Source organism: Corallococcus exercitus, from assembly GCF_042231735.1.
Lineage (GTDB): Bacteria > Myxococcota > Myxococcia > Myxococcales > Myxococcaceae > Corallococcus > Corallococcus exercitus_B.
On sequence record NZ_CP102577.1, the window covers coordinates 1,523,779 to 1,754,464 of the forward strand.

Genomic DNA, 230,686 nt, shown 5'->3' on the forward strand with positions numbered 1-230,686 from the left:
CACCGCCGTGAAGAAGGCGGCGGGACTGCCGACGGAGTGAGGACCCCCACCATGCAAGACACGCGCATCCGTCTGTCGCGCCGCTCCGTGCTCGCGGGAATGGGCCTCGTGGCCGGGGGCCTGGGGCTGGAGGTGATCCTCCCCGCCAGGGCGCACGCCGCCCCCATGCCCACGGCGCTGCCCGCGGTGCCCACGGAGGGCCTGCGGGCCAACGTCTTCGTGCACGTGGCGCCGGATGGCGTGGTGACCATCGTCTGTCACCGCTCGGAGATGGGGCAGGGCGTGCGCAGCTCGCTGCCGGTGCTCATCGCGGACGAGCTGGGCGCGGACATGGCCCACGTGAAGGTGGTCCAGGGCGACGGCGACGAGGCCTACGGCGACCAGAACACGGACGGCTCCAGCAGCGTGCGGAAGATCTTCGACGACCTGCGCTACGCGGGCGCGACGGCGCGCACGATGCTGGTCGCGGTGGCGGCGAAGCGCTGGAAGGTGGCGCCCGCGGAGTGCGAGGCGCGCGACCACGCGGTGTTCCACAAGGGCACGCAGCGGACGCTCCGCTTCGGCGAGCTGGCCAGTGACGCGGCGAAGCTCAAGGTCCCGAAGAAGGAGGCCGTGACGCTGCGGCCGCGCGGCGAGCTCAAGCACCTGGGCAAGGAGCTGCCGCTCCTGGACGGGCCGGACATCGTGACGGGCCGGGCGGTGTTCGGCGCGGACGTGGTGCTGCCGGGGATGCGCACGGCGGTCATCGCGCGTCCGCCCGTGGCCGGGGGCCGGGTGGCCCGCTACGACGCGGCGAAGACGCTGGCGGTGCCGGGCGTGCGGCAGGTGGTGGAGCTGCCGGCGGCGAAGAAGCCCTTCCTCTTCCAGCCGCTGGGAGGCGTGGCGGTGGTGGCGGACAACACCTGGGCGGCGATGAAGGGCCGCGAGGTGCTGGACGTGACGTGGGAGGGCGGGGACAACGCCGTCTACGACTCGGCGGCGTACCGCGAGCAGTTGCTGGAGGTGATTGGCAAGCCGGGCAAGGTGGTGCGCAACGTCGGCGACGCGGAAGGCGCGCTGGCGAAGGCGGCGAAGCGGGTGCAGGCCACGTACAACACGCCGCACCTGGCGCACGCGCCCATGGAGCCGCCCGCGGCGGTGGCGAAGGTGGAGAACGGCACCTGCGAGGTCTGGGCCACGACGCAGAACCCGCAGGCCGCGCGCAGCGAGGTGGCGAAGGCGCTGGGCCTCGACCCGTCGAAGGTGACGGTGCACGTGACGCTCTTGGGCGGTGGGTTCGGCCGCAAGTCGAAGCCGGACTACGTGGTGGAGGCGGCGCTCGTCGCGAAGGCGGTGGGCGCGCCGGTGCGCCTGCAGTGGACGCGCGAGGACGACGTGCGCCACGACTACTACCACTCCACCAGCGCGCAGCGGCTGGAGGCAGGCCTGGACGCGAACGGCAAGGTGGTGGCGTGGCACCAGCGCATCGCGTTCCCGCCCATCGGCTCCACGTTCGCGGACGCGACGTTCGCGGGCGACGGGGAGATGGGGCAGGGCATCCTGGACCTGCCGCTGGCCATCCCCGACGTCCGGATGGAGAACTGCGAGGCGCGGGCGCACACGCGCATCGGCTGGCTGCGGTCCGTGGCGAACATCTACCACGCGTTCGCGGTGCAGAGCTTCATCGACGAGCTGGCGCACGCGCGCGGCACGGATCCGCGTGACACGTTGCTGGAGGTGCTGGGGCCCTCGCGCATCGTGACGCCCAAGGACCTGGGCGTGGCGAAGGTGCCGAACTACGGCCAGTCGATTGAAGAGCACCCGGTGGACACGGCGCGGCTCAGGCGCGTGATTGAGCGGGTGACGGGCCTGGCGCGCTGGGACGAGCGCAAGCAGCAGGGGCGGGCGCTGGGGCTGGCGGCGCACCGCAGCTTCCTGACGTACGTGGCGGTGGTGGTGTCGGTGGTGAAGGACGCGGACGAGCGCATCCGGGTGGACGAGGCGTGGATCGTCGCGGACGCGGGCACCATCGTGAACATGGAGCGCGTCCGGGCGCAGATGGAGGGCGCGGTGGTGTTCGGCCTGAGCCTGGGGCTCTACGGCGCCATCACCATGAAGGACGGCGCCGTGGTGGAGAGCAACTTCCGCGACTACCGCCTGGCCCGCATCGCGGAGACGCCCCGGAAGATCCACGTCGACATCATTCCCAGCGACGGCCGCCCGGGAGGCATTGGAGAGCCCGGAGTGCCCCCCGTGGCCCCGGCCCTCGCCAACGCCGTGTTCGCGCTCACGGGGACCCGCGTGCGCGAGCTGCCGTTGGTGAAGACCGTGAAGGTGTGATCACGGAGGAGCAGCCAAGAATCCGATTGGCTGCTGCCGTTCCGCGGAGTCAGGACGCGCTGAAGAAGACGAACACCGCCAATGCGATTCCGCATCCGACGAGCAGGGCGAGCGCTGGATTGGAGCGGTGACGCACTGCCGCGTAGACAGCGCAGACCGCTGCTACCCCGAGCAGCGCGTAGACGAGCGTCGCCCACAAGCCGAGGCCCGTTCGGGCACCGGCGGCGTACCTGAGCATGAAGATCAGGTACGCCGCCGTGGACAGCCCAAGCGCCGTGAAGCCTGTTACCAAGCACTGTCTCTCAGTTGGCAGGACTTTGGCGCTCATGTTCGCTCAGTGGACCGCGTCTCGGCCAATCTGCCCCGCGGCTTCAGCGGAGCAAGCCCCGACAGGGCCTGACCCGCCACAGTAGGTTTGCGCGTCGTTCGTCTTCACCGGCCCCATCTGGTGGGCCAGCTCGTGCATGACCGTCGAGGCGATCGCCTTCCGCTGCGTTCCTGGCGGCCCTGCTGGCGGACGCTCGAAGTTCGATCCCGGGCAGAGCGTGGTCTCGCCAGTGAAGCCGTTCGTGACGGCCTTTCCGCCGACGAGCTTGCACCACCAGTCGTTCTTGGCCGCGTGAACGTTGTGTTCAAGCGAATCCGTGAAGGGATCTGATCCGAAGCATTCCATGAACCAGTTGTGGACCTCACTGCTGGCGCTCAGATCCCACAGCACGTCCTGCAAGATATTCCACCAGTCGTTACGGTCCGCCGTTCCCACGACCTTCAGGCCGTTGCTGTCGATGAACGCGAGAGGATTGTTCACGGCATAGGAGTATGCCGGTACAGCCATGCTGGCCTTGGCCATATCCAGCATGTACTTGGGGCTGTGCAACAGCGGCTCCGGCTGCAGGTACCGCCCGATACTGGGGTCGTAGAAGCGGTTCCAGTTCTCGAAGAGGTCGGTTTCGGCGTCGTGGTACTGGCCGGGGAAGCGAAGGGGCGTCCAGAAGGGGGAAGCGCCCGTCTGGAAGCGGCGGTACTCGTAGGCGGAGATGACGGCGCCCTCTTCCTTCTTGGACCCCTGGGGGAATCCGGTGGTCGTGCAGTTGCAGACGTTGTGGCAGAACAAATCATTACACGATTGGCCTGGGGTGCAGGAGGCGATGCCGGAGTTGATGATGGCGGCGCGGACACCGGAAGCGCCGGGGGTCACCCAGGCCGTCCAGCCGCGACCGTCGTCCCAGGCACTGCGCGTCGTCAAGTCGGTGCTGGAGGCCTCGTCGCGAATGGCGACGGAGTCACTGCGGTCGGCGGAGCCGGCGGTGCACTGCTCGGACTCATTCCAGAGGTCGAGCCCGTCGAAGAGGACGCGCTGCTGGAGGGTGGTGCCGGTAACGGCGGGCTGCTTCATCACGCCGCCGAAGGTGGTGGTGGCCACCTTGTAGGGGTGCGGGGTTTCGATGTCGACGCTGACGCGGTTGACGTGGCCGAAGGCGTCATACTCGCCGGTGCCGGTGACGCGGCCCTGGCCATCCAGCATGAGGACGGGCTTGCCGAGGTAGTCGGTGACGAGGTGGTAGGTGCCGCAGGCGGCGGCCTGGCCATCGCGAGCGCAGTCGGTGGTGGCGTCGGAGAGGTGGGCCCAGGAGGCATCCAGCTTGCCGCGAAGGACGGCGACAGGGCGGCCGTCCAGCCAGACGTACTCGTCCACCGGGTGGGTGGCGGAGGTGAAGGCAGTGGCATTGCCCTGGTCCACCAGCAGGCCCTGGGACGCGTTGTAGAAGTACTCGTCCTTGATGCCGGTGGGGTAGTCCTTGAGGCGGCGCCGGCCCTGGGCGTCGTAGAAGTAGTTGAACGTCAGGCCATTGACGCTGACAGCCTTGAAGACGGTGTCCGCACCGCCGTTGGAAGACGGGCCGGAGGTGAAGTCGAGGTGAAAGGCGTTGCCGAGAGCGTCGGCGGGGCGCCAGAGCTTCTGGGAGACACGGCCGTCGGCGTCGTAGGTGAAGGAGTGGCCGAGGGTGGCGCCCGTCTGGGTGGAGTCGCGGGAGACGAGCCGGTCCGGGTGGCCGGTGCTGGAGTAGGCCAGGGCCCAGGTGTTGGCCTCGCCGGACTCGGAGGTGCGGTTGCCGCGGGCGTCGTAGCCGAAGGTGCGCGAGGTGAAGGGGCCGCCGGTGGTGGAGAGGGTGCCGGTAGCGGACGTCAGGCGCAGCAGGCCGTCGTAGCCGTAGGTTTCGGTGAGGGGCGAGGAGGCGCCCAGCAGGCACGAGTCGGAGCGGACAAGCTGATCCGCCTGCCACGTGTACACCTGCTTGAGGACGCCGCCGTTGCCGCTGCCCGGGGTGAAGTGGGTGCCCGAGGCAAGCGTGGACACCCAGAGGGCACGCACGCGGCCCGTGGCGTCTCCCGTCCCAACGCTGGGAATGGCGGTGGGGCAGGAGGAAGGCGCGGCGGAGGCGTTGTCGCCCAGGGCGTATTCGACGCTGCCGGTAGTACCCGCCGACGCGTAGTGGGTGCGGTAGCCACGCACGCCGCCGTAGGGTTCCCAGGCCACCTGGGAGAGCAGCACCTCCGTGGTGGGGGCGCTGCTGGAGTACTTCGAGACGGAGACGCTCTGAACGCGGTCGGTGAGGGCGCCGGTGCCATAGGTGTAGGTGACGACGCGGCCGTAGGGGTGCGTCACCTGGGTGAGGTTGCCATTGAGGCTGTAGGCGTAGAGGGTGTGAGGATTCTGGAAGGGCATGCCGGTGCAGGTGGTGGTGCCCGTGCGCAGGCGCACCTCCTTCACCTTGCGGCCCCAGGCGTCGTAGCTGAACCAGGTGCGGCCGAAGGAGTCGTCCAGGTAGCGCACGCGGCCCAGCGTATTGGCCAGGGTACCGCAGGAGGCATCGGGGCTCACTGAGGCGTCGTAGCCCTGCGCGTAGAGCGTCTCCGCGCCGCCGGAGACCAGCGGTGAGACGTGGGAGACGGAGAGCTGCCGGCCCATGGCGTCATAAGCAGAGTCCAGGTGGTCCCGGACGTGGGCCGAGGCCATGGCGGGCGTCTGCTTCACCACGGAGTTGCCCTGGGCGTCATAGGCGAAGCGGGTGGTGCCCGCGGTGCTGCCACTGCCGGTTGCAGCAAGCGTCGCGTCCACCACGTTGCCGAAGTCGTCGTACTGGTAGCGCGAGGCATTGGCGGAAGGCGTCGCCGTCGCGCAGTTCGTCGTCGCGGCAAGGCCCGTGTCCACGCTGATGACGTTGCCGTGCGCGTCGTGCTTGAGGCACGTGCGCGTGGTGGTGCTGCCCGTCGGGTGCTCGTCAATGCGCTGGAGCCGGTTGGCGCCGTCGTACTGCATGGCATTGCAGGCCGCGGAAGTGGGCTGGCCATCCGTGCCGACGGCACACCAGGCGGGAGGCGCGTTGAAGGGCTTGCCTTCGCCCGTGAGGTTGTTGGCGGCGTCGTAGCTCTTCGTGGCGACGAAGCTGCCCGTGCCGGAACCCGTCTTCGTCCAGGTGGGACGGCGGTGGGCGTCCGCGGCATAGGAGAGCACCTTGCGCGTGTTGCCGGAGGCGTCGAGGTAGCGCTCCTCGTTCACCGTGCCATCCGGCCAGTAGGTGTACGCCACCTTCTCGGACCAGGTGGCCGCGGTCGCGGTGGAGGACTTCGCCTTCCACTGCAGCTTGTCGGTGAGGGTGCCGCCAGTGCAGCCGGACGTCGTCCCCTGGCGGTAGCAGGAGACGTCGTAGTTGCCCTCCGGCAGTTGCACGTACGTCTGGTTGCCTGCGGAGTCGTAACCGTAGCTGGTCACCACGTCCGGCTGTCCCGTGACCCGCACGGTCCGCGTCAGCAGGTGGTTGCTCTGGTAGGTGGAGAGGAAGGTGACGCCGTTCGCGTCGACCATCTCCGTGACGTGCCCGCTGGCGTCGTAGGCGTTGAAGAATGTCTCGATGGGCGTGCTGGTGAGGCCCGCCGGGTATTTGGCCATCTTCTTCAACTGGTTGCGTCGGGGCGTCGTCTCCGTATCTGCCCAGTAGTAGTTGCGCGTCACGGGGAACACGGTGCCGGTAGTGCAATCCGTGGCGGCCTCGCTGGAGACGAAGCAGGGACCATGCTGCTCAAGGGTCCGGCCAAAGGGATCCGCCGTGGTCTCACCCGTACGCGTCGTCAGGAAGAAGGTGCCCACCCAGCGCTGCTGGCTGCTCCAGGTGCCGGAGGCGGCGTCGAAGACGCGCGTCCAACCGGACTGGATGGTAGCCGAGAGGCGGCCGGTGGAGTCGTAGCGGTTGAAGGTGCGGGCCTTCTGGCCGGACGCGCCGAGGACGCTGGCCTTCTCCGAGGAGGCCAGCAGCTGCTCGCCATTGAGGCCGTAGGTGTAGCTGAAGGTTTCCTCCTCCAGTGCGCCAGTGCCTGTCATGTCCTGGGCGCCGCGCTTGATGCTTGTCTTCTCCAGCAGCGAGGACGGCACGCTGGTGTTCGACGGGGCGGCGTAGGAGTAGACCTCCCAGAATTCGCGCTTGTCCTTCTTGGCCTTGAGGAAGCCGGGGGAGGTGCTGGTGGCGCACTCCCACTCGTTGCGCTCGTTGCCGGGGCTGCACGCACCCGCGACGGTGCAGGAATCCACCGTCCGGTAGAGGCGGGGACCGGTGCCCAGGCTGGGATTGGAGAGCGTCTCGAAGGACTGGGTGAAACCCGCCGCGCCGCTGGTGCCGTCACCCCGGCCGGCGTTGCTGTTGGTGAGGTCGCGCTTGCTGGGGGCGACGCCACAGCAGTTGCTGCCCGGCTGGCAGGTAGTGCTCTGCGAGGTGCCCAGTGCCAGCTGCTCTCCGGCGCCCGTCACCGACGTCACCTTGCCGGTGGAGCGGCCCTGCCAGTCCAGCGAGTAGGTGTGCGTCATGACGAGCATGCTGCCGGTGGAGACTTGCAGCGCGCTGTTGGTGAAGGTGTACGTGCGCACGGTGCTGGGCGTGGTGGCGGAGACAATCTGCCCGGTGACTTCAGCGCTGCCCTCCTGCTGGTAGGCGTAGGTGACGGCGGGCGAGGACTCACCCCGGCGCGTGACGCTGCGAAGTACGCAGTGCGAGCTGCCGTAGGGGTAGGGCAGGTGGAGGAGGACGTACTGGAAGTCCATGGCACCGGAAGCGCCGGTGACGGAGGCCAGGTAGGGGACGCCCGTGTCGCTGCCCGTCGCGCCGCCCGGGCACACCATGCCGGAAGGGGCGGCATAAGCCAGCGTGGCCAGCGCAACACCCTTGGGGGAGACGATGCGGCTGAGGAAGTAGCGCGTCTGGCCTCCGACGGACTCCAGGTGCTTGGCCTCGAAGACGAGCTTGCGGCCGCCGACTTCCACCAGCGTGAAGCCATTGGCTGTCTTCTGCAGCCGCTCGCGCCTGCTGCTGGAGTTGGTGGAGGCGGTGGCCCAGCACGAGGTGCCAGTGCAGGGGGTGAAGTGGGACTGAGAGCCATTGCCCCGGACAACCGTCCAGCGCGAGGACGTCAGGTGCACGAAGCTGTAGTACTCGTGCGACCAGTTGAGCGAGGACTGGTTGTTGAGGCTGCCACCGAAGGGCTTGGTGATGTTGCCGACGACATTGCCGGTGTAGGACCAGGCAGCGGGGTCGGACGTGTAGAAGCGGCGCAGGGTCAGGGCGCCCGTGGCGCTGCCCAGCTGCACGTCGGTCTCCACGAGGATGCTCTCACCCGTGGCGACGTTGACGGGGTCTCCCGCCGTCGGCAGGCGCTCGCCTTCTGGTCCGCAGCGGCAGTTGCCGTCCTCGCAGGGCTGGGGCGGCGCGGCACAATCCCACGTGCTCTTGCAGCACGAGGCGCCGTTCTCGGGAAAGGTCGGGTTGACAGGATTGCAGAAGGGGTCGTCCGAGCAATCCGCATTGCCATTGCAACGCATGCTGCCGTCGCAGGTGCACTGCACCTGCTTGCCGGCATCGCAATAGATATAGAGGTTGTTGACGCACGCGTCTTGCGCGTGACTGACGCCGGGCAGACACACCAGCATCACGGCCAGCAAGGCCAGAGGCTTGAAGAAAGAAGACATGATCAGGGGTTTTCCTGGAAGAGAGGCCGCGAGGTGTCAGCGGTGGGTTTCGGGAGCCCGAGGAGCAGCGGCGGCGGCCTTCCAGGTGGAAGGCGGCACGCACAGACGCTCCGGGGTGGTGGGCAGCAGTTGCTGGCAGCGCCAGTCCACGGGGCAGTCCGTGGGCTTCTCGCAGGTACGGCTGCAGAAGTAGCCCGCTTCCGCGCGGGCGGCGCCGCCCGGTGCTGCGTGCAGGCACAGCCCGGACGCGCAATCCGAATGCGAGCCCTGGGTGCAGTCCTCTCCCAAGGCCATCCGTCCCGTCCCATTCCCCTGGGGCCGGTGCTCCGTCAATACAGGGGCCGAAGCCGCCGGTGCGCTCTCGCGCGAGGTCCCGCTCTCGCTACACCCTGCCAGGGACAGCAGGGCCAGAATCCCCCAGAAACGACTTCCCCCAACGCACACCCTCATGTCGGACTTCTCCTATTCTCGAAGCCCTAAACCTGATCCCGTCAGATATTGTCAAGCTGACACTCTGGAGTGCATGAAAAGTTCCGCGCAGTGCAGACTGTCTGGGATGGGGTCTGTGCCAGAGCCATCACGTCTGAATTGCCCCGGATGCAGTGCACCCGCCGGATCGCCCCGGAAGGCTGTCGCGGCGTGGCCGGGGAGCCGCACTTGCACCGGCCCGTCGGTTGCAGTTCCTGTGGGCATGAGAATGCCCTTGCTCGCCCTTGCCTTGATGTGTGCCGCACCCGTGGCCGCCGAGCCACCCCCCGCCGTGAAGGCTGGCGGTGCCTCCGTACTGGTGGCCCAGGCGGGCGGAACGGAGAAGGACGGGCCCATGCTCGTGCCCGTGCTCGAGTTCAAGGCCGGGCAGTGGAGGGCCCTGTCCACGGAAGCGGCACTGCGCGAGAAGGGCCCCACCACCTGGTCCGCCTTCGTCGTGACGAAGCCGGATGGCTCGGACCTGGGGCGCGCTGCCCTGCGGACGGATGCCGCCGTGAAGCCCTTCCAGCTTGCTTGGGGCGACGCCTTGCCAGGCACCCGGATCCGGGACGAGCTCAAGGATGCCGTGTGGTACGCGGTCTCGCTGAGCCCGAAGGATGACCGGGCACGGACCTTCACGACGCCGCCCGAAGGCCCGCTCCGGGACGCGCTCACGCGCAAGGTGCTCGCGGCCTTCCCCTCAGGGGAGGAGCTGGGCCAGCGGTTGCAAAAGGTGTCCGACTCCAGCTGCGAGGGGGCAGGGAGCTGGAAGGAAGACGTTACCTCCACCCGGGAACTCTTCGCGAGCCCGTATCAGATGATGGGGTGCGCACGAGGGACGGCGGAGCGCCCGCAGGTGTGCCATGTCCGCATCACCCGTCGCATGGTTTCGACAAAGACTCCCTGCGCCGCGTATGTCTGGGTTCAAGCGTGGGTGGTAGGCACTCCGGAAAAGCTCCAGGTGCTGCGCGTGGAACAGGAGGTCCATGTCGACGAGAAAGACATTTCCGGCGAGCGGGCCTCGGTGCTGCTGGAGCTGGATGGCCGCCTGTTCGCGCTGACGCGTCCCGTCTGTTACGAGGGTTGCGATCAGGTGTCGGTGGTGGAGGTGGGGCCCCGGGACGTCAAGCCCCTGGCGCGCGGTCCGGAGCTGCCGATGGACTGATGGCTCACCCCGCGTTCACGGCACGAACAGGGCGCCATCCGACAACGCGACCTCCGAGCCGCCGCCGCCCATCCCTCCCCAGATGAAGAGGGCGTTCCCCGTCCACACGCCCGAGTGCCCCGACCGCGCGGTAGGAGCGCCCTGGGGGCTCAGCGGGGTCCACGTATTCGAGGCGGGGTCGTAAGCCGCTCCGTCCGAGCAGGCGCCACCGGAGCCACACTTCGACGAGGCGCCACCCCAGACAATCATCTTCGTCCCGGTCCACACCGCGGAATGGCCGGTGCGGGGGGAGGGCGCGTCCTTGTCGGACAGGGGCGACCAGGTATCGAGCACCGGATCATACGCGGCGCCCCCTTCGCAGTAGCGAGGCAGGTCCTGCCCGTCGCTGCCACAGCCCAGCCCGCCCCAGACGATCATCTTCGTCCCGGTCCACACCGCCGTGTGCGCCCAGCGGGCCTGGGGAGCCCCCTGGGAAGACAGCGGACGCCAGGAGTCCGTCTCGGGGGAGTACGCCGCGCCATCGCTCAGGGCCACGTCCACGGAGGCTCCGCCACTGCCGCCCCAGACCATCAGCGCCTGCCCCGTCCACACCGTGGAGTGGTAGCGGCGGGCCACGGGGGCCCCGGCGCCGGACATGGGCGTCCAGGCGCCGGCCTCCACGTCGTACCGGGCCCCATCGCCCAGCACGCGCGCCTGCTGGGGCTCCTCGCCGCCCCACACCAGCATCCACCGTCCCGTCCAGGCCGCCGAGTGCCAGCCGCGAGCGGAGGGCGCGCCTTGGGCCGGAAGCGCGCTCCAGGAGTTGGTGGACGGTGAGTAGGCCGCCCCGTCGCCGCAAGGCGTCTGGGGGCGCTCACCGCAGCCGACGCCGCCCCAGACGAGCATCCGCTGGCCGGTCCACACCGCCGTGTGCAGGGTGCGCGCGGCGGGAGCCCCCTGGGACGACAGCGGCGTCCAGATCCGGGACGCCACGTTGAACCGGGCCCCGTCCGCGCAGACCCCGTTGACGGTGCAGCCGCCCAGCCCGCCCCAGAGCAGGACGTCCTGGCCGTCGAACACCGTCGCCACCTGGAGCCCCGTGCCAGGGCCCGCGCCCGTGGGTAGGAGCTCCCAGGTGCCCTGTTCCTCCACCCCGGCCTTCCGTGGACTCGAGCAGCAGACCAGGGCGAGGAGGAACAGGCCTGAACCCAGGCGCATCCGAAACGGCTTCACTGCGTCACGCTTCGAATGCGCCATCGGGGATTCCTCCTGCTACCAGGGACGGGGGCTGCCGCAGGTGTAGCCCGGACCGTTGATGAAGCGAGACGCGGCGCGGCCGTTGGCATCCGCGGCGGCAGTCTGGCGCACGCTCAGCGGGATCCACCACTGCGACTGGTCCGCCACGTCGCACAGGAACTCCACCTGCACCTGGTTGGGCGAGTGGAACCGGCTGGCGGTGCCATTGTTCTCCCACATGGCGCCAAAGACATACTTGGAGATGCCGTGGAAGTAGAAGTAGTCGCAGCCGTTGATGGTGCACGCGCCCTGCGGACCGGGCCGGTGGCCGCCCGTGTTGCCGTTGTCGAAGTTGTACTTGTCGAAGTAGGCGTGCCAGCCCTCGTGCATGTAGTCACCCGCGCGCGAGCCCGGGTTGGAGTTGCTGACGTTCGGGTTGTAGAGCGGGCACGCGGTCTCCACGCGGTCCGTGTCCCACGGCCAGAACCGGGGGGTGAAGGTCCCGAAGACGTCCGTGCGGTCGGTGATGCTGTGATACAGGCTGTCGTGGAAGTTGCTGCTGCGCGCCTCCGCCGTGGCCCGGTAGTCCTCGGTGCCATGGAAGGACTGGTCCCAGTTGTCCAGCATGCCGTACGTCAGCAGGTAGGACGCGTTCCAGTGCTTGGGGAACTCCAGGTTGACGTTGCAGGCGTCATTCCAGCCGCGGTTGCTCCAGTCCCCGGAGCGCAGGCCGTAGGCCTGGTACTGCCAGAGGAAGAAGTCCTGCCAGCAGCCGTGGGTGTTCCACAGGGCCCGGTCCGCGTTGCTCGCGGTCGTCTGGGTGCAGACGGCGCCGGCCTCGGTGGCCAGGCCAAAGGCCAGGACGGACGACATCAGCGCAATGCCTTGCTTGAGATTCATGGGCGTTCTCGCTCCTCAGGTCGTGAGGGAAGGTCAGAACTTCGGAGGGGTCACGTCGAAGGTGTTGGGCTTCTCCTCGGGCGGGCGCGGCTCCTTCCGCTCGGGGTTCGGCGCCTGCACTTCGGGGTGGGCCTTCAGGTAGGCGGTGAGCTTGCGGTTGAACGACTCCGCGCCTTCGCCGCTGACGCGCCGGACGCGGTCCAGGAACCGGCGCTCCTCCTTGCGGACGAACGGCTCCAGCTCCTTGCGAGCCTCCAGCGAGTCCCCGCGATTCCACAGGAAGGCGCTGATGGCCTCCGCGCGGACGATGACGGAGGGATGGTTGCCGGCCTGGTTCATCACCTCGCGGTCGAACTCCGGATCGCGCAGGTAGGCGACGCCCGCGATGGCCTTGGCCTGCAGGCGCGCCTGCTGGGCCTCTTCCTGGAGCTCGCCTTCGATGACGGTGCCCTTGGTGGGCAGGGGCCGGCGAACGAACTCCACGAGGAACTTCGCGCCGTCGTAGGTCCTCATCTCCCCGAGCAGCCCCAGGCCGACGAGCGCGCGGCTGGTGTCCCCGGACTTCTGGGCCGCGAGGATCTCCTCCATGAAGGCCTTGATGAGGTCCGGGTTCTTCGCGGCGGACACCAGCGCCCGGCGCGCGTCGTTCTGCTCTTCCACCACGGACTCACCGGCCCAGGTGATGAAGGCATTGACGCTCTTGCGAGCATCCGCCGCATCCAGCTTCGGAGGCGCGTGCAGGACCCGGCCGGCGATGACGCGGCTGGGAGGAATGTCAGACGGCTTTTCCGAAGTGGGCTTGTCCTGCGCGACCGCCATGGAGCCGGACATCAGCCCCAGGGTCACGACAATGGTGCCCGTGCGCGAGAAGACTCGCCCTTTGTTGCGCTGCATGGTCCTGCCTCCATTCACAGAAGTGAAGGAAGTGCCCTCCGAGGGGCTCCCCCTGCCACGACGCGCCGCTACCGCCGCGACCCGTGGATGGAGTGACTCATTTCAACAGGCGTACCAGCGCGCTCCCAGAGGGAGGAGAGGGGATGGCCTCTTCCGAATGTTGCTTCCGGAGCGACAGGCGGTGTTGTTCACGTTGCCCGGCAGGCACCCGGCGCCTTTCACCGCCGTCACAAGGGCTTTAACGTGGGGCGGATGCGTTGTGGCACTCACGACTGGTCCATCTCCGGCCCCTTCCTGAACATCCAGCACAAGGTCGGCCCCGTTGACGGCTGGCTGGCGCGGGGCGCGGCGCTGGTCGTGGTGGCCTTCCCGGCGATGGCCTACGTGATGGGCTTCTTCGGTGACGTGCGCATCTGGCTCCTGATGATGGCCATGGTCAGGGGCTGTCCTTCTTCTGCTTCATGTAGTCGGGGCTGATCCTTTCGATCGCATTGGCGGCTTCACTGCCAATGGTGCCGACCCATCCGGGCACTTCGGTGTGATCTCCAAGAAGCCCTTCGAGGACTGGAATAAGAGGTTGATGGCGCGTTGAACCCAAGGCGAAAATCGAACAGTAACGAACCTCGGGGGATGGGTCCTTCAATGCAGCGACCAGTGCCCCGACTGCAATCTTGAACTTCTCGGAATCCGTTGGGATTTCACGGATCATGTACGCGATACCCTCCGCGGCCTGACCACGCACGCTGGGAGCTTCCCGCGGGTCTGAGAGAATGCCGGCCATGAGTTCGCACAATGACTGGTTTGTATGCCAAGCCAAGGCATAGAGGATGGCTTGCCTCGTTTCGGCGCGGCGCTCGTGCTTGAGGAGTTCGAGCAGTTGAGGCGTTGTTGACTCTTCGTACGCAAGCAGGCGGGCTGCCTTGATCATTGCATCCGGGTCATCTCCTGAGATTGCCTTGAGTGTTGATTCACGCTCATCTTGGGAGAGTGGCTTGCCTTCATCCATTACCGAGTCCTATCCGGGAGGTGGCTCCAGTTTACTCAGCTGGCTGAAACCATGGAAGGCCGCAATTTCCATTTCAGTTCATGGCAACGCCAGGGGCAAAGCGGAATGGTGAGGCCGCCTGACGCGGAGAACTGTTGAGCGGAGGGACGGTGGAGGATGGCTTTCTGGCACTGCCAGAATCGAAATGTACTGCCTTGAAGCCAAGGGCCGGGCCGCCTTTGCCTGCGACCTGGGGCCCTCTCAAGCGTGCTCGGCGAGTGGCGGCGCGCTGAGACAGGCGCGCCGCCGGGTTCCTCGCTCGTGTTCTACTGGCTGTGATTCATCCCTGTCGCTGTTCTATCTGCACGGCCTGGCGCCGGAAGACACCGTCGTGCTCTGTGCGCATGGAGCCGGGGTCAGCGCGCGTGGTTCTCGCACTTCTTGCCCTCCCCATTGAATCCGTCGGTGTCAAAGCAGAGGCAGTGCCTTCCATATTTCTGGCCGGCATCCTCCGCCGTGACTTTCGCCCTTCGGGTTGCATCTGCGCAATTCTGGTTTGACCAGCCGACGAGGTAGTCAGCTCCGCTCCGGGCGCCGTTGCCCTGGCAGGCTGCCGCGCATGCATACCACTTGTCCCTGGGCTTCTGGCAGATATCCCGAATTGCTTCCTTTGCCTTCTCCCAGCGCGACTTGAGCAGCGCGTTGAGATCGCCCAGGCATTGGGTGCCGATGCAGTAGACGCCCGCGGTGATGACGCCTGCAGAAACCAGTGCCTCGCCAATGCCCACGCCCACGCCCACGACAATGATTCCCGGGTTCTTGCCGGTAGGGTCCACGAAGCCTGTGGGGTTGTTTAGCGCGTAGGCATAGGGAGCGAGGCTGCGTCCTTCGGCTGCGTATACGAGAATCGACTGCGGATCCAACAAGAGCGGTTCAGGCTGGAGATACCGGCCGATGCTCGGATCGTAATAACGATTCCAGTTCTCGAAGAGGTCGGTTTCGGCGTCGTGGTACTGGCCGGGGAAGCGCAGGGGCGTCCAGAAAGGGGCGGCGCCCGTCTGGAAGCGGCGGTACTCGTAGGCGGAGATGACCGCGCCTTGCTCCTCCTTCGTGCGCGGGAGGGCTGAGCAGGCGCAGGTAGAGCCGCTGCGGAAGCAGGCCGAGAATCCCGTGTTGTTGAGCACAGCACGGACGCCAGACGTGCTTGGGGTGAACCAGGGGGTGAAGGCTCGTCCCGGTTGCCAGGGCACCCGGGTCGCCAGCGCAGTGCTGGTGGCTTCGTCGCGAATGGTAATGGTGTCATCCCGGCCCTGGCTGGCTTCGTCCGTACATGCTTCGAAATCACTCCAAAGGTCCGAGCTGTCGAAGAGGACGCGCTGCTGAAGGCTGGTGCCCGCGATGGTGGGCTGCTTCATGACCGTACCGAAAGGACCGGAGGTCGATACGGTGTAGGGATGAGGCGTTTCGATGTCGACGCTGACCCGGTTGACGTGGCCAAAGGCGTCGTACTCGCCAGTGCCGGCGACGCGGCCGCTGTCGTCCAACGTAAGCACTGGCTTGCCCTGGTAGTCAGTAACGAGGTGGTAGAAGCCGCAAGCGGCCCCCTGGCCATCGCGAGCGCAGTCCGTGGTGCCGTCAGAAAGATGCTGCCATGACGCGTCCAGCTTCCCGCGCAGGACCGCGATGGGCTTGCCATCCAACCAGACGTACTCATCCACCGGGTGTGAAGTCGAGGCCAGCGAGGAGGCGTTGCCTTGGTCTACAATCAGCCCCTGCGACTGGTTGTAGAAATACTCATCCTTGATGCCCGTGGGATAGTCCTTCAGTCGACGTTGTCCCTGGGAGTCATAGAAGTAATTGTACGTCAGGCCATTGACGCTGACCGTCTTGAAGACGGTCTCCGAACCACCATTGGATGAAGGGCCTGAGGTGAAGTCGAGGTGAAAGGCATTTCCTTGTGAATCCACGGGATGCCAGGATTTCTTGGATGCGCGTCCATCCGCGTCGTAGGTGTATGAATGGCCAAGCTGGGCGTCCGTCTGGGTGGAGCTGCGCGAGACCAGTTGATCCGGATGGCCCGTGTTGGTGTAGGTCAGGGCCCAGGAATTGGCTTCGCCAGCCTCCGTGGTGCGGTTGCTCCGGCTGTCATAACCAAATGAGCGCGAGGTGTAGGCGCCTCCTTCGGTCGTGAGTGTGCCCGTGGCTCCCGTGAGGCGCAGCATCCAGTCCTGGCTGTAGTGCTCGGTTCGTGCCGAAGTCGCACCCAGGAGGCAGGAATAGCTATCCACGAGCTGGTCGGCCTGCCACGAGTAGAACTGCTTCAATACGCTGCCGTTCCCGCTGCCCGGAACAAACTCCGCGTTCGCCGCGAGGGTGGAGACCCAGAGCGCACGGATGCGGCCGGTCTTGTCGCCGGTGGCGGCACTGGGCATGGTTGTCGCGCAGGTCGCCGCCGCAGAGGCATCTCCGCCGCGAGCGTATTCGACACTGCCGGTCGCGCCCGTCATCACATAGTGGGTGCGGTATCCTCGCAGCCCGCCGTAGGGTTCCCAGGCGATCTGCGAAACCAGTGGCTCGTTGGTGGAGACACCTCCGCCGCTGTACCGCCAGACATAGACGCTTTCAACGCGGTCGGTGAGAGCGCCGGTGCCGTAGTTGTACGTGACCGTTCGGCCGTACGGATACGTCACCTGCTTCAGATTGCCGTTGGGCGTATAGGTGTAGGCAGTATGGGGATTCTGGAAGGGCGTTCCAGGATTACAGGTGGTGGTGCCAGCGCGCAGGCGCACCTCCCTGAGCTTACGGCCCTGGGCGTCGTAGCTGAACCAGGTGCGACCGAAGGAGTCGTCCTTGTAGAGAAGCCTGCCGCGTGTGTTGGACAACGTGCCGCACGACGCGTCGATGCTGGCTGAGACGTCATACCCCTGGGAGAAGAGCCCCTCCGCGCCACCGGAGACCAGCGGCGAGTTGTGGACGGTGGCCACGAGTCGGCCCATGGCATCGAAGCTGGATGCAAGATGATCCCGAGCGTGAGCGGCGGCCATCGCAGGGGTCTGCTTCACCACGAGATTGCCAGCAGCATCGTACGCGAAGCGGGTGATGCCCGCGGTGCTTCCACTTCCCATGCTCGCGAGGGCGACCTCAACCGCATGTCCGAAGTCGTCAAACTGGTAGCGTGAAGCATTGGCGGAGGGGACTGCCGTCGCGCAATCCACCGTGGCGGAGAGTCCCGAGTCCACGCTGGTGACATTCCCGTGCGCGTCGTGCTTCACGCAGGTGCGCGTCGTGACGCCCGACAGGGGGTGCTCGTCGATGCGCTGGAGGCGGTCCGCGCGGTCGTACTGCATGGCGGAACACTGGTCGGATGTCGGCTGGCCATCGGCTCCCGCCGCGCACCAGGCTGGAGCGATGTTGAAGCCATTGCCTACGCCTGTGATGTTGTTGCTGCCGTCGTAACTCTTGACCATTGCCCTGTAGTTGCCCACGCCATTTCCTACCATCTTCCAGGAGGGGCGCTGATGGGCATCCGCGGCGTAGGACATGACCTTGCGCACAACACTGGAGATGTCCTTGTAGCTCTCCTCTTTCAGGGTGCCATCCGGCCAATACGTGTAGGTGACCTTCTCCGCCCAGCCGGTCCCCATCACGTTGGACGACTTCGCCTTCCACTGAAGCTTGTCGGAGAGAGGGCCCGCGCAATAATCGATGAGCGCCGTGCCATAGCAGAAGAGTTCGTAGTTCCCTTCGGGATGCCTGACGGAGGTCAGGTGGCCAGCGCCGTCATACCCGTAGCTGGTCACCGCATCTGGCTGCCCGGCAAGCCGAACCGTCTGCGAGGACACCTTGCCGCTCGCGAAATAGGTGTAGAGGGTCGTGACTCCGTTGGCATCCACCGTTTCGGTGACGTGTCCGCTGGCGTCATAGGCGTTGAAGAACGTTTCCACCGGAACGCTGGTGAGACCCGCCGGATAACGGGCTTCCTTCTGGCGCTGGTTGCGCCGGGGCGTCGTCTCTGTCGCCGCCCAATAGAAGGTCTGCGTGATGGGGAAGATGCTTCCGGAGGGGCAGTCCGTCGCGGCCTCGCCGGTGACAAAACATGGGCCGTGCTCTTCCACGGTTCGACCCAGGCTGTCGGGCGTACTTTCTCCGGTGCGCGTCGTCAGGAAGAAGGTGCCAATCCAGCGCTGCTGGCTGATCCAGGTTCCGGTCGCCGAGTCGAAGACTCGCGTCCATCCGGACTGGATTGTGGCGGACTTGCGTCCAGTGGTGTCATAGCGGTGGAAGATACGCGCCTTCTGGCCAGCCGCGCCCAAGACACTTGGGCGCTCCTCGGATGCGAGGAGCTGCTCGCCGTTGGGCCCGTAGGTGTATGCGAAGGCCTTCTCCTCCAGCGCTCCCGTGCCCGTCATGTCCTGAGCGCCGCGCTTGATCCCTGTCTTCTCCAACACCGAGGCAGGGACGCCCGTGCCCGCAGCCGGCGCGGCGTAGGTGTAGACCTCCCAGAAGTCGCGCTTGTTCTTTCGGGCCTTTTCGTAGGCAGGCAGTCCACCTGCCGCACAGGCCCACTCGTAGCGCTCCGTTCCCGCGCTGCAGGCATTGGCGACGGTGCAGGCATCCGTTGTCTGGTAGAGGCGGGGGGTCGCGGATTGGGTCGTATCCGCGAGGATCTCATAAGTCCGGTTGTAGCCCGTGCTCCCGGTGACTCCGTCCCCGCGGCCAGCAGCGGCGTCGTAGACAGTGCGCTTCTGCGGTTGCACGCCACAGCAGTTGCTTCCGGCCACGCAGGTGGATGCCGTCAGGGCGCCCAAGGTCAGTTGCTCGTTTCCCGTGGTCGAAGCGGAAACAGTTCCATCGGTGGCGTAGTCATGCTTCGTGATCAGCAGGTTGCCGATCGTTGAGTACACCGACGAGGTGAACGCGTTGGATGTGTAGCTGTACGTGATCGTACGGCCGGACAGCGCGGCCTGCGCCAGTTGGCCGGGACGCTCCACGCTTCCAGAGTCCAGCGTGTAGGAGTACGTCACCGCGGGCGTGGATTCTCCGCGCCGGGTCACGCTGCGCAATACGCACTCGGGGGCACCGGACGTCGGGGTGAGGTTGGTGTACTGGAAATCCAATGCATTGGAGGAGCTGCTGACAGAGGCAAGGTAGGGCACGCCAACCGCGGTCCCCGTGTTTCCAGGGGGGCAGGAGAGGCCCGGGGGATCCGCGTAGCTCAGGGTTGCCTCCTCCACGCCACTCGGAGACACGATCCGGCTGAGGAAGTAGCGCTCCAGGGTTCCTCCCGCCTGGATGTGCTTCGCTTCGAAATAGGACTTACGACCGCCTGCTTCCGTCAGCACGAAGCCCGTGGAGATGCGCTGCAGCCGTTCGCGCTTGTTGGCGGAGCCACCGGAAGGCGTTGCCGTACACGTCGCGCCCGTGCAGGGGGTGAAACGGGTCACGGATCCCGTTCCCTTGACCACGACCCATGACGTGGAACCGAGACGGATGAAGCTGTAGTACTCGTGCCACCAGTTCAAGGAGTTGGAGTTGGCGGCACTGGCGCCGAAGGGTTTTGGCACCTGCCCGACCAGGTTTTCTTGCGCCCAGGTCTTGACTGACGAGGTGAAGTGGCGCGTCAGCTTCAGCGGCGCGACACTGTTGGTCAGCTCCAGGTCAGTCTCGATATTGATGGTTTCTCCAGTGAGAGCATTCACCGGATCGCCAATGGATGGCTGGATCTCGCCGTTGATGCCGCAGGCACACTTGCCATCCGAGCACTCCGGGGGCGGCGTGAAGCAAGCGTCGTTACAAGTAGACTGCGCGAGGTTCGCAGGACACGACGTGTACCCATAGGTCCAGCAGACAGCAAGCCATGATTGCGTGGGCGCGTGATAGATCGGGTCCACGGGGTTGATGAGTGACCCCGGAATACCCAGGCCCGGTTTGCCATCGCAGCGGCATTGAGTAACAACTCCGTTGCTACAGGTTGCCGCAGTCCAGCCGGTGCACGAGTTCTGGGCCAGGGCGACTTTCGGCGCAAGCGCTAGCAGGGTGATGAAAAAGGCGAGTCGAGCTATTGGCAGCATGCCTGTGAGTCCGTATCTTGAAGAGGACTAAGTGGAGTAAGTGGTTGGTCGTTGTTTGAAATGCTGTCGTTGCGAATCTGTTGCTTGGATCAACCCTTTGGCGGAATGCACAGGCGTTCCGGCGCGGTCGGGAGCAATTGCTGGCATTGCCAGTTCGCGGGACAGTCCGTCCGCTTCTGGCACGTGCGACTGCAGATGTAGCCGGAGTCCGCGCGAGCAGGACCTTGGACCGCTGCGTGCAGGCAGAGGCCCGACGCGCAATCCGAATGGGAGCCGCTGGTGCAATCCTCACCCAGGGCGCGCTGCCCGGTGCCGTTCTCGCGGACGCGGTGCTCCGTCAGGATTGGCGGTGCTGCTCGCGCTGCACCTGCTTGCGGCTTTCCCCCCTCACTGCACCCCACCAACGAGAGCAGGGCGAGCATTCCCCAGGCACGACCGCTCCCTACGCGTAGCTTCATGTCGGACTTCTCCTATTCCCGAGTCCTAAACATGAACCTCTCAAGAGTTGTCAAGAGAACACTCGGGTGCGCCTGGCAAAAGCGCCTGGAGTGCAAGTTGTTTTGGATGAAGCCCGAGCCGTGACGTCTGAAATTGACAATGGAAAGGGCTGCCCCTCGCCGGCCCTCCCCGCAGGGCCATCGTGCGTCCACTGTCTCCAGGCTCAAGGCTGCCCGGGTTGAAGCGGACTTCCCCCTGCGCTACACCGCTCCGCAGTCGCTAGGGGTGCCTCCGGAAGGGGGCTGAGACGGAGGCGTGGCCGCTTCCGATCCCTTTGAACCTGAACCGGTTAGTACCGGCGGAGGGAAGCGGTGTGGGTGCTCCAGGCCCCCGTCCCGTCTCCCGTCCGTTCTCACGAGGAGCCGTCCGATGAGTGGAGCGTCCAAGAGCCTCAAGGTCGATGGGAAGGTGCTGGAAGGAATCAGCCGCGGCCCGCTTCCCGCCTCGCGCAAGGTCTACGCGTCCGGGTCCCTGCACCCGGACCTCCGCGTCCCCCTGCGCGAAATCACCCAGACGCCCACGCGTCACCACGGCCACGCCGGCCCGGAAACCCCCAACCCGCCTGTCTACGTCTACGACTCCAGCGGCCCCTACACCGACCCCGCCGCGGACATCGACCTGCGCCGGGGCCTGCCCGCCGTCCGTGAGAACTGGATCCGCGCCCGCAACGACACCGACGAGCTGGATGGCATCACCTCCGAGTACGGCCGCGCCCGCGAAGCCGACCCGCGCCTCAATGGCCTGCGCTTCGGCCACATCCGCAAGCCTCGTGTCGCGAAGGCCGGCGCCAACGTCAGCCAGATGCACTACGCCCGCAGGGGCATCATCACGCCGGAGATGGAATACGTCGCCGTGCGTGAGAACCAGAAGCTCGACGCTTCACTCGCCGCCCAGCACCCCGGCCACTCCTGGGGCGCCGCGATTCCTCGCGTGATTACTCCGGAGTTCGTGCGCGACGAGATTGCCCGCGGCCGCGCCATCATCCCGGCCAACATCAACCACCCGGAGGTGGAGCCGATGATCATCGGCCGCAACTTCCTGGTGAAGATCAACGCCAACATCGGCAACTCCGCCGTCACGTCCTCCATCGAGGAGGAGGTGGAGAAGATGGTCTGGTCCATCCGCTGGGGCGCGGACACCGTCATGGACCTGTCCACCGGCCGCAACATCCACGAGACGCGCGAGTGGATCCTCCGCAACGCGCCCGTGCCCATCGGCACCGTGCCCATCTACCAGGCGCTGGAGAAGGTGGGCGGCAAGGCGGAGGAGCTCACCTGGGCCATCTTCCGCGACACCCTCATCGAGCAGGCCGAGCAGGGCGTGGACTACTTCACCATCCACGCCGGCGTGCGCCTCCAGTACGTCCCGCTCACCGCGAAGCGCCTCACCGGCATCGTCAGCCGGGGCGGCTCCATCCTCGCCAAGTGGTGCCTCGCCCACCACCAGGAGAACTTCCTCTACACGCACTTCGAGGAGATCTGCGAGATCATGAAGGCGTATGACGTCAGCTTCAGCCTGGGGGACGGCCTGCGCCCCGGCTCCATCGCGGACGCCAACGACGCCGCGCAGTTCGGCGAGCTGGAGACGCTGGGCGAGCTCACGAAGATCGCCTGGAAGCATGACGTGCAGACGATGATCGAAGGCCCCGGTCACGTCCCCATGCACCTCATCCAGGAGAACATGACGAAGCAGCTCGCCGTGTGCCACGAGGCGCCGTTCTACACGCTGGGGCCCCTCACCACGGACATCGCGCCCGGCTATGACCACTTCACCAGCGGCATTGGCGCGGCGATGATCGGCTGGTTCGGCACGGCGATGCTCTGCTACGTGACGCCCAAGGAGCACCTGGGCCTGCCCGACCGCGATGACGTGAAGGAAGGCGTCATCACGTACAAGATCGCCGCCCACGCCGCGGACCTCGCCAAGGGCCACCCGGGCGCGCAGGCCCGCGACAACGCCCTGTCCAAGGCGCGCTTCGAGTTCCGCTGGGAGGATCAGTTCAACCTGTCCCTGGACCCCGAGCGCGCCCGTTCCTTCCACGATGAGACGCTTCCGGCCGAGGGCGCCAAGGTCGCGCACTTCTGCTCCATGTGCGGCCCGCACTTCTGCTCCATGAAGATCACCCAGGACGTGCGCGACTACGCGGACAAGGTCGGCGTCAACGAGGCCCAGGCGCTGGAGCAGGGGATGAAGGAGAAGAGCGAGGAATTCAAGAAGGCGGGCCACGCGCTGTACCGCTGAGAGCCGGCCAGCGGGCAGGGGCCTCCAGGCGTGGCCCCTGTCCACTGGATGACAGGCACCGACACGGCATGCCATGTTGCACCCCATCCGGGCGCACCCGTCGCGCCCCCAGACTTCCCGGAAGGGCTCTCATGGACATGGACCCCCAGCAGCGTGAGGATCAGCAGTTCGGCTCGTTCATCACCGGCTCGCCCACGGCGACCCAGGATGAGAAGGTGATGGGGATGCTGTCCCATCTGGGCGCCATCGCCGGCCTGGTGGTGGGCGCGGGCTTCCTGGGCTGGGCGGTGCCGCTGTTCCTGATGCTGACCAAGGGCAAGGAGTCGTCCTTCGTCCGCGGCAACGCGGTGGAGTCGCTCAACTTCCAGATCACCACGCTCATCGCGATGTTCGTCTCCGGCATCCTGATGTGCGTGGGCGTGGGCTTCATCCTGGTGCCCATCGTCGCGCTGGCGTCGCTGGTGTTCAGCGTCATTGGCGGCATCAAGGCGAACGAGGGCCAGCTGTACCGCTACCCCGTGAACCTGCGGCTGGTGAAGTAGCCGTCAGCCGCCAATGCCCATCATGGGCAGGAGCGTGGCGCCGTTTCCGGCCTCCGTGAAGCGGTGCCCCTCCGGCTTCTCCCCCAGCGCGCGGCGCACGGCCATGGCCAGCTCCGCGTCCGTCGCGCCGCCCCGGATGAGCTGATGCAGCGGCGCCTGCGCCCGGCCGCCCAGGCAGCTGCGCAGGTCGCCGTTGGACGCCACCCGCACCCGGTTGCAGCCGCCGCAGAAGTTCTGCGTCAGCGGGGAGATGAACCCCACGCGACCACCCTCCGTGCGCCAGTAGCGCGCGGGGCCGGACGTGGGCGACGCGGCGTTCTCCGGCGGCTCCTCGGTGAGGACGCGGCCTGAAGCCGCCAGGCGCTCCAGCAGCTCCGCCGTGGGCACCGGCGTGCCCTGGCCAAAGGGCATCAGCTCGATGAAGCGCGGGGTGATGCCGCGCGCGTGCGCGTACGTCACCAGCTCCGGCACCTCCACGTCATTGACGCCGCGCATGACCACGACGTTGAGCTTCAGCGACTGGAAGCCCGCGCCCGCCGCCGCGTCGATGCCGCGCAGCACCGCCGCGAAGTCACCCTGCTTGGAGATGCGCCGGAACACGTCCGCGGACAGCGTGTCCAGGCTCAGGTTGAGCTGGGTGACGCCCGCGTCGCGCAGCGGCACGGCCAGGGACTCCAGGCGGCTGGCGTTGGTGGTGATGGCCAGGTGCTCCACGCCGGACACCGCGGCGATGCGCTGGGCAATCTCCAGGATGTCCGGCCGGGCGAGCGGTTCTCCGCCCGTCAGGCGCACACGGCGGATGCCCATGCGCGCGAAGACGGAGACGATGCGCTCGAACTCCCCTGCGTCCAGCAGGTCCTTCTTCCCGCCCCACGACGCGGGCGAGCAGTAGGTGCAACGGAAGTTGCAGCGGTCCGTGACGCTCAGCCGCAGGTACGTCATGCGCCGCCCCTGGGCGTCACACAGCGGCGGGGCGAGCGGATTCGAAGCGGGCAGGGGAGCGGTCATCGCGGGGCCTTCCGCCTTCATGGATAGCAACCCGGCCGGGGAAAGACACCGCTTCCCGCGGGCAGGCTCAGCCCTCGGTGCCGGAAGCGGAGCGGATGACGACAGGCGGCGCGCCAATGGGCGTGGCGGTGCTGCCTACCGGCGGAGAGTCCGGCTCGTCGTCCAGGTCGGTGAGCCGCGCCAGCTCGGCCTCGGATTCCGCGGCGTCCGCGGCGGCCTGCATCGGGTTGAGCTTCTTCTCCGCCATCTCCTTCTTGATGCGGATGAGGCCCTCCTCGCCGATGTCCAGGAACGCCTTCACCACGTCCGGATCGAACTGCGTGTTGGCGCAGCGCTTGATCTCCTGGATGGCGTTGGCGAACGTCGTTCCCTTGCGGTACGGCCGGTCGCTCGTCATCGCGTCCAGCGTGTCCGCCACCGCGAAGATGCGCGCGCCGATGTGGATCTCGTTGCGCTGGAGGTTGCGGGGGTAGCCCGCGCCGTCGTAGCGCTCCTGGTGCGACAGGACGATGTCCGCCGGGGTGGAGAGGAAGGGGATGTTCTGGATCATCTGGAAGCCGATCTCCGGATGACGCCGCATCTCCAGCCACTCGTCGGGGGTGAGCTTGCCGGGCTTGAGCAGCACCGCGTCCGGCACGCCGATCTTCCCGATGTCGTGCAGGAGCGCCCCGCGGCCGATCTCCTCCATCTCCTTGCCGCGGATGCCCATGCGGCTGGCGATGGCGCTCGTGTAGCTGACCACGCGCTGGGAGTGGTCGCTCGTCTCGTGCTCGCGCGCGTCCAGGGCCGCCACCAGCGCCAGCAGCGTGTTCTGGTACGTGTTGGCGATGTTGTGCAGCGCGCTGCGAAGCTCCGCGGTGCGGTCGCGCACCTTGCCCTCGAGCTTCTTCTGGTAGCGCTTGCGCGCCATCTCGATGCGGCGCTTGGCGAGCGCGCGCTCAATGGCCCGGATGAGGTCGGTGAGCTTGGGTGGCTTGAGCAGGTAGTCCACCGCGCCCCGGCGCAGACAGTCCACGGCGGACTCGGTGTCGCCGTAGCCGGTGAGCATGATGACGGACGTGTCCGGCAGCCGCTCGCGCAGGTTCTCCAGGAGCCACAGCCCGTCGCGGCCCGGCATCTTCATGTCGCTGATGACGAGCGGCGTCTCTTCTTCACCCGCGACGTCGAGCGCCATCTCGGCGCCGTTGGCCACGACGCAGTTGTAGCCCTCCTCACGGAGGAGCACGGAGATGACGTCGCGGACGGAGTCGTCGTCGTCGACGATCAGGATTCTGGGCGGTGCGGGGGGGATGGCTTCCACGGCGGAAGATTCTAGAGGTTTCCAGGGATTAAAGGCGAACGAGTGCGAGAAATCAGCACCCCCTCGCCTCCCTGCCATCCAGGGTGGGGTGCGAGCCCTGGCGCCGCGGTGAACGTCGCGGGTCCCCGGCGCATTCCCCGCCCCCTTGCGTAGGGCGGGCAGGCGCCCTGCGTCATCCGCGCGCCAGCGTCCCCCGGTCGTACCGGAAGGGGGTGAGATCCACCGAGGGCTTCTCCCCCAGCACGGCCTGGGCGACGAGCTTCGCGGTGATGGGGGTGAGGAGGATGCCGTTGCGGAAGTGGCCCGTGGCGAGGAACAGGCCGGGCGTGGGGCCCGCTCCAATGTAAGGCAGCGCGTCCTGGGTCCAGGGACGGAAGCCGGCCCACGTCTCCGTCATGGGCGCGCTGCCCAGGTCCGGGCAGAGCTCCAGCGCCATGTCGAGGATCCGCGCCAGGCCCGCCGCGGTCACCTGCTTGTCGAAGCCCACATGCTCCATGGTGCTCCCGGCGATGATCCGCCCATCCGCGCGCGGCACGAGGTAGCCCTTCGCGGACGTCACCACGCGCTCCAGGAGCGGCAGCCGCGTCTGCAGTTGCACCATCTGTCCGCGCGCCGGGCGCACCGCCTGCGCCGACACGCCCGCACCCTGGACCAGGGACGACCACGAGCCCGCCGCCAGCACCACGGCGTCCGCGCGCAGCACCTCGCCGTCCAGGTCCACGCCCACCGCGCGGCCATGCTCGTGCACGACGCCGCGCACGTAGCCGCTCCGGAACACCGCCCCCACGCGCGCGGCGGCCATGGTGAGCGCGCGCACGAGGAGCCGGTTGTCCACCTGGTGATCATCCGGGAAGTGCGCGGCGCCCACGGCGGTGGGGGACAGGTGCGGCTCCAGCTCGCGCGCGGCCTTGCCATCGAGCAGCTCGGCGCGCAGCCCCATGCCGTGCTGCCAGCCCACGGTGGACTCCACGTGGTGGAGGTCCGCTTCGTCGAACGCGACGCGCAAGAGGCCGCACGGCCGGTACGCGATGTCCACGCCGGAGAGCTCACGCAGCTCCGCGGCGAAGCTTCCATAGAGGGCGCGGCTTCGCAGGCAGAGCTCGAAGAAGGGGCCCGGTCCGTCGGCCTCCCACTGGGGGGCGAGGATGCCGCCCGCGGCGCTGGAGGCCTCGGCGCCGGGGATGGAGCGCTCCAGCACCGTCACGCGCGCACCGGCCTGACGGAGTCTCAGCGCGATGCCGCAGCCCATCACGCCACCGCCCACCACGAGGACGTCGGAGGTTGCCATGCGCCGCTTGTGCTCAAGCAAGCACGGGTTTGCAAGCGGCAAGACAGGCCATGACTTGGGGTGACTTGACGTTGAGGCCTCCGGTCGTTAACCCTAGGGCCGTGCGTTCCACGTCCCTGCATCACCACCATGCGTATCATCGGCCGGCCCATGACGGGACCGTTCGCCGCGCGCATGCCTGGGTGACGCACTAGAACGCACCCACTTCCGGCAGATGCCGCAGTGACCGAAGGCCCGTCCCCCCAGGACGGGCCTTTTTTCGTTTCCGCCACCGCAGTCCCCCGAGCCCGACCATGTTGAAGATTGCCCTGCCCAACAAAGGACGTCTGTCCGAGGAAGTGCGCGAGCTGTTCAACGACGCGGGCCTGGAGGTGCGCGCTCGGGGCGAGCGGGCCCTCACCGCGTCGCTGGGCGGCGAGTTCGAGGCCATCTTCGTCCGCGCCCAGGACATCCCGGAGTTCGTCGCGGACGGCGCCGCGCAAGCAGGCGTCACCGGCTGGGACCTGGTGAACGAGGCCGGGCGCGAGCTGGAGCCGCTGATGGACCTGGAGTTCGGCCGCTGCCGGCTGGTGGTGGCCGCGCGCGACGAGAGCGGCATCACCCGCGTGGAGGACGTGAAGGACGGCATGCGGGTGGCCTCCTGCTTCCCCCGGCTGACGCAGGCCTTCTTCCAGCAGCGCGGACAGAAGGTGACGGTGGTGCCGGTGAGCGGCGCGGCGGAGATCGCTCCGCACCTGGGCATCGCGGACATCGTGGTGGACCTCACGTCCACGGGCTCCACGCTGAAGATGAACGGCCTGCGCGAAGTATCCACCGTGCTGGAGTCCAGTGCCCGGCTGGTGGCGTATCCCGGCAACGGCGCGGAGGCGCGGCGTGCGCTGGAGGAGCTGACGCAGGCGCTGGGGTCGGTGCTGGCGGCGCGCGGGCGGCGCTACCTGATGGCCAACGTCCCGAAGACGTCGCTGGAGCAGGTGCGTGAGGTGCTGCCCGGCCTCAACGGTCCCACGGTGGTGGACGTGATGAACGGGGGCCACTTCGTCGCGGTGCACGCGGTGGTCTCGTCGAAGACGCTCTACCGCACGGTCAACGCGCTGAAGGCGCTGGGCGGGCAGGGCATCCTCGTCACGCGCATCGAGAGGTTGATGGCATGAGCGCTCCGGTCCTCAAGTATCAGGGAGCCTTGTCCGCACTGGAGCCCGAAGCGCGGCGGAGGCTGCTGGCGCGCACGGAAGAGTCGGACGCCCAGGTGGCCTCCCGAGTCCAGGCGCTCATCGCGCGAGTCCGTGCGGAAGGTGACCGGGCCCTCTTCGACTTCGCTCGGGAGTTCGACCGTGTGGAACTCCAGGCCCTGGAGGTTCCGCGCGCACGGTGGGACGCGGCGCTGGAATCCATTCCGTCCGGCGTGCGCGAGGCGCTGACCCGCGCGGCGCGCAACATCGCCCGGGCGCATGCGGCGCAGCGGCCCCAGGCCATCGAGGTGGAGACGGAGCCCGGCGTGGTCGTGGGCCGCCGGCCGGATCCGCTGAGCCGTGTCGGCGTGTACGCCCCCGGCGGCAGGGCGGTGTACCCCAGCAGCGTGCTCATGGGCGTGGTCCCCGCGAAGGTGGCGGGCGTGGGCGAGGTCATCGTCTGCTCTCCTCCAGGACCGGACGGACTGCCGAGCGCGGGCGTGCTCGCGGCGGCGGCGCTGGCGGGCGCGGACCGGGTCTTCGCATTGGGTGGCGCGGGGGCGGTGGCCGCGCTGGCCTATGGCACGCGGAGCGTGCCCCGGGTGGACCGCATCGTCGGACCGGGCAATGCCTACGTGGCGGCGGCGAAGCTCCAGGTGGTGGACGCCGTCGCCATCGACGCGCCCGCGGGCCCGAGCGAAATCCTCGTGGTCGCCGACGCGAGCGCCCGTCCGGAGGCCGTGGCGCGCGAGCTGTTGGCCCAGGCGGAGCATGACCCCGAGGCCTGCTGCGTGGCGCTGGTGGTGGGCGCTCCGCTGGCGCAGGCGGTGCGGGACGCGGTGGAGGAGCAGGCCCGCGTCGCGCGGCGCGGCGACATCGTCCTTGCCGCGCTGGGCAGCCGGGGCGCGGTGTTGCGCATCGACTCGCTGGAGGAGGCGTGGCCCTTCGTCGCGGACTTCGCGCCGGAGCACCTGCTGCTCGCGACGGCGAAGCCCTCGGAGGACCTGGCGCACGTTCGCAACGCGGGCACGGTGTTCGTGGGACAGCGCGCGTCGGTGGCCTTCGGTGACTACCTCACCGGCGCGAACCACGTGCTGCCCACGGCGGGTCTGGCCCGGGCGTACTCGGGGCTGAGCGTGCTGGACTTCTACCGGTGGACCACGTGGCAACGCGTGACGCCAGAAGCGGCGGCGGCGATGGCTGATGACGTGGGGACGCTGGCGGACAGCGAGGGCCTCTTCGCCCACGCGGCCGCGGCGCGGGCCTGGAGGGTGCCGTGATTCCGTTCCGCGACACGTATCGGGACATCCCGCTGTACTCGCCGGCGAAGAAGCCGTGCCGGGTGGACCTGAGCGACAACACCAACCTCTTTGGCGCACCGCCCTCGGCGGATCGCGTGCTGCGGGAGGAGGGCTTCCTGAAGCTCTCCCGCTATCCCGCCGGCTATGCGCCGGACCTGAAGCGCGCCGTGGCGCGCTACGCGGGCGTCGCGGTGGAGAACGTGACGACGGGGTGCGGCTCGGACGACGTCATCGACTGCGCGCTGCGGGCCTTCCTGGAGCCCGGAGACGTGGTGGCGTTTCCGGATCCCACGTTCGTGATGGTGCCCATGTTCGCCCGGCTGAGCGCGCTCAAGCCGGTGCCCGTTCCGCTACGGGCGGGTTCGGACCTGGACGTGGAGGGCCTGCTCGCCACGGGGGCGAAGCTCATCTACGTGTGCACGCCGAACAACCCCACCGGCACGGTGGCCTCTCGCGCGTCGCTGGAGCGTTTGGTGGATCAGGCGCGGGGCGTGGTGCTCATCGATCAGGCCTATGTGGAGTTCGCGCGGGGCGGAGACTTCCTCGACCTGGCGCGGACGCGGCCCAACGTCCTGGTGACGCGCACGATGTCCAAGGCGTTCGGCCTCGCGGGCCTGCGGGTGGGCTGGGGCGTGGGTGCGCCGTCGCTGGTCGCGGAGGTGGAGAAGGCGCGGGGGCCCTACAAGCACACGACGCTGGGCGAGGCCGTGGCGGTGTCCGCGCTCACGGAGGATGTCGCGTGGATGGAGGCCTGCGCGGCGGAGGCGGTGGAGAACCGCGAGCGGCTGCGCGGCGGTCTGAAGGCGCTGGGCCTGGAGCCGCTGCCTTCGGAGGGGAACTTCCTCCTCGTCCCCGTGCCGGAAGCGTGGCGGGTGGGCGAAGCGCTGCGGGAGCGCAACGTGAACGTGCGGGTGTTCGAAGGGCTCACGGGCGTGGGCGATGCGCTGCGCATCGGCTGCGGTCCCTGGCCCCTGATGGCTTCGGCGCTGAAGGCCCTCAAGGAGGTGCTGTGATGCGAGTGACCCTGTTCGACTACGGCGCGGGCAACCTGCACTCGCTGATCAAGGCGCTGGCCACCACGCCCGGCGCGGAGGTGCGCGTGCAGGAGGATCCGTCGCGCGCGCTGGATACCGACGTCCTGGTGCTGCCCGGTGTGGGGGCGTTCGGCTCGGCGGCGGCGCGGCTGGCTCCGGGTCGCGAGGCGATGCGGAAGGCGCTGGACGCGGGCCTGCCGTGCCTGGGCATCTGCCTGGGCATGCAGCTGCTCTTCGAGGAGAGCGACGAGGGGGCAGGGCAGGGACTCGGCTACTTCCCGGGCCGCGTGACGCGGCTGGCCGCGCGGCATGTCCCGCAGATTGGCTGGAACGACGTGGAGGAGGACCGGGCGCTGAAGTCCGCGCGGCTGTCCACCGTGTACTACGCGCACAGCTTCGTGTGCCGTGCCGTGGAGCCGCGCGAGGTGGTGGGCTGGACGACCCACGAGGGCGATCGGTTCCCCGCGTCCGTGCGGCGCGGCAACGTGCTGGGCGTGCAGTTCCACCCGGAAAAGTCCTCCCAGGTGGGCGTGCGCTTCGTGCAGGCGTTCCTCCAGGAGGTGTCCTCGTGATCGCCATTCCGGCCATCGACCTGCGGGAAGGCGCGTGCGTGCAGCTCGTGGGGGGCTCCTACGAAGCGGAGCGCGTGCGCGTGAATGATCCGCTGGACGCCTTGAAGCAGTGGCTCGCGCTGGGCTTCCGCACGTTCCACGTCGTGGACCTGGACGCGGCGCTGGGCAAGGGCTCCAACGCGGACGTGGTGGCGCGGCTGGTGTCGCACGCTCCGGGCCTCACCTTCACGGTGGGCGGCGGTGTTCGCGACGCTTCGCGAGTGGAGGCGGTGCTCGCGGGCGGGGCGTCCTCGGTCGTCGTGGGGACTCGCGCCATCGAGGACCTCGCCTGGCTCACCGGGGTCGCGGAGCGCTTCCCGGGCCGCGTGGTGGTCGCCGCGGACGTGAAGGGCCGCGAGGTCGTGACGCGGGGCTGGACGGCCGGCAGCGCGCGCGACATCCGCGACGTGCTGTCCGCGCTGGAGCCACTGCCGCTGGGCGGGATGCTCGTCACGGCGGTGCACAAGGAGGGGCAGCTGGGCGGCGTGGACCTGCCGCTGATGGAGGAGGTGGCCCGCTCGAGCCGGCACCGGCTCCTTGCCTCCGGCGGCGTGACGACGTTGGAGGACCTGCGCGCACTGGCGAAGGTGGGCGCGCACGGGGCGGTGGTGGGCATGGCGCTTTACACAGGACGGCTGGATGCGCGCGCGGTCGCGCGGGAGTTCACGGAATGAGCACGGTCACCACGGTCGTCCGGGAAACGAAGGAGACACAGGTCACGGTGGAGCTGGCGCGCGGCTCGGGCGTGGCCCGGGTGGACACGGGCCTCAAGTTCTTCGACCACATGCTCGCCACCTTCGCGCGCTACGCGGGGCTGGACCTGACCCTGCGCGCACGCGGCGACCTGCGCCACCACCTGATGGAGGACGTGGCCATCACCCTGGGCACCGCCGTCCAGCGCGTCATCCCCGCCACGGCGGCGCGCTACGGCGAGCGCACCCTGCCCATGGACGACGCGCTGGTGCAGGCGTGCCTGGACGCGGGCGGGCGCTTCTACTACCGGGGCCCATTGAAGAACCGGCTGTATGAGCACTGGATGCGCTCCTTCTGCGAGCACTCGCGCATCACGCTCCACCTGCGGGTGCTGCGCGGAAAGGACAGCCACCACCTCACCGAGGCGGCCTTCAAGGCGCTGGGGCTCGCGCTGCGCGACGCGATGGTGGACTCCGGCGTCGTCTTCAGCATGAAGGGCAGTGTCTCCCTGGAGGTGAAGTGATGCTCCGCCGACGGATCATCGTCTGCCTGGATGTGAAGGGCGGGCGCGTGGTGAAGGGCGTCCAGTTCGAGGGCCTGCGCGACGTGGGCGACCCGGTGGAGCTGGCACGACGCTATGAAGAAGCCGGCGCCGACGAGGTGACCTTCCTGGACATCTCCGCGAGCGCCGAGGAGCGGCAGACGCTGTGGGACCTGGTCCAGCGCACCGCGGAGCGCCTCTTCATCCCGCTCACGGTGGGCGGCGGCGTGCGCACCGTGGACGACGTGGGCCGCGCGCTGCGGGCCGGCGCGGACAAGGTGAGCATCAACTCCGCGGCGGTGGCCACGCCCGAGTTGCTCACCGGCTGCGCGGAGCGCTTCGGCGCCCAGTGCGTGGTGGCCAGCATCGACGCGAAGCGGGAGGGGGACCGCTACCGCGTCTATACGCACGGCGGCCGTCGCCCCACCGACCTGGACGCGGTGGCCTGGGCGAAGGAGTGCGTCCGGCGCGGCGCGGGCGAGGTGCTGCTCACCAGCATCGACCGGGACGGCGCGCGCACGGGCTATGACCTGGACCTGACGCGCGCGGTGGCGGAGGCCGTGGACGTGCCCGTCATCGCTTCCGGTGGCGCGGGCCGCGCGGAGCACGTGCGCGATGCCCTGACGCTCGGCGCGGCGGATGCTGCCCTGGTGGCGGGCATCCTCCACGACGGCCTCACCACCGTGGGCGCCCTGAAGTCCCTCTTGAAGGACAACGGCATCTCCATCCGGAGCACGACATGAACGCGGACCCGAGAGACTTGATGGAGGCCGCCGCCGAGGTGGCGCGCAAGGCCGGCGACGTGGCGCTGGACTTCTTCCGGCGCGGCATCGCCGTGGACACCAAGAGCGATGGAACGCCCGTGACCGTGGCGGACCGCACCGCTGAATGGACCGCCCGCGAGTGGCTGGAGGCGCGCTTCCCGGAGGACGGCATCCTGGGCGAGGAGTTCGGCGAGTCGCGGGCGGGCGCGAAGCGGCGGTGGATCTTGGATCCCATCGACGGCACGAAGACGTTCATCCGGGGCGTGCCGCTGTGGGGCACGCTGGTCGCGGTGGCGGAAGGGGAGACCATCCTCGCGGGCGCGGCCTACTTCCCGGCCGTGAACGAGCTGCTCGTCGCGTCCCCGGGCCTGGGCTGCTTCTGGAACGGCTCCGCGGCGCGCGTGTCGGAACAGGACTCGCTGGCGCAGGCCGTGGTGCTCGTCACCGACGAGCGCTTCCTCCAGAACCCCGCGAAGGGCGCAGCGTGGCGGGAGCTGTCCCGGCAGGCGTCGCTCTCCCGCACCTGGGGGGACTGCTACGGCTACCTCCTCGTCGCCACCGGCCGCGCGGAGGCCATGGTGGACGAGGGCCTGTCGCCCTGGGACGCGGCGGCGCTGCAACCCATCATCGAGGAGGCCGGCGGCGTGTTCACCGACTGGAAGGGCACGCGCACGGCGTTCGGCGGTGACGGCATCGCCACCAACGCCGCGCTGGCGAAGCAGGTGCGCGAGGTGCTGGGCAAGGGAGTGCGGCCATGACGCTGGACCTCTCCACGTTGAACTTCGACAAGGGCCAGGGGCTGGTGACGGTGGTGACGCAGGACGCGAGCACCGGCGACGTCCTGATGGTGGCGCACGCCGACCGCGAGGCGATGGAGCGCACGCTCGCCACGGGCGAGATGCACTACCGCTCCCGCACGCGCGGCCTCTGGCACAAGGGCGCCACCAGCGGGAACACCCAGCAGGTCGTCTCCCTCACCGCGGACTGCGACGGCGACGCGGTGCTCGCGCGCGTGCGGAAGGCCGGGCCCGCGTGCCACACCGGCGAGGAGACCTGCTTCGGTGAGGGCCGCTGGGACGCGCTCGCGCACCTGGACGCGACGCTCGCCGCCCGCGCGACGGGCCCCCTGCCGGAAGGCGCGAAGCCCAGCTACACGCGGCGCCTGCTGGAGGACCGGAACCTGCGCCTGAAGAAGCTGGGGGAGGAGGCCGCGGAGCTCGTCACCGCCTGCGCGGACGCGGATGCACACCGGGCCGCCGAGGAAGCCGCCGACCTGCTCTACCACGTGCTCGTCGCGGTCCGTCCCCTGGGCCTGACGCTGGACGACGTGAAGGCCGTCCTCGCTGCCCGCGCGCGTCCGAAGGTGCCCTGAACTCCCCGGATTGCCCGGCGTGTCGGTTGCGACCCAGGCGGAGTTGTCCAACTGCACTGCATCCTCACAGCGTGGCTGGCACACAAGCGCCCCAAAGGTGCAGGCGTGTGTCCGCTACTCTTCAAGTGCTTCTGTGATCCTGGTACAGATTCCGGCCTGCGACACGGGCCGTGCCCGACGAAGCGGCCCCGTCGTCATCAGCGTTCGCATCCGGAGGCTTCGTGTCTGCCACGTACCAATCCGAACTCATCGACCGCGTCCTTTTCTCGCGCTGGCACAACCCGCCGACGAAGGATGACGTCCAGGCCATCATGGCGCAGATGGAGGAGGCGACGCAGCGGCTGGGACAGAACGTGCTGTACATCGCGTCCATCAGCCCCAAGGCGAAGGTTCCCGACGCGACCGAGCGCGCGCACCTGAACCAGATGGTGGCCGAGGGCCGCCGCTACTGTGAGCAGTCCTGGCTCGTGTACGAGGGCACGGACCTGCAGCACAACCTCCAGCGCGTCATCATCTCGGGCGTGCTCATCCTCACGCGCACGTTCGACAACTACCTGTCGGTCGCCAAGTCGGCGGACGCCATCGTGAAGGACGTCTCCACCGCCCTGAAGAAGGACGCGTCGTCCATCTTCCGCCAGGCGCGCGACCGCGGCCTCATCGCCTGAGACCCACGCGGGCGACGTCGGAGCCTCTCCGACGCCGCGTGCGTCATGGCGCCCGCGCTACCGGGCGCCGATGATCTCCAGCTCCTTCAGCTCCACCCCCGGCCGCTCCGGAAGGACGCTCAGCGCGTCCACGTCGAGCAGGGGGACCGCGGGCTTGCAGATCTCCCACCTGCCCGTGCCGCGGAAGCGGCAGACGGTGGGATCCACGAAGAAACCCGTGCCCCCCGGCCCCGCGCGCCCCACGCCGTCCGGCGCGCGGACGTGCGCCCGCAGCGAGCCCGGCCCCGTGGCGAGCACCTGGAAGGACACCGCGTACTTCAGCGCCGGCGCGTACTCCAGCCGCAGCGCGCCGTCCGGGCCCGCATCGGCCAGGGGCAGCTTCACCCCCGACAGCTCGTCCCGGTCGAACGCGCGGAACGCGTCTCCCGGCCCCTTCTGCTGATCCGGTTCGATGGGCTTGGTCTCCACCGCGCCCTGCGTGTTCAGCGTCGCGAGCCGGGGCGCGCGCGCGCCCTGCTGCATCGCCGCGGCGTTCAGGAGCGGCGCGGGCAGCTGGCCCGTCTTCACGCACGTGGGCGCCAGCTCCTCCAGCAGCGCCAGGAGCGGCGGCTCCATGACCGCTCCCGTCACGGCGGCGGGCCCCACGGCCTGGCGCACGAGCTCCTGGCAGGCCGCGCCCAGGGCGGGCCCCGCGTGATCCAGGCTCCAGTGCGCCTCCTGCAGGTCCGGGTTGCCCCGGCTCGCGGCCTCCCGCAGCGCGCGCGTCACGGCCTGGCCGCAGGGATTGTCGTCCGGCGCACAGCGCTCGCAGAGGGTGGCGAGCAGCTCGCGGGGCAGGCCGTCCTTCGCGGTGAGGGGCGCTCGGGAGGCCAGGGCAGGGCCCCTCGCACAGGCGGCGGCGGGAGGGGTGGGACAGTCGCCCAGCTGCCGGCGCGCATCGCTCCAGGCGGTCGCTGCATCCCCTGCATCCATGGGGGTGCCTCCGTCGGACTGGAGCAGGTCCCCGAGGACGGCGTCCAGGCCCCGGCACGCGGCCGGGCCCAGGTCGGGCGGGGTAATTCTCACCGGCGGCTTCGCGGCTGGCGCCTGCCCGGGGGCCGGAGCGGGCGGGGCTTGATGCGTCACGTAATAGAGGCGCGCGAACGCCAGCAGCGCTACTAGCATCAAGAGAAGCGTGTGGAGCGGGAAGCGACGCACGAGCAAACTCCTTGATTCCAACCGGGACCGGGGGTTATCAGCGCCCGCGAGTTCCATCCGCAAAAATGACCGGAGGCGTGTGTGGCTGAGACTTTCGACGTGGTGATCATCGGCTCGGGTCCTGGCGGCTATGTGGGCGCCATCCGCGCGGCCCAGCTCGGGCTGAAGACGGCCATCATCGAAAAGGACAAGCGCCTGGGCGGGACGTGTCTGCACCGCGGATGCATCCCCACCAAGTCGCTCCTGTGGACGGCGTCGCTCTTCCACCACATCAAGGAGTCGTCCGACTTCGGCATCGACGTGGCGAACCCCACCGTGAACTGGGCCAACGCCCAGAAGCACAAGGACAAGGTCGTCACCAAGGGTGCCAACGGCATCGACTTCCTGATGAAGAAGAACAAGATCACCGTGGTGAAGGGCCACGGGCGCATCGCCGGCAAGGGCAAGGTGGAGGTGACGGCGGAGGACGGCTCCAAGCAGACCCTGGACACGAAGAACATCATCATCGCCACGGGCTCCGTGCCCAAGTCCCTGCCGAACGTGGCGGTGGACCACAAGCGGGTGATGAACAGTGACTCCATCCTGACCATCGACCGCATCCCCAAGAGCATCATCGTCCTGGGCGCGGGCGCGGTGGGCTGCGAGTTCGCCTCCGTGTTCAACCACGTGGGCAGCAAGACGGCCATCGTGGAGTACATGCCCGCGCTGCTCCCCATCGAGGACGCGGACATCTCCAAGGAGCTGGACAAGATCTTCCGCCGCCGCGGCATCGACGTGCACACGGGCTCCGCGGTGCAGAAGGTGGAGCACACGGCGGACGGCGTGCGCGTCACCATGAAGGTGGGCGAGGAGACCAAGACGCTGGAGGCCGAGATCCTCCTGTCGGCGGTGGGCCGCTCGCCCGTCACCGAGGACGTGGGCCTCAACAAGACGTCCATCCAGACCGACCGCGGCTTCATCAAGGTCGACACGCTGTGCCGCACCAGCGAGCCCAACGTCTACGCCATTGGCGACGTCATCCCCACGCCGATGCTGGCGCACATGGCCAGCGCCGAGTGCGTGATGGTGGTGGAGCACATCGCCGGGAAGAACCCCGCGCCCATCAACTACGACCTGACCCCGTCGGCCACGTACTGCTACCCGGAAGTGGCGTCCGTGGGCCTCACGGAGAAGAAGGCCAAGGAGCGTGGCTACGACGTGAAGGTGGGCATCGCCCCCTTCGGCGCCGTCACCAAGTCGGCCATCTCCAACGAGTCGATCGGCATGATCAAGATCGTCTCCGACCGGAAGTACGACGAGGTGCTGGGCATCCACATCATCGGGCCGCACGCCACGGAGCTGCTCGCCGAGGCCTGCGTCGCGATGAAGCTGGAGATCACCACCGAGGAGCTGGCCCACACCATCCACGCGCACCCGACGCTCTCCGAAATCATGCACGAGGGCGCCGAGGCCACGCTGGGTCACCCGCTGCACTTCTAGCGGGCGCGGCGGCCCGGCCTCTTCTGGCCGGGCCCGCCGTAGAGCGCCTGGAGTGAGGCCGCCAGCGCGGCCAGCCGTTGGCGCAGCGGTTCCGGGGCGAGCACCTCCACGCCCGCCCCGATTTCGCACAGCTGGGAGACCGCGATGGACTCCCGCTCGAAGTCCACCATCACATTGCGCTTCCCACCGCGTGCTGCGGGCGCCTTGTCGATGCGCTCACCGTCGGCCGGGGGACGCATCCTCCGCAGCGCCGCTTCGCCTTCCTGCGTGCAGGAGAGGGTGACGTCGTAGCGGGGGCGCTCCACGGCGAACCGGGCGCACCAGTCCTTCCAGAACGCGGGCAGGTCGAAGCCGTGGGGGCGGGTGAAGCCCTGGGGGCGCAGCCGCACGTCCCCGATGCGTCCGCCCCGGAAGACGCGGGGGCCCTTGTCCGTCCCCGCGACGAGGTACCAGCGGTCCGCCTTGATGACGAGCCCGTAGGGGTCCACCGTCCGGCGGGAGCGGGTGCCGTCGAAGTCCTGGTAGCTCAGCGACACGCGGCGGTCCTGCCAGGCGGCGTCGCGCAGCTTGCCCAGGTGCGGCAGGGGCTCGCGGCCGGTGAACCAGCCGGAGGCGTCCACGTGGAGCCGCTGGCGCGCGTGCTCCAGCGCGGGCTGCTGGAGGGCGGGGAGGGCCGCGGCCAGCTTCACCAGGCCCGTGCGCAGCGGCGTGGACAGCCCCAGGTCGTCCAGGGCGCCGGGGGCTCCCACCGTGGCCAGGGCCTGGAGCTCCGGGCGCGTGAGGCCGGTGAGCTGCGTGCGCCAGCCCTCCATCAGCGCCACGCCGCCTGTCGCTCCGCGCGTGGCGTACACGGGGACGCCCGCGGTGGAGAGCGCGTCCAGGTCGCGGTGCACGGTGCGGCTGGAGACCTGGAGCTCGCGCGCCAGCTCGCCCACGGTGCTGCGCGGGCGGGCCTGGAGGCGCATCAAGAGGTGGACGAGGCGATCCGCGCGCATGGGCCCTCCGGGTTCGAGGTGAGGTGCAGCCTGCGCCGGGAATCATGACAGGGGTTGTCAGGATTGGGCGTGCAAGGTGGCGCGTGAAAGGGGAGCACGGACATGAAGCCACTCGAGGGACAGGTGGCCCTGGTCGCGGGAGCGACGCGGGGCGCGGGCCGGGGAATCGCGACGATGCTGGGGGCCGCGGGGGCCACGGTGTACTGCACCGGGCGCAGCGTGCGGGGCCGGCTGGCGAGCGGGGACTCGCGGCCGGAGACGATTGAAGAGACGGCGGAGCAGGTGACGGCGCTGGGCGGGAAGGGCATCGCGGTGCGGGTGGACCACACCGTGGAGGAGGAGGTGGAGGCGCTCTGCCAGCGCATCCGCGCGGAGGCCGGGAAGCTGGACGTGCTGGTCAACGACATCTGGGGCGGGGAGACGCTGCACGAGCTGGGGCTGCCGTTCTGGAAGCAGTCCCCCGCGAAGGCGCGGCTCATGTTCGACCGCGCCGTGTACACGCACCTCTGCACCAGCCGCTACGCGGTGCCGCTGATGCTGGAGCGCGACCGGGGGCTCATCGTGGAGGTGACGGATGGGGACTCGTTCGGGTACCGGGGCGGCGTTTCGTACGACGTGACGAAGATGGCGGTCATCCGGCTGGCCTTCGCGATGTCGCGGGATTTGCGCCGCACGAACATCACGGCGCTGGCGGTGACGCCGGGGTTCCTCCGCTCGGAGGAGATGCTGGATGGCTTCGGGGTGAAGGAGGCGAACTGGCGCGACGCGGTGAAGAAGGTCCCAGACTTCATCGCGTCGGAGACGCCGTCGTACGTGGGCCGCGCGGTGGCGGCATTGGCGGCGGATCCGCACGTCCACCGCAGGGCGGGGCGCGTGGTGGCGTCGTGGACGCTGGCGCGCGAGTACGGCTTCACGGACCTGGATGGCTCGCAGCCGCACTGGGCCGAGTACTTCGAGCGGACGTACGGAAAGCCGTACACCGTCGCGGACGAGGCGGCCTATGCGTCGTGGATGGGGGGCTCCATCGAAATTGTGTGCCCGGACTGGCCAAGAGACTGACCGTGCACGGCCCATCCCCGGCGGCCGGACGAAGCGCTATGGTCTGACGCGAGAGGTCGCGCACATGGCCAAGGGGCACCGCAGGAACGACGAGCCGGATCGGATCGACGAGACCCGGGTCGCGCCGCTCGACGACGACCTGGACGAGACGGAGGAGGTCCGCACCGAGCGGACCCAGGCGCCGCCCGCCGTGCAACGGGACGCCGCGGAGGCGGCCCGTTCGTCCGCGGGGGGCTCCGGGCGGAAGTCCTGGGGCAACCAGACGCGCGTCGCGCCCACCACGGGCGCGGCCCTGCGCGCCGCCGAGCTCACGGGCCTCGAGACGCGGATGACGCCGCCCCCGGTCCCCGACGAAGACCTCGTCGAGGAGACCCGCGTGGACGGCCTCACGCCTCCGCCTCCACCCCTTGCGCTCGATGGCCTGGGCGTCGAGGGTGGCGATGACGACGAGGGCTTCGCCGCTCCGCAGACCGCCTTCCGCCCATCGCGCGGCGGTGCACGAGAGGACGCGGAGCCCGCGCGTCCGGCGCGCGCGGGGGAGGGCGCGCGCCCCTCGCGTGGCGGTGCGCGAGAGGAAGGGCAGGGACTGCCGGAAGCGGCTCGCCCGGGCCGGGCGGTGACTCGCGAAGAGGGACAGGACCTTCCTGAAATCGTCCGCCCCGGTCGTGGCGGCGCACGTGAAGGCCGCGGTGGCTCGCGTGAGGAAGGAGAGGGTCTTCCGGAGATCATTCGTCCGGGCCGGAGTGGCGCACGCGAGGAAGGCCAGGGCCTTCCCGAGATCGTCCGTCCCTCCCGGAGCGGTGGCGCCTCGCGCGGCGGGGGCCGTGACGCCGCGAAGGAAGAGGAGTTCGCGCTGCCGGAGCTCATCCACGCGGGCCGCGGCGCGGAGCTGGACGGAAGCTCCTCCGAACCGCCTCGCGCGCCACGCGCCGACAGTCCGCCGAAGGCCAGCCGTCCGGAGCCGATGATCTTCGCGCCGCTTCCCTCCGCGCAGGCCGCGAGCCAGGCCGCGCAGACGCCCGAGCTGCGCACGATGTTCGCCACCCACTCCGCGCTGCTCGCGGAGCGCCTCAAGGCCGAGCTCCAGCACAAGATCTACGGCCGCTCCCCGCACCGCATCCTGCGCGTGGACGAACCCGAGGGCCCCAGCACCGCGGGCGGCAAGCAGGCTCGGCAGGCCATCTCGCTCGTGGACCGCAAGGGCACCGCGCCGGCGCTCGTCGCGGGTTGGGTGGACGTGGCCAAGGGACAGGCCTCGCTGCGCAACCACGAGGCCGTGGCCAGGCGCTACGAGTTCCAGCACGGCACCCCGCTGGAGCTCGTCCCGGAGGAGTACGAGAAGTTCCTCAACGACGTGGACGAGGTGCTGCGCACCGCCGCCATCCAGGTCCGCATCCTCGTGCCGGACGAATCCGCGCCCACCCGCGCCACCGTGGGCCCGCAGGCCCCGCGCGCGACGGGCGTCGCCGTGCGCTGGGTGCTGCTGCTCGTCGCCGTGGCCTTCCTGCTGGGGCTCGCCGCGGGCGCCACGCTGCTCCACGGCGGCTGACTCCCGGCGCTGTCCGCTGGAGGATGGGGGGCGGCTCACCGGTGCGATGGCCGGTGCGCGGCCCCCCTTCCACCTTGGTGTCTCCCCATCCGGCCGGAGGCACCCATGGCGTCACCCCCTCGCCGTTCCAAGTCCCACCTGCGCAAGCTGCTGGGCGGCTGCGTCGTGTCCGTCGCCCGGGCCTTCGCGCCCACGTCCGTGCTCGCGGACGGCCCCCCGGTGCTGGATGGCCGGCCGCGTTACGCTCGCGTTCCCGTGCCGCGCCGGGACTCTCAATCGCTCGGAATCCGAGGCGCGGATCCGCGTCTGCCCGGATGACGCGGGAGTGAAAGCGGGGCGGGGTGCCCCATGGTACGGTGCTCGCGTCATTTTTCAGGGGGGACATCCACGAGTGCCCGCCCTGGAACTCCGTGAGCCCCACCATGCGCAGACTCTCCCTGCTGGCCCTCTGCCTTGTCGTCGCGACCGCGTGTTCGCGGGGCGACAAGGACGCGAAGGGCGGCCCCTCGGAGACCGGCACCGCGCCGACTCCGTCCTCGAAGTCCCCTGGCATCGCCGTCGAGCCGCTGCCCGAGCCTCCCGCGCTGAAGATCGACGCCCAGGACGCCGCGGAGCAGGGCCCGCTCTCCATCGCGGCCGCGCGGCCTGATGGCCAGGCCTACGGCAACGTCCGGCCGACCATCACCTTCACCAAGCCGATGATCGCCCTGGGCTCCGTCGCCGCGGAGCGCGGCCTGGCGGCGCCCGCGAAGATTACCCCCGCGCTGGAGGGCGAGTGGCGCTGGCTGGGCTCCGCGAGCGTGGAGTTCGTGCCGAGCTCGGGCGTGAAGCTGGGGACGCAGTACACGGTGACGGTGCCCGCGGGCCTCAAGGCCATGGACGGCACCGCGCTGGCGGAGCCGTACACCTTCCAGTTCGAGACGCCGCGCCCCTCCCTCCAGTCCACGCAGCCGGAGCCGCAGTTCCGCTGGGTGCAGCCGGAGCAGGTCTTCACGCTCACCTTCAACCAGGCGGTGAAGGACCTGGCGCAGCACGCGCGCCTGGAGCCCGCGACCGGCGCGCCCGTGCCGCTCACGCTGGTGAAGGCGACAGCGTACGCGGACCTGAAGGAGACGCAGGTGGGCAGCGGCCCGGAGCGCAAGTCCCAGGACCGCCGCGTGAAGTACGAGCTGAAGCCCGCGCAGAAGCTGCCGGCGGGGACGCAGTTCACCCTGGTGGTGGATGGCGAGCTGACGGGCACGGACGGCCCGCTGCCCATGGGCGAGGCGGTGCGCTCCCCGTACGCCACCTACGGCGCGCTCAAGATGGAGTCCGCGGGCGCGTGCGTGTTCACCTGGGGCGAGGAGAAGTGCTCCTACGGCCCGCTCATCCTCTTCACGTCCAATGAGTTGGATGCCGCGTCGCTCAAGGGCAAGGTGACGCTGGAGCCGAAGGCGGAGATCGACTGGGAGCGCGTGCAGACGCAGCTGCCGTGGTCGGGCTCGGAGGTGAAGTTCCCCTACGTGTCGCTGCCCGGCCGCTACCGCCCCGGCACCACGTACAAGATCAAGGTCGCCGCGGGCTACAAGGACCTCTTCGGCCAGACGGGCCCCGCCTTCCAGGGCGAGGTGAAGCTGGCGGACGTGGAGCCGTCCTTCGACTCCGGCTCGCGCGAGGCGCTGGTGGAGGCGTCCGGTGACGGCTCCATCCCGCTGGTGACGACCAACATCCCGGAGGTGCAGGCGGAGGTGTGGTCGCTGTCCCCCGCGCAGCTCGCGCAGCTCATCGACACCAACGAGTGGCCGTCCTCGGAGCCCTACCGGACGACGGTGGACACGAAGGCCGCGCGCAACGCGGAGCGCACCTCGCCGCTCGACCTGCGCCCGGCGTTCAGCGGGGCGAAGACGGGCCTGTTCCTCGCGCGGCTCAACGCGCCGTCGCTCAATCAGAAGTACCCGCGCCGGGTCATCGGGCAGGTGACGGACCTGGCGGTGCACGCGAAGCTGGGCGCTGCTTCCGGTGTGGTGTGGGTGACGTCGCTGGCGACGGGCGCCCCGGTGCCGGAAGCGCAGCTGACGCTCTGGGACAAGCAGGGCACGGAGCACTGGACGGGCACGACGGACGCCAACGGCCTGGCGAAGGTGCCGGGCCTGTCGGAGCTGCTCAAGCCCAAGGAGGAGTCCGCCTGGAGCACGCCCTGGGCCATGGTGTCCGCGGTGAAGGACACGGACATCGGCGTGACGCTGTCCACGTGGGAGGGCGGCATGTCGCCCGGCGCGTTCTCGCTGCAGAGCGCGTGGGAGGGCCGCGTCCCGGACAGCCTGGGCTTCGTGTTCGCCGACCGTGGCATCTACCGCCCCGGTGACGACGTGATGCTCAAGGGCGTGGCGCGCTACCGCCGCCTGGGCGCGCTCAAGTCGCCGGCCGCGAACACGAAGGCGCAGATCACGGTGACCAGCTCGCGCGGTGAGAAGGTCTTCCAGACGGAGGCCACCGTCACGAAGTACGGCACCTTCCGCGCGGACCTCAAGCTGGGCAAGGACATGCCGCTGGGCTACTACGACGTGGCCGCGAAGCTGAAGGTCGGCGGAGAGTCGCTGAGCTACGGCGGCACCTTCCGCGTGGAGGAGTACCGCGCGCCGCAGTTCCGCGTGGACGTGGCGGTGAACAAGAAGGACGTCGCCGCCGGTGAGCCGCTCACCGCCCGCGTGGACGCGCGCTACCTGTTCGGCGGTGCCATGGGCGACGCGCAGGTGCGCTGGAACGTGCAGCGCGCCAGCTCCTTCTTCACGCCCCCTGGCAACGAGGCCTTCACCTTCGGCGTGAACACCTGGTGGTGGGACGATGAGCAGCCGGAGCACAGCAGTGACTCGTTCGGCTCCGGTGACGGCCGCACGGACGCGCAGGGGCAGCTGGCGCTGGCGCTGGGCACGGCGGACGCGCCCGGTGGCAAGACGTGGGAGTACACGCTGGAGGCGGAGGTGGAGGACGTCAACCGCCAGCGCGTCGCCAACCGCAACCTCATCATCGTGCACCCCGCGGACGTCTACGCGGGCCTGCGCATGCTCTCCACCGGCTTCGCGGAAGCCGGCAAGGAGGTGGGCCTGGAAGTGGTCGCCGTGTCGCCCGAGGGCAAGCGCCAGGAAGGCGTCGCGGTGGACGTGAACATCAAGCGCCGCGACTGGAAGTCCATCCGCAAGAAGGGCGACGGCGGCCAGTGGTTCACCGTCACGGAGCCCGTGGAGACGGAGGCGGCGAAGTGCTCGGTGAAGAGCGCGGCGACGCCGCAGCAGTGCAAGTTCACCCCGGCCGAGCCCGGCCTGTACGTGCTGGAGGCGGTGGCCACGGACGCGAAGGGCCGCAAGGCGACGACGCGCGACTCGCTCTACGTCACCGGCTCCGGCTGGGTGTCCTGGCAGCGCAACGACACGGACCGCATCGACCTGGTGGCGGACAAGCAGCTGTACGACGTGGGTGACACCGCGAAGGTGCTGGTGAAGAGCCCGTACCCGCAGGCGGACGCGCTCGTCACGGTGGAGCGCGAGGGCGTGCTCAGCGTGCGCCGCGTGAAGCTCAAGGGCAGCGCCACCGCGCTGGACATCCCGCTGGGTGAAGGCGCCATCCCCAACGTCTACGTGGGCGTGGTGCTGGTGCGCGGCCGCGTGGAGGCGGCCAAGGGCATCGAGTCCGGCGACGACCCGGGCCGCCCCGCCGTCCGCGTGGGCTACACGCAGCTCAAGGTGGAGAAGAAGTCCAAGCGCCTGTCGGTGGCGCTGACGCCGGACGCGCCGGAGAAGCGCCCGCGCGACAAGGTGACGGTGGACGTCGCGGTGAAGGACGCGGCGGGCAAGGGCGCGAAGGCGGAGGTGACGCTCTGGGCCGTGGACGAGGGCGTGCTGCGGCTGACGGGCTACAAGGCGCCGGATCCGCTGGACGCGATGTTCCAGGAGCGCGGCCTGTCGGTGCGCATCGGTGAGCCGCTCATCCACCTGGTGCTGCGCAAGCTGTACGGCGAGAAGGGCTCGCGTCCGGGCGGCTCCGGCGGCTCCGACACGGCGGGCTCCGGCATCCGGTCCAACTTCAAGACGACGGCGGTGTTCCAGTCAGTGGAGACGGACGACCAGGGCCAGGCGAAGGTGGAGTTCACGCTGCCCGACAACCTGACCACCTTCCGCATCATGGCGGTGGCCGTGACGGACGCGGACCGCTTCGGCGTGGGGGAGAGCAAGGTGCAGGTGGCCAAGCCGCTCCTGGCGCTGCCGGCGCTGCCCCGGCTGGTGCGCGTGGGCGACAAGGCGGAGGCCGGCGTGGTCATCCACACCACGAACCCGGCCATCAAGGAGGCCAAGGTCACCGCGCAGCTCACGGGCGTGCGCGTGGAGGGCCCCGCGGAGAAGACGGTGCAGCTGGACGGCAAGGCCCGCGAGGTGCGCTTCACCTTCGTGGCCGAGCAGCCGGGCACCGCGGTGCTGCGCTTCGCCGTCGCGGGCGGCGGGGAGACGGACGCGGTGGAGCAGAAGATCCCCGTGCAGCTGCCCGTGGGCATGGAGGCCGTGGCGGTCTACGGCGACACGACGAGCGAGCGCGTGGAGGGGCTCAAGCCGCCGGGCGGCGTGCGCCCGGGCATGGGTGGCCTCACGGTGACGATGTCCTCCACGGTGATGGGCGGGTTCGACGAGTCGATGAACCAGCTCGTGGACTACCCCTACGGGTGCCTGGAGCAGATGTCGTCGCGGCTGGTGCCGTTCGTCGCGCTGCGCGAGCTGTCCGGCAAGTTCGGCGTGGCGTGGACCGGCGGCACGGACGAGCAGAAGCAGGCGTTCGTCCGGAGCTTCCTCAGCGAGGACGCGCTCAAGACGCAGGGCACGCTGGATCCGGACACCGTGGTGACGGCGACGGTGCGCAAGATTGAAGCGCTCCAGAACCACGACGGCGGCTTCCGCTTCTGGGCCTCCAGCGACTGCTCGTCGTCGTATGCCTCCGCGTACGCGACGCTGGCGCTCGTCCGGGCCAAGGAGGTGGGCTACGCGGTGAACGCGGGCGTGCTCGACAAGGCGAAGAAGTTCCTGGCGGACAAGGTGGCGGCGGGCGTGTGCACGCAGTGCGCCTACGGCTGCGACGCGCCGGGGCCGGAGACGCGGGCCTTCGCGCTCTACACGCTGGCGCGCATGGGGGCGCCGCGGCCCTCGTACTACAACGAGCTGTTCGAGCAGCGGCAGAAGCTGCCGCTCTTCGCGCAGGCGATGCTGACGGACGCCATCTTCGTGGGGAAGGGCAACCGCGCCCAGGGCCAGAAGCTGCTCCAGGAGCTGCTCAACAAGGCCCAGGAGACCGCGGCGGGCGTGCACTTCCAGGAGACGGACGCGAAGACGTACGCGCCGCTCTGGTCCTCCGACACGCGCACCACGGCGCTGGTGCTCCAGACGCTGGTGGCCGTGCAGCCGGACCACCCCTACGTGTCGAAGATGGGGCGCTACCTGGCGTCCGCGCGCGAGGGTGACGGGCGCTTCCGCAACACGCAGGAGGCGGCCTTCACGCTGATGGCCCTGTCCGAAGTGGTGCGCCGCAAGGAGACGGCCGTGCCGTCGTTCGAGGCGGTGGTGAAGCTGGGCGGGCAGGTGATTGCCTCCGCCGACTTCAAGGGCCGCGACATGGGCGTGAAGACGGTGCAGGTGCCGGTGGAGAAGCTGGGCCCGGCGGACAAGGCGCAGCCCTTCACCTTCGGGGTGAACGGCACGGGCAACCTCTACTACGGGGCGCTCCTGCGCTATGCGCCGGCGCAGCTGCCGGTGGACCCGCTGGACCGGGGCATCATCGTCCAGCGCTGGTTCGAGCCGTACTCGGGCGGCGGCCAGGCGAAGGCCGCTCGCGCGGGTGAGCTGGTGCGCGTGCGCGTGCGCGTGGCCACGCCGATGCGCCGCAACTTCGTGGCGGTGGACGTGCCGCTGCCCGCGGGCCTGGAGCCGGTGGACACGTCGCTGGCCAGCACGGCGAGCCTGCCGGGCCCCGCGGGCTCCGGCGAGGAGGAGGGCCCCGGCGAGGGCTACGAGTACGAGAGCGAGGAGGACCTGTCGGAGACGGACGAGGGCAACAACGTCTGGGCGACGCGCTTCTGGTCGCCGTTCAACCACACGGAGATGCGGGATGACCGCGTGGTGTTCTTCGCCGACGAGCTGCCGCCCGGCGTGCACGTGACGAGCTTCGTCGCCCGGGCCACGACGCCGGGTGACTTCCTGCTCAAGCCCGCGCACGCGGAGGAGATGTACGCGCCGGAGGTGTTCGGCCGCTCCGAGGGTGGGCGCTTCCCGGTGCTGCTGCCGGAAGAGGTCGCCTCGAAGTGATGAAGCGCCTCACGCTTCGCGGGACGGTGCGTGCCGTGGCGGTCCTCGCGGCGCTCGTGGTGGTGGGCTGCGCGGGCTTCATCGCGTGGCCCCTGCCGGGGACGTTGCTGTCTCGCGAGGCGGTGTCCTCGCTGGTGCTCACCGACCGCACGGGCCACGCCCTGCGCGAGGTGCTCTCCCGCGAGGACGGGCGCAGTGTGGGCCTTCCGGGGGGACGCATTCCCCCGAAGGTGCGGCAGGCCTTCATCGCCGCGGAGGATCAACGCTTCACGTGGCATCCGGGCGTGGACGTGGTGGCGGTGGCCCGGGCGGCGCGTGACAACGTGTCGGCCGGGCGCATCGTGTCCGGCGCGTCCACGATTCCGCAGCAGCTGGCGCGCAGGCTGGTGCCTCGCGAGCGCTCGTGGTGGGGCAAGGCCGGAGAGGCGCTGTGGGCGCTGCGGCTGACGGCGCACCTGTCCAAGGAGCAGGTGCTGCTGGAGTACCTGGACCGCGTGCCGCTGGGGAACTCCACGTTCGGCGTGGAGGCGGCGGCGCAGCGGTACTTCGGGCGTCCGGCGGAGCGGCTGTCGGCGGGACAGGCGGCGCTGCTCGCGGGAATGGCGCGGTCGCCCGCGCGGAGGGACCCGTACCGGCGGCCGGAGATGGCGCTGGCCGGGATGCGCGACGTGCTCTCGCGCATGGTGGAGGAGGGCTTCCTGACGAAGGAGGAGGCGAAGGCGGTGGAGGAGACGCCGCTGGACCTGGTGCCTCCGGAGCGCGTGTTCGAGGTGCCGCACCTGACGACGGCGCTGCTCCAGCGGCTGCCGGAGCTGGGGCTGGACCGTGCGTCGCGCATCGAGACGACCATCGACCCGGCGCTCCAGGCGGCGGTGGAGAAGGCCATCACGGAGGAGCTGCGGGGGCTCGCACACCGGCGCGTGGGCGAGGCGGCGGCCATCGTCCTGGACAACGCGACGGGCGAGGTGCTCGCGTACGTGGGGTCCTCGGACTTCCTGGACGAGGCGAAGGGCGGACAGAACGACGGCGTGCGCTCGCTGCGGCAGCCGGGGTCGGCGCTCAAGCCGTTCGCGTACGGGCTGGCACTGAGCAAGGGCTTCACGCCGTCGAGCGTGCTCGCGGACGTGGAGGTGCACCTGGCGACGCCGGGCGGCGCGTACGTGCCGAAGAACTACGACCGGCGCGTGCACGGCCCGGTGCGGCTGCGGGCGGCGCTGGCGTCCAGCTACAACATCCCGGCCGTGCGCGTGGCGGACGCGCTGGGGCCGGAGCAGGTGCTGCGCGTGCTGCGCGAGGCGGGCTTCCAGAGCCTCACGGAGAGCGCGTCGCACTACGGCGTGGGCATCGTGCTGGGCAACGGGGACGTGACGCTGCGCGAGCTGGCGCGGGCGTACCGGGGGCTGGCGCGAGGTGGGGTGGTGGGGCCGTTGAGGGAGGTGCGCGCGGCGTTCGGGCCGGATGGCTCGCCGCTGAGGATCCCGATGGAGATGCAGGAGCACCGCTTCCTGGCGGCTCGGCCGGTGGAGCTGCTCACGGACGTGCTGGCGGACGAGGCCGCGAGGGCGCCGGCCTTCGGTCTGGACAATGCGCTGCGGTTGCCGTTCCGCGTGGCGGCGAAGACGGGGACGAGCCGGGCGCACGTGGACAACTGGGCGGCGGGCTTCACGCGCGAGCGCACGGTGGCCGTGTGGGTGGGCAACTTCGACGGCACGCCAATGCGCGGGGTGTCCGGCATCACGGGCGCGGGCCCGGTGTTCGCGCGCGTGATGTCGCTGGCGATGAGGGGCCTCCGCGCCGCGCCGTTGGTGGACCGCAGCCACTTCGAGTCCGCGGAGATCTGCCCGCTGTCCGGCGAGCGCGCGGGCCCGAACTGTCCTGGAGCGATGAAGGAGGTCTATCTGCCGGGCACGGCGCCGCGCCATGCGTGCACCATGCACCGGAGCGACGGCGCACTGGACGTGGGCCCGGCGTACCTCGCGTGGGCCCAGGCGGAGGGACTGACCTCCACGTCGGTGGGCGCGGAGGGCGGGCCGGGGATGCAGCCCGGCTTCATCCTGCCGGCGAACGGGGATGAGTTCCTCGTGGAGCCGGAGCTGCCCGAAAGCGCGCAGGCCGTGCCGGTGCGCGTGATGGCGCCCAAGGGAGCGAAGCTGCTGGAGCTGCGCACGGACGATGGCCGTCGTATCGAGCTCCGCCCGCCCTTCGTGACGCGGCTGCCGGCGGTGGAAGGGGAGCGCCGGTTGGAGTTGTGGGCGCCCGGTGGCTCCGCGCCGCTGGCGGTGACGCGGTACCGCGTCCGATGAACGCGGCGGGCGTCGCCGTGCTCCTCGCCGCGCTGGTGGCGGGCATGGCGCCCGGCGCTGGGCGCACGGATGCGTCGGGTGACGCTGACACGAACGTCCGTCCCGTTTCACGCCAGGCGCGGTCGTCGCCTTCGGCCCATGCGAACGCGTCCCCTGCGCCTGCTTCCCGTGCGCGCAAGCCCGCGGCCAATCCACAGGTCGACGTCCGGATCCTCTCCAAGCACCGGCCCGCGCGGCTGCGGCTGGAGGGCCCGCGCTCGTTGGAGGCCGTGGCGTCGAGGGACGCACTCATCGTGGACGGTCGTCCCCAGCCTCACGCCCTGCGGCTGGACGCGGGCCGCTGGCAGGTCCGGGGCCGGGGCGTGGATCGACGCTACGAGGCCTCGCTGTCACTGGAGGCCCGCGACGGAGAGTTGATCGTCGTCGCCACCTTCGCGCTGGAGACCTACGTCGCCGCCGTCACCGCCAGCGAGACCGAGGTCGACACCCCCTTCGAAGCGCTCCGTGCCCAGGCCATCACCGCCCGCAGCTACGTGCTCGCTTCCGGCAAGCGGCACGACGAGGCCCGGGCCTGCGACCTCACCCACTGCCAGGTCCTTCGCGGCGAGGGCTTCGCTCGCCATCTGCGCCGCGCTCGCGATGCCACCCGCTCCACGGAAGGCATCGTGCTGCGCCTGTCCGATGGCGCCATCGCGCTCGCTCCCTTCCACGCAAGCTGCGGCGGACACACGGCCGAGCCCGTGGCGGTGTTCGGTGCCCCGGACCTCACCGGCGCCGCCGCCGTGCCGGACCGCTGCCCCGCGTCTCCGTGGCGCGCTGTCGTGCCTCGCGCGCTGGTGTCGGCCGCCGCGTCGGATGCGCTCGGTGGCTCCGCGCAGGCCGCGGATCTGCTGCTGGATCGGGACTCCAGCGGCGCGGTGGTGCGCATCGTGGACCGCGCTTCGGGACGCGATGCGCGCGGTGATGCGTTCTTCCGCGCGCTCGGAGCCCGCGCCGGGTGGAATCGGATCCGCAGCGCGCGGTTCTCCATGACGCTTGGCGGGAACCAGGCGCTCCTCGAAGGGCAGGGCCATGGTCACGGCGTCGGCCTCTGTCAGGCCGGCGCGGCCCTGCTCGCACGGCAGGGATGGACCGCGGAGCAGTTGCTCGCGCACTACTTCCCGCGCGCCCTCCCGGGGAAGCTCGCGGACAAGTGAACGCGGGGGGCGCAATGGCCTCCAGGATTCGCAGTCGTCCGCGAAGGTGACGACCCTCCGGGGGCTCTTCCCCGGGCTCTCCGTGAGGGCTTACCAGCACCCGGGGTGCTCCGTATCGATTGCACCAGAGCCCTCAGCCCCACGCGGTCCGGTGGGGAGGTGGCTTCGCGCACCGGCCGTCCCGGTGCGGGACCCGACCGGGAGGCATCACATGGCGTTCAATCTGATCGAGGCAGTCGGCTCACAGTTCATGCAGAAAGGATTGCTCCAGAAGATCAGCGGCTCGCTGGGCGAGGACCCGCAGGCGACCACCAAGGCGCTGCCGGGCGCCATCGCCGCCGTGGCCGCGGGCGTCGTGGATCAGGGCGGCAACGAGGCCGGCGCGCACCGCCTGCTGTCGAAGCTCAACGAGGGCGGCTTCACCGGACCCGACGCGCCCTCGCACCCCGGCGGCATGGGGGAAGGACTGCTCGACGAGGAGGAGCGCGGGAAGGGGATGCTGAGCGGCATCTTCGGCAACAAGCTGGGTGGCGTCACCGAGGGGCTCACGCGCTTCGGAGGGATGCGCAATGCCGGCTCGGCGACGCGGCTGTTGTCCCTGGCCGCGCCCATGCTGATGGGCGTCCTGGGCAGGCAGGTGCGCGACCAGCGCATGGGGTCATCCGGGCTGATGCAGCTGCTCAACGGCCAGCGCAACAACATCGCCGCCGCGCTGCCGGCGGGACTGGGCGGCGTCCTGGGCTTCGGAGGTGGGCGCCACGCGGTCGCGGAGGTCATCGAACCCCACCGCGAGGTGTCGCAGGTCCGTGAGGCAGGCCCCGTGCGAGAGGCCCATACCGTGCGGGAGGGCTCGCCACGGCAGACCTACAACCGTCCGCCGGAGCAAAAGAAGAGCATCGCCGGCTGGGCCATTCCGCTGGCCCTGCTCGCCCTGGTCGTGCTCGCGTGGGGTGCCTTGCGAGGACGCAGGGATGAGCGCGCCCGCGCTCCTCAGGTGACCCGCACCACCCAGCCACCCGAGCAGAACCGCGCCGCGCAGCCCGCGCCGGCCGTGCAGCCGGCTCCGCCCGCGACGGGCGGCTCTGGCTCGGTGGACAATGAAGGCACCGGCGGCTCCGGAATGCAGCCGAGCGGAAGCGCCAACGTGGCGCAGGACGCGGGCACCGGCGGCTCCGGTGCCGTGGGCAGCGAGAGCCCCAGCATGGCGCAGGACGCGGGCACCGGCGGCTCCGGCGCCGTGGAGGACGAGGGCACCGGTGGCTCCAGCATGGCGGCGGACGCGGGCACCGGCGGCTCCGGCGATGTGGAGAAGCAGAGCGCGGGCGCCGCGAGCGCTGGGGCGCAGGCGGGCGAGGGCACCGGCGGCTCCGGCCAGGAGAAGCTGCGCGTGAGCGACCCCAGCAGCCTGCGTGAGGCCATCGACGGCCCGGGCGCGGCGCAGGGCTTCGTGCTGGAGGGCGTGGAGTTCCGCACGGGCTCGTCGCAAATCTCATCGAAGAGCAAGCGCATGGTGGACGAGCTGGGCAACGTGCTGAAGGAGAAGACCGACACGCGCGTGCGCATCAAGGGCTTCACGGACTCCACCGGCAACGCGGACGCCAACCGCCAGCTGTCGGAGACCCGCGCGGAGAGCGTCCGCCGCGAGCTGGTGCGCGACGGCATTCCGCAGGAGCGCATTGAAGTCAGTGGCGAGGGTGACGCGGATCCCATCGCCTCCAACGACACCCCTCAGGGCCGCGTGCAGAACCGCCGCATCGAGGTGCAGGTGCTCGGTCAGTGATCCCCCGGGCACGCGGTCCCGGCGGCGTCCGGCCCCCACACAAGGGCCGGGCGCCGCTGTCTACGTCACGGCGGACGGCTCCGGCCGGTGCAGCGGTTCGCCCAGCAGCTCCGCCAGGTCGAACGCGTCCAGCAGCGCATGGCCCTTCAAATCATTGTTGAAGAAGACCCAGGCCGTCCGCCCCGCGTCGCGCCAGGCCGTCAGATCCTCCGCCACCCGCCGGAGCACGCGTCGCCCATAGCGGCCCTCGTAGCGCAGGTGCGCGCCGTGGAAGCGCAGGTAGCGGAAGCCGCCGGTGGGGTGGGGCACCGGCACGTCCACGAGGTCGTGCTCGCACACCGCCGCGCCGTACGCCTCCAGCACCGCGAGCACCTCCGGGTGGTACCAGGCCGCCTGCCGGAACTCGAAGACGTGCTGCACGCCGCCCGGCAGGTGGGCGAGGAAGCGCTCCAGCCGCTCCGGATCCGGCTTCGTCATGCCGGGCGGCAGCTGCCAGAGGATGGGCCCCAGCCGGCTGCCCAGCCGCAAGACGCGTGAGAAGAAGTGCTCCACGCCCTCGCCCACCTCCGTGAGGCGCTTGAGGTGCGTGAGGAAGCGGCTGCCCTTGCACGCGAAGAGAAAGCCCGGCGGCACCTGTTCGCGCCAGCCGTCCACGGCGGCCTCCGTGGGCAGGCGGTAGAACGTGGCGTTGAGCTCCACGGTGGAGAACACGCGCGCGTAGTAGGGGAGCCAGCGGCGGGCCGGCAGCCCGTCCGGATAGAAGAGCCCCTTCCAGTGCTTGTAGACGTACCCGCTGGTCCCCAAATGGATGGCCGCCATGGGCTGGAGGATGGGCATGCCCGCCCCACGTGGCCGCGCCCTGTCCACCGCGTTACACCTCCCGGAAGTTCTCCTCCAGGCTGGCCCGCGCTAACGCCTCGCGTCAGGGCTTCACGCTTGACCCTGCTTTCACCCACCCTCTAGAAGGCCCGCGACCCATGGCGACTCCCGACCGGTTCCCCCTCCCACAGGTCTCTGAAAGCACCCGTAAACCCGAGTGGTTGAAGGTGCGCCTGCCGCATGGCGAGGGCTATGAGCGGGTGAAGGCCATCGTGAAGCGCGTGGGGCTGGCCACGGTGTGCGAGGAGGCCCGCTGCCCGAACATCGCCGAGTGCTGGGGCGGAGGCACCGCCACGGTGATGCTGATGGGCGAGGTGTGCACGCGCGCCTGCCGCTTCTGCCACGTGAAGGTCGGGGCGCCCCCGCCGCTGGACCCGATGGAGCCCATCCATCTGGCGCAGGCGGTGAAGGAGATGAACCTCGAGTACATCGTCGTCACGTCGGTGAACCGCGACGACCGTCCGGACGGGGGCGCCAGCCACTTCGCGTCCGCCATCCGGGAGCTGCGCAAGGAGAGCCCGCGCACGCTCGTGGAGGTCCTCATCCCGGACTTCAAGGGCAAGGAAGAGGACCTGGCCACGGTGGCGGAGGCGAAGCCGCACGTGGTGGCGCACAACGTGGAGACGGTGGAGCGGCTGACGCCGACGGTGCGCGACCGCCGCGCCACGTACCGCCAGTCCCTGCGCGTGCTGGAGTACCTCAAGAACCGCCCGGAGAAGGTCTACACCAAGACGTCCGTCATGGTGGGCCTGGGCGAGACGGACGCGGAGCTGGAGCGCACGTTCAAGGACCTGCGCGACGTGGGCGTGGACGTGCTCACGCTGGGCCAGTACCTGCAGCCGTCGCAGTACCACCTGCGCGTGGAGCGCTTCGTGACGCCCGCGCAGTTCGAAGCCTACAAGACGCTGGCGGAGTCCTACGGATTCCTCTACGTGGCCTCCGGGCCGCTCGTGCGCTCCAGCTACCGCGCCGCCGAATTCTTCATGAAGGGCCTGATGGAGCGCGAGCGCGTCGAGCGACTCGGCTGACCGGACGCACCCCTTCCCCAACCCAGAGAGAGACACTCCCGCTCATGGCGACTTTCGAATTCAAGCTCCCGGATCTCGGCGAAGGCGTGGCGGAGGGCGAGCTCGTCAAGTGGCACGTCAAGGAGGGCGACCTGGTGAAGGAAGACCAGGTGCTCTGCGAGGTGATGACGGACAAGGCCACGGTCACCGTGCCCACCCCCCACGCCGGCCGCGTCGTGAAGACGCACGGCCGTGAGGGCGACATGGCGAAGGTGCACCAGCTGCTGGTGACGCTGGAGATGGAGGGGAGCGCTCCCGCGGCGGAGGCCCCCGCCCATGGCGCCCCGGCGTCGCACGGCGCTCCGGCTTCGAGCCCCGCGCAGGCGGCGGTGGCCGCGGCGCCGGCCTCGGCCACGAAGGTGCTGGCCACGCCCGTCACGCGCCGCATGGCGCGCGAGCACGGCCTGGACCTGGCGGAGATCTCCGGCTCGGGGCCGCAGGGCCGCGTGACGAAGGCGGACGTGGTGGCGGCGCTGGAGGGTGGCAGCGGCGCGCCCAAGAAGAACGAGGTCGCGGCTCCCGCGCCCCAGGCCGCGCGTCCGGCGGCGGCGCCGGTGTCCTCGGGCAAGGGCGACGAGCGCATCGCGCTGCGCGGGCTGCGCAAGAAGATCGCCGAGAAGATGGTGCGCTCGAAGTTCACGATGCCGCACTTCGCGTTCGTGGAGGAGGTGGACGCCACGGACCTGGTCGCGCTGCGCACGCGGCTCAACAGCCAGCTGGCGGCGGCCGGCGACGGCACGAAGCTGACCTACCTGCCGTTCATCGTGAAGGCGACCATCGCGGCGATGAAGAAGTTCCCGCACCTCAACGCGAACTTCGACGAGTCGACGCAGGAGCTGGTGGTGCGCGGCGAGTACAACATCGGCATCGCGGTGGCCACGCCGGACGGCCTCACGGTGGCGGTGGTGAAGAACGCGGATCAGCTCACGCTGGGCGAGCTGGCGAAGGAGATCTCCCGCCTGAGCGTCGCGGCGCGCGACCGCAAGCTGAAGATGGAGGAGCTGACGGGCGGCACCTTCACCATCACCTCGTTGGGGCAGAGCGGCGGCCTGTTCGCCACGCCCATCCTGAACCACCCCGAGGTGGGCATCCTGGGCGTTCACAAGCTGAAGAAGCGCCCGGCGGTGAAGAACGACCAAGTGGTCGTCCGGGACATGATGAACCTGTCGCTGTCCTGCGACCACCGCGTCATCGACGGCGACGTCGCGGCGAGCTTCGTGTACGAGATCATCAAGTACCTGGAGGCGCCGGACCTGCTGTTCCTCGCGATGGCGTGAGGACACGCGTCGCGGGGCTCGCCCGACCGCTCCTGCTCCGGGGGGCGGCCGGGACGCGGGGGACTTCCGGAACAGCAACGCTGAAGGCGGGCATCCGCGATGGCCGACAATCCCCGTGAGTTGATCCGCGCCGCGCAGACCGCCGAGCTCCAGGGAGACCGCGCGCGAGCGGCGGAGTGCCTGGAGCAGGCCGCCGCCCTCTACCAGCGCTCCGGGCACACCTCGCGCGCCTCGCAGCTGTTGCGGCAGGCGCGCCAGCTGAAGGCCCGCGCCCCGGACGTGAGCCCCGCCTTCACCGCGGCGATGACGGGGGGCAAGGACGCGATGGCCTTCCGCGCGGTGGGCTGGAGCGACACGGTGTCCGCCGCCTTCAACGACAAGGCCGACGCCGGGGTGCACACGCTGGAGGAGCCCACCGTGACCGGTGGCGCGGCGCTTCCCTCCGAGCCCGGCCTGCCCAGGCTCGCCGGAAGGATCGCCGCCGTCGGAGCCCCGTCCCCGGCCGAAGCCGCCACCCTGCATGACGGGCCTTCCGCCACGAGTACGGCCGAGGCAGACGGCCCGCGCGTGGAGAGCGAGCCCCCCGCCTCTGGAGATCAAGGCGACGTCGTCGTCCCGGGTGGCCTGCTCCTTCCTCCCGAGGAGGACGAGCTCATCCCCGCCACCGGCCTGCTGCGTGCTTCGGGCGCGGAGGACGTCGTCGTCCCCGGGGGGCTCCTGCGTCCACCGGACGAGGACACCTCTCCCGTGCACGCCGAACCGGCCCGGGGCCGCCGACGCGAGAAGCGCATCATCGAGCGGGGACCCACCCGTGCGGATCCCGCGCTGGACGCATGGTGCTCGTTCTGCTGCCGGCCCCGGGGAGAAGTGGGCGACCTGGTGGCGGGCCCGGCCGGTGCGTTCATCTGCAAGGGCTGCCTGGGCGAATCCCAGGGCCTCCTGGGCGACGTCGTCCCTCCGCCCCCCGTGCGCAAGCCCGTCGTGGAGGAGCCGCGCACGGGGACCGTGGAGATGGTGGGCCACGACGAGGTGAAGACCCTGCTGGAGCGCACGCTCCAGGCGGGCGCGCGCTGCCTGCTGCTCGTGGGCCCGGAGGGCTGCGGCAAGAGCCTCTTCTTCCAGTCGCTCCAGCGGCGTGGCCAGGGCGTGCTCACGACCGTGGAGGCGCTGGAGTCCACGCCGGGCACGGAGCCGCTCCTCGTGGAGGACGTGGACCGCCTGGAGTCCGGCGGGCAGGCCGTGCTGGCCGCGTTCCTCTCCAGCCACCGGGAGCGCGCGGTGGTGATGAGCGCTCGCGGCGCCGTGTCGTCCCTGGGCCTGTGGGTGCGAGGGGAGGGCGGCAGCCTGCCCGTGCCCACCACCGCGGGCATGATTGAAGCGGTGCAGGGCCTTGTGCCGGTGTCCCTGCTGGAGCGCGTGCAGGTGCTGCTCCCGGTGCGCCGCCCCACGGTGCCGGAATTGGTCGAGGTGGCCCGCCGCTCCCTGGCCCTGCGCCAGCCGGCCGTCACCCTGTCGGAAGAAGTCCTGGGCGCGTTCGCCGCCGAAGCGGTCCGCTCCCCGCGCGCGGGGCATGAGCTCCAGGCGCTCCTGTCACGCGTCTACGCGGGCAGCTGGAGCCTGGAGGCGGCGCAGACGCCCGCCGCGCCATCCCACAACCCTCGAGGGGGGCGAAAGGGATCACCATGAACACGCTCACCGTCTTCCGCCTGGGCCGGGTGGAGTACGAGGACGGACTGAAGCTGATGCACCTGTTCGGCGAGGCCCGCCTGCAGGGACTCATTGGCGACGCGCTGCTGCTGCTGGAGCACCCGCCCGTCCTCACGCTGGGCCGCGCCGCGAAGCGCGGGAACATCACCGCCACCGACGCGCGCCTCGCGGAAGAGGGCGTGGAGGTGTTCGACACCAACCGGGGCGGCGACGTCACCTACCACGGCCCCGGGCAGGTGGTGGGCTACCCCATCCTCCTGCTGCCAGAGGACCGCCGCGACGTGCGCCGCTACGTGCGCGACGTGGAGCGTGGCCTCATCCAGACGCTCGCGGGCTTCGGCCTCACGGCGGGCGCCATCCCCAAGTGGCCGGGCGTGTGGCTGGGGCACGAGGGCTCACCGGACGCGCGGAAGATTGGCGCCATTGGCGTGCACCTGTCGCGCTGGCTCACCACGCACGGCTTCGCGCTCAACGTGAACACGAACCTGGAGCACTTCCAGCTCATCGTCCCGTGCGGCATCCGCGAGGCGGGCGTCACGTCCATGCAGCGCGAGCTGGGCCACCCCGTGCCCGTCCCGGACGTGGAGGAGGCGCTCGCCCGCGAGTTCACCCAGGTCTTCGATGCACGCCGCGTGGACGGCACGGTGGACCTGCGCACGGTGAGCGTCGCGGTGGTGCACGGCCGCGGCCCGGAAGCGCGCGTGCTGCTCTTGCGCCGGACGCCGGAGCGCGGCGGCTTCTGGCAGACGGTGACGGGGCGCCTGGAGCCGGGCGAGTCCCCGGCGGAGGCCGCCCGCCGCGAGGTGGCGGAGGAGACGGGCCTCCAGCTCCCCGTCGTGGACCTGGCCTATCGCCACGCGTTCGCGCTGGGGGAGGCGCTGCCGCCCCGGCTGGTGGAGGAGCACGGCTTCGCGGTGCACGCCGCGCCGGACACCCAGGTGCGCCTGGGCGCGGAGCACGACGCCTTCGAGTGGGTGGACGTGCCCACCGCCCTCGCGCGGCTGCCCTTCCGGGGCCTGCGCGAGACGGTGACCCGGGCGCTCGACGCGCCCGGGCCGTGACAGCCGCTACAGCTCGATGACCATCGCTTCCTTCGCGGCGATGGTCGCCTTGCGGTGCTTGCGCACCTCGCGCAGCAGCTTGTCCATGCTCGCGTCGTCGCGGCCCGGGTCGTGGTGGAAGAGCACCAGCTGCTTCACCTCGCTGGCGTCCGCCGCGCGCACCGCCGCCTCCCAGGTGGAGTGGCCCCAGCCCGTGCGGGCCGGCCCGGTGCGGCCGCGGTACTCGTCCTCCGTGTACATGGAGTCGTAGATGAGCGCGTCCGCGCCGCGCGCGAAGTCGAACAGCTTCGCGTCCAACGCGGTGCCGTGCTCCACGTCCGTCGCGTACACCAGCGAGCGCCCGCCGAAGTCCACGCGGTAGCCCACGTTGCCGCCCGGGTGGTTCAGCTCCAGCGTGCGCACCGTGGCCTTGCCCACCGGGATGTCCTCGCCCACCACCACGTCCCGGTACGCCAGGCGCGTGCGGAACACGTCCTCCGCCGTCACCGGGAAGTACGGGTGCACCATCTGCCCGGCCAGAATCTGCTTGAGCGACTTGCCGTCCCGAGGCGACCCGTACAGCGTCACGTCGTTCGCCGGAGAGAACATCGGCGAGAAGAACGGCAGGCCCTGCAGGTGGTCGTAGTGGTAGTGCGAGATGAAGATGGACGCCTTGACGGGCTTTCGCGTCGCCACCAGCGCATCCCCCAGGCCGCGCGCTCCGGAGCCCAGGTCGAAGATGAGCAGCTCATCCCCGCAGCGGACCTCCACGCACGGCGTGTTGCCGCCGTAGCGCTTCGTCGCGGGGCCGGGCGCGGGGATGGAGCCGCGCACCCCCCAGAAGCGCACCTCGAAGCGCGCGGTGCTCCGCCGGGCCGGGCGCTCAGCCGGCCTTGGCTTCGGTGTCGTCGTCCTCCGCGAAGAGCTCAATCAGGTGCCCCGTACGCTCGCGCTTCGTCTTCAAATAGTCGACGTTATGCGGATTGTGCTCGGTCCGGGAAGGGATTCGGCGCCGGACCGCCACGCCTTCCTCCACCAGCCCGGCGATCTTCAGCGGGTTGTTGGTGATCAGGTCCACCGACCGCACGTCCAGCGACCGCAGCATTTCCGCAGCGATGTCGTACGAGCGCAAGTCGTCCGCGAAGCCGAGCTGCCGGTTGGCCTCGTAGGTGTCCAGCCCCTTGGACTGCAGGGCGTAGGCCTTGATCTTGTTGCCCAGGCCGATGCCCCGGCCCTCCTGGCGCAGGTACAGCACCACGCCCAGCCCGTTCTGGGCCACGAAGTCCAGCGCCCGGTCCAGCTGCTCGCGGCAGTCGCACTTGAGGCTGCCGAAGACCTCGCTCGTGAGGCACTCGGAGTGGATGCGCACCGGCACCCCCTCCAGCCCCTTGGGCTCGCCCACCACCAGCGCCACGTGCTCGCGCCCGTTGCGCTTGTCGCGGAAGACGATGGTCTTCAGCACCCCGCGGGCCGTGGGCACGTCCGCCTCCGAGTACCGCTCCAGGTGCTGGGTCGGCTTGCGGGTCGGCAGGACCTGGGGTGAGCGCGTGTCGGACATGGTAGGTCGTCTCCCAGTAGGGGGCCGTTACTTCTCGCCCCCTCGGATGCAAGTCAAGGTGACACCCGGAGGGGTGTGGTGAAACCCGCCTGTTTGGATGCGGCGGGCGTGGACTGCGTTGCTCAAGCGACCCACGAGAGGGGAATCAGCTCCACATGGGAGCCATCAGTCAAGCTGCTGGAGTCGCGGGGGAAGTGAAGCAGATGTGTGGCCGCAGAGGCTGAACGCAGGGCCCCCGACGTCTGAGTCCCCAGCGGTTTCGCCCACAGCTCGCCCGCCCGCCAGGTGGCCGTGACACGCACGAAGTGGGCAAGCCCCGGGGCCTTGGACAGGCGTCCCTCCAGGCGGCCGGCGACGCGCGGGGGCTCCACGTCCTCCAGCCCCTGGAGCCGGCGCAGGGCGGGGCGCACGAAGAGCTCGAACGTCACCAGGGACGACGTGGGGTTGCCGGGCAGACCCAGGAACAGGGTGCGCCCCCGCTGGCCCACCACCAGCGGCTTGCCGGGCTTGATGGCCACGCGCCAGAAGCGCTGCTCGACGCCCAGGGCCTCCAGGGCGTCCTTCACGAAGTCGTGGTCGCCCACGGAGACGCCGGCGCTGGTGAGGACCACGTCGAAGCCCTCCACGCGCGCCAGGGCCTCCTGGACGGCCTCCCGCGTGTCCCGGGCGATGCCCAGGAGCGTGGGCACGCCGCCCGCGCGCCGCACCGCCAGGGCCAGCGCGGGGGCGTTGACGTCCACGATGCCGTCGCCGGGGGGCTCGTCCACCCGGCACAGCTCGTCGCCGGTGGACAGCACCGCCACGCGCGGCCGGCGGGGCACCGGCACCGTGCCCTGGCCCTGCGCCCACACCAGGCCCAGCTCCGGGATGCCCAGCGGGGTGCCGCGCCGCAGCAGCACGTCGCCTTCCTTGGCGTCCTCGCCCCGGGGGCGGATGAAGTTCCCCGGCCCCACGGCCTCCAGAACCTCCACCGCGTCCGGTGCGTCCGGGACGGCGCGGGTGCGCTCGCGCATCACCACCGCGTCCGCGCCCGGGGGCAGGGGGGCGCCGGTCATGATCCGCGCGCAGGTGCCAGGGACGACCTGCCGGGTGGGGCGCCTGCCGGCGAACACCGTCTCTCCCACGGTGAGGCGCACGGGCAGGGGGCCCGCCAGGTCCCGGGCGCGCACCGCGTAGCCGTCCATGGCGGAGTTGTCCCAGGGGGGCAGGGTGCGGCGGGCGTGGAGGTCCTCGGCCAGCGCGCGGCCCAGGGCGTCGTCCCCGGGCACCCACTCGGTGGCCAGCGGCGTGCACAGCCCGAGGATCCGCGCGCGGGCCTCCTCCACCGGCAGCAATGCGGGGGCGTCACTCATGCTGTTTTCCCACCCAAAGTCCGTGGGAAAATCAAGTGTTAGTTTGACAGCCCAGCTGATCATCGTTACAAGCAATCGTGATCGCGAGGCTCGCGTCCAACAGCAGGGGCGTCCCGCCAACCCGTTGATAGCACACGGGAAATTTCCAAGGAGACAGCGTCGATGGCCAAGCCCAAGTCCGGGGCGAAGAAGCCGACTCCCGCTGCAAAAGCCGGTGCGAAGCCTACCGCGAAGAAGGACAACGCGGCCCGCCTGGATCTGATCAGGAACGCCTCGAAGAAGGTGGCGACGGCCGCGACGAAGGTCGTCAAGGCGGTGGCGGAAGGGGCGAAGGGAAAGGTCGCGGCGGCGAAGAAGGCGGTCGCGGAGAAGGTGGAGAAGGCCCCCGCGTCCGCCAAGAAGGCGGCGGGCAAGGCGGCTCCCCCGGCGCCTCCCGCGAAGGCTGGCAAGGCCGCGCCCGCCGCGAAGGCTGCGGCCCCCGCGCCCGCCGCCGCTGGCAAGAAGGGCGCTGGCAAGGCGGGGGGCAAGGCCCCGTCGGCCGTCCCCGCTGGCCCCCCCGTGGAGAAGCCGCGCCCGCGCGCGACGAAGCTTCCCCCCGTGGGCGAGCCGCTCACGAAGCGTGAGATGGAGCAGCTGCTCACGGCCGGCGAGGGCCGCGGCGTGATGGGGGAGGGCAGCCTCAAGGGCCGCCTCATCCTCAGCGGCGAGATGCCCCACCTGGTCGTCGTGGGCCGCGACAAGCGCGAGCTGACGTTCCTGTTGCAGGGACCGGATCAGGAAGTGCTGCCGGCCTACGTGGACCACAAGGTCTCCGTGAGCGGGCTCATCAAGAAGACGACCAACCACAGCGGCGTGGTGGAGGTGCGCAAGTACTCCGCCAAGAAGCCGGAGGTGGAAGAGGTCGCGCCGCCGCCCTCGGACTCGGAGCCGAAGCTGCGCTACCTGTCGCCCGGCGAGGTCTCCATGGCCATCGCCGCGGGCATGGGCGCCGGCATCAAGGGCTTCGCCAGCATCCGGGGCAACCTGGAGATGATGGGCGAGGACTTCGTGCTCGTCGTCTCCAACGGCGGTACGCGCCAGCAGGTGTCCTTCGCCATCGAGGGCAAGGCGGCCGTGAAGAGCCTGCGCAAGCACGTGGGGCAGACGCTCCAGGTGACGGGCGTGGTGGACAAGACGTCCGGCTGGGGCGGCCGCATCACCGCGGAGACGGTGGAGCCGCGTCCGTCCGAGGCCCGCTCGGTGTCGCGCGACGAGATGGAGCTGGTCCACATCGAGGGCGAGGTGCCCACGTCCGTGGACGTGAAGCTCAACCACGGCCTCACCGTGCGCCTGCAGGAGCAGCCCGGCGCCACCTGGGCCATCGAGCCCACGCTGGCCAAGCGCGTGGGCCTGCGCGAGGCCAACTTCGAGCCGGGTCCCAACGGCAGCCCGGCCACCCGCGAGTTCTTCTTCACGCCGCGCAACCCGGGCAGCTTCGAAGTGGAGTTCTTCCTCGCCAAGGCGTTCACGCCGGGCGTGGTGGAGCGCTCCTTCAAGATCAACGTCACCGTCAAGCCCTGAGGGCTTGTGCGCACGGGCCCTCCCTGGACCGCAAGGTCTCCTGGGGAGGGCGAATGGGGGCCGGGGGGTTCCCGCCCGCACCCTTCGGGCTTACCCGTTCCCTCAGCGGCCTTGCCGCATCCCCACCGTGAGCATCTCCCAAGACCATATCCGACAGTTGCTGGCCGAAGCCGACCACTCCCTGGGCTTGAAGGAGCTCCTTCGCCTCGGAGGGCTGAACCCCGGCCAGCAGACCGAACTCAAGCGCGCCCTGCGTGAGCTGGTGCGCGCGGGCGTCATCGTCAAGGACGGCAAGCGCTTCCGGCTGGAAGGCCCGCGCACGCCCCGGGCGCCCGACGCCGGCTTCGAGCCCCGCCGCGAGCCGTCCGCGCCTCCCTTCAAGAAGCGGGGCCCCTCCCCGGGCAGCGGGCGCGAGGAGCGCCGGGGCGGCTTCCGGGACGACCGTCCGGGTGCCCGCGGCGGCGGCGACTTCCGGCGCTCGCTCCAGCGCGGCTTCCGGGACGACCGCTTCGAGGAGTCCGGGCAGCCCGAGGTGGAGGGCATCCTCCACATGCACCGGGACGGCTTCGGCTTCGTGCACCCCGTATCGGGCGAGGGCGAGAACATCTTCCTGCCGCCCGGCGAGGCGCAGCGGGCGCTCGACAACGACCGCGTCCTCGTGGAGGTGGCGGGCCGGCCGGGCCGCTTCGAGGGCCGGCTGGTGCGCGTGCTCAACCGGCGGCGCGAGCTGGCGGTGGGCACGTACGTGGCGCAGGGCCGGCACTCGCTGGTCATGACCACGGACACGAACCTCCCGGGCCCCATCCGCGTGCCAGCGACGCAGATGGCGCGCGACGGCGACCTGGTGAAGGTGCGGCTGGGCGTGGGCGCGGATTTGTTGGAGCCCGGGCAGGGGCTGTTCGGTGAGGTGGCCGGCTCGCTGGGCCGGCCGGGCGACCCGAGCGCGGAGGTGCTGGGCTCGGCCTTCGCCCATGGCTTCTCCGACGAGTTCCCGCCGGAGGTGATGGACGAAGCGGACGCGTTCGCGGTGAAGGTGACCGAGGCCGAGGCCACGGAGGGCAACCGCCGAGACCTGCGCTCGCTGCCGCTCATCACCATCGACGGCGAGGACGCGCGCGACTTCGACGACGCGGTCTACGCGGAGCCCCAGGCCGGGGGCTGGCGGCTGGTGGTGGCCATCGCGGACGTGTCGCACTACGTGAAGGAGCGCACCGCGCTGGACGCGGAGGCGCTCAACCGCGCGACGTCGGTGTACCTGCCGGACCGCGTGCTGCCCATGCTGCCGGAGCGGCTGTCCAACGGCATCTGTTCGCTGCGTCCGGACGAGGACCGGCTGTGCATGGTGGCGGACATGACGTTCGACCGTCACGGCCAGCGGCGCTCGCACGAGCTGTACCCGGCGGTGATGCGCAGCACGGCGCGCTGCACGTACAACGAGGTGCAGGACGTCCTGGACGGCAAGGACGTGCCGCACCGCAACTTCCTCAAGCCCCAGTTCGAGCAGCTGATGGCGCTGGCGCGCGCGCTGATGGGCATGCGCAAGGCGCGAGGCGCCATCGACTTCGACGTGCCCGAGCACAAGGTGGTGCTGGGCGAGGACGGCATCCCGCTGCGCATGGAGAAGCGCGAGCGCAAGGACAGCCACCGGCTCATCGAGGAGTGCATGCTGGCCGCCAACGAGGCGGTGGCGACGTACTTCCAGGACGAGGGCCTGCCCACGGTGTACCGGTTCCACGGCGAGCCGGATCCGCAGAAGCTGGCCGCGTTCGCGGTGCTGGCGGAGGCGTACGGCTTCCACCTGAACGTGGAAGACGGCGTGTCGTCCAAGGATCTGGACGCGTTCATCACGCAGCTGGAGGGACACCCGGAGCAGCGGGCCCTGAACCAGCTCTTGCTGCGCTCCATGATGCAGGCCGTCTACACGTCGACGCGCGTGGGGCACTACGGCCTGGCGGCGGAGAACTACCTTCACTTCACGTCGCCCATCCGGCGGTATCCGGACCTGCTGGTGCACCGCATCCTGAAGTCGGTGTGGGCGCGCAAGGGCAAGCGGCCCTCGGAATCGCAGCTGGAGCGCGAGGAGTCGCGCCTGGAGGGCATGGCGCAGCAGTGCTCGGAGCGCGAGCGCGCGGCCATGACGGTGGAGCGCGAGGTGGTGGCGTTCTACGCGGCCCTGATGATGAAGGACCGCGTGGGCGAGGAGTTCGACGCGACGGTGGCGGGCATCGCGGAGTTCGGCTTCTTCGTGGAGCTGGACGAGGTCCACGTCGAGGGCCTGGTGAAGGCGGAGACGCTGGGACCGGGCTCCAAGCTGGACAAGCGCACGCACGCGCTCGTGTATTCGAACGGCCGGCGCGTGCGCGTGGGGCAGAAGCTGCGCGTGCGGCTGCTGTCCGCGAACACGACGTCGCGGAAGATCGACTTCGAGGCGCTCCAGTTCGAGGACGAGGCCCCGCTCCCGAGTGCCACCGGAGCGCGGCCGACGATGCGCCGCCGCGAGTACGTGAACGAAGCGCCGGGCCGTCACGCCGGGGCCCGGCACGAGCGCCCGGGCCGGCCCGGACGCCCCGAGCGGGAGACCGCGAAGCCGGGCCGCACGCCGTGGCGGAAGCCCGTGGCGGGAGTGGCCTCCGACGCGGAGCAGTGGAGGTCGCTCGCGGAGGCGGAGCAGACGCCGTTCGGCGTGAAGCCGTGGGAGCCGCCCACGGCCGAGGACGTCGCGTCGGAGGACGCCGCGGCGCTCTCCGGGTACGGCGGTGAAGCCTCGGGGGAAGAGGCGGCCCGGCCGCGTCCGCGCGGACGGTTCAGCCGGGAAGGGCGCCGCGAGGAGGCCGCGCCCGCGCGTGCCACCTCCCGTTTCCTGAAGGCCCGTGCGGAAGAGGCCCCCGCGACGAAGGCGGAGCCGGCCACCCAGGCCAAGGGCAAGCGCAAGGTCATCCGTCCCGCGCTGCCCCCGTCCGACGAAGGCGTCGGGTCCGAAACCTCCGAGGCGCTGTCCGGAGCGGACCGCTTTGGCGACGAGGCTCCGCGCAAGGCCAAGGGCCCCCGCGAGACCTGGGACGCGGAGCGCTCGGATGACGAGGCCGGTCGGCGTCCGAAGGTGCCTCGCGAGGACTTCACGCCTGCGTTCGACGCGGACGACAGCGCTCCGGCCGCTTCACCGCACCCGGGCTTCGACCGGATCCGCGCGCTGGCCGCGCAGCGGGGCCAGCTCTCCACGGGGGCGGCTCCGGGCCGCGCGGGCGCGTCCAAGAAGGTCCGCAAGGCGGCCGCGGGCGCGAGTGCCCGGGCGAAGCCCTCGAAGAAGGCCGCGCCGGGGAAGAAGGCCGGCGGGTCGAAGGGCGCGGGCAAGAAGCCGGGGCGCGGAGCCCCGGGCAAGCGCAAGCGCTGAACGCGGGGCCGGACCTTCTGGCCTCGCAGCCATTCCATTCAAGGAGGCCGTGTGGGTGCTGTGCGAATCGTGGGGTTGATGCTGGCGGTGGCGGGCGGGGTGCTGCTGTTCACCGGACTCAAGGCGCGCGACTCGCTCACCGAACGCGCCACCGAGCTCATCACCGGCCGCAACACCGAGCAGACCACGCTGTACGTCGCGGGCGGCGGCGCCGCGCTCGTGGGCGGCATCCTGCTGGCCCTCTTCGGGGGAGGACGAGGCCGGCGTTAGGCCCCGTCCCCACCACCCGGACTACTTGTTCGAAGCCTGCGCGGCCTTGGCGCGCTTGGTCGCCTCGCCGAACTGCTTGGTGGCCTCATTGGCCTGGGCCGTCAGCTCCTCGATGCGCTTGGCGTGCGCGGCGGCGCTGGCCTTGGCGGCGGCGACGCGCTCGGCGGCCTGGGGATCCACGACGGCCTTCTTGCCCTTCTCCGGCTTGGGCGGCGTGGCGGCCTCGATGGCCTCCTGCTCCGCGGCCTGCTGCAGCGCCTTCTCGTGCTCGATGTACTTGAACATCACGATGCGCTTGTTGAGGTACGTGTTGGCCGAGTCCGGGTTGATCGCGATGACCTGGTCATACGTCTTCAGCGCGAGGTCCAGCTCCGCGGGGACGGCGGGCGCGGACATGGAGCGGGCGCCACCGCGCTGCGAGTGCACCTCCGCGATCCAGCTGAGCGCGTCGGTGTCCTTCGGGTTGATCTTCAGGCACTCCTGGAAGTACTGCTCCGCCTTCTCCAGCGGGCCGTTCTTCGCGTACATCGCCGCGACGTTGCGGTAGGCCTCGGCCTTGTCCTGGGGCGTCTTCGCGAACTCCACCAGCTTCAGCGCGGCCTGCGCGGCCTCGTCCGTCTTGCCCGCCTGCATGAGCGCGAAGGCCTTCTTCTCCCAGACCTTCTCCTGGGTCGGGTCGATCTTCAGCGACTCGTCCAACTCCTTCACCGCCTCCGCGTAGTTCTTGTCGGCGAGGAAGTTGGTGCCCTTGATCCGGTGCTCCTTGGCCTTCTCCGCCTTCTCGTCGGTGCAGCCGAAGGACCCGCCCAGGGTCAGCATCCCCAGCATCAAACCCACGCTACCCAGCCGCTTCATGCTCAAAGCCTTTCGTGAAGTTCCAGGGGCACGTCCCAGGCGGGGGCCCCGCGTGGCGCGGAATATACCCGAACTCGCTTCGTGAACCCCCCGTCCTGAAGGCCCGGTCCCCCTTCGGGCGGCCCCGTCCGGCGGGGGCGTCAGGAGCGGGAGCGCGCGACCAGGGAGACGAGCAGGGGCGCGCCCAGGGCGGCTGTCACCACTCCCACGGGCAATTCACGCCACGGGAGGATCGCCCGCGCCGACGCATCGCACAACGCGAGGAACGCGGCTCCCACCACCACGGAGCCGGGCAGGAGCACGCGGCGGCTCACTCCCAGCGTGCGGCGCACGAGGTGCGGGACGATGAGCTCCACGAAGGCGATGGGGCCGCACCACGCGACGCAGGCGGCCACCCCCAGCGCCCCCAGGCCGATGGCCACCGTGCGCACGCGACGGACGGGGACGCCCTGGGACTCCGCGTGTTCCTCGCCGGCGATGAACACCTCCAGCGCGCGGGTGAGGGCGAGCAGGCCCACGACCGTGACGGCCGCGAACGGGGTGAGGAGCAGCACGCCCGAGTAGCCCACCTGCGGCAGGTGCCCCAGGGACCAGCGCAGGGCGGCCGTCAGCTCCGCGGAGTCCGCGGTGAACTGCAAGCCGGTGGAGAGGGCGCCCGCCGCCATGGAGCAGGCGATGCCGGCGAGCACCACGTCGTTCATCCGCACGCGGCGGCCCGCGGCGATGGCGGCCACCACCAGGCTGACGCCCATCGCCCCCACGAAGGCCGCGGCGGTGATGAGCGGCAGGCCGCCCGGAGCGAGCCGGGCCCCCAGGATGATGGCCACCAGCGCGCCCAGGGTGGCTCCCGCGGTGGTGCCCACGGTGCTGGGCGCGGCCAACGGATTTGCGAAGAGGGACTGGTACACGGCGCCCACCAGCGACAGCGTGCCGCCCACCAGCATCGCCATCAGCGTGCGGGGCACGCGCAGCTGCCAGAAGACGAAGTCCGCCGAGTCGGGAGAGAACCCCGGGCCGATGAACGGCGCCGCCGCGCACGCGGCCAGGCAGACGGCCAGCAGGATCCAGCCCTTCACGGGGTGCCTCCGCTCCGGGGCAGTCCCACGAAGACGCGGTGGCCGTCCACGGACGTCGCGAGCATGCGCACGCCGAACAGCTCGCCCAGCTGTTCTCCCAGGTCGGGGGCGTCGTGAGGCAGCTCGAACGCCACGCGGCCCTGGAACAGGCCCACGACGCGGGGCGCGCGCGTGCCCGGAGCGCGGGCATGGGTGAGCACGTTGACGTCGTGGGTGACGCAGAGGATGCCGCGTCCCGCGCGCCAGAGGTGGCCCATGCGCGTGTACAGCTCCAGCTGGTGCGCGGGGTCCAGGAAGTTGGCGGGCTCGTCCAGCAGCACCAGCGGGGTCTCCTGCGCGAGCAGCCCCGCGACCGCCACGCGCTGGCGCTCGCCGCCGGACAGCTCCGTGATGGGCCGCAGGGCGAAGGACGCGGCGCCCACCTCCGCGAGCGCCTTGTGCGCCGCCGTCTCGGAGGCGCGGCGGGACTCGGGGAAGCGGTAGCGCGCGGAGACGACCTGCTCCAGCGCGGTGATGGGCTCCGCCGCCTCCAGCCGCTGGGGCAGCCACGCGAGCCGCGCCGCGCGCTCCCGGGGGGCGAGCGCCGACACATCCTGTCCGTCCACGAGCGCGTGGCCCGCGTCCGGCCGCAGCAGGCCGAGCGCCACGCGCAGCAGCGTGGACTTGCCCGCGCCGTTGGGCCCGACGATGGCGACGAAGTCTCCAGGGGCCACGCGCAGGGACACGCCGTCCAGCAGCGTCCGTCCCCGCGCCCGCACCGTCACCGCGTCCAGCGTGAGTCCGGCCGTCATCGCGCGGAGGGCAGGGTGCCCAGGGCGGCGCGAAGCCGCTCGACGACGTCGAGGATGGCGGGCCCGGTGGACTGCACGTCGGAGCCGATGACCAGCCGCACCCGGTCCTCCCGCGCCGCGCGCAGGGCGGTGAGCTGCTTCCACGGGGCCAGGACCTGGGCCTGCTGTCCCGCGTCCAGGGCCGGCACGTTGACGAGCACCAGCACCGCGTCCGGATCCAGCGCGATGACCCCTTCCAGCGACAGGTTGGGGGGCCCGGTGCGCTCGTCGGAGACCGCGTTGCGCGCGCCCGCGGCCTCCAGCGCGGCGCCGTGCAGCGACGCGCGCTTCATGTACCAGACCTCCGACAGCGTGCCCGCGACGTCGCCCAGCACCAGCAGCACGCGGGGCGCATCCTTCGGCGCGGGGCGGGACAGCGTGCGGTCCAGCTTCTCCGCGAGCGCGGTGGCCTGCGGCTCGCGCCCGCTCAGGCGCCCCAGCTCCTTCACACTGTCCACCACCTCCTGGAGTGATGTCCAAGGCAGCACCTTCAGCGGCGCGAGCGCGGAGAGCGCCTCCGCCGGGGCCTGCTTCACCTGCTGGTCCACGAGCAGCGTCGGCTTGAGCTTCGCGATGGCCTCGAAGTTGGGCGCGAACGTGGTGCCCACCCTGGGCAGGGCAGGGGTGCCCTCGGGCAGGGCGGTGTAGTCGGACACGCCCACGACCTGCGCGCCCGCACCCAGGGCGAACAGCGTCTCCGTGACGGAGGGCGACAGGGAGACGATCCGCCGCGCCTGGGACTCCGGGGCAGGTGGCGCCGGACGCTGGCAGCCCGCCGCGAGCGCGAGCACCACGCACAGCAGGGAGGGGAGGCGGAAGAGACTCATGGGCGGCTGACTTCTAGCACGCGGGTCGCGGGAAGCGGCGCTTGGGTTTCGCTTGGGGGGCGCGCATATCCTGGGAGCTCCTCACAGGGGGAATACCCGGACATGGCCTGGATGAATTGGTCTTCGCGCGCGCTCTGCGCCGCGGCGTTGCTTTGCACTTCCTCGGCCCTTGCCGCGTCGCCGTTCGCGGAAGGGATGATCTCCATCACGTTGGATGACGGCTGGAGCACGCAGTACACGCTGGCGAGGCCGGCGCTGAAGTCGCGGGGCATCCCCGCCACGTACTACCTGGTCACCGACGCCATTGCCCAGGGCTGGGGCGGCTACATGAGCCTCGCGCAGGTGCAGACGCTCAAGGCGGAGGGCAACGAGATCGCCAGCCACACGCGCACGCACGCGGACCTCACCGCGCTGACGCCCGCGCAGCTGACGTCGGAGCTGCACGACTCGCGCGCGTGGTTGCAGGCGAACGTGGGGGCGGCGTGCGGCAAGGACTTCGCGTCACCCTACGGCGCGTACAACGCGACGGTGATGACGGCGCTGAAGGCGGAGTACGCGAGCCACCGGACCATCAACGCGGGCCGCAACTACCGCGACACGGTCATCTACGAGCTGCGCGCCAACGACGTGTCGAGCGCGGTGACGGTGGCGCAGGTGAAGGGGTGGATCAACCAGGCCATCGCGGAGAAGAGCTGGCTCATCATCCTCTTCCACGAGTTCACCAGCGGCACGCCCACGCGGGAGACGCAGTACAAGACGACGAACTTCACCAGCATCCTCAACTACGTGCAGTCCACGGGCATCCGCACCGTGACGGTGGAGCAGGGGCTGGCGCTGACGGACGGCCTCACGGAGGCGCCGCCCTCCGTGGGCACGGTCATCTACGACGACGCGATGGGCAGCGGCTTCCAGGACTGGAGCTGGGCGACGCACGACCTGGACCAGGCCGTCACGGTGCACTCCGGGTCCACGGCGGTGGGCTTCGAGCCGGACTACTGGGAGGCGCTGATGTTCCACCACACGGGCCTGGATCTGTCGCTGTACCAGTCCATCGACCTCTGGGTGCACGGAGGCACGGCGGGCGGGCAGCAGGTGCGGCTGGCGCTCTACAACGGCGGCACGCCGCTGGGCAGCATCAGCCTGGAGGCGGCGCTGGGGCACCCCATCGCGGCGGGCACCTGGCAGAAGGTCTCCATCCCGCTGAGCACCCTGGGCGCGACGTCCGGCACGGTGGATGACTTCTACCTGATGGACGAGTCGGGGTCGGATCAGGGCACGGTGTACGTGGACGACTTCGTGCTCGTGCCGTAGTGAGCCGCGGTGCTGTACCCGCGCGCGCCGGTGCCTGCTCCGGCGCGCGCGAGGGGCGCAGGGGCCTACAGCTTGATCAGCTCCACGTCATCCATGTGGATGAAGTTGGAGCCGTTGTGGGCCGGCGACTTGCTGTGCAGGCCGAACTCCAGGTAGCCGTTGGAGACGTTGATGGCGGGCGTCTCCACCAGCGTGTAGTTGCCGTAGGTGCCCAGGTTGGTGATGGCCGGAGCGCAGCCGCCGCAGTTCTTCACCTGGAAGCGCGCGAAGTCGAACGTGCCTCCCTTGCGGAACCAGGCGCGCAGCTTGTAGTTGCCCGCCGCCAGGCCGGACTTCGTCTGGTACGTCCACGCCTCGTAGGCCGCCGCCGACGTCCAGTGCGTCAGGTGGAAGCTGCCCGAGTGACCGCCGTTGTACGTCTCCGAGAACGCCGCCGCCGCCGTGCCGTTCGGGCTCCAGGTGTTCCAGCCCGTCATGCCGCTCTCGAAGCCCGGGTTGGTCAGCGTCAGCGGCTGCGTGCCGCCCGGCTGGTACCAGCGCACCCACTCCACCTCCATCGTCTTCCGCGCGCCCCAGGCCAGGTCGACGGAGGCCGGTGCCGGGTTCCCGTACCAGACGCCTCCCAGCGCCAGGTTCAGGATGAGGTAGTGGTTCTGCTGGAACTCGGACTCGTTGTGGTTGAACGTCAACGTGGACACGAAGTCCTTGTCCAGGCGGAACACCATGGTGTTCGCGGTCCACTCCACTTCATACGTGTGGAAGTCCTGCGACAGGTCCACGCCGCGGCTCGCGCCCGTGCCCCAGTCCGCGTTGCCGCCGTTGTGCCAGTGCGTCGCGGACTTCATCCACGTGGGCTCCGTGGACTTCCACTCCAGGATGTCGATCTCCCCCGCGGCCGGCCAGCCCGCGCTCTGGATGTTCGAGCCCAGCGTCCAGAACGCCGGCCACATGCCGTAGCCCGGCGGAATCTTGATGCTCGCGACAATCTTCCCGTAGCGCCCCTCCACCTTGCCCTTGGTGTGGATGCGGCCGGAATAGAACGACCGGTACTGCCCCGGGCAGCGCGAGTCCGTGGGGTTGTCCGCCGTGCGCTCCGCCGAGATGATCAGCTTGCCGTTGGCCACCGCCACGTTCTGCGCGCGCGGGAACTCCAGCTCCCCCGTGCCGAAGTTGCAGTTGTTGGTCACCGGATCCCAGTTGCTCGTCAGCACGTTCCACGCGCCCGTGTTCAGCGACGTGCCCGTGAAGTCGTCTTGCCACGACAGCGACCAGCCCGCGCCGGGGTCATATGCGCGCTCGCCCTGCTGCGTCTGGCCGTAGCCTTCCGCCTCCACCGGGGCGGCGGCTTCCGGCTCCGGGGAACAGCCGGAGAGGGTGGTCAGGAGTCCTGCGGCGACGAGGCCTGCTCGAAAGGGGCGGTGCATGAATGCTCCGGGGAAGGGAGAGCATTCATATTTGCCGGTTTTGACACGTCTTGCCAGGAAGTCTCGGAGCGGTTCAGCCGAGCCACTGCGGGTTCTGGACGGTCCCGTCGAAGTGGTGGCTCGTCTTGTACTTCTCGAAGGCGCCGTCCCTGGCCGCGTCCTTCGTCCTGGCGAGCAGCGCCTGGACGTCCTTCTCGCTCAAGGGCTTGAAGGTGCGCGCGGCGGTGAGGGCCTGCCGCAGGCGCTCCTGCGAGTCGATGCCGGTGATGACGACGCTGACGGGCAGGGACAGGTTGTAGCGGAGGCAGTCGGGCGCGGTGACGGTCTTGCTGTCGAGGATGAACGGGTCGCCCATGCTCTTCATGGCGAGCACGCCGATGCCATCCTTCACGAGCACGGGCAGCACGCGCTTCTCGAAGCTGTTGAAGTGGGCGTCCATCACGTTGAGGGGTAGCTGCACGGTGTCGAAGCGGAAGCCGTGCTGCTTCGCCGTCTCCAGCATCTTCAGGTGGATGTCCGGGGACTTGTGGCCGGTGAAGCCCAGGAAGCGCGCCTTGCCGGCCTTCTGCGCGTCCTTCATCGCCTCGATGGCGCCGCCTTCGGCGAAGGCTCTGTCCGGATCATTGTCGCGGATGACCTCGTGGAGCTGGAGCAGGTCCACGTGGTCCGTCTGGAGGCGCTGGAGGGATTCGTCGATCTGCTTCGCGGCGGTCTTCTTGTCGCGGCCGTCGATCTTCGTCATCAGGAAGGCCCTGGCGCGGTAGCCGTCGCGCAGCGCCTTGCCCATGCGCTCCTCGCTCTTGCCGTCGTTGTAGTCCCAGCAGTTGTCCAGGAAGTTGATGCCCTGATCCAACGCGCCCCGGATGAGCGCGATGCTCTCCGACTCGTCCTTCTGCTTGCCGATGTGGAAGCCCCCGAGCCCCACGCAGGACACCTCCTGGCCGGTGCGGCCCAGCTTGCGGCGGGGCACGGAGGGCGCGTTCTTCGCCTTCGCGGGCGACGCCCCGAGCACGGGCGGAGCGACCATCAGCGACAGCGTCGCGGCGAGGAATTCCTTCCGGGTCATGTCAGGGCGTCCTTCCAGAGGAGCAGGTGGCGTCTGGGAGGCCGACGTTGGGACCCCTCGGGGCCGGGGACAACGGGCGCGCGGGCTGAATGTGCAGGAGCCACCGCTGCGCGGTGGGTGTGCAGGGCGGGCGGGTGCCGCATAATCGACACCCGCATGCGCATCCCCCTCCTTGTGCGGCGCGTGGGTCCGCTCCTCGCGCTGATCCTCCTGGCCGCGTGCCGCATTGAATCCGCCGCGCCGTCGGGAGGCGCCGCCGTGGCGCAGACCTCCAGCCCATCCGGCGAGGTGTGGGTCTACACGTCGATGTACCGGCACGTGCTGGATGCGCTGGAGCCGTTGCTGAAGGAGCGGCTGCCCGGCGTTCAGGTGCACTGGTACCAGGCGGGCAGCGAGAAGGTGGCCAGCCGACTGGAGGCGGAGCGGGCCGCGGGCGCGGTGCGCGCGGACGTGCTGATGGCGTCGGATCCGTTCCTCTACGAGCGGCTGGCGCGTGACGGTGCGTTCCTGCGCTACGCCTCCGTGAACGCGCTGCGCATCCCCCGCACGCTGCTGGACCTGGACGCGAGGTACGCGGCGGTGCGGCTGTCCACGATGGTGCTGGTGCACCGCGTGGGCGCTGGCGAGGCGCCCAAGTCGTTCGCGGCGCTGGTGGACGGAAGCTGGAAGGGCAGGGCGGCCATCGGGGATCCGCTCACGTCGGGCACCGCGTTCACGTGGGCGGTGTTCCTGCACGCGAAGCGCGGCGAGGCGTACTTCGCGGGGCTGAGGGAGAGGGGCGCGGTGGTGGCGGGAGGCAACGCGGCGGTGCTCCAGAAGGTGGAGAGCGGCGAGGTGGACGCGGGCGTGCTGCTCCTGGAGAACGCGCTGGCGGCGAAGGCGAAGGGCAGCCCCATCGAGGTCGTCTGGCCGGAGGACGGCGCGGTGGTCATCCCCGGCCCGGTGGGACTGTTCGCATCGACTCGCAACCCGGTGGCGGCGAAGGCCCTGGTGGACGTGCTGCTGTCTCCGGAGGGCCAGCGCATCATCGTGGAGAAGGGGGACATGCACGCGGTGGATCCACGCCTGAGCGGCCCCCGTGGAGAGGCCGGGGTGGAAGGGCTGCTGGGTCGCGCGCAGGCGTGGACTCCGGAGCTGCTGGAGCAGGGCCTGCTGCACGGTGGCGACATCAAGGAAGCCTTCAGCCGGGCCTTCGCACGATGAGCCAAGAATGCATCCCCCATGCCGCCGAGACCTTCCTCGGAACCCTGGACCGCCGGGCGCCCCCCTCCCGCCCGACGCAATTGTCCAAACCTGTCCGACTGTCGGACAGGTTTCCACGGCCCGGGTGGAGCGGAGGCCCTTCAGCCACGGGTACGGTCAGCGGGAGTTCGTCAGCGCGAGGGGCCCGGCGCGGCGGTCCAAACCTGTCCGACAGTCGGACAGGTTTTCGTGGCCCGGAGGGGGACGGCACCCTCCCAGCCATGGCAGGCGATGAGGTCGGTCCAATGAGGACCGGCAGCGGAAGTTCGTCAGCGCGGGTGGCTCGGCGCGGCGGTCCAAACCTGTCCGACAGTCGGACAGGTTTTTGCGGCCCGGCGGGGATGGCGGCCCTCCAGCCATGGCGGGCGATGAGGCCGGGCCAATGAGGACCGGCGGCGGGAGTCCGTCAGCGCGGGTGGCTCGGCGCGGCGGTCCAAACCTGTCCGACAGTCGGACAGGTTTTCGTGACCCGGAGGGGGGCGGCCCCCCAGCCAGGGGGGGCGATGAGGCCGGTCCAATGAGGACCGGCAGCAGGAGTCCGTCAGCGCGGGTGGCTCGGCGCGGCGGTCCAAACCTGTCCGACTGTCGGACAGGTTTTCGCGGTGCTCCGCGGACGGGGCGTCCCAGGCGGATTCTCTCTTTCTCATCCGGGTGGACAGAATGCGGGGACTCGCGATGAGGGGACGGTGGATCGCGTTGGCCGCGTGGCTCGTGCCGCTGCTGCTCTTCGCCGTGGTTCCAGTCCTCGCGTTGCTGGTCCGGGGCGTGGGTGCGGCAACGGGCGGGCTGGGGCACGTGCTCGCGGCGGAGTCCGGAGCGCTGGTGAACACGCTGGCCATTTCGCTGGGCGCGACGGCGTGGGCGCTGTGCCTGGGGGCTCCGCTGGCGTTCCTCCTGTTCCGCACGGACCTGCCCCTGCGCGGCGCGTTCACCGTGCTGTTCACGCTGCCTTCCGCCATCCCCGCGTTCATCTGGGGCATGGGGTGGCTGTCGCTCGCGAGCCCCCGCGCGGGTTATCTGAACCGCATGCTGGGCGCGGACGTGTTCGACCTCTATGGCGCGGCGGGCATCGCGTTCGTGGAGGGCCTGTCGGGCCTGCCGCTCGTGCTGCTCGCGGGGGCGGCGGCGCTGCGGCGCGTGGACCCCGCGCTGGAGGAGGCGGCCCGCGTGTGCGGCGCTTCTCCGCTTCGCGCCCTCCTGAACACCACGGTGCCCCTGGTGCTGCCCGCGCTGCTGTCGGGCGCGGTGATGGTGTTCCTCATGGCGGCTTCGTCCTTCGGCGTGCCGTACCTGCTGGGCGTGTCGGCGTCGCCGCCCACTCGCGTCCTCACCACCCGCATCTATGAGCTGGTGCTGCTGGGCAGTGAGGAGGGCTTGCCGCGTGCGTCGGTGCTCGCGTCGTTCCTCCTGTTGCTCACCCCGCTGGCGCTGGGACTGACCTGGGGGCTGGGCCGGAGTGGGCGCGTGCGATTGAGCGTGGGCAAGGGCGTGTCTCCGCGCGTGCTCGCGCTGGGGACCTGGCGGCCGTGGGCGCTCATCGGAGTGGGGGCGGTGGGCGGGGTGCTGGTGGTCCTGCCCCTGGCGGCCATCCTGCTGACGTCGCTGCAACGCAGCTTCGGCGCGGCGCTGACGTGGGACACGCTGACGCTGTCGCACTGGTCCGGGGTGCTGTGGGACGCGCGCACGCTGCGGGCCACGGGTCGCAGCGTGTTGCTCGCGGCCGGGGCGGGCCTGCTGGTGGTGGGGCTGGGCCTCGCGGGTGCGCTCCTGCGGCGGGCCTTCCGTCGCGGCGGCGCGGGCGTGGAGGCCCTGGCGGTGTGGCCCTTCGCGGTGCCGGGCACGGTGCTGGCGCTCGCGCTGCTGGTGGCGTTCTCACGCGACTGGCGGCTGGTGGTGCTGGACCGCTTCGCGTTCGTGCTGGCCCTGGCGCACACGCCGTGGCTGCTGCTCGTGGGCTACGTGGCGAAGTACCTGGCCCTGGGCGAGCGCAACAGCTCCGAGGCCCTGGCCCAGGTGGATCCCTCCCTCGCGGAGGCCGCGCGCGTCGGTGGCGCGGGGCCCGTGCGGGCGTTCGTGGACGCGACCCTGCCGCTGCTCCGGCCCGCGCTGACGGTGGCCTTCGTGCTGGCGTTCCTCGCCTGCGCCACGGAGATCACCCTGTCCGTGCTGCTGGTGCCCGCGGGCTCCGAGGTGCTGGGGACCTTGCTGTTCGAGTTGCAGAGCTACGCGGATCCGGCCGCTGCTGCCGTGCTCGCGTGCGCTTTCGTGGCGTTGGTGGTGGCGGGACAGGCCGTGCTCGCGTGGGCCCGGCGTCGCGTACCGGAGGTGCGGTGATGGCGGCCATCGTCCTGGAGGGATTGGTCAAGGCCTACGGCGGGACGCCCGTGGTTCGCGGCCTCAGCCTGGAGGTGGGGCAGGGCGAGCTGGTGTCCCTGCTGGGGCCTTCCGGCTGCGGGAAGACGACGACGCTGCGGATGCTCGCGGGGCTGGAGCATCCGGACGCGGGCGTCATCCGGCTGGGGAACGACGTCGTCGCCGGCCCCGGCGTGCGCGTTCCACCCGAGAAGCGCGGCCTGGGCATGGTGTTCCAGAGCTACGCCATCTGGCCGCACCGCAGCGTCGAGGCGAACGTCGCCTATCCCCTGATGCTCCGGAAGGTGCCTCGTCACGAGGTGGCCTCACGCGTGCGCGAAGCCCTGCGCTGGGTGCGGCTGGAGGCCTATGCGGCGCGGATGCCGCACGAGCTGTCCGGCGGGCAGTTGCAGCGCGTGGCGCTCGCACGGGCGCTGGTGGCGGGGCCTCGCGTGCTGCTGCTGGACGAACCCCTGTCGAACCTGGACGCCGCCCTGCGCGAGGAGCTGCGCGCGGAGATCGCCGCGCTGCGGGCCCGGCTGGGCACGACGCTGGTCTTCGTCACCCATGACCAGGGCGAGGCGCTGGCCCTGTCGGACCGCATCGCCGTGATGAACCGGGGCGTCATCGAACAGGTGGACACGCCGGAGCGGCTGTACCGGCAACCCGCCACGCCGTTCGTCGCGGGCTTCGTCGGCGGCGCCAACGTGCTGCGGGGCGAAGTCCGCACGGGCGCCTTCCACTGCTCAGGGACGGAGCTTGCCTTCGACCTTCCCATGGAGGCGAAGGGCGGGCCGGGCACCCTCGTCGTGCGCCCGGAGGACCTGGAACTGGGGGACACCGGGACACCGCTGGTGCTCTCCGCTCGCCTGTTCCTGGGGCACGCGGCGGAGTACCGCTTCCCGGTAGGGGACGCGTTCCTTCGCGTCATCGGGCCCGCGCTGGAGGGCGTGCGTGCCGGTCAGACGCTCCGGGTGCGCGTGCGCAAGGCCACGGTGTTCGACGCGGGCGCTTGAGGCTCAGTACAGCGACGTCTTCAGCCGGCCGGGCAGCTCGCGGTCGTACTCGTCGCCGTTGAAATCGCCCGGGCTCAGTGCCTCGAGGATGGAGCCGGGGCTCGGGAATTCGGCGCGGGCGACCTGCCGGGTCGAATCCCAGAGCCCGGAGCGGATCAACGCGCGGCTGCATTGGAAGTAGACCGTCTCCACGGTGATGCGCAGCACGGAGCGCGGCAGCTTCCCGTCGTGGGGGAAGCGCTCCAGCATGGACGGCTCGATGACGATGCTCGCCCGGCCGTTGACGCGCAGGGTTTCGTTCACGCCGGGGACGAAGAACAGCAGCGCGACGCGCGGATCCGCCACGATGTTCCGCAGCGAGTCCATCCGGTTGTTGCCCCGGCGGTCCGGCAGCAGCAGCGTGTGCGCGTCCTCGATGACCACGAACCCGGCGGGGTCCCCCCGGGGCGAGGCATCCAGCCCTCCAGGGCCGGACGTGGCGAGGACCATGAACGGCGAGCGCTCGATGAAGGGCCGGTACGCCGGATGGAGGTGGTCCACCTCCTTGAGCACGGACGACTTCCCGGGAACCCCATACAGGCGTTCGAGCGTTTCCACATCGTTCACGGTCTTCATCCGGGAGCTCCTCCTGGGCCCTTTTTAGGCACTAAAAATGGCCATGTCACACGCGGCCCCCGCGGCCTCGTCCTGGGGATGGAAGGGCACTTCGCCCCCCAAGAACGAGGAGTTTCTAATGAAGGCTCGCATGAATCCTTTCGCGGTCGCGCCGGACGCCCTCGGCCTCATGGTGGATTTCAGCAAGAAGGTGGAGGCCCTGGGGCTGGAGCCGAGCCTCTGCGAGCTGGTCAAGATCCGCTCGTCCCAGCTCAACGGCTGCGCCTTCTGCATCCACCTGCACACCCGCGCCGCCCGCGCGCATGGGGAGACGGAGGAGCGCATCTACCTGCTGGACGGCTGGCGTGAGTCGCCGCTGTACACCGAGCGCGAGCGGGCGGCCCTGGGCTGGACCGAGGCCCTGACGCTCGTCTCCGAGACGCACGCACCCGACGAGGACTACGCCGCGCTCAAGCCGCACTTCACCGAAGAGGAGATCGTGAAGCTGACCCTCATGATTGGCGTCATCAACATCGCGAACCGGATCATCCTCGGCTTCCGGGTCGTGCACCCGGTGACCCCTCGCAGTGAAGCCGCCTGAGCCTCGAATCGCTTTTTAAATGCCCATGTCACACGCGGCACCCGCTGCGTCGTCCTGGGATGGAAGGGCGCTTCGCCCACCAGAAAGAGGATCTGCACATGAAGACCCGCATGAATGCTTTCGCGGTCGCGCCGGATGCCGTCAACCTCATGATGGATTTCAGCAAGAAGGTGGAGGCCCTGGGGCTGGAGCCCAGCCTTCGCGAGCTGGTCAAGATCCGCTCCTCCCAGCTCAACGGCTGCGCCTTCTGCATCCACATGCACACCCGCGACGCCCGCGCCCATGGGGAGACCGAAGAGCGCATCTACCTGCTGGACGGCTGGCGTGAGTCGCCGCTCTACACCGAGCGCGAGCGGGCGGCCCTGGGCTGGACCGAGGCTCTGACGCTCATCTCCCAGACACACGCCCCGGATGAGGACTACGCTGCGCTCAAGCCGCACTTCACCGAAGAGGAGATCGTGAAGCTGACCCTCATGATTGGTGTCATCAACTCCTGGAACCGGTTCGCCATCGGCTTCCGGGCCATCCACCCGGTGACCGCTCGCAGTGACGCCGCCTGACCTGAACCCCGCGGACGTCTTCGACCCGCTCCGCCCCCGACTGCTCCGCATCGCGTACCGGATGCTGGGCATCGTCGCGGAGGCGGAGGATGTGGTGCAGGAGGCGTATCTCCGTTGGCACCAGACGAACCGCGACGTCGTGCGGGACGCCGAGGCCGTGCTCGTCCGAACGGTGACGCGCCTGTGCCTGGACGTCCTGAAGTCGGCGCGCGTCCGGCGCGAGGAGTACGTGGGCACGTGGCTTCCAGAGCCCATCATCGAGACAGTGGAGGGCGACGACTTGACGCTGACCCTGATGATGGCCCTGGAGCGTCTGTCCCCGCTGGAGCGGGCCGCGTTCCTCCTGCACGACGTGTTCGGCATGGACTTCGAGCAGGTGGCGAAGGCCATTGACCGGGACCCCGCCGCGTGCCGGCAGCTGGCCAGCCGGGCGAGGGCCCACGTGCAGGAGGCTCGTCCCCGCTTCCCTGTGACGGAGGCGAAGGGCCACGAGCTGGCCTCGGCGTTCCATGCCGCATCCCGGAGCGGAGACACGCAGGCGCTCCAGGCACTGCTGGCCCAGGACGTCGTCATGTATGCCGACGGCGGCGGCAAGGCGAAGGCGGTCCTCAACCCCATCTATGGCCAGGAGAAGCTGTTGCGCTTCTTCGCGGGGGTGAGCCGTAACACGGCCGTGAGGTCGGCGCAGCTCGTGCACGAGGGCACCATCGACGGCCTGCCCGCGTTCGTCACGCTGGAGGCGGATGGGACGCTGCAGACCACGGCGCTCGCCATCGAGGACGGCCGCATCGTCGCCCTCTACGTCACGCGCAACCCCGACAAGCTGAAGGGCATCCGGCGGGCCGTGGTGGGGGAGCCGTCGTAGGCAGTCCGTCACTTGACGGAGGCGGGCAGCTTCTGCGCGAGCGCGTCGATGGCGACGCGCACCCGCACGGGCAGGTGGGGCGTCGTGGGCCAGAGCGCGTAGACGTCGAAGCAGAGGCCCGGCAGGTCCGTCAGCACGCGCACCAGCTTCTTGTCGCGCACCAGGTCCTGGATGAGCCAGCAGGGCAGCCACGCCAGGCCCATGCCCGCGACGGCCGCGTCCAGGATGGCCTCCAGGTCGTCGAAGCGCAGCCGCGATGGAGGAACGAGCTCCGCGTTCGAGCCGTCCTCCCGCGGAAAGAGCCACGTGCGGGTCATCCCCGAGCGGACGTAGCGGATGGTGTCGTGGTCGGACAGCGCCTCCAGCGTGCGCGGCGTGCCGTGCTTGCGGAGGTACGCCGGGGACGCGCACACGCTCATGCGCTGGGAGCCCACGCGGCGCGCGGTGAGGCCGTCGCCCGCGTCGAGCCCCCGGATGCCGGCATTGCGGATGACCAGGTCGAAGCCGTCCTCGAGCAGGTCCACGAAGCGGTCGTTGAACGACAGGTCCAGCTCCAGCTTCGGGTGCTCGCGGGCGAGGTCGCGCAGGATGGGCGCCACGCAGCGGCGGCCGTAGATGACGGGCATGCTGACGCGCAGGCGGCCCGCGACCTCCTGCTTGCCGGACTCGAGCAGGGCCTCGCCCGCGCGCAGCTCGCCGAGGGCGCGCTGGCACCGTTCGTAGAAGACCTGTCCGTCCTGGGTCAGGCCCTGCGAGCGCGTGGTGCGGTGGAAGAGACGCACGCCCAGCCGTTCCTCCAGCCGCGCCACCGTCTTGCCCACGGCGGAGCGCGACAGGTTCAGCTTCGCGGCGGCGGCGGAGAAGCCTCTGGCCTCCACGGCCTCCACGAAGACGGCCACGCCTTGCAGGGGATCACTCATGGTTCGTCCATTGTCGCCCTGGCGGCGACAGTGAAAGGAATTCTTGTCGCCACCGGCGAAATCACTTCGCCAATACCTTCTCCCGCGAACCTGTTGCAAGGAGCCGTGCGCGTGGGGACTTCGACGATGAGGCGTTGGGAGCTGGATGCCGTGGGACGTGACGGACTTCACCTGAGGTCCGTGGCGGTTCCGGAGCCCCGGCCGGGCGAGGTGCTGGTGAAGGTGGCGGCGGTGTCGCTGAACTACCGGGACCTGCTCGTCATCGAGAGTGGGATGGGGCTGCCGCTGGCGTTCCCGTTCACGCCGGGCTCGGACCTGGCGGGTGTGGTGACGGCGGTGGGCGCGGGCGTGACGCGGTTCGCGGTGGGGGAGAAGGTCCTCTCCACGTTCTCACCGGGGCGGCTGGACGGACCGGCGCTGGGGACGGCGCGCGTGCCTCCGTACAAGTCGCTGGGCGGGGCGTATCCGGGCGTCCTCGCGGAGTACGTCGCGTTTCCGGAGGACTGGTTCGTGAAGGCTCCGGCCACGCTGGACGCGGGCGAGGCCAGCACGTTGCCGTGCGCGGGGCTGACCGCGTGGACCGCGCTGGTGGAGTACGGCCCGGTGCGGCCGGGACAGACGGTGCTGGTGCAGGGCACGGGCGGCGTGGCGCTGTTCGGGTTGCAGCTCGCTCGGGCGCAGGGCGCGGACGTCATCGTGACGTCGGGGAGCGACGAGAAGCTGGCGCGTGCGAAGGCGCTGGGCGCGACGCACGTCATCCACCGCGAGCGCGAGAATTGGGTGGAGGCTGTCTACCGGCTTACCGCGGACCGGGGCGTGGACCACATCCTGGAGCTGGCGGGCGGCCCGAACCTGGGCCGGTCCATCGAGGCGGTGGCGCTGCACGGGACCATCTCCGTCATTGGCGTGTTCGAGGGCTTCACGGTGACAGGGCCGTCCGGCCCGCTCCTGCTCAAGGAGCCCACGATTCGAGGTATCAACGTGGGCACCCGGCGGGCGCTGGAGTCGCTGGTGCGCGCGGTGGACGCCACCGGGCTCAAGCCGGTCATCGACACGCGCTATCCGCTGGAGGCGCTGCCCGCCGCACTGGAGCACCTGCGCCGGGGCGCGTTCGGGAAGATCGTGCTGGAGTCCCACTGAATCCCGCGGGGTAGGGTGCGGCGCATGTCACGCCGCTTCCACTCCGAGCCGTTGATCCTCGTGCTGCGCCACCTGGAGGCGCTGTTGCCATCAGGGCCCGTGTCCATCGACGTTCCGGATCCGGACCTGGGCCACGGCCGCTATCCCGGGGAGCGCATGGAGGGTGGGCTGGTGCACCGGCCGCTGCGGAGCTGGTGCGACCTGGCGGAGGGGCTGTCGTGCCGGCTGCGCACGCCGCGCGCGGTGGATGCGACGCACGTGCGGCTCACGTTCGAGCCGCTGGGCTCGGAGGCGTCGTGGCACGCGGGAGGAGGGACACGCACGGAGGCGCCGCAGGAGCGCTACGGCGCCGCCTCCGACTTCGCGCGCGTGCGGAAGTTCGAGGACGCGGGCTTCCTGGTGCCCTGGCTGGAGGCGGTGGGCCGGCTGGCGTTGCCCCCTGGGGCGCGGCTCCTGGACCTGGGCGTCAACCGGGGCGACGAGCTGGCCGCGTTCGCGGAGGTGGAGGGCATCCGCTTCGTCGGGGTGGATCACAGCGCGAGCGCCCTGGCGGAAGCGCGGGCGGCGTACCCGGATGCGCGCCATGCCTTCGTGCAGGCGGACCTGAACGCGCTGCCGGCGGACCTGGGGCGCTTCGACGCGGTGGTGTCGGTGGGCACGTTGCAGAGCCCGGGCGTGGATGACCGGGCGCTCCTGCGCAAGCTGGTGCAGGAGCACCTGGAGCCCAAGGCTTCGCTGGTGCTGGGCTTCCCCAACTCCCGCTTCCGCGACGGAGAGGTCGTGTACGGCGCGCGCGTGCGCAACCTGCGCGAGCCGGACCTGTCGCTGCTGGTGAAGGACCTGTCCTTCTACCGCCGCTACCTGCACCAGCACGGCTTCCGCACGTTCCTGGGCGGCAAGTACGACCTGCTGCTCACGGCGGTCCGAGGTCAGGCGCTCGGTTCGAATGACGAGGACGCCTGACTCTCAGGACCGCGTGTCGCGCTGCGAAAGGAGCGAGGCCGCGACAGGCACCACCAGCAGGCTGGCCATCCAGACATAGAAGCCGATGGCGGTCCCCCGCACGTCGGAGTTGTAGGAGTGCATCCGGACGATCGAAGACAACCCGAGGACGCAGGCCGTACCGCCCCACCAGAGCGCCTTCCGGTCCGCCCTCAGCGCGAGCATGACGATCGCCACGGCCAGCAGGGGGTTGGCAAACCAACCGAAGTTCCCGGAGACCACGGCCGTGGAGCCGATGAGCAGCAGGAACGCTCCATTCACCACCGAGTCACCCCCGCCATGCGGGGTGCGCGTGATCAGCGCAGGCATGAAACAGGCGATGACGTAGAGCCCGATGGACACGCCACAGGCCCAGAGTCGTGCCGTCGAGTCGTCGACGCCGCGGACAGAACGTGCCGGGATGGAAGAGGCCATGCGGTGGAGGCTACTTCCTCCCGGCGACGGTCCTCCCGGGGCCCAGGCGCCCGTGAGCAGACACTGTCCGCGGCGAGCCTACTTCGCCGCCTTGGCGCGCAGCTTCTCCAGCGTCTGCGCCAGTCGGCGCGCGCGGGTCTCCTCTTTCTTCGCGTCGGTGAGCGCCTTGACGAACTCCTTGCGGTGCGTGAACGCGAGGTTCGTGAAGACGTCCCTCAGCGCGGGCTCCGCGTCCAGCGCACGCTGGAGATCCTCCGGCACCTCGATCTTCCGAGGTGCCGTGTCCCGCTCCAGCGTGATGCTCAGCGTCGCGCCGTCCTCGACGCCCGCGGCCTCGCGGACCTCCTTGGTGAAGCCCAGGTAGGTGATGCCGCCGTACACCATCAACCGGCTCCGGAAGGGATGCCCGTTGACGGTGCCCACGACGGGTGGCCGCGCTTCACCATAGGCCTCGCGGCTGTCGAACGGACAGCGCACGAAGCGGCCTCCCATGTCGTTGGCCACTTCCAGCTTCGCCTTGAACTTGCGGGAGGCCATGCGCGTGACTCCCTCCTACGGCTTGACGAACTTGAACGCGAAGCGGTCGCTCGTGCCCCGGCGCTCGCCCGCGGCTCCCGGGCTGGAGCTCCAGTCGCGCGTGTCCTCCGGGTTGCGCCAGGTGTTGGCCTCCTCCTGGAACTTGAAGCCCGCGGCCTGCACCTCGTCGCGCACCAGCTGCTCGTCGATGCGGTGCAGCGTCTGGCCTTCCGTGATGCCCGTGCCCGGCTTCGCGCTGGAGTCGAGGATGACGTAGACGCCGCCCGGCTTGAGCGCCTGGAACACCGCCGCGTTCATCTTCGCCCGGTCCACGCCCAGCCAGCCGGTGTCGTGGTAGATGATGTGGCTGACCACCGCGTCCAGCGTGCCGTTCAGCTCGGGCGGGAAGGGCGCGTCCAGCTCACGGTCCAGGCGCACCACGTTCTGGTTCACCGGCCGCGCCAGCCGCTCCTGCCACGGCTTCTCCGCGAACTTCTCCAGCACGATCTTGGGGTTCTCCCCGTACACCTTGCCCGTGGGCCCCACCGCGCGCGCCAGCAGCTCCGTGGTGTAGCCGCCGCCCGCCATCAGCTCCGCCACCTGCATGCCGGGCTTCACGCCCACGAACTCCAGCAGGGCCGCGGGGTGCCGGCCCGCGTCCAGCTTGCGGTCCGCCTCCGTGCGGTCCGGCGCGTCCACCAGCGCCTGCGCCGGCACGGACGCCGCCTGGGCCTGGGTGGAGGACGCCGGAGCCGTGGGCGTCGAGTGGGAACAGCCCGCGAGGGCAAGGAACGAAGCCGCCATCAGTAGTGCATTGCGCATGGGCGCATCCATATCGCTGGCGCCCGCGCCTGCCTTCCGAAAAGAGGGCCGCTGTCCGCTTGCGGGACGCGGTGTGCCACGAGCGAACACCCTCGCCGCCGTCCTCCGACCCGCGGCCCGTTGAACGACCATGGCGCCAGAGTTGCAGCCCTGGCCCCACCCCATGTCCCAGCTCCTCCAGGACGTCCGCCTGTCGCTGCGCCGGATGCGCCGCGAGCCCGTGTTCACCGCGGTGGTCGTGGCCACGCTCGCGCTCGCCATCGGGGCCACCACCGCGGTCTTCAGCCTCGTGTACCAGGTGCTGCTCAGGCCCCTGCCGTACCCCGAACCCCAGGAGCTGCTGCGCCTGTACCAGTCCACGCCCCAGCGCGAGCGGGGCGGGGTGGCGTACTCGTACCTCCAGGCGTGGCGCGAGCGCTCGGACGCGTTCCAGGGCATCGAGGGCGTCACCGCCATGGACCAGACGCTGACCGGTCCGGGCGCGGCGCAGCGGGTGCGCGCGGGGCTCGCGACTCCGGGCCTGTTGCCACTGCTGGGCGTGCGGCCCGAGCGCGGCCAGGGCTTCGGGCCCGAGTCCCAGGTGCCCGGGCGCGACCGGGTCGTGCTCGTGTCCCACGCCTTCTGGTGGAGCCACTTCGCGGGACGCGCGGACGTGGTGGGGCAGACGCTCACGCTCGATGGCACTCCGCACGTCGTCCAGGGCGTGCTGCCCGCGTCGTTCCGCTTCTGGCCGGGCGTGGACCTGTGGAAGCCCCTGGCCCCCGCGCCCGCCGCGCCGGGCCAGGCCCCGGAGGAGCTCTACGTGCGCGGCGTGGGCCGGCTGCGGCCGGGCGTTCCGCTGGAGCGCGCCCGCGCGGAGCTGGAGGAGCGCTCGCGGGCCTGGGCCGCGACGGTGGGCGGAAGTGAAGCCGTGCCCGGGGTGCGCGTGGTGCCGCTGCACGAGCAGGTAGTGGAGACGTCGCGCGAGCAGCTGTGGCTGCTGGCCGGCGTGATGGCGCTGGTGCTGTGCGTGGCATGCGCGAACGTGGCGAACCTGCTGCTCGCGCGCGCCAGTGCCCGGGAGCGCGAGGTGGCGGTGCGCGCGGCGCTGGGCGCGGACCGGGGCCGGCTGGTGCGGCAGTTCCTGGTGGAGAGCGCGGTGCTGGCCGTGCTCGGCGGCGCGGTGGGGCTGCTCCTGGCGCTGTGGGGGATGGACCTCCTGCGCGTCTTCGCCCCAGGGGAGGTGGTGTCGCCGGAGCAGCTCCGGCTGGAGCCGCACGTGCTCGCCATCGCCGCGGGGCTGTCCCTGACGACCAGCGTCCTCTTCGGCCTGGTGCCCGCGCTGCGCGCTTCCCGCGCGGAGGCGAAGGGCGCGCTCGGAGGCCTTCGCTCAGGAGGGGGCGCGACGGGGCCGGTGCGGGCGCGGGCGGTGCTGGTGGTGGCGCAGGTCGCGCTGGCGCTCGTGCCGCTGGTGGGCGCGGGCCTGATGCTGCGCACGCTCCACGCGCTGCACACGGTGTCGCCGGGCTTCGACCCTCGCGGCGTCAGCGCGATGGACCTGTCGTTCCCCCGCGAGGCGTATGGACGGGACGACACGCGCCGGCGGCTGGTGAGCGCGGAGCTGCTGGCGCGGGTGCGGGCGTTGCCGTCGGTGCAGGCGGCGGGACTGGCCAGCACGCTGCCGCTGTGGAACCGCAACGGCTTCAGCGCGGTGCTGCTGCCCGGTGAGACGGAGCGGGAGGCCGGGGCGCGAGAGTCCGTCAACTTCCGCGCGGTGAGCGACGGCTACTTCGCCACGCTGCGCATCCCGCTGAAGGAGGGCCGTGACGTGAGCGCCTCGGACGGCGCGGGCGCCGCGCCGGTGATGGTGGTCAACGAGGCCTTCGTGAAGCGCTTCCTGCCGAAGGGCACCGCCCTGGGCCAGCGCGCGCGGTTGACGCTCGACGGCGAGCCGTTCCGGGAGGTGGTGGGCGTGGTGGGCGACGTGCACCACGCGAGCCTCGCGGAGGAGCCGCGCGCGGAGGTGTACCTGCCCATGGCGCAGTTCGAGGGCCTGCACATGCTCATCGCCGTGCGCGCCACCCGGGACGCGCAGTCGCTGGTGCCCGCGCTGCGCGAACAACTTCGCGCGGTGGATCCGGGACTGCCGCTCGTGCAGGTGCGCGAGCTGGAGGACGTGGTGGCGGAGAGCCTGGGACGCACGCGGGTGATGGGCGGCCTGCTCACGGCCATGGCGGTGCTCGCGCTGACGCTGGCGGGCGTGGGGCTGTACGGCGTGCTGGCGTACACGGTGAGCCAGCGCACGCGGGAGCTGGGCATCCGCCTGGCGCTGGGCGCGACGGACCGGCAGGTGCTGTGGCTGGTGGTGGGGCAGGGGCTGCGGCTGGCCGCGATGGGCGTCGCGGTGGGACTCGTGGGGGCGGCGGTGCTCGCGCGCGGCCTCGCGGGGATGCTCTACGGCGTGGGCACGCTGGACGCCCTGACGTTCGGAGGCGTGCCCCTGCTGCTGGGCGCGGTGGCGCTGGTGGCCAGCTGGCTGCCCGCCCGCCGCGCGCTGCGGGTGACGCCCGCCATCGCGCTGCGCGCCGACGAGTAGGCTTCAGGACACGGTGTCGTAGGCGGGGGGCGCGTCCCTGGGCAGGCGGACCGTGAACGTCGTGCCGGCCTCGTCGCTGGAGACGGCGCTCACGTGGCCTCCGTGCGCGCGCGCCACCTGCTGCACGATGTAGAGCCCCAGGCCCACGCTGCGCGAGGAGCGGTCCTTGCCGTGGTCGCCGCGCCGCATCGCCTGGAAGAGGGTGGGCAGCATCTCCGGAGGGATGGGGCGGCCCTCGTTGTGGACCTCCAGCAACAGGTCGTTCCCGTCCTCGCGCGTGGACACCCGCACCGGGGAGCCGGGCGTGCTGTAGCGGAGCGCGTTGGTGACCAGGTTCTGCACCACCTGGCCCAGCCGCTCCGCATCCCATGCGCCCAGGCCGTCGCCCTGCTGCTCCAGCACCACCTGGCGCTCCGGGAACGCCACCTGGACCTCCTCCACCGACTGGCGCGTGGCCTCGTGGAAGTCCATGCGGCGGCGGTGCACCGGCAGCCCTCCGCCCAGCCGCGCCTGGGTCACGTCCAGCAGGTCGCGGATGAGCCGGTTCGCGCGCTCGGCGCTGCTGATGATGCGGCCGGTGTTCTTCGTCGCGCGCTCTCCCAGGTCGTCGCGCTGGAGCAGGGCTTGCGCCGACAGGAGGATGGCGTTGAGCGGGTTGCGCAGGTCGTGGCTGACGATGCCGATGAGCTGCTGTTCGAACTCCCGCTGCTCCCGCGCCTCCGCCTCGCGCTGGTGACGTTCGGTGATGTCGCGGCTCACCGTGGCGATGCCGATGTCCTCGCCCGTCGCGGCGTCGCGCAGCATGAAGAAGTTGTAGTGCACGGGCACCGCCGCCCCGGTGCGGAAGTTCCGAAGGCGGAACTCGCCGTCCCAGTGGCCCTGCTCGCGCAGCCTCGGCAGGATGACGTCGCGCACGTAGGGGCGGTCCTCCTCCAGGAAGTAGTCGAACAGGTGCGTGCTCCGCACCGCGTCCGGGCCGTCCAGTCCCAGCATGCGCCGCCCCGCCTCGTTGACGAACACCGCCCGTCCGTCCGGGCCGCCAATGCCGATGAGGTCCGAGGACTGCTCCACCACGGCGATCAGCTTCTCGCGCTCCTGCTCCGCCCGGCGCTGCTCCTGTCGTGCCCGCGCCGCGGCGAGGTTGCCGTCCACGCGCGCCAGCAGCTCGCGCGCGGAGAACGGCTTCACCAGGTAGTCGGTGGCGCCCATGCGCAGGCCCTCCACCGTGGCCTCCTCCCCGGCGCGGGCCGACAGCAGGAGGATGGGCACGTTCGCCGTCGCCGGAGCGTCGCGCAGCCGCCGCAGGAGCCCGAAGCCATCCAGCTCCGGCATCATCACGTCGCTGAGGACGAGGTCCGGCACCCGGGCGCGGCAGGCCTCCAGCGCCTCCAGCCCGTTCGCCGCGAGCGTCACCTCGAAGCGGTCCGCCAGGAGCGCGTGCACGTACGCGCGCATGTCCGCGTTGTCATCCACGAACAGGATGTGTCCTCCCTCGGCCCTCGGGATGGGAAGGGAGCCCGTGCTGGCCACCGGCATGCCCTCCGTCCCCAGCCATCCGGACGCCTCCTCCAGGAACGCCGCGACGGTCGCGCCTGTCGGGCTCCGTGCGGGCGTCGACGTGGCCTCCAGGGAGGAGGGGAGCGCGCTGTCCTCCGTGGGCAGCGTCACGGTGAAGGTGCTGCCCTGGCCGGGGACGCTCTCCACGGACACGTCGCCGCCGTGCATCCGCACCAGCTCCCGCACCAGCGCGAGCCCGATGCCGCTGCCCTCGTAGCTGCGGCCCTTCGCGCCCTGCACGCGGTGGAAGCGGTCGAAGATGCGCGGCAGTTCCTCTGGCGGAATGCCCGTGCCGGTGTCCGCCACGCGCAGCACCACCCGCGGCCCCTGCCAGCGCAGGCTCACGCGGATGCCGCCCTGGTGCGTGAACTTGAACGCGTTGGAGATGAGGTTGAGGACGATCTTCTCCCACTGCTCCGGATCCACCCGCACGGCGCGCGGCAGCGGAGGACAGTCCACGTCGAGCGTCAGGCCCGCGCGCTCCACCGTGGAGCGGAAGCCGCTGGCGAGCCCGCTGGTGAGCGCGGCGAGGTCCGTGGGCACCGCGGCCGCGTGCAGGCGGCCCGCCTCGATGCGGGAGAACTCCAGCAGCGTGTTGACGAGCTTGAGCAGCCGCAGGCCGTTGCGGTGCACCGTGCGCTGCCGTTCGAGCTGCCGGGGTCCCAGCGGTTCCTGCGCATCCTGGAGGCCGTCCTCCACCGGCCCCAGCATCAGCGCCAGCGGCGTGCGGAACTCGTGGCTCACGTTGCTGAAGAAGTCCGTCTTCGCGCGGTCCAGCGCGGCCAGGGCGTCCGCGCGGCGGCGCTCCTCCTCGCGCGCGCGGGCCTGGGAGATCGCCGTCGTCACGCCCCGGGCCAGCAGCTCCAGGAACCCCCGGTACTTCGCGTCGAGCGCCAGCCGAGGACTCAGGCCCGTCACCAGGAAGCCCGCGGGCCGTGCATGCCCCGCGCGCGGCAGGGGCTGCACCCACGCGGAGGCCGTTCCCTCCGGCCACGGCCCCACCGCGACGGTGCCCGACGCCCCGGGCAGCTTCTCCCAGAGGAAGTCGGCGCCGGTGCTCGCGGCGGCGCCCAGGGGCCAGCCCGCGCTCGCGTCCCCTTCGGGGAGGGGCATGGCTTCGGGGGCGAGCGGATCCCCCGCCGTGAGCCCGCTCGCCCCGGCGAGGCGCGCGGTGCCGGTGGCGTCATCCACCAGGTAGAGCAGGGCGAAGGGCACGTCGAGCGGATCCGTGGAGAGGACCCGCATGGCCTCGCGGCAGGCGTCGTCCGCGGACGCTTGATCCGCGGTGGACGCTCCCAGCTCGCGCAGTGTGTCGAGCCGCCGCGTGCCCAGCACCTGCCCGGTGGTCTCCGTGAGCGCGGCGAAGATGCCGGCCACGCCGCCTGACTCGTCGCGCACGGGCGAGTGGCTGTAGGTGAAGTAGCACTCCTCGACGAAGCCGTTGCGGTCGAGCGGCATCATCAGGTCGTTGACGAAGATGGGCTCGCCGGTCCGCTGGATGCGCTCCCAGCCGGGGCCCAGCATGTGCCAGACCTCCGGCCAGGTTTCGGCCGCGGCCTGGCCCAGGGCGGCGGGGTGCTTCGTGCGACCGCAGATGGGCCGGTACGCGTCGTTGTAGAACTGGACGAACCGCGGACCCCACGCGACGTAGAGCGGGTAGTTGGACGCGAGCACGATGCCGACGGCCGTGCGCAGCGACTGCGGCCACGTCTCCACGGGGCCCAGGGCCGTCTTCGCCCAGTCCACCTGCCGCAGCAGGGCGCCACAGGCGCCACCACCTCGCAGGACGTCGTCGACCGCACCCATGTGCCTCCATCCCTGGCGCGCCTTCATGGGGGAAGGGCCCCGCCAGGGAGGGAAACTTCGGGGTTCCGTCCCGTGATGGCCAGTGCGCCGGGAGGAGGCCCCGGCGAAACGTGCATCGATGAACGGGGGGCGCCTGGAGGGCGCTCAGGCGACCTCGTGCGCGGCCCGGGCCCAGCGCACTCCCTTCAACCCCAGGCTCCGCGCCTCGGCCTCCATCAGCGAGCCGTACTGCTCCTCCACCCACTGGCGGAAGTAGGCGTCCGGCGCCGCGAGCACCAGGTGTCCGTCCTCCACTCCCACCGCGCGGGCCTTGCCCAACCAGGACAGCGCGTACCGCTTGCCCTGGGCCCGCATGCCGTCAAGACACGCGCTCCACACGCGATCCGCCTCCGAGGACGCGACCTCCACGGGGACCGCGACACCGGCCTCCGAGGTGTCCGCCTCCGCGCCGTCCTCCAGCTGCGGGACGTAGCGCGTCCACACGCGGGGCGAGCAGAACGCGACCACGGTGCCGGGGGGCTGACGGGCACGGCCCCAGTCGGACTGGAGGTAGCCCTGGCAGGCCGCATGGAGCCGGGCCTCGTCGCCGTCCACGCCGCGCAGCGCCTGGGCGAACCAGTCCGCCCAGCCGGCGGGCGGCTTCTCCCGGGGAACGCCCCGGAAGGCCTTCACCCGGGCGTCCTGGAAGGTGTCGAAGAAGGCCGCCGCGCGGGCGGCCAGGGAGGGGGCGGGGAGGGGACGGACCGCGTCCGGGGACGGCGCGGGTGCGTCCTCGCGGGGCGGTGTGGCCGGGACCAGGTGCGTGCCGGGAAGGGAGAGTTGGATGGGATCCTGCTCCGCGTCCGGGGACGCGTCCTCATCCGGGAGGAGCGCCACGGGGGCCAGATGGGCCGGGATCGTGGCGGCGGTGTCCCGCTGCGTTTCCAGTTCGACGTCCAGTTCAGTCAGACCGGCAGCAGCAGCTGAAGATCTCTTTTTCTCCTTCTCCTTTCTGTTTCTAGGGGAGGACGTCCCGGACGTGTCCCGAGGACGTCCGGCGGACACGTCGATGCCGCGGGCGGCGGCCCGTTCCCGTCGCTTGCGCTCGGCCTCCTTCTTCCGCTTGTCGAGCACTCCGACGTAGCGGTCGCAGAGGGTGAGGCGCACGCCGTCGTCCTCGCGGATCAGGATGCGGGCGCGGAGGAGGGCGGACCAGAAGGCGCCGGGGGTGCCCGTCCAGCGGACGGCGGACTCCAGCGCCTCCACCCAGACGGCTTCGTCCGCGGACGCGTCCCACGCCTGTCCGCCGGACGCGTCCGCGGACGGTCCGAAGGACACGAAGCGCCCTTCGGGCAGGGCCTGCACGGCCCAGATCTGCAGCTCCACCATGGCGCCCAGGAACGCGCGGCGCTCCATGCCCAGCGAACGCGCGGCGCCGATCACCGCGAGGCTCATGGGGAAGCCCACGTCCACCTGCACCCAGTCCAGACCCGCCACGTCCACGCCTCCCAGCCGGACGCGGTGAAGCGTCCGGCCCTGTGCCCTGGTGCCCGTTACGGGCGTCCGTCCCTGCCCGCTGTCGTGGGTCGTCCCCCGGTCCGCTGATCCAGCGTTGATCGCACGGACCCGGCCGGAAGCCGGGCTCCACACGAGCGCAGGAGGTGGGATGGGGGCGGGGGATGATCCACGGATCCGCGATCTGTGTCGTCGGGCCCGAACCGTCTACCCCCCGGGTTCTCCAGCGGACGTCCCGCGTAGGACGCTACAGGGCGCTACAGCGGACAAAGGGCCGACGCCCCACAGAAGGGGATCGGCGGCCCAGGGGCTACAGGGGTGATCCGCTGGATCAGCGGACGGGGTGCGTCATCACGGTCCGGTCACCGTGAGGTTGTCGATGGCCAGGCCACAGCCGACGCCGCCGGAGGTGCTGGTGAGCTGGATGCGAGACGTGGTGCTGGTGGCGTTGAACACGTAGGTGCGCGGGAAGCTGCCCCAGGACCCGGACGCATTGGAGAAGCTGGCGGTGGAGGGGCCGTAGTTGAGGGTGGCCGACCGGGACACGGTGGTGCAGCCGGGGCTGTTGGACACCCAGAAGGACACGGTGTAGCCGCCGCCGACGACAGTGGGGACGTCCTGATACAGGGAGCCCGCGCCCAGGCCGTTGAGGTCGATGGACTGGATGCCGCTCTGCGCCGCCTTGTACGTGCTCTTCATCACCTTGATGCCGCCGGTGATGGTCCAGCCCGGCAGCGCCGTGCTTCCGGGGTTGAGGATCACGTAATTGAAATTGCCGATGTTGTTGTTCTCGAAGCTGCCGTTCGTCGAGACGACGATTCCCTGCTCGGCGGTGCCCAGCTCCGGCTCCTGGATCACGGCATCCGGGCCCCCACAGCCCGCCAGCGCGAAGAAGCCAAAGCCCGCCACCGCGCTGCAACGCAGCACATGCTTGCGATTCATGATGTGATTCCCCCTGAGATGTGTTTCGCCCGCGCGTCGTGCGACAGGCGAAACACACGATACATGGGTTCACATTGAGTGTGTGAAACTTCACATCGGGGGTTGCTGTCCTGGTTGCCCTCCAGGCGGGTCAGAGGGGTATGCAGCCACCCGTGGGGGCGGGGCTGATGAGCGCCGCGGGGCTCACTGTGCAGGGCCGCATGCTGCGCAGGTAGATGGAGCCCGCGGCGCCACCGCCACCGCCGCCACCACCGCCGCCACCGACGACGGGGGCCGTGCTTCCCGCGCCGCCTGTGGTCGGCGTGTTCATGGCGCCTCCCGCTCCGCCCGTGCCTCCCAGGGCGCTTCCACCGGTACCACCACTCGCGGCGGTACTTGTGGTTTCACTGCCACTCGCACCATCCGCACCATTGTTCCCAGTGCCGGAGCTCTGGCCGCCGCCCTGACCACCACCGCCGCCGTTGGCGGTGATCCGCGTGTCGGCCGTCAGGTTCACCTGAAAGGCTTCCAGCACGATGCGTCCTCCGCTCCCGCCGCCTCCACCCCCCGCCGCCTGGGCAGGTGAAGTGCTCACCTTGCCGCCCAAGCCACCACCGCCGCTGACGGAAAGGGCCTTGCTGACGGTCAGGGTCCTGGCGACGGAGAGCTGGAGTGCGCCACCGCCTGAACCGCCCAACCCACCGGCCGTGCTGCCCGCGCCTCCACCATTACCTCCCGCGCACCCGCCGAGGAGTGGCGTGAGGGTCGAGGCCTGCTGGGCGCCTGAGTCGCCCCGTGTGGCGCTGGTGTTATAGCCCCTGCCGCCATTGGCTCCAGCCGTCGCACCACCCGCGCCACCTCCGCCTCCGCCCTCGCCACCGTTGTACGTCCCGTTCTGGCCCTGTGCTACCGCGCACACCTGATTGCCGCCGGCTCCTGGAACCGGCGCACCGTTCACGATGCGCCCACTGGCCAGGATGTCGTAGTTCAACGTCGCATCGCCATACACCGCGAGGATGACGGGGCGGCTGCCTACGATGCGCAGCTCGCCGCCCAGGGCCAGGGTCCGCACGGGAATGAGAAGGAGCTCCGGGGCCCCTCCGGACTGGGTCAAGGTCTTGATGATGAACGTGCTGGTATCCGGGCCGGCGCTCGCAGGCGTCCAGGTCCGGGCATCCGTGTCGAACACCACCGCCCCGGTGGTCCTCAGTTCGCCAATCTGACCGCCAGGAATGCTGTTCGGATCGAAGTTGGCGGGTGTGTAGGGAAACACGACGCACTGTCCATCCGCGCGGCACACGCGAGGCGCTCCCGAGTTGTCCTCGCTGCAGGGCTGGTTGAGCTGTGCCGGGTCCCCCGCGTAGATGCAGGAGGCGTTGCGAGTGCAGCCCGCGACGGTATTGCACTCCTTGGGCGGGCAGGGGGTGGGCGTTCCGACGCACGCGCCACTGCCATTGCAGAACCCCGGATCATTGCAGACGTTTCCGTCCAAGCAGGACGTGGTGACTGACTTGGCGGGGTACTCACACTGGCCACTGCTCGAGTTGCAGGTGCCCGTGGACTCCTGGCACTGGGCGTCCACCGGTGTGTTGCACGTCTTCATGTCGCCCACGCACTGATTGTCGGCCGTGCACCGGCCATTCGTCACGCACTTGTCGCCAGGATCACAGGCCGCCCCCACGACCACGGTTTCATCGATGCATGCCCCCGTGGAGGCCTCGCACCTCACCGCCGACTCACACTGGCCCTCGGTCTGTTTGCACTTTGGCTTGCCGCCTCCGCACTGCGCTGCCTCACCCACGCCGACACACTTCTTGCCCACGGTGCACAGGTCCCCGTCCGTGCACGACTGCTCCGCGCAGTCGCTATCCGCACAGGCCTTGAGACCGTCACAGTCGTAGTCGACACCCACGTCGCACCGTTCCGGGGCTCCCGGGTGGATGTCCGCGCGGGTGTCATCACAGTCGGGCGACTCCGTGCCGGAAACATTCACGATGAAGCCGTCGCCATCCCGGTCCACGGCCTCAGTACGCAGCGTGACAGTCCAGTCGATGGACTTCCCTGGAGGCGCATCCAACGCACGGTCTTCGTGGATCTCCACGACCGCCCCCGCGCATTGAGTGCCACTGACGCCCGAGAACGAGGTCACCTTCACGTTCAGTCGGTCGCCCCATGCCAGCTTGCGGACCATGGCGACCTGGACCTCTTTCGCGTCAGGCTCCTTGAACTGGCTGGCGGGAAGATCGGTGCCCACCTGACTGCTTCCGTTGCCCACCTCCACGCGCAGGCACTGGGGCCGGTAGGAGGGGAACTTCACCGTCACGCGAAGTACGCCCTCGGCGGGATCCTTCATGCGGCAGGCGGACAGCAGCACCACGCAGGTCAATAGACAGAGCAGACGCATGGTGCCGCACTGTACTCGTCAACCTCTCATTGTCAGAACATTGGCGCTGAAGGCGCGAAGCCAGACACGGCATGTCCTGACACGTTAGAGGGGTGTGCAGCCACCCGTGGGCGTGGGGCTGACCACCGTGGTGTTGATAATACAAGGCCGCATGCTGCGCAGGTAGATGAAGCCCGCAGCACCGCCGCCACCGCCACCACCTCCACTTCCAAGCCCCACTGTCGCGCCGTTGCTTCCCGCAGTGGGACCTCCACCTGTGCTTCCAGCCCCACCTGCACCACCTGTCAGGGTGCCTCCCGCGCCTCCTCCCGCGCTGGTGCCGCTGTTCTCACTGCCGCTTGCGCCATTCGCTCCGGTGCTCGCGGCGCCGCTGCCTGCGCCAGCACCCTCACCACCACCTCCTCCATTGGCGGTGAGCCTGGCTTCGGCCGTCAGGTTCACCTGGAAGGCTTCCAGCACGATGCTTCCTCCGCTCCCGCCGCCTCCACCACCCGCCGCCCGAGCAGGCGACGCGTTCGCGTTGCCGCCCAAGCCACCACCGCCGCTGACGGAGAGGACCTTTCTGATGGTCAGGGTCCTGGCAACGGAGAGCTGGAGTACGCCACCGCCAGCGCCACCCAGTCCACCGGCCGCGTTGCCCGTGCCGCCACCATTGCCTCCTGCGCACCCGCCGAGGAGCGGCGTAATGACCGAGGTCTGCTGGACACCCGCGTCACCCCGCGTGGCACCGGTGTCGTAGCCCCTTCCGCCAATCGCGCCTGCCGTCGCACCGCCACCTCCGCCTCCGCCTCCGCCCTCACTACCGCTGTACGTCCCGTTTCCGCCAGTTGATGTCCCGCACTGCGGATTGCCGCCACTTCCAGGGACCGGCGCGCCATTGACGATGCGCCCGCTGGCGAGGATGTCGTGGTTCAACGTCGCATCCCCATACACCGCGAGGATGACCGCGCGGCTGCCCACGATGCGCAGCTCACCTCCCAGGGCCAGGGTCCGAACCGGGATGAGGAGAATCTCAGGGCCCCCGGCCTGGGTCAGGGCCCTGATCGTGAACAAGTCAGGATCCGGGCCCAGGTTCGAGGGCGTCCAGGACCGGTCATCCGTGTTGAAGACCACCGCACCGGTGGTCCTCAGCTCGCCAATCTGGCCGCCAGGAATGTCGTTGGGATCGAAGTTGCTCGGGTTGTAGGGGAACGCGACGCACTGGCCATCCACGCGGCACACGCGCGGTGTTCCCGAGTTGTCCTCGCTGCAGGGATTGTTGATCTGCGCCGGGTCACCCGCGTAGATGCAAGATGCGGTGCGCGTGCAGCCCGCGACGGTATTGCACTCCCTGGACGGGCACGGCGTGGGCGTGCCGTTGCACGCGCCACTGCCGTTGCAGACCCCCGGATCATGGCAGACGTCGCCGTCTTCACAGGGCGTGTTGACAGGCTTGGGGGCGTATTCACAATTGCCATTGGTCGAGTTGCAGGTGCCCGTGGCCTCCTGGCAGTAGGTGTTCGACGGCAGGTTGCACGTCTTCACGGTGCCCACGCACTGCTTGTCGGCGGTGCACCGGCCATTCGTCACGCACTTGTCGCCGGGATCACAGGCCGCCCCCTCGACCACGGTCTCATCGATGCAGGCACCCGTGTTTGTCTCGCACTTCACCCTCGACTCACACTGGCCCGCGGTCTGCTTGCACTTCGGCTCGCCGCCTCCGCACCGCGCCGCCTCGCCCACGCCGACACACTTCATGTTCACGGTGCACAGGTCCCCGTCCGTGCACGTCTTCTCCGCGCACTTCGAGTCCGCGCACGCCTTCTTGCCATCACAGTCGAAGTCGACGGCCGTGTCGCACTTCTCCTCGGCGCCCGGACGCACGTCGCCCCGCGACTCGTCGCAGTCGGAGATGCCCGCCCACTCGACGCCTGAAGGGGAGCCGTCGCCGTCCGCATCCACCGCCTTCAACGTCACGTCGAAGCGCGTGAACTCCTTGGGCACGACGGTGAGCGAAGCGCTCGGGAAGGTCTCCACGGCCTCCCCCGAACAACTGTTCCCCGAGGCCGCCGCATACGACGACACCGTGACGCTCAGCGCCGTGTCCCAGTCCGCCTTGCGGCGCACCGCGACCAGGACCTCTTGCTTCTCAGCGTTCTTGAACTGGCTGGAGAGGATGTCCGTCCGGTCCGAGTGTCCGCTCGCATCGCTCGCCTCCACGCGCAAGCACGCGGGCTTGAAGGAGCCGTACGTCACGGACACGCGGATGGCGCCTTCGTCGGGAGCCTTCTCCCCACAGGCAGCCAGCAGCAACACACATCCCAGCAGGCAGAGCCGATACATGGCGCCGCACTGTAGCCAACACTTCCCGGGGCAGGGGAGCGGGGCCATCCAGACCCCGACCCCCTGTCAACACAAGGCGGCTCAGCCTCGCAGGGACACCACGGTCACGCCGTCGCCGCCCTCGTGGCTCTCCCCGGGGCGGAACATGCGGATGTACGGCGACGCGGCCAGGTGGTCGCGGATGGCCTGCTTGAGGGCGCCGGTGCCGTGGCCGTGGATGATGAGCGCGGCCTCCTCACCCTTGCGCAGGCCCTGGTCCAGGAACGTCTCCAGCTCCGCCAGCGCGTCGTCCGCGCGCATGCCACGCACGTCGCAGCGGAAGTTCGTGGCGTCCACCTGCGACGGCGCCACGGAGGCCGCGCGCTTCAGGGCCGCTTCGCCCTTCCGCTGCTCCGGGAACTTCGCCTGCTGCGGCTTCTTGCCCCGCGACCCGGACAGCTCCGTGGTGGGCACGCGCATCTTCAGCGCGCCACCCGCGGAGACGACCGCCTGGCCGTCCGTCAGCTCCAGGATCTCCACGTCCCGGCCCAGGCCGGAGTGGTGCACCCACGCGCCCACCTTCAGGGTCGCGGGCCCCGGGGCCTCCACCTGGAACAGCTCCGCCTTGGCCGCCGCCGCGCGCTTCAGCGCCTCGTCCGCGCGCTGCTGCAGCTGCTGCCGCGCCTCCGACAGCGCCTTCTCGTTCTGCTCCGCGCGCAGCTTCACCAAGAGGTCGCGGACCTCCTGGGCGGCGTGCTCGCTGGCCGCGTGCACGTCCTCGTTGAACTGCATCATGCGGCCCTTGCGCTCGCGCTCGAAGGCGACCTTCTGCTTCTCCAGGTCCGCGCGGAGCGCCTCCGCCTCCTTCGCCGCGATGCGCGCCTTCTCCAGCTCCTCGGAGAGCTTGCGCCGCTCGTCCTCCGCCGCCGCCAGCGCCTTGCTGAGCGGGCCGCCCGCGTTGAGCGACAGCTCCCGCGCGCGCTCGCACACCGAAGCCGGCAGGCCCACCCGCGCCGCCACGTCGATGGCGGACGACTGGCCGGACGCGCCCATCTGCAGCCGGAACGTGGGCGCCATCCGCTTGGAGTCAAAGCCCACGCGCGCGTTGAGGAAGCGCGGATCCATGTGCGCCAGCGCCTTGAGCTCCTCCAGGTGCGTCGTCACCAGGACGTACGCCCCCTTGCCCAGGAGCTCCTCCAGCACCGCGATGGCGATGGCCGCGCCCTCGCGCGGATCCGTGTCCGAGGCGATCTCGTCGATGAGCACCAGCGAGTCCGTCGCCACCGCCGACAGGATGTCGCGCAGCATCGTGACGTGGCCGCTGAACGAGGACAGGCCCTGCGACAGGTCCTGCGTGTCACCCACGGTGGAGTGCACGGAGCGGTACAGCGGCATCCGCGACCCTTCGCCCACCGGGATGGGCAGCCCCGCGCGCAGCATCAGCGCGCACAGCCCCACGCCCGTCAGCGTCACCGTCTTGCCGCCCGCGTTGGGGCCGGACACCACCAGCGCCCGGGCGTCTTGCGTGAGCGTCACGTCGTTGGACACCACCTCCGTGCCCTTGAGCACCAGGCGCGGGTGGCGCAGCGCGCGCAGCTGCAGCTCCTTCACGCCCTCGAACGTGGGCGTCGTGGCGTCCAGGTCCGCGGAGAGGACGGCGATGGACTCCACCTCGTCCAGCTCCGCCACCGCCTCCAGGCCCTCCAGGATGCGCGCGGACTCGCGGCCCACGAGCTTGCTCAGCTCCTGGAGCACCCTCAGCTCCTCCTCCGCGACCTCCGACTGCGCGATGGCCAGGTCGTTGCCCAGGCCCACCATCGCCTGGGGCTCCATGAAGAGCGTCTGCCCCGTCTGGCTGGCGTTGTGGACGATGCCGTCTACCTCCGAGCGGTAGTTCGACACCACCGGCACCACGTACCGCCCGTTGCGCAGCGTGTAGTAGTTCTCGCGCAGCTTGGTGGTGAACGTCTCGTCGTGCAGCAGCTCGTCCAGGCGCGTCTTGATGCGCCGGTGCAGGCCGCGCGCCCGGTCCCGCGCTTCCTTCAGCTCCGGGCTGGCGCGGTCGGAGAGGGTTCCGTCCGGTTCGAAACACTGATCCAACCGGCGCGCCATGGCCTCCAGGAAGGGCAGGCGCTTGGAGATTTCCACCAGGCGGGGGACGCGCTCCTTGCGCTCGTCCAGCGCCTCGCGGGTGCGCGCGAAGGCGAAGAGCAGCTGGGCCGCGTCGATGAGCTGGCGGGGCTCCAGCACGCCGCCCTTCTCCGCGTGGCCCACGGCGGTGCGCAGGTCCGTCACGCCGCCCAGGGGCAGGGAGAACTGCTGCTGGGAGAGGAAGCGGGCCTCGTCGACGAGGGCCAGCGCTTCGGCCACTTCCGTCTCGGTGTCCAGGAAGGGACGGGCGAGCACCCGCTCCCTTCCTGGCTCCGTGCGGCAGCGCTGCGTCAGCGCGCGGAGCACTTCCGAGAAACCAAGGTCTTCCAACGTCCTTTGGGAAATCTGCACAGTCATGGGTTTCATGCGAGGCCGGGTGTCCGTCAAGGGGAAGTATTGAGGTGGCCCACCTGGCTCTGCTATCTGCCAACCATGATGTGGGTTCTCGTGGCGGCGCTGCTTGCGGGCGCGTCCGACGCACCAGCCTCTCCGGTCCTGACGGCGCAAGCGGCTCCGGCCCCCAGTCCGCTGGCGGACGCGCTGGCGTTGGAGACCGCGGGCAACGACGCGGGAGCCCTCGTCGCCCTGGAGCGGCTGATTTCTAACCAGCCCCGCTGGGAGTTGCCCAGGCTGGAAGCCGCGCGCCTGCTCCTCAAGGGAGGCAGCGCCCCGGAGCTGGAGCGCGCGGGGACGCACCTGGACGCCGCCCTGCGCGAGGCCCCGGACAACCCCCGCGTCTGGTTCCTCCAGGGACAGCTCCTGGAGGAGCGCGGCACGTCGCTCGACGCCATCCGCGCCTACGAGAAGGCGGTGGCCCTGCGTCCGTCCTACGACGACGCGCGCTTCCGGCTCGCGGGCCTCTGGGCGCAGGCGGGGGACTGGCTGAAGGCGGAGCTGCACTACCGGCCGCTGTCCAAGTCCCGGCCCGCGTGGGTGCAGGTGCGCATGCAGCTGGCGGCGGTGCTGGAGAAGCAGGGCCGGACGCTGGACGCGGAGCGGGAGTTCCTGGCCGCGCGCGACGCCCAGCCGGACAACCCGGGCGTCTTGCGGACCCTGGCGGCCTTCTACGAGCGGACGGACAGGCCCCAGCTCGCCGCGAAGGTGAGGGCGCAGCTGACGGCGCCGGAGAAGCGCAACATGCGGGCCCTCAAACCTTCGAAGCGTTGACACCGGGCGGCGGAGCGCGGTTCACGGCGATTGCTTCGCACGACGCGCTGCATACACTGCCCCCGCTTTGAAGACCGCCAACCTCGCCATCGTCTTCACCGACATCAAGGGCTTCACCGAACGCACCAGTCGGCAGACGCTGGAGGAGAACCAGCGTCTGCTCCAGGTGCATGAGGCGTTGCTCGCGCCGTTGTTCAAGGCGTTCGGTGGACGCATCATCAAATCGATTGGCGACGCGTTCCTCGTCACCTTCGAGTCCCCCACCCAGGCCGTGTTGAGCGGCATCGCCATCCAGGACCGGCTCTGGCACCACAACCGGGAGCTGCTGGAGGACGATCAGATCCACGTCCGCGTCGCCGTGAACGTGGGCGAGGTGCGGGTGGAGGCCAACGACATCTTCGGCGAGCCGGTGAACATCGCGGCCCGCGTGGAGGGCATCACCGACGCGGACGAGGTCTTCTTCACGGAGGCCGTCTACCTCTCCATGAACAAGGCGGAGGTGCCGTCGCAGGAGGTGGGCGCCTTCGAGCTCAAGGGCATCCCCGGGAAGATCCGCGTCTTCCGCGTGCCGCGAGCGCCCTACCGGGTGCTGGCGCCGGCGCCGGACGCGGTGCTGCCGGCGCCGGAGGAGGCGTCTTCACTGCCGCCGTATGGCAACCTGGCCCTGGCTCGCGTGCCGGATTCGGGCCTGGACCTGGGCGTCCTGGGCCAGCGCGCGGCGGTGGTGGGCGCGGTGGTGGGGCAGGGCGCCGTGGCGGTGGGGCAGCGCGCGGCGGTGGTGGGGGCGGCGGTGGGCCAGCGGGCCACGGTGCTGGGAAAGCAGGCGCGCACCGCGACGGATGCGCTCTGGGCACGCATGTACGCGAAGCTGCCGCCCGCCATCACCTCCAAGGTGTCGTCGACCGTGGCGGGTGTGTGCGCGGTGCTGCTGGCGGTGGTGCTGCTGGGAGGGGCGCTGCTCGTCAACGGAGGGGGCGCCACGATGCGGGCCATCCGCGACGTGGAGGGCACCACCGGCGCGGAGAAGACCGCGCGCGTGGCCGAGGCGCGGCGGCTCATCAAGCAGGAGGACCCGGATCAGCGCGGCTACCTCAACGGGCGGCTGGAGGAGGCGCAGGGCAACATGGGCGCCGCGATGGCCCTCTACGCGCAGGCGGTGCGCAAGGACGACAACGACCGCGCGGCGTCCCGGCTCATCTCGTTCCTGAAGCACGAGCAGTGTGGCGTGCGCTCCAGCGCGGCGGAGGTCCTGGCCGGCCTGCACCTGGAGTCCGCGCGCGGGCCGCTGGAGACGCTGGCCGACGACGGGGGCCCGAACGATGGCGAGTCCGGAGGCTTCCTGGGCCTGAGCACCTGTGACTCGAAGAAGGCGGCGCAGAGCGCGCTCAAGCGCCTGGCCGCGAACTGACCTCCGAACCTGACCTGCCCTGCCCGCGCATGCCGTGGGCGGCGGGACGAGGCGACCGAACGTGACGAAGGTGAAGACGGGACTGGATGTGTGGGCCGCGCAGGGCTTCTCCGCGCTCAAGGGCAAGCGCGTGGGCGCCATCGTCAACCCCACGAGCGTGGACTCGCGCTTCCGCCACCTGGCGGACCTCCTGGCCGGCACCGAGGGCGTGACGCTGGCGGCGCTCTTCGGACCGGAGCACGGCATCCGCGGCGAGGCCCAGTACATGGTGGCCGTGGACGAGGCGCGCGACCGCAGGACGGGCGTGCCGGTGCACAGCCTCTACGGCTCCACCTTCGAGTCGCTCTCCCCGCGCCCGGAGTGGCTGAAGGGGCTGGACGCGCTGGTGTTCGACATCCAGGACGTGGGCAGCCGCTACTACACCTACGTCTACACCATGGCCCTGGCGATGAAGGCCGCGGCCCAGGCCCGCGTGGCGTTCTACGTGCTGGACCGGCCCAACCCGCTGGACGGGGTGACGCTGGAGGGCAACCTCGTGGGGGAGAAGTTCCGCTCCTTCGTGGGGCTGTACGCGCTGCCCAACCGGCACGGCATGACGGCGGGGGAGCTGGCGCGGCTGTTCAACGCGCAGGAGGGCTTCGGCTGCGACCTCACGGTGGTGCCGTGCGAGGGCTGGACGCGCGACATGTACTGGAGCGACACGGGCCTGCCGTTCCTGCCGCCGTCACCCAACATGCCCACCGCGGACACGGCGCTGGTGTACCCCGGCATGTGCCAGCTGGAGGGCACCAACGTGTCCGAGGGCCGCGGCACCTGCCGGCCCTTCGAGCAGTTCGGCGCGCCGTGGGTGGACACGGACCAGCTGCTGGCCCGGCTGGACAAGGAGCGGCTGCCGGGCGTGGCCTTCCGGCCGGTGGGCTTCACGCCGACGTTCGACAAGTACCAGGGCCAGTCGTGCAGCGGGGCCTTCATCCACGTCACGGACCGCAAGGCGTTCAAGCCGCTGCGCACGGGCATCGCCATCGCCCAGGCGCTGCACGACATCGGCCCGGGGCACTTCGACTGGCGGGCGGACGCGTACGAGTTCGTGGACGACGTGCCCGCGTTCGACCTGCTGTGCGGCACCGACCAGGTGCGTCGCGGCATCGAGGAGGGCTGGAGCCTGGACCGGATGCTGGAGGGCTTCGAGCTGCAGACGGAGGCCTTCCGCAAGCACCGCGAGCCCGCCCTGCTGTACGCTTCCCGGCGGTGACCCTCACGTGATTGGCGTCTTCTCCGATACGCACGGCGACCTGGACGCCTTCGACGCGGCCTACGAGCTGCTGCGGGCGAAGGGTGCGCGGCGCTTCCTCTTCATTGGCGGGCGCTACACGGACCTGGATGAATGGGTGCTGTGGCGCCGGCAGAAGGGCCGGGGCGGGCGCGAGTACTCCGACGCGGACTTCCTGGCGGACGTGACGCAGTGGCTGGTGGCGCCGCAGGACGGCCTGGGGCGCACGCCCGCGTCCCGCGAGGCCCCCGCGGACCTCACGTCCGAGGACGACCGGCGGCTGGTGATGGAGCGCTTCGTGCGCGTGCCGGAGCGCGACTCGCTGGCGTACCGGGACCCCGCCGTGGCCAACAAGGCCATGGACCTGGTGGGGGACACGCTCTGCTGCGTGGTGCACGACAAGAACGACCTGGTGCGGGACGACCTGCTCAACGCGCAGGTGTTCATCCACGGCAAGGAGCCGGAGCCCGCGGTGGTGCAGATTGGCCCGCGCTACTTCGTGACGCCGGGCCGGCTGGTGGGGGCCGCGGAGCAGACGTGCGGCCTGCTGGAGAAGGCGGAGCGCAACCTGAGCTTCTCCGCGTTCCGGTTGGATGGGCACCTGGTGCTGCCGCCCCGGGTGCTGCAGGTCGATTCGCGCTCGACGAAGCTCACCGTCAAATAAGAGGCCCGCCGTGAAGGTCGCGCTGCTCGGAGGCTCGTTCAACCCGCCGCACGTGGGCCACCTGATGGCGGCCTCCTACGTCCACGCGACGCAGGGCGTGGATGCCGTATGGCTGATGCCCACGTTCCACCATCCGTTCGGCAAGCAGCTGGAGCCCTTCGAGGCGCGCGTGCGCATGTGTGAAGCGCTCTGCCGCGAGACGTCCGGCTGGCTCCAGACGAGCCTGGTGGAGCGCGAGCTGGGCGGCGGCGGGCGCACGGTGGACACGCTGGCGTTCCTGGTGGAGCGCTACCCGGACACGCGGTTCTCGCTGATCATCGGCAGCGACATCCTGAGAGATTTGCCGAACTGGAAGGACTTCGACCGCATCCAGCGGATGGCCCGTGTGCTGGTGCTCTACCGCGCGGGCTACCCGGCGCCGGACACGGTGGGGCCTCCCTTGGCGGAGGTGTCCTCCACGCAGGTGCGCGACCTCTTGGCGCGCGGCCTGGAGCCGTCGGAGTTGGTGCCGTCCGCGGTGCTCCAGGTGGCGCGCGAGGAGGGGCTGTTCGGCCTGCGCGGACCGCGGGTGCCGTAGGCCCGGCTAGAAGGTCAGGCCAATGAGGTGCAGGTCGCCGAAGCCGTCATCGAAGCGGTGGGCGTACTGGTAGAAGAAGGCCAGCGCGTAGGCCTGGCCCACGGTGAGCCGCAGCGTGGCCATGCCGCCCACCGCCGCGTGGTTGTCCCGGTTGTCCGTGCGCGCGATGGACCCGAAGCCGTCCAGCTCCACCTGGCTGACGAAGAGGGACGGCAGCACCCACAGCGTGGAGGCCCAGCCGTAGTCGATGATGAAGCGGTAGCGGTAGCGCGCGTTGGCGAGCAGCACGTTGCGCGCGCGGAAGGTGTGGTCCTCGTAGCCGCGCAGGTACTCGCTGAAGGCGAGCCCCGGCTGGAGCTGGAGCGGCAGGCCGCCATCGCCCGTGCTCTCGCGGTTGATGAAGAAGGCCTCGCCCGGGAGGATGCCGCCGACCTCCAGGAGCCCGTCGGGTGCGCCGGGCAGGGCGCGGCCCGCGACGGAGAGCTGGAGGTTGTCCTTGCCGGTGAAGGGCAGGCCGCCCAGGTAGCCGTCCACGCCCAGGCGCACGTCGCCCACGGTGGAGTCGAGCGTGAACGCCTTCGGGAAGATGCCGCCGCTCACGGACAGCCCCAGGCCGCGCTGGGTGCCGCCGTAGGACGTGCCCTCGCCGGAGAAGTACGACGCGGCGACCTCCGGGCCAATGAGGCGCGTGGTGATGGCCGGCCGGCGATCCGTGGCGTCGAAGCGACGGTCGAGCGCGAGCACGCCGAAGCTCACCGGCGTCGTCCAGAACGTGCGGGACGCGAACGCGGTGGCCTGGAGGTCCGTGCGGTCGTTCTCGCGCAGGCGCGACGCGGAGACCTGGAGGTAGAAGGGCGACAGCTGCGCGTTGCCGTACGCGAACGACACGCCGGGCTGCTCCTCCTTCATGTCGTAGGTGAGCGTGAGCGCGTAGGCGTGGAAGCCCAGCCGGTCCTGACCCGCGATGGAGATGCCTCCCGCGAAGTAGGGGTCCTCTTCGTCGACGTCGTTGGGCACCGTGTAGAAGTAGGGCACCCGGTAGTTCGGGATGAAGAAGCCCTCGAGCGGCGAATAGGGCTCGTCGGTCAGCACGTCCACCGCGCGGCCCGCGACGGCTGGCGGCGTCACGGGAGCGTCCACGTCCTGCGCGGGATCCACCGGCGGCGGAGGCGGCGCCACCTGTACGGTGGGGGCATCGGAAGGGGCCTGCGTGGGCGCGTCCGTCGGAGCGGCGGGCTGACCGGGGAAGGCGACGAAGCCATCCTGCGCGTCCGCGCCCTGCGCCACCGGATGGGGCGCGGGCGTACCCTGCGCCACCGTCTCCGGAGCCGACGCGATCGCGACGCTTTCGGATGGGGGCTCCGGTGTCGCGCGCAGGTCCGCCAGGGCCTCGGTGAGGGGCGCGCGGTCCACGGTGAAGTTGATGCCGTCGCGGTTGAGGAACACGACCGCGTCCCCGCCCACGGGAGCCACGTCGAGCACCAGGAGCGGCGCGTCGGTGACGCGGGCGATGCGGCGGGTGGACACCGTCATCACGTGCGCCTGGAGCCGGCCCTCGTGCTCACGCAGGAACACGAGGTGATCATCGTCCAGCCACCGGGGCGAGTAGTTGAACAGCCCGTCCCGCGTGAGCCAGCGCAGCGAACCGTCCGGCTCGCGCAGCACCAGGTCCCAGCCCTCCGCGCCGGCCATGGGGAACACGTAGCGCCCACCGTCGGGAGAGGTGACGGGCGTGCCCAGCGCCGTGTGCGCCTTGAAGTCCGTCAGCTGCTCGCGCTGGCCCGTCTCCAGGTCCAACCGCACGAGGTTCGCCGCGTCGCCGCGCACCTCGACGAAGACGTACGACCCGCCGTCCACCGTGACGTCGCCGCCCATGCCCACCAGGTCGTCCCACAGGCGCACCACGTCGCCCGTGCGCGCGTCCACCCGCCACAGCTTCCCGATGTAGCTGCCCACCGAGTCCACGTCCGCGCTGACCAGGTAGAGCCACTGGCCGTCGCGGCTGAACGTCATGCCGCTCACGAGCGACGGGCTGGCCACCACCCACCTGCGCCCCGGCAGCAGCTGCACCAGCGCGCGGCTGAAGCGCTCGCGGCCGTCGCGCTCGCGCACGGTGAGGTGGGTGATCTCCTCGCGGCCCACGCTCAAGAGCGCGGTGCTGCCGTCGAGCGGGTTCGCGGCGAGCCGCGAGAAGTAGCCTCCCTCCCGCACGAGCACCTGCTGCGTGGCGGGGCGCTCGCGCACCTGGAGGTCCTTCTGGAGGCTCTCCTCGAACTCGCTGAACAGCGACCCGATGTCCTTGCCGTACACCCGCTTGAACCGCAGCGTCACCGCGACGGGCGGGAACAGCGAGCTGCCCTGTTCCTCCACCAGCTTCCACAGGCGCTTCTCGCCGTAGGTCTTCGCCAGGTACTCCACGAAGTGCATGCCGCTCAGGTAGTTGCCGCCGAACGGCTCCAGCGCGCGGTGCTCCGGGGACAGGTAGCCCGCGTTGAGCTCGCCGCGCCGGGCCTGCACCGCGCCCTCCCACCAGCCGCGCCACACCGGGCTGTACGGGCGTCCCGTTTCCTTGCCCAGCCGGCCCTCGTAGTAGGTGGCCAGGCCCTCCAGGAACCAGGACTCGGTGAAGATGTTGGGCTGGAAGAGGCCGCCCGTGATCTTGTTGAGGACGTTCCAGAGGCCGCCCACCTGCTGCATCTGCACGTAGTGGACGGACTCGTGACAGGCCACGTCGCCGATGTCCGTCTCACCCAGGCCCAGCAGGTTGAACTGCTCCAGCGTCATGTGCTGCGGCAGCACCATCTGCTGCGGCGTGCTGGCGAACTCCGACTGGACGTACGCGTTGTTGAAGTCCGCGCTCGTCAGGTAGACGAGGACCCGCTTGCGCTCGGCCTTGCTCCACGCGTCGGTGCGCAGCCGGTCCACGCAGCCTTCCATCCGGGCGGCCACCCGCAGCGCCGTCGCGCGCAGGTGCACCGGGTAGTACAGCTCCAGGGAGCGCGTGGTCAGCTTGTGCATCTCGTCCCGCGCGAACGACGCCTGGACGTTTTGCGGAAAACGGGGTGCGACGAAAGCACACCCCGATGTCAGCAGAAGGAGACACGCGAGGATGGCGGGCTGGCGGGCAGGCCCGCGAGAAGCTGACATGGTGGGCATCCTACCGACCACAATTCGTAGTCACGAACGCGTTTTTCACGGTAAGGGAACGCGTCGCCTTCCTCACAGGAATCTTTCCATGACCGAACCCGCCGAGCCCCAGGGGCTCCCTGTTCCGCAGCACGTCCACAATGCGCAGCTCCAGATTTCCGCGGCGCTGGAGAAGGCCAGCGGCGCGCCGGTCGACCTGACGAAGGCGCCGTGGGCGGACGTGGAGAAGTCGGTCATCCAGCTCCTGGGCGGCCGGTTCGACCCGAACAACCCGAACCACCAGGGTGCGGCGCTGGGCCTGGCGGGCGGCTTCGCGCTGCGCCTCATCTCCGAGCACCAGGCCTTCTGGTTCCCCAACCGGGACTCGCCCGAGGGCGCCTCGCTGGGCTTCCCCGAGGCCATCATCATGCTGTCCCCGTTCGGGGCGGTGATGGACGCGCTGTCGCAGGGCAAGCTGGCGCGCCTGGATGACCTGGCCAGCGACATCCGCCGCTCGCTGGGGCAGGTGAAGTTCGGCACCAACCCGGCGCAGGCCCTGGGCGGCGGTCAGCCCCAGAAGCTGGCGCCCCAGGACTACCAGCGCCTGTTCGACCCGGGCTTCCTCCAGTTCATCGTGGTGGATCAGGCCAAGGCGAAGCAGACGCTGGAGGCGAAGACGGACGCGCTGGCGCGCGACGTGCGTGACGCGCTGGGCCGCACCCAGCCGCCGCTGCCGCCGGAGGCCCGCCAGCAGTTCGAGGGGCAGATCGTCACGTCGCTGCAGCGCATGGAGCAGGGCAAGACGCTGGCGGATCAGGCCGAGCGCGCCCCCCGCCTGGCGGAGCTGATGACGCACCTGGCGGCGACGGTGGGCGGCACGGGCTCCGCGCCGGAGGAGTTCTGGCACGACGTGGTGCTGCCGCTGCTCTTCATCGGCACGCCCGCGAGCTTCCCGCCGCTGGATGACGAGGAGCTGGAGGCGTTCAAGCAGGGCGCGGATCCGCTGGCGCTCTTCGTGGACGTGGTGCCGCACTCGCACCGCGCGCCGGACGAGGGCCTGCTGGGCGCGTTCGAGATGTCGGAGATCGGCCTGGTGCACCCGGCCTTCCAGAAGGTCGGCGCGCTGCGCCTCATCCGCATCAACCCGGACCGGCTGAAGCCGCTGCTGGAGAAGTACGACCCGAACGCGACCATGGACGCGGTGCAGCGCTTCACGGCGCACGTGTCCAAGGCCGCGGGCCAGCCTGCCGCGGAGTCTCCGCAGGGCAAGGAGATGCTCCAGGCGGCGCTGACGCTGCTGGCGGACCTGAAGCGCTCCGTGTCGGTGCCGGGCGACGTCTGCCTGCGCCGCCTCACCGAGGCCGAGGCCGCCTCCGAGCAGGCCCTGGCCATCGTGCGCCGCGCGCTGCAGAGCCCGCGCATCATCCTCACCTAGTCCGGTGGGAGGGGCGCGCGTCCGGGGCCACCGGGACGCGCGCCGTCACTTCTTCGCGAGCAGGGCTTCCAGCGCGGCACGCGGTTCCGGCTGGAGCCGCTCCGAGGCCAGCCGCAGGGCCCGCCGCGAGAGCTGTGCATAGAGCGGAGCGATGTCTGGAGGCAGCGCCGCGAGGTGCGCCGCGACGACGCCCGCATCGCCCCGGACGATGGGGCCGGTGAGTCCGCCCGAAAGGCCGCGCGCTTCGATGCCTCGCAATGCCGAGCGCATCAGCGGCAGCAGGGCCTTCAAGGCCGCCTCCGGTTCGATGCCAGCCGCGCCCAGGGCGCCCACGGCCGCGTCCGCCAGGGACACGAGTCCGCCAGCGCTCAGCACCGCGCCCGCGTGGTAGGCGGCCCGGTGCGCCTCCGGCACGTCGAACATCGCGAAGCCCACGTCCTGGGCCATGCGCTGGAGCAGGGCGCGAAGGGCAGGGGAGCGCGTGCTGATGGCGGCCGTGTGGCCCGCGAGCGAGTCCCGAGCGGAGGACACGGCGCAGAGCGGATGGAATGAGCCCACCGCCCGGCCCCGCTGCGTCCCCAGCACGGAGAGGGGCAGGGCGCCCGCGGTGTGCACCAGCGCCACGGTGCGCGGCAGCTCGCGTGAGAGGGCTTCGGATACGGAGGGCACCGCCGCGTCCGGAACGCACAGGACACAGACGCGAGCCTTCTTCAGGTCCACCGAGGTCGCGGGCTTCAAGCCCAGCGCCCGCGTGCGCTCACGGCCCGCGTCGTCGCGAGAGTGCACGCGCACGGGCCAGCGCTTCGCCTGCAGCGCCAGCGCGAGCGCGCCACCCAGCCGCCCCGCGCCGACGATGACCACGGGAGCGCGCTTCGCTTTCGCGCTCCGCGCAGGCCGGCCTCGCGAGACCGCAGGACGCGCGCGGGCCGGATTCTCGGGCTCGGAGCGAACGGTGCCGCTCCGCGCGCTCGGGCCTTGCCGCGCCACCGTCAGGCGGCGTCTCGCGCGAACTGGAGCTGCCCGGCCTGCACGGCCACGCGCACGCGGTCTCCCGCGCCGAACTCGCCGGAGAGGATGCGCTCCGCCAGGGGGCCTTCCACCAGCCGCTGCACCACCTGGCGCATCGGACGGGCGCCCAGCATCGGGTCGAAGCCGCCGGACTTGAGCAGGTGACCCACCACGTCCGTGCCCGCCGTGTAGACGATGCCGCGCTCCGTCGCGAGCCGCTTGCTGCTCTCCGCCAGGATGAGCGTGGCGATCTTCGCCACCTCCTGCTCCGCCAGCGGACGGAACGGCAGCCGCTCATCGATGCGGTTCCACAGCTCCGGCGGCAGCGCCTTGCGCGCCGTGTCCGACGCCATGTCCAGCGCCTTGCCCTCGGCCGCGTCCGCCGCGCCGAAGCCCACCGCGCGGCCCGTGCGGTTGAACGCCTCCGCGCCCAGGTTCGTGGTCATCACGATGACCGTGTTCGAGAAGTCGATGTGCCGGCCCTTGCCGTCCGTCAGCCGCCCCTCCTCCAACACCTGGAGCAGCAGCATCTGCACCTCGCGGTGCGCCTTCTCGATCTCGTCCAGCACCACGACCGACGACGGCCGGCGGCGAACCGGCTCCGTGAGCTGCCCGCCCTCACCGAAGCCCACGTAGCCCGCGGGCGAACCGATGAGGCGCGACACGCCGTGGGACTCGGACATCTCGCTCATGTCCAGGCGCACCAGCGCGTCCCGGTTGCCGAACAGCACCTCCGCCAGCGCCCGCGCCATCTCCGTCTTGCCCACGCCCGTGGGGCCCAGGAAGAGGAAGCTGCCCATGGGCCGGCGCGACGCGAAGCCCGCGTAGTTGCGGCGGATGACCCGCGCGATGCGCACCACCGCGTCGCCGTGGCCAATCACGCGCTCCGCCAGGTCGTTCTCCAGCCGCAACAGCCGCGCGGAGTCCTTCATCAGGAGCCGCTCTTCCGGCACGCCCGCCAGCTTCGCCACCACGCGCGCCACGTCCGCCGCGTCCACCCGCTGCTTGCCCTCGCGGTGGCAGCGGCTGCCCGCCAGGTCCACCACGCTGATGGCCTTGTCCGGCATGAACCGGTCCGTCACGTAGCGGCTCGCCAGCGACGCGGCCGCCTCCAGCGCCTCCGGCAGGTAGCGCAGCGCGTGGTGCTCCTCGTAGCGGCCAATGATGCCCTGGAGGATCTGCACCGTCTCCGGCACCGACGGCTCGTTCACCACCACCGGCGTGAAGCGCCGCTCCAGCGCCGGGTCCGCCGCGATGAACTTGCGGTACTCGTCGTGCGTCGTCGCTCCGATGCAGGGGAACTCGCCGCGAGCCATCGCCGTCTTCAGCTCGTTGGCTGCGTCCTGCGGGCCCTCGCCCGTGGAGCCCGCGCCCACCAGCGTGTGGATCTCGTCGATGAAGACGACCACGCGCCCCTCGGCCCGCCGCACCTCTTCCTTCAGGGCGTTGAGCTTCTCGGAGAACGAGCCGCGCAGCTGCGTGCCCGCCACCAGCGTGGCCATGTCCAGCTCCACGAGGATCTTCTCCGCCAGCGTGCCGCGCAGCCCCAGCAGGCGCTGCGCCACGCCCTCCACCACCGCCGTCTTGCCCACGCCGGGCTCGCCCAGGAGGCACGGGTTGTTGGTGCGGCGCTTGCCCAGGATGTCGATGACCTCCTCGACCTCCCGCGCGCGGCCCACCACCGGATCCAGCTTCCCCTCGCGGGCCGCCTGGCTCAGGTTGCGCCCCAGCGACGTGAGCATCGGGAACGCCTTGGCGTCCAGCGTCAGGGCCTGCCCCTTGGCCTGCGAGGACGGAGGCGCGGACGGACGGGTCACCGGAGCCGGGGACGCGGGGGGCGGAGCGGGCGGCGTCGCGCGGGCGACTGGGGGCGCGGGGGGGGCCATGCGCGGCATGGGCGGGGGAGGCGGCTCCGCGCCCGCGTCCTGCGTCACGTCGTCCTCGTCCACGTCGATGAGGTCGCGCGGCGACAGCGCGGGCGTCATGCGAGCGGCCGGAGGCGTCGTCACCGGCGGCGTCATCACCGGAGCCGGGAGGGGCGCCGGGCGCGGCACGCTCAGCGCCAGCGTGGAGGAGGGCAGGGGAGACGGCGGCGCACCCACCGGGCGGCTCACCGGCGCGCGCGTGGCCACCGCCTGGCCGTAGCCCGGCTGGAGGCGGCGCGGCAGCCCGCCGCTCGTGGAATAGGCGAGGGCGGTGTTGGACAGGGAGATGAGGTCCAGGCCCGTGCGGCCCAAGAGGTCGCTCGCGGCGCAGCGCTTGCGGATGATGGCGATGAGCAGGTGGAGGCAGTCCGCCTCGCCCGCACGGAAGGTGCTGGCCAGCTCCCGGGCGCGCGCGGTCAGCTCCTGCACCACGTTGCCCGTCTCCGCCGGGGCCTCCGTGATGAGCTGCAGGAGCGCGTCCTCGTCCACGCCCTTCTCCTTCAGGAGGAGCTGGGCGCGGTTCTCCACCGTGAAGAGCGCGAGCAGCACGTGGGCCGACGTGGGCTTCTGGGCGACGCTGCGGGCGATGTCATGCGCCTCATGGAGAACCTGGGCGAGATCCGTGCTGTCGACCATTCATGCTCCGGCAAGCGTCCAGCCGAGCGGAATACACCGTCCGCCGGCCCGCCGCAAAATTTAGGCTACAGACCGCTACAGGATGGATGCAAGGCAGGATAAACCTTGGGGCGCGGCCGGATTTCGATTGGCTGGCCGCCCGTTTCCCGACTCAATTCAAGCGACCGGGCAATCACGCCGGGTGGGCTGCGTAATCCGCCCTGAGACCCCATCCCTATGACCTCCCTTGTCCAACCGGCGCGCGTCTTCGTGGACCCCCTCGGGGGCACGCGCACCGCCGTCGAGGCCCGGCGCTGGCTGTGGCCCCTCCTCATCCTCGCCTTCTGCGTCGCCGCCTCCGGCACCGTCTTCGCGCTGCGCTGGGACGCCACCACCTCCGTGGTGAGTGCCCTCCCCACCGACTCCACCGCCTCCAGCGTGTCCGAGTCCGACATCACCGAGCAGATCCAGACGGCGTCCCGCAAGGCGCTGGTGGGCGGCATCGCGATGGGGCTCATCGTGATGCCCCTGATGGTGCTGGTGCTCGCGTGCATCCTCTGGGTCACGGCGTGGCTCTTCAACAAGCCCGCCGCCTTCGGGCAGCTGATGGCCGCCGCCGCGGTGGCGATGCTGCCCATCGCGCTGTACCACCTCATCTACGCGGTGTGCGCGGGCTACCAGCACTCGCTCACGGAGCTGCGCGCGGAGCGGCTCGTGCCCTCCAGCCTGGCGCTGCTGGACGGCCTGTCGCCCAAGATGCAGCGCGTGCTCAAGGGCGTGGACTTCTTCAACCTGTGGAGCGTGGGCCTCCTGGGCGTCGGCTTCTCCACCGCCACCGGAATGCGCCTGGGGCGCTCGCTGGCCCTCATCGGAGTGCTCTACCTCATGTACGTTGGCGTCTTCTTCATCGGCCTGCCGGCGGGAGGTGGCAAGTGAGCGGCTTCCTCGTCGTCGCGGCACTTCTCACCGCCACCCCCATCACGCTGGAGGAGACGCGCCAGCTGGGCCGCAAGAACACCCAGGCGCTCCAGGCCGCGCTGGACGTCGCCGTGGCTCAGGAGGACCAGCGCGTGGCGCGCTCCGGCCTCCTGCCCCAGGTGCAGCTCAACCTGGGCCCCAGCCTCAACTACCTGGGGAAGCGCCGGGAGGTCTACAACGTCCCCATCAGCGATACGGAGACCGTCACGCGGGAGGTGGTGAGTACCTCCAACACGGCGGACAGCTACTTCGCGTCCCTGGGCCTGTCGCAGGTCATCTACAACCGCGGCCTCTGGAAGCAGCTGGAGCAGGCGGGCGTCAACGTGGACGCCACGCGCAACCAGTCCATCGAAGAGGCGGACACCTCCGAGCTGGAGGCCATCCGCCGCTTCTTCAACCTCTTCCTGTCCCAGGCCACGCTGGACGTGCTCAACGCCACCGCGCAGCGCAGCGAGGAGCAGCTGGAGCGCGCGCGCGCCCTCTTCAACGCGGGCCGCGTGGGCAAGGCCGAGGAGATCTCCGCCCAGGTCAACCTGGGCAACGACCGCATCAACATCGTGCAGCGCCAGAACCAGCTGGTGGCGGACCAGGTGCAGCTGGCCGTGTGGCTGGCGCGCCCCGGCACCGAGCCCATCCAGGCGGTGGACCCCGGCGTGCTCCAGCAGGAGCCCGCGCCCGCGCCCGCCCTGGATGACGCCATCAAGCAGGCCCGCGAGCACCGCGCCCTGCTCAAGGCGCTCCAGCAGCGCGTGCGCGTGGCGGAGCTGCAGCGCGCCATCGTGCAGGGCGACTACATCCCCCGCGTGGGCCTGTCCGCGCAGTACCGGCACACCAGCCAGGCCCCGGGCCCGTTCTTCAGCGAGCCCGGCTACGGCAACGTCTTCAACGGCGCCATCACGCTGACGTGGGACCTGTTCAACGGCTTCAACACGGACGCCCAGTCCGCGCGCGCCCAGGTGAACATCCGCAAGGCGGAGCTGACGTTCGCGCAGACGGCGCGCGAGCTGGAGGCGGAGGTCCGCCGCGCCCACCAGGTGCTGGACGGCCAGATTGCCTCCGCGAAGCTCGCGACGGCCAACCGCGCGGTCGCCCAGCAGGGCCTGGCGCTGGCGGAAGAGCGCTTCCGCGCGGGCGCCGGCTCCACGCTGGACGTGCGAGACGCGCAGCTCAAGCTGACCCAGGCGGAGCTGGTGTTGCTCCAGAGCCGCATTGATGTCGAAATCGCCCGCTATGCCCTGTTCCGGGCCATGGGCACGCTGAACCCGGGAGAATCACAATGACGTGGTGGAAGGCGGCAATCGCCGGCGCGCTGTTGCTTGGAGCGGTGGCCATCACCGTGGGCGGCCTGCGTGACCGGCCCCCCCCGACGCAGGAAGTCCAGATGGCGAAGGCCCGCAAGGGCACCATCACCCGCACCATCACCGGTGCGGGCAAGGTGCAGGCGGCCACCACCGTGAAGATCTCCTCCAACCTGTCCGGCGACCTGGTCGCCCTCAAGGTGAAGGACGGGGACGCCATCACCAAGGGGCAGGTGCTGGGGCAGATCGACAAGCGCTACTACGAGGCGGCCGTGAAGCAGGCCACCGCGTCCCGCGACGCGGCCCGCTCCGAGGTCCAGGTGGCCGAAGTGGAGACCGCGCGCCAGCGCGCGGAGCTGGCCCGCGTGAAGGGGCTGGCGGAGAAGGGGCTCGCGTCCGCCGCGGAGGTGGAGCAGTCCCAGGCCGTGACGGACACCGCCGAGGCGCGCCTCGCCGCCGCCCGGCAGCGCGTGGCCCAGAGCAGCGCCGTGCTGGAGCAGGCCTCCACGGACCTGGCGCGCACCACGCTCCTGTCCCCCATCGACGGCAACGTCATTGAACTGACGCGTGAAGTGGGCGAGCGCGTGCGCGGCTCCGACTTCTCCGAGGACGTGGTGATGACCATCGCCGCGCTCAACCAGATGGAGGTGAAGTTCGAGGTGGGTGAGCACGAGGTGGTCCACCTGAAGTACGGCCAGCCCGCGGAGGTGACGCTGGACGCGCTGGAGGGCCAGTCCTTCACCGGCACCGTGGTGGAGATCGCCCAGAAGGCCACCATCAAGAACCCCGGCACGGAGGCCGAGGTGACGAGCTTCCCCATCACCGTCGCCCTGGACGCGCGCCCGCCGGGCGTGCTCCCCGGCATGAGCGCCGAGGCGCGCATCAGCGCGGAGACGCACGAGGACGCGGTGCTCGTGCCCATCCAGGCCGTCACGGTGCGCTCCGAGCGCTCGCTGCCGGACTACCAGGCGCCGGTGGAGGGCACGACCCTCACCGCCAAGCGCCGCACGGAGACGCTGGCCAAGGTCGTCTTCGTGGTGGACAACGACAACAAGGCCCAGGTGCGCCGCGTGCGCACCGGCATCGCCAGCGACACGGAGCTGGAGGTGCTCGAAGGCCTCCAGGTGGGCGACCGCGTGGTGGAGGGCCCCTACCGCACGCTGTCCAAGGAGCTGTCCCACGGGGACGCGGTGCGCGAGCCGGAGAAGGCCGCGGCGAAGGGCAAGTCGTGACGGCAACCCCTGCACCGGACGCGGGCCCCCTCATCCAGGTGGAGGGGCTCACGCGGGCCTTCTTCGTGGGCGGTGAGGAGGTACGCGCGCTGCGCGGCGTGTCCTTTGGCATCAACCGGGGGGAGTGGGTGGCCATCATCGGCCAGTCCGGCTCCGGCAAGAGCACGCTCATGAACGTGCTGGGCTGCCTGGATACGCCCACGAGCGGCCGCTACATGCTCAACGGCAAGGACGTGTCGCGCATGGACGACGACGACCTGGCCGTCATCCGCAACGTGGAGATCGGCTTCATCTTCCAGACGTTCCAGCTGCTCCCCCGGGAGACGGCGCTCGCCAACGTGGAGCTGCCGCTGGTGTACCGGGGCATGGGCGCGAAGGAGCGGCGCGAGCGCGCCAAGGCGGCGCTGGACAAGGTGCAGCTCACGCACCGCATGCACCACCGGCCCAACGAGCTGTCGGGCGGTCAGCGCCAGCGCGTGGCCATCGCGCGGGCGCTGGTGTCGGAGCCGTCCATGCTCCTGGCGGACGAGCCCACGGGCAACCTGGACTCGGCCACCGGCGAGGAGATCGTCAAGCTCTTCGAACAGCTGCACCGGGCGGGGCACACGCTGGTGCTCGTCACGCACGAGCCCAAGCTGGCCGCGAGATGCCCCCGGGCCATCCGCCTGAGCGACGGGGAGATCGTCGCGGACGGGCCGGGGCCGGAGGTGGCGCTGGGGGTGCACGGGGTGGTGGTGCCGCAGGCGGGCACGGCATGAAGTTCCGGCAGGGCTTCCGCGTGGACGTGCTGGAGGGGGCCCGCATCGCGGTGTTCTCCCTCCGGGCGAACCGGATGCGCACGGTGCTCACGACGCTGGGCATCGGCATCGGCGTGGCGACGCTGCTGGCCATCGTCGGCATCATCCAGGGGCTCAACTCGTCGTTCGAGAAGCAGCTGGCCACCCTGGGCGCGAACACGGTCTTCATCTCCAAGTACCCCTGGATGATCAAGGGCAACTGGTGGATCTACCGCAACCGGAAGAACTTCACGCTGGAGCAGGTGGCGCAGGTGCGCGCCCAGGCGGACTTCATCACCGCCATCTCCCCGGCGGTGCTGCGCTCGTCCGACGTGTCGCACGGCGCGCTCCAGGTCTCCAACGTCCGCATCAACGGCGTGTGGAGTGACTACCTGGCCATTGGCAACTACGAGGTGGTGTCCGGCCGGTTCCTCACCCGCGCGGACGAAGAGGTGAACCGGCCGGTGGCGGTGCTGGGCGCGGACGTGGCCGCCACGCTCTTTCCCGGCATCAGCCCGCTGGGGCAGACGGTGCGCATCGACGGGCGGCCCTTCCAGGTGGTGGGCACGCTGGGGCGCAAGGGGAAGGTCGTGTCGGAGAACATGGACATGTCCGTGTTCATGCCCTTCAAGACCTTCAACGCCAGCTTCGGCAAGGGGCGGCCCATGCAGATCGCCATCGCCGTGGCGGACGCGGGCCAGATGGAGAAGGTGGAGGACCAGCTGGTGGGCATCATGCGGCGCGTGCGCGCGACGCCGCCGGGCCAGCCGGACGACTTCAACATCAACCGGACGGACTCGCTCGCGGCGACCTACGAGCAGCTCACCGGCGCGCTCTACGCGGTGGCCACCGGCGTGGGGCTCATCACCCTGCTGGTGGGCGGCATCGGCATCATGAACATCATGCTGGTGTCCGTGCGGGAGCGGACGCGGGAGATTGGCGTGCGGCGGGCCCTGGGCGCGCGCCAGCGCACCATCGTGATCCAGTTCCTGATGGAGGCCTCCAGCGTGTCCGCGGTGGGCGGCCTGCTGGGGACGGTGGTGGGCCTGGGCACGGCGAAGGTCGTGTCGCTGGTGACGCCGCTGGCGGCGGACGTGCGGCCGGGCACCGTGGTGGGCGGGGTGGCGTTCGCGGCGCTGGTGGGCCTGTTGTTCGGCATCTGGCCCGCCGCGCGCGCGGCCCGGCTGGACCCGGTGGAAGCGCTCCGCTACGAATAGCGCGATGCGGGCCTTCCTGGACAACCTGCGGCTCTCGGTGGGCACCTTCCTGGGCAACCCCCTGCGCTCGCTCTTGACGCTGGTGGGCATCGTCATCGGCGTGGCCACCGTCATCACGATGATGGCGCTGATTGAAGGCCTGCGCGAACAGGTGAACAAGAACCTGGGCAGCCTGGGCGCGCACACCTTCGAGGTGACGAAGTGGCCCACCGGCTTCGGCCGCATCAACTGGGCGAAGTACGCCAAGCGCCAGGACCTGCTCAACGAAGACGCGCGCGCCATCGTGGAGTCCTGTCCCTCCGTGGCCTCGGCCACGCCCAAGGCGGAGGTGTGGGGCAAGAAGCTGACGACGGCGTTCCGGGAGACGCCCGGGTCGGTGACCGTCGTGGGCACGGAGCACTCGTACCTGGAGACCAGCGGCATCGTCGTGACGACCGGCCGCTTCTTCAACGAGACGGAGACGCTGGACGGCCGCCCGGTGATGATCATTGGCGTGGACGTGGCGGACACGCTCTTCCCGGGCACGAACCCCGTGGGCTCCGAGCTGCGGCTGCAGGGGCGGCCCTTCCAGGTGATTGGCGTGCTGCAGAAGCGCGGCAGCGTCATGGGGATGTCCAGCCAGGACAACCAGGCCATCGTCCCCATGCGCGCCTTCCAGCAGTTCTACGGCAAGAACCGCTCGGTGGACATCGAGGTCCAGGCGCGCGACGGCGAGTCCTTCCAGAAGGCGCAGGACGAGGTGGTCAACCTGATGCGCCGCCGCCGGGGCCTCACGCCCCAGGCCGCGAACGACTTCGAGGTGCACACCAACGAGTCCATGACGGCGTCCTTCAACGAGCTGTCCCAGGTCATCGCGTTCGCGGGCGTGGGGGTGTGCTTCCTGTCGCTGGTGGTGGGCGGCATCGGCATCCTGAACATCATGCTGATGTCGGTGACGGAGCGGACGCGGGAGATTGGCATCCGCAAGGCGCTGGGCGCGCGCCGCCGCCGCATCCTGGGCCAGTTCGCCACGGAGGCGGTGATGCTGTCGCTGGTGGGCGGGGTGCTGGGGCTGGGGCTGGGCTTCGGGTTCGTCTTCCTGGGCAAGTGGGTGCTGCTGTTCCCCATGAGCGTGCCCGCGTGGGCCGTGGCGCTGTCGCTGGGCATGAGCTGCGGCGTGGGCCTGCTGTTCGGCATCTACCCGGCGTCGCGCGCGGCGCGGTTGGATCCGGTGGAGGCGATGCGCGCGGAGTAGGGGGCTGCTGGAAGGGTGCGCAGACCGCGATGGCGGTGAAAGCGCTCAGCCGGTAGGGTGGTGAGGTCCCTACCGCACGGGGCTTCCTTCCGCATGTCCATGTCCTACGCCACGCTGCCGCTGCCCGTCGTTCCCGCCCCGTACCGGTTGCGGGTCTTCACCCCGGAGGACATGGACGGGGTGATCGCGCTGTACTCCCATCCGGAGGTGGCGCGGAGCCTCAACTTCACGGTGCCCGTGCTCCGGGAGACGCTGCACACGAAGCTGACCGGCGACCTGGAGGCGATGCGCCAGGGCAAGGGCATCCGCTGGGTGCTGGCGCACGAGCAGGCCCCGACGCCCCTGGGCTACCTGACCCTCTTCAACTGGAGCCAGAAGGACCGCCGCGCGGAGGTGGGCTACATGGTGGCGCGCGCGCTGTGGGGCCAGGGCGTGATGACGGGGATCCTGCCCACGTTGATCCGCTTCGGCTTCGAGCACCTGAACCTGCACCGCATCGAAGGCATGGTGAACGTGCGCAACACGGCGTCGCACCGGGCGCTGACGCGCGCGGGCTTCCAGCAGGAGGGCGTGATGCGCGGCTACCAGGCCGACGGGAACGGGGGCGGGTTCAACGACATCGCCCTCCTGGCCCTGCTCGAGGACACCTGGCGCGCGTCCGTCGCGAAGTAGGCCGCGCGCCTCACGGCAGGTCGCGCGCGAACTGTTCGCGGTAGCGGGCCTGGAGCGTGCGCAGCTGGCGGGTGCCCCGGTACTCGCGGGCGAGCAGGTGCCAGGCCTCCGTGCGCGAGGGCTCCAGGGCGATGACGCGCTCCAGGTGCTTGCGTGCACGCGCATGCGCACGGGTGTTCGTCGCCAGCACGCCGAGCAGCAGGTGGGCCTGCACCGCATCCTCCCGGAACGCGAGCACGCGCTCGCAGGCGGTCCGCGCGGAGCCCAGGCGCCCCTGGAGCAGGTGCAGCTCGCATTGCAGGAGCGTGACGGACGGGCTCGCGGGGAACGCCCGCGCCAGCGCGGCGATGCGCTCACGCGCGGGACCCGAGGAGCCGGCATGCAGCAGCGCCTCGACGTCGGACACCGCTCGCACCAGGGCTCCTTCGCGCGCGGGCTCCAGGGCAGGGGAGGTGCCCGCTTCGGCCCTGGCCGGCAGCGCCACCTGCCGCCGCAGCCGGGCCGCCTGTTCCAGGACCCCCGCCGACGCCGAGAGCCCCGGAGCCCGGGCCGCCGTCTGCTCCGCCCACGTCACGCAATGCGCGCGCAGGAAGAGGGCCGCCAGGTCCGCCCACTGCGCGGGCTCCACCTCCGTCCGCGCCTCCAGGTTCCTCCGCGCCGCCACCAGACTGTCCCGGGCCTCGTCGAAGCGGCCCGCGTGCAGGTGTAGCAGCGCGACGTTCATGCGCAGGGAGGGCTCGTCGGGAAACCGCGCGATGGCGCGCTCGCAGCGCTCCCGCGTGGCCTCCAGCCCCGGCGTGAGGTGCACGGCGAGGTAGCACGCCAGCAGCTGCACGCGCTCGTCGTGGGGATGCCGCACGGCCAGCGGCTCCAGGGCCTCCGCGGCGACCTCCGGCCGGCCCGCCTTCTCCAGGGCGATGACCTCCGCCAGCCGCTGCCGCTCCAGCGGCGTCAGCGAGCGGGGTGTGCCCTCCGGCCCCAGCACGACGCCGGAGGCGCGGACCCGCTCCGTCCACTCCAGGAGGAAGTCCCGCTCAGGCCCCTCCCACGCCGGGCCCGTCATCGCTTCCACCACCCCACGCAGCTCGCGAGCCCAGGCCTTCTGCGCCTCCAGCTCCACGCGCGCCCCGGGCAGGTGCCGCAGCCCCGCGCCCAGCAACGCGAGCGTCCGCGCATCGAACCCCCTCTGGCCCGCGTCGTACTTCGGAGACATCCACCCACGTCCGTCGCGCACGTGCGGCGCGCCCAGCGTGTGGGCCCACTCGTGCAGCAGGACCGCCACCTCCAGCCGCTGCCGCGCCTCCACCGGCAGCCCTCCGCCCGGGCCGCGCAGGACCACGTGCCGCCCCAGCACGCGCGCGAAGCCCAGCTCGTGCTGGGCGCCGTCGAACGACACCGGCGCCGCGACCAGGCCCACGACGAGGTCCACGTCCTCGCCCGCGTCCACCGCCTCCAGGGCCCCCAGCACCGGCTCCAGCGGGCCCTCGGAGCCGCGCCGGTCCCAGGTCCGCGCGGATTCCAGCTGGAACGTCACGCCCAGGGGACCGCGCACCGCCTCGCTCGCGCGCTGGAGCCACGCCTCGAAGGCCCGCTCCCAATGGAGGCCGCGCGCCCGGTGGTCCACGTCCGCGTACACGCGCACCCGCAGTACGCGCGCGGACGGGGAAGGGGACGAGGTCGGTGAAGGTGCGATCCGCGCCCGCGAGCCGTCACGCGGCGGGGCCGGGGCCGCGCAGCGCAGGCCCAGGAGTCCCGCGAGGATGAGGAGGAGCGCCCCGAACCAGCCTGGCGTCCGCGGGGACCCGGGAATCACGGACAGGACCTGGAGGGTAGCGGGGGGAACGGTGGCGCCCGACCGGGCAGGGGAGGCGGTGGGCCTCTCAAAGGGGGGCCTCCACCGCCATCACCCAGGGACTCACATCAAGCCGCGGCGTCCTCTTCCTTCGAGGGCTCCGTGGCGTTCGTGATCCAGTCGATCGCCTTGTGCTCCCAATCCGTGTCCTTGGACGCGTCGATGTAGCGCTCCCACTCGTACACGCCGCTCTGCTTGGCCATGCGCACCATCATCAGGCGGGCCACGGTGCTGTCGAGCACCACCGCCGAGCGCACCATGCCGTTCTGCCGGAGCCAGCCCATCGCGTTCTTGATGATTTCCTGGGTCTCCGGCGGGTTCGCCTTCTGGCTCCGCATGTCCACCAGGAGCCCGAAGGGCCGCCCCCGCTTCACCGCCACCTTGGTGCGAAGGTCGTCGTACCAAGTCTTGGCCTCGGCCGGGGTGATGTAGCCGGGCGCATTGATCCGGAAGCCGTACTCCGTCCGCAGATTCTCAGCCATGCGAAACCCCCACGTTGTTTTTGTGGTGCGCGCGCCATGTCCGTGCGACTCCGGCCGGATGGCAGCGTGCCACGAGCCTACTCCACTCAGGCCCACCGTGGATCCACTCCTGCTGAACCTGCGTACGCGCGCGAGCCCCATTCCACGCGTGAACATGAAGACGTCCCAGGGTAAACGTGGTAACCCGTCACGAAGTGTGAGAATCCAGCCTCAAGCGAACTTTCCACAAATTCTACTTCACAGTCGCTCGGTTCTCCGCTATTAAAGGGATGCACTTTTTCAGCACCCCCGCAAAACTGTCACTCGCATCGAGGTCCCCCCGGACTCGGTGGCAGCGACTCGGCGACTGAACGCCGAGCACACGGGTTCCGGGGCCTTGGAGACCGCCCTTCAATGTCCAGCTCCTCGCTCGTTGAGCTCCAGTCCGTTACGTCGACCTCCCTGCGGAACGAGGTGCCCGTCGAGGCGCTGCGCCACGAGGCGCCGTCCACCGGGATGACGAACGCGATGGAGGCTCGTCACGGCGATGCGATCCCGATGTACGGGGACACGAACGCGCGGGGCTTCAAGACGGTGGAGGACATCACGGTCGCCGACTGCGTGATCGCGCACCTGGAGGCGGAGCAGGTGGATGCGGTGTTCGGCATCCCGGGCGGCAACCTCGCCCCGTTCCAGCAGGCGCTGCGCAAGCACGCCTCCATGCGCTTCATCATCTCGTCGCACGAGGCGGGCGCGGCGTTCATGGCGGACGGCTACGCGCGCGCCACCGGCAAGCTGGGCGTGTGCATGGTGACGGCGGGCCCGGGCGCCACCAACGCGCTGACGGGCGTGGCCTCCGCGCACCTGGACGGCGTGCCCATGCTGGCCATCAGCGGCAACGTCGCCACGGACCGCGTGGGCCTGATGGCGATGCAGGAGAGCAGCAGCGTCCACGGCGTGAACACGGTGGAGATGTTCCGCCAGGCGTGCGCCAGCTCGACGGGGGTCAACGACGCGCAGAGCTTCCAGCGGCTGCTGGCGCGCGCCATGCGCACCGCGCAGGGGCAGCCCGGCGGCGCCGCGCACCTGAGCGTGCCGTCCAACATCGCGCGCCAGCCCATCCACCGCGCTTCGGTGCCCACCACGCGCGGCGCCTTCCGCGCGCGTCCGGCGATGGCCCCCTTCGAGGACCTGCGCGCCGCCTTCACGCTGCTGCGCACCGCGCGCCGTCCGCTCATCTTCCTGGGCTCGGGCGCGCGCGAGGCGATGGCGGAGCACAGCGAGGCGTTCACCGCGTTCGTCACCCAGCACGGCATCCCGGTGGCCACCAGCATGCGCGGCAAGGGGCTGTTCTCCGAGCGCGAGGCGCTGTCCCTGGGAGTGCTGGGCCTGGGCGGCAGCAAGCGCTCGGAGGCGTACCTCCGCGAGGGCGTGGACGTGATGCTCGTCCTGGGCAGCCGCCTGGGGGAGTGGGCCTCCAAGAGCTTCCACCGCTACTTCCAGTCCGTCCACCACGTCATCCAGGTGGACGTGAACGCCTCCAACATCGGCCAGTTCCTGCCGGTGCGGCTGCCCATCGTGGCGGACGCGGGCTCGGTGGTGACGGGCCTGGCGGAGCTGGGGCAGATGATTGGCCCGTCCAGCGGCTCGCGCGTGCAGGAGCGCTGGGCGCAGGTGATGGCGCTGACGGAGCCCGCGCCCGTCGTGCGCACCCCGCAGGACCGGGACTCGGTGAAGCCGCAGGACCTGATGCTGGAGCTCGACAAGCACCTGAGCCCGGACATGGACCTGTACATCGACATGGGCAACTGCTCGGGCTGGACGGCGCACATCCTGCACATCACGCCGCCCGCGCGAATCTTCTACCCGTGCGGCCTGTCGTCCATGGGCTGGTCCTGCGGCGCCGTCATCGGCGGCAAGATTGGCCGTCCTGAGCGCACCGCGGTGGCCGTCGTCGGAGATGGCGCGTTCCTGATGAACGGCACGGAGATGCTCACCGCCTCGCGCTACCGCGTGGGCACGGTGACCATCGTCCTCAACGACAACTTCCTGGGCATGGTGAACCACGGCGAGCACGCGCAGAACCGCTCGCAGCCGCTGGAGGACGACTTCTACAGCCTGGGCAACCCGGACCTGAAGGCGTTCTCCGAGTCCCTGGGCGCGCGCGCCTACACGGTGAACGGCCCCGGCCAGCTGGACGCGCTGCTGCCGGAGGTGCTGCGCCGCGCGAACGAGACCGGCCAGCCGCAGGTCATCGTCGCGCACATCGACTACCGCGAGGTTCCGCCGTACGGCGACCGCTTCGCCGCGGTGGCGTCGGACGCGAAGTAGCACCCATGACGGCCACGACCTTCGCGCTCCTGGGAGTCGGTGCCGCCGTCCCCGACCAGGTGCGCGGCAACGACGACCCGCTGTTCGAGCCCCTGCGCCGCGCCGCCGGAAGTGGCGGCGAGCACGCGCTCTTCTACGGCAACCGCGAGCGCCGGGTGCTGGCGCCCGGCGAGTCCCTGGCCGCGCTCACCGCGAAGGCGGGCGCCGCCGCGCTGCGGGACGCGGGGCTGACGACCGCGGACGTGGACCGGCTGTACGGCTACGTGTCGGTGTCGGAGTTCGTCACGCCGAACGCGCTCTACGCGGTGCACCGGGACCTGGGCCTCTCGCAGGGCACGCTGGTGGTGCCGGTGCAGGCGGACTTCGTCAACTTCCTCATGGGCATCGTGCTGGCCTGGGAGGCCCTGCGCGCGGGCAGCATCCAGCACGCGCTGGTGGCGGTGGGCGCCGCGTGGACCCGCAACGTGGACTACACGCAGGGCCACGCCATTGGCATTGGCGACGGGGCGGGCGCGGTGGTGGTGGGCGCGGGTGACCGGCTCACGCTGGTGGACTGGGGCGCGGACACCTTCAGCGACGAGTACGGCGCGATGATGATGGGCGTGCGGCCGGAGTCCGGCATCGCGCACCCGACGTACGGCATCGCGCCGGCGGAAGGCGTGAAGGCGTTCCTGAACTCAGGCATGAACGGGCCGCCCCGGCTGGTGGAGCGGCTGCTCGCGAAGCACGGCGTGGCGCGCGAGGACGTGACGCTCATCTCCCACCAGGCCACGCGCAAGCTGATGGACCACTGGGCGAAGGAGATCCGCCCGCGCGAGTACCTGGACACCTTCGAGGACTACGGGAACATGGTGCACGCGTCCATGCCGGTGACGCTGGCCCGGTTCCACCGCGAGCTGCGCACGAAGTACCTGGTGATGGTCGGCCTGGGCATTGGCGCGCACCAGCTGGCAGTGCTGGTGCGCGTCTAGCGCGGCGTACGGGCTACTGGTCGTCGCAGGGCGTGCCCAGCCGGATGCCCGTGTAGACGCCCAGCTCGTTGTAGATGAGGGGCAGGTTCTGCTCCACGGGGACGTTGCGCAGCTCCACTTCCTTGTTCGCCTTCTCGATCCACATGGGCTTCTGCGCGCGGTCGATGACGAGCCGCAGCTGGCCCTTCTTGGTGGTGAAGATCTCCCCCTCGGAGTCCGCCACCACGTTGGTCATCTTCTGCGGCTTCAAGTCCCCCCTCGGCCCGATGAACACGCGGAAGTTGCGTGACTCCGCGGGCGTGAAGCCCTTGTCCACGTAGTAGTACGTGCCCGCCGAGTCGCGCAGCAGCGCGTGGGGGGCGAACTTCTGCGGGTTGGGGACGTAGGTGGCCTTGCGCAGCAGCTCCCGCGCCTGCGCGCCGGGGAGCATCTCCAGCGCCACCTTGCGCTCGCCGCAGCGCAGGGAGCAGGTGCGCTCCTTGGCGTCCACGGACAGCTGCGAGTGCACGCGCAGGTCCACGCCGTCGTAGTCGGCGGTGCCGGCCGGGTTGAAGAAGCGCGGATCCAGGAAGGTGTTGGCGGACAGGTTGCGGGAGCGGGGGCGAGGCACCTCCACCAGGGTCTTGCCGTCGCCGTAGTAGAGCTGGTCGTCCAGCTCGTCCGTGTCCTCGCGGGGCACGGAGACGACGTAGTGGCCCTTGCCGTCGGTGCAGACGGAGGTGGCCTCCAGGTGCATGCGTTGGCCCAGGTTCTCCGCCTTGCCCCACGGCGGGTCGACGGCGGCGGCGGGACTGGCGGCGAGGAGCACGGCCACGGGAAGGATGCGTTGGAAGAGCATGGGCGCGGGCCTAGAGGTGCTTCTTGAAGTAACGGGTGGCGGCCTTCTCCTGATTGGACGCCTCCGGGGTCGTGGTCCACACGAAGCGGTCGCCTTGCAGGGAGGGCTCCAGCGCGGCGCCGATGCGGCAGTCGAAGTGCTGGATGCGGGCCTTCACGGTGCGGCGGGCCTCCTCGGAGACGTCGCACATCGCCTTCAGGGCGGTGAGGGGATGGACGCAGTAGCGGGCGATCTTCTGGACCTTGAGGGCGGGCTCGGTGACGGTGGTCCAGTCGATGGCGCCCGCCACGGAGGTGCCGCAGGAGGTGTTCAGCGCCTGGAGCGCTTCGGCGTAGGCGGTGTCGTGGATGGTTTCCTCCGCCTTGCGGTCGAAGGCCATCAGCTTCGCGAGCTGGCCGCTCTGGGTCTGCTGCAGGTGCTGCGCGTAGACCTCCTCCGGCTTTAGCTTCTGGGAGCGCGCCTCGTCGTACTGGACCGCGATGCCGTTGCCGGGGCCGCCGGGGAAGTGCAGCTCCGTGTTCTTGCCCACGACGATGAGCGGCGAGTAGTCCTTGCCGTGCCACTGCGTGGTGTAGTTCTGGCGCAGCGTGCTCTGGCTGCTCCAGTCCTTCACCGTGTAGGGGAGCACCAGGTTGTCCAGCACGGAGCCCGTGCCCTGGATGCGCAGGAGGAACTTCTTCTGTTCGCGGGGCGTGAGCGGCACGACCGCGACCTGTTCGCCCTGCGGACCCACGAACACCTTGCCGGCTTCAACGGGAGCGGGCGGTGCGGCGTGGGCGGGCAGGGTGCCTAGAAAGGTGGCCAGCACGGCCACGGCGACGATGCATTTCATGTTGGGTGTTTCCCCCTCACCCGGCCGGATCCTCCGGACGGGCGGTGTCCGCCTACTTCTTCAATTCGATATCACGCCTCTGACATGCAGCGATGATCTGCGGTGTCAGCTCCGACGGGCGGATCCTGCTCGCTTCCGGCTGGGCGTTGGCGAGGTCACCAGTCTGGCACCGGAGCTTGATGGCCAGGTAGTGGGCGGCCAGGTTGTCCTGGGTCGCGTAGCTGCGCTGGGCCATTCGGACCGCGGTGTCCACGTCGCCCCGTTTTTCCGCGGCGCGGGCCTCAGCCAGATCGCTGAGCGCGACGGCGTTGGTTGGCTCCAGGGGGATGCGCGGAGACTTCGCCTTGCCGCCCGGTTTGGGGGTCGTCTTGCTTGCGACCGTGGGCTGCACCTGGGAGTCGACCGTCGTTGGCGGAGTCTCGATCTTCGCAGGCGCATCATTGACGGTCGTCGCCGTGATGGGCGGAGGAGGGGGGGGGCCCGCGACGGTGGGCGGCGGCGGGGCCACTGGGGGCGGGGGAGTGAGAGGCGGGGCCGCGTTCACGACACCGGGCGGAGTCGCGACCGGCGGGGAAGGCCGCAGCCACCACCCAAGTCCCACGGCACCGAGGATCAGCGCGGCGGTGCCCGCGATGGGAAGCACGCGTGACTTCGGCGGCGCCACGGGGCTTGCCTGCATCGTCATCGGACCGGGCATCCCCGGTTGACCCGATACACTCACCGGAGCGAATGGCTGACCCTGGGGACCAACGCCCCCCGCGAAACTGCCTGGCACCGCCTGCTGGCCACCGTAGCTGCCCGGCACGGCCTGCTGCCCACCCATGCTGCCCGGCACGACCTGCTGGCCCGTGCCATGGCCTTGGGCTGCCTGCTGGCCGCTGTAGCTTCCCGGCTGCTGCGCGGGGGCACCCGGCGCCGGCAGGGCCACGCCCGAGCCCCCCACGCCGCTCCCAGGCATCTGCGTGGCGCCGAAGCCCATCGTGCCGCCCGCCACCTGCGCCTGCTGTCCGAACGGGACCGTGCCGCTGGCTCGCGGCGCCATCGTCGCGTCGAAGCCGATGTCATCCGACGCCACGAGCGCGTCCGCTCCAAAGCGGCCCGTCCCCGGCCCCTTGTTCGACGGCGCCATCGTGGCGCCCAGCGCTTCCTCGTCGCTCGGCGCCACGGAGGGCAGCGCCACGCCCGAGGGACGCTTCGTGCGCGAGAAGGTCCGGGCCGCGATCTGCTCCTCGGTCTCCGGCAGCGACTGGAGCGTCGTCCCCGTGAGCTCCGCGATGAACGACGCGACGTCCGGATGGCGATTCTCCGGCTTCTTCTCCAGCGCCCGCGCCACCGCCCGGGCGACGTTCTCCGGCAGCTCCGGCATCAGCGTGGCGAGCGACACCGGCGGCTCATGCACCACGCGGTAGATGATCTGCGCGAGCGACCCGCCACCAAAGGGCGTCATCCCGGAGATCATCTCGAACACGATGCCGCCCAGCGCGAACAGGTCCGTCCGCGCGTCGATGCGGCTGTTCTGCCCCTGCGCCTGCTCCGGCGACATGTACTGCGGCGTGCCGATGAGCACCGCCTCCTGCGTCTGGAGCGTCTCCGACGACATGACCTTGGAGATGCCGAAGTCGAGCAGCTTCACGCGCTCGCCCACCACGCCGCCGGAGTCCGTGGGCACCAGGAAGATGTTCGCGGGCTTCAGGTCGCGGTGGACGATGCCCGCGCGGTGCGCCGTCTGCAGCGCGGAGCCCATCTGCCGCGTGAAGGAGAAGACCTCCTCCAGCGACAGCCGCCCGCGCCGCAGCCGGTCCGCGAGGCTCTCTCCACGCAGGTACTCCAGCACCAGGAACGGACTGCCGTCCTCCAGCGTGTCGAAGTCCAGCACCTCCACGATGTTCGGGTGCCCCAGCCGGGAGGCGATCTCCGCCTCGCGCCGGAATCTCACGTGGAGGTCCGGCCCCACGTGATCACCCACCCGCAACACCTTCACCGCGACCTGCTTGCCCGGAAGCCGCAGGTGCTGGGCCAGGAACACCGACCCCATGCCGCCCCGACCCAACACGGAGACGACTTTGTAGGTGTTCCGGAGGACCGAATCGATGTGCAGCTCACCGTCAGCCGAGCGCGTCATGGAAGAGGGCGTGTCCTGATGACGAAAAGGGGTGCGAGGCACCACCGTGAATCAGGCCGCCACGCTACCACGCCCCATCCGCCAGGGCGCGAGCCCGGCCCCTTCCATCCCACCCCGGAACGTCGAACGCCCGGACCCTCGAAAGAGGACCCGGGCGTCATGGACTCCAGCCATCCCTGCTCACCCGGAAGGGGCGCGACCTTCACGGCCACGCCCTACCCGGGAAGGGGCATCAGCCCCACTTGGACATCGTGCGCCGGGGCGGAGGCGAGCTCGGACCCGCGGCAGGCGAAGCCACGGCGGGCCGGGCCTGCTGCGGACGGCCCTGGCCACCACCGCGCGGCGCCTGGGCGTTGCCGCCGCTCGCCTGACGCGACTGGCCACCGTTCGGACGGCCCTGGCCACCGCCGCCACCGCCGCGGCGCTGACCGCCGCCACGGCGCTGACCGCCACCGCCGCCGCCATTGCCGCGCGACGGACCCCGGCCGCCCCGGTTCATCGGGGGACGGCTTTCCTCCACGTCACCGGGCAGGGGAGGGGGCAGCTGCGAGCGGAAGGCGGAGTCCGCCACCACCGGCACGCTGCGGCGGATGGTGCGCTCGATGTCGCGCAGGTACGCGCGCTCCTCGGAGTCGCAGAAGGACACGGCCTGGCCGCTGGCGCCCGCGCGGCCCGTGCGGCCGATGCGGTGCACGTACTGCTCCGGCACGTTGGGCAGGTCGTAGTTGAACACGTGCGACAGCCCGTCGATGTCGATGCCGCGCGCCGCGATGTCCGTGGCCACCAGCACGCGCAGGGTGCCCGCGCGGAACTCGTCCAGCGCGCGCTCGCGGGCGTTCTGGCTCTTGTTGCCGTGGATGGCGTCCGCGCGCACGCCCGCCGCCGTGAGCTGCTTGGCCACGCGGTTGGCGCCGTGCTTCGTGCGCGTGAAGACGAGCGCGCGCGGAATCGCCTTCGCGTCCTGGAGCAGGTGCGTGAGCAGCGCGCGCTTCTCCTCGCGCTCCACGAAGTACACCTGCTGGCTCACCGTCTCCGCCGTGCTGGAGGCGGGGGACACCTCCACGCGCACGGGGTCCTTCAGGATGTTGCGCGCCAGGTCCATGATGTCCGGCGGCAGCGTCGCGCTGAAGAACAGCGTCTGGCGCACCTGCGGCAGCACCTTGATGACCCGCCGCACGTCGTGGATGAACCCCATGTCCAGCATGCGGTCCGCCTCGTCGAGCACGAACACTTCCAGCGCGCGCAGCGTCACGAAGCCCTGGTCGATGAGATCCAGCAGGCGCCCCGGTGTCGCCACCAGGATGTCCACGCCCTGGCGCAGCGCCTGGACCTGCGGGTTCTGGCCCACGCCGCCGAACACCACCGCGTGGCGCAGGGGCAGGTGCTTGCCGTAGGTCACGAAGCTGTCGCTCACCTGGCTGGCCAGCTCACGCGTGGGCGTCAGCACCAGGCAGCGCACCGGACGGGCGCCGCCCGCGGGCGCCTTCGCCGACAGGCGCTGGAGGATGGGCAGCGCGAACGCCGCCGTCTTGCCCGTGCCCGTCTGGGCCACGCCCAGCACGTCCTTGCCCGCCAGCGCGTGGGGAATCGCCTTCGCCTGGATGGGCGTCGGCGTGGTGTAGCCCTCCGCCTTGACGGCCTTGAGAAGCGAATCGGTCAACTGCAGTTCGTCGAAAGTCATGAAATCCCGCAATGAGATGGGTGGGCGCACTCCCCGTTCTGGCGGGGGACCACTCCCCCTTCTGGCGGGGGACCGACCGCGCAGCGCGCCCTCCCGCGGTATTGCGGGGGCGCCTGGCGGTACGCGGTCAGGCCAACCTACGGCCCGAGGCACCTGGAAACGTCTTGGAACCCCTGGGCCTCCGGATGGATTCCCGGCGCCGCCCAGGGCCCGGCCACACTGCCTGCAATGGGGGGCAATGTCCCGGGAAATCCTTCCCGCCCGGCTGCCCCCCGCCGCTGTGGAGATTTCGGACAGGGCTGTTGGCCGCCTGTCCCCAACGTCCACAACCCCCCAATCCAGGCGCCGGTGGCTCCCTCTCCCGGCCCCCTCTCAACCCACCGGAATCATTTGCGCTCAAATCAAATGCGGAAGGGCAGACCCTTGGATTGATTGGGAAATTCCCCGCCCCCTGCCGCTTGGCATGACCGTTGCTAGCCTATGCCGCGTCGCGCCGTACTGGCGCGGGCGGTAGGCCCCTGGTGAGGAGCGGGACTTGAAGCGGTGGCAGCGACAGACGGTGGGGATGGCTTGGGGGTTGGGGCTGTGTGTGGCGGCCATGGCGTGTGCCCAGCAGCCGAAGGCGGGGGCCGCGAAGGTGTCCGGTTTCTCGGCGGCGACGGTGGTGGAGAAGGCCCGCGCGCTGGCCGCGAAGCCGTACCAGGAGCCGCCCGTCGGCGTGCCTCCGTCCTTCCAGACGCTCTCCTACGATCAGTACCGGGACATCCGCTTCCGCGACGCCGCGTCGCTGTGGCGTGAGGAGGGGCTGCCCTTCCGGGCGCAGTTCTTCCACCCCGGTTTCTATTACACGCGTCTGGTGGGCGTGAACGTGGTGGAGGGCGGCAAGGCGCGCCCGGTCCCGTTCTCCACGGACCAGTTCACCTACGGCCCGCTGGTGGGCAGTCCGCCCAAGGGCCAGGTGAACGGCTTCGCGGGCTTCCGCCTCAACGCGCCGCTCAACACGAAGGACTACTACGACGAGCTGGTGGCCTTCCTGGGCGCCAGCTACTTCCGCGCGCTGGGCAAGGGCAACCTGTACGGGCTGTCCGCGCGCGGGCTCGCCATCGACACGGCGCAGCCGGGGGGCGAGGAGTTCCCCACGTTCCGCGAGTTCTGGCTGGAGACGCCGGCGAAGGGCTCGGACACGGTGGTGGTGCACGCGCTGATGGACAGCCCCAGCGTCACGGGCGCGTACCGCTTCGCCATCCACCCGGGTGAGCGCACGGTGATGGACGTGGACTCCACGGTGTTCGTGCGCAAGGCGGTGCGCCAGCTGGGCGTGGCGCCGCTCACCAGCATGTTCCTCTTCGGGGAGAACGACCGGGGCGACTTCGACGACTTCCGCCCGGAGGTGCACGACTCCGACGGCATCTCCGTGTGGATGAAGAACGGCGAGAAGCTCTGGCGCCCCCTGAAGAACCCCAAGCAGATCCAGGTGAGCAGCTTCCACACGGACGGGCTCGCGGGCTTCGGCCTGCTGCAGCGCGACCAGGCCTTCAGCAGCTACGAGGACCTGGAGGCGCGCTCCGAGCGCCGCCCGGGGGCCTGGGTGGAGCCGGTGGGCAACTGGGGCGCGGGCTCCGTGCGGCTCGTGGAGCTGCCGACCCGCGAGGAGATCCACGACAACATCGTGGCCTTCTGGGTGCCGGATGCACCGGTGCCCGCGGGTGCACAGCTTCACTTCGCCTACCGGCTGTCCTGGGGCTTTTCCCCCGAGGGCGTGAAGGCCGGAGGTTCCACCGTCGCGGCGACGCGTGTCGCGGCGGGCAGCAAGCCGGGGGCGCGCCGCTTCGTCCTCGATTTCACCCAGGCCAGCGTGGAGGGCACGGGCCCGGTGGAGGCGGTCGTCACCGCTTCACGCGGCCAGGTGCTGCACCCGCGCGCGGAGGTCCACGCCGTCACGGGTGGCTTCCGCGCGGCCTTCGAGCTCATGCCCGACGGAGATGGCCCCGTCGAGCTGCGCTGCTTCCTGAAACGCGGTTCCGAGACCCTCACCGAGACCTGGAGCTACCTGTGGATTCCGTGACCACGCACCCGTTCATCTCCTTCGCCCCGGCGATGCCGCAGGAGGCCCGAGCGGACACCCAGGCCGCGCTGGTGAGCTTCTTCCAGGACTTCGGCTTCACCGCGCGCAACGACCTGGAGCGGCTCGCGGGCTGGATCCTGGGCACGCGCGAGCTGTCCCTGTCGCCGGAGGCCGCGCTGGCGCTCGCGCGCTGGCGGGTGGAGGGCTGGCTGGCGGAGGTGCTGGGGCCCGCGCACGTGGGGCCGGCGCTGCTGGTGCGCGGCCGGGCCGCGTTCGTGCTGGTGGGCGGCGCGCGCTGGGGCGCGGACGTGCTGATGCGCGCCCCGTCCTCGCTGCCGGAGGCCTGGCGCCGCGCGGTGTGTGAAGCAGTGCCCATGTCCGCCCCGGCGGAGGTGCCCTGCCAGATGCGCGAGCAGGTGCTCGTGCTCAATCCCTTCATGGACATGCTGCGCCGCTGGCTGCGTCCCGCCGCCAGCCAGGCCGGCGTGTCGCCGTCGCGCTAGGCGCGGCACCTCACACATGAAGCCGCACGGGAGCCCGGAGTCCGCATGAACGCCCAACCCTACACTCCGGCCCTGGCGCGGCCCCGCCGCGTGATGGTGCTGGGCCTGGCGGCCCTGTCCACCGGGTTCGCCTCGGTGGAGATGCACCGGCTGCTCGCGGCCCACGGCACCACGGTGCCGGAGCTGTTCGTGCTGGGATTGTTCGCGGTGTGCTTCGCGTGGATCGCCCTGTCGTTCTGGAGCGGCGTCGCGGGCTTCATCCAGCTTGTGTCGAACCAGCGCGTGCCGGGCCTGCGCTGGCCCACGGAAGAGGAAGCCGAAAAGCCGCTCACGCGCCGCACCGCGGTGGTGATGCCCGTCTACAACGAGGACCCGGCCGCGGTGTTCGCGCACGTGCAGGCCACGTACGAGTCCATCGCCGCGACGGGGCAGCTGGACGCGTTCGACTTCTACGTGCTCAGCGACTCCACGCGGGCGGAGTCGTGGGTGGCGGAGGAGCTGGCGTGGTCGGAGCTGGTCCGCCGGGTGGGCGGGCAGGGCCGCGTCTTCTACCGCCGCCGCTCCGACAACACGGCCAAGAAGGCGGGCAACCTCGCGGAGTTCTGCGAGCGCTGGGGCCGCCGCTACGACTTCCTGCTGGTGCTGGACGCCGACAGCCTGATGGCGGGCGACAGCGTGGTGAAGATGGCCCGGCTGATGGAGCTCAACCCGGGCGCGGGCATCCTCCAGGTGCCGCCGCAGAACGTGGGGCGCTCCACGCTGTTCGCGCGGCTGCAGCAGTTCGCCGGGCGCGTCTATGGCCCCATCGTGGCCGCGGGCGCGGCGGCGTGGCAGCTGGGGGACTCCAACTACTGGGGCCACAACGCCATCCTGCGCATGGCGCCCTTCATCGAGCACTGCGGCCTGCCGGTGCTGCCGGGACAGCAGCCCTTCGGCGGCCACATCCTCAGCCACGACTTCGTGGAGGCCGCGCTGATGCGCCGCGCGGGCTACACGGTGTGGCTGGTGCCGGAGCTGGGCGGCAGCTACGAGCAGCCGCCGCCGGACCTGCTGGCGTACGCGCAGCGCGACCGCCGCTGGTGCCAGGGCAACCTCCAGCACCTGGGTCTGGTGATGGCGGGCGGCCTGCACCCGATGAGCCGGCTGCACTTCCTCATGGGCGTGATGTCCTACGTGGCGTCGCCCCTGTGGCTCATCTTCCTGGTGGCGGGCCTGTTCGCCGCGCTGCACGAGTGGTTCTTCGCGCCCGCGACGCTGGTGGAGTTCCAGTCCACGCTGCCGGGCGGGGACGCGTTCGACACGGTGGGCGCGCTGCGGCTGATGGTGCTGTCGCTGGCGCTCCTGTGGATCCCCCGGCTGATGGGGACGGGCCTCATCCTCGCCCACCGCGAGGAGGCGGCGCGGATGGGCGGCCGGTTCAAGCTGGTGCTGAGCGTCCTGCTGGAGGGCGTGGTGTCCACGCTGATGGCGCCGGTGATGATGCTCTTCCAGTCGCACTTCGTGTTCGGGACGCTGCTTGGCTACAAGGTGAACTGGTCCAGCCAGCAGCGCGAGGACACGGACCTGCCGTGGTCGGAGGCGCTGCGCCGGCACAAGGGGCACATGGCCATTGGCGCGGTGCTCGCGGCACTGACGGTCGCGGTGGCGCCGGGCATGCTGGCGTGGCTGTCGCCGGTCATCCTGGGGCTGTGGCTGGCCCCGGCCATCTCCGTCTTCACCGCCCGGGCGTCGCTGGGCCTGTGGGCGCAGCGGCGCGGCCTGTTCCTCATCCCGGAGGAGGTCCAGCCGCCCACCGTGCTGGTGCGCGCGCAGGAGCTGGCCGAGGAGGGGATGGAGCCGGTGGACGACGCGCTGGACCACGTGCTGACCGACCCTCGCGCGCACGCGCTGCACCTGGCGCTGCTGGAGTCCCACCCGACGGCGAGCGTCCCCGTGGCGCTGGCCTCCGCGCGGCGCAAGCTGCTGGCGGGCGGGGTGGAGCCCCTGTCCGCGCAGGAGAAGTCCGCGGTGCTGCTGGACGCACGCACGCTGTCGGAGCTGCGCGGCCGGCGGCTGGGCGCGCAGGCATGATCGCGGTTGCAGGACCTGGCCGTGCCCTGGATGCTCCGGGGCATGAATCGGGTCTCGTCCGTCGCCGCGCTCGCGCTGTTCGTCTCCTCCGGGGCTTTCGCCGCGGAGCCTCCTGCTCCCAAGCCTGGCGCCGCCGCGGAGGACCGCTGGTGGAAGCACGTGGAGGTGCTGGCCAGTGACGCGATGGAGGGCCGCGACACGGGCAGCAAGGGCTACGCGACCGCGGCCGGCTACGTGTCCAAGGAGCTGGCCGCGCTGGGCGTGAAGCCGATGCTGAAGACGGGCTTCCTCCAGCCCATGTCGCTGCAGTCGCGCCGCCTCATCGAGGCGAAGTCCAGCGTCGCGCTGGTCAAGGACGGCCAGACGCAGCCGCTGGTGCAGGGCGAGGACGTGGTGCTGTCCTCGCGGCAGGGAGAGAACGGCACCGTGGACGCGCCGCTGGTGTTCGTGGGCTACGGCCTGTCCATCCCGGAGCAGGGCCACGACGACTTCGCGGGCCTGGACCTGAAGGGCAAGGTGGTGGTGATGCTCCAGGGCGGGCCGGGGGACATCCCGGGCCCGGTGAAGTCGCACTTCTCCTCGTGGTCGGAGCGGCTGAAGGTGCTCAAGGCCGCGGGGGCCGTGGGGTACGTGTACCTCCAGAACCCGAAGCTGCTGGAGCTGCCGTGGGAGCGCATCGTGGGCTCCAGCAAGAACCCCACGGTGGTGTTCGCGGAGCCGTCGCTCAACGACTCGCGCGGACTGAAGGTCGCGGTGGTGGTGAACGCGGCCCGGTCCCAGAAATGGCTGGAGGGCGCGCCGCACACGTACGAGGAGCTGCTGGCGCTGGCCGACGCGGACAAGCCGCTGCCGAAGTTCGACCTGCCGCTGCGCCTGAAGGCGAAGCTGGCCTTCGACGTGAAGCCGCTGAAGTCCATGAACGTGGTGGGCGTCATGCCGGGCGTGGATCCGGTGCTCGCGAAGGAGTACGTGGTGCTCAGCGCGCACCTGGACCACGTGGGCATCGGCGAGCCGGTGAAGGGGGACCGCATCTACAACGGCGCCATGGACAACGCGTCCGGCGTGGCGGCGCTGCTGGAGGTCGCGCGGCATTTGCATGAGCAGAAGGACAAGCCGAAGCGCTCGGTGCTGTTCGCGCTGGTGACGGGGGAGGAGAAGGGGCTGCTCGGTTCGAAGTTCTTCGCGTCGCGGCCGCCGGTGCCCATCACCTCCATCGTGGCGGACTTCAACCTGGACATGTTCATGCCCCACTGGCCGTTCACCTCCGTGGTGGCGCACGGCAAGGACGAGTCCTCGCTCGCGGTGCCGCTGGCGGAGGTGGCGGCGAAGCTGGACGTGCAGGTGCTTCCGGATCCGGAGCCGGACCGCAACCTGTTCGTGCGCAGCGACCAGTACTCGTTCATCCGCGAGGGCGTGCCCGCGCTGTTCTTCAAGTTCGGCTACACGCCGGGCTCTGAGGAGCAGAAGGTGTTCAAGCAGTGGCTGGCCGAGCGCTACCACGCACCGTCGGATGACCTGGCGCAGCAGCCCGTGGACCACGAGGGCGCCGCGCGCTTCATCACCTTCCTGACCGCCCTGACGAACGCGGTGGCGGATGCCCCCAGGCGCCCGTACTGGAACGACGACAGCTTCTTCCGCCGCTTCGCGAAGCCGGCGCCCGTGGAGACTCCGGCCACGAGCAGGTGACCGGAGGCGGCGTCACGCGTCCAGGTGCGAATCGCTGACGCCGGGGCGGGCCGCCAGGAAGCGGAGCGCGCCACGGATGTCGGACGACGCGGTCTCGCGCGGGGCGTTCCGGGCCGCTTCGATGCGGCGGCGGGCGGCGGCCCTGGCTTCATGGGCCCGCGTGCTCCCCACGGGCGCGGCGTCGGCTTCGGCCAGGTCGAGCGCCGCGCGGAGCAGGTCCACGAGCTGGAAGAGGGCAGGGTCCTCGCGCAGCTCGGGGGCGCCTTCCAGCACGGCGAAACCGTCGCGGGCGGCTCGCAGCTCTCCGCACGCGGCGTCCATCGCGGCCCGGTGCGCGATGAACCGCAGGGCCTGCCAGCGGGACGCCCGGCCCAGGATGGTGACCGCCTCCGCCAGCGCCGCGCGGGCCTGCGCCCAGTCTTCCCGCACGAGCGAAGCGCGTCCCAGCTCACCCAGCGCGGTGCCCTCCAGCAGCCGCTGGCCCAGGAGCCGCGACAGGCGCACCGCGGCCTCCAGGTGCTCGCACGCCTCCGCGACGCCGCCTGCGTCCATCAGGTAGCAGCCCAGGTTGAGCCGCGCGAGCGCCTGACCCGCGCGGTCCTCCACGCTCAAGGCGCGGCCCAGCGCCTCGCCCAGGAGCATCACCGCTTCGCCGCCGTCGCCCGCCTCGCCGATGGCGACCGCGCAGTTGGTGAGGAAGCCCACCTCGAACGTCACGTCGCCCACCTCGCGGAACAGCGCCAGCGACGTGCGCAGGTGCGGGATGGCGGCCTCCGGACCTCGCCGCACCTGTTCGACGAGGCCCAGGTTGCCCACGGCGTAGGCCTCCAGCCAGCGGTCGCTTCCGGAGGGCAGCGCCTGCGCGTCGCGCATCAGCGTCCACGCGGCGGCGCCGTCCCCGGCATGGCGGGCGACGATGGACAGGTCCACGAGCACGCGCTTCTCCGACGCGGTCTCCCCCAGCGTGTGGAAGACGCCGCGCACCTCCTCCAGGGCCCGCCGCGCCGCCTCCGCCTGGCCCGCGTCCAGGTAAGCGCGGCCCAGCACCGCCAGCGCCTCCGCGCGCTTCAGCGGCGCCACCGGCACGTGTGACGACGCCTCCAGCGCGCGCTCCAGCCGCTCCACCAGCAGCCCCACCGGCCCGCGCGTGCGTGCATCCGGCTCCAGCGCCACCAGCGTCTCCAGCGCGCGGCCCAGGGACTCGGCGGTCGCGGGGCGCACCGCCATCGCGTTGTCGCACGCGGCCAGCAGGTTCTCGCGCTCCAGGGCCAGCCGCCGCAGCGCCGTCGCGCCGCCCGTCTTCTGCACGCGCTCGCGCAGCCGGCCCGCGACCTGGAGGTACGTGTCCGCGTGCCGGGCCTCGCACGCCGCCTCGTCCCCCATTTCGCGCAGCCGCAGCGCCGCGTACTCGCGGATGCTCTCGTACAACCCCAGGCGCAGGAAGCCGCCGGGAGCCCCCACCTCGCGCGCGCACAGCAGCGACTGCGAGCGCAGCGAGTGCACCACCTCCAGCACGTCGGGCGAACCCTCCGGCAGCACCAGCACGGCCTCGGCGGCCTCCAGCGTGAAGCCGCCCCGGAACACCGAGCACTGCGCCAGCGCGGCGCGCTCGGCCGGCTCCAGCAGGTTCCAGGACCAGTCGATGGCACCGCGCAGCGTCGCCTGTCGCGCGGGCGCGTCCCGCCGTCCCACGCGCAGCAGGTCGAAGCGCTTCGATAGCCGCTCGCGCAGCTGCTCCACGCCCAGCACGCTCACGCGCGCCGCGGCCAGCTCGATGGCCAGCGCGATGCCGTCCAATTGCCGCACGATGTCCGCGACGCGCGGCGCCTCCGCGTCGCTCAGGATGAAGTCGCCGCGCGTCTCCCGCGCGCGCTGCACGAACAGGCGCACCGCGTCCGAGCGCAGGATGACGTCCCAGCGCGTCTCGTCGGGATCCGGCAGGCCCAGCGGGGCCAGGTCCAGCACGCGCTCTCCGGGCAGCCGCAGGGCCTCGCGCGTGGTGACGAGGAAACGCGCGCGCGGCGCCAGCACCCGCCAGCGCCCCAGCGTCGCGGGCACGTGCCGCACCACCTGCTCCACGTTGTCCAGGATGACCAGCACGTCGCCGCACCCCGCGAGCGCGCGCCCCAGCCGCTCCGCCGGAGTGCTGCCGTCGCCGTCCGCCGCCAGCGGCACGCCCAGGGCCCGGCCCACCGCATGGCAGAGGTCGCCCTCCGTCAGCGCCTCCTCCAGGTCGCACCGCCAGACGCCGCCCTCCCACGTGCCCGCGTCGGACTCCAGCGCGCCGAAGTGCGTGGCCAGCCGCGTCTTCCCCATGCCGCCCGGGCCCAGGATGCTGATCAGCCGCGCACCCTCGGACATCCACTGCCGGAGGGTGTCCAGCTCCTCGGCGCGCCCCACCAGGTCCTGCCGCAGCGTGGGCACGTTGCCGGGCCGCTCGCGCGGGGCGCGCAGGGGACCGAAGCGGCGGTGCGCGAGGGACGCGGGCAACAGCTCCACCAGCGTCACGCTGTCGCTCACGCCGCGCAGGCGGAAGGACCCCAGCGCTCGCGCGATGGGCATTCCCAGGGAGGCCAGCTCCGGCTGGATGCGCGCCCAGGCCGCGCCGCTCAGCAGCACCTGTCCGCCATGGCCCGCGTCCGCGACCCGCGCCGCGATGTTCACCGGAGGCCCCAGGTAGTCCAGCCGGTGGGTGGAGGGATCCAGGCGGCAGTCGGGCTCGCCCACGTGCACACCCATGCGCACGCGCAGCCCCCGGTGCGACAGCCCCTCCGGCGCGTGCTCCTCCGCCGCGTCCGGCTCCTCCAGGAGCGTCTCCGGCCAGCTCGCGTGCAGCAGCGCTTCCTGCGCGCGCAGGCACCAGTGCGCCGCCTCCACCGGGGACGCGAACGCGACCATGAAGGCATCCCCCTGCGACTTCACCTCGTAGCCGCCGGTGCCCAGCAGCAGCGTGCGCAGCACGCCGTCATGCAGCTCCAGCGCGTCGCGCATGGCCTGGCCACAGCGCTCCCACAGCCGCGTGGACCCCTGGATGTCGGTGAAGACGAGCGCCACCGAGCCGGTGGGCGGCAGGTGCAGGGCATGCGGCGGCGCTGCGCAAGCGGGGGGCGCATCGTCGGCCGGGGGCTCGACGACCGTGAGTCTTCGGAAAGCCTCTCCCATCTCCCGCTCTCCCGCTGCCAGGAACCCCCACCCGCTCCCACCCCTCCTGCTGCCCGTGAGGGTGACGCCCGTGCCGCTGGCGCTTCACATGGAAAGCAGTACGGGCCGGAACGGCAACGCGCACCTGCCGGGCAGGGTCGTGCGCTGCCAGTGAGCACTTGTGATCGCGCCACGCGCGCATCCATCACTGGACGACACGCGCATGACCCCACGGGGCCTGCCACCACGGCATGCCACGTGCCTGCCCGCCTGCCCGGGTCCGCCGGGGTCTGGCGGGCCCCATTCCAAGGAGGACGGGGGGCCGTGTTAGGACGGAGACACGTCCCGTCCCCGCGGCAGGAGCGCGAGGGCGCGACGCCTCTTCCTGGAAGGACTCATGCGTTCGACTTCGGCACTGGCGTTGATGATGGCTTCCCTCGCGGTGGGCGCGCTGTCCGCTTGCGGCGACGACAAGACGGACAACACCCCGGACGCGGGCACGAACACCGACGGCGGCACCAGCTCGGGCAACGGCAAGTGCCCGGCCTCCGCGTACATCTGCGAGAACTTCGACCAGGGGGAGAACGGCTGGCGGCAGCCGGACGAGGAACACAACGCCACCATCGCCATCGACGGCTCGCGCACCCGCTCTGGCAGTGGGGCGGTGCACGTGGTGACGGAAGCGGGCCACAACGAGGAGCCCTACGGGGCGGAAGAGGACCCGCAGGCCATCGCGCACCTGCGCAAGAACATCCCGCAGTTCGGCACGAAGCTCTACACGCGGGCGTACGTGTACCTGAACCGGTCCTCGCCCGAGGGCGTGATGGGGACGTACTTCATCCTCTTCTCGCCGAAGGAAGGCGACTTCGGCGGCATCGAGCTCCAGGCCCTGCCGAACGGCGGCTTCGCGTTGGACAACTGGACGGGGATCGGGACGGGCTGGAACTACCAGGACCAGGACCCCGTGGTCGTCAAGGTGTTGCCCAACCGGTGGACCTGCATCGAGTGGGGCGTGGAGCGCGCCAGCGCCACGGCCGACACGGGCCACGCGATGGCGTGGGCGGATGGGCAGCTGGCGTACGACTTCCCGAACGTGGGCATGCGGCCGTTCACCGAGTTCGCGGTGGGCTACGGCTTCGTGCACCCGAAGGGTGACTCCGCGTCGGAGACGTGGATCGACGACCTCGTGGTGGCGCCCGAGCGCATCGGCTGCGAGTGACGCCATGTCGCTGAACCGCGTCGCGGACGAGACCCTTCACATCCTGGAGCAGGGCACGTACGTGCCGCTGTCCGGGCGGGAGGTGTCCATTCGCGACGCGGTGTCGCGCGCGGTCGAAGGCACCGTGCTGGTGCGCCCCGGTGACTTCGACCCCCTCACGCGGCCTTCTCCGGTGCCGGGCTTCACCATCGAGGTGACGCCGGAGAAGACGGGCGACGCCGCGCGCCGGCTGGTGGAGCAGGAGGGGGAGCGGCGGGTGCTGGCGCTCAACTTCGCGTCGGCGGTGAACCCGGGCGGAGGCTTCCTCACGGGCGCGAAGGCGCAGGAGGAGGACCTGGCGCGGTGCTCGGCGCTGTACCCGTGCCTGCTGAAGTGGCCGGAGTACTACGACGTGAACCGCAAGCTGCGCTCGCCGCTGTACACGGATCACTTCATCTACTCGCCGGACGTGCCGTTCTTCCGCAACGAGCACCACGACCTCTTGGAGCGTCCCTTCCCCGTGTCGCTGCTCACGGCGCCCGCGCCCAACGCGAAGCAGCTGCCGATGGGGGACCCGGAGGTCGCGCAGCAGGTGCGGGACGTGCTCTTCGCGCGGGCGCTCAAGGTGTTGCAGGTGGCGGCGCACCACGGACACCGCACGATCATCCTGGGGGCCTGGGGCTGCGGCGCGTTCCGCAACAACCCGCGCGACGTGGCGGAGGCCTTCGCGCGAGGGCTGTCCACGATGGCGGGCGCGTTCAGCCGCGTGGTGTTCGCGGTGTACGAGCGCGATGGAAGGGGGCCCAACCTGAGCACCTTCCGCGCACGCTTCGGCTGAGGGGCTGTGACGTTCATCCGACGCTGACGCCGCGCCTACGCCCCGTCCACCGGCAGCGTCACCACGAACGCCGCGCCACCGCCGGGCGCGTCCTCCACCCAGACGTGGCCGCCGTGGGCTTCCAATATCTGCTGCACGATGTAGAGCCCCAGCCCCAGGCCTCCCGTGCGCGCGGAGCCCTGGACCTGGGCGAAGCGCTGGAAGATGCGCTCGCGCTCTGCGACGGGGACTCCCGGACCGCCGTCCCGCACCGTCAGCCGCAGCTGCCCGTCCTGCCGGCGCAGCGACACCTGCACCGGCGTGCCCTGGCCGTAGCGCAGCGCATTGGCGATGAGGTTGCTCACCACCTGCTCCATCCGGAGCTTGTCGAACCGGCACGGCGCCGGCCCCTCCACGCGCGCGTCCAGCGCCACCCCGGCCTGCTTCGCCTCGTCCTCGAAGCGCGCCACCAGGTCGTGCACCAGCGGCGCCAGGTCGCCGCTCGCCAGCTCGAAGTCCAGCTTGCCCGTGCGGATGCGGCTCACGTCCAGCAGGTTGTCCAAGAGCGCCGCCAGCCGCTTGAGCTGCCGGTCCGCCGCGTCCAGCCGCACCGTGACCTTCTCCGAGCCCACGGGCTCGTCGCCCTTGTTCTCGGACATGCGGCGCAGCAGGTCCACCTGGAGGCGCAGCGACGTGAGCGGCGTGCGCAGCTCGTGGCTCGCCACCGACAGGAAGTCGTCGCGCGTGCGCACCGCCTCCTGCAGCGCCTCCTCCGTCTCCTTCAGCGCGGTGATGTCCAGGATGGCGCCGCGCACCACCATCACCTTGCCGTTCGCGTCGCGGATGACGCGCGACCGGCTGATGAGCCAGTGCCACGTGTTGTCCGGCCAGTGCGTGCGGAAGGTGGAGGAGTACGACAGCACGTCGTTGTGGAAGATGGCCGACACCTGCGCTTCCACCGCCGGCCGGTCGTCCGGGTGCAGCGACGCCAGGAACCGCTCGTGCGTCCACTCCTCCAGCGGCTGCGGGTAGCCGTAGAGCCGGTCATGCCCCTCCGAGCGGAACACCTGCCCGGTGACGAGGTTCGTCTCCCAGACCGCCATCTGCGCGGACTCCAGTGCCACCTGGAACCGCTCGCCCAGCTGGCGGAAGCGCTCCTCGGTGCGCGCGACCTCGTTCTCCGCGCGCTGGCGGCGGGTGATGTCCGTGGCCAGCACCCACGTCTCTCCGCCCACCGGCCGCACGGACAGCTCCAGCCAGACGCCCGACGGCAGCTCCGACAGGAACCGCGCGGGCTCGCGCGTGGTGAGCGCGTCCAGCAGCCGCTCGTGCAGCGTCGTGCCGGCCAGCATCGGCTGCGCCGCCCACGGCGTCATGCCCTCGCAGGTGCCGTACGGCAGGCCCAGCAGGGACGCGGCGCGGTGGTTGAGCTCATGGATGGTTCCCTGCGCGTCGAGCGCCAGGAACGCCTCGGCCATCATCTCCCGCAGGACCTGCAGGCGGGTCTGCGCGGACATGCTGGCCTCGTCGGCCGGAAGCGGGGGCAGGTGGGCATCCTTCGGCATGCGCGCGGAGGCCGCGTCCGGCGAGGACGGGTCGTCCTTGGAGGCGTGGCGGACGGGTTCGAACGGACCACCGGGGAGGGGACTCATCGGGTGTGCACGCTCCCGCACGGCCCCCGCGCCCGTCAAGCGAGCGCGGGGCCCATTCAGGCCGTCTGTCAGCCCAGCGGATCCGTGAGGGGTTCAGGCATGACCCACAGCTCGGTGGGCCGGGTGTAGGCCTGGTCGAACGCGAAGAGGATGCCGTTCCACCGGTCCCAGAAGTCCGCCCAGCTGTACTCGCACGGGGGAGAGGTGAGCAGGTTTCCGTCGCGGTCCGGCTGGGCGTAGGCGTAGTCCGCGTAGGTCCAGCGCACCGTGCCGAAGTCCGTCATCAGGAACGGCGTCAGCGCCTGGAGCACGGCCGCGCGGGACACCTCGTCCGTGGGCGAGCCCGCGGGCGTGAAGACGGGCTGGGCCTGGTCATGCTGTTCGCGCCAGGCGACGAAGTTGGTGCCCATGGCGACGAGCGCGTCGCGGCGCGCGGGCGTGGGTGCCAGCCGGGCGTCCTCGTAGAGGGCGAACGCGGCGATGAGCAGGCTCTTCCAGTGCATGCCCGGGAAGATGAGGTCCATGCGGGTGGGGCGCGGCGAGTCCTCCGCGTGCGCGACGGCCCAGGCATACGCCTGCTGCGCCTCGGTATTGTAGGCGTCCACGAGCGTGAACTCGGTGAGCACGCGCGCGGGCGTGATGGGCCCCGTCGCGGCCGCGCGCCAGTCCAGGTACAGGCGCGCCGAACCGCCGATGTCGTTGAAGATGGCGAGGTTGCCCTCGTGGAGCGTGCGCTCCAGCGTGATGACGATGACCTCCACCTTGTCGAGCGGAGTCACGCCCGGAGCGCTCCAGTACATCGCGCCCATGCGCGACGCGGTGGCCAGCAGGGTGCGCGTGTCCGCGAGCGCCGCGACGTTGAGCGAGCTGGTCAGCACGCTGAGGGCCGTGGCCGCGTCCGTGGTCAGGCCCTGCGCGATGAGCTGGAGGGACAGGTCCTGCAGCCGCAGCCGCACCACGCCGCCCAGCCCCAGCCGGTCCAGCGCGTTCGTCAGCGACAGCGAGGGCTGCAGCCGCGCGGTGTCGATGAAGTGCCGCGCGAGCGCCGCGCTGTACATGCCCTTGCCGCCGGCCTGGGACGCGTGCGGCGCGAAGGTGAACCAGTTGGGACGCGCGCTGCTGGTGCCACCGGGTTGCAGCGTGGGGTCGATGATGCCGCCCAGCTCATACGCGATGTCGATGTAGCCCAGCGTGATGGTGCGGTTGTCCTCCAGCGGCGTGGGCGTGGACTGCGCATGCGCGGAGGCGGAGGTCAGGACGAGGAGCGCGCCCAGGAGCGCGAAGGTGGAACGACGCACGTCGGTGCGAAGAGGAGTCGCCACGGTGAAGGTCCGGGGTGGGGGGGTGGGGGCAAGCTAGGCAGCGGGGACGCCGGTCCAAACCCCGGGGCCCGGGGGCGGATTCAGGCAGCGTTGAGTGGACGACCCTTCGGGAACGGCCGCGCGGCGTTGACGCGCGGGGTCAGCTCCCAACTCCCGTGACGGGTCCGGTCTTCCGGGGAAATCCGCGTCGGCGCAGGGCTTCAGCCACGACGAGTCCCAGGCAGGTCACGGCGCAGAGGCAGACGCCTGGCAGCACGCCCGGCGCCCGGTAGCGCAGCTCGACGCGGTGCGAACCCCGAGGGGTGGGCACGGCGCGCGCCGCCACGTTGGCGGGGAGCAGGCGCGCGGGGGCGCCATCGACGAACGCCGTCCAGCCGGGCTGCCATGCGTCGTTGATCAGCAGCACCGCGTCCTCGGAGGCGTCCACGTTCACGACGAGGTGTTCGGGCGCGTCCTGTTCGACGCGGAGGTGGCCCTCCAGGGGCGCGTCGCTGGTGCGGGAGAGGGCCGGGTCGCCGCACTCCACCGCGGCCTGCGCGCTGGTTCGGAAGGCCGCATCGCGCAGCAGGTCGAGCGCCGCCGCCGCGTCCGCGACGCACCGGGGCTTCGCCAGGGACAGGCGCGGCCGCGCGCCCGGGTGTTCCACCAGCAGCAGCTCGAAGGCGGGATCCTTCGCCACGACGGTGCCGGGAGTGTGTTTCAGGGCGTCGTGGTCCGCCGGGGTGTAGGCGCTGAAGCGAACGCCGTAGACGGGCAACAGCTCGGTGAAGAGGCCGGGGGTGGCGTCCTGGAGGTGCAGCACGCGCGGGCTCGCGGCGGGGAGGTAGGCCTCCGCGGTGCCGACGCCCCACAGCGCTGGGCTGTCCGGGACCAGCATGGCCCGTGACATGAGCGCGACGCTGTCCTGGTACTCGAAGCCTTCGAAGCGCGGCAGGCGGAAGCGCTGGATGCGCGACGACACCCGGGGGACGGAGGTTCCGGTCCGGTCGGCCCAGGCCTTCACGGTCTCGATGAACGGCGGCGGGCTGTCGAGCAGTTCCTCGGTGCCGAGGAGGGTCAGCGGCTCATTCGCCGTGAAGGCCGCGCCCAGCTGCAGCGCCATCAGCACGGCCATGCGCGGGCGGGACTCCGCGAGGCCGGGCAGGACGAGCGCGCAGCCCACCGCGAGGCCCGCCGCGATGAAGCCCGCGGTGCTGAACGCATGGGAGAGCGTGTCCAGCGTCGCCGCCGGAACCTGGGGCCAGCGCGTGAGCACGAACGCATGCGACCACGCGCCCGCCGAGCGTTCCGCGATCGCCACGAGGGCGAGGAGGGCCGCGAGGACCCCGGCCGCGCGAGCCGTCCACCGCATGCGCTCCGGCGAGGCCACGACGGCCTTCCACCCGAACCCCGCGAGCAGCGCGAGGCCCAGGGTCAGATGCACGACCAGCTTCTCCGGGTACCGGAACGGCCGCCACAGCGGCAGCACGCGGTAGAGCAGCGCGTAGAAGGGCAGGGCGGAGCCCAGTGCCAGCGCTAGCAGCGCGGTCCACGCCGCGACGAACGGCGCCTGGCGGCGGAAGGGGATGAAGCGCAGCCCCGCGACGGCGAGCACGAACACCGGCACGCCGATGAACAGCGACTCCGACCACAGCGTGGAGAAGCCGCCGGTGCGCAGGAGCGGTTTGACGATCTCCTCCGGCACGGCGCGCTCCACGGCGGGATTCGCCAGGAACGGCCCGAGCAGCAACTCCGGCAGGCGCAGCGGATCCACCGACCAGCGCAGCGCGTCCTCGACGGAGCTCGCGCCCGGAGCGCCACCCGCGAACACCGCCACGCCCGCGAACAGCTGCGGCGCGGCCACTCCCGCGCCCAGGGCCACGAGCCCCAGCCCCCGCCGCACGAGGACCGCGCGAGGCCCGGTTTCCGTCAGCGCGAGGAACAGCACGAACGCGTTCGCGAACGCATAGGTCCAGGTGTCGCCCGCCAGCAGCACGCCGCCCAGGCCCAGCGCGGCGACGGCGGCGCGGGCGGGCGTCGCCTCCCGAAGGAAGCGGACCGCGGCCCAGAGCGCGAAGGGCAGGGTGGCGCCCGCCATCAGGTACGCGAGGCTGCTGGTGAGGCTCACCATGTAGCCGCTGAACGCGAACGCGAGCCCCGCGAAGAACGCCCCGGCCCGAGGCACCGCGTACAGGCGCAGGAGCGCGTACGTGCCCACGAGCGCGAGCGGCGGGCACAGCAGCACGGTGAGCTTCATCGCCGTGCCGGTGGACATCACGAGCCCCAGCCACTGCGACGGATGGAACGCGGCGGACAGCATCGTCCCCGGGAAGGACTGGCCCAGGCCGTCGAAGGGGTACCAGCCCGGGAAGTCGCCACTGGCCACGCGCTCCGCCCAGTAGCGGCGCAGCGGCGCGTAGACGAGCAGCATGTCCCGCCCGGTGAAGACCTGCGCGCTGAAGACGGCCCGGTAGAAGAACAGGCACGTCAGCCCGAGCGCGCCCCCCACGACGGCCCACGCCGCGCGCGGCCCCGGGACTCGTGGTTCGGCGCGCTCAGGGGATGCGGGGGGCTCCATCGGAGCGCGGATTGTTCCCGGTCGTGGGTGTTCCCGTCCAGCGTGGGAACACCGTCATGCGAGCTGGAGCCCCATGCGACACGCGACTCCCGAGCCGAGCTCGAACCCTGGAGGGCCCAGGGCCGGGCGCGAGGCTTCACGCCTCCTTCGCGGGCGCGAAGTACGAGCAGAAGCTGGTCACGTCGCGGTAGCCCATGCGGCGGTAGACGGGCGCGCCGGCGGCCGTGGCATGCAGCACCGTGCGCTCAAGCCCCCACGCGCGCTTCGCTTCTTCCAGCGTGCGTCGCAACACGATCTCCGCGGCCCCCTGGCGGCGGTGCTCCGCGAGCGTCGCCACGAGCGCGATGTAGACGATGCCGTCCACGCGCAGCGCCGCCGTGGTCGTCGCCGGAGCGCCGTCGTGGCAGCCGACGAAGGCCCGGCACTCGGGGCCGTAGATGCCTGGCGCGGCCAGGGCTTCCCGCCCCAGCGCCTGCGGCACGTCATAGCTGGAGGAGTTCACGTCCGCGATCGCATTGCGCCCCCATTCGTCCCGCACCTCCCGGAGCTCGAGCGGCGCCAGGGGCCGCACCGGCTCCCGCAGCTGGTCCGCCACCATGCCCGTCGTGAGCATCCCCGGCTTGAGCCCTCGCGAGGCGAGCAGCGCATCCGCCCGTTCCCGCAGCGCCGGGGCCAGCCAGTCCGGCGTCAGCGTGAAGGCCCAGCCGTGGGGGCCCTGCGCGAAGTAGCGCGCGGCCGAGTCCACCGCGCGCTCCAGCTCCGCCTCCGTCTCCACCGGCCGCGTCAGGAACGCCATGTTCATCAGGGACCACGTCACGTTGCCCGCCGTGATGAACACGTCCGCCCGCTCCACGACCTCCCCACCGGGCAGGCCCAGCGCGAACAGCCTCCAGGCTCCACGGAACTGCGCGTGCGATTCGTCGATCTCGGCTCGGGACATGGGGCTGCCTCCAGGTGGGTCAGGGGAGTCGGATTCTCCGCAATCACGGAGGCCCACGTCTACGTGCGCCAGGGGAGGGGCCCTGCTAAAGCGAGCGACATGAACCCCATGGAAGGACAGCCCTGGCAGACGACGTGCCGGGTGTGCGGCAGGCAGACCTGTCCGAAGCCGGAGGCGGTGGCCTCCTGGATGCGGACCATGCTGGACCGCGTGCACGGGACGCAGATGCGCGGCGCGGGCCAGCGGGGCCTGCGCGAGGCCCTGGCCATGGAGGGCGTGCTCATCACCACGCACCTGGAGGTGTGGTCGCGGGCGCTCGAAGGTGTGTGCCCGGATTGCATCGCGGAGGTGGCTCCGGAGACGGACGCGCGGCTCCAGGATCCGGAGGCAATGCATGAAGCGTCGCTGGAGCGCTGGCGCACCTCCGCGCCGGAGCTGGTCAGCGACGCGGTGGAGTCCGCGGTGGACGACGTGCTCGAAGCCGCGCGCGAAGCCGCCACGCGCAACAAGCCGACGACCTGATCAGGCCCACAGCTCCTGCTCCAGCGTGTCGAGCAGCGCCAGCGCGACCTCCGGCGTGGGCAGTCCCGCCTCGGTGACGAGCGCGGCGTCGAGCGGCACCGCGACCTCCGCGCGCAGCAGGGCCACCGCGCGCTGCTGGGCCTCGCGCAGCGCCGCCTGCTCCGGAGCGGACAGCCGCGAGCGCACCCACCGGTCGATGTCCCACGACAGGCCCGCGTGCCGCGTCTCGTCCTCGGCGATGCGGACCATGGCCTCACGCACCTCGGCGTCGCGCGCGTGCAGGGCCTGGTGGTGGGCCACCAGCGCGCCGTACGTCTCGCGCACGCACCCCTCCACGGCGTTGTCCAGCGCCACCTCGTCCAGGGGACGCGGCGGCACGGCCGCGACGGAGGGCGGCGGAGGCGTGGCCCCGAAGCGGCGCGCGAGCCGTCCCGTCATCTCCGTGTGCAGGACCTCGTCCACCGCGCTCGCGAGCGCCGCGTCCTGGAGGCCCGCCTCCGCGCCGTGCAGGGCCAGCTCCTCACGCAGCCGCAGGAAGGCGTGGATGGACGCGGCCTCCAGGTGCGCCGTCTGGGCGAAGTAGTGCCCCAGCGCGTCCTCGCAGCCGCCCGCGACCGTGCCCTGGAGCCCCACGGGCCGGCGGCCCACGGCGCAGTTGCCGGTGCCCTTCTCCAGCACGTGGTCCTCCATCTCACGGATCTGGCCGTTGGCGGACACCCGGACCACGTGCTGCGTCAGGTTGGAGCCCTCGCCGCACGCGAAGCCCTTCGTGCCGATGACATTGAAGCTGCCATCCCGGTTGCGCTTCACGGCCCCTCGCTCCAGCGTGTCGCAGCTCAGCCGGTAGCCCGCGGCGAAGGTGAGCAGCGCCGCGTCCTGCGCGGTGTCCACGGTGCCAATCAGCTGCTGGAGCGACTCCAGCGTCGCCCACGTCTTCACCTCGTCACCGCGAGTCGTCGCCAGGAAGTAGTCCGAGCAGACCTGGATGCACGCGCCGTTGAAGCCGTCGCCGGAGCGCGCCTCGGCCAGGGCGGTCTGACAGGCGGGCACGTCGGTGGCGGTCGCGCACGCTTCACCCGTGGAGCCCCGGGCCTCGTAGGTAACCGGCTCACTGCCGTAGCTCGTGACCTGGCGCAGCTCCATGAAGTCCTGCGCCGGCTGGATGCTCAGGTCGTCGATGGCGGGCTCGCCATGGGGCGTGCACTCGATGTTCGAGTACCCCGCCAGGTTCGTGCTGCCGGTGCCACAGCCCGCCAGTACCAGCGGCGTCGCGAGCGAGGCCCGCAGCGCGCGAGAGAACAGATGCCGCAACCGGTTCGTGTTCATGGACGACTCCGTAGGACGAGGTGTCCCGCGAGCAGAGCAATGGCGATGCCATCGCCGTGCTCCCTCTGCGAGACGCTGTCCCACGGGCGTGTCCGCGTGCTCGGAAAACCGAGGCGCCTTCAGAAAGCTGAGGCCCTGGAACGGCCGCGGGTCCTCGCCCGGCGGTATCAAACCGGCTGGGGCGTGCGGAACAAGGGGGCACCCAGCGCCGCGCCGTTGACGCCACCGTCGACGAACAGATCCTGGCCGCTCACGTAGGACGCATCGTCGGATGCGAGAAAGAGCACCGTCCTCGCGATCTCCTCCGGCCGGCCCATGCGCCCCATGGGGATGGTGGCGGACATGCCCCGCTCCATCTTCGCGAAGGCCTCCGGCGTGGGGGCGTTCTTCTCCCAGATGGGCGTGTTCGTCGCGCCGGGGGACACGACGTTGACGCGGATGCCCCGAGGGGCGAGCTCCGCGGCCAGCACGCTCGCCATCGCCTTCAGCGCGCCCTTGCTCGCGGCATAGGCCGAGTACCCCGGCATGCCCAGCTCACTGTGCACCGAGCTGGTGAGGATGACCGACGCGCCGGGCTTCAGGTGCGCCGCCGCGGCCTGCACCGTGAAGAACACGCCGGTGACGTTGGTCTGGAGGACGGACGCGAACGCCTCGTGCGTCGTCTTCCCCACGAACGTCTGCGCCGCGATGCCCGCGTTCGCGAACACCACGTCCAGCCCGCCGAACCGCTCCACCGTCGCCGCCACCGCGCGCTCCATCGCCGCCGGATCCGTGGCGTCCGCCTGCACCGCCAGCACGTTCGGACCCAGCTCCTTCACCGCCGCGTCCAGCGTCTCCTGGTTGCGTCCGGTGATGGCCACCCGCGCCCCCTCCGCCACGAACAGCCGCGCCGTCGCCAGCCCGATGCCACTGTTGCCGCCCGTGATCAGCGCCGTCTTGCCCTTGAGCCGCATCTGAGTGCCTCCCGTCCATCTGGTTTCATCATGAAACCACTTGCCGGATGATTAAAAGCCCCGGTTTCGTTATGCAACCAGTTGTGAGGAAGGAGGCGCGATGAAGCGGACGAGCATGGAAGGGGTGATGTGCCCGGTGGCCCGGTCCCTGGACGTCATCGGGGACTGGTGGTCGCTGCTCATCGTGCGCGATGCGCAGTACGGCCTGCGCCGCTTCGGTGAGTTCCAGAAGAGCCTGGGCGTGGCGAAGAACATCCTGGCCCAGCGCCTGCGGCACCTCGTGGAGCACGGCATCCTCGAAACCCAGCCGGCCTCCGACGGCAGCGCCTGGCAGGAGTACGTGCTGACGGAGAAGGGGAGGAGCCTCTTTCCCATCCTGGTCGCGTTGGGCCAGTGGGGGCAGCAGCACTGCTTCGAGGCGGGAGAGCCGCGCACCCGGGTGCTCGACAAGGCGCACGGGCAGCCGGTGAAGCCGCTGGAGGTGCGCGCGGCGGACGGCCGGGTGCTGACGGTCCAGGACGTGCGTCTGGAGCGGCCGCCCCCACAAGGCTAGCGCCACCCGGAGCCGGGCTGGTTAGGGTGTGCCCATGACGCGCCCTGCATCGGATTCGTGGTCACTGCCCTGGCTGGGGCTGGGGCTGAGCAGCAACCTGAGCGCCTCGGACGTGCCGCATCCGTACCGGTTGCTCGACGCCTCGCCCGGCCTCTTCGACTTCGTGGAGTACAGCGCGCCCATCGCGCTGGAGGAGGCGAAGGCACAGGCCACGCTCTTTCCGGAGATGTGGCGCCGGCGCCAGGAGGTGCCGGTCCTCTTCCACCCCGTGCACCTGAACCTGTGGGGCCCGGAGCTGGAGCCCGCGTCGGCGCTCGCGCAGCTGGATGCGCATGCGCGCGCGGTGGGCAGCCCGTGGGTGGGCAACGACGTGGGCTGGTGGCACGCGGGCGGCCAGCCCTTCCCGGGCTACCTCTACGTCACGCCGCCGTTCAACGACGCGGGCGTGCGGGACAGCGCGGCGCACGCGCTCCACATCCAGGCGGGCTTGAGCGTGCCGCTGGTGATTGAGAACCCCGCCGTGCTCGCCACGCGCGGCGGCCTGCATGCGCTGGACTTCCTGGCGAAGCTGCACGCGCGCACGGGCCTGCCGCTGCTGCTGGACCTGGGCCACCTCTTCAGCCACCAGCTCTCCGCGGGGCTGCCCCTGCGCACGGGCCTGGACGGCTTCCCGCTGGAGCAGGTGGTGGAGATCCACATCGCGGGCGGCGTGGTGACGCGCAGGGGAGGGCGGACCTTCTACGTGGACGACCACACGCAGCCCGTTCGCGAGGAGCTGTTCGAGCTGCTGGCGGAGGTGCTCCCGCGCTGCCCGCGCCTGCGCGCCGTCACCTTCGAGGGAGACGGCCATCCGCCGGAGGTGGCGCTCGCGTCGCTGCGGCGGCTGCGCGCGCTCGTGCCGAAGGAGTCCCGTCCCGCCATCACCTTCCCCGCGTCGCGCGAGCCCGTGCCCGCGCTCACCGGGGAGAGCCGCCCGTGGGCGCTGTTCGACGCGGGCCACGGCGTCACGCCGGCCACGGAGGACGAGGACCCCGAGGGCACGCGCGCGGACCGCGACTTCCGGCTGGCGGTGGTGGCCGAGCAGCTGGACAAGGACTGGCCCCTGACGCGCCTCTTGCTCACGGCGACGCCGGAGGGGCTGGAGTCCTTCACCCGCTCGCGCGAGTACCGGGGCCTCTTCGACGGGCTGGGCAAGTCGCTGTCCCACGCCTTCGCGTCCTGGGCGCGCAAGCGCGTGATGGCCGCGCCGTCGGACGGGGTGGCCGCCGCGCTGTCCCTGGAGATGATGCTGCCGCACGCCTTCCTCCAGGAGCCTCCGGCCCCGGGCCCGGGCCAGGTGGCGCTGGCCGAGGACGTCCGCCTGGGCGCCTTCCCCGCGGACCTGACGGAGCTCGTCTTCGCCGCACGGGCGTTGCGGCGTCACCTCACCGGCCGTGCGTGGGCCTGCGGGGCCCTGGAGGTGTCCGGCCTGGAGGCCCTGGCGCAGGTGGCGGCCCGGCCGGGCCCGGGCCCGTGGCGCTTCGCCATCCGCCGCAAGGGGACGGGCTTCGAGGTCCTGACGCTCCCGCCCGAGGTGGCCACGGGGCTTCAGGGGCTCGCGGATGGCCCGCGTCCGGTGGAGGACCTGCCCGCGTGGCTGCTCGCGGAAGGGCAGGCGCGCGGGCTCTTGCGGCGGGCATAAGCAACGCGCGGTGTCGGGGAGTCAACGGACCCTTGCGCCCACCTGTCTGGTGGGGTACTGCCCGCCGCATGTCGTCACCCCTCGTCGTTGGCATCGCGGGCGGCACCGCTTCCGGCAAGACCACGGTGGCCCGCAAGGTGCGTGAGGCCCTCGCCGACTGCCGGGTCGCCTTCATTGATCAGGACTCGTACTACCGGGACCTGAAGGACATGCCCCTGGTGGACCGGCGGGAGGTGAACTTCGACCATCCCGACGCGTTCGACACGGAGCTGCTCGTCAGCCACCTGCGCGCGCTCAAGCAGGGCCAGGCCATCCAGAAGCCCGTCTATGACTTCGTGACGTCCGGCCGCCAGCCGCACACGCACCGCGTGGACCCCGGGGACATCATCCTCATCGAGGGCATCCTCGTGCTGCACATGAAGGAGGTGCGCGACCAGATGGACGTGAAGATCTACGTCGACGCGGACGACGATCTGCGCATCCTTCGCCGCCTCACCCGCGACATCAAGGACCGCGGCCGCGACTTCGACCACGTGGTGGGCCAGTACCTGCGCCACGTGCGCCCCATGCACATGGGCTTCGTGGAGCCGTCCAAGCACCACGCGGACATCATCATCCCGCACGGCGGCAACAACGACATCGCCATCGGGATGCTCGTGGGCGCGCTCCGGGCGCGGCTCGCCTCCCAGCACCAGTCGCAGCGCTAGCTAGCCGCGCAGCCAGCGCAGGAAGTCCTGCACCGGTCCCTTGAGCCGGTGCGCGTCCGCCAGCAGGGTGCCGTGGTCCCCCGGCCCCTGCAGCTCCACGAACCGCGCCTGCACGCCCGCCGCCGTCAGCTGGTGGTACGTGTCCCGCACGCGGCCCGCCGGGGCCAGCGCGTCCGTCGCCCCCGCGAGCAGCAGCACCCGCGCGCGGATCCGCGAGAACGTCTCCGTCAGGTCGCAGCCCGCGTACGCGGAGCAGAGCAGCGACCACGCCACCGGGTCGAAGGTGTCCGCGAACGACGCGGCCTCCGCCTCCAGCGCCGCCTGCGCCGCCGCGCTGTCCGGATACGCCGTGCCCAGGTGGTCGCGTCCGTAGAGCAGCTTCAGGTAGTCCAGCCGCAGCCGCGCCAGCGTCCGGTTCGGCGCGCGCTCGCGCAGGGGAGGTGTGTCCTCGGTGTCGGGCGCCATGCGCAGCACCTGCGACGTGAGGCCCAGCTTCTCGCGCAGCCCCTCCGGCAGCGCCCGCGCCGCGCCCAGCACCACCACGCCGTCCGCCAGCTCCGGGAACAGCGCCGCGAGCCGCAGCGCCACGAGCCCGCCCAGACCAATCCCCACCAGCGCCCGCACGTGCGTGAGCCCCAGGGCCTTGAGCAGCGCGGACACGCCGCGCGCCATGTCCAGCACGGTGATGGGCGGCAGCGCCGTGCCCCAGGGCGCCCCGCTGTGCGGATCCGGCGTCACCGGCGACGTGGATCCGAACGGGCTGCCCAGCAGATTGGGCACGATGACCGGCGTCACCTCCGGATCCAGCGCCTTGCCCGGGCCAATCAGCTCGCGGCCCCAGCCCGAAGGTTGGAACGCGCCGTTCACTTCCGTGCTCAAGGCCTGGTGGGAATGGGACAGGTCGTGCAGCACCACCACCGCTTTGCCATCAGACGGTTTTCCGAACGCCTGCCAGGCAATCTGGGGGCTTCCCAGCAGCTCCCCTTCCTCCAGTGGAAGGGGCACGGTGAACAGTTGGATTCCCTCGGCCTGGGGCACGATGATGGGGCTCATATCATTGCCTGCCCGTACGCACAGGAGCCTGTCGCTTGAAGCGCTACTTCGGAATCATCGTTGTCATCGCCCTGGTGATCGTCGCCGCGGTGGCGAGTCACCGCACCGCCTCCGCCCGGGCGCTGGAGGCGGAGCGGGACGCGGACTTCCGCCGCATCCAGTCCGTCTACCTGGAGCGCGTGGGCTGGATGCGCACCAACCCGGATGAGGCGTCCTACCGGGACGAGCTGAAGTCCTTCTTCAAGGCGTACTTCGACGACGTCGACGGCCACCTGGACCGCTTCCACGGCAACAAGAAGTTCGACAGCTACCTGGCGGAGCTGGAGCAGCGCGAGGCGTCGGGCGGCGACAAGAAGGACAACCGCGCCACGGACCGCAAGGCCTTCTACGAGTACGCGCGCAAGCAGTTCGACTCCCTGCGCGAGGGTCGCTACCGCCCGGTGTGGACCGCCACGGACAAGGGCATGCGCCTGGACATGGTGTCCAACGACGTGGTGATGGTGATGGGCAAGCCGCAGATCCGCCTGCAGCTGGTGCTCTGGGGCGCGCAGCGCGTGGAGAAGGACGAGGGCAAGGTGAAGAAGATGGTCACCAGCGCCGCGTTCGACACGGTGTGGAAGCTCACCGACGCGAAGGGCAAGCTGCTGGGCGAGATGCGCGGCGGCGATCCGTCGATGAAGATCGACTACCCCGAGCGCCTCATCGCCGAGTTCCCCCCGCAGATGGTGCTGGGCCACTACGACCTGGACCTGCTGCCCGCGGACGTGGCGAAGCTGGAGATGACCATCAACGTCGCCTCGCACGCGGCGTCCGGCGGCAACGCCAACGCCACCTACGTGTGGAAGCTGGACGTGCCGTCGGAGTGGAAGCTGGGCGCCAACGAGACGTGGGAAGGCGCCACGCAGGAGGAGCGGCCGGAGGAGGAGATCGACCCGGCCAAGGCGTCCGCCAAGAAGGGCGAGTAGCCCTTCGTCTCAGGTGAAGGGCGAGTAGCCCTTCGTCTCAGGTGAAGGGCGAGTAGCCCTTCACCTCCGGTTTCTATTTCACGACGGCGAAGTGCGAACCCAGCCGGTACGCGGACAGCGTGCCGGCGTCGTCCAGGAAGTACAGGTTGAGGCGCACGTCGGCCTGGAGCGCGACGAGCCCCACCCCCGCGCGCACCTCCGCGAGCACCTGTCCGCCCCGCGGATCCACCGCGCGCACCACCTCTCCCGCGATGAGCGTCACATCGCGGGCGGTGCGCGCCGGCAGCGCGGTGATCAACGGCTCGCCCGCGGCCCCCACGAGCCAGTCCACCTGTCCGGACAGGGCCACGCGGGCGGCGGCCCCGGATGCGCTCGTCACCACCACCGCGCGCGGCAGCGGCGCGAGCGCGTAGGGCCCGGGCCCCAGGTGCAGCGCGCGCTCCCAGACCTTGCGCCCGCGCGCATCCAGGCACACGAGGAACCCGTCCTGGTCGCGCATCCCGGCCAGCAGCACGCGCTGGCCCACCGGTAGCGGCGTGGAGGGCAGGGTGAGGTCCGGCTCGAAGGTCCACTGCGCCTCGCCGGTGTGCGCGTCCGCCAGGAGCAGCGCGTGATGCGAGCCGCGCCCCAGGAGCGCCAGGAAGCGCCGGCCCCACGCCACCGGAGGCCCATGGAAGGGCAGCGGTGAGCGCAGCCGGTAGCGCACCTGTCCGTCCTCCAGGTCCAGGCCGTACAGGTAGCCCGAGTCCGTGGACAGGAGCGCCCGATGCCCCTGCGTGGCCATCCACCCGCGCTGCGTGCGCGGCGGGGCCAGGCGCCACACCTCGCGGCCCGAGGCCTCCGCGAAGGCCACCGCCGTGCGGTCCTCCGACAGCGTCAGCAGCAGCCCGTCCTGGCGCAGGAGCAGCGGCCCCAGGGGGATGCCGTCATGGTCGTGCAGCCACCGGGCGCCCGCGCCCCGGCCGGTGAAGCCGTACACGCGCGTCTCATCCGCCGCCACCGCGTGGCCATCCGCGGACGCCGCCACGCCCAGCGACGCGGCCCGCCGCCACAAGAGCGCGCCGTCCTTGCGTGAGAACGCACCCGCCAGCCCCGGCGCGCAGTACACCGGTCCGTGCCGGCCCAGGAGCAGCCGCGCCTCCTCCGGCTCCTCCAGCCCGCGCTGCTCCCACAGCTTCTCGAAGCGCAGGCGCTTGAGCTTGCCGGGCACCTTCAGCGGACGGGACTCGGCGCGCGCGGGCGGACTCTTGCGCTCGCGCGCTTCACCTTCCGCCTCGGGCGGCTTGTGGGCTCCCCTCAGGTGCGACAGCCCCTCGCGGCAGCGCTCCGCCAGCTCCACGAGGTACGGGTTGGAGACCTGGACCCGGTGCGCCTCCGCGAACGCCAGCCCCAGCGCCTCGCCCAGCTGGAAGAGGGCGGACAGCAGCTCCGAGGGCTCCAGCTCGAACCAGGCGCCGGTGGGCCCCAGCTTCGCCCGCCGTCCGGGGAGGTCCAGCGTCAGCAGGGGGCGCACGCCCGCGGGCTCGAGCTCGAAGCGGGCCTCGCCCAGCTCCACGGCCCGCGCCAGCTCCACCGCCTGCCGGGACAGCTCCAGCACCGTGAGGAACGGCGGCCCCTGCGCGCGCCACGCCTGCGGCCGGCCCGGCAGCGCCAGCCACACCTCGCCCGCGCCCAAGAGCGGCGCCAGCGCCCCGGAGGTGCCCTTCGACGGCGCCTCGCGCGAGGCGGGGGAGATGTCCTTCAGCTCGAAGCCGAACCCCGGCACGGAGACGGGCTCGATCCGCAGCGGGGTGGGGGGAACGGGCCTTTCTTCCGCATGCGGGGCGGCCTTGCCCAGGCCCTGGAGCGCCTCGCCCAGCTTCCGGGCGGCCGCGGCGGACAGGGCCCGGGGCGCGAGCTTCGTCACGTCCTGGAGGAAGCGCTGGCCGCTCTGGCGGGTGGCCTTCGTCAGCTCCTCGGCGTCCACCCGGATGGGCGGGCGCAAGAGGTGGGCGGGCCGGGCCAGGCTCGCCACCGACAGCTCGATGTCCGGGCCGACGCGCCGCAACACCAGCTCCAGGTGCGCCTCCGTCAGCGACACCTGCGCCAGCCGCCGCTTCCCCGCGTGCAGGGCCGCCACCGCCTCCACCAGCGCGGGGACGACCTCCGCCAGGGGCTCCTCCACCGCCCCGGACAGCAGGTTCACGCCGTCGAGTTCCAGCGCGATGGAATCGAGCGGGGAGGCTGACGGTTCGCGCTTCCAATGGTGTCCGATGCGGAGCCGGGTCATTGACATTCGTTGACAAGCAAGTTTAGCGGTGGCTAGCATCCGCCGCCCATACGGACCTACATTTTTGTAACCGTTCGGAATTCTTGGGGAATACTCGATGACATTTTACGAGGCCGCGCTCAGGGTACTGGAGAGCGAAGGTCGCCCCCTGCATTTCCTTGAAATCACGGAGAAGTCCATCCAGCTGAGCCTGCTGTCCCACATTGGCAAGACGCCCGAAGTGACGATGCTGTCGCGGCTGGCTGCCATGGCGCGGAGGACGCGGGATCGCAAGGTGATTGTCACGGCGAAGGATACCTTCGCGCTGACGGACTGGTCGCTCTCCGAGGACGTCGAGGCACTTGCACAGACGGGCGTGATGGAGCCGCACCCGGAGGAGGAGCTGCCTCCGCTGCGGCCGGTGGAGCGCCACCCGGAGCCCCGCACGGACAACGTCCGCGCGTCGGGCCGGGGCACGGAGCGCAAGCGCCGCCGGGACGAGGGCGACGAGGAGCGGGGTGGACGCCGCAAGCGCTTCCCGCCGCTGCCGGAGGTCGTGTTCGAGATCCTCAGCGAGGCGGAAGCCGGGCTGCGCACGGATCAGCTCATCGAGCGCGCCAAGGCGAAGGAGCTGTGCGCCGAGGAGACCACGGTGGAGGCGGTGCTCACCGCCCTGCTGGAGGACAACCAGCGCCGCATCGACGCGGGCCGCCGGCCCCAGTACGCCTTCAACCAGGAGACCGGGGAGGTGTCCCTGGAGCGCGCGGGCGCGCCGAGCGAGGCGCCGCCCCTGGAGCTCCAGGCCGCCTTCGCGCAGGCCCTGGGCATCCCGCTGGAGGGGGGCCGCCCGGTGCTGGGCAAGCCCGCCGCCGCCGGGGAGCCGCTGGTGGACGAGGCCCTCATCACCACCGCGCGCACGGCCCTCAAGGACGCGCGCCGGGCGGTCGCTCGCGGGCTGCGCAAGCGCCTGGGCGACGCGGACGTGGGCACCTTCGAGAAGTCCGTCGTGAAGATGATGCACGGGCTGGGCTTCCGCGAGCTGAAGGTCGCCAAGCGCTCCAAGGAAGGCCCCCTGCTCACGGCGCGCAAGCGCGAGGGCAGCGTGGAGCTGCGCTACGCGGTGCGCATGCTCAAGGGCATGCCGGGCATCGACCGCAAGACGGTGCAGGAGCTGCGGCGCGACCTGGGCCACTACTCGGCGCAGGTGGGCCTGCTGGTGAGCGCGGGCGAGGTGCGCGGCGACGCGCGCTCCGAGGCGCAGGCCAATGGCTCGCTGGTGATGCTGTGGTGCGGTGACGCCCTGGGCGAGAAGTTCCTGGAGGCCAAGACGGCCGTCACCGTCACCCAGGTGGAACTGTACGACATCGACGAGCGCTTCTTCGAGGCCGCGAAGCTGGACGCCGAGGAGGCCCAGCGCCGCCGCGAGGAGCGCAAGAGCGAGAAGCAGGCCCGCGAGGAGGGCGGTGGCGAGGTGGAGGTCGCCGCCACCACCGACAAGCCCGAGCGCGCGGAGCGTCCCGAGCGCGGTGACCGTCCGGATCGCTCCGAGCGCCGCCGCGACCGCCAGCGTGAACGGGCCGAGGCCCGCGACGCCGCCCAGTCCGGCACCGAGGGCTCCGAGGCCAAGGCCTCGCCGGTGGCCCCCGCGCCGCCGGCCGCCGCCGGGTTCACGCCCGCGTCGGAGGAGGACGAGTCCGAGGAGGGCGACGACGAGGGTGAGGACGAGGACCTGGAGGCCGCCAGCGCCTTCGTGGGTGGAGCCAAGGAGGGCGCCGAAGCCGGCTCCGCCGACGCCAACGCCTCCGAGCGCAAGCGCCGCCGCCGCCGTCGCCGGGGCCGTCGCGGCCGTGGCACGCGCGGAGCGGAGGGCACGCCCGCGGGTGAGGGCACTGCTGCTTCAGGTGAAGCCGCGTCCAGCGCGGAGCCGTCCGGTGCCACCACCGTGGCGGCGGTTGCCTCCGGTGAGGGCGAGGGCGCTTCAGGCGGCATCACGGCCGCCGCCTCGGGTGAAGGCTCCTCGGGTGCCATCGCCGCGCCGTCGCCGGGCGGCAGCGTCACCGGTGAGCAGGTCGCGCTCGCGGGTGAGGCCCTGCCGGTGAGCACGGACGCGTCCGCCAGCCCCGCGCACGAGGAGGCCGCCGCCGCGCCTCCCGCCGTGGGCAACGTCTGGCAGGCGGGCGAAGCGGTGCAGGCCCCGCCGGAGTCCGACGAAGCCGCGCGGGCCCGGGCCGCCGCCGCCCACGCCGCGTCCGATGCGGTGACCCCGGTCGCCGGTCAGGCGCTGCCTCCGGAAGAAGCCGCCGCCGAGGCGTCCTCGCAGCCCGCGGAGGTGCACGAGGCGCCGGTGGCCCCCGGGACGGATGGCTCGTCCGAGGGCAACAAGGAGGGCTGATCCCCGCACGGAATCAGGTGCGGTGGACGCGGGAGTGTTAGCCTGGGGGGGCCATGAAGCCGGCCCTGCTGCTTACCTCCTGCGTGCTGTTCCTCGGGGCCTGCCGCTCGCAGGCCCCGCGCTATCCGGTGGCGCCGGTGGAACTGGCCGGGGACACCTTGCGGGACAACGCCCTGCTGGGCTTCGGTCCGGAGGGCGTGCGGGACCTGTTCGACGACGCGCTCCAGTCCTCCGGCCGCTTCGAGCTGGTGGGCGAAGAGGTCCCCAAGAAGGCCCGCCCCTGGCGGCTGTCTCTGGAGGTCCCCTTCACCCGCGAGGTGCTGAAGGACGGCAACCCCCACAGCTTCGCGGAGGTCGGCGCCAACCTGTCCCTGGAGCGCTTCGGCGGCAACGCGCCCCAGCGCTACGAGATCGTGGGCCTGGGTGAGGCGGCCGTGGAGGAGGACTCGGCGGAGGGGCGGCGCACGGCCATGCGCGCCGCGATGGAGAGCGTGCTGCGGCAGGTGACGGAGTCCGCGGCGCTGCAGCTGGCCGCGTTGGACCGCACGGACGAGGCGCTGGTGGCGGACCTGCGGGCCACCGACACCCGCATGCGGGAGTTCGCCCTCCGGACGCTGGCCGAGCGCAAGCACCCGGCCGCCGCGCCGCTCCTGATTGAGCGGCTCAAGGACACCAGCGACGCGGAGCAGGTGCGCCGCACCATCGGCGCGCTCGCGGAGATGAAGGCCAAGAGCGCGGTGCCGGCGCTCATCGACCTGGCGCGCGGCCGCGACTCGGGCTTCCTGCAGGAGATCGTCTTCGCGGTGGGCGAGATTGGCGGCCCGGAGGCGGAGGCGTACCTCTACACGGTGGCGCAGGGCCACGACACGCCGTCGGTGCAGGCCGCCGCGCAGCAGGCGCTGGACACGCTCTACGCATCACGCAACCACACAACCGCGGAGGCGCGTGGCCAGAGCCACGCGGACCCCTAGCGCATGAAGCAGTCGTCCCTGAAGCAATCGCTGTCGATGGTGGGGGGCCTGGCCCTCCTGGCCTCCACGCTGGTGGGCTCCGGCTGCGCGAAGCGCGTCGAAGCGGACGCGCGCCCCTCGCCCGAGTCCATCGCCCAGTACTACCCGCTGGCCGTGGGCAACGCGTGGACGTACCGGATTGACGGACGCGACGACAAGCCCGTCACGGTGGAGATCGTCAAGGAGCAGGACGGGTTCTTCGTGGACAACCAGGGCGGCCAGCTCAAGGTGGACGGCTTCGGCCTGCGCGACCCCAAGCGCTACCTCTTGCGCGGCCCGCTGGAGGCCGGACGCGGCTGGAACAACGTCGTGTCCGTGTCCTCCACGGAGCGCTACCAGCTGGTGCAGGTGGGCTTCACCTGCAAGGTGCCCGCGGGCTCGTTCCCCAACTGCGTGAGCGTGGAGGGCCGCAACAAGGTCGACGCGCAGACGACGCTCGTCAACACGATGACCTTCGCCGCGGGCGTGGGCCTGGTCCGCGTGGACGTGGCCACGGAGCACGAGGGCAAGCGCGTGCCGCAGACGGAGCTGGAGCTCATCTCCTACAAGGCGGAGGGCGCCGGCGCCGCGAAGACGCCCGCCGCGCCCGCGCAGGACTGAAGCGGCCCGCCTCGTGGAGACGACCGAGCTCACGCAGGACGCGCGCATCCTGAACTTCCTCGCGGATGGCGGGGAGGGCTTCGTCTCCGGCGAGGCGCTGTCCACCCGGCTGGGCCTGTCGCGCACGGCGGTGTGGAAGCACGTGGAGGCCCTGCGCCTGAAGGGCTACCGCATTGAAGCCGTGCCCGCGAAGGGCTACCGGCTGGTGAGCCGGCCGGACCGGCTCTCCACGCTGGAGGTCCACCCGCTGCTCGCCACGCGCGCGGTGGGCCGCGTGCTGCACCACCACGACACCATCGGCTCCACCAACGCGGCGGCCTTCCGGCTGGCCCAGGACGGCGCCGCGCACGGCACGGTCGTGGTGGCCGAGCAGCAGACGGCGGGGAAGGGGCGCCGGGGCCGGGCCTGGAGCTCGCCGCCGAACCTGAACCTGTACTTCTCCGCCATCCTGCGCCCGGAATTGCCCCCGCAGCGCGCGCCGGAGCTGACCCTGGTGGCCGCCGTGGCCCTGGCGGAGACGCTGCGCGAGGCGGGCGCCGACGCCGCCATCAAGTGGCCCAACGACGTGCAGCTCGCCGGCCGGAAGGTGGCTGGCATCCTCACGGAGCTGTCCGCCGAACCCGAGCGCGTGCACTTCGTCATCGTGGGCGTGGGCGTGAACCTCAACTCGGGCGAGGAGCACTTCCCCGAGGAGCTGCGCGGCACGGCCACGTCGCTCGCCCTGGCGCTGGGGCGGCCCGTGCTCCGCGCGCCCTTCGCCGCGGCCCTGTGGACCCGGCTGGAGACCTGGCTGGACACGTACCTGGCCACCGGCTTCGACGCGGTGCGCACCCGGTGGAAGGCGCTCTCCAGCACCCTGGGGGTGCCCGTCCGGGTGCGGACGGACCGGGGGGACTGGGAGGGGTTCGCGGAGGACATCGACCCCACGGGCGCCCTCCTGGTCCGCATGGCGGACGGCCGCGTGGAGCGCGTGCTGGCGGGGGACGTGGAGCAGCTGCGTCCCCAGCGCTAGAGTGCGCAAGCGATGCTCCTGGCCATCGACGTCGGCAACACCAACACCGTCCTGGGCGTGTACGAGGGCCGGCGGCTGCTGGACCACTGGCGTTTGGAGACGAGCGCCCGCAGGAGCGCGGACGAGTACGGCATCGTCGTGCGCCAGCTCTTCTCCTGGAGCGGCATCGACGCGAACCAGGTGAAGGCCGTGGCCGTGTCCAGCGTGGTGCCGCCGCTCCAGTTCATCCTGGAGAAGATGAGCGAGCGCTACTTCAAGACGCGCCCCATGTTCGTGGGCCCGGGCGTGAAGACGGGCATGCCCATCCTCTACGACAACCCGCGCGAGGTGGGCGCGGACCGCATCGTCAACGCGGTGGCCGCCTACGAGAAGCACCACCGAGGCCTCATCGTGGTGGACTTCGGCACCGCGACGACGCTGGACGCGGTGACGCCCAAGGGCGAGTACCTGGGCGGCGCCATCTGCCCCGGCATCAACATCTCCATGGAGGCCCTGTTCCAGAACGCCTCCAAGTTGCCCCGTGTCGAGTTCGCCCGGCCGCCGCATGTCGTGGGCCGCAACACCGTGCACTCCATGCAGTCCGGGCTGGTCCACGGCTACGTGAGCATGGTGGACGGCATGTGCGAGCGCATGGAGGCGGAGATGGGCTTCTCCGCGAAAGTGGTGGCCACCGGGGGCCTGGCCCCGCTGGTGGCCAGTGAATCGAAGGCCATCCAGGAGGTGGACGAGTTCCTCACCCTGGAGGGGCTGCGCATCATCTACGGAAGGAATCACGCGTCATGAGCACCGCCGCCGCCGACCCCAGCATTCCGGCCCCGCCCCCGGGCTGCCCCTTCAACGCTGAGTTCCTGCCGCCCAACCTGCGCAAGCACGTGGACCCCAACGCCCCCGTGCCCCTGCGGATGATGGCGGCCAAGTCGCTGGTGCCGCTCAACCCGGCGGACATGCTGGGCGCGCTCTTCATGCTCACGTTCGACCCCGACGCGAACGTGCGCGAGACGGCCGCCAAGACGAGCGCGGCGCTGCCGGAGCGCATCCTCGGCTCCGCGCTGCGCGACGAGGGCGTGCAGCCGCCCGTGCTGGGTTACTTCCTGGGCCTGCTCAAGGACAAGGAAGCCTACGCGGAGATGCTGGTCCTCAACTCGGAGACGCCGGACGACGCCGTGGCCGGCGTGGCGTCCTCGTGCAGCCCGAAGGTGGCGGAGATCATCTCCCAGAACCAGCTGCGCCTGCTGCGCAACGAGGACATCATCCGCAACCTGTGCGCCAACCCCGGCGTCCCCGTGTCGCTCGTGGACAGCGTCTGCGACTTCGCGGTGCGCAGCGGCCTGGTGCTGGCGGACGTGCCCGCGATGCAGGCCGCCCGTGTGCGCATCTACGGCCCGCAGGCCGCCGCGGCGCCGCCGGACCCCGGCCCCACCGCGGAGGAGGTGCTCCAGGAGCTGGGCACGGAGGCGCAGTCCGAGGACGCCGCCCCCATGGAGGAGGGCAAGCGGATGACGCTCGCCCAGCGCATCATGAAGATGTCCATCGCGGAGAAGATCAAGCTGGGCACGCTGGGCAACAAGGAGGCCCGCTCCGCCCTCATCCGCGACACCAACAAGCTCGTCTGCGTGGCCGTCATCCGCAGCCCCCGCATCACCGACGGCGAGGTGCTCGCGTGCGCCGCCAACCGCGCCATCAACGAGGACGTGCTGCGCGTCATCTACAACAACCGCGAGTGGACGAAGATGCAGAAGGTGAAGCTCGCGCTGGTGAAGAACCCCAAGGTGCCGCTCACCGTCACCATGAAGTTCCTCAACACGCTGCGCGACGCGGAGTTGAAGGACCTGTCCCGCGACAAGAACGTGCCCGCCGCCGTGCAGTCCTTCGCCAAGAAGCTGCATGAAAAGAAAACGGCCCCCAAGAAGGAGGCCGGGAAGTAACGCAGGGGCTGGAGTGGGGGAGGGCGGTGTCCCGCGCCTTCCCCCGGGTGCTGCTTCAGGCCGCGGCTTCCTCGTCGGCGTCGTCGCCCACGGCGGTGCCCGGCTCGTCCAGCAGCTGCTGCGCGATGGCGAGCGCCTTCTTCGTCTTCTCGCGCAGCTTCTCGTCGCCCTTGATGCGCGCGTAGAGCTTCGTCACGCGCTCCTCGTTGCGCACCGCCGCCTGCTCCAGCTCGGTGATGCGCGCGCGCAGCCCGTCCGCTTCCGTCGCGGCCTGGGCGCTCTGGTTGGAGAGGTCCGCCTGGGCCTGCTCCAGCTGGCCGCGCAGCCCTTCCAGCTCGCCGCGCAGGCCTTCCAGCTCGCCCTGCGCGGACTCCACCTGCGCGCGCAGCCCCTCGGCCTCCTCGCGCGCCGCCTGGAGGTCCGCGTCCTGCTGGGCCACCTGGGCGCGCAGCGAGTCCGCCTCGCCCTGGAGCGCCTGGACCTGGGCCTGCTGCTGATCCAGCTCCTCCTGCAACGTGCCCAGCTTCGCGGTGGCGCCGCGCGCCTCCTCCTTCGCGGTGGCCAGCTGCTGATCCACGCGCTTGCGCTCCGTGGTGAGCTGCTCCGTGCGCGAGGTGAGGGTCTTGATCTGCGCGTCGCGGCGGTTCAGCTCCTCCTCGGAGGTGGAGGCCTTCTGCTCCAGCTCCAGGTGCTGATCCTTCAGCTCGATGATCTCCTGGTCCTTCTGGTTCAGCTCCGACTTGAGGCGGAGGATCTCCTTGTCGCGCTTGTTGACGGTGTCACGCAGCGCGAAGGTGTCCTTGTCGCTCTTGCCGGCGGTGGAGCGGGACGCCTCCAGCTCCGTCGCCTTCGCCTGGAGCTCGGACTCCAGCGACTGCACGCGCTCTTCGGCCTGCGTCGCCTGGCCGCGCGAGTCCTCCAGCGCGCTCTGCAGCTCCGCCACCTTCGCGCGCAGGTTGCGCAGCTCCGCCAGGTCCGCGGCGGACGGGCCGGAGGCCGCGGGCGTCACCGGAGCGGCGACGGCGGCGGGGCGGGCCGCGGCGGGCGGGGGCACCGCGCGCAGGGGCGCGGCGGCCGCTCGCGCGGGCGGCGGGGTGGGGGCGGCGACAGGCTCCGGATCCGCCGGCGGCATGAAGCCGACGACGGTCTTCTCCTCGGGCTCGTCGTCCAGGCCGCCCAGCACGTCGAGCGAGTCGTCGTTGTCCGGGCCCAGCGAGTCCAGCGCGGAGATCTCCTCCAGGCCGGACGGCGACTCCGTCTCCTCCGGAGGCGCCACCACGGGCTCCTCCTCGGGCGTGCCCGTCACGGGCTCGGACAGGTCGCTGAACGCGTCGTCGAGCATGTCCAGGTCTTCCCCGGGCACCGCGGGCTCCTCGCCCGTGTCGACGGCGATCTCCTCGCCGAAGTCCGCCGCGGGCTCGTCACCCAGCGAGTCCAGCGTGAGGCTCTCGTCCACCACCTCGTTGCTCGCGGGCGGCTCCGGGAAGCCGATGACGCCGCCCACGCGCTCGATGAGGACGTTGCTGTCCACGGGCTTGGCCACGTACTCGTCCGCGCGCGCCTTCAGCTTGCTGTGCGCCGCGAAGCCGTCCGGGCTGCCGATGATGACGATGGGCACCGTCTTCAGCTCGTCGTCCTTCTTCAGCTTGCCGCAGATGAGGTAGCCGTTCTGTCCCGCGGACAGGTCCACCGCGAGCACCACGAGGTCCGGACGCTCACGGCGGATCAGCTCCACGCTGCCCTTGCCGTCGCCCGTCGTCTGCGCGGAGAAGCCCCGCGCCTCCAGGGCCTGCTGCAGGGTGGTGGCGAGGGTGGCGTCGCTTTCGACGATCAGGATTCGCTTGGACATGAAGGGACGGCCATCCTGGGGGTGCGGCGCGCGGTGTGACGCCGCGAGGAACAGCAGCGGCGGCGCGCGAGAGTGAAGACGCCGTCGAGGCTATCGGCCATGCCTGGGACCGTCAATCTTCACACCGGGCGCAACGCCCGGTATTCAGTTGAGCAGGCGACCACGCAAGCCCTCGCCGAGGCGAGGACTTCAGGGCTGTAGCGAGACCGGCTGCACGCTCACCGCGGGCTTCATCTGCGCGGGGCGCACGAGGCCGTTCGAGCGGTGCTCCTGGTCCTTCAGCATCTGCAGGATGGCGGCGTCATCCAGGTCCGTCACCAGCTCGTAGGTGACGTCCTGATCACGCCACGTCACGACGTTGTACGCTTGGCTCGAGTCCACGGCGACGTTCTCCACCGTGGGGCCCTCGTCCTTGATCACCCGCTGGCCCGTCGCCGGATACACGAACACGCCGATGTTGCGCTTGGGCTCGTTGGTGACGCGAGGCTGGGTCTCGTAGCTGACATAGACGACTTCCTGGCCGTTGAGCGTGGAGAAGCGCGCGCCCACGGGCCGGGCCTGCTGCAGGCGGGGCAGGGTGATGCGGTGCTCCACCTTGTCGTTGAACCACGCCTCAATCTGCTCCGGCGTGCCCGCGACGAACTCCAGGGGCCGCTGGCGCGTGTGGCGCTGCACGGCCTCCAGGATGGTGGCCTTCTGCGCCTGGCCGGACTGGTACATCATCCAGCCGCCGCTCACCGTCACCACCACCAGGGCCATGGCCCCGGCGCGCAGCCACTGGCTCACCTGCGCGCGGCGGTGCTCGCGGTGCAGCCCGGACTGGATGCCCGCGCGCAGCGACGCCGGTGCACGCGTGCCCTGCGCGGAGATGGAGTGCTTCGCCGCGCGACGCAGCGTCTGGCGGAGCTGCATCTCTTCGTCCACGCGCGCGACACACGCCTCGCAGCCTTCGAGATGCGACTCCACGTCGTGGCGTTCCTCGGGCTGGAATTCGCCGTCGAGGTACGGATACAGCAACCGCTCGAGTTCCTGGCAGGTCATGGGCGCTCGATGTGGCGGGGCGGAGGGAAGACGACGCCCCTCCAACCTCTTTCTAGCCTGCCTTCTTCCGGCGCCGGTACTCTTCCAGGTCCGCCGGCGCCTGCACCGGGTCTCCGTCATGACGGAAGACCCCCTGGCCCTCGGCGTACTCGCGCAGCGTCTTCTGCAGGAGCTTGCGGCCGCGGAACAGGCGGCTCATCACGGTGCCCACGGGGCACTCGAGGATCTCCGCGATCTCCTTGTAGGAGAACTCCTGGAGGTCCGCGAGGATGACCACCAGCCGGAAGTCGATGGGCAGCGAGTCGATGGCGCGCAGCACGTCGTCCGACAGCAGCCGGTCGAAGAAGTACTGCTCCGGGTTGGCCGCGAAGTCCGTCGCGTCCCGGCTCACGAAGCGCTCATGCACCGCCTCGCGCTCCACGCCCTCCACCACCGTGCGCTCCTTCACCTTGCGGCGATAGCGGTTGATGAAGGTGTTCGTGAGGATCTTGAAGAGCCAGGCCTTGATGTTGGTCCCGCGCTCGAACTTGTCGAAGAAGCGGTAGGCCCGCATGCAGGTGTCCTGCACCAGGTCCTCGGCGTCGCGCTCGTTCTTGGTCAACCGGAGCGCCGCTGAATACAGCGGGTCCAGGTGCGCGAGCGCCAGCTCTTCGAATTCCTGCTTCGTCCGGTTGGGTTGCCTGAAGTCCAGCATCATGCTCCCGCCTTCCAGGGGCCCGAAATGATTGGGGAATGCGTCGCCTGCCTAACGGTCAATCTATGCACCGGAACAGACGGGTCAACAACGCTTTCCCCTGCCGCGCCGCCCGCATGCCCGCTTCTGGAGTGCGGAGACGCCCGGCGGGATCATTTATTCCTCAGGGTGGGAACCGGATGGGACACCCGTACCAAGGTCCCATCCAGGCAACCGGCCAGCACACGGCTGGCCGGCTGTGGAGCGTGCGGCCGTTACGTCACTTCTTGCCGCTGAGTGCGTCCATCAGGGGCACGTAGTCGTACCCCATGTCCTTGGCGACGGCCTCGTAGGTGATGTGGCCGTTGTAGGTGTTGATGGCACGCTGGAGGGCGCGGTCGGACTTCACGGCCTCCACCAGGCCCAGGTCCGCGATCTTCCGCGAGTACGGGCGGGTGGTGTTGGTGAGCGCGAACGTGGACGTCTGCGGCACCGCGCCGGGCATGTTCGCCACGCAGTAGTGAACGACGTCGCTCACGGTGAAGGTCGGGTTGTCGTGCGTGGTGGGCTTGCAGGTCTCGATGCAGCCGCCCTGGTCCACCGCGACGTCGACGACGACGGAGCCGGGCTCCATCTCGCCAATCAGCTCACGCGACACCAGCTTCGGCGCCTTGCCGCCGGGGATGAGCACGCCGCCGATGACGAGGTCCGACTCGCGCACGGTGCGCGCGATGGACTCCGTGTCCGACGCCAGCGTCTGCGCGCGGCCGAGGAACACGTCGTCCAGGTAGGTGAGGCGCTCCAGGTTCACGTCCAGGATGGTCACTTCCGCGCCCATGCCGACGGCGACCTTGGCGGCGCACAGGCCCACCACGCCACCGCCGATGACGGCCACGCGGCCGCGGCGCACGCCGGGCACGCCGCCCAAGAGGATGCCCTTGCCACCGTGGGCCTTCTCCAGGCACGCGGCGCCCACCTGGATGGCCATCTTGCCGGCCACCTCGGACATGGGCTTGAGCAGCGGGAGGCTGCCGTCATCCAGCTGCAGCGTCTCGTAGGCGACCGCGGTCACCTTCTTCTTGATGAGCGTCTTGGTGAGCTCCGGGTCCACGCCGGCCAGGTGGAAGTACGTGTAGACGATCTGCCCGGGCTGCATGCGCTCGTACTCCGGCGCGATGGGCTCCTTCACCTTCACCACCATCTCCGAGCGCTTCCACACCTCATCCGCGCTGGAGATGATCTGCGCACCGACGCGCTGGTACTCCGAATCCGGGATGCCGGAGCCGACGCCAGCGTTCGTCTCGACCAGCACCGTGTGCCCCGCCATGGTGAGCGCGCGCACGCCCGCAGGCACCATGCCGACACGGTACTCGCGGGTTTTGATCTCCTTGGGGACTCCGACGATCACGACTGCCTCCGACGAATGGGGGACTGCCAGGAAAACGTGGCGGACCCATAGACCAGGGCATGAGCGCTTTCAAGGCGCGCACGGGCGAGCCAGGGGACCTGGCGTGATGGGCCTCATTCATCCCTCCACATGACGCGAGGCGTTGGACGCAGGCCGGCCCACCCGTGTTAGTTAACAGCGCATGACGCACGCGCCGAAACTGCTCTTCGCGGACCCCAAGGGCCGGGTCATGGAGCATCCCTATCTCATCGCCACGCTGCGCAGCGGCGAGGAGCTGGTGCCCCCGCAGGACAAGCCCATCGCCCTGCCGGCGGCCGGGCGCCTGGTGCACCTGCCCGGCCGGCTGCCCGTGGGGCTCAACCCGGACTCCGGCGAGTTGGAGCTGGTGCGCGAGATGAAGGTGGGGGGAAAGACGTTCGTGCCCAACGCCGTCGGCGCCCTGCTGCCCCCGGGCTACACGCGCACGTTCCTGCCTGGAGAAGTGAAGGGCAGCGGGCCCATCCTGCCGCAGTGGGCGTACACGGCGGCGGCGTGGGGGGAGAAGGGGCCCCTGGCGTGGGCCATCCACACCGACCGGCGCTCGCACTGGGAGCCGGAGTCGTACTCCACGCCGGAATTGAAGGGGCTCGTCACGGCGCACATGGAGCGCTTCCCGGACAGCCGCGTGCTCAAACAGCTGAAGACGTGCGCGCTGCTGTACCGGTGCTTCACGTCGCAGAACATCTTCTACGCGCGCGACGAGGGCGCCATCCCCGCGTCGGTGATGTGCAACGCGCGCTGCGTGGGCTGCATCTCGGATCAGCCCGAGGACGGCCCCCCGGCGTCGCACGAGCGCATGGATGACGGCCCCTCCGCGGAGGAGATGGCGGCCATCGGCCTGTACCACCTGGAGCACGCGCCGGGCCGCACCATGGTGAGCTTCGGCCAGGGCTGCGAGGGCGAGCCGCTCACGCGCTGGAAGTTCATCGCGGAGTCCATCCGGCTGATGCGCGCGAAGACGGACCGGGGCTCCATCAACATCAACACCAACGCCAGCCTCACGCACGGGCTCAAGGCCCTGCTGGACGCGGGGCTGGACGCCGTGCGCGTGTCGCTCAACTCCGCGTCCAAGGGGCTCTACGAGGCCTACTACAAGCCGGTGAAGTACGGCTGGGAGGACGTGGAGGCGTCCATCGCGCTGGCGCGCGAGCGGGGCGCGTACCTGGCGCTCAACCTGCTGCTGTTCCCCGGCGTCACCGACCGCGAGGGCGAGGTGCGGGCGCTGGAGAACCTGGTGCGCAAGTACCGCGTGGATCAGGTGCAGACGCGCTCGCTGTGCATCGACCCGCTCCAGTACCTGGAGGTCGCGCGGGGAGTGGGCGCGGGCGGCGAGCCAGTGGGCATCCGCACGCTCCTGAACCGCCTGAAGGCGGCGCGGCCGGGGCTCATCATCGGCAACTTCGCGCGCGGCCTGGACGAGCGCGAGAACGCCGCGGGCGCGCCGGAGGTTTGACCGTCCGGGAGGGGGCGGCTACAGAGCCGGGCATGTCCGCCTCCTTCCATTCCGCGTTCCGTTTCGCCGTCCTCTGTCTCTCCTCCGGAGCCGTCCTCGGCGCGTGCAGCAGCAAGGCGCCCGAGGAGCCGGAGTTCGACCACGGCCTGAAGAAGCCGCTCGTGCGCAAGCTGCGCGAGGACCTGGCGGAGACGCCTTGCGACAAGGCGAAGGCGCAGCAGCTGGGACAGCTGCTGCTGGACACCGGCGACATGAAGGGCCTCACCCGGGTGACGGACACGTTCGGTGAGAAGTGCGGCCCCAACCTCGTGCTGCTCCAGCTGGCGTACACGGCCAACGCGCGCGCGGGGGAGAAGGAGCTGGCGCTGAAGGCCGCCACCGGGCTGGTGGCCGCGCAGCCGGACAACGCGAGCTACCACGTGTGGCGAGGCCTCTCCCTGGAGGCGCTGGGGCGCACCGAGGAGTCCGCCGCGGACCTCCAGAAGGCGTTCGATCTGCAGCCCGGTCAGCGCCCCATCCTCAACGCGCTGGTGAAGGCCTACGACGCGCTGGGCAAGCCCTGCGAGGCGCTGGCCGCGTACCAGCGCTTCGTGGAGAAGGCGAAGCCCTCCGAGGCGAAGTCCGCGGAGGTCCAGGGGCAGCTGCAGGAGCGGGCCGTCAAGACGAGCTGCCCGGCCCAGGAGGCGGCGACGCCCGATGCGTCCGTGACGCCCGAGGCGGCCAAGGCTCCGTAGGAGCCACGGCGAGGCGCGCGACTACTCGGCGCCAGGGGGCATCAGCTCCTTGGCGACGAGGTTGCCCATCACGGCGTCCTTGGGGATGTAGCCGTCGGCGCCGGCCTCGCGGCAGATGCGCTGGAGCTCCTCGACGTTCTCACCGGAGCACAGCAGCACCTTGATGCCCTTGAAGAGGCTGTTGCTCTTGATGAAGCGGCAGAACTGCTCGCCGTTCACGTTGGGCATGCGCACGTCCAGCAGCACCAGGTCCGGGCGCGTCTGCTTCTTGAGGATGATCTTCGTGGCCTTGTCGGCGGTGTCCGCGACGTGGACCTCGAAGCCCTTGGACACGAGGTCCGCTTCGATGATCCGCGCGGTCATCTCACTGTCGTCCACGATGAGGATGCGCGGCTTGCGCCCCCCGGCGGCCATGGGGGCCTTCGGGAGTCCTCCGGACGGGGCGGCCGGGGCCGCGGCGGGAGCGGGCGCGGCGGGGGCCGCGGCCGGGGTGGGGGAGGGGACCGCGGCGGGGATGTTCAGCGCCGGGGCGCCGATGAGGCCCATGACGCCCCCCAGCACGCCCTCCAGGCCTCCACTCTTGAGGATGTAGGCGTCCGCGCCGGAGTTCTTCGTCTTCGCGTCCAGCTCCTGCTCGGAGATGTCGGAGTAGAGGACGAGCTTGGCGGTGACGCCCTTCTGGGTGCGGAGGTACTCGACGACGTCGTCGCCGAACATCTCCGGCATGTTCACGTCCATGAGGATGAGCGCGAACGGGCCCTCGGTGAGCTTCTGGTTGAGCGTGGCCAGGTCCTGGGCGCCACTGGCCTCGTAGCCGGCGGCCGTCAGGGCCCGGACGGTGAGCTCCAGCAGCATGGGGCTGTCGTCAATGACCAGTACGCGGGACATCGTCCTCCTCAGGGGCTCCCAGCGCACAACCCTACACCTTTGGGTCACGTTGGACCATCGAAACGGAGAGCAGGCGGCCTGTCCGGTCCGGACGATGGACCCTTGACCCCCTTTCTCCCCGTCCTGGATACTTCACTGCCTTGACCCCGAACTCCTCCCCCCTCCAACGCGCCTTGCGCATGGCGCCAGACCGCACGGTGGCCGCCCAGGCCCGGCCGGAGCTGGAATTCTTCTGCTTCCGCGTGGGCGAGCTGCGCTTCGGCGTCCCCAGTGAGAACGTGCTCGAGGTGCTGCGCGCCGGGCTGCTCACGCCGCTGCCGCGCACGCCCTCCTTCATCCTGGGAGTCACCGGCCACCGCGGCCAGGTGCTGCCGGTGGTGGACCTCTTGCGCTTCCTCAGCAAGGGCGAGGCGCGCATCGGTCCGCGCACCCGCATCTTCGTGGGCGTCAGCGGCAGCTACGTGGCCGGCGTGGTGGCGGACACCGTGCTCGGCCTGCGCCGCATCCCCGTGGCGGACATCCTGCCGCCGCCCCTGGGCGGGGATCAGGCCGCGGAGCACCTGCTGGGCGTCGTGCAGGGGGCGGGGCCGGCGGACGGCCTCAACCTGCTCAACTTCTCCAAGCTCCTGCAGACGGCCCGTCAGCGCGCGGTGGTGCGATGAGCGGCAACGTCCTGCGCGATGAGCCGGTCTCCGGGCTGGACGCGGACGCGGAGCGCGCCGTGGGAGAGGTGGACGTCCTCTTCTTCCAGATCGGTGATTCGGAGTACGGCACGGACGCGTCGTCCGTGCTGCGCATCGACCGCGCGCTCCCGGATGACCTGACCGTGCGCGACCTGGGCCTGCCCCACAAGGGGCACCGGGCGCTGGTGTTCGACACCCCCGAGGGCGAGGGCCACCTGAAGGTGGACGCCGTCAACGGGGTGCGCTCCATCCCGCTCGCCGGGCTGCGCCGCATGCCGGCCGCCGCGGCGGCGGCTTCATATGCGGTGGGCGTCTGCCTGGATGAAGAGGCGGGCCGTCCCGTGTTGCTCATTGATTTGGCGGAAACCTTGAAGACGCAAGGAAGGCACTGACACACATGTCCCTGGAGAGCCCCAACGAGAAGCCCGCGAAGTCCCGCGGCGCGAGGAAGACCCCGGGCGTGAAGGCCGGCGCGGAGTCCGTCATCGCCAACACGGTGGCGGATCCGTTCAAGCCCTTCACCGACACGCTGATGTCGGTGCTGTCCGGCAACCTGAACGCGCGCGTGCCGCCGGACCGCGTGCAGGCGGACCCCAGCGGCTTCGGCCACCTGCTCAACCAGGTGCTGGAGCAGTTCTCCTCCGCCGAGCACCGCAAGCAGGTGGCGGCCCAGGAGATCGATCAGGCGCTCGACTCGCTCATCATCCTGGTGCGTGAAGGCGACCTGTCGCGCTGGAACACGTCCACCGAAGACCCCCAGCTCGGGCCCCTCCTGGAGGGCTTCGGCAAGGTCATCGAGACGCTGCGCATCTTCGTGCGGGAGATCAACGAGGCCGCGCTGCGGCTGTCGTCCTCCGCCAACCAGGTGCTGGCGGCGTCCACGCAGCACGAGACGTCCTCCACCGAGCAGGCCGCGGCCATCCACGAGACGACCGCGACCATGGAGGAGCTGAAGCACGCCTCCGCGCAGATCGCGGAGAACGCGGGCAGCGTGGCGCGCGTGGCGGAGGAGACGCTGGGCGCGGCCCGCGCGGGCCGTGGCGCCATTGGCGAGTTCATCCAGGCCATGCAGCAGATCCGCAGCGACGGCGTCGCGGTGGCGGACTCCATCTCCAAGCTGTCCAAGCGCGTGGAGCGCATTGGCACGGTGGTGGAGGTGATTGACGAGATCGCGGACCGCTCCGACCTCTTGGCCCTCAACGCGGCGCTGGAAGGCAGCCGCGCGGGTGAGGCGGGCAAGGGCTTCTCCATCGTCGCGGCGGAGATGCGCCGGCTGGCGGAGAACGTCCTGGAGTCCACCAAGGAGATCAAGAACCTCATCACGGAGATCCGCGAGGCCACGCAGGCCGCGGCGGGCGCGGCGGACGCGTCCAAGCACGCCACGGAGTCCGGCGAGAAGCTGGGCGCGGTGGCGGCGCAGGCCGTGGAAGGCATCCTCGCCGGCGTGCAGGAGACGAGCGACGCGGCCCGGGTCATCAACCTGGCGACCCAGCAGCAGCGCACGGCCACCGAGCAGGTGGTGGCGTCCATGGCGGAGATCGAGGACGTGACGCGCCAGACGACGCAGGCGTCGAAGCAGGCCACCGGGGCCGCCGCCGAGCTCACCCAGCTCGCGGGCCGGCTCGCCGAGCTCATCAAGCGGTTCAAGGCCGACTAGCAGGCGTTCTCCTGAGGGGAGAAATGGGTCGAGGGGCGCGCAGAGCGCCCTGACGCCCGCGACCCATGGACACCGAGGCCCTCAAGAAATCCCTCCTGAAGAAGTTCCAGGAGGTCACGGCCGACCGACTCCAGAAGATCCAGCTGGGAGTCATCGACCTGGAGAAGGAGACCGCGGAGCAGGCCGCGGAGGACGTCGCGCGCGAACTGCACACGATGAAGGGCGAGGCCCGCATGCTGGGCCTGGCCGCCATCGGTCAGTTGGCGCACGCCGCCGAGGACGTCCTGCGCGCCGAGCGCGAAGGCAAGACGGCCACCGAGACGGCCACGGACGTCATGCTCCGTGCCTGCGACGTGCTGTCGGACCTCATCGAGGATCTGGACGCCGCCCACACCGGCACGTCCGCCACCGAGGAGATGGTCAAGGCCCTGTCGGAGGTGTCCGGCCACCCGGTGCCCGCGCTGGGCCCGGTGCGCAAGCCCGCCGCTTCCGCCGCGCAGCCTCCGCCCGCCGCGCCGCCCAAGCCCGCGGTGCAGGCTCCGGCGGCTCCTCCCGTCGTGGCGCAGGCCCCCGTGGCCCAGGCTCCGGTCCCCGCGCCGGCCACGCCCCGTGCGGCGGAGCCTGTCGCCGCCGCGCCGGCTCCGGCCGCGAAGGAGGAGGAGGCTCCCAGCGCCGCGAAGGCCAGCTCCATCGCGGACCGCAGCATCCGCGTGAACGTGGAGGTGCTGGACTCGCTGGGCCTGCTCGCCGGCGACCTGCTGGTGGAGAGCGCGCGCGGCCGGCTTCGCAGCACGGAGACGGCGCAGCTCTTCGAGCGCTTCAGCCGCCTGGGCGACCGCTTCCTGCGCATCTCCGAGGACGTGGACGTCCCGGACGCCATCCGCACGGAGCTGGAGCGCGCGGAGGCGGACCTGCACATGCTGCGCGACGACGCGTTCCGCTTCGTGCGCCGCAACGGGGACGGCATCAACACGCTGCACGGCAACCTGGCCCAGCTGGCGGACCACGTGGCCGAGGCGCGCCTGGTGCCGCTGTCCACCGTGTTCGACGCGTTCCCTCGCGCGGTGCGCGACATCGCGAAGACGCAGAACAAGGAAGTGGACCTGGTCATCGAGAACGCCGACATCGGCGTGGACCGGTCCATGCTGGCCGACGTGCGCGACGCGCTGGTGCACCTGTTGCGCAACGCCGTGGACCACGGCCTGGAGTCCCCGGACTTCCGCCAGCAGATGGGCAAGCCCGACACGGGCCGCATCCGCATCCGAGTGCGCGTGGACGGCGACATGCTCCACATCGAGGTGGAGGACGACGGCCGGGGCATGGACACCGAGCGGCTCAAGCAGGTGGCCATCAACAAGCGCCTCCTGTCGCCGGTGCAGGCCGCCGCGCTGTCGGAGCGCGAGGCCATCGAGCTCATCTTCCGCCCCGGCTTCTCCACGCGCGAACAGGTCAGTGAGCTGTCCGGCCGCGGCGTGGGCATGGACGTGGTGAAGCGCAAGGTGGAGACGCTGGGCGGGTCCGTGGGCGTGCAGAGCCGCCAGGGCCGCGGCACCACCATCACGCTGCGCCTGCCCCAGTCGCTGGCCCTCATGAAGGTGCTGCTGGTGCGCCTGGGCGACGACGTCTACGGCATGCCCGCCGCGGACGTGGTGGCCGTCATGCGCATCAAGCCGGATGACCGCATGGAGGTCTTCGGCACGCTGGCGGTGCGGCACCGGGGCAAGCCCACGGCGCTCGTGGCGCTGGGGCCGCTGCTGGGCCTCAACGGCGGCAACCGCTTCGACAAGCCTCCTGCGGTGGTGGTGCGCCACGGCGACGACTACGCGGCGCTGGTGGTGGACGGCTTCGTGGACGAGCGCGAGGTGGCGGTGAAGCCCTGCGGCGGCGAGTTCCTCAAGGGCGCGCCGTTCATCGCGGGCACGGCGGCGCTGGAGGACGGGCGCATCGCGGTGCTCCTGCACGTGCCGGACATCATGACGGAGGTGCGCCGCATGGCCCGCCCCGTCACCCAGGCGCCCGCCAGCCGCCGGCTGCGCGTGCTCCTGGTGGACGACTCGCCCATCGCGCGCGCGACGGAAGGCGCGCTCGTCAAGGCGCTGGGCCACTCCGTGGAGGAGGCCCAGGACGGCGAGGAGGCGTACGTGAAGGTGCAGACGAACACGTACGACCTCATCCTCACCGACGTGCAGATGCCGAAGCTGGACGGCTTCTCCCTCACGCGGCGGCTGAAGGGCACGCCCGCCGTGGCGCGCATTCCGGTCATCATCCTGTCGTCGCTCGCGTCGCCGGAGGACAAGCGGCGCGGCCTGGATGCGGGCGCGGATGCGTACCTGGTGAAGGGCGAGCTGGGGGTGGAGATCCTGGCGCAGTCCATCGATCGGCTGACCTGAGGAGCCTCTCGTGGGCGGCGGCACGGCGGTGACGGGACTCGCGTTCCGGGTACTCCTGGTGGGGCGGGGCCTGCGCGGGCTGGTGCGCGGGCTCTTCGACGGCGAGTCGCTGGTGGCCGTAGGCCCGCCGGAAGCGGACTTCGTGGGCGCGGAAGGGGTGGTGCGCAGGCACTTCCCGGACGTGCTCCTGGTGGACCTCATCTCCTCGGAGGCGCTGGGCGCCATCGAGCGCATCATGGCCGTGCGCCCCACGCCCATCCTCGCGCTGCACCCGGGCGTGCTCACCGGACAGCAGGCGTTCCAGGCGCTGGCCCTGGGCGCGTTGGACGTGATGGACCGGCCCATGACGCCGGGCCCGGACTTCTGGCACGCCGTCAACCGCAAGCTGGTGATGCTGTCGCAGGTGAAGGGCGTGCGCTCGCCGCCCTCCTCGCCCAAGGCGTCGCGGCCGGCGCTGGAGGGGCCCACCGCGCCGTTCCCCCTGGTGGCGCTGGCCGCCTCGCTGGGCGGGCCGAAGGCCGTGGCGCAGGTGCTGCGGATGATTCCGCGCGGCTTCCCCGCGCCCATCGCCTACTGTCAGCACATCAGCCAGGGCTTCACGGAAGGCCTGGCGCACTGGCTGTCCACGGAGACGGCGCTGCGCGTCGTCGAGGCGACGCACGACGCGTGGATGGAGCCGGGCACGGTGTACATCGCCCCATCGGGAGGACATCTGCTGGTGAAGCCGGACGGCCGTCTGGAACTGGATACAGGCCCTGCCCTGCGGGGCTTCCGGCCCTCGTGTGACATGCTGCTCACTTCAGCCGGGGAGGCCTTCGGCAAGCGGTGCATCGGCGTCATCCTGACGGGCATGGGCCGCGACGGCGCCAGGGGGCTGAAGGAGATTCGCGAGCGGGGAGGGCGTACCATCGCGCAGGACGAGGCCACGTGCGTCGTCTACGGCATGCCGCGCGAGGCGGTGCTCCTGGGCGCGGCGCAGCAGGTGCTGCCGCTGGACGTCATCGCACCGACGCTCGTGCAGTGGGTGGACGCGTGCTGAACGTCGGCAACAAGGTGCTCCAGCAGCTGTCCGCGCTCCTCCTGGAGCGCGCGGGGCTGAAGATCACCCTGGATGGCTACCACAGCCTGCGGCTCGCGCTGTCCACGCGCATGCCCGTCCTGGGCCTGAGCGACCCGGAGAAGTACCTGCAGAAGCTGACGAGCGCGAGCGGCGAGGAGGAGCTGCGCTCGCTCTTGCCGCTGGTGACGGTGGGGCACACGGAGTTCTTCCGCGACGCGAAGCAGTTCCGCGCGCTGGAGCAGAGCGTGCTGCCGGACCTGCTCGCGCGGGCGCGGCGCGAGATGCGCAAGGTGAGCATCTGGTCCGCGGGCTGCGCCACGGGCGAGGAGCCCTACAGCCTGGCGCTGGTGATGGCGGAGCTGGGCGCGCTGGCGGTGGAGGTGGACCTGTGGGCCACCGACCTGAACCTGGCCGCGGTGGAGGCCGCGCGGCAGGGGAGATTCTCCACGCGCCGCGCGATGGCCATTGGCCCGGAGCGGCTGAAGCGCTTCTTCCGGCAGGTGGAGGACGGCTACGAGGCGTCGCCCATCCTGCGCGAGTACATCCGCTTCGATGGCCAGAACCTGGCCGCGCCGGTGTTCGACAAGGTGGCGCCCGCGTCGCTGGATCTCATCCTCTGCCGCAACGTCATCATCTACTTCGACCTGCCCACCATCCGCGGGCTGATGGACCGCTTCCTCGCGGCGCTGCGCCCGGGGGGGCTGTTGTTCCTGGGGTACTCGGAGAGCCTGTTCAAGGTCTACGACCGCTTCGAGATGATCGAAGTGGACGGCGCGTTCGTGTACCGGCGCCCGCTGGGTGAGCGGCCCCGTCCGCCGCCGCCCCTGGCGCCCATGGTGACGGAGCCGCGCCCGGGCAGCCCGGAGTCCTTCGCCGTGGAGCTGCGCCAGCGGCTGCAGGCCAACGCGGAGGCCGCCGCGAAGCTGCGCGCGGCGGGCGCGTCCCCTGATACGTCCAGTGTCCGGGCTCCGGACTCGCTCGTGCGCCGGCCCACCACGGAGCTGCCCTCGGTAGGCCCGCTGGCGGGGCGCCGCACCGGGGAGTTCCCCGCGTTCCGGCCGGAGCCGACCCGCACCGGCGAGTTCCCCTCCATCCGTCCCGAGCCGCCCCGTACCGCGGAGCCTCCGCGCCGTCCCACGGACCGGCCCACCGGCACCTTCGCGGCGGTGCGCGTGGAGCCGCCCGCGTCGCGGCCCCTGGCGGAAGCGGCGCCCGCGCGCCCCAGCGGTTCGTGGCCGCAGCTGCTGCCTCCCGCGGAGCGCCTCAACATGGCCGTGCGCAAGATGGGGGAGGGCGACTTCCCTGGCGCCATCGAGGGCGTGAAGCGCCTGCTGGTGGACGAGCCCTCCGACCTGGACGCGCTCCTGACGCTGGGCAACCTGTACTCGCTCACCGGGCGCATCAACGAGGCGCGCGACACGTTCGGGCAGGCGCTCCAGCGCGAGCCGCTGTGCGTGGAGGCGCGCATCTTCGGCGGGGTGGCGGCGATGCAGGCGGGGAGCCTGGCGGAGGCGCGCTCCGAGCTGGCCAAGGCCCTGTTCCTGGAGCCCACGCTGGCCATTGGCCACTACCTGCTGGCCCAGGTGCAGGAGCGCACGCAGGACTTCGAGTCGGCCCGGCGCAGCTACCGCAACGCCGTCGCGCAGCTGAAGTATCCGCAGCGCCCGCTGGCGGGGCACTACCCGGAGATGCTCGACTCCGCGGAGTCCATCTCCCGCGCGGCCCGCTATGCGCTGGCCGCGCTGGAGGAGCAGCCGGGCTGAAAGAAGAGGCCCGGCGCACGGCGGATGAGTCAGTCCAGGTTGCCCTTCACCTGATCCAGGCTCTTGGACGGATCCAGCACCGCGCTGAACTTCTTCTGCAGGTACGTCTTCGCCTGGCCGCGCAGGAGCATGCCCGGGTCGGTGCCCTCACCGGACACGGTCTTGTCCGTGATGACGAAGCTGGCGTCCAGGTTGATGCCCATGACCTTGCCGGCGAGCTTCGCGCCCTCGTCGCCCTGCCAGTCGGACTTCACGCCGTACTTGCTGCCCCAGTACTGCAGCAGCTGCTCGACGCGCTTCTTGACCTCGTCCTTGGGAAGGTTGTGGGGGACCTCGAACTTCAACATGCCCATGGGGTGACTCCTGTTTGCGCGAAAAGGGTGCGTCCGAGCGGTTTAGTGACACCGGGCCGGAAAGGGAACCGCCGTCTTCGGGGGGATGTCCACCGGCGGCCTACCGGGCGGCCTTGCGGCGGGGCTTCCCCGCCTTCGCCGTGCCGGGCTCGGGCGTCCCGGGCGGGCTGCCCCAGCGCGCCAGGTACGGCCCCAGGTCGAACTTCTCCGCGGTGCGTGGCGAGCTCATGGGTCGCACCTTTCCAATCACCGGGCGCTCCTGGAAGGGCCGGTCGTGCAGCCCCAGGACCCACATGAAGTTGGAGACGCTCGCGGGGTCGCGCCCGTCCACCGCGTAGGTGTCGTTGAGCCTGGAGATGCGGACCAGCGCCTCCTCCGGCGTGGGGCTCCACTCCAAAATCTTCTTTCCCCAGAGCATGCGCAGGTAGTTGTGGATCCGCCCGCGCTCCCGCAGCTCGCGCTGGGACGCGTTCCAGAGCGCGTCCTGCGTGCGGCCCTGATCCAGGTCCTCGAAGGAGTAGAGGTGCGGGCGCGGATCCTTCCGGTGGCGCGACAGCGTCTCGCGCGCCCAGGGAGGCAGGGAGTCCACGCTCAGCTGCTTCGGGCCGGGCGTGTGGAAGCAGTAGTTGAAGCCCAGCTCGCGGCGCACGAGCAGCTCCTCCACGAAGGACTGCACCGCCGGGTGGTCCTTGCCCTTCGCCGCGATGGCCGCGCGCGCCGCCTCTCCCGGGAAGAGGTTCCCCCAGTGGAAGTAGGGCGACAGGTTGGACTGCTGGCCCAGGCCCGGATCATTCCGGCCGGTGTCGTAGCCCTCCAGCCGTTCGTGGAGGAACGCGTCCAGGGCCTTGAGGCCCGCCTTGCGTCCGCCGCGCTCGGCCAGGGGCTTCACGGAATGATCCAGCGCGAACGTGTCCAGCGCGGCCCGCGCCTTCACCGCGTCGGACAGCTCGAAGTCCGGCTGGAGCTTCGCGCCGGACACGCGCGGCTTGCGCTTGGGCACCACGCGCTCCAGGTACTCCGGCCACAGCTTGCGCAGCTTGGGGCGCAGCGCGTACGCGCCCACCTGGGCCGCGGGGATGCGCTGCATGGGCACCACGCAGGACGCGTCCACGGCGATGAGCGGCACGCGCAGCGCCTTCGCCGCGCCGCGCAGGTGGCCCGGGATGATGTACGTGGGGAACAGGTCCGACACGACGGCGGCCGCGCGCCGGCCCAGGCTCGCGAGCCTCGGCTTGTGCTCCTTCTTCGTGCGCGGCAGCTCCAGCCAGTACGGCAGGCCGCGCGCGGCGCAGCCCTTCGCCATGTCCGCCATGCCCTCCAGCGCCCACGCGTGGAGCCGCTCCGACGCGTAGGGGTAGTCCGGGCGGATGGCCTGGTAGACGACGACGGGCAGGCCCAGGTGGTTGCCCAGCGCGATGGCCGCGTCCAGCGCGTGGTTCTCCTCCCAGCGATGGTTCACCATGCACCAGTAGAGGACGAAGTCGCGCTGTCCCTGGGGGAAGGGCGCGTCGTTCACCGCCTGGATGCGCGCGGAGTCGACGCCGAGTTCGGACCACGAGAGGCCTTCGGGCATGGGCCCGCGAGAATCTTCGACGCGCGGCGGAAAACCAACACGCCCGCACGGGTTGTGGTTTTCTGCCGGACGGCCGGACCCAAGGAGCCCCACGCGTGTCACACCGTCGAACCTGGAACCTCCCTGTCACCGTCCTCGCGGTCGCGCTGATGCTGCCAGGCCTCGCGCTGGCGCAGGCGGGAGGCACGGGCGTGTACCCGGCGCCCCAGCCGCCGCCTCCGCCCGCGCCGGGCATGTACCCGGCGCCGTCCTCGCAAGCCGAGCCGCAAGTGCCGCAGGAGGAGCCTCGGCCCGTGGCGCCCTCCAACGACGCCTACGGACAGCCGCCTCCCGCGCAGCCGTCGGACACGGACGCGTATCCGCCCACGCAGGCCGCGCCGGGGACGAGCCCGGAGGACACGCAGGCGCCCCCGAGCGACGCGCCCCTCGCGCCGCCGGAGCCGGACCGCCTGCGCACCGAGCCGCAGGCCCCGTTGACGGAAGGGCCCTCCGGCGTGCGCCAGGAGTCCACGCGGGACGAGACCGCCACCGCGGCCTCTCGCCTGCGTCCGCCGCCGGAGGACACCGGCGTGTTCCTGGACGGCCAGCGCCGCCGGGGGCCGTTCCTGTCCGGTCCCGGCAGCATGCGCTTCGTGCTGCACCACACGGCCCTGGGCGCGCTGGGCGGCTTCTTCACGCAGGCGTTCTCCAAGGACTTCAACTTCGACCGCAGCTCGCGCGAGTCGATGCTCGCGGGCACGCTCATCGGCGCGGGCCTGGGCTTCGGCGCCTCCGCGTGGTGGCAGTTCAACAACTGGGTTGACACCCCCATGGCGAACTTCACCGTCCTCAACTCGGGGATCGGCGGCATGTTCCTCGCGGGCTTCATGGACCTCATCACCCAGGACTCGGGCGTGCTCACCTGGGCCGCGTTCCTGGGCGCGGAGCTGGGCGCGTGGCTGACGGCGGGCATCGGCGGGGGGCAGCTGCCGCTCGCGGACGGCCTGCTGGTGGCCTCCGGCGCGGGCTGGGCGGCGGCGTACAGCGCGCTGTTCCTCGCCATCGTGCACTTCTCCGGCACGTCCATCTCCGGCAAGACGTGGAAGGACATGCTGCTCATCTCCCCGGGCGTGGGCGCGGGCGTGCTGGCCCTGGCGACCATGCGCTACAACCCGACGGCGTCGCAGATCCTCCGCGCGGACCTCTTCGGTGGAGGCGTGGGCGCGGCGGTGCTGCTCATCTCCGGCCTGGTGCTGGGCGGCTTCAACCAGTCCACGCCCTACGTGCTGTCCTTCCTGGGCTCCGCGGGCGCCATCACCACCGTGAGCCTGCTGTGGGAGGAGAGCGTGGACCGGTCCGCCCTGCGCAGTGCCAAGGACCGGCCCTACAAGAACGTCTGGTGGTAGACGGCCTGGCGGACGGGCGGGCAGGCGTCATGGCGCGCGGGGGAGGGCGGCATCACCTTTCCCCGGTATGGCGCGCGTCCTCCCGTTCTCGGCCCTCCTGACCTCGCTGGGCTCCTCGCTGGAGCCCGGGGACGGTCCTCCTCGCGGAAACGCGGCCCCGCTGCCCACGCACGTGCGGCCCCTGCTGGAGGCCGCGAACCCGAGCGCGGAGCTGCGCCGGATGCGGGACTCGGGCGGGCTGTTGAAGGACGCGCGTCCCTCCCTCTACGTCGTGGAGCTGCACGGCCCCGCGGGCCGGTTCTCCGGCCCTCCGGTGCGCTACCTCCTGTGCGCGCTGACGCCGGACGCGGTGCCTTCGCTGGAGCAGGACCCCTACCGGCCCCGCGCGTGGGAGGTGGAGCCCGCCGTCACGCTGGTGGCGGATGATCACGGCGCGCTCCGGGCCCTGCTGGCCGAGGCCGCCGAGCGCGGCATCTCCGTCTGGAAGGGCCACTACGACGGCAGCCCGGTGTCGCTCTTGCGCATCGAACCGTCCCCGGTGTCCAAGCGCCTGCAGGCGGTGCTGGACGAGGCCCCCATGCGGCCCCTGGCCGCGCTGAGCGAACAGGGCCAGACGCTGGCGGCGGTGGTGCCCCTGTCCGAGCCGGGCCTGGAGCTGTGCCCCATCCACCGTGCCCTCAAGGGCGTGGAGACCTTCCAGGAGGAGACGTTCCTCACCCTGGTGTCCGCCTACGCGCGCGTGACGGAGCTGGACTCGCCGCTCACCACGCCGCAGGGGCTGGCGGCGGCGCGCGAGCGGCTGGCCACGCTGGTGCCCGGCCAGCACGCGGTGCTGCTGGTGTTGCCGGGCGGACGGGGCCGCATCCTGCGCTTCCGGCAGGGGTTGGATCTGGCGCACCTGAAGGGCGCTCCGCGAAACCCCACGCTGCGCAGCCTGGACCTGGCGCTGCTCAACGCGCTGGTGCTGCGCACGGTGCTGGGCATCCAGGAGCCGGAGGCGTCCGGACACCCTCAAGTCTTCCCGGTGCACGGGCTGGATGCGCTGGTGGCGGGGGTGGAGGCCGGCACGTTCCAGGCGGGCTTCGCGCTCAACCCGCCGCCGGTGTGGGAGGTGCGGGCGGTGATGGAGGCCCAGGCCACGCTGCCGCCGCGCACCCTGCGCGTGGAGCCGCGCGTGCCCGCGGGCCTGCTCTTCCTGGATCCCGAAGTCTGACGGCCCCCCGTGTGCGTGCGCTGACCGGCACCGCGCAGGACTGGCCCCATCGGGTGCGGCTGCGGTTGGAGCCGGGCCCGGGGGAGACGCTCGACGCCATCTGCGGCGGCGAGGTGCAGGTGCTCCAGCGGCGGCTGGGCTACCGCTTCACGCTGGACCCCGTGCTGCTGGCGCACTTCGCGGTGTTCGAGGCGGGCGCGCACCGGGGGCGGCTGCTCGACCTGGGCACCGGGTGCGGCATCATCCCGCTGGTGCTGACCCGCCGGCTGGGGCGCACGGACATCACCGCGCTGGAGCTGCAGCCGGGCCTGTTCTCCCTGGCGGAGCGCAACGTGTACCTCAACCGCTGCGAGGGCGCGGTGACGCTGGTGCAGGGCGACCTGCGGCGCGTGGCGGAGACGTTCCCCGCGAGCAGCTTCGGCCACGTGCTGTGCAATCCGCCCTACCGCGCGCGCACCGCGGGCCAGAGCAACCTGTCGCTGGAGAAGGCGCTCGCGCGGCATGAGATCGCCTGCGAGCTGCCGGACGTGGTGCGCGCGGCGGCCTACCTGCTGGTGCCCCGGGGCGGGCTGTGCATGGTGTACCCGGCGTCGCGCTTCAGCGAGCTGGTGTCGGTGCTGCGCACGCAGCAGCTGGAGCCGCGCACGGTGCGCATGGTGCACCCGCGCGCGGACCGGCCGGCGAAGCTGGTGCTGCTCCACGCGGTGAAGGGCGGCCGGGCGGACCTCACCGTGCTGCCGCCGCTCGTGGTTCACGCGGACGAGGATCAGGCCTTCACGGACGAAGTGACCGCGATGGTGGGCTGACGCACAGGCACGCTTTCGTTTCACCCGGAGTGGGGCAGGGCGGGGTACACTCCCCGGCCTCGGGGCCGGGACCGGCCGCCCCGTCTTGCGAAGGCAGGGTGGTGATGCGCGTGGACTTCCGTCGCGCCGTGCGGTGGCGGCTCCGGGACCTGGCCCCGGTCCTGGGCTGCTGGGCCGTGGCGGCGCTGCTGCTGGGCTCCAGCGCTCGGGCGCAGACGCAGGCGGACCGGCTCTATCTGGGGTACGGCCTCTCCGGAGGCGGCTCGCTGGACGCGGGAGGCACCCGCATCAAGGAGCGGCGGACGCTGGAGCTGCGCGTGCCGCTGCCGCCGCTCGTCCTGGGGCGCACGTACCTGCTGCCGTCGGTGGGCTACGAGACGCGGTGGATGGGCGCGTCCGCGCCCGCCCTGGAGGACGACACGGTGGATCGGCAGTTCCACCGCATCCAGGTGGGGCTCACGGCCGTCCGGCCCCTGGCGCCGCGCTGGCTGCTCGTCACGGGCGTCACGGCCAGTACCCGCACGGACTTCCAGTCCTCCTTCGACCTGGCGCTGGACACGTCGTGGGTGGCGTTCGCGATGGCCAACTACCAGCTGGGGGACGCGCCCGGTTTCGGGCTGACGTTCGGCGTGGTCGCGCTGTGGCCCTTCGACAAGCTGCCGGTGGTGCCCATGCTGAGCCTGACCTACAACCGGGGCCCGTACGTCCTGGAGGTGGGCCTGCCCCGGCTCACGCTACTGCGCAAGCTGGGTGACACGGTGGAGCTGGGGCTCGTGGGCGCGCTGGACATGCAGGTGCTCCGCACCCGCTTCGAACCCCAGATGCAGGCCGCGGGCGCCAGCTACCTGCGCGAGACGCAGGTCCGCGTGGGCCCCACCGTGAACGTCCACCTGGGCCGCGACCTGTGGCTGAGCTCGTCGGTGGGCCTGTCGCTGATCAACGACTACGCGCTGCTGGACCGCGAGCGCGAAAGCCTGAAGGTCCCCGGACTGGACATGGGGCCCACCCCGTATGGCCGCGTGGTGCTCGGCTGGCGTCCGGGGCGTCCCCAGGCGAAGGCGAAGAGCCCGCGCCCGGCGCCCTGAAGCGCCGGGCCGCGGACCGGACCTACTTCGTCTCCTCGGCCTGCGGCGGCGTCTGCTCCCGCGCCTCGTGCGTGGGGGCCTCCGCCGCTTCGACGTCTCCCAGGAAGGGCGTGGGCACCTGGGCCAGGAAGCGCTCCAGGTCCTCGCGCGCCACCTCCGCCCGGGGGTCGCCCCGTTGGGCATAACACTCGGCGCGCGCCAGCAGCAGGGCGCGGTTCCAGGGGACGTACGGCTCCAGGGGGGCGAGGCCCTCCGCGCACATCTGCATGCCTCCCGCCGCGACCGCGAGCTTCGCGCGGATCAACTTCCGATGGGCGGTGGCCACGCTGGCCGCGAAGGGCTGCTCGAGCGCCGTGTAGAACCGCCGGGCCAGCTCCGGTGAACGCGCGCCCAGCCGGAGCGAGGTGTCGAGGGCCGCCTCGATGAGCGGCCCCGCCGGCCAGGGATCCTCACGCAGCCGCGCGAACGCGCGCTCCAGGCTCGCGGCCGCCGCGGCGTCCTGCTGCTGGGCCGTCAGGTACAGGGCCTCCAGCATCTCCGCCTCCGTCGGGAGGCTCTCCCGCAGGGACCGCAAGGACGCGAGCGCCTCCGTGTGGCCGGTCATCACCAGGGCGCGCGCCAGCGTGTACTGCTCGCGCGGGCCGCGAGGCTCATGCTTGACGCGTTCCCACTGGGCCAGCACCGCGGCGTCCTGGCCCGCCAGCGCGGCGCTGACGAAGTCCCTGTAGACACGGACCTGCTCGGACATGGGGCCGGGGGCGTTGTACCCCAGCCACACGCGCAGCTCCTCCACGCGGTTCCAGTCCGGGGTGCCTCCCGTGAAGGACAGCCGGTCCGCCCCCAGCCGCCGCGCCGCGGCGCGCAGGTCCAGCGTGGAGAAGAAGGCGGTCCGGCCCAGGCTTCGCGCGAAGGCGAACTCCATGGAGGACAGGTCGTCCGTGTTGATCATCTCCGCGCCGTCCTCCGCCGCGCGCTTCGCCAGCGCCGGGGTCGCGACGAAGTGCGCCAGCACGCCCTCCATCTCATCCGTCCGCCACACGGAGCGCAGCGCGGAGCGGTAGGGCTCCTGGGCGATGCGGCGGCGCAGGGCGGGCAGGTCGTAGGTCTGCGGCTGCATGGAGGCGACGAGCAGCAGGTCGCCGCTCAGCGTCTGCCAGGTCTCCACCGCCGTGAACTCCGAGGACAGCGTGGCATAGGCGCTCTGCACGGTGAGGGCGTCCACCTCGTAGGCCTGGAGCCACTGCAGGAACAGGCCGCCTTCGGCCAGCCGCTGCTTCGCCGCCTGGTAGAACTCGCGGGTGAAGAGGCTGGAGATGCCAGCCCGGTACGGGTTGGACGGCTCGGAGAAGATGATGTCGTAGCGCTGGGGCGTGGTGAGCAGCACCTCGCGCGCGTCGCCGAAGGAGGTGTGCACCTTCGGGTTGTTCATCACGTCGGCGTTCACCGCGTGGCAGCGGCGCGCGACCTCCAGGATGGCGGGTTCAATCTCCACCACGTCCACGCGCTCCATGTCCGGCACCTTGCCCAGCCAGCCCGCGGTGCTGCCCGTGCCCAGGCCGATGACGAGCGACGTGCGCGGCGCCGGGTGCAGCAGCGCGCCGACGAGCCCCGACATGACCTGGGTGGGCGCGTCGCCAATGGAGTTGCCATCCACCTTGCCGTTGACGATGAAGCTGAGGCCGTCGTCATCCGCGAGCGCGACGCTGCTCTCCACGCCCTCGTGCTCCCAGACGACACCGGCGCGCCGGGCGTTCTCGAACCGGTCGATCTCCTGGGTGTCGGGCTCGTGCAGCCCCGAGCGGCCCGCGCCCACGCCCGAGTGGCGCCACACGGCCGTGGGGCCCTGCGCGGTGAGCAGCAGCACGGCGAGGACGGTGGCCATCACCGGCATCACCAGCGCGCCACGCTGGCGCTCCCGCTGGAAGGAGAGCACCGCGGCGCCCAGGCCCAGCGCGGCGAGGAGGCCCGCCACGGCCTGCCACGTCACCGGCGCGGTCAGCAGCGGAATCACCCCGAAGCCGCCCGCGAGCGACCCCACGATGGAGCCGCCCGTGTTCCACGCATACACCTGGCCCACCTGCTGGCCGGCGCCCTGCCGGCCCCGCCCGATGAGCGCGAGCAGCAGCGGGAACTGCACGCCGGACACGAACGCGGCGGGCAGCACCACGATGGAGGCGATGAACGTCCATCCCAGCGCCATGCCGCTCAGGCCCAGGCCGCCCAGCGGACGCAGCAGCGCGGCGAGGATGGCCAGCCGGTCCCCCAGCGCGAACGGCACGGCCATCAGCACGGCCTCCGCGGCGCAGGTGAGCGCGAAGCCCTGGAGCGTGGCGGCGCGGTGGCGGAAGAAGACGGTGTACGCGCTGCCGCCCAGCCCGATGCCCAGCAGCGCCAGGGCGAGGATGAGGCCGAAGGTGAAGGTGGTACCGCCGAGCAGCGGCCCCAGCATCCGGTACCAGACCAGCTCCATCAGCAGGAACGCGAAGCCCACCACCGCGGCGGCCACGAGCACGAAGCCCCGGGGCGGCAGGGCTCCCGCGTCCGCCACGGCGGCAGCGGCCACGGGCGCGGGCGCCGCGGGCTCGGCGGCGGGGGCCGGCGTGGCGGCCGCGGGCGTGGCCGGAGCGTCGGACTCCATGGAGCGGCTCACGGAGCGCGCGATGATGGCCACGAGCGCGTTGAGCAGGCACGCGGCCCAGAGCGTGGAGCGGTTGCCCATCACCTCCAGCAGGAGGAACGTGGACGCCGCCGCGCCCGTGACGGCGCCCAGGGTGTTGATGCCGTAGAGCAGGGCCAGGTCGCGGCGGTGCGGATCCGCGTCGGAGAGCACCGCGCGCGCGGCGGCCGGGAGCGTGCCGCCCATGAGCACCGTGGGCACCGCGAGCACCAGCAGCGACAGCACCAGCCGCACGACGGTGCCCAGGCCCAGGCCCATCACCGGCGTGCCGCCCAGGGCGATGTAGATGGCGCGCACCGCCTCCACGAGGAAGGGGCTCAGCGCGGCGCTCGCGGCGATGAGCAGCTCCAGGTTCGCGTAGAAGGCCAGCGGCCGCGCCTGCCGGTCCGCCCGCGCGCCCAGGAGCGCGCTGCCCAATCCCAGCCCCGCCATGAAGATGGCGAGCACCGCGGCTGACGCGGCGGTCGAGGCCCCGAAGATGAGGCGGAATTCCCGCAGCCACACCGTCTGGTAGACCAGTGCGCAAAGCCCCGAACCGAAGAGGAGGGGAGCCACCCTCCCGACGCGTGTGTTCATCAGACCCTCGAGGAGCCCGCGCCCGACCCGCCCGTGGTGGGTCGCGGCTCCCTGTCGGGCCGCAGTATCCCGTGAAGCCTGTCCTGTGGAAAACAGTGAAGCGAGGCCTGCCTGCTCTTACGGCGCCGGCTTGGCGAGCTCGGCGGCCTGGCGCTCCGTCCGGCACCAGGCGAGCTGCTCCTGGATGGTGGCCAGGGGGACCGCCAGCTCCAGCTTGAAGGACGAGCCGTCCGGCCGGACCTTGGCGAAGTCCAGCAGCTGCGCCAGGTCCTCCTTGCCCTCCGCCTGCGCCTTCATGCGCGCCATGGACAGCGCGCCGCCCAGGGACTTGCCCAGGTCCGTCATCTTCTCCGCGTCCAGGCCCGTCACGTTGGCCACCATGGCCACGTCGCCGCTGGTGTCCAGGTGCAGCTCCACGTTCTGGGCCACGTCCGTCAGTTGCTTCGCCAGCTCCGCCTGATCCGGCCCCAGCATCCGCGCCAGCTGCTCCACCGCGAGCACGCCGTACATCTCCCCGTAGGTGCTGTTCTCATCCAAGAGCGGCGGCCCGTCCTCCACGCCGCGCCCGTCCATCCTGTCCAGCACCGTCTTCACGGAGTCCGGCGACTTGCCGAACACCAGCATCTGGTTGTTCCAGGTGCCCACCGCGGTGTCCATCCGGCCGCGCTGCGTGCCGCCGTCCGGCAGGGTGAACGTCGTGTCCCCCGGCTCGTACACGCGCGCGCCCGGGCCGTGGTCGGACGCCACGCGCTCGCCCAAAAGCTCCTGGTACTTCGCCTTGCTGAAGTCGCCGGACAGGATGACGCCCTCGTCGGTGACGACCAGCCGGTCCAGGTCCTGGAGCGGATCCACGCCGCTCATCGCCTTGAACTGCTCCAGGTTCTTGCCGCCGTCGCGCAGCAGGCAGTCCATGAGCAGCTCGCCCACGGGCGAGTAGCGCAGCGCGTTCGCCTCGATGACCACCGCCGTGCGGCCCGGCCCCCGGGGCAGCGCCGCGAGCAGCGGGTCGCGCGGCTTCACGGGCGCGGCCACCCCCGCGTCCACCACCGCGGGCATCACCCAGGTGCGCCGCTTCTCAGCGCGCGCCAGGTCCTCACCCCGCATGCGCCTGGGGAAGGCCACGTCCTTCGCCTCGGCCGGCGGCGTGTCGCCCTGGCCCGTGAACATCAGGACCGCGCCCGCGGCGAACAACAGCAGCGCCCCCAAGAGCCACACCCTCCTGCGCCCGCGCGATTCCATGACTCAGCAGTCCTTTCCCTCGAAGTGCCAGAAGCCCACGGAGAGGGCTCCCAGTCCGAACACCAGCACGCCGCCCAGCAACATCCCCAGCGAGCCCTTCTCCAGCGGCGTGGAGCTGGCCAGGTCCGCCGCGCGCGACGCCAGCGCGGACAGCCGGGGCAGCACCAGCGTCACCGCGTCGAACGCCGTGCGGCCGAAGCCCGCCTCCAGGTAGCGCGACACGTCCGCGCGGAAGCCCGCGAGGATGCCGCCCACCAGCAGCACGAAGCCCGCCGCGGAGCACAGCGCCGCGCTGCGCACCAGCGTCGCCGTGGTGAGCATCACCGCGTACACCGCCGCGAACCCCACGCACGCCAGGCCCCCGGCGATGAGCGGCCCCAGCGTCCAGTATCCCGCCTTCACCCCGAAGATGAGCGTCAGCCCGCCCGCGGCGTACACCGTGCCGCCCAGCGCCAGCGTCATCACGCCCAGGAACGTGCCGGCCAGCAGGTGCCAGCGCTGGAGGGGCAGGGCGAGCAGGTGCTCGATGCGGCCGGGCGACAGGATCCCCGGCGCGAAGTCCGAGCACGCCACGATGCCGAAGAGGATGCCGCCGTAGAAGACGAGGTACGCCGCCGCGCGGTAGACGGGCCGCAGCGCCACGTCCACGGACATGATGTTCGAGCGCATCACCTCGCCGAACAGGCGCGTCGCCGCGAGCGCCCCGTCCACCACCTCCAGCTTGAGGCTGAGCGCCACGGTGGCCAGCACCAGCGTGAGCCCCACCATGAAGGCCAGGATGAACTTGCGCGACGCCGCCTCGCGCAGCACGTACCCCGCGATGACGAAGACGGGGCTCTTCATGCCGCCACCCCCGGCCCGCCCACGGCGCCCACGAGCACCGCCTCCAGGTCCGCGCCCTCGCGCTTGAGCTCCGTCAGGAGCGCGCCTCGCGACCGCGCCCTGTCCAGCGCCGCGTTGAGCACCGCCACGTCCGCCGCGTCCACCGTGTACACGCCTTCCTCCCGGCCACTCCCGGCCGGCACGAAGCCCTCGGACGCCAGCGCCGCCGCGTCCGCGCCGGGGGCGAAGCGCACGCGCCAGCGCGCCCCCGCCTTCGCCAGCTCCTCCAGCCGTCCCTCGCGCAGCACGCGCCCGTCCGCGAGGATGGCCACGCGGTCACACACGCGTTCGGTCTCCGCCAGCAGGTGCGAGTTGAGGAACAGCGTCACGCCCTTCTGGACCTCCTCCTGGAGGATGCGGCGCACCTCCAGCCGGCCCATGGGGTCGATGCCGTCCGTGGGCTCGTCCAGGACGAGCAGCGCGGGCTCACCCAGCAGCGCCGCCGCCAGCCCCAGCCGCTGCCGCATGCCCTTGGAGTAGCCACCGATGCGCCGGTCCACCGCGTCCGAGAGGCCCACGCGCTCCAGCAGCTTCGCGTGCGCGCCCGCGTCGGCCTTGAGCCCCTTGAGGCGCGCCACGGTGGCCAGGAACGCGGGGGACTTCCACGTGCCGGGCAGGTGCAGCCGCTCCGGCAGGTAGCCGATGCGCGCGCGGATGGCCGGATCCTCCGGGGACCCGCCCAGCACGCGCACCGTGCCCGCGCTGGGCCGCACGATGCCGAGCACGCTCTTGATGAAGGTCGTCTTGCCCGCGCCGTTGGGGCCAATCAGCCCGAACGCGCTGCCCGCCGGGACGTGGAGGTCCATGCCCCGGAGGGCTTCATGGCCGCCACGTCCGAAGGCTCGGCGATACGTTTTTCGCAGGCCCTGCACTTCAAGGGCGGGAGGTGGGGTCGTCACGGTCGTGACTGTAGACGACCCGGCGGGACGATGATTGCACCCGCATGGCACCTGGGGGAGGGACGGGCGGCCCTGCATGCGGGTTTCCCACCGCGTTCCCGCATTCGCGCCGCTGGGAAACGCCTTGCGCACTCGGAGCGCACGTGGCGCGGCGCGAAACCCCGTCATTCCCGGGCGTTGCGCTCCTGGGGGTTCCAACGGTGTCCCTGGTCCAGGCCCTGCAATGCCTGGGGAGCGACCCGCGGGACCTGAAAGCCAACCCCCCGCGGCCACACCACACAGGAGACATGGGCATGACGTGGGCAAACGGGACCGAGCAGCAGCTTCAGGACGCGCGCCGTGAGCTGGAGGCCGCGGAGCGGGAGCTGCACACCGGGACCGAGGCAGCGCGCGTGCGCTACGCCCGGGCGCTGTACGAGGCGGACCTGGCCGGGCGGCGGGCCGACCGCATGGCGCGCGATTCGCGCCGCCATCAGCTGACCTGGCGCCCCGTCGCCGGCTGAGCAGGCGGTTTGGGGACGCGGAAGGGGTGAAGCGCGGGGCCGGGCGGTTTATACCGGCGACCCATGGCCCACCCCGTCCACCGTCCCCGCAGGCTGCGCCGCTCCGCGGCCCTCCGTGACATGGTGAGAGAGACGCGCCTCTCGCCCACGGACTTCATCTACCCGCTGTTCGTCGTGGAAGGCCGGGACGTGCGCCGTCCCATCTCCTCCATGCCGGGCATCTTCAACCTCTCGTTGGAGCACGCGGTGAAGGAGGCGAAGCTCGCGAAGTCGCTGGGCGTGCCCTCCGTCATCCTCTTCGGCATCCCGGACCACAAGGACGCGCGCGGCACCCAGGCGTACGCGACGGACGGCATCGTCCAGCGCGCCATCCGGGAGATCAAGGCGGCGGAGCCGGACCTCCAGGTCATCGCGGACGTGTGCCTGTGCGAGTACACCGACCACGGCCACTGCGGCGTGCTGGACGGCAACCACGTGGCCAACGACGCCACGCTGCCCCTGCTGGCGCAGATGGCCGTCACCTGCGCGCAGGCGGGCGCGGACATCATCGCCCCGTCGGACATGATGGACGGCCGCATCGGCGCCATCCGCAAGGCGCTGGATGAGGTGAAGCACCAGGACACGCCCATCATGGCGTACTCGGCGAAGTACGCCTCCGGCTTCTACGGTCCGTTCCGGGAGGCCGCGCAGAGCACGCCGCAGTTCGGCGACCGCCGCGGCTACCAGATGGACCCCGGCAACGTGCGCGAGGCCATCCGCGAGACGGCGCTGGACGTGGACGAGGGCGCGGACTTCATCATGGTGAAGCCGGCGCTGTCGTACCTGGACGTCATCCGCGCGCTGCGCGAGAACTTCGACCTGCCGCTCGCCGCGTACAACGTCTCCGGCGAGTACGCGATGCTCAAGGCCGCCGGGCAGAACGGGTGGGTGGACTACGAGCGCGTGATGATGGAGGTCCTCACCTCCATCAAGCGGGCCGGGGCCGATCTGATCATCACCTACCACGCCCTGGAAGCGGCCAAGCTCCTCTAGGCGACACCCCGGGCGCCTGCTCGCGGCGGGAGGCTTGATCGCTTCCGCCGCTTGCGCCCAAATGGTCCCCACAACGATGCCCACCCAGAAGAAGCGGCCCGGACGCAGGACCGAGAAGCCTCCGCCCCGACGTGGCACCTCTCGGACGACCGCCCGGAAGGGGGCGTCCCAGCGCCCCGGCAAGGGCCGCGCTCCGGTGGTCCGTGAGCCCGGGCCGTTGCAGTACAAAGTGGTGGAGCTGTCCACGGTGGACGAGGGCGCGCTGGAGCGCACCCTGAACGAGTGGACGGCCAAGGGCTGGAACCTGGACGGCGTGCAGTTCGCGATGCGCGAGTCCTCCAAGCGCCCGGCCATGGCCTTCGTCTTCTTCACCCGCGAAGGCGAGGCCGCGCGGCACGACGAGGACGACGCGCGGCAGAAGCTGCTGCGCATGTCGGAAACGGGCAGCCCCACCGCGCAGCTGGCGGCGGAGCACGCCGGGGAGCACGCGCAGACGGTGGTGCCCTTCGTCCACCCGCTGTCCGCGCACGAGCGGCTGGCGAAGCTGGCCGGGCTGGACGAGCCGGAGCCCACCGAAGAGGGCCTCACGCTGGAGCCCGAGGAGTGAGCGCCGCCCCCGAACGCAGCCTCATGGCGACGGAGCGCGGCGCTCCCCGCGTGCTGCGGCTGGTGCAGGAGGACGCGGAGCCGGATTCTCCCTACCCGAAGGCGTCGCTGCTCCTGCGGCTGGGCGCGCGCGTGGTGGACTGCGCGGTGGCCTGGGGCCTGTACGTGGTGTGCGGCGCGGCGGGCGCGGTGGTGGCGCTGCTGTTCCTGCTGCTCGCGGACGGGATGCTCCAGGGGCAGAGCGTGGGCAAGCGCATCTTCGGCGTGAAGGTGATGCACCTGCCCACGCGCTCGGCCGCGCGGCACCGCGACAGCACGCTGCGCAACGCGCCGCTCGCGCTGGTGGTGCTGCTGGGGATGATGCCCGAGCCGCTTGGCGTGGTGGCCGCCCTGGCGGGCTTCGTGGTGATTGGCGGCGTGGAGGCCTGGCGCGTGCTGTGCGATCCGCTGGGCCTGCGGCTGGGGGACACCTGGGCGCAGACACAGGTGGTGGACGGGAAGGTTGTCGCGGGCGCGACGGTTGCAGCCCGCACGCCGGTGGCCGCGACGCGCGCCCCGGGTCGTTTGATGTCGGCGGCGAAGGTGCGCCGCGGCAAGGCATTCAGGAAAGGGAGACGGGGTAAGCCATGCGCATCGCGCTGACCTACAACCTGCGGCTTTCGGACTCGGAAGAAGAGGCGGAGTTCGACACGCAGGAGACGGTGAACACGCTGGCGGGAGCCATCGAGCGGCTGGGCCACCGCCTGGAGCGCTTCGAGGTGAGCGGCCCCGCGTCGCGCACCGTCGCCCGCCTGGAGGCGTACAGCCCGGACCTCATCTTCAACACGGCCGAAGGCCGCCGGGGCCGCTTCCGTGAGGCGTTCTACCCGGCGCTCTTCGACGAGCTGGGCTTCGCGTACACGGGCTCGGACGCGTACGCGCTGGCGCTCACGCTGGACAAGCAGCTGACGAAGCTGATCCTCTCCAAGCACGGCATCCGCACGCCGGGCTGGCAGTACGTGGAGAAGCTCAGCGAGCTGCAGCCGGAGAACCTGCGCTTCCCCGTCATCGTGAAGCCCAACTTCGAGGGCTCCTCCAAGGGCATCACCCAGGACTCCGTCGCGGAGACGCTGGAGCAGGTGCGCGAGAAGGTCGCGAAGGCGCTGGAGAAGTACCCGGCGGGCGTGCTGGTGGAGGAGTACATCAGCGGGCGCGACCTCACGGTGCCGTTCCTGGCCGCGGTGGACAACGACTTCGACGGCGTGCTCGCGCCGGTGGAGTACGTCATCGACCCGGAGGCGTCCCAGGGCCGCAAGTACGCCATCTACGACTACGAGCTGAAGACGCGCCGGGAGAAGTCCGTGTCCGTGCGCGCGCCCGCGAACATCCCGGCGAAGATGTCCGAGGACGTCCGCAAGATGGCGCAGAAGATCCTCCAGGTGCTGGACTGCCGCGACCTGGGCCGGCTGGACTTCCGTGTGTCCGACGCGGGCGTGCCGTACTTCCTGGAGATCAACGCGCTGCCCAGCCTGGAGCCGGGCGCGGGCATCTACGCCGCCGCGGAGCTGGAGGGGCTGCACCTGGACGGGGTCATCAACTCCATCATCCAGAGCGCGGGCAAGCGTCACAAGATCCGCGACAACAAGAGCCGCCAGGGCAGGCCCGCGCGCAAGTCCGGGCCGCTGCGCGTGGGCTTCAGCTTCAACGTGAAGCGCGTGAAGCCCAGCGCCACGGCGGAGACGGTGCAGGAGGACAGCGAGGCCGAGTACGACTCGCCCAACACCCTCCAGGCCATCCGCGAGGCCATCGCGTCGTGGGGTCACGAGGTCATCGACCTGGAGGCCACGGCGGAGCTGCCCACGGTGCTCTCCAGCACGCCGCTGGACGTCGTCTTCAACATCGCGGAGGGGTTCAAGGGCCGCAACCGCGAGAGCCAGGTGCCCGCGATGCTGGAGCTCCTGGACATCCCGTACACGGGCTCTGATCCGGCGACGCTGTCGCTCGCGCTGGACAAGGCGCTGGCGAAGAAGATCGTCCGTCAGGCGGGCATCCTCACGCCCAACTTCCAGCTGATGGTCACGGGCAAGGAGCGCCTCAACAAGGAGTTCACCACCTTCCCGCTCATCGTGAAGCCGGTGGCGGAGGGCAGCTCCAAGGGCGTCGTCACCAAGAGCGTCTGCTACTCGGAGGCGGAGCTGCGCGACGTGGTGAAGGAGATCGCCGGCAAGTACCAGCAGCCCGCACTGATTGAAGAGTACATCGGCGGCCGCGAGTTCACGGTGGGCCTCCTGGGCGAGCGGCGTCCGCGCGTGCTGCCGCCCATGGAGATCGTCTTCCTGGACAAGGCGGAGAAGAACCCGGTCTACAGCTTCCAGCACAAGCTGGATTGGACGGACCGCATCCGCTACGACGCGCCCGCGAAGATCGAGCCCGCGCTCCTGGAGAAGCTGCGCACGGCGGCGCGCAACTCGTTCATGGCGCTGGGGTGCCGCGACGTGGCGCGCATCGACTTCCGCATGGACGACAAGGGGCGCATCTACTTCATCGAGTGCAACCCGCTGCCCGGCCTCACGCCCGGCTGGAGCGACCTGGTGCTGATTGCCCAGGGCGCGGGCATGGACTACCGGACGCTGATCGGGGAGATCATGGCCCCCGCGATCCGCCGCTACAAGGAGCGCGAGGCGCGCCGGGCCCAGACGGAGCACCCGTCCGGCACCCACACGCCGCCGCTCAATAAAGTCGTGCAGCGGATTGAGGAGCAGACCGCGCAGGCCAATGCCTCGGCACCCGCGGAGAACACGCCCGCGCCGCGTCCGGAGCTCAAGTCCTGAGCTGGCGCTGAAGCGCGAGCAGGGAAGGGGACGGTGCCGCGAAAGGCGCCGTCCCCGTTTCATTTCAGCCGTCGCTGAGAGCCTGCGCCCAGCCCTTCTCGAAGTTGTCGTGGTACGCCTGCCACAGCGTGTCCGAGTAGAACTTCACCAGGTTCTCGTCGTTGTAGCGCAGCGAGTTCTTGGACAGGTTGTGCGAGCCCGTCAGCACCATCTTGCGCACCGTCCCGTTGAAGTTCCCCGAGTAGACGAAGTGCTTGCTGTGCGTGAGGACCTCGCGCGGCGTGCCGTCGCTCGTCTTCACGTTGTTGGCGGAGGCGTCGTAGAGCTGGCGGATCGTGATGTTCGTCGCGCCGCTCAGCTTCGTTTTGATGCCCGCGTCCATGTCCGTGTAGAGCACGCGCACCCGGCAGCCCAGCTTGCCAATGCGCACCAGCTCCGTGGCCACGATGGCGCGGCTGTCGTTGAAGTGGTTCTGGTTCACGTCCAGCGTGCAGCCCGACACGGCCGTCTTGATGTAGTCCGTGAAGTTGTTCGTCACGGTGTCGCTGGACAGCTCGTTGTCGTTGCCCGTGCGCGGGAAGAAGTACGCGGTCCACGGCGCGTTGGGGGAGCTGTAGTACCCCTGGCCCGTGGAAGGGTTGTAGTAGTCCGTCGTCTTCGTGCCGGCGCGCAGGTCGTTGTGGTAGCCGACCCAGTAGTCGTACCAGTCCCAGTCCTCGTAGCTGACGACCATGTCGTTCCAGTAGTTGTTCTGGGAGTAGGTGTTGTTCCACGACCCCTGCACCACCACGCGCTGGATGCGGTTGCCCTGCGGATCCGTGGTGGTGGAGAAGGTGAAGATCTTGTCGTGCATGATGGTGCCCGACCGGTCGAAGCCCGCGATGCACGCGCTGCCCGCGCCCGTGCCGTTGCACCGCGTGAGCTCCAGCCTCAAGCCGTCCGGGCACGTCGCCGCCGGGGGCACGTAGCTGCTCAGGTCATGGATGACGCCGCCGGAGGCGAACTCCGACGCGGCGCCGCCGTTCTGCTCGTCCACCACCAGCCGCACGATGACGCCCCGGCACAGCGCTGACTTGATGGCCGCGTTCAGGTGGTCCGTCGTCCACAGGAACATCGCGATGCGGATGTACGAACCCTTGGGGCTGTTCTCGATGAGCCGGGCAATCTCATCCTTGATGCGGTAGTCGCGCGTGCCCGTGTTGTCCGGCTGGTTGAAGACGACGTAGAGCCCCGGCACGTTCGTCGCGCCCTGGGCCTGCGCCGCCAGGTTCGGATCCGTCTGCGCCTCGGGCTGACATCCGAACAGCGTCGTCACCAGTCCTGCCACCGCCAGCAACCGTCTCATGACCTGCCTCCGTTTCTCCGCCTCCAACCATTTAAGCCGAAATGGTATGGAAAGCGGAGAAAGCGGGAGTCAGTGTCATTTCGCGGGCGCGAAGCCGCCGTGGAAGGTGGGGGGCAGGGCGTGGTCGAAGTGGCAGCGCGCCACGGGGCCGTCCTCCATCCGGCGCGCGTCCAGCACGGCGACGTGGGACGCGTCCGCCTTCTCGTCGTAGACCTGGGTGAGCACCCAGCCGTCGTCCTCGGCGGTGGCGCCGGGGCGGGGGACGAAGATGGGCTCGGAGGGGTAGGTGCCCTCGCCCAGGTCCGCGGTCGTCAGGCGGCCCGTGGCCAGGTCCATGCGCGCCACGCCGTTGAAGAGGCCTCGCCGGGCCTCGTTGCTCCGGTGCACGCCCAGGTAGAGCGTCTCGTGCGCGCGGCCCACGACGCCGGGGGCCACGCGGGGGAACTCGCAGCTGACGTCCAGCCGCTGCTCGGTGCGGAAGGTGCCCGCCTTCACGTCCACCACCGCCCGGTGCAGCATGCCCTGCGCGTCCGAGGACGTCGTGCCGCGCACCAGCTCCCCCAGCCACTGGTTCGTCGTGAAGTCGGGGTAGCGCACGTAGTCCACCACCACCGTGTCGCCCTCCTCGTACGCGTTGGCGAAGTGCCACGTGTAGAAGGCGTCCGTGGGGATGCGCACCGGGTGCTCCACGTCGTCAATGGGCACCACCAGCACGTCCGTGCCCGCCTCTGGCTTCCACCGCAGGTTCTCCGAGTACGAGCCCACCTGCAGCAGCGCGCGGAAGAGGTTGAGGCGCAGCGGTGAGAGGAAGAAGACGAGGTAGCGGTCCGTGGCGATGAAGTCGTGCACCATCGTCGCGCCCGGCAGCTTCACCGAACCCAGCCGCTGGGCCTTGCCGCCGTCCGGCAGGACGAAGATGTCCGCCAGCGTGAACCGGCCGTAGCGGATGCCGAAGTTGTAGGACGCCTTGCGCGACGGCACGCGGTGCGGGTGCGCGGAGAACGTCTCCACCACCGTGCCGTCGAGGTCCGTCTCGCCCAGCGTGGACAGGTCCTCCGGGGACACCTCCACCGGCACGCTGCCCTCGAAGAGCGCGTACAGCTTGCCGTTCCACGCCATCACGGACGTGTTCGCGGAGTTCTTGCGTGCCTGGCGCAGTTTGTGGAGCAGCGGCGTGGGCGTGCCGTAGCCGCCGTAGCGCTGCGAGGACGCCTTGCGCTCCGCCACCATGGTGGGCGAGTCCAACAGCCGCGACGCGCCCTTCACCCCGTCCGCGCCAAAGCGCACGCCCAGCATCCCGCCGTCCCCGTCGAACCAGTGCTGGTACGGCCGGCCGTGCACGTCGAACGTCCACGGCCCCACCCGGTAGAGCGAGCCCCGCAGCCCCTCGGGCACCTGGCCCTCCACCCGCAGCGGCTCGAAGCCGTGCTGGCGGGGAAGCGTGCGGAACGCCCGCAGCCAGCCCGGCGCGGCGGAGGACATCGTCTGCTTCATCGCGGTCGTCATGACGGCTCCCTTTCCAGTGCAACGTCCGGGCGCGAGAGGACCCCGCGCCGCCCATCGTGTAGACACTGTAAACATCGTATGTTGCCGTTGTCAACATGGATGTTGACGCTGGCAACTTCGGCCCGTGGGTGGTCAAGTCGCGCGGGCGACAGAAGGGCGCATGAGGAGGCACGGACGGTGGCGACGAAGGGCAAGCGCAAGCAGGCGGAGGCGGCTCCCGCGGAGAAGGACAAGGGCCGCTACCACCATGGAGACCTGCGCCAGGCGCTGGTGGACGCGGCGGTGGCGCTCATCGCCGAGGAGGGCTTCGGCGCGCTGACGCTGCGGGAGGTGGCCCGGCGGGCGGGCGTCACCCACGCGGCGCCCTACCGGCACTTCGCGGACAAGGAAGCGCTGCTGGAAGCCGTCGCGCACGAGGGCTTCCGCGCCATGGCGCGCGAGATGCGCGAGCGCATGGCCCCGGTGACCGGCCCCCTGGAGCGGCTGTACGCGGCGGGCGAGGCCTACGTGCTGTTCGCGGTGCGCCACCCGCCGCACTTCCGCGTGATGTTCGGCCCGCACTTCACCCGGCCCCTCTCACCGCCGCCGGAGCCGGAAGGAGAGCAGGGCGCCTTCTCGCTGCTGGTGAGCAGCATCGAGGCCGGACAGGCGGCGGGCCTCCTGCGGGGAGGGGAGTCGCGGCCCCTCACGCTCACCGCGTGGTCGCTCGTACACGGGCTCGCCTCGCTGTTCGTGGACCGGCAGCTGGGCGAGTCCCCGCAGGGCGTGGAGGCCGCGGAGGCGCTCGCCCGCGTGCAGACGCGGCTGCTCGTCGAGGGGCTCAGGCCGCCCGCGCGCGACTGAAGTGAGCGACAGTCGGTAGGGAAACAGGGTTGACCGTCGGAGTTTGTCGGGTACGGTCGGCGCCATGGTGCGGATACCGGAAGAGAATGGGCCGAGGGTCCGGGCGCGGGAGCTGGGGCTGCCGCTGGGGCGCTTCAAGCCGGGCAAGTACAACGCCATCACCGACGTGGAGGGCGTGCTGGTGGGCCACACCACGCTCATCGAGGGCTCGGGGCCGCTGCGGCCCGGCTACGGTCCGGTGCGCACGGGCGTCACGGCCATCCTGCCCAACCTGGGCAACATCTTCATGGAACGCATGAGCGGAGGCGGCTTCGTGCTCAACGGCGCGGGCGAGGTCTCCGGCATGACGCAGCTCATGGAGTGGGGCCTCGTCGAGACGCCCATCCTCCTCACCAACACCATGGCCGTGGGCGCCGTGTCCGACGGCGTGGCCAACTACCTCGTCGAGCGCTACCCGGGCATCGGTGACGAGCACGACGTCATCATCCCCGTGGTGGGCGAGTGCGACGACTCGTGGCTCAACGACATCTCCGGCCGCCACGTGCGCCAGGAGCACGTCTTCGCCGCCATCAACAACGCGAAGTCCGGCCCGGTGCAGGAGGGCAACGTCGGCGGCGGCACCGGCATGGTGACGTGCGACTTCAAGGGCGGCATCGGCACGTCGTCGCGCAAGCTGCCGGAGGTGCTGGGCGGCTACACGCTGGGCGTGCTCGTCATGTCCAACTTCGGGAAGATGCACAACCTGCGCGTGGGCGGCCTGCCGGTGGGCGAGGTGCTGGTGGAGAAGTTCAAGAACACCCCCCACCGCGGCAAGTCCTACGGCTCCATCATCGCGGTGGTCGCCACGGACGCGCCGCTGCTGAGCCATCAGATCAACCGCCTCTGCAAGCGCGTGGGCCTGGGCATCGGCCGGGTGGGCAGCTACGCGGCGCACGGCTCCGGTGAGATCGTGGTGGGCTTCTCCACCGCGAACATCATCCCCAGGCGCACCCAGAAGATGGTCTACAAGATGAAGATCCTCCTGGATCAGCGCCTGGACCCCCTCTACGAGGCCGTGATGGAGGCCACGGAGGAGGCCATCCTCAACGCCATGTGCATGGCGGAGCCCATGACGGGGGTGAACGACAACTACTCACCCGCGCTGCCCCTGGACGAGGTCCGCCGCTTCGTGGACGCCTGCCGCCCCATCTTCGCCTCGGTGAAGAAGCGCCCCCACCAGACGAGCGTGCCCGCCTCCAAGGAGCGCCCCACCGACGAGGACCGGGAGGGGGACGTGACCCTGGGGGCGGCCCAGCCCACCCGGGTCCGCAGCGCGGAGGGGATTCCCTTCCCGACCCGGCCCGCCCCCAACGAGCCCCCCGTGGACGGGGTGCCCGGGCCCGCGCCGGAGGCAGGCTCGGCGCCTCCCCGAGAGGACCCCGAGGGTTCCTCTTCCGGGAGCCCGTAGGCTTCTGATAGGTAAGCCCCCCTTTGCTCCATTCCGGAGACCAGGAGCCACCCACATGGCCAACAGCAAGAGCAAGCACCGCCGCGTGCAGATGAAGATCCGTCAGCACTGGAAGAAGCGGATCAAGAAGCAGAAGGAAGCCGCCAAGGCCGCCGCCGCCGAAGGCAAGAAGAAGTAGTTTCGCCCTGGCGCCGCTCCCGGCGGCCCTGGCTTTACTGCCGGGTCGCCGTGAAGGGGCGCGTCACGGTGCATCTCAGGGCGCTGGTCCCCTGGATGCGCGAGTATTGGCCGGAGAAGGTCCCGGACAGGCTGCCACCGCCGCCGTCCTCGGGGCCCCCGGTGAAGGCCGCGGTGAGGCTGAGGAAGGTGCTCACCCCACCGTCGCTGCTGGGCGGCGGCGTACCGGTCAGGATCAGATCGCCTGACGCATACACCTGGCCCGTCAGCGCCACCCCCGTCAGCGAACCCGTGAGGATGCCGCCGTCGGCGCGCTGGATGGCCAGCGCCTCTCCGTCCGCCACGGCCTGCACGTTCAGGTTCACGCACTCGGCGGGCAGGCCCGCGTCGCCCTGGAACGCCAGCGGATAGGTGCCCTCCACGGGGGCGCACGCGTCGCCGCAGTCCACGGCTTCCCCGTCCTTGCAGGAGGGCACGAGCAGCAGCAAGGCCCCGGACACGACGGCGGCAGCCGCCAGGGGGGCGAAACGTCCAGTAGTCATGGGTGGCCTCTTGGGAGGAGGAAGCACGGGCTTCCTGGTGGGAATAACCGTTCCTACGTTGCGCGCAGCGGGTCTGGGGGACGGGGTGGGGCGGTGACGGCGGGCGATTCCAAGCGGTGGTCGAATTTCATCTTCGCGGGGCTCTTCGCCGTCGCGTTGATTCTCTTTTCACGCATCTTGCTGCCGTTCCTGATGCCGGTGCTGCTGGGCGGCTTCCTGGTCGTCCTGTTCATGCCCATCCGGGACTCCTTGGACCGGCGGCTCCAGGGCCGCAAGTCCCTGGCGGCCGGACTGTCCACCCTCGCGGTGTTCCTGCTGATTCTCGCGCCGCTGGCGCTGGTGGGCTGGATGGTGGCCCGCGAGGTGCTCCAGTTCGTGGGCCAGGCGCAGGACCTGTTGGATCAGGTGGACCTGCGCCACCACTTCCTCAACAGCCTGCCCCGGGGCCTCTCGCGCTACGTGCACTTCGATCCGGAGAGCTCGGAGACGGAGCGCCTGCTGATGACGGCGGTGTCGGGCGGCGCGGGGCTGCTCGCGGACCTGGTCGGCGCCGGCACGGAGCTGCTCGTCAACATGTTCCTGATGACGGTGGCCATGTACTACTTCTTCCTGGACGGCCGTCGGCTGGTGAACGAGGTGGCCCGGCTCATTCCGCTGGAGCGCCGCTACTTCGACGCCTTCACCCACGAGTTCACGGACGTCGCGTACGCCATCATCTACGGCAACACCGTCACCGCGCTGGTGCAGGGCGCGGTGGGCTTCGTGGGGCTGCTCATCGCGGGCGTGCCGCACGCCGGGGTGTGGGGCGCGGCCATGGTGCTGGTGGCGCTGGTGCCGGTGGGTGGCACCGCGCTCGTGTGGGGGCCCATCGGCGTCATCCTCATCGCGGCCAACCGGGTGAGCGAGGGCGTCTTCCTGCTGGCGTGGGGCACGTTCCTGGTGGGCAGCATCGACAACGTCATCCGCCCCCGGCTGTGCGGCTCGCGCATGGCGCTGCACCCGCTGCTCGTCTTCCTGTCCATGTTCGGCGGGCTGGCGGTGTTCGGGATGATGGGCCTGCTGGTGGGCCCGCTCATCGCGTCCATCTTCATGGCCATGGTGCGCATCTACCGGCGTGACTTCCTCGGGCGCACGCAGGAATCGCAGCCTGCGCCCGTGGTGTCCGAGGATTCCTCGCCTTCGCTCTCTCCGCAGCCCGCGCCGGTGCCTTCGGCGGCGACCGTGGGTCACGTGATGAACGCCTGAGCACCGAGCCTGGACTTCGCCCCGGCGCTGGGTGAACCTGCCCGGCGCATGACGACCACCCGAAGCGCGAGGGTCCCCTCGGGACTGCTGCGGACCCTGGCCCTCGTCGGAGCCCTGGCGGCTCCGGCCGCGGCGGCCTCTGACGCCCTGAAGCCGCCGGCCTTCCACGGCACGCGTGAGGCTCCGGCGTGGCTGTCGCTGCGGCTGGGCGGCGCGACTCCGGGCAGCCATGGGAAGTCGAAAGCCGAGCCGGAGGTGGGTGAGCCCACCTGGGTGCGGCTCAACCTGTCCCTCACCGCGACGTGGCGGCGCTACTGCGCGAGGCCCGGCGTGGAGAGCTGCGGCGAGTACGACCGGCTGCCGGAAGAGGATCAGCTCGGGGACACGTCCGACTTCACCTCGTCGTATCCGTACCTGGGGCTGGCGCTGGAGGCGGAGGTGCTGCCCCTGGCGCGCAACACGTCGTCCGTGCTGCGCGGACTGGGCCTCAAGCTGGGGGCGCAGCGGGCCTTCTCCAGCTCCGACGTGACGCTCACCGGAGATGGCGGCCAGACGCCGGTGCGCGAGGTGTCCGCCACCGACACGGCCTTCACCGCGCAGGCGCTGTATCGCTTCTACTTCCGCTTCGGCACGACGCGGCCTCAGCAGGGCTACGTGGGCGCCAGGGCCGGCATCCAGACGCGCGCGTTCGACGTGGAGACCTCCGCGGACAACCCGCTGTCCGGCACGCACCGCGTGTTCCCGTCCGTGGCGTTGGACCTGTCCGTGCCGCTGTTCGCCTCGGTGCGGCTGGGCGCGTCGGGCGGACTGCTGCTGTCGCCCAAGCCGGGGCACTCGCCGGACGCGGACGGAGGACGGCGGGCGCTGGAGGTCCGCGACTTCGGCACGTCCGTGTCCAGCTTCGGCTGGAGCGCGGAGCTGGGCGTGACGGGGGACATCTGGGGGCCGTTCGGCTACGACGTGGCCTGGCGGCTGGCGCACTTCAAGGATCGCTTCTCCGGGGCCGGCACGCTCACCGGTTGGGATGACGGGGGAGCGGCCGAGGAGACGTACTCCAGCCTGCACGTCGGCGTGATCGCGACGTACTGAGCTTCTTGCGTGTCGGACGTGTAACACCCCCCCGGAGCACGGGTGTCTGGACCCGGGCGGGATGCCTACCCCTTGCCTCCACGGCTTGATGCGGGCCGCGATGCAAGGGGGACGGTTCTCGGTGCGAGCAAGGCAAGGGTGGATGCGGGGACTGGCGGGGCTGGCGTGCCTCGCCCTGGTGGCGTGCGGCGGGGGTGACACCCAGGGCCCCACCACCGGCACTCCTTCCGATACGGCCTATGACGACGCGGACGGGCTGCCACGGCCCGACGCGGGCACGGTGGATGGGGGCACGCAGGCTCCGCCCGACGCGGGCACGGGCTCGCAGACCGACGCGGGCACCGGGTCCCCGGATGCGGGAGGGACGGACGCGGGCACCGCGCCGCTGACCTGCGCGCCCACGGCGGGCGACCCGCGCTGGGTGCTGGAGGGCGAGGCCTTCAGCGCGAAGGTGACGTGCGCGACGGGGTACACGGCCGCCGGCTTGCGCTTCGGGGTGAAGAACCTGCCCGCGGGCGCGACGTTCGACGAGTCCACCGCCACGCTGAGCTGGAAGCCCGCGCTCAACCAGGGCGCGGTGTGGATGCTCGCGCTGGAGGAGCGCACCACCGGCGAGACGGGCACGCTCAAGGTGGGCGTGGCCAACAACGACCACGCGCCGGGCAAGGTCGACATCGTCGACCCCGTGGCCTACACGGAGGAGTACGGGCTGCCCGTGGTGCACCTGTTCTTCCCCCCGGATCCGGGCCTGACGTCCGGCTTCTACCGGCCCGCGGAGGTGGTGTACCGGGGCCGCCGCTACACCATCGAGGCGAAGTACCGCGGGGCCACCTCCAGCGTGTTCCCCAAGCGCAGCCTGACGCTCAAGTTCGCGGAGGACGACCTGTTCTCCGAGCCCGTCTTCGGCGACGGCTTCAAGGACCGCAAGCGCGTGGTGCTGATCACCACGTTCAATGACAACTCGTACCTGCGCTCGCGGCTGGCGTTCGACCTGTGGAACAAGCTGTCCCCCAACGCCGTGCGCATCCGCACCTTCAGCGTGGTGGTGTACGCGAACAACAAGTTCCGCGGGCTCTACACGGCGGCGGACCACGTGGACAAGCGGCTGATGGAGCGCAACGGCATCGACGACGACTCGGACCTCTTCAAGGCCGACACCGCGGACGCCAACTTCTCCCGCCTGACGCGCAACGGGCAGACGAAGGCGAACCTCCACGTCGGCTTCGTGAAGGACGAAGGCACGCCGGACGAGAAGCAGCCCCACGCCTACGACACGCTGCACGACTTCGTCGCGTGGGTGGCGGACTCCAGCGCGGACGGCTTCCGCCAGGGGTTCGGCACGAAGCTGAAGGCGCGCGACTACGAGGACTGGTGGATCTTCAACACGCTCATCCAGGGCAATGACTCGCAGGCGAAGAACGCCTACCACGCGTTTGATCCGAAGACGGGCGGCCCCTGGCGCTACATCCCGTGGGACCTGGACGCGAGCTTCGGGCAGAACTTCGACACCACGCGCACCAGCGCCACGGCGCGGCCCACGTACGCGTCCGACAACCTGCTCTTCAAGCGGATGCTGGCGGAGCCCACCATCGCGGGTCCCCTGCGCGAGCGCTACCGCCAGGCCCTGAAGAACGAGGTGAGCGAGGCCACGGTGCAGGCGATGATTGACGGCTACGTGCGGGAGCTGGGGCCCAACGCGCAGCGCGACGAGGCGCGGTGGGGGGAGGAGTACCGCAACTTCGCGAAGCCGAGCACGGGGCCGGACGTGAACGAGGGGGGCTACGGCAACTTCCCGGACTGGCACCTGCGCCAGGACTTCAAGACCCACGCGGAGGAGGTGGAGTACATCCGGCAGTGGGTGCACACGCGGTGGAGCGCGTTCCAGTCACAGCTGCCGTGAGGTTGGCGGCGCGGCGGGGGGAGGACCTCGCCGCGCCGGCCGGGACTACCACTGCGCAGGGTCGGCGTCGGCGAACGTCGTGCCGGCGGCGATTTCGTCGAACCAGATGCTGCGGGTGGGCTGGCTGCCCTGCATGTACCCGCTGTCGTGCCAGCCGTTGGCGTAGAGGCCCACGCGGAACTGGAGGTACCGGTCATCCGCCACGGTGGTGGCCAGGTTGAACTGCTCCAGGACCTTCACGCCGTCGAACCACAGCTTGATGAAGCCGGTGTTGTCGCTGGCCCACTTCACCTGCATGACGACCTTGTGCCACTCGCCCGCGCTGACGGTGGCCAGGTTGCGGAAGGTGAGGGTCTTCTGGTCGCAGACGGTGCCGTACTTCACGCGCGTCGTCAGCTGGTTGCCGGACAGCCACACCATGGTGGTGGGCATGTGGCCGTCGCAGCCCGTGTCGGAGAAGTTCGCGATGAACTGCGCGATGTTGAAGGACTGCGGCTGGAACTGCCAGTCCTGCTGCAGCCGGAACATGAAGCCGTAGAAGCCCGTGTCGCCCCGGCGGTACACGTTGTGCTTCACGACTTCCGAGTGGTAGCGCTCGGTGTAGTTCGGGTCGTAGACCTGCGTGGCCTTGATGGCGGTGGAGCCCTCGTAGGTGACGTTGGTCACCTGCTGCAGCGCACCGTTGTGCTCCACGTTGAGCGAGTTCCAGCCCGTGAGCGTTCCGGTGTTGCGGAAGATCTCCGCCGCCTGCGCGCCCAGCCCCAGCGCGAACAGCGACACGCCAGCGGCGACGGCGAAATGCTTGGACTGCATTGGAACAGCCTCCACTGAAAATCTACGGTTTTGTTGCTATTTCTAGTTTTTCTAGCTTAGCAGGTTCGTGCCTCGTTTGTCTTGTTAGAGTGACGCCTCCCTTCCAGGAGGCTCCATGACGGCGATGCGTCGGCTGTTGACGTTGTGCTTGGGCTGGATGTTGTTCTCCGCGCAGGCGGCACTGGCGGCCCAGGGGGAGATCCTGGCCCGGCCGTACGGCACGGTGCCGGGGATGAACTACGGGTTCTGGGAGTACCTGCCGCTGGGGTACGACGACGCGCCCACGGAGGAGTTCCCGCTGGTGGTCCTGCTGCACGGGACGGGGGAGGCGGGCAACGGCAGCGCCGCGGCCCTGGAGAAGATCATGAACCTGAACGCGCCGCCGCGGCTCATCCGCAACGGGCGCGACTTCCCGTTCATCCTCATCGCGCCGCAGCGGTTCAACGCCTTCATCCAGGTGCCGGAGATCGACGCCATCATCGAGTACGCGAAGGTGCACTACCGCGTGGATCCGAGGCGCATCTACCTCACAGGCATCTCCGCGGGCGCCATCCAGACCTGGGCCTACGCGGCCCAGCACTACGCGAAGCTGGCGGCGGTGCTGCCCATCGCGGGCAACGGCAATGGTCTGAACCTCTGCCCCATGGCGGCGGCGGGGCTGCCGGTGTGGGCCTTCCACGGCCTGGCGGACGGCACGGTGTCGCCGTACGGCTCCATTGATCCGGTGAACCGGATGAACAACACCTGCTCGCCCGCGGCGAACCCCGCGGCGCTGCTCACGCTCTATCCCGGCGTGGGGCACGACTCGTGGGGCCGGACGTATGACGGCTCGGCGGGACATGACGTCTACGCGTGGCTCTTGAGCCACAGCCTCTGATTCCCGTTTGATGGACAGGCGCTGGCTGCTGGCTGTCGTGCTGCTGTCCCTGGGGTGTGCCTCCGGGCCACCCCTGCATGGGCGAGGGCGAGAGCTGCATCAGGGCTCGCGCGTGAGCGCGGGGCTCAGGTGGCAGGACCGCTCCGGGGGAGGGGAGACGGCTCCCCCATTGGAGTTCCGAGCGGTCCGGGATGCCATCCAGGAGGTGACGGACTCACTGGATGGCATCGTCCGGGGGCTCGCCAGGCTGGAGGACCGGGACGCGGGCATCGGAGGGCACGGTGGTGTCTTCACGCGCTACCTCGAACATGGCTCGGGGCAGGTGGCCCGGATCCGCGGCCTGCTCAAGGACGCTGCGTTGCTCGAGGAGGCTTCGGAGGCGGTGACGGACGCGGAGCTGGCGCAGGGGCTCCTCCGGATGTCGGGCCAGCGAATCGAAGCCGCCCTGGGCAGCGCGATGCTGCTGGCCGCGTGGCTCGACTTCCTCCAACTCGCGGATGCCGTGCTTGAGCAGTGCCCGTTCTACAGCGTGGAGCAGCTGTTCGTGGACCTGGGCCGCGTGCAGGAGCGGATGGAGCCCAGCTTCACACGGTTGCAGTCGCTGGAGCCGGCGCAGGTGGAGGCCGCGTCGGTCGCGATGCCTGGACAGATGGGCGCCCTCACGCGCGAGTTCCAGTCCCTTCGCGAGCGCGTCCGGGCTTCGGCGGAGCTGGGTGGGAAGGTCGTGGCGGCGGCACGGTTCCTGGAAATGATCACGCTGGTGTCGTCGCTGAAGGCGTCCCTGCCACGGCTGCCGCCCGCGGCCCCCGCGACGGTCGGCGTGGGGCTCGTGATGGGATCGGGCGGCGTGATGATGGGCTCGCGGATCGTCGTCTCCGCGGAGTGGGTGGAGCGGATGCGCGCGCTCGTCCAGGCGGGCGTCATCTCCGCGCCGGTGGTCAGCGCGGCGGTCCGCATCCAGGCGGGCCAGGTGCTGATGGCGCAGGGGAGTCAGGACCTGCCGAAGGGCGTCCGCGAGGCGCTCGGAGAAGGGCCGGAGGTCCGTGGCATGCGCGAGACCGGCAGGGCAGGGGCCGGCATGGTGGATGCGCCGAGGCACCACGTGATGCCGCGTGAGCACCGGGAGTGGTTCGAGAAGCGCGGCTTCAAAGGGGCGATGGACATCGACCAGTTCTGCGTCCGCCTGGAGCGCTCGCATCATGAGGCCATTCACGGCGGCGGTGATTGGCGAATGGGACGCACGTGGCCTGGTGAATGGAATCAGGCAGTCATGAAGGCGCTTCGTGACGCCGAGCTCAGATCGGGCTCGAGGTTGACCCGGAATGAGGTCCTGGCCATCGTGGCGAGGCGCATGAAGCTCTACGACATCCCCATGAACTTCGTCCGAGGGAGCAGGCGATGACCGACGGACGTTCCTGGAACGGCGACTGGAAGGTCCGCATCCGTGAGCGGCTTCAGGAGCGCGGTTTCAAGTCACTCACTGCGTTCGCCGAGTCACGCCCCGCCGTGCCGTTCGTGGAACTGGCGGAGGAGCTTGGGAAGGACGATGTCGCGGGCGTCCAGATTCTACGCGGACTGCTCGCCGAAGCAGAGCAGCGCAAACAAGTCACGCGATTCGTGCGCGATGTGCTGGTGCGCCATCTTGCCGAAATCCTCCCGGATGGATGGCCTGCCAAAATGGACAGGAGCAACCGTTTCCTGGTCGCACAGGCGATTGCCTTCTGGGCCACCGACACACCTGAAACCCATGCGGCCCGTGTCGAACAGGCAGGCGATGCCCTCGTCGACATGCCAGTCCCGCCAGGCTGGCGTCCCCTCGGTCCCGACGACGAACTCCTCCTCACGTTGCTGCCGGACGAAGAGGCCTGAGCGACCCGGCCAAAGGGATGGCGCATCGCCACTGACGCGGTTAGGTTGCGCGTCGCGTGCGGAAGCCCCGGGGTGGGGCATCCGAGCCCGGACGAGGTGCGCCGTACCCGGTCACGACAAGACGACGCCTGAACGGGAGTCGTGCGTCATGACGTCGTCGTGGATCCTCCTCATTGTCGCCGGGCTGCTGGAAGTCTGCTGGACCATCGGGCTCAAGTACACGCAGGGCTTCTCCCGGCCGCTCCCCAGCGTGCTCACGGTGGGGGCCATGATCGCGAGCATGGGACTCCTGGGCCTCGCGGTGAAGCAGCTCCCCATCGGCACGGCCTACGCGGTCTGGGTGGGCATTGGCGCGTTCGGCGCGGCGATCGCGGGCATGGTGCTCTTCCATGAGCCCGCCACGCCCTCGCGCCTGTTCTTCCTGGCCCTGCTGATCGTCGCCATCATGGGGCTGAAGTTCACCAGCGGAACGCACTAGCCACCCGCCCGCACCGGAAGATCCGCCGATCTTTCCCGAAGCGCCGCCCTCCATCCCGAGGGCGGCGCCTTCCTATCGTGTGCCGCCAGGAGGAAGGCGATGGCGGACACGCGGGAAGAGATGATGGAGCGCTTGCTGGACGACGCGGGAGTCCGTGAGGGCATGCGCGTGCTGGATGTCGGCTGCGCTTTCGGTGCCCTCACGTTCCTCGTCGCGAGGCGGGTGGGTAGCACAGGGCAGGTGGTGGGCCTGGATCGCAACCCCCAGCTGCTGGCCATGGCTCGGGAGAAGGCCCGGGAACAGGGCCTGTCGAATGTCACCTTCATCGAAGCGGACCTGGCCGCGGTGCCGCCCGAGCTGGGCCTGTTCGACGCAGTCACCGGACGGCGCGTGCTCATGTACCAGCCCGACGCGGTGGCGGCCCTGCGGGGACTCGTCAGGGCCGTGAAGCCCGGCGGGCTCGTGGTCTTCCAGGAGAACGACGCGTCCATCGGTCCGGTGAGCCTGCCGCCGCTGCCGCTCCACATCCGCGTGAGCGAGTGGATGTGGCACACCGTGGAGCGTGAGGGCGCGGACCTCCATATGGGCTTCCACCTGGCCCCCGCGATGGAGCAGGCCGGCCTCTCGGTGGAGCACGTCCGCGCCGAAGCCACCCTGCAGACGCCGAAGGTGCACCACGCGGTGGGCCCCATCCTGCGCGCCATGCTCCCGCGCATCGTGCGGCACGGCATCGCAACGGAGGAGGAGATGGGCATCGACACCATCGACGCACGCCTCCTCGAGGAGCGAACGAAGGCGAACACGACCTACATGGGTGAGATGGTCTTCGGCGCCTGGGCGCGCCGGACCGTGGGGGAGTGAACCCTCCTCGCGGATGGGTTTCCGGAGTGCGCATCCCTCAGGCACAGGATGCGCACCGGTTCCCATCACGCGAGGTGACGGCGATGAGCGACGAGAAGTTCGAGCTGTACTACTGGCCCGGCATCCCCGGCCGCGGCGAGTTCGTGCGGCTGGTGCTGGAAGAGGCGGGCGCGGACTGGGTGGACGTGGGCCTGCAATCGGGCGCGAAGGCTGTCACGGACCTGCTCGGCAAGGGCCCCGTGCCCGCGTACGCGCCGCCCGTGCTCAAGGTGGGCGACGTCGTCTTCTCCCAGGCCGCCAACATCTGCTCATACCTGGGTGAGCGCTTCGGCCTCGTCCCCTCGGACGAGGCGTCGCGGCTGCACGCCCGTCAATTCCAGCTCACCGTCGCGGACGTGGTCGCGGAAGCGCACGACACGCACCATCCCATCGCCGTGATGAAGTACTACGACGAGCAGAAGGACGCCGCGAAGCAGCGCGCCGAGGACTTCCGCACCCAGCGCATCCCGAAGTTCCTGGGCTACTTCGAACGCGTGCTGAAGGCGAACCCACGCGGCGGCGGGAAGTACCTCCTGGGCAGCGACTTCACCTACCCGGAGCTGGCGCTGTTCCAGCTGGTGGACGGCCTGCGGTATGCCTTTCCCAACGCCATGCGCCGCATCGCTCCGGAAGTGCCCGGCGTGATGGCGCTGCATCAGCGCATCCGGGAGCGGCCCCGCATCGCCGCGTACAAGCAGTCAGCGCGCGCCCAGCCCTTCAACAAACAGGGCATCTTCCGCCACTACCCGGAGCTGGACGACCCGAACGCGACGAAGTGACCCTGGGGCACCTCGACGATCTCCCGGGCGAAGAACAGGTCCTCGCCCACGCCGGCCACGCGCACCTGGATGAGCGGATCCGCCGGGTACTGCGAGGGCGGATCGTCGAACACCAGCGCCACGACGACGCCCACGCGGCCCAGGAAGCGCTCCGAGAGGACGTCGTCCGGTTCGGTGCGGACCACCATCACCGCCGCGCCAATGCGCACCGGTGCGCCGTCCACGTCTTCCGTCGAGATGAGCGAGGGGTCGTGCTTCATGGTGCGTAGGTCCGGGGTTTGAGTCGTTTCGACAGCGCCCAGGTCGTGAGCGTCAGCAGCGCCCACGCCCCCAGGTGATAGGTGGCCACGTGTCCGGGGCCCTGTTCACACGCCAGCTCACCCACGAACGCGCCCACCGTCCCCACCGCCAGCCCTGCCACCGCCGCGCGCAGCGGGTCGAACGCCGCCGACCGCAGCGCCACCACCGCCACCACCAGGGGCACCAGCGCCAGCGCCACATGGCTCACCGTGCACACCCACTCGGGGAGGGTGGAGGGGCCCCGCGGGGCTGCCCGCGTCAGCACCAGCAGCGCGGAGCTCAAGAGCGCCATGCCCACGCCCACCCAACGCAGCTGGCGTCCGCGCGGGGACAGCGCCCCCCACGAGCACACCGCCCCCGTGGACAGGAGCATCGCCAGCATCGGCGCGCGGCCCGTCAGCATCGCGCCCGTGAGGCGCCCCACCGCCAGGAACACGCCCGCCACCGCGAGCGCCAGGCCCGCGGACGCCGCGAACAGCCCCACCGCCTGCGCACGCCAGCGCCGCACCGGCCGCTTCAGCGCCAGCTCCGCGCGCGACGCCGCCAGCGCGCGCTCCATCGCCCGGGGATCCAGGCGGGGAGGGGAGGACCGCCAGGGGTCCGGAGGAGGGCTCATGACACGTCCTCCAGGCCGCCCAGCAGCTCACGCAGCTTCTCGTAGCCCCGGTGCGCCCGCAGCCGGGCCGCGCCCGCGCGGATGCCTCGCATCTCGGCGATCTCCTCGAAGGACCAGCCCTCCAGCTTGCTCAGCACCACCGCCTCGCGTTGCTCGACGGGCAGTTGCTGGAGGGCGTCCTCGATGCGCCGGCGCATGGCGGGGTCGCCGTCCGGCGCGGGCACCGCCGTGGGCCCTTCCGGCGGAGCGTGCGCGTGCGCGTCCACGTGCTGCTGGTGCCGCAGCGCGTCCCGGGCCGCGTTCGCCGCGATGGTGAGCAGCCAGGGGGTGAAGCGCGTGCCCCGCTCGTAGCGGCCCCGGGCTCGGATGACGGACAGGAAGGTCGTCTGCATGAGGTCCTCCGCCAGCGGTCCGTCCCTCACCATGCGGGCGAGGAAGCCGTGCACACGCCCGGCATGCCGGGCGAACAGCGCCTCGAACGCCGGGTGGTCTCCCTGACAGAACTGGTCCATGAGCGCTTCGTCCGTGACGCCTTCCATCGTCTGGCTCACGGACGGCCCTGCTCGGAAATCGTTTCCGGGGACGGACGATTGGCTCCCCGGCCGCTCCAAGGGCTTGAAACCACAAGTCCTGAACGTGACATCGCCAGGGGGCTCGCTTCCACGACCCGAAAGGATAGTGTCGCGCGCCTTACCGGTTTCAACGCGTTTCCCCAATTCGAGCGCCCATGTCCCCGGCCGAGGTCGTCATCCAGTCCACGCTGTTCGAATCGCTCCTGCGTTGCGTGCGATTGGACTCGTCGTTGCGCGAGCGCATGGCGGCGGCGGGCTACGACCCGGACCGCCCCCGGGCCAGCTATCCGGCGTCGGTATTCCTGCGCTGCCAGAACCTGGTGCTGCAGGCCGCCTACGCGGGCCGGCCGCCGCAGGAAGCGCTGCGGCAGATGGGCCGGGACCTGGTGCGCGGCTACTTCGAGACGCTGGTGGGCAAGGTGGTGAACGTGGCCCTGAAGGTCGCGGGCCCGGAGCGCGCCATGAAGCGGGTGGCGCTGAGCTTCCGCTCGGTGATGGAGCCGGTGGAGATCACCTCCCTGGAGTTGGGGCCCAGGGACTGGCGGGTGACATTCCAGGGCTACCCCTTCCCGGCGGAGGCCGCCGCGGGGTGCTGCGAGGAGGCCCTGCGTCAGGCCGGAGCCGCGAACGCCAACGCGGTGCTGGAGAACGACGACGGCCACGGCCGTTTCGAGCTGCGCATGCGTTGGTAGGACGACCGTGTGCACGCGGTAACGGTGAGCATCATCCTTCCACCGCGACATGACTGAATGCGCTATGAGGGCCCCATGAAAATCGGCAAGGACAGTGTTGTCGCCATTGACTACAAGCTGCACCTCGGCGACGGGAAGATCGTGGACGAGAGCGAGGCAGGCGATCCGCTCGTCTACCTGCACGGTTACGAAGAGATCGTCCCCGGCCTGGAGAAGGCCCTGGAGGGCAAGTCCGCGGGCGAGTCGCTGAAGACGGTCGTCTCCGCGGCGGACGGCTACGGCGACTACGACCCGGAAGGCGTCGAGGAGGTCCCCCGGACGGAGTTCCCCGAGGACCTGGAGATCAAGGCCGGCGGCATCCTGAGCGCCACGGACCCGGAAGGTGACGAGGTCGACTTCCTGGTCAAGGAAGTGCGCAAGGACACGGTGCTGGTGGACTTCAACCACCCGTTCGCCGGCAAGGAGCTGCACTTCGAGGTCACCATCAAGGAAGTGCGCGCCGCCACGCCCGAGGAGCTCGAGCACGGCCACGCGCACGGCCCCGGTGAGGACCACGATCACTGACCGCTGGGGCCCTTCGGCCGGCCCTTGCCGTGCGTCCGGGCATGCCGCCCGGGCGCCGCGCCTTCGGGCCGCTTGGAGCGTCCATGGTCTGCCTGGCGCGGCCCCGGGTCGCGCTGCTTCGCCAGCCATGCCTCCATCTCCCGCTTGAAGAGCGGGTCCTTGCGAGGCACCTCCGTGCGGGGAAGCTCCTGGCGGATGATGCGCTCGATGTCCTGGAGCGTGCGGCGCTCCGCTTCCAGCGCGAAGAGTGACGCCCGTCCACTGGCCGCCGCGCGAGCGGTACGGCCGATGCGGTGCACGTAGTCCTCCGGCCCGTGCGGCACGTCCAGGCTGATGACGTGCCCGATGTCATCCACGTCCAGTCCGCGCGCCGCCAGGTCGGTGGCCACGAGGCAGCGGTACTGCCCCCGGCGGAAGCCCTCCAACGCCTGACGCCGCTGGGCCTGCGTGCGGCCCGCGTGCAGGGCGGCGGACTTGTGGCCCGCGGCGGCGAGCAATTCCTTCATCTTGTCCGCGCGCTGCTGGGTGCGCACGAACACGAGCGCGCTGGCCTGGTCCTGCGCGAGGAGCGTGAGCAGCAAGGGCCACTTCTCCTCGGGCTTCACGATGTAGAGGTGCTGTTCGGCGCGGGGCGCGGGCGTCCCGCTGGGCGTCACCTCCACGCGCACGGGCTTGCGCAGCGCGCGCTGGCCGAAGCGCGTCACGTCCGCGCCCAGGGTGGCGGAGAACAGCAGCGTCTGGCGCTCGCGAGGCAGCGCGTGGAGGATCTGGTTGATCTGCGGCAGGAAGCCCATGTCGAGCATCCGGTCCGCTTCATCCAGCACCAGCGTCTGGATGCGCGACAGGTTCACGGCCTTCACGCCCAGGAGGTCCACGAGCCGGCCCGGCGTGGCGACGATGAGGGTGGGGCGCTCGCGCAGCGCTTCGACCTGCGCGTTCATGTCCTCGCCGCCGACGATGAGCGTGGGCAGGACGCGCAAGGCTTCGCCGAAGAAGCGGGCCTGTTCGGTCACCTGCTGCGCCAGCTCGCGCGTGGGGGTGAGGATGAGGCCCAGCGTGCCGCGCTCGCCCGCGAAGCGCTCAATCATGGGGAGCAGGTAGGCGGCCGTCTTGCCGGTGCCGGTGGCCGCGCAGCCGATGACGTCGCGGCCGGACAGCGCGGGCGGGATGGCCTGCGCCTGGATGGGCGTGGGAGCGCCGAAGCGGGCACGCTTCACGGCGCCCAGCGTTTCGGGGGACAGGCCCAGGGACTTGAAGGAAGCACTCATGCCCCCACGCCTCCCACGTTTTGGGCCACAGAGGGAAGGGGATTGAGGGGCAGGGGGGGTGCCCCGGGCAGTGGAGGCCCGGGGCACGAGACGCGCCTCAGCCCGCGTTCAGCGCCGCGCCGTGGTGGCGCAGGTGGTCTTCCATGAACGTGGAGACGAAGTAGTAGCCGTGGTCGTAGCCCTCCTGCATGCGCAGGGTGAGGGGCTGGCCCGCCGCCTCGCAGGCTTCCTTGAGGAAGTGCGGGTGCAGCTGATCCGGCAGGAACTTGTCCTTCGTCCCCTGGTCCACCAGCAGCGCCGGCACGCGCCGGCCCGCCTTCAGGAGCTCCGTGGCGTCGTACTCGCGCCACGTCTGCTCATCCGGCCCCAGGTAGCCGCCAAAGGCCTTCTTGCCCCAGGGGCTGCGGATGGGAGCCCCGATGGGCGCGAACGCGGACACGGACTTGTACCGGCCCGGGTTCCGGAGCGCCGTCACCAGCGCGCCGTGCCCGCCCATGGAGTGCCCGAAGATGCCCTCGCGGTCCATGCGCGCGGGGAAGTGCGCGCCGATGATGCCGGGCAGCTCCTGCGTGATGTACGTGCCCATGCGGTAGCGCGCCTTCCAGGGCTCCTGCGTGGCGTCCAGGTAGAAGCCCGCGCCGGTGCCGAAGTCCCAGTCCGCGTCCTCGCCCGGGATGCCCGCGCCGCGAGGACTGGTGTCCGGCGCCACGAGCATCAGCCCCAGCTCCGCAGCCACGCGCTGTGCGCCGCCCTTGATGACGAACGTCTCCTCCGTGCAGGTGAGGCCCGCCAGGTAGTACAGCACCGGCACCTTGCCGTGCTTCGCCTGGGGCGGCGTGTAGACGCTGAAGCGCATCTCACCGCCGCAGGCCTCGGACGGGTGCTTCCAGAAGGACTGCGTCCCCCCGAAGCACGCGTGCTCGCTGACGAGCGTGGGCGTCACGGCGCTCATCCGTACTTCACCACGCTGCGGATGGACTTGCCCTCGTGCATCAGGTCGAAGCCGTGGTTGATCTCCTCCAGCTTCAGCGTGTGGGTGATGAGCGGGTCCACCTGGATCTTCCCGTCCATGTACCAGTCCACGATCTTCGGCACGTCCGTGCGGCCGCGAGCCCCGCCGAACGCGCTGCCCTTCCACACGCGGCCGGTGACGAGTTGGAACGGCCGGGTGCTGATCTCCTGCCCCGCGCCCGCCACGCCGATGATGATGCTCTCGCCCCAGCCGCGGTGGCAGCACTCCAGGGCCTGGCGCATCGTCTTCACGTTGCCGATGCACTCGAAGCTGTAGTCCGCGCCGCCGCCGGTGAGGTTCACGAGGTAGGGGACGAGGTCGCCCTCCACTTCCTTCGGGTTCACGAAGTGCGTCATCCCGAACTTCTCCGCGATCTCCTTGCGAGCGGGGTTCAGGTCCACGCCGACGATCATGTCCGCGCCCACCATGCGCGCGGCCTGCACGACGTTCAGGCCGATGCCGCCCAGGCCGAAGACGACGACCTTCGCGCCGGCCTCCACCTTCGCGGTGTAGACGACGGCGCCCACGCCCGTGGTGACGCCGCAGCCGATGTAGCAGACCTTGTCGAAGGGGGCGTCCTCGCGGATCTTCGCCACGGCGATCTCCGGCAGCACCGTGTAGTTCGCGAACGTGGAGCAGCCCATGTAGTGGTGGATGGCCTGCTTGCCCAGGCGGAAGCGGCTGGTGCCATCCGGCATCAGGCCCTTGCCCTGCGTGGCGCGGATGGCCGTGCACAGGTTCGTCTTCTGGGACAGGCACGACTTACAGCCGCGGCACTCCGGCGTGTAGAGCGGGATGACGTGGTCGCCCTTCTTCACGCTGGTGACGCCCGGGCCCACGTCCACGACGATGCCCGCGCCCTCGTGGCCGAAGATGGCGGGGAACAGGCCCTCCGGGTCCGCGCCGGAGCGGGTGAACTCGTCGGTGTGGCACAGGCCGGTGGCCTTCAACTCGATCAGCACCTCGCCCGCCTTGGGGCCCTCCAGGTGCACGGTTTCGATGCTCAGGGGCTTGCCGGCCTCGAAGGCAACGGCGGCGCGGACGTCCATGGTGGGGCTCCTGTGAGTAGGGAAGGAAGACTCCCCACTGTAGAGGCCATGCACCGCGTCGTCCGTGAAAAGAAGCGGCCCGACCCATCAGGGCCCGCTACTAGACGGAGATGAGGCCCTTGCGGATGCCCTCGGTGACGGCCTCCACGCGGTTCGTCACTTCGAGTTTCCGGTAGATGTGCTCCAGGTGCGTGCGGATGGTCGCCTTGGAGAGCGACAGCAGCCGGGCCGCCTCGCTGTTGGACACGCCCTTGGCGATGAGCTGGAGGATCTCCCGCTCCCGGTCCGACAGCGGCTTGAGCAGCGGCTCTTGCGCGGACGCCTCCGCGGCGGCGGACTCCGCGGCGGCCGGCGCCACGGGCAGCGGCTCGGTGGGCACGGGCGCGGTGTCCGGCTCCACGCGGAAGTGGCGCAGGAGGCGCCGCGCGAGGTTCGGCTGGATGACCGTGCCGCCCGCGCGCACCTCCTTGATGGCCTCCACGATCTTGTCCACCGTCGCGCCCTTGAGCAGGTAGCCGGACGCGCCCGCCTTCACGGCCTCCAGGACTTTGTCCTCCTCGTCGAAGATGGTGAAGATCAGGATCTCCACCTTCGGGAAGCGCGCCTTCACCTCGCGCGTCACGTCGATGCCGCTCATGCGCGGCAGCCCCAGGTCCAGGAGCAGCACGTCCGGCTGATCGCGCTCCACCTCCGCCAGCGCGGCCTCACCGGACAGGGCGGTGCCCACGATCTCGATGTCCGGGTGGCCCTCGAAGAGGCGCAGCTGGTTCTTCAAGATCTTGGTCTGGTCCTCCACGACGAACACGCGGATGGGGAGGGGGGCGGCGCTGGAAGTCGGGTCCACGGGGCGGATCTCCGGTGCGTGTCAGGCGGAAAGACAGGGAAGGGAGAAGGCCACCTGGGCTCCGGCGCCGGGCGCCGAGTCCACCACGATGGAACCCCCGAGCTTCATGGCCCGCTCACGCATGTTGAGCAGGCCGTAGTGGCCACGCGGCGTGCGGCCCGGGTCGAAGCCCTTGCCGTTGTCGCGGACCACCAGGTGCACGCCCTCCGCGCTGAAGTCCAGGCGCACCTGGACCTCCTTCGCCTCGGCGTGCTTCGCGGCGTTGGACAGGCACTCCTGGAGGATGCGGAACAGCGCCAGCTGCGCGTCCGGGGGCAGCTTGCGCGTCAGGCCCGTGCGCTCGAAGCGGATGTCCTGCCCGGTGCGGTCGCGGAACGTCTTGACGTAGTCCTCCAGGCCCTGCGCCAGCTCGAAGTCGTCGCGCATCATCCGCAGGTTGCGGCGCAGCTCTTCAATGGACTCCTCCGCGGTGGCCTTCATCTCGCGGATCTCCGTGCGCAGCCCGTCCTCGCGCGCGAGGTTCAGGATGTACTCCGCCTGGATGATCATGGACGACAGCGACGCGCCCAGGCCGTCGTGGATTTCACGCGCCAGCCGGTTGCGCTCCTCCACCACCGCCAGCTCCTTCAGGTCGCCCTGCAGGGACACCACCTCGCGGTGCGCGGTGGCCTCGCGCTCGTTCAGGTACACGAGCACGTAGACGATGATGAAGTTGAGCCCCAGGTACCAGAGCAGCGTGAGCAGCTCCACCGCCGTCACGGAGCGGTTGAGGAGCAGGTCCAACCGCGTGGTGATGGGCAGCGCCAGCAGCGGCGGCAGGATGGCCAGCGGCTTGGGGAAGAGGATGGCGAAGAGGGTGGTGAACAGGAGCTGCGTCGCCAGCAGCGGACTCTGGAGGCCGCCGCCCACCTGGGGCCGGGCGATGAGCACCACGGTGATCAGCAGGTCGAAGCAGAGCGACAGGTACGTCACCCACCGGCCCGCCTTCGGGTGGTCGATGACGAGCAGGTTCGCGACGCTGTAGATGAGCATCGCGAAGTAGCCCAGGAAGGAGATGGGCCCGTTGAAGCCGAAGTAGCCGCTCCATGCGGGCACCGCGAGGATGAGCAGGCCCAACGTGAGGAACATCATCCGCGCGTAGAACAGCGCGCGCGCCCGGGCGACGAAGCGGTCCTGCTCCCAGGAGGCGGCCGCCTGCTCCGCGGACACGTTGTCCGTGAGGTTGCGGCGCTCCAGCACGGCGCGGACGCGGGCCTTCAGGTCGTGGGCCGGATGGTCGTCGCCGGGTCGGAGGTCGCTGTCCATGCGAGCGGCAGCTTACGGGACCTTCCCCGGGAGCGGAATTCCCGGCAAGCCGCCAGGTCGGCATCCTGGCGGGTGCGGCCCCGCGGCTCGGGCCAGACGGGGGCGCGCTACTTGGGGGCGCCTTCGTCCACGCACGCCTTCTTCGCCTCGGGCTGGCGGGAGAGGACGAAGTCCAGGCGGTCGGTGGTCTCGCCCGTGCGCTCGTCGAACAGGGGCGTGCCGCCCGCGTACATCGTGCCCTTCTGGCTGCCGTACTTGTCCAGGTTGTGGGACTTGAGCCAGCCGTCCACGCAGGCCTCCAGGGCCAGGCGGTCGCTGGCGCCCGAGTCGTAGCTCACGGCGCTCGCGTCCTTCGTGCCGGCCTCGGCGGTGGCCTCCGGGGCAGGGGCGGCGGCGCGGTCCGCCTGGAGCTCCTCCTTGACGGTGCCAGTCTGCGTGGCCGCGTCGGGGCTCTCGCCGGTGTTCTTGTGGCAGCCGACAGCCAGGGACAGCAGGGTGGAAAACACGAGCGCGCCGGTCAGGTTTTTCATATGTCCTGGCAGGTGAGGGCCGCTTGTGACGGCGGCAGTGGCGACAACGGGTAGGAAGGCTTCGGGAACGTCCTGAAGTTCAGGAGACCGGACGTTCAGTCGCCGCACCATATTCGTTTCGTTCCTCGCGGAGCACCAGTCCCATGCACGGTTCGCCGGATACCGACCACCACGCGCGCATTCCCCACGCCACCCGTATTGAACGCGCGCGGGTGCTGGTGGTGGGGGCAGGCGGCCTGGGCTGTCCGGCGTCGCTCGCGCTGGCGCAGGGCGGGGTGGGCCACCTGACGCTGGTGGATCCGGACCGGGTGGACGTGACGAACCTGCCCCGGCAGCTCTGGCACCGCACCCAGGACGTGGGCCGCTTCAAGGCGGAGTCCGCCGCCGCAGGACTCCTGCGCGCCTTCCCCGGCCTGAGCGTGGAGGCCCTGCCGGAGCGGCTGGACGCGGGCAACGCGGAAGGCCTCTTCCGCGAGCACGACCTCGTGGTGGACGCCACCGACGGCGTGGCCACCAAGTTCTTCCTGTCGGACGTGGCGGTGCTCACCGGCGTGCCGCTGGTGTACGGCGGCGTGCTCCGCATGCACGGGCAGGCCCTGCGCATCGACCCCGGCGGCCCGTGCCTGCGCTGCCTCTATGAGGACGTGCCGCCCCCGGACGCGGTGCCCACCTGCGCGCAGGCGGGCGTGCTGGGCGCGATGGCGGGGCTCATCGGCGCGGTGCAGGCGCTGCTCGCGCTGGAGCTGCTGGCGGGCGCGGCGACGGGGCCGCGGGGCCAGGCCACGCTGCACGTGCTCGACGGCGAGACGCTGGAGGGGCGCACGGTGAAGGTGACGCGCGCGCCCGACTGCCCGGGCTGCAACATCCAGTCACTGCCCCCGTTCCCCTCGTCCCAGGAGGACACCGCATGCCCGACGTGACGGCGACGTTGGACATCACCCGCGAGGTGTGTCCGATGACCTACGTGCGCACCAAGCTGAAGCTGGAGTCGCTGCCCCCGGACACGCTGCTGGAGGTGCTGCTCAAGGGCGATGAGCCCTTGAAGAACGTGCCCCGCAGCGCGAAGGATGAGGGCCACGACGTGGTGTCCCTGGATCCGCGCGGGGACGGCACGCACCGGTTGATCATCCGAAAGCGGGGGAGATAAGCCATGGCCACGATTCGCATTCCCACACCCATGCGGACGCTCACGCGCAACCAGGCGGAGGTCCAGGCCGCCGGCGCCACCGTGGGCGACGTGCTGCGCGACCTGGAGGTGCGCTACCCCGGCATGGGCGCGCGCCTCTTCGACGACAAGGGCGCCGTGCGCCGGTACGTGAACATCTTCCTCAACGACGAGGACGTGCGCGGGCTCAAGGCCCTGGACACGCCGGTGAAGGACGCGGACCGCATCACCCTCATCCCCGCCATGGCGGGGGGCTGAAGGAGCGCCATGGCGCTGCGCGAGGATCAGATCCTGCGCTACTCCCGGCAGATCCTCCTGCGGGACGTGGGCGGGCGAGGGCAGGAGGCGCTGCTGTCGGGCGGCGCGCGCGTGGACGGGCTGGGCGCGTCCGGCCTCACCGCCACGGCGTACCTGGCTGGCGGCGGCACCCCGGTGACGGGCGTGGGCTCGCTGACCATGGGCCCCTGGTCGCCGGGGTTCCTCGCGTCGGCGGGGGACGTGGGCCAGCCGGTGGCGGAGGTGCTGGCGCGCGTGGTGCCGGAGGTGAACCCGGACGCGGTGGGCACGCCCGGCGGCGGACTGCTCGCGGAGCTGCCGGCGGCCTGGAGCGGCGAGGCCCCCTGGGTCGCGCTGGGCGGTGACGGCGCGCGCGGCGCGGTGGTGTTCCGGGACAAGGACGGCTGCGTCTGGTGCTTCGGAGAGACGGTGCGCCACCTGGGCACGCCGCCGGACGGGGCGATGGGCGTGGCCCTGGGCGCCCTGGGGGCGCTGGTGTTCCAGCGGCTGCGGCTGGGGATGGGCCCGTCGCTGGGCGGCAGGTGGCTGAGCGCGCCGGGCGCGATGACGGACCTGGAGCCGCGCCGGTGCTCGCGCTGCGCTGCGGCGGCGGAAGCGAAGCCCTGATCGATTTGATCCGCGACGCCCCTCCGGAAGTCCTCGCCCGGATGATCCGCCACCTGGAGGCCGCGTGGCCCCAGGAGGGCTGCGGCGTGATCCTCCGGAGCGGGGCGGGGGAGGGGGACTCCTGGCGGGTCGTCCCCCTGCCCAACGCCTCCCCCACGCCACGCATCGCCTATGCCTTCGCGCCGGAGGCGTGGCTCCGGGTGTGCCTGGACGCGGACGCGCGCCAGGAGGCGGTGGCCTGTGTCTTCCACTCGCACGTGGACACGCCCGCAGTGTTCTCCATTGAAGACCGCCGACAGGCCGCTCCGTCGGGAATCGCGCTCCTGCCCCGGGTGTCATATATTGTAGTCGCCATACACGGAGGCCGGGCGGCCTCCGCTTCCCAGTCGGTTTGGAGCATGGGTGGTTTTCAGACTGTTCCGCTTCCATTGGCGGATTTCAGGTTTGAAAAACCCGTGTAAGGGCGGGAACTTGCCCGGCGACCAACCCCACCTGCGGAAAGGTGGGTCCGAATTGTCAAGTCACTGGGTTTTCGTCTATAAAGCGGCGGTCAATTGGATCTGCCGCGTCCCACGCCGCGTGCAAGAAGCGCTCCGGACGCAGGGAGTTTGAACCCTTATGGCCCCCAACACTGGATTCACCCTCTGGCTGACCGGCATGTCCGGGACCGGGAAGAGCACGACGGCCGCGTACATCGCGGCGCGCCTCCGGCAGGTCGGACGCAACGTGGAGGTCCTCGACGAGGGCGAACTCCAGAACGACCTGTGGGCCGGCATCGGCGACACCAAGGACGAGCGCAACATGGTGGTGCGCCGCCTGGGCTTCGTCGCCGGCCTCCTGGCCCGCAACGGCACGGCGGTGCTCGTCCCCTGCGTGAGCCCCTACAAGTCGAGCCGTGAGGAAGTGCGCCGCTCGGTGGGCAAGTACGTGGAGGTCTACGTCGACTGCCCCACGGAGAAGCTCATCGAGCGCGACACCACCGGCAAGTACAAGAAGGCGCTCAACGGCGAGATCCCGAACTTCATCGGCATCACGGAGCCCTACGAGCCGCCCACCTCGCCCGAGGTGACCATCTACTCCGACTCGGAGTCGGTGGAGGACGGCGGCACGAAGATCTTCCAGGCCCTGCTGGACCTGGGCCTGATGACGACGGACGAGCTGAAGATCATCACCGGCAAGAAGATGAAGGCCAACCCGCTGCCGGCGAAGAAGGCCCGCCGCGACGAGGAGGAGGCCCCCGCCCGGGTCGCCGCCGTGAAGGCCGCGAAGACGCCCAAGGCGGACAAGGGTTCCAAGGGCGCCAAGGCGCGTCCGGCCACCCGCGCCGCCCGCGTGGGCAAGCCGGCCCCCGCGGCGAAGAAGAAGGCCGCGAAGGGCAAGGCCCGCTAGGGCCCCCGTCGTCCCCTGACTGTCGAAGGGCTCCAGGTTGCTCGCGCGATGCGCGTGCAATCCGGGGCCCTTCCGTTTTAGGAGTTCCCCATGCTGAGCCCCGAGCGGATTGAAGCCCTCTGTGAAGCGTCCCGCCCCAAGCTGGAGGCGATGCGCGAAGCCCTGCGCGCCCACGGCAGCGCGCTGGTGGCGTTCTCCGGTGGCGTGGACTCCACCTTCGTCCTCGCCATCGCGGCGGAGGTGCTGGGCGAGCGCGCCCTGGCGCTCACCGCGCTGTCCGCCTCCGTCGCCCCGGAGGAGGAGCGCGAGGCGCGCGAGCTGGCGGACCGCCTGGGCGCCCGGCACGTCGTCGTCTCCAGCAACGAGCTGGCGAACCCCAACTACGCCGCCAACCCCACCAACCGCTGCTACTTCTGCAAGACGGAGCTGTACGACCTCTGCGAGGCGAAGCGCGCGGAGCTGGGCCTCTCCGTGGTGCTGGACGGCTTCAACGCGGACGACTTCAAGGATCACCGCCCCGGCCACAAGGCCGCGAAGGAGCACCAGGTGTCGTCCCCCCTGGCCCAGGCGGGGCTCACCAAGGATGAAATCCGGGCGTGGAGCCGCAAGCTGGGGCTGCCCACCTGGGACAAGCCGCAGATGGCGTGTCTGGCGTCGCGCATCCCCTACGGCACGTCCGTGACGCGCGACCGGCTCCTGCAGATCGCCGCCGCGGAGTCGGAGCTGCGCGCCCTGGACTTCAAGCAGTTCCGCGTGCGCTACCACCAGGACGTGGCGCGCATCGAGCTGGCCAGCGAGGAGTACCCGCGCTTCTTTGAAGCCGGCATCCGCGAGCGGATCAACGGCGCCTTCAAGTCCCTGGGCTTCAAGTTCGTGGCCCTGGACCTGGAGCCCTTCCGCTCCGGCCGCCTCAACGAGGCCGCCGGCATCACCCCCGCGGCCGGGGCAGGGCAGGGGCGCGCCGAGGGCTTCAAGCTCCCGGTGGTGGGGTGAAGCGGCTCCCCGCCGTCCTGATCGCCTCGAGCCTGGCGTCGGCCACCCCCGCCGCCGCCGCGGAGTTCGTGGACGACGGGCCCTACGCGCGCCAGCGCTCGCTGATCCTCACCGTGGGGCCCGGGGCC

188 protein-coding genes and 2 riboswitches (2 of these 190 running past the window's edge) are annotated in these 230,686 nt (G+C 70.8%); of the genes, 112 read left to right on the forward strand and 76 right to left on the reverse strand.

Going from position 1 to position 230,686, the window contains the following annotated elements; translation table 11 throughout:
- On the forward strand, positions 1-40 hold the end of the coding sequence (locus tag NR792_RS05690; protein WP_375759046.1) for a (2Fe-2S)-binding protein. 422 nt of this gene lie to the left of the window's left edge; 40 of the gene's 462 nt are visible here — the last part of the coding sequence; its start codon lies beyond the left edge, outside the window; its stop codon occupies positions 38-40.
- An 11-nt stretch (positions 41-51) separates the two neighbouring features.
- Positions 52-2,319: a molybdopterin cofactor-binding domain-containing protein gene (locus NR792_RS05695; protein WP_375759047.1), complete on the forward strand. Its 2,268-nt coding sequence runs from the start codon at positions 52-54 to the stop codon at positions 2,317-2,319.
- 49 nt (positions 2,320-2,368) lie between these two features.
- Here NR792_RS05695 and NR792_RS05700 read toward each other — a convergent pair whose 3' ends face one another.
- From NR792_RS05700 to NR792_RS05710, 3 genes are read right to left on the reverse strand one after another with little or no spacing between them, the layout of a single operon-like run.
- Positions 2,369-2,647 (reverse strand): hypothetical protein, encoded by a 279-nt coding sequence (locus NR792_RS05700; protein WP_375759048.1) that lies wholly within the window; start codon positions 2,645-2,647, stop codon positions 2,369-2,371.
- Positions 2,648-2,653: 6 nt separating this feature from the next.
- A complete protein-coding gene (locus tag NR792_RS05705; RefSeq protein WP_375759049.1) occupies positions 2,654-8,335 on the reverse strand; it encodes an RHS repeat-associated core domain-containing protein in 5,682 nt (1,893 codons plus the stop codon).
- 36 nt (positions 8,336-8,371) lie between these two features.
- Complete coding sequence (locus tag NR792_RS05710) at positions 8,372-8,629, reverse strand: hypothetical protein (RefSeq protein WP_375759050.1); 258 nt, start codon at positions 8,627-8,629, stop codon at positions 8,372-8,374.
- Between the two features lie 442 nt (positions 8,630-9,071).
- On the opposite strand from NR792_RS05710, the gene NR792_RS05715 reads away from it, so the two are divergent.
- A complete protein-coding gene (locus NR792_RS05715) occupies positions 9,072-9,968 on the forward strand; it encodes a hypothetical protein (RefSeq protein ID WP_375759051.1) in 897 nt (298 codons plus the stop codon).
- Positions 9,969-9,983: 15 nt separating this feature from the next.
- Here NR792_RS05715 and NR792_RS05720 read toward each other — a convergent pair whose 3' ends face one another.
- The 3 genes from NR792_RS05720 to NR792_RS05730 are packed head-to-tail and all read right to left on the reverse strand — an operon-like array spanning position 9,984 to position 12,977.
- Complete coding sequence (locus NR792_RS05720; RefSeq protein WP_375759052.1) at positions 9,984-11,165, reverse strand: Kelch repeat-containing protein; 1,182 nt, start codon at positions 11,163-11,165, stop codon at positions 9,984-9,986.
- Between the two features lie 54 nt (positions 11,166-11,219).
- Complete coding sequence (locus NR792_RS05725) at positions 11,220-12,083, reverse strand: hypothetical protein (protein ID WP_375759053.1); 864 nt, start codon at positions 12,081-12,083, stop codon at positions 11,220-11,222.
- A gap of 33 nt (positions 12,084-12,116) precedes the next feature.
- On the reverse strand, positions 12,117-12,977 hold the full coding sequence (locus NR792_RS05730) for a hypothetical protein (protein WP_375759054.1): 861 nt from the start codon (positions 12,975-12,977) through the stop codon (positions 12,117-12,119).
- A 252-nt stretch (positions 12,978-13,229) separates the two neighbouring features.
- Here NR792_RS05730 and NR792_RS05735 point away from each other — a divergent pair, with 252 nt between their 5' ends.
- Positions 13,230-13,454, forward strand: a complete 225-nt coding sequence (locus NR792_RS05735; protein ID WP_375759055.1) for a hypothetical protein — start codon at positions 13,230-13,232, stop codon at positions 13,452-13,454.
- Here NR792_RS05735 and NR792_RS05740 read toward each other — a convergent pair.
- Both NR792_RS05740 and NR792_RS05745 read right to left on the reverse strand, forming a co-directional pair.
- Complete coding sequence (locus tag NR792_RS05740; protein ID WP_375759056.1) at positions 13,414-13,983, reverse strand: HEAT repeat domain-containing protein; 570 nt, start codon at positions 13,981-13,983, stop codon at positions 13,414-13,416. The genes NR792_RS05735 and NR792_RS05740 overlap by 41 nt on opposite strands.
- Positions 13,984-14,378: 395 nt before the next feature.
- Positions 14,379-19,853 carry an RHS repeat-associated core domain-containing protein gene (locus tag NR792_RS05745; protein WP_375759057.1) on the reverse strand — a complete coding sequence of 1,825 codons (5,475 nt, stop codon included), beginning with the start codon at positions 19,851-19,853 and terminating at the stop codon, positions 14,379-14,381.
- Positions 19,854-20,742: 889 nt separating this feature from the next.
- Positions 20,743-20,855, forward strand: a riboswitch (TPP riboswitch).
- Positions 20,856-20,900: 45 nt separating this feature from the next.
- On the opposite strand from NR792_RS05745, the gene thiC reads away from it, so the two are divergent.
- On the forward strand, positions 20,901-22,772 hold the full coding sequence (gene thiC / locus NR792_RS05750; protein ID WP_375759058.1) for a phosphomethylpyrimidine synthase ThiC: 1,872 nt from the start codon (positions 20,901-20,903) through the stop codon (positions 22,770-22,772).
- A gap of 131 nt (positions 22,773-22,903) precedes the next feature.
- On the forward strand, positions 22,904-23,314 hold the full coding sequence (locus tag NR792_RS05755) for a DUF4870 domain-containing protein (RefSeq protein WP_375759059.1): 411 nt from the start codon (positions 22,904-22,906) through the stop codon (positions 23,312-23,314).
- Positions 23,315-23,317: 3 nt separating this feature from the next.
- Here the strand turns inward: NR792_RS05755 and moaA are convergent, their stop codons facing one another.
- The 3 genes from moaA to thiO form a co-directional block, all read right to left on the reverse strand.
- Positions 23,318-24,322: a GTP 3',8-cyclase MoaA gene (gene moaA / locus NR792_RS05760; protein WP_375759060.1), complete on the reverse strand. Its 1,005-nt coding sequence runs from the start codon at positions 24,320-24,322 to the stop codon at positions 23,318-23,320.
- A 67-nt stretch (positions 24,323-24,389) separates the two neighbouring features.
- Positions 24,390-25,622, reverse strand: coding sequence for an HD-GYP domain-containing protein (locus NR792_RS05765; protein ID WP_375759061.1), 1,233 nt, complete (start codon positions 25,620-25,622; stop codon positions 24,390-24,392).
- A gap of 172 nt (positions 25,623-25,794) precedes the next feature.
- Entirely contained in the window at positions 25,795-26,910 is a 1,116-nt protein-coding gene (thiO, locus tag NR792_RS05770) for a glycine oxidase ThiO (RefSeq protein WP_375759062.1), read from the reverse strand.
- Between the two features lie 293 nt (positions 26,911-27,203).
- Here thiO and hisG point away from each other — a divergent pair, with 293 nt between their 5' ends.
- The 10 genes from hisG to NR792_RS05820 all read left to right on the forward strand — a co-directional run bounded on the left by hisG (position 27,204) and on the right by NR792_RS05820 (position 35,060).
- Positions 27,204-28,061, forward strand: a complete 858-nt coding sequence (gene hisG, locus NR792_RS05775; RefSeq protein WP_375759063.1) for an ATP phosphoribosyltransferase — start codon at positions 27,204-27,206, stop codon at positions 28,059-28,061.
- Entirely contained in the window at positions 28,058-29,359 is a 1,302-nt protein-coding gene (gene hisD / locus NR792_RS05780) for a histidinol dehydrogenase (protein WP_375759064.1), read from the forward strand. The genes hisG and hisD overlap by 4 nt, the downstream gene beginning before the upstream one ends.
- A complete protein-coding gene (locus NR792_RS05785; protein WP_375759065.1) occupies positions 29,356-30,393 on the forward strand; it encodes a pyridoxal phosphate-dependent aminotransferase in 1,038 nt (345 codons plus the stop codon). Before hisD ends, NR792_RS05785 begins: the two co-directional genes overlap by 4 nt.
- Positions 30,393-30,986 carry an imidazole glycerol phosphate synthase subunit HisH gene (gene hisH / locus NR792_RS05790; protein ID WP_375759066.1) on the forward strand — a complete coding sequence of 198 codons (594 nt, stop codon included), beginning with the start codon at positions 30,393-30,395 and terminating at the stop codon, positions 30,984-30,986. The genes NR792_RS05785 and hisH overlap by 1 nt, the downstream gene beginning before the upstream one ends.
- The gene (locus tag NR792_RS05795) at positions 30,983-31,699 is read left to right on the forward strand and encodes a HisA/HisF-related TIM barrel protein (protein WP_375759067.1); all 717 of its coding nucleotides are present in this window, start codon (positions 30,983-30,985) and stop codon (positions 31,697-31,699) included. Before hisH ends, NR792_RS05795 begins: the two co-directional genes overlap by 4 nt.
- A complete protein-coding gene (locus NR792_RS05800; protein ID WP_120523712.1) occupies positions 31,696-32,241 on the forward strand; it encodes an imidazoleglycerol-phosphate dehydratase in 546 nt (181 codons plus the stop codon). The genes NR792_RS05795 and NR792_RS05800 overlap by 4 nt, the downstream gene beginning before the upstream one ends.
- Positions 32,238-33,002, forward strand: coding sequence for an imidazole glycerol phosphate synthase subunit HisF (gene hisF / locus NR792_RS05805; RefSeq protein WP_375759068.1), 765 nt, complete (start codon positions 32,238-32,240; stop codon positions 33,000-33,002). The genes NR792_RS05800 and hisF overlap by 4 nt, the downstream gene beginning before the upstream one ends.
- Positions 32,999-33,781, forward strand: coding sequence for a histidinol-phosphatase (hisN, locus tag NR792_RS05810; protein WP_375759069.1), 783 nt, complete (start codon positions 32,999-33,001; stop codon positions 33,779-33,781). Before hisF ends, hisN begins: the two co-directional genes overlap by 4 nt.
- The gene (gene hisIE, locus NR792_RS05815; protein WP_375759070.1) at positions 33,778-34,395 is read left to right on the forward strand and encodes a bifunctional phosphoribosyl-AMP cyclohydrolase/phosphoribosyl-ATP diphosphatase HisIE; all 618 of its coding nucleotides are present in this window, start codon (positions 33,778-33,780) and stop codon (positions 34,393-34,395) included. The genes hisN and hisIE overlap by 4 nt, the downstream gene beginning before the upstream one ends.
- A 221-nt stretch (positions 34,396-34,616) precedes the next feature.
- Positions 34,617-35,060 carry a DofB protein gene (locus tag NR792_RS05820; protein WP_120523716.1) on the forward strand — a complete coding sequence of 148 codons (444 nt, stop codon included), beginning with the start codon at positions 34,617-34,619 and terminating at the stop codon, positions 35,058-35,060.
- A 57-nt stretch (positions 35,061-35,117) separates the two neighbouring features.
- Here NR792_RS05820 and NR792_RS05825 read toward each other — a convergent pair whose 3' ends face one another.
- The gene (locus NR792_RS05825; protein WP_375759071.1) at positions 35,118-36,224 is read right to left on the reverse strand and encodes a hypothetical protein; all 1,107 of its coding nucleotides are present in this window, start codon (positions 36,222-36,224) and stop codon (positions 35,118-35,120) included.
- A 114-nt stretch (positions 36,225-36,338) separates the two neighbouring features.
- Here NR792_RS05825 and lpdA point away from each other — a divergent pair, with 114 nt between their 5' ends.
- Positions 36,339-37,736: a dihydrolipoyl dehydrogenase gene (lpdA, locus tag NR792_RS05830; protein WP_375759072.1), complete on the forward strand. Its 1,398-nt coding sequence runs from the start codon at positions 36,339-36,341 to the stop codon at positions 37,734-37,736.
- On the opposite strand, the gene NR792_RS05835 is transcribed toward lpdA, so the two are convergent.
- On the reverse strand, positions 37,733-38,731 hold the full coding sequence (locus NR792_RS05835) for a helix-turn-helix transcriptional regulator (protein WP_375759073.1): 999 nt from the start codon (positions 38,729-38,731) through the stop codon (positions 37,733-37,735). The genes lpdA and NR792_RS05835 overlap by 4 nt on opposite strands.
- 102 nt (positions 38,732-38,833) lie before the next feature.
- Between NR792_RS05835 and NR792_RS05840 the strand changes: the two genes are divergently transcribed.
- The 7 genes from NR792_RS05840 to NR792_RS05870 all read left to right on the forward strand — a co-directional run bounded on the left by NR792_RS05840 (position 38,834) and on the right by NR792_RS05870 (position 52,938).
- Positions 38,834-39,790 carry an SDR family oxidoreductase gene (locus tag NR792_RS05840; RefSeq protein WP_375759074.1) on the forward strand — a complete coding sequence of 319 codons (957 nt, stop codon included), beginning with the start codon at positions 38,834-38,836 and terminating at the stop codon, positions 39,788-39,790.
- A gap of 64 nt (positions 39,791-39,854) precedes the next feature.
- Entirely contained in the window at positions 39,855-41,339 is a 1,485-nt protein-coding gene (locus NR792_RS05845; protein WP_375759075.1) for a hypothetical protein, read from the forward strand.
- A gap of 105 nt (positions 41,340-41,444) precedes the next feature.
- On the forward strand, positions 41,445-41,657 hold the full coding sequence (locus NR792_RS05850; protein WP_375759076.1) for a hypothetical protein: 213 nt from the start codon (positions 41,445-41,447) through the stop codon (positions 41,655-41,657).
- A 104-nt stretch (positions 41,658-41,761) separates the two neighbouring features.
- Positions 41,762-47,659, forward strand: a complete 5,898-nt coding sequence (locus NR792_RS05855; protein WP_375759077.1) for an alpha-2-macroglobulin family protein — start codon at positions 41,762-41,764, stop codon at positions 47,657-47,659.
- Complete coding sequence (gene pbpC / locus NR792_RS05860; RefSeq protein ID WP_375759078.1) at positions 47,659-49,962, forward strand: penicillin-binding protein 1C; 2,304 nt, start codon at positions 47,659-47,661, stop codon at positions 49,960-49,962. The genes NR792_RS05855 and pbpC overlap by 1 nt, the downstream gene beginning before the upstream one ends.
- A complete protein-coding gene (locus NR792_RS05865; protein WP_375759079.1) occupies positions 49,959-51,158 on the forward strand; it encodes a SpoIID/LytB domain-containing protein in 1,200 nt (399 codons plus the stop codon). Before pbpC ends, NR792_RS05865 begins: the two co-directional genes overlap by 4 nt.
- 211 nt (positions 51,159-51,369) lie before the next feature.
- Positions 51,370-52,938: an OmpA family protein gene (locus NR792_RS05870; protein WP_375759080.1), complete on the forward strand. Its 1,569-nt coding sequence runs from the start codon at positions 51,370-51,372 to the stop codon at positions 52,936-52,938.
- A gap of 60 nt (positions 52,939-52,998) precedes the next feature.
- On the opposite strand, the gene NR792_RS05875 is transcribed toward NR792_RS05870, so the two are convergent.
- On the reverse strand, positions 52,999-53,775 hold the full coding sequence (locus NR792_RS05875; RefSeq protein WP_375759081.1) for a DUF72 domain-containing protein: 777 nt from the start codon (positions 53,773-53,775) through the stop codon (positions 52,999-53,001).
- Positions 53,776-53,915: 140 nt separating this feature from the next.
- Between NR792_RS05875 and lipA the strand changes: the two genes are divergently transcribed.
- The 4 genes from lipA to lipB all read left to right on the forward strand — a co-directional run bounded on the left by lipA (position 53,916) and on the right by lipB (position 58,929).
- On the forward strand, positions 53,916-54,845 hold the full coding sequence (gene lipA, locus NR792_RS05880) for a lipoyl synthase (protein ID WP_338263657.1): 930 nt from the start codon (positions 53,916-53,918) through the stop codon (positions 54,843-54,845).
- Between the two features lie 44 nt (positions 54,846-54,889).
- Positions 54,890-56,161, forward strand: coding sequence for a dihydrolipoamide acetyltransferase family protein (locus tag NR792_RS05885; protein ID WP_375759082.1), 1,272 nt, complete (start codon positions 54,890-54,892; stop codon positions 56,159-56,161).
- A 99-nt stretch (positions 56,162-56,260) separates the two neighbouring features.
- A complete protein-coding gene (locus NR792_RS05890; protein ID WP_375759083.1) occupies positions 56,261-57,847 on the forward strand; it encodes a ClpX C4-type zinc finger protein in 1,587 nt (528 codons plus the stop codon).
- On the forward strand, positions 57,844-58,929 hold the full coding sequence (gene lipB / locus NR792_RS05895; RefSeq protein WP_375759084.1) for a lipoyl(octanoyl) transferase LipB: 1,086 nt from the start codon (positions 57,844-57,846) through the stop codon (positions 58,927-58,929). Before NR792_RS05890 ends, lipB begins: the two co-directional genes overlap by 4 nt.
- A 6-nt stretch (positions 58,930-58,935) precedes the next feature.
- Here lipB and NR792_RS05900 read toward each other — a convergent pair whose 3' ends face one another.
- The 3 genes from NR792_RS05900 to glp all read right to left on the reverse strand — a co-directional run bounded on the left by NR792_RS05900 (position 58,936) and on the right by glp (position 61,818).
- Positions 58,936-59,757: an MBL fold metallo-hydrolase gene (locus NR792_RS05900; protein ID WP_375761575.1), complete on the reverse strand. Its 822-nt coding sequence runs from the start codon at positions 59,755-59,757 to the stop codon at positions 58,936-58,938.
- Between the two features lie 34 nt (positions 59,758-59,791).
- Positions 59,792-60,466 (reverse strand): GTP cyclohydrolase II, encoded by a 675-nt coding sequence (ribA, locus tag NR792_RS05905; protein WP_207056594.1) that lies wholly within the window; start codon positions 60,464-60,466, stop codon positions 59,792-59,794.
- 122 nt (positions 60,467-60,588) lie between these two features.
- A complete protein-coding gene (gene glp / locus NR792_RS05910; RefSeq protein ID WP_375759085.1) occupies positions 60,589-61,818 on the reverse strand; it encodes a gephyrin-like molybdotransferase Glp in 1,230 nt (409 codons plus the stop codon).
- A 162-nt stretch (positions 61,819-61,980) separates the two neighbouring features.
- Here glp and NR792_RS05915 point away from each other — a divergent pair, with 162 nt between their 5' ends.
- From NR792_RS05915 to NR792_RS05925, 3 genes are all read left to right on the forward strand, one after another.
- On the forward strand, positions 61,981-63,378 hold the full coding sequence (locus NR792_RS05915) for a protease inhibitor I42 family protein (protein WP_375759086.1): 1,398 nt from the start codon (positions 61,981-61,983) through the stop codon (positions 63,376-63,378).
- Between the two features lie 127 nt (positions 63,379-63,505).
- Entirely contained in the window at positions 63,506-66,769 is a 3,264-nt protein-coding gene (rnr, locus tag NR792_RS05920; protein WP_375759087.1) for a ribonuclease R, read from the forward strand.
- Positions 66,770-66,820: 51 nt separating this feature from the next.
- Positions 66,821-67,039, forward strand: coding sequence for a DUF3185 family protein (locus NR792_RS05925; protein ID WP_171415907.1), 219 nt, complete (start codon positions 66,821-66,823; stop codon positions 67,037-67,039).
- Positions 67,040-67,060: 21 nt separating this feature from the next.
- Here NR792_RS05925 and NR792_RS05930 read toward each other — a convergent pair whose 3' ends face one another.
- The 4 genes from NR792_RS05930 to NR792_RS05945 form a co-directional block, all read right to left on the reverse strand.
- Entirely contained in the window at positions 67,061-67,894 is an 834-nt protein-coding gene (locus NR792_RS05930; RefSeq protein ID WP_375759088.1) for a tetratricopeptide repeat protein, read from the reverse strand.
- A 140-nt stretch (positions 67,895-68,034) separates the two neighbouring features.
- Positions 68,035-68,970, reverse strand: coding sequence for a FecCD family ABC transporter permease (locus NR792_RS05935; RefSeq protein WP_375759089.1), 936 nt, complete (start codon positions 68,968-68,970; stop codon positions 68,035-68,037).
- Complete coding sequence (locus tag NR792_RS05940; protein ID WP_375759090.1) at positions 68,967-69,761, reverse strand: ABC transporter ATP-binding protein; 795 nt, start codon at positions 69,759-69,761, stop codon at positions 68,967-68,969. The genes NR792_RS05935 and NR792_RS05940 overlap by 4 nt, the downstream gene beginning before the upstream one ends.
- Positions 69,758-70,627: an ABC transporter substrate-binding protein gene (locus tag NR792_RS05945; protein WP_375759091.1), complete on the reverse strand. Its 870-nt coding sequence runs from the start codon at positions 70,625-70,627 to the stop codon at positions 69,758-69,760. Before NR792_RS05945 ends, NR792_RS05940 begins: the two co-directional genes overlap by 4 nt.
- A gap of 195 nt (positions 70,628-70,822) precedes the next feature.
- On the opposite strand from NR792_RS05945, the gene NR792_RS05950 reads away from it, so the two are divergent.
- On the forward strand, positions 70,823-71,938 hold the full coding sequence (locus tag NR792_RS05950; RefSeq protein WP_375759092.1) for a polysaccharide deacetylase family protein: 1,116 nt from the start codon (positions 70,823-70,825) through the stop codon (positions 71,936-71,938).
- A gap of 65 nt (positions 71,939-72,003) precedes the next feature.
- Here NR792_RS05950 and NR792_RS05955 read toward each other — a convergent pair whose 3' ends face one another.
- Entirely contained in the window at positions 72,004-73,362 is a 1,359-nt protein-coding gene (locus tag NR792_RS05955) for a family 16 glycosylhydrolase (protein ID WP_375759093.1), read from the reverse strand.
- Between the two features lie 73 nt (positions 73,363-73,435).
- Positions 73,436-74,428, reverse strand: coding sequence for an aldo/keto reductase (locus NR792_RS05960; RefSeq protein WP_375759094.1), 993 nt, complete (start codon positions 74,426-74,428; stop codon positions 73,436-73,438).
- A 156-nt stretch (positions 74,429-74,584) separates the two neighbouring features.
- On the opposite strand from NR792_RS05960, the gene NR792_RS05965 reads away from it, so the two are divergent.
- The 3 genes from NR792_RS05965 (at position 74,585) to NR792_RS05975 (ending at position 79,038) form a co-directional block, all read left to right on the forward strand.
- Positions 74,585-75,631, forward strand: coding sequence for an ABC transporter substrate-binding protein (locus NR792_RS05965; RefSeq protein WP_375759095.1), 1,047 nt, complete (start codon positions 74,585-74,587; stop codon positions 75,629-75,631).
- Between the two features lie 714 nt (positions 75,632-76,345).
- Positions 76,346-78,004: an ABC transporter permease gene (locus tag NR792_RS05970; RefSeq protein ID WP_375759096.1), complete on the forward strand. Its 1,659-nt coding sequence runs from the start codon at positions 76,346-76,348 to the stop codon at positions 78,002-78,004.
- Positions 78,004-79,038, forward strand: a complete 1,035-nt coding sequence (locus NR792_RS05975; protein ID WP_375759097.1) for an ABC transporter ATP-binding protein — start codon at positions 78,004-78,006, stop codon at positions 79,036-79,038. Before NR792_RS05970 ends, NR792_RS05975 begins: the two co-directional genes overlap by 1 nt.
- A gap of 3 nt (positions 79,039-79,041) precedes the next feature.
- Here the strand turns inward: NR792_RS05975 and NR792_RS05980 are convergent, their stop codons facing one another.
- Positions 79,042-79,653, reverse strand: a complete 612-nt coding sequence (locus NR792_RS05980; protein ID WP_375759098.1) for a pyridoxamine 5'-phosphate oxidase family protein — start codon at positions 79,651-79,653, stop codon at positions 79,042-79,044.
- Positions 79,654-79,771: 118 nt separating this feature from the next.
- Here NR792_RS05980 and NR792_RS05985 point away from each other — a divergent pair, with 118 nt between their 5' ends.
- The 3 genes from NR792_RS05985 (at position 79,772) to NR792_RS05995 (ending at position 81,658) form a co-directional block, all read left to right on the forward strand.
- Positions 79,772-80,233 (forward strand): carboxymuconolactone decarboxylase family protein, encoded by a 462-nt coding sequence (locus NR792_RS05985; protein ID WP_375759099.1) that lies wholly within the window; start codon positions 79,772-79,774, stop codon positions 80,231-80,233.
- A gap of 98 nt (positions 80,234-80,331) precedes the next feature.
- On the forward strand, positions 80,332-80,793 hold the full coding sequence (locus NR792_RS05990; RefSeq protein WP_375759100.1) for a carboxymuconolactone decarboxylase family protein: 462 nt from the start codon (positions 80,332-80,334) through the stop codon (positions 80,791-80,793).
- Position 80,794: 1 nt separating this feature from the next.
- On the forward strand, positions 80,795-81,658 hold the full coding sequence (locus NR792_RS05995; RefSeq protein ID WP_375761576.1) for a sigma-70 family RNA polymerase sigma factor: 864 nt from the start codon (positions 80,795-80,797) through the stop codon (positions 81,656-81,658).
- 8 nt (positions 81,659-81,666) lie between these two features.
- Here the strand turns inward: NR792_RS05995 and NR792_RS06000 are convergent, their stop codons facing one another.
- Complete coding sequence (locus NR792_RS06000; protein WP_375759101.1) at positions 81,667-82,578, reverse strand: LysR family transcriptional regulator; 912 nt, start codon at positions 82,576-82,578, stop codon at positions 81,667-81,669.
- Positions 82,579-82,704: 126 nt separating this feature from the next.
- On the opposite strand from NR792_RS06000, the gene NR792_RS06005 reads away from it, so the two are divergent.
- Both NR792_RS06005 and NR792_RS06010 read left to right on the forward strand, forming a co-directional pair.
- Positions 82,705-83,718 carry an NAD(P)-dependent alcohol dehydrogenase gene (locus NR792_RS06005; protein ID WP_375759102.1) on the forward strand — a complete coding sequence of 338 codons (1,014 nt, stop codon included), beginning with the start codon at positions 82,705-82,707 and terminating at the stop codon, positions 83,716-83,718.
- A 24-nt stretch (positions 83,719-83,742) separates the two neighbouring features.
- Entirely contained in the window at positions 83,743-84,681 is a 939-nt protein-coding gene (locus tag NR792_RS06010; RefSeq protein WP_375759103.1) for a class I SAM-dependent methyltransferase, read from the forward strand.
- A gap of 3 nt (positions 84,682-84,684) precedes the next feature.
- Here NR792_RS06010 and NR792_RS06015 read toward each other — a convergent pair whose 3' ends face one another.
- The 3 genes from NR792_RS06015 to NR792_RS06025 all read right to left on the reverse strand — a co-directional run bounded on the left by NR792_RS06015 (position 84,685) and on the right by NR792_RS06025 (position 86,472).
- Entirely contained in the window at positions 84,685-85,134 is a 450-nt protein-coding gene (locus tag NR792_RS06015; RefSeq protein WP_375759104.1) for a hypothetical protein, read from the reverse strand.
- 78 nt (positions 85,135-85,212) lie between these two features.
- The gene (locus tag NR792_RS06020; RefSeq protein WP_375759105.1) at positions 85,213-85,671 is read right to left on the reverse strand and encodes a YdeI/OmpD-associated family protein; all 459 of its coding nucleotides are present in this window, start codon (positions 85,669-85,671) and stop codon (positions 85,213-85,215) included.
- A 15-nt stretch (positions 85,672-85,686) separates the two neighbouring features.
- The gene (locus NR792_RS06025) at positions 85,687-86,472 is read right to left on the reverse strand and encodes a class I SAM-dependent methyltransferase (protein WP_375759106.1); all 786 of its coding nucleotides are present in this window, start codon (positions 86,470-86,472) and stop codon (positions 85,687-85,689) included.
- 163 nt (positions 86,473-86,635) lie between these two features.
- Here NR792_RS06025 and NR792_RS06030 point away from each other — a divergent pair, with 163 nt between their 5' ends.
- Entirely contained in the window at positions 86,636-89,047 is a 2,412-nt protein-coding gene (locus NR792_RS06030) for an ABC transporter permease (RefSeq protein ID WP_375759107.1), read from the forward strand.
- 3 nt (positions 89,048-89,050) lie between these two features.
- Here the strand turns inward: NR792_RS06030 and NR792_RS06035 are convergent, their stop codons facing one another.
- The 6 genes from NR792_RS06035 to NR792_RS06060 form a co-directional block, all read right to left on the reverse strand.
- Entirely contained in the window at positions 89,051-92,410 is a 3,360-nt protein-coding gene (locus NR792_RS06035; RefSeq protein ID WP_375759108.1) for an ATP-binding protein, read from the reverse strand.
- Positions 92,411-92,554: 144 nt separating this feature from the next.
- Positions 92,555-93,886 carry a DnaA N-terminal domain-containing protein gene (locus NR792_RS06040; protein WP_375759109.1) on the reverse strand — a complete coding sequence of 444 codons (1,332 nt, stop codon included), beginning with the start codon at positions 93,884-93,886 and terminating at the stop codon, positions 92,555-92,557.
- A 369-nt stretch (positions 93,887-94,255) separates the two neighbouring features.
- Complete coding sequence (locus NR792_RS06045; protein WP_375759110.1) at positions 94,256-94,846, reverse strand: DUF642 domain-containing protein; 591 nt, start codon at positions 94,844-94,846, stop codon at positions 94,256-94,258.
- Between the two features lie 130 nt (positions 94,847-94,976).
- Positions 94,977-97,229 (reverse strand): putative metal-binding motif-containing protein, encoded by a 2,253-nt coding sequence (locus NR792_RS06050; protein ID WP_375759111.1) that lies wholly within the window; start codon positions 97,227-97,229, stop codon positions 94,977-94,979.
- An 84-nt stretch (positions 97,230-97,313) separates the two neighbouring features.
- Complete coding sequence (locus tag NR792_RS06055) at positions 97,314-99,551, reverse strand: hypothetical protein (RefSeq protein WP_375759112.1); 2,238 nt, start codon at positions 99,549-99,551, stop codon at positions 97,314-97,316.
- Positions 99,552-99,632: 81 nt separating this feature from the next.
- Complete coding sequence (locus NR792_RS06060; protein ID WP_375761577.1) at positions 99,633-102,038, reverse strand: endonuclease MutS2; 2,406 nt, start codon at positions 102,036-102,038, stop codon at positions 99,633-99,635.
- 75 nt (positions 102,039-102,113) lie between these two features.
- Between NR792_RS06060 and NR792_RS06065 the strand changes: the two genes are divergently transcribed.
- The 5 genes from NR792_RS06065 to nadD all read left to right on the forward strand — a co-directional run bounded on the left by NR792_RS06065 (position 102,114) and on the right by nadD (position 106,767).
- Entirely contained in the window at positions 102,114-102,848 is a 735-nt protein-coding gene (locus NR792_RS06065; protein ID WP_375759113.1) for a tetratricopeptide repeat protein, read from the forward strand.
- Positions 102,849-102,915: 67 nt separating this feature from the next.
- A complete protein-coding gene (locus NR792_RS06070) occupies positions 102,916-104,256 on the forward strand; it encodes an adenylate/guanylate cyclase domain-containing protein (protein WP_375759114.1) in 1,341 nt (446 codons plus the stop codon).
- A gap of 61 nt (positions 104,257-104,317) precedes the next feature.
- Positions 104,318-105,508 carry an exo-beta-N-acetylmuramidase NamZ domain-containing protein gene (locus NR792_RS06075; protein WP_375759115.1) on the forward strand — a complete coding sequence of 397 codons (1,191 nt, stop codon included), beginning with the start codon at positions 104,318-104,320 and terminating at the stop codon, positions 105,506-105,508.
- Between the two features lie 7 nt (positions 105,509-105,515).
- Complete coding sequence (locus tag NR792_RS06080; protein WP_375759116.1) at positions 105,516-106,190, forward strand: hypothetical protein; 675 nt, start codon at positions 105,516-105,518, stop codon at positions 106,188-106,190.
- A gap of 10 nt (positions 106,191-106,200) precedes the next feature.
- Entirely contained in the window at positions 106,201-106,767 is a 567-nt protein-coding gene (gene nadD, locus NR792_RS06085; protein ID WP_375759117.1) for a nicotinate (nicotinamide) nucleotide adenylyltransferase, read from the forward strand.
- A 6-nt stretch (positions 106,768-106,773) separates the two neighbouring features.
- On the opposite strand, the gene NR792_RS06090 is transcribed toward nadD, so the two are convergent.
- Positions 106,774-109,914, reverse strand: coding sequence for a hypothetical protein (locus tag NR792_RS06090; RefSeq protein WP_375759118.1), 3,141 nt, complete (start codon positions 109,912-109,914; stop codon positions 106,774-106,776).
- An 88-nt stretch (positions 109,915-110,002) separates the two neighbouring features.
- On the opposite strand from NR792_RS06090, the gene NR792_RS06095 reads away from it, so the two are divergent.
- On the forward strand, positions 110,003-111,328 hold the full coding sequence (locus NR792_RS06095; RefSeq protein WP_375759119.1) for a hypothetical protein: 1,326 nt from the start codon (positions 110,003-110,005) through the stop codon (positions 111,326-111,328).
- A 45-nt stretch (positions 111,329-111,373) separates the two neighbouring features.
- On the opposite strand, the gene NR792_RS06100 is transcribed toward NR792_RS06095, so the two are convergent.
- Positions 111,374-112,315, reverse strand: coding sequence for a Rossmann-like and DUF2520 domain-containing protein (locus NR792_RS06100; RefSeq protein WP_375759120.1), 942 nt, complete (start codon positions 112,313-112,315; stop codon positions 111,374-111,376).
- 2 nt (positions 112,316-112,317) lie between these two features.
- Positions 112,318-114,897 (reverse strand): AAA family ATPase, encoded by a 2,580-nt coding sequence (locus NR792_RS06105; RefSeq protein WP_375759121.1) that lies wholly within the window; start codon positions 114,895-114,897, stop codon positions 112,318-112,320.
- 216 nt (positions 114,898-115,113) lie between these two features.
- On the opposite strand from NR792_RS06105, the gene NR792_RS06110 reads away from it, so the two are divergent.
- The 7 genes from NR792_RS06110 to NR792_RS06140 all read left to right on the forward strand — a co-directional run bounded on the left by NR792_RS06110 (position 115,114) and on the right by NR792_RS06140 (position 122,283).
- Positions 115,114-115,812 carry a YIP1 family protein gene (locus tag NR792_RS06110; RefSeq protein ID WP_375759122.1) on the forward strand — a complete coding sequence of 233 codons (699 nt, stop codon included), beginning with the start codon at positions 115,114-115,116 and terminating at the stop codon, positions 115,810-115,812.
- Positions 115,809-117,134, forward strand: coding sequence for a TolC family protein (locus NR792_RS06115; protein WP_375759123.1), 1,326 nt, complete (start codon positions 115,809-115,811; stop codon positions 117,132-117,134). The genes NR792_RS06110 and NR792_RS06115 overlap by 4 nt, the downstream gene beginning before the upstream one ends.
- Positions 117,131-118,384 (forward strand): efflux RND transporter periplasmic adaptor subunit, encoded by a 1,254-nt coding sequence (locus NR792_RS06120; RefSeq protein ID WP_375759124.1) that lies wholly within the window; start codon positions 117,131-117,133, stop codon positions 118,382-118,384. The genes NR792_RS06115 and NR792_RS06120 overlap by 4 nt, the downstream gene beginning before the upstream one ends.
- Positions 118,381-119,142, forward strand: coding sequence for an ABC transporter ATP-binding protein (locus NR792_RS06125; protein ID WP_375759125.1), 762 nt, complete (start codon positions 118,381-118,383; stop codon positions 119,140-119,142). Before NR792_RS06120 ends, NR792_RS06125 begins: the two co-directional genes overlap by 4 nt.
- Positions 119,139-120,377 carry an ABC transporter permease gene (locus NR792_RS06130; protein WP_375759126.1) on the forward strand — a complete coding sequence of 413 codons (1,239 nt, stop codon included), beginning with the start codon at positions 119,139-119,141 and terminating at the stop codon, positions 120,375-120,377. The genes NR792_RS06125 and NR792_RS06130 overlap by 4 nt, the downstream gene beginning before the upstream one ends.
- Positions 120,378-120,381: 4 nt before the next feature.
- Entirely contained in the window at positions 120,382-121,611 is a 1,230-nt protein-coding gene (locus NR792_RS06135) for an ABC transporter permease (RefSeq protein WP_375759127.1), read from the forward strand.
- Between the two features lie 93 nt (positions 121,612-121,704).
- Complete coding sequence (locus NR792_RS06140; protein WP_375759128.1) at positions 121,705-122,283, forward strand: GNAT family N-acetyltransferase; 579 nt, start codon at positions 121,705-121,707, stop codon at positions 122,281-122,283.
- A gap of 10 nt (positions 122,284-122,293) precedes the next feature.
- Here the strand turns inward: NR792_RS06140 and NR792_RS06145 are convergent, their stop codons facing one another.
- Positions 122,294-124,096 (reverse strand): tetratricopeptide repeat protein, encoded by a 1,803-nt coding sequence (locus tag NR792_RS06145; RefSeq protein ID WP_375759129.1) that lies wholly within the window; start codon positions 124,094-124,096, stop codon positions 122,294-122,296.
- A 107-nt stretch (positions 124,097-124,203) separates the two neighbouring features.
- Complete coding sequence (locus NR792_RS06150; protein ID WP_375759130.1) at positions 124,204-124,617, reverse strand: hypothetical protein; 414 nt, start codon at positions 124,615-124,617, stop codon at positions 124,204-124,206.
- 393 nt (positions 124,618-125,010) lie between these two features.
- On the opposite strand from NR792_RS06150, the gene NR792_RS06155 reads away from it, so the two are divergent.
- Positions 125,011-126,927, forward strand: coding sequence for a thiamine pyrophosphate-binding protein (locus NR792_RS06155; RefSeq protein ID WP_375759131.1), 1,917 nt, complete (start codon positions 125,011-125,013; stop codon positions 126,925-126,927).
- A 5-nt stretch (positions 126,928-126,932) separates the two neighbouring features.
- Positions 126,933-127,898: a 3-oxoacyl-[acyl-carrier-protein] synthase III C-terminal domain-containing protein gene (locus NR792_RS06160; protein WP_375759132.1), complete on the forward strand. Its 966-nt coding sequence runs from the start codon at positions 126,933-126,935 to the stop codon at positions 127,896-127,898.
- A 13-nt stretch (positions 127,899-127,911) separates the two neighbouring features.
- Here NR792_RS06160 and NR792_RS06165 read toward each other — a convergent pair whose 3' ends face one another.
- The 4 genes from NR792_RS06165 to NR792_RS06180 form a co-directional block, all read right to left on the reverse strand.
- Positions 127,912-128,736 carry a hypothetical protein gene (locus NR792_RS06165; RefSeq protein WP_375759133.1) on the reverse strand — a complete coding sequence of 275 codons (825 nt, stop codon included), beginning with the start codon at positions 128,734-128,736 and terminating at the stop codon, positions 127,912-127,914.
- Between the two features lie 10 nt (positions 128,737-128,746).
- Complete coding sequence (locus tag NR792_RS06170; RefSeq protein WP_375759134.1) at positions 128,747-129,568, reverse strand: hypothetical protein; 822 nt, start codon at positions 129,566-129,568, stop codon at positions 128,747-128,749.
- Positions 129,569-129,620: 52 nt separating this feature from the next.
- Complete coding sequence (locus NR792_RS06175; RefSeq protein WP_375759135.1) at positions 129,621-131,690, reverse strand: serine/threonine-protein kinase; 2,070 nt, start codon at positions 131,688-131,690, stop codon at positions 129,621-129,623.
- 232 nt (positions 131,691-131,922) lie between these two features.
- Positions 131,923-133,371, reverse strand: a complete 1,449-nt coding sequence (locus NR792_RS06180; RefSeq protein ID WP_375759136.1) for a DEAD/DEAH box helicase — start codon at positions 133,369-133,371, stop codon at positions 131,923-131,925.
- Positions 133,372-133,969: 598 nt separating this feature from the next.
- Between NR792_RS06180 and NR792_RS06185 the strand changes: the two genes are divergently transcribed.
- The 4 genes from NR792_RS06185 to NR792_RS06200 are packed head-to-tail and all read left to right on the forward strand — an operon-like array spanning position 133,970 to position 139,695.
- Positions 133,970-135,436, forward strand: a complete 1,467-nt coding sequence (locus NR792_RS06185) for a glucan biosynthesis protein (protein ID WP_375759137.1) — start codon at positions 133,970-133,972, stop codon at positions 135,434-135,436.
- Positions 135,424-135,939 (forward strand): hypothetical protein, encoded by a 516-nt coding sequence (locus NR792_RS06190; RefSeq protein ID WP_375759138.1) that lies wholly within the window; start codon positions 135,424-135,426, stop codon positions 135,937-135,939. Before NR792_RS06185 ends, NR792_RS06190 begins: the two co-directional genes overlap by 13 nt.
- 45 nt (positions 135,940-135,984) lie before the next feature.
- Positions 135,985-138,009, forward strand: a complete 2,025-nt coding sequence (mdoH, locus tag NR792_RS06195; protein WP_375759139.1) for a glucans biosynthesis glucosyltransferase MdoH — start codon at positions 135,985-135,987, stop codon at positions 138,007-138,009.
- A 42-nt stretch (positions 138,010-138,051) separates the two neighbouring features.
- Entirely contained in the window at positions 138,052-139,695 is a 1,644-nt protein-coding gene (locus NR792_RS06200; protein ID WP_375759140.1) for a M28 family metallopeptidase, read from the forward strand.
- Positions 139,696-139,707: 12 nt separating this feature from the next.
- Here the strand turns inward: NR792_RS06200 and NR792_RS06205 are convergent, their stop codons facing one another.
- Entirely contained in the window at positions 139,708-142,857 is a 3,150-nt protein-coding gene (locus NR792_RS06205) for an adenylate/guanylate cyclase domain-containing protein (RefSeq protein WP_375759141.1), read from the reverse strand.
- 376 nt (positions 142,858-143,233) lie between these two features.
- Here NR792_RS06205 and NR792_RS06210 point away from each other — a divergent pair, with 376 nt between their 5' ends.
- Positions 143,234-144,055: a hypothetical protein gene (locus NR792_RS06210; RefSeq protein WP_375759142.1), complete on the forward strand. Its 822-nt coding sequence runs from the start codon at positions 143,234-143,236 to the stop codon at positions 144,053-144,055.
- Positions 144,056-144,059: 4 nt separating this feature from the next.
- A complete protein-coding gene (locus NR792_RS06215) occupies positions 144,060-144,872 on the forward strand; it encodes a TIGR02452 family protein (protein ID WP_375759143.1) in 813 nt (270 codons plus the stop codon).
- Between the two features lie 35 nt (positions 144,873-144,907).
- Here the strand turns inward: NR792_RS06215 and NR792_RS06220 are convergent, their stop codons facing one another.
- The 4 genes from NR792_RS06220 to NR792_RS06235 form a co-directional block, all read right to left on the reverse strand.
- A complete protein-coding gene (locus NR792_RS06220; RefSeq protein ID WP_375759144.1) occupies positions 144,908-146,503 on the reverse strand; it encodes an ATP-binding protein in 1,596 nt (531 codons plus the stop codon).
- 68 nt (positions 146,504-146,571) lie between these two features.
- Complete coding sequence (locus NR792_RS06225) at positions 146,572-147,825, reverse strand: hypothetical protein (RefSeq protein WP_375759145.1); 1,254 nt, start codon at positions 147,823-147,825, stop codon at positions 146,572-146,574.
- A 139-nt stretch (positions 147,826-147,964) separates the two neighbouring features.
- Complete coding sequence (locus NR792_RS06230; RefSeq protein WP_375759146.1) at positions 147,965-150,313, reverse strand: hypothetical protein; 2,349 nt, start codon at positions 150,311-150,313, stop codon at positions 147,965-147,967.
- Between the two features lie 205 nt (positions 150,314-150,518).
- A complete protein-coding gene (locus NR792_RS06235) occupies positions 150,519-151,322 on the reverse strand; it encodes a GNAT family N-acetyltransferase (protein ID WP_375759147.1) in 804 nt (267 codons plus the stop codon).
- Positions 151,323-151,421: 99 nt separating this feature from the next.
- On the opposite strand from NR792_RS06235, the gene NR792_RS06240 reads away from it, so the two are divergent.
- Positions 151,422-151,844, forward strand: coding sequence for a hypothetical protein (locus NR792_RS06240; RefSeq protein ID WP_375759148.1), 423 nt, complete (start codon positions 151,422-151,424; stop codon positions 151,842-151,844).
- Here NR792_RS06240 and NR792_RS06245 read toward each other — a convergent pair whose 3' ends face one another.
- A complete protein-coding gene (locus tag NR792_RS06245) occupies positions 151,845-153,170 on the reverse strand; it encodes a ferritin-like domain-containing protein (RefSeq protein WP_375759149.1) in 1,326 nt (441 codons plus the stop codon). It abuts the gene before it with no gap.
- Between the two features lie 167 nt (positions 153,171-153,337).
- Positions 153,338-154,123, reverse strand: coding sequence for an SDR family NAD(P)-dependent oxidoreductase (locus tag NR792_RS06250; protein ID WP_375759150.1), 786 nt, complete (start codon positions 154,121-154,123; stop codon positions 153,338-153,340).
- Positions 154,124-154,223: 100 nt separating this feature from the next.
- Between NR792_RS06250 and NR792_RS06255 the strand changes: the two genes are divergently transcribed.
- The 3 genes from NR792_RS06255 (at position 154,224) to udk (ending at position 157,064) form a co-directional block, all read left to right on the forward strand.
- Entirely contained in the window at positions 154,224-154,676 is a 453-nt protein-coding gene (locus tag NR792_RS06255) for a winged helix-turn-helix transcriptional regulator (protein WP_375759151.1), read from the forward strand.
- Positions 154,677-154,710: 34 nt separating this feature from the next.
- The gene (locus NR792_RS06260) at positions 154,711-156,357 is read left to right on the forward strand and encodes a DUF692 family multinuclear iron-containing protein (protein ID WP_375759152.1); all 1,647 of its coding nucleotides are present in this window, start codon (positions 154,711-154,713) and stop codon (positions 156,355-156,357) included.
- A 68-nt stretch (positions 156,358-156,425) separates the two neighbouring features.
- The gene (udk, locus tag NR792_RS06265; protein WP_207056494.1) at positions 156,426-157,064 is read left to right on the forward strand and encodes a uridine kinase; all 639 of its coding nucleotides are present in this window, start codon (positions 156,426-156,428) and stop codon (positions 157,062-157,064) included.
- On the opposite strand, the gene NR792_RS06270 is transcribed toward udk, so the two are convergent.
- A complete protein-coding gene (locus NR792_RS06270) occupies positions 157,065-158,117 on the reverse strand; it encodes an alpha/beta fold hydrolase (protein ID WP_375759153.1) in 1,053 nt (350 codons plus the stop codon).
- Between the two features lie 35 nt (positions 158,118-158,152).
- Between NR792_RS06270 and NR792_RS06275 the strand changes: the two genes are divergently transcribed.
- Complete coding sequence (locus NR792_RS06275) at positions 158,153-159,082, forward strand: hypothetical protein (protein ID WP_375759154.1); 930 nt, start codon at positions 158,153-158,155, stop codon at positions 159,080-159,082.
- 73 nt (positions 159,083-159,155) lie between these two features.
- On the opposite strand, the gene NR792_RS06280 is transcribed toward NR792_RS06275, so the two are convergent.
- Complete coding sequence (locus NR792_RS06280) at positions 159,156-161,351, reverse strand: PQQ-binding-like beta-propeller repeat protein (RefSeq protein ID WP_375759155.1); 2,196 nt, start codon at positions 161,349-161,351, stop codon at positions 159,156-159,158.
- A 97-nt stretch (positions 161,352-161,448) separates the two neighbouring features.
- Here NR792_RS06280 and NR792_RS06285 point away from each other — a divergent pair, with 97 nt between their 5' ends.
- From NR792_RS06285 to NR792_RS06310, 6 genes are read left to right on the forward strand one after another with little or no spacing between them, the layout of a single operon-like run.
- Positions 161,449-163,722: an HTH domain-containing protein gene (locus NR792_RS06285; RefSeq protein WP_375759156.1), complete on the forward strand. Its 2,274-nt coding sequence runs from the start codon at positions 161,449-161,451 to the stop codon at positions 163,720-163,722.
- Positions 163,723-163,775: 53 nt separating this feature from the next.
- Positions 163,776-164,693, forward strand: a complete 918-nt coding sequence (locus tag NR792_RS06290; RefSeq protein ID WP_375759157.1) for a HEAT repeat domain-containing protein — start codon at positions 163,776-163,778, stop codon at positions 164,691-164,693.
- Positions 164,694-164,696: 3 nt separating this feature from the next.
- Positions 164,697-165,332: a hypothetical protein gene (locus NR792_RS06295; protein WP_375759158.1), complete on the forward strand. Its 636-nt coding sequence runs from the start codon at positions 164,697-164,699 to the stop codon at positions 165,330-165,332.
- A gap of 13 nt (positions 165,333-165,345) precedes the next feature.
- Positions 165,346-166,344: a biotin--[acetyl-CoA-carboxylase] ligase gene (locus NR792_RS06300; protein ID WP_375759159.1), complete on the forward strand. Its 999-nt coding sequence runs from the start codon at positions 165,346-165,348 to the stop codon at positions 166,342-166,344.
- Positions 166,345-166,356: 12 nt separating this feature from the next.
- Positions 166,357-167,127 (forward strand): type III pantothenate kinase, encoded by a 771-nt coding sequence (locus NR792_RS06305; protein ID WP_375759160.1) that lies wholly within the window; start codon positions 166,357-166,359, stop codon positions 167,125-167,127.
- Positions 167,124-168,269 carry a hypothetical protein gene (locus NR792_RS06310; RefSeq protein ID WP_375759161.1) on the forward strand — a complete coding sequence of 382 codons (1,146 nt, stop codon included), beginning with the start codon at positions 167,124-167,126 and terminating at the stop codon, positions 168,267-168,269. Before NR792_RS06305 ends, NR792_RS06310 begins: the two co-directional genes overlap by 4 nt.
- 55 nt (positions 168,270-168,324) lie before the next feature.
- On the opposite strand, the gene NR792_RS06315 is transcribed toward NR792_RS06310, so the two are convergent.
- From NR792_RS06315 to ald, 4 genes are all read right to left on the reverse strand, one after another.
- Positions 168,325-170,118, reverse strand: a complete 1,794-nt coding sequence (locus tag NR792_RS06315; protein WP_375759162.1) for a response regulator — start codon at positions 170,116-170,118, stop codon at positions 168,325-168,327.
- Between the two features lie 189 nt (positions 170,119-170,307).
- On the reverse strand, positions 170,308-171,159 hold the full coding sequence (locus NR792_RS06320; RefSeq protein ID WP_375759163.1) for an anti-sigma factor family protein: 852 nt from the start codon (positions 171,157-171,159) through the stop codon (positions 170,308-170,310).
- 52 nt (positions 171,160-171,211) lie between these two features.
- Positions 171,212-171,853, reverse strand: a complete 642-nt coding sequence (locus tag NR792_RS06325; RefSeq protein ID WP_207056851.1) for a sigma-70 family RNA polymerase sigma factor — start codon at positions 171,851-171,853, stop codon at positions 171,212-171,214.
- Between the two features lie 259 nt (positions 171,854-172,112).
- Positions 172,113-173,240 carry an alanine dehydrogenase gene (gene ald, locus NR792_RS06330; RefSeq protein ID WP_375759164.1) on the reverse strand — a complete coding sequence of 376 codons (1,128 nt, stop codon included), beginning with the start codon at positions 173,238-173,240 and terminating at the stop codon, positions 172,113-172,115.
- A gap of 181 nt (positions 173,241-173,421) precedes the next feature.
- On the opposite strand from ald, the gene NR792_RS06335 reads away from it, so the two are divergent.
- Together NR792_RS06335 and NR792_RS06340 are read left to right on the forward strand one after the other, a co-directional pair.
- Positions 173,422-174,732: a radical SAM protein gene (locus NR792_RS06335; RefSeq protein ID WP_375759165.1), complete on the forward strand. Its 1,311-nt coding sequence runs from the start codon at positions 173,422-173,424 to the stop codon at positions 174,730-174,732.
- Between the two features lie 32 nt (positions 174,733-174,764).
- Positions 174,765-175,466 (forward strand): tetratricopeptide repeat protein, encoded by a 702-nt coding sequence (locus NR792_RS06340; RefSeq protein ID WP_375759166.1) that lies wholly within the window; start codon positions 174,765-174,767, stop codon positions 175,464-175,466.
- 21 nt (positions 175,467-175,487) lie between these two features.
- Here the strand turns inward: NR792_RS06340 and NR792_RS06345 are convergent, their stop codons facing one another.
- The gene (locus NR792_RS06345; protein WP_375759167.1) at positions 175,488-176,354 is read right to left on the reverse strand and encodes a response regulator; all 867 of its coding nucleotides are present in this window, start codon (positions 176,352-176,354) and stop codon (positions 175,488-175,490) included.
- 179 nt (positions 176,355-176,533) lie between these two features.
- On the opposite strand from NR792_RS06345, the gene NR792_RS06350 reads away from it, so the two are divergent.
- From NR792_RS06350 to NR792_RS06375, 6 genes are all read left to right on the forward strand, one after another.
- A complete protein-coding gene (locus NR792_RS06350; protein WP_375759168.1) occupies positions 176,534-177,016 on the forward strand; it encodes a chemotaxis protein CheW in 483 nt (160 codons plus the stop codon).
- Positions 177,013-177,429 (forward strand): Frizzy aggregation protein FrzB, encoded by a 417-nt coding sequence (locus NR792_RS06355; protein WP_375759169.1) that lies wholly within the window; start codon positions 177,013-177,015, stop codon positions 177,427-177,429. The genes NR792_RS06350 and NR792_RS06355 overlap by 4 nt, the downstream gene beginning before the upstream one ends.
- 5 nt (positions 177,430-177,434) lie before the next feature.
- Positions 177,435-178,694: a methyl-accepting chemotaxis protein gene (locus NR792_RS06360; protein WP_375759170.1), complete on the forward strand. Its 1,260-nt coding sequence runs from the start codon at positions 177,435-177,437 to the stop codon at positions 178,692-178,694.
- 65 nt (positions 178,695-178,759) lie between these two features.
- Positions 178,760-181,084, forward strand: coding sequence for a hybrid sensor histidine kinase/response regulator (locus NR792_RS06365; RefSeq protein WP_375759171.1), 2,325 nt, complete (start codon positions 178,760-178,762; stop codon positions 181,082-181,084).
- Positions 181,085-181,094: 10 nt separating this feature from the next.
- A complete protein-coding gene (locus tag NR792_RS06370; protein WP_375759172.1) occupies positions 181,095-182,123 on the forward strand; it encodes a chemotaxis protein CheB in 1,029 nt (342 codons plus the stop codon).
- Entirely contained in the window at positions 182,117-183,907 is a 1,791-nt protein-coding gene (locus NR792_RS06375) for a CheR family methyltransferase (protein WP_375759173.1), read from the forward strand. The genes NR792_RS06370 and NR792_RS06375 overlap by 7 nt, the downstream gene beginning before the upstream one ends.
- Before the next feature lie 29 nt (positions 183,908-183,936).
- On the opposite strand, the gene NR792_RS06380 is transcribed toward NR792_RS06375, so the two are convergent.
- Positions 183,937-184,260 carry a polyhydroxyalkanoic acid system family protein gene (locus tag NR792_RS06380; RefSeq protein WP_207056473.1) on the reverse strand — a complete coding sequence of 108 codons (324 nt, stop codon included), beginning with the start codon at positions 184,258-184,260 and terminating at the stop codon, positions 183,937-183,939.
- A gap of 100 nt (positions 184,261-184,360) precedes the next feature.
- Positions 184,361-185,833 carry a deoxyribodipyrimidine photo-lyase gene (locus tag NR792_RS06385; RefSeq protein WP_375759174.1) on the reverse strand — a complete coding sequence of 491 codons (1,473 nt, stop codon included), beginning with the start codon at positions 185,831-185,833 and terminating at the stop codon, positions 184,361-184,363.
- Positions 185,834-185,928: 95 nt separating this feature from the next.
- On the opposite strand from NR792_RS06385, the gene NR792_RS06390 reads away from it, so the two are divergent.
- From NR792_RS06390 to NR792_RS06405, 4 genes are all read left to right on the forward strand, one after another.
- Positions 185,929-187,218, forward strand: coding sequence for a hypothetical protein (locus NR792_RS06390; RefSeq protein ID WP_375759175.1), 1,290 nt, complete (start codon positions 185,929-185,931; stop codon positions 187,216-187,218).
- 67 nt (positions 187,219-187,285) lie between these two features.
- The gene (locus tag NR792_RS06395; RefSeq protein ID WP_375759176.1) at positions 187,286-188,431 is read left to right on the forward strand and encodes a DUF1015 family protein; all 1,146 of its coding nucleotides are present in this window, start codon (positions 187,286-187,288) and stop codon (positions 188,429-188,431) included.
- Positions 188,432-188,442: 11 nt separating this feature from the next.
- The gene (locus NR792_RS06400; RefSeq protein WP_375759177.1) at positions 188,443-189,237 is read left to right on the forward strand and encodes a tRNA1(Val) (adenine(37)-N6)-methyltransferase; all 795 of its coding nucleotides are present in this window, start codon (positions 188,443-188,445) and stop codon (positions 189,235-189,237) included.
- A 104-nt stretch (positions 189,238-189,341) separates the two neighbouring features.
- A complete protein-coding gene (locus NR792_RS06405; protein WP_375759178.1) occupies positions 189,342-190,322 on the forward strand; it encodes a DUF6268 family outer membrane beta-barrel protein in 981 nt (326 codons plus the stop codon).
- 22 nt (positions 190,323-190,344) lie between these two features.
- Here NR792_RS06405 and NR792_RS06410 read toward each other — a convergent pair whose 3' ends face one another.
- From NR792_RS06410 to NR792_RS06425, 4 genes are all read right to left on the reverse strand, one after another.
- Positions 190,345-193,575 carry a fused MFS/spermidine synthase gene (locus tag NR792_RS06410; protein WP_375759179.1) on the reverse strand — a complete coding sequence of 1,077 codons (3,231 nt, stop codon included), beginning with the start codon at positions 193,573-193,575 and terminating at the stop codon, positions 190,345-190,347.
- Between the two features lie 117 nt (positions 193,576-193,692).
- Positions 193,693-194,814, reverse strand: a complete 1,122-nt coding sequence (locus NR792_RS06415; protein WP_375759180.1) for a hypothetical protein — start codon at positions 194,812-194,814, stop codon at positions 193,693-193,695.
- A 3-nt stretch (positions 194,815-194,817) separates the two neighbouring features.
- A complete protein-coding gene (locus NR792_RS06420; RefSeq protein WP_375759181.1) occupies positions 194,818-195,657 on the reverse strand; it encodes a hypothetical protein in 840 nt (279 codons plus the stop codon).
- Complete coding sequence (locus NR792_RS06425; RefSeq protein ID WP_375759182.1) at positions 195,654-196,502, reverse strand: ABC transporter ATP-binding protein; 849 nt, start codon at positions 196,500-196,502, stop codon at positions 195,654-195,656. Before NR792_RS06425 ends, NR792_RS06420 begins: the two co-directional genes overlap by 4 nt.
- A gap of 386 nt (positions 196,503-196,888) precedes the next feature.
- Between NR792_RS06425 and NR792_RS06430 the strand changes: the two genes are divergently transcribed.
- The 5 genes from NR792_RS06430 to NR792_RS06450 all read left to right on the forward strand — a co-directional run bounded on the left by NR792_RS06430 (position 196,889) and on the right by NR792_RS06450 (position 201,546).
- Positions 196,889-197,098, forward strand: coding sequence for a hypothetical protein (locus NR792_RS06430; RefSeq protein WP_375759183.1), 210 nt, complete (start codon positions 196,889-196,891; stop codon positions 197,096-197,098).
- A 63-nt stretch (positions 197,099-197,161) separates the two neighbouring features.
- A complete protein-coding gene (hemB, locus tag NR792_RS06435; RefSeq protein ID WP_120529206.1) occupies positions 197,162-198,130 on the forward strand; it encodes a porphobilinogen synthase in 969 nt (322 codons plus the stop codon).
- A gap of 217 nt (positions 198,131-198,347) precedes the next feature.
- A complete protein-coding gene (locus NR792_RS06440) occupies positions 198,348-198,737 on the forward strand; it encodes a hypothetical protein (RefSeq protein WP_375759184.1) in 390 nt (129 codons plus the stop codon).
- Positions 198,738-198,760: 23 nt separating this feature from the next.
- Positions 198,761-199,378: an RDD family protein gene (locus NR792_RS06445; RefSeq protein WP_375761578.1), complete on the forward strand. Its 618-nt coding sequence runs from the start codon at positions 198,761-198,763 to the stop codon at positions 199,376-199,378.
- On the forward strand, positions 199,363-201,546 hold the full coding sequence (locus tag NR792_RS06450; RefSeq protein ID WP_375759185.1) for an ATP-grasp domain-containing protein: 2,184 nt from the start codon (positions 199,363-199,365) through the stop codon (positions 201,544-201,546). Before NR792_RS06445 ends, NR792_RS06450 begins: the two co-directional genes overlap by 16 nt.
- A 64-nt stretch (positions 201,547-201,610) precedes the next feature.
- Here NR792_RS06450 and NR792_RS06455 read toward each other — a convergent pair whose 3' ends face one another.
- Together NR792_RS06455 and NR792_RS06460 are read right to left on the reverse strand one after the other, a co-directional pair.
- Positions 201,611-202,891: a phosphatidylserine/phosphatidylglycerophosphate/cardiolipin synthase family protein gene (locus tag NR792_RS06455; RefSeq protein ID WP_375759186.1), complete on the reverse strand. Its 1,281-nt coding sequence runs from the start codon at positions 202,889-202,891 to the stop codon at positions 201,611-201,613.
- A gap of 75 nt (positions 202,892-202,966) precedes the next feature.
- Positions 202,967-204,397, reverse strand: a complete 1,431-nt coding sequence (locus NR792_RS06460; protein WP_375759187.1) for a carotenoid oxygenase family protein — start codon at positions 204,395-204,397, stop codon at positions 202,967-202,969.
- Positions 204,398-204,574: 177 nt separating this feature from the next.
- Here NR792_RS06460 and NR792_RS06465 point away from each other — a divergent pair, with 177 nt between their 5' ends.
- The 3 genes from NR792_RS06465 (at position 204,575) to NR792_RS06475 (ending at position 206,865) form a co-directional block, all read left to right on the forward strand.
- Positions 204,575-205,240: a TetR/AcrR family transcriptional regulator gene (locus tag NR792_RS06465; RefSeq protein WP_375759188.1), complete on the forward strand. Its 666-nt coding sequence runs from the start codon at positions 204,575-204,577 to the stop codon at positions 205,238-205,240.
- Between the two features lie 64 nt (positions 205,241-205,304).
- Entirely contained in the window at positions 205,305-206,687 is a 1,383-nt protein-coding gene (locus tag NR792_RS06470) for a P1 family peptidase (RefSeq protein WP_375759189.1), read from the forward strand.
- A 55-nt stretch (positions 206,688-206,742) separates the two neighbouring features.
- A complete protein-coding gene (locus NR792_RS06475; RefSeq protein WP_014396669.1) occupies positions 206,743-206,865 on the forward strand; it encodes a hypothetical protein in 123 nt (40 codons plus the stop codon).
- Positions 206,866-206,899: 34 nt separating this feature from the next.
- Here the strand turns inward: NR792_RS06475 and NR792_RS06480 are convergent, their stop codons facing one another.
- Positions 206,900-207,406: a hypothetical protein gene (locus NR792_RS06480; RefSeq protein ID WP_375759190.1), complete on the reverse strand. Its 507-nt coding sequence runs from the start codon at positions 207,404-207,406 to the stop codon at positions 206,900-206,902.
- Positions 207,407-207,499: 93 nt separating this feature from the next.
- Between NR792_RS06480 and NR792_RS06485 the strand changes: the two genes are divergently transcribed.
- The 3 genes from NR792_RS06485 to NR792_RS06495 all read left to right on the forward strand — a co-directional run bounded on the left by NR792_RS06485 (position 207,500) and on the right by NR792_RS06495 (position 211,640).
- Entirely contained in the window at positions 207,500-208,651 is a 1,152-nt protein-coding gene (locus NR792_RS06485; protein WP_375759191.1) for an AI-2E family transporter, read from the forward strand.
- Between the two features lie 48 nt (positions 208,652-208,699).
- A complete protein-coding gene (locus tag NR792_RS06490) occupies positions 208,700-209,740 on the forward strand; it encodes a hypothetical protein (RefSeq protein WP_375759192.1) in 1,041 nt (346 codons plus the stop codon).
- Between the two features lie 142 nt (positions 209,741-209,882).
- Complete coding sequence (locus NR792_RS06495) at positions 209,883-211,640, forward strand: CotH kinase family protein (protein ID WP_375759193.1); 1,758 nt, start codon at positions 209,883-209,885, stop codon at positions 211,638-211,640.
- 45 nt (positions 211,641-211,685) lie between these two features.
- Here NR792_RS06495 and NR792_RS06500 read toward each other — a convergent pair whose 3' ends face one another.
- Positions 211,686-212,453, reverse strand: coding sequence for a polysaccharide lyase (locus NR792_RS06500; RefSeq protein ID WP_375759194.1), 768 nt, complete (start codon positions 212,451-212,453; stop codon positions 211,686-211,688).
- Between the two features lie 115 nt (positions 212,454-212,568).
- On the opposite strand from NR792_RS06500, the gene NR792_RS06505 reads away from it, so the two are divergent.
- The 6 genes from NR792_RS06505 to NR792_RS06530 all read left to right on the forward strand — a co-directional run bounded on the left by NR792_RS06505 (position 212,569) and on the right by NR792_RS06530 (position 217,356).
- Entirely contained in the window at positions 212,569-213,330 is a 762-nt protein-coding gene (locus NR792_RS06505) for a dienelactone hydrolase family protein (RefSeq protein WP_375759195.1), read from the forward strand.
- Positions 213,331-213,499: 169 nt separating this feature from the next.
- Positions 213,500-214,732: a DUF2380 domain-containing protein gene (locus NR792_RS06510; RefSeq protein WP_375759196.1), complete on the forward strand. Its 1,233-nt coding sequence runs from the start codon at positions 213,500-213,502 to the stop codon at positions 214,730-214,732.
- Positions 214,729-215,199, forward strand: a complete 471-nt coding sequence (locus tag NR792_RS06515) for an NUDIX hydrolase (RefSeq protein ID WP_375759197.1) — start codon at positions 214,729-214,731, stop codon at positions 215,197-215,199. Before NR792_RS06510 ends, NR792_RS06515 begins: the two co-directional genes overlap by 4 nt.
- Positions 215,200-215,260: 61 nt before the next feature.
- Positions 215,261-215,330: riboswitch (guanidine-III (ykkC-III) riboswitch) on the forward strand.
- A 17-nt stretch (positions 215,331-215,347) separates the two neighbouring features.
- A complete protein-coding gene (sugE, locus tag NR792_RS06520; RefSeq protein WP_375759198.1) occupies positions 215,348-215,677 on the forward strand; it encodes a quaternary ammonium compound efflux SMR transporter SugE in 330 nt (109 codons plus the stop codon).
- A 99-nt stretch (positions 215,678-215,776) separates the two neighbouring features.
- Complete coding sequence (locus NR792_RS06525; protein ID WP_375759199.1) at positions 215,777-216,538, forward strand: class I SAM-dependent methyltransferase; 762 nt, start codon at positions 215,777-215,779, stop codon at positions 216,536-216,538.
- Between the two features lie 83 nt (positions 216,539-216,621).
- Positions 216,622-217,356, forward strand: a complete 735-nt coding sequence (locus NR792_RS06530) for a glutathione S-transferase (RefSeq protein WP_375759200.1) — start codon at positions 216,622-216,624, stop codon at positions 217,354-217,356.
- Here NR792_RS06530 and NR792_RS06535 read toward each other — a convergent pair.
- The 3 genes from NR792_RS06535 to NR792_RS06545 are packed head-to-tail and all read right to left on the reverse strand — an operon-like array spanning position 217,320 to position 218,811.
- Positions 217,320-217,616: a Carotenogenesis protein CarS gene (locus NR792_RS06535; protein ID WP_375759201.1), complete on the reverse strand. Its 297-nt coding sequence runs from the start codon at positions 217,614-217,616 to the stop codon at positions 217,320-217,322. The genes NR792_RS06530 and NR792_RS06535 overlap by 37 nt on opposite strands.
- A complete protein-coding gene (locus tag NR792_RS06540; protein WP_375759202.1) occupies positions 217,613-218,272 on the reverse strand; it encodes an NrsF family protein in 660 nt (219 codons plus the stop codon). Before NR792_RS06540 ends, NR792_RS06535 begins: the two co-directional genes overlap by 4 nt.
- Complete coding sequence (locus tag NR792_RS06545; RefSeq protein WP_375761579.1) at positions 218,269-218,811, reverse strand: RNA polymerase sigma factor; 543 nt, start codon at positions 218,809-218,811, stop codon at positions 218,269-218,271. The genes NR792_RS06540 and NR792_RS06545 overlap by 4 nt, the downstream gene beginning before the upstream one ends.
- A gap of 188 nt (positions 218,812-218,999) precedes the next feature.
- Here NR792_RS06545 and NR792_RS06550 point away from each other — a divergent pair, with 188 nt between their 5' ends.
- Both NR792_RS06550 and NR792_RS06555 read left to right on the forward strand, forming a co-directional pair.
- Entirely contained in the window at positions 219,000-219,536 is a 537-nt protein-coding gene (locus tag NR792_RS06550) for a DUF2378 family protein (protein ID WP_375759203.1), read from the forward strand.
- A 75-nt stretch (positions 219,537-219,611) separates the two neighbouring features.
- Complete coding sequence (locus NR792_RS06555; RefSeq protein WP_375759204.1) at positions 219,612-220,100, forward strand: peptidylprolyl isomerase; 489 nt, start codon at positions 219,612-219,614, stop codon at positions 220,098-220,100.
- On the opposite strand, the gene NR792_RS06560 is transcribed toward NR792_RS06555, so the two are convergent.
- From NR792_RS06560 to NR792_RS06585, 6 genes are all read right to left on the reverse strand, one after another.
- Complete coding sequence (locus NR792_RS06560; RefSeq protein ID WP_375759205.1) at positions 220,094-221,368, reverse strand: DEAD/DEAH box helicase; 1,275 nt, start codon at positions 221,366-221,368, stop codon at positions 220,094-220,096. The genes NR792_RS06555 and NR792_RS06560 overlap by 7 nt on opposite strands.
- A 97-nt stretch (positions 221,369-221,465) precedes the next feature.
- A complete protein-coding gene (gene fghA / locus NR792_RS06565; protein ID WP_375759206.1) occupies positions 221,466-222,320 on the reverse strand; it encodes an S-formylglutathione hydrolase in 855 nt (284 codons plus the stop codon).
- A complete protein-coding gene (locus tag NR792_RS06570) occupies positions 222,317-223,429 on the reverse strand; it encodes an S-(hydroxymethyl)glutathione dehydrogenase/class III alcohol dehydrogenase (protein WP_375759207.1) in 1,113 nt (370 codons plus the stop codon). The genes fghA and NR792_RS06570 overlap by 4 nt, the downstream gene beginning before the upstream one ends.
- 100 nt (positions 223,430-223,529) lie before the next feature.
- Positions 223,530-224,273 carry a response regulator gene (locus NR792_RS06575; RefSeq protein WP_375759208.1) on the reverse strand — a complete coding sequence of 248 codons (744 nt, stop codon included), beginning with the start codon at positions 224,271-224,273 and terminating at the stop codon, positions 223,530-223,532.
- Positions 224,274-224,294: 21 nt separating this feature from the next.
- Positions 224,295-225,578, reverse strand: a complete 1,284-nt coding sequence (locus NR792_RS06580) for a sensor histidine kinase (protein ID WP_375759209.1) — start codon at positions 225,576-225,578, stop codon at positions 224,295-224,297.
- A gap of 107 nt (positions 225,579-225,685) precedes the next feature.
- Positions 225,686-226,108: a hypothetical protein gene (locus NR792_RS06585; RefSeq protein WP_375759210.1), complete on the reverse strand. Its 423-nt coding sequence runs from the start codon at positions 226,106-226,108 to the stop codon at positions 225,686-225,688.
- Positions 226,109-226,251: 143 nt separating this feature from the next.
- On the opposite strand from NR792_RS06585, the gene NR792_RS06590 reads away from it, so the two are divergent.
- The 8 genes from NR792_RS06590 to NR792_RS06625 form a co-directional block, all read left to right on the forward strand.
- The gene (locus NR792_RS06590; RefSeq protein WP_375759211.1) at positions 226,252-227,028 is read left to right on the forward strand and encodes a ThiF family adenylyltransferase; all 777 of its coding nucleotides are present in this window, start codon (positions 226,252-226,254) and stop codon (positions 227,026-227,028) included.
- Positions 227,016-227,255 carry a sulfurtransferase TusA family protein gene (locus NR792_RS06595; RefSeq protein WP_206794147.1) on the forward strand — a complete coding sequence of 80 codons (240 nt, stop codon included), beginning with the start codon at positions 227,016-227,018 and terminating at the stop codon, positions 227,253-227,255. The genes NR792_RS06590 and NR792_RS06595 overlap by 13 nt, the downstream gene beginning before the upstream one ends.
- 3 nt (positions 227,256-227,258) lie before the next feature.
- The gene (locus NR792_RS06600) at positions 227,259-227,531 is read left to right on the forward strand and encodes a ubiquitin-like small modifier protein 1 (protein ID WP_375759212.1); all 273 of its coding nucleotides are present in this window, start codon (positions 227,259-227,261) and stop codon (positions 227,529-227,531) included.
- Positions 227,532-227,540: 9 nt separating this feature from the next.
- Positions 227,541-228,176 carry a ThiF family adenylyltransferase gene (locus NR792_RS06605; protein ID WP_375759213.1) on the forward strand — a complete coding sequence of 212 codons (636 nt, stop codon included), beginning with the start codon at positions 227,541-227,543 and terminating at the stop codon, positions 228,174-228,176.
- Complete coding sequence (locus tag NR792_RS06610; RefSeq protein WP_375759214.1) at positions 228,137-228,637, forward strand: Mov34/MPN/PAD-1 family protein; 501 nt, start codon at positions 228,137-228,139, stop codon at positions 228,635-228,637. The genes NR792_RS06605 and NR792_RS06610 overlap by 40 nt, the downstream gene beginning before the upstream one ends.
- Positions 228,638-228,794: 157 nt before the next feature.
- The gene (cysC, locus tag NR792_RS06615; RefSeq protein WP_375759215.1) at positions 228,795-229,565 is read left to right on the forward strand and encodes an adenylyl-sulfate kinase; all 771 of its coding nucleotides are present in this window, start codon (positions 228,795-228,797) and stop codon (positions 229,563-229,565) included.
- Positions 229,566-229,655: 90 nt separating this feature from the next.
- Positions 229,656-230,558: an ATP-dependent sacrificial sulfur transferase LarE gene (gene larE / locus NR792_RS06620; protein WP_375759216.1), complete on the forward strand. Its 903-nt coding sequence runs from the start codon at positions 229,656-229,658 to the stop codon at positions 230,556-230,558.
- Positions 230,555-230,686, forward strand: partial view of a hypothetical protein gene (locus tag NR792_RS06625; protein ID WP_375759217.1) — the 5' end (the start) only. It continues 405 nt past the right edge of the window; only the first 132 of its 537 coding nucleotides appear in the window; the start codon lies at positions 230,555-230,557; its stop codon lies beyond the right edge, outside the window. The genes larE and NR792_RS06625 overlap by 4 nt, the downstream gene beginning before the upstream one ends.

Bases quoted from the DNA above. Each gene is read 5' to 3' on its own strand.
- NR792_RS06490 (WP_375759192.1), top strand. From the start codon at position 208,700: ATGACGACCACCCGAAGCGCGAGGGTCCCCTCGGGACTGCTGCGGACC.
- NR792_RS06345 (WP_375759167.1), bottom strand. From the start codon at position 176,354: ATGTCCCGCGTACTGGTCATTGACGACAGCCCCATGCTGCTGGAGCTC.
- NR792_RS06605 (WP_375759213.1), top strand. From the start codon at position 227,541: ATGGCGCTGCGCGAGGATCAGATCCTGCGCTACTCCCGGCAGATCCTC.
- NR792_RS05730 (WP_375759054.1), bottom strand. From the start codon at position 12,977: ATGCAGCGCAACAAAGGGCGAGTCTTCTCGCGCACGGGCACCATTGTC.
- NR792_RS05870 (WP_375759080.1), top strand. From the start codon at position 51,370: ATGGCGTTCAATCTGATCGAGGCAGTCGGCTCACAGTTCATGCAGAAA.
- NR792_RS05705 (WP_375759049.1), bottom strand. From the start codon at position 8,335: ATGTCTTCTTTCTTCAAGCCTCTGGCCTTGCTGGCCGTGATGCTGGTG.
- NR792_RS06590 (WP_375759211.1), top strand. From the start codon at position 226,252: ATGCACGGTTCGCCGGATACCGACCACCACGCGCGCATTCCCCACGCC.
- cysC (WP_375759215.1), top strand. From the start codon at position 228,795: ATGGCCCCCAACACTGGATTCACCCTCTGGCTGACCGGCATGTCCGGG.
- NR792_RS06505 (WP_375759195.1), top strand. From the start codon at position 212,569: ATGACGGCGATGCGTCGGCTGTTGACGTTGTGCTTGGGCTGGATGTTG.
- NR792_RS05850 (WP_375759076.1), top strand. From the start codon at position 41,445: ATGGCGTCACCCCCTCGCCGTTCCAAGTCCCACCTGCGCAAGCTGCTG.
- NR792_RS06355 (WP_375759169.1), top strand. From the start codon at position 177,013: ATGAGCGGCAACGTCCTGCGCGATGAGCCGGTCTCCGGGCTGGACGCG.
- hisH (WP_375759066.1), top strand. From the start codon at position 30,393: ATGCGAGTGACCCTGTTCGACTACGGCGCGGGCAACCTGCACTCGCTG.
- hisD (WP_375759064.1), top strand. From the start codon at position 28,058: ATGAGCGCTCCGGTCCTCAAGTATCAGGGAGCCTTGTCCGCACTGGAG.
- hisG (WP_375759063.1), top strand. From the start codon at position 27,204: ATGTTGAAGATTGCCCTGCCCAACAAAGGACGTCTGTCCGAGGAAGTG.
- hemB (WP_120529206.1), top strand. From the start codon at position 197,162: ATGGCCCACCCCGTCCACCGTCCCCGCAGGCTGCGCCGCTCCGCGGCC.
- NR792_RS06470 (WP_375759189.1), top strand. From the start codon at position 205,305: ATGGTGCGGATACCGGAAGAGAATGGGCCGAGGGTCCGGGCGCGGGAG.
- NR792_RS06135 (WP_375759127.1), top strand. From the start codon at position 120,382: ATGCGGGCCTTCCTGGACAACCTGCGGCTCTCGGTGGGCACCTTCCTG.
- NR792_RS06130 (WP_375759126.1), top strand. From the start codon at position 119,139: ATGAAGTTCCGGCAGGGCTTCCGCGTGGACGTGCTGGAGGGGGCCCGC.
- NR792_RS05985 (WP_375759099.1), top strand. From the start codon at position 79,772: ATGAAGGCTCGCATGAATCCTTTCGCGGTCGCGCCGGACGCCCTCGGC.
- NR792_RS06185 (WP_375759137.1), top strand. From the start codon at position 133,970: ATGGCGTGTGCCCAGCAGCCGAAGGCGGGGGCCGCGAAGGTGTCCGGT.
- NR792_RS06460 (WP_375759187.1), bottom strand. From the start codon at position 204,397: ATGACGACCGCGATGAAGCAGACGATGTCCTCCGCCGCGCCGGGCTGG.
- NR792_RS06350 (WP_375759168.1), top strand. From the start codon at position 176,534: ATGGCGCCAGACCGCACGGTGGCCGCCCAGGCCCGGCCGGAGCTGGAA.
- NR792_RS05725 (WP_375759053.1), bottom strand. From the start codon at position 12,083: ATGAATCTCAAGCAAGGCATTGCGCTGATGTCGTCCGTCCTGGCCTTT.
- NR792_RS06365 (WP_375759171.1), top strand. From the start codon at position 178,760: ATGGACACCGAGGCCCTCAAGAAATCCCTCCTGAAGAAGTTCCAGGAG.
- NR792_RS06220 (WP_375759144.1), bottom strand. From the start codon at position 146,503: ATGAGTCCCCTCCCCGGTGGTCCGTTCGAACCCGTCCGCCACGCCTCC.
- NR792_RS06535 (WP_375759201.1), bottom strand. From the start codon at position 217,616: ATGAAGCACGACCCCTCGCTCATCTCGACGGAAGACGTGGACGGCGCA.
- NR792_RS06200 (WP_375759140.1), top strand. From the start codon at position 138,052: ATGAATCGGGTCTCGTCCGTCGCCGCGCTCGCGCTGTTCGTCTCCTCC.
- NR792_RS06055 (WP_375759112.1), bottom strand. From the start codon at position 99,551: ATGTATCGGCTCTGCCTGCTGGGATGTGTGTTGCTGCTGGCTGCCTGT.
- NR792_RS06515 (WP_375759197.1), top strand. From the start codon at position 214,729: ATGACCGACGGACGTTCCTGGAACGGCGACTGGAAGGTCCGCATCCGT.
- NR792_RS06540 (WP_375759202.1), bottom strand. From the start codon at position 218,272: ATGAGCCCTCCTCCGGACCCCTGGCGGTCCTCCCCTCCCCGCCTGGAT.
- NR792_RS06090 (WP_375759118.1), bottom strand. From the start codon at position 109,914: ATGTCAGCTTCTCGCGGGCCTGCCCGCCAGCCCGCCATCCTCGCGTGT.
- NR792_RS06025 (WP_375759106.1), bottom strand. From the start codon at position 86,472: ATGCGCAATGCACTACTGATGGCGGCTTCGTTCCTTGCCCTCGCGGGC.
- NR792_RS06580 (WP_375759209.1), bottom strand. From the start codon at position 225,578: ATGGACAGCGACCTCCGACCCGGCGACGACCATCCGGCCCACGACCTG.
- NR792_RS06240 (WP_375759148.1), top strand. From the start codon at position 151,422: ATGAACCCCATGGAAGGACAGCCCTGGCAGACGACGTGCCGGGTGTGC.
- NR792_RS06005 (WP_375759102.1), top strand. From the start codon at position 82,705: ATGAGGCGTTGGGAGCTGGATGCCGTGGGACGTGACGGACTTCACCTG.
- NR792_RS06015 (WP_375759104.1), bottom strand. From the start codon at position 85,134: ATGGCCTCTTCCATCCCGGCACGTTCTGTCCGCGGCGTCGACGACTCG.
- NR792_RS06315 (WP_375759162.1), bottom strand. From the start codon at position 170,118: ATGTCCAAGCGAATCCTGATCGTCGAAAGCGACGCCACCCTCGCCACC.
- NR792_RS05700 (WP_375759048.1), bottom strand. From the start codon at position 2,647: ATGAGCGCCAAAGTCCTGCCAACTGAGAGACAGTGCTTGGTAACAGGC.
- NR792_RS06155 (WP_375759131.1), top strand. From the start codon at position 125,011: ATGTCCAGCTCCTCGCTCGTTGAGCTCCAGTCCGTTACGTCGACCTCC.
- NR792_RS06180 (WP_375759136.1), bottom strand. From the start codon at position 133,371: ATGACTTTCGACGAACTGCAGTTGACCGATTCGCTTCTCAAGGCCGTC.
- NR792_RS05945 (WP_375759091.1), bottom strand. From the start codon at position 70,627: ATGAGTCTCTTCCGCCTCCCCTCCCTGCTGTGCGTGGTGCTCGCGCTC.
- NR792_RS06360 (WP_375759170.1), top strand. From the start codon at position 177,435: ATGTCCCTGGAGAGCCCCAACGAGAAGCCCGCGAAGTCCCGCGGCGCG.
- NR792_RS06030 (WP_375759107.1), top strand. From the start codon at position 86,636: ATGTCCCAGCTCCTCCAGGACGTCCGCCTGTCGCTGCGCCGGATGCGC.
- thiC (WP_375759058.1), top strand. From the start codon at position 20,901: ATGAGTGGAGCGTCCAAGAGCCTCAAGGTCGATGGGAAGGTGCTGGAA.
- NR792_RS06585 (WP_375759210.1), bottom strand. From the start codon at position 226,108: ATGAAAAACCTGACCGGCGCGCTCGTGTTTTCCACCCTGCTGTCCCTG.
- NR792_RS06160 (WP_375759132.1), top strand. From the start codon at position 126,933: ATGACGGCCACGACCTTCGCGCTCCTGGGAGTCGGTGCCGCCGTCCCC.
- thiO (WP_375759062.1), bottom strand. From the start codon at position 26,910: ATGGCAACCTCCGACGTCCTCGTGGTGGGCGGTGGCGTGATGGGCTGC.
- NR792_RS06250 (WP_375759150.1), bottom strand. From the start codon at position 154,123: ATGCGGCTCAAGGGCAAGACGGCGCTGATCACGGGCGGCAACAGTGGC.
- NR792_RS06245 (WP_375759149.1), bottom strand. From the start codon at position 153,170: ATGAACACGAACCGGTTGCGGCATCTGTTCTCTCGCGCGCTGCGGGCC.
- NR792_RS05840 (WP_375759074.1), top strand. From the start codon at position 38,834: ATGAAGCCACTCGAGGGACAGGTGGCCCTGGTCGCGGGAGCGACGCGG.
- NR792_RS06310 (WP_375759161.1), top strand. From the start codon at position 167,124: ATGAGCACCGCCGCCGCCGACCCCAGCATTCCGGCCCCGCCCCCGGGC.
- NR792_RS06305 (WP_375759160.1), top strand. From the start codon at position 166,357: ATGCTCCTGGCCATCGACGTCGGCAACACCAACACCGTCCTGGGCGTG.
- NR792_RS06425 (WP_375759182.1), bottom strand. From the start codon at position 196,502: ATGGACCTCCACGTCCCGGCGGGCAGCGCGTTCGGGCTGATTGGCCCC.
- NR792_RS06415 (WP_375759180.1), bottom strand. From the start codon at position 194,814: ATGGAATCGCGCGGGCGCAGGAGGGTGTGGCTCTTGGGGGCGCTGCTG.
- NR792_RS06295 (WP_375759158.1), top strand. From the start codon at position 164,697: ATGAAGCAGTCGTCCCTGAAGCAATCGCTGTCGATGGTGGGGGGCCTG.
- NR792_RS05975 (WP_375759097.1), top strand. From the start codon at position 78,004: ATGGCGGCCATCGTCCTGGAGGGATTGGTCAAGGCCTACGGCGGGACG.
- NR792_RS05720 (WP_375759052.1), bottom strand. From the start codon at position 11,165: ATGCGCCTGGGTTCAGGCCTGTTCCTCCTCGCCCTGGTCTGCTGCTCG.
- NR792_RS06555 (WP_375759204.1), top strand. From the start codon at position 219,612: ATGAAAATCGGCAAGGACAGTGTTGTCGCCATTGACTACAAGCTGCAC.
- lipB (WP_375759084.1), top strand. From the start codon at position 57,844: ATGAACACGCTCACCGTCTTCCGCCTGGGCCGGGTGGAGTACGAGGAC.
- ribA (WP_207056594.1), bottom strand. From the start codon at position 60,466: ATGTCCGACACGCGCTCACCCCAGGTCCTGCCGACCCGCAAGCCGACC.
- NR792_RS06010 (WP_375759103.1), top strand. From the start codon at position 83,743: ATGTCACGCCGCTTCCACTCCGAGCCGTTGATCCTCGTGCTGCGCCAC.
- NR792_RS06270 (WP_375759153.1), bottom strand. From the start codon at position 158,117: ATGAGCCCCATCATCGTGCCCCAGGCCGAGGGAATCCAACTGTTCACC.
- NR792_RS05710 (WP_375759050.1), bottom strand. From the start codon at position 8,629: ATGGCCTTGGGAGAGGACTGCACCCAGGGCTCGCATTCGGATTGCGCG.
- NR792_RS06550 (WP_375759203.1), top strand. From the start codon at position 219,000: ATGTCCCCGGCCGAGGTCGTCATCCAGTCCACGCTGTTCGAATCGCTC.
- sugE (WP_375759198.1), top strand. From the start codon at position 215,348: ATGACGTCGTCGTGGATCCTCCTCATTGTCGCCGGGCTGCTGGAAGTC.
- NR792_RS06335 (WP_375759165.1), top strand. From the start codon at position 173,422: ATGACGCACGCGCCGAAACTGCTCTTCGCGGACCCCAAGGGCCGGGTC.
- NR792_RS06045 (WP_375759110.1), bottom strand. From the start codon at position 94,846: ATGAATCGCAAGCATGTGCTGCGTTGCAGCGCGGTGGCGGGCTTTGGC.
- larE (WP_375759216.1), top strand. From the start codon at position 229,656: ATGCTGAGCCCCGAGCGGATTGAAGCCCTCTGTGAAGCGTCCCGCCCC.
- NR792_RS05800 (WP_120523712.1), top strand. From the start codon at position 31,696: ATGAGCACGGTCACCACGGTCGTCCGGGAAACGAAGGAGACACAGGTC.
- moaA (WP_375759060.1), bottom strand. From the start codon at position 24,322: ATGACCGCTCCCCTGCCCGCTTCGAATCCGCTCGCCCCGCCGCTGTGT.
- NR792_RS06120 (WP_375759124.1), top strand. From the start codon at position 117,131: ATGACGTGGTGGAAGGCGGCAATCGCCGGCGCGCTGTTGCTTGGAGCG.
- NR792_RS06325 (WP_207056851.1), bottom strand. From the start codon at position 171,853: ATGCTGGACTTCAGGCAACCCAACCGGACGAAGCAGGAATTCGAAGAG.
- NR792_RS06320 (WP_375759163.1), bottom strand. From the start codon at position 171,159: ATGACCTGCCAGGAACTCGAGCGGTTGCTGTATCCGTACCTCGACGGC.
- NR792_RS06475 (WP_014396669.1), top strand. From the start codon at position 206,743: ATGGCCAACAGCAAGAGCAAGCACCGCCGCGTGCAGATGAAGATCCGT.
- NR792_RS05970 (WP_375759096.1), top strand. From the start codon at position 76,346: ATGAGGGGACGGTGGATCGCGTTGGCCGCGTGGCTCGTGCCGCTGCTG.
- NR792_RS06050 (WP_375759111.1), bottom strand. From the start codon at position 97,229: ATGCGTCTGCTCTGTCTATTGACCTGCGTGGTGCTGCTGTCCGCCTGC.
- NR792_RS06035 (WP_375759108.1), bottom strand. From the start codon at position 92,410: ATGGGTGCGGTCGACGACGTCCTGCGAGGTGGTGGCGCCTGTGGCGCC.
- NR792_RS06140 (WP_375759128.1), top strand. From the start codon at position 121,705: ATGTCCATGTCCTACGCCACGCTGCCGCTGCCCGTCGTTCCCGCCCCG.
- NR792_RS06525 (WP_375759199.1), top strand. From the start codon at position 215,777: ATGGCGGACACGCGGGAAGAGATGATGGAGCGCTTGCTGGACGACGCG.
- NR792_RS06530 (WP_375759200.1), top strand. From the start codon at position 216,622: ATGAGCGACGAGAAGTTCGAGCTGTACTACTGGCCCGGCATCCCCGGC.
- NR792_RS06205 (WP_375759141.1), bottom strand. From the start codon at position 142,857: ATGGGAGAGGCTTTCCGAAGACTCACGGTCGTCGAGCCCCCGGCCGAC.
- NR792_RS05965 (WP_375759095.1), top strand. From the start codon at position 74,585: ATGCGCATCCCCCTCCTTGTGCGGCGCGTGGGTCCGCTCCTCGCGCTG.
- NR792_RS06105 (WP_375759121.1), bottom strand. From the start codon at position 114,897: ATGGTCGACAGCACGGATCTCGCCCAGGTTCTCCATGAGGCGCATGAC.
- NR792_RS06110 (WP_375759122.1), top strand. From the start codon at position 115,114: ATGACCTCCCTTGTCCAACCGGCGCGCGTCTTCGTGGACCCCCTCGGG.
- NR792_RS06065 (WP_375759113.1), top strand. From the start codon at position 102,114: ATGATGTGGGTTCTCGTGGCGGCGCTGCTTGCGGGCGCGTCCGACGCA.
- NR792_RS05735 (WP_375759055.1), top strand. From the start codon at position 13,230: ATGCGTTGTGGCACTCACGACTGGTCCATCTCCGGCCCCTTCCTGAAC.
- NR792_RS06150 (WP_375759130.1), bottom strand. From the start codon at position 124,617: ATGGCTGAGAATCTGCGGACGGAGTACGGCTTCCGGATCAATGCGCCC.
- NR792_RS05825 (WP_375759071.1), bottom strand. From the start codon at position 36,224: ATGCTAGTAGCGCTGCTGGCGTTCGCGCGCCTCTATTACGTGACGCAT.
- mdoH (WP_375759139.1), top strand. From the start codon at position 135,985: ATGAACGCCCAACCCTACACTCCGGCCCTGGCGCGGCCCCGCCGCGTG.
- NR792_RS06175 (WP_375759135.1), bottom strand. From the start codon at position 131,690: ATGACGCGCTCGGCTGACGGTGAGCTGCACATCGATTCGGTCCTCCGG.
- NR792_RS06570 (WP_375759207.1), bottom strand. From the start codon at position 223,429: ATGGACGTCCGCGCCGCCGTTGCCTTCGAGGCCGGCAAGCCCCTGAGC.
- NR792_RS06430 (WP_375759183.1), top strand. From the start codon at position 196,889: ATGACGTGGGCAAACGGGACCGAGCAGCAGCTTCAGGACGCGCGCCGT.
- NR792_RS06445 (WP_375761578.1), top strand. From the start codon at position 198,761: ATGGCGACGGAGCGCGGCGCTCCCCGCGTGCTGCGGCTGGTGCAGGAG.
- NR792_RS05960 (WP_375759094.1), bottom strand. From the start codon at position 74,428: ATGACCCGGAAGGAATTCCTCGCCGCGACGCTGTCGCTGATGGTCGCT.
- fghA (WP_375759206.1), bottom strand. From the start codon at position 222,320: ATGAGCGCCGTGACGCCCACGCTCGTCAGCGAGCACGCGTGCTTCGGG.
- NR792_RS06215 (WP_375759143.1), top strand. From the start codon at position 144,060: ATGTCGCTGAACCGCGTCGCGGACGAGACCCTTCACATCCTGGAGCAG.
- NR792_RS06395 (WP_375759176.1), top strand. From the start codon at position 187,286: ATGGCGCGCGTCCTCCCGTTCTCGGCCCTCCTGACCTCGCTGGGCTCC.
- NR792_RS06285 (WP_375759156.1), top strand. From the start codon at position 161,449: ATGACATTTTACGAGGCCGCGCTCAGGGTACTGGAGAGCGAAGGTCGC.
- NR792_RS06380 (WP_207056473.1), bottom strand. From the start codon at position 184,260: ATGGGCATGTTGAAGTTCGAGGTCCCCCACAACCTTCCCAAGGACGAG.
- NR792_RS05930 (WP_375759088.1), bottom strand. From the start codon at position 67,894: ATGAAGCGGCTGGGTAGCGTGGGTTTGATGCTGGGGATGCTGACCCTG.
- NR792_RS06560 (WP_375759205.1), bottom strand. From the start codon at position 221,368: ATGAGTGCTTCCTTCAAGTCCCTGGGCCTGTCCCCCGAAACGCTGGGC.
- NR792_RS06020 (WP_375759105.1), bottom strand. From the start codon at position 85,671: ATGGCCTCCCGCAAGTTCAAGGCGAAGCTGGAAGTGGCCAACGACATG.
- NR792_RS06210 (WP_375759142.1), top strand. From the start codon at position 143,234: ATGCGTTCGACTTCGGCACTGGCGTTGATGATGGCTTCCCTCGCGGTG.
- NR792_RS06060 (WP_375761577.1), bottom strand. From the start codon at position 102,038: ATGACTGTGCAGATTTCCCAAAGGACGTTGGAAGACCTTGGTTTCTCG.
- NR792_RS05855 (WP_375759077.1), top strand. From the start codon at position 41,762: ATGCGCAGACTCTCCCTGCTGGCCCTCTGCCTTGTCGTCGCGACCGCG.
- udk (WP_207056494.1), top strand. From the start codon at position 156,426: ATGTCGTCACCCCTCGTCGTTGGCATCGCGGGCGGCACCGCTTCCGGC.
- NR792_RS05885 (WP_375759082.1), top strand. From the start codon at position 54,890: ATGGCGACTTTCGAATTCAAGCTCCCGGATCTCGGCGAAGGCGTGGCG.
- NR792_RS06290 (WP_375759157.1), top strand. From the start codon at position 163,776: ATGAAGCCGGCCCTGCTGCTTACCTCCTGCGTGCTGTTCCTCGGGGCC.
- NR792_RS06545 (WP_375761579.1), bottom strand. From the start codon at position 218,811: ATGGAAGGCGTCACGGACGAAGCGCTCATGGACCAGTTCTGTCAGGGA.
- NR792_RS06405 (WP_375759178.1), top strand. From the start codon at position 189,342: ATGCGCGTGGACTTCCGTCGCGCCGTGCGGTGGCGGCTCCGGGACCTG.
- NR792_RS05865 (WP_375759079.1), top strand. From the start codon at position 49,959: ATGAACGCGGCGGGCGTCGCCGTGCTCCTCGCCGCGCTGGTGGCGGGC.
- hisIE (WP_375759070.1), top strand. From the start codon at position 33,778: ATGACGCTGGACCTCTCCACGTTGAACTTCGACAAGGGCCAGGGGCTG.
- NR792_RS05740 (WP_375759056.1), bottom strand. From the start codon at position 13,983: ATGGATGAAGGCAAGCCACTCTCCCAAGATGAGCGTGAATCAACACTC.
- NR792_RS05755 (WP_375759059.1), top strand. From the start codon at position 22,904: ATGGACATGGACCCCCAGCAGCGTGAGGATCAGCAGTTCGGCTCGTTC.
- NR792_RS06480 (WP_375759190.1), bottom strand. From the start codon at position 207,406: ATGACTACTGGACGTTTCGCCCCCCTGGCGGCTGCCGCCGTCGTGTCC.
- glp (WP_375759085.1), bottom strand. From the start codon at position 61,818: ATGAGTGACGCCCCCGCATTGCTGCCGGTGGAGGAGGCCCGCGCGCGG.
- NR792_RS05940 (WP_375759090.1), bottom strand. From the start codon at position 69,761: ATGACGGCCGGACTCACGCTGGACGCGGTGACGGTGCGGGCGCGGGGA.
- NR792_RS06385 (WP_375759174.1), bottom strand. From the start codon at position 185,833: ATGCCCGAAGGCCTCTCGTGGTCCGAACTCGGCGTCGACTCCGCGCGC.
- NR792_RS05890 (WP_375759083.1), top strand. From the start codon at position 56,261: ATGGCCGACAATCCCCGTGAGTTGATCCGCGCCGCGCAGACCGCCGAG.
- NR792_RS06255 (WP_375759151.1), top strand. From the start codon at position 154,224: ATGAAGCGGACGAGCATGGAAGGGGTGATGTGCCCGGTGGCCCGGTCC.
- NR792_RS05915 (WP_375759086.1), top strand. From the start codon at position 61,981: ATGGCCAAGCCCAAGTCCGGGGCGAAGAAGCCGACTCCCGCTGCAAAA.
- NR792_RS06450 (WP_375759185.1), top strand. From the start codon at position 199,363: ATGCGCATCGCGCTGACCTACAACCTGCGGCTTTCGGACTCGGAAGAA.
- lipA (WP_338263657.1), top strand. From the start codon at position 53,916: ATGGCGACTCCCGACCGGTTCCCCCTCCCACAGGTCTCTGAAAGCACC.
- NR792_RS06170 (WP_375759134.1), bottom strand. From the start codon at position 129,568: ATGAAATGCATCGTCGCCGTGGCCGTGCTGGCCACCTTTCTAGGCACC.
- NR792_RS05955 (WP_375759093.1), bottom strand. From the start codon at position 73,362: ATGCACCGCCCCTTTCGAGCAGGCCTCGTCGCCGCAGGACTCCTGACC.
- pbpC (WP_375759078.1), top strand. From the start codon at position 47,659: ATGAAGCGCCTCACGCTTCGCGGGACGGTGCGTGCCGTGGCGGTCCTC.
- NR792_RS05835 (WP_375759073.1), bottom strand. From the start codon at position 38,731: ATGCGCGCGGATCGCCTCGTCCACCTCTTGATGCGCCTCCAGGCCCGC.
- NR792_RS06495 (WP_375759193.1), top strand. From the start codon at position 209,883: ATGCGGGGACTGGCGGGGCTGGCGTGCCTCGCCCTGGTGGCGTGCGGC.
- NR792_RS06595 (WP_206794147.1), top strand. From the start codon at position 227,016: ATGCCCGACGTGACGGCGACGTTGGACATCACCCGCGAGGTGTGTCCG.
- NR792_RS05845 (WP_375759075.1), top strand. From the start codon at position 39,855: ATGGCCAAGGGGCACCGCAGGAACGACGAGCCGGATCGGATCGACGAG.
- NR792_RS06000 (WP_375759101.1), bottom strand. From the start codon at position 82,578: ATGAGTGATCCCCTGCAAGGCGTGGCCGTCTTCGTGGAGGCCGTGGAG.
- NR792_RS06455 (WP_375759186.1), bottom strand. From the start codon at position 202,891: ATGAGACGGTTGCTGGCGGTGGCAGGACTGGTGACGACGCTGTTCGGA.
- NR792_RS05950 (WP_375759092.1), top strand. From the start codon at position 70,823: ATGATCTCCATCACGTTGGATGACGGCTGGAGCACGCAGTACACGCTG.
- NR792_RS05990 (WP_375759100.1), top strand. From the start codon at position 80,332: ATGAAGACCCGCATGAATGCTTTCGCGGTCGCGCCGGATGCCGTCAAC.
- NR792_RS06420 (WP_375759181.1), bottom strand. From the start codon at position 195,657: ATGAAGAGCCCCGTCTTCGTCATCGCGGGGTACGTGCTGCGCGAGGCG.
- NR792_RS06340 (WP_375759166.1), top strand. From the start codon at position 174,765: ATGTCCGCCTCCTTCCATTCCGCGTTCCGTTTCGCCGTCCTCTGTCTC.
- NR792_RS06260 (WP_375759152.1), top strand. From the start codon at position 154,711: ATGACGCGCCCTGCATCGGATTCGTGGTCACTGCCCTGGCTGGGGCTG.
- NR792_RS05875 (WP_375759081.1), bottom strand. From the start codon at position 53,775: ATGCCCATCCTCCAGCCCATGGCGGCCATCCATTTGGGGACCAGCGGG.
- NR792_RS06280 (WP_375759155.1), bottom strand. From the start codon at position 161,351: ATGACCCGGCTCCGCATCGGACACCATTGGAAGCGCGAACCGTCAGCC.
- NR792_RS06095 (WP_375759119.1), top strand. From the start codon at position 110,003: ATGACCGAACCCGCCGAGCCCCAGGGGCTCCCTGTTCCGCAGCACGTC.
- NR792_RS05980 (WP_375759098.1), bottom strand. From the start codon at position 79,653: ATGAAGACCGTGAACGATGTGGAAACGCTCGAACGCCTGTATGGGGTT.
- NR792_RS06500 (WP_375759194.1), bottom strand. From the start codon at position 212,453: ATGCAGTCCAAGCATTTCGCCGTCGCCGCTGGCGTGTCGCTGTTCGCG.
- NR792_RS06410 (WP_375759179.1), bottom strand. From the start codon at position 193,575: ATGAACACACGCGTCGGGAGGGTGGCTCCCCTCCTCTTCGGTTCGGGG.
- hisN (WP_375759069.1), top strand. From the start codon at position 32,999: ATGAACGCGGACCCGAGAGACTTGATGGAGGCCGCCGCCGAGGTGGCG.
- NR792_RS06235 (WP_375759147.1), bottom strand. From the start codon at position 151,322: ATGTCCCGAGCCGAGATCGACGAATCGCACGCGCAGTTCCGTGGAGCC.
- NR792_RS06165 (WP_375759133.1), bottom strand. From the start codon at position 128,736: ATGCTCTTCCAACGCATCCTTCCCGTGGCCGTGCTCCTCGCCGCCAGT.
- NR792_RS05695 (WP_375759047.1), top strand. From the start codon at position 52: ATGCAAGACACGCGCATCCGTCTGTCGCGCCGCTCCGTGCTCGCGGGA.
- NR792_RS06600 (WP_375759212.1), top strand. From the start codon at position 227,259: ATGGCCACGATTCGCATTCCCACACCCATGCGGACGCTCACGCGCAAC.